General features: G+C 69.3%; 181 protein-coding genes. 89 read left to right on the top strand and 92 right to left on the bottom strand.

What is annotated here, in order from left to right:
- Positions 1–31 precede the first annotated feature (31 nt).
- From N5095_RS04985 to N5095_RS04975, 3 genes are read right to left on the bottom strand one after another with little or no spacing between them, the layout of a single operon-like run.
- Positions 32–748: an SDR family NAD(P)-dependent oxidoreductase gene (locus tag N5095_RS04985; RefSeq protein WP_267621630.1), complete on the bottom strand. Its 717-nt coding sequence runs from the start codon at positions 746–748 to the stop codon at positions 32–34.
- A gap of 32 nt (positions 749–780) precedes the next feature.
- A complete protein-coding gene (locus N5095_RS04980; protein WP_267621629.1) occupies positions 781–1326 on the bottom strand; it encodes a DUF7965 family protein in 546 nt (181 codons plus the stop codon).
- The gene (locus tag N5095_RS04975) at positions 1319–1861 is read right to left on the bottom strand and encodes a hypothetical protein (protein WP_267621628.1); all 543 of its coding nucleotides are present in this window, start codon (positions 1859–1861) and stop codon (positions 1319–1321) included. The genes N5095_RS04980 and N5095_RS04975 overlap by 8 nt, the downstream gene beginning before the upstream one ends.
- A gap of 95 nt (positions 1862–1956) precedes the next feature.
- Here N5095_RS04975 and rpiA point away from each other — a divergent pair, with 95 nt between their 5' ends.
- Positions 1957–2652: a ribose-5-phosphate isomerase RpiA gene (gene rpiA, locus N5095_RS04970; protein WP_267621627.1), complete on the top strand. Its 696-nt coding sequence runs from the start codon at positions 1957–1959 to the stop codon at positions 2650–2652.
- Positions 2653–2751: 99 nt separating this feature from the next.
- Here rpiA and N5095_RS04965 read toward each other — a convergent pair whose 3' ends face one another.
- A complete protein-coding gene (locus tag N5095_RS04965) occupies positions 2752–2919 on the bottom strand; it encodes a DUF1931 domain-containing protein (protein ID WP_267621626.1) in 168 nt (55 codons plus the stop codon).
- A 162-nt stretch (positions 2920–3081) separates the two neighbouring features.
- On the opposite strand from N5095_RS04965, the gene larB reads away from it, so the two are divergent.
- From larB to N5095_RS04950, 4 genes are all read left to right on the top strand, one after another.
- A complete protein-coding gene (gene larB, locus N5095_RS04960; protein WP_267621625.1) occupies positions 3082–3855 on the top strand; it encodes a nickel pincer cofactor biosynthesis protein LarB in 774 nt (257 codons plus the stop codon).
- Positions 3856–4081: 226 nt separating this feature from the next.
- Positions 4082–4231: a DUF7563 family protein gene (locus N5095_RS22510; protein WP_425499021.1), complete on the top strand. Its 150-nt coding sequence runs from the start codon at positions 4082–4084 to the stop codon at positions 4229–4231.
- A gap of 95 nt (positions 4232–4326) precedes the next feature.
- On the top strand, positions 4327–4599 hold the full coding sequence (locus N5095_RS04955; protein WP_267621624.1) for a GIY-YIG nuclease family protein: 273 nt from the start codon (positions 4327–4329) through the stop codon (positions 4597–4599).
- 74 nt (positions 4600–4673) lie between these two features.
- Entirely contained in the window at positions 4674–5303 is a 630-nt protein-coding gene (locus N5095_RS04950; protein ID WP_267621623.1) for a nitroreductase/quinone reductase family protein, read from the top strand.
- Between the two features lie 143 nt (positions 5304–5446).
- Here the strand turns inward: N5095_RS04950 and N5095_RS04945 are convergent, their stop codons facing one another.
- Positions 5447–6055 (bottom strand): NADPH-dependent FMN reductase, encoded by a 609-nt coding sequence (locus tag N5095_RS04945; RefSeq protein ID WP_267621622.1) that lies wholly within the window; start codon positions 6053–6055, stop codon positions 5447–5449.
- A 152-nt stretch (positions 6056–6207) separates the two neighbouring features.
- Here N5095_RS04945 and N5095_RS04940 point away from each other — a divergent pair, with 152 nt between their 5' ends.
- Positions 6208–7581, top strand: a complete 1374-nt coding sequence (locus N5095_RS04940; protein ID WP_267621621.1) for a phosphoglucomutase/phosphomannomutase family protein — start codon at positions 6208–6210, stop codon at positions 7579–7581.
- 15 nt (positions 7582–7596) lie between these two features.
- Here N5095_RS04940 and N5095_RS04935 read toward each other — a convergent pair whose 3' ends face one another.
- The 3 genes from N5095_RS04935 to N5095_RS04925 form a co-directional block, all read right to left on the bottom strand.
- Positions 7597–8187 (bottom strand): GNAT family N-acetyltransferase, encoded by a 591-nt coding sequence (locus tag N5095_RS04935; RefSeq protein WP_267621620.1) that lies wholly within the window; start codon positions 8185–8187, stop codon positions 7597–7599.
- 8 nt (positions 8188–8195) lie between these two features.
- Positions 8196–8396, bottom strand: coding sequence for a ubiquitin-like small modifier protein SAMP2 (gene samp2, locus N5095_RS04930; RefSeq protein ID WP_267621619.1), 201 nt, complete (start codon positions 8394–8396; stop codon positions 8196–8198).
- A 110-nt stretch (positions 8397–8506) separates the two neighbouring features.
- Entirely contained in the window at positions 8507–8794 is a 288-nt protein-coding gene (locus tag N5095_RS04925) for a hypothetical protein (RefSeq protein WP_267621618.1), read from the bottom strand.
- Positions 8795–8942: 148 nt separating this feature from the next.
- On the opposite strand from N5095_RS04925, the gene N5095_RS04920 reads away from it, so the two are divergent.
- Entirely contained in the window at positions 8943–9935 is a 993-nt protein-coding gene (locus tag N5095_RS04920; protein ID WP_267621617.1) for a replication factor C small subunit, read from the top strand.
- A gap of 544 nt (positions 9936–10479) precedes the next feature.
- Here N5095_RS04920 and N5095_RS04915 read toward each other — a convergent pair.
- Positions 10480–11727, bottom strand: a complete 1248-nt coding sequence (locus N5095_RS04915; protein ID WP_267621616.1) for an RNA-guided endonuclease InsQ/TnpB family protein — start codon at positions 11725–11727, stop codon at positions 10480–10482.
- 214 nt (positions 11728–11941) lie between these two features.
- Between N5095_RS04915 and N5095_RS04910 the strand changes: the two genes are divergently transcribed.
- Together N5095_RS04910 and N5095_RS04905 are read left to right on the top strand one after the other, a co-directional pair.
- Positions 11942–12529, top strand: a complete 588-nt coding sequence (locus N5095_RS04910) for a DUF7474 family protein (protein WP_267621615.1) — start codon at positions 11942–11944, stop codon at positions 12527–12529.
- Positions 12530–12601: 72 nt separating this feature from the next.
- Positions 12602–13990 (top strand): MFS transporter, encoded by a 1389-nt coding sequence (locus N5095_RS04905; protein WP_267621614.1) that lies wholly within the window; start codon positions 12602–12604, stop codon positions 13988–13990.
- Positions 13991–14155: 165 nt separating this feature from the next.
- On the opposite strand, the gene N5095_RS04900 is transcribed toward N5095_RS04905, so the two are convergent.
- Positions 14156–14899, bottom strand: coding sequence for a DNA polymerase sliding clamp (locus N5095_RS04900; protein ID WP_267621613.1), 744 nt, complete (start codon positions 14897–14899; stop codon positions 14156–14158).
- A 526-nt stretch (positions 14900–15425) separates the two neighbouring features.
- On the opposite strand from N5095_RS04900, the gene N5095_RS04895 reads away from it, so the two are divergent.
- Complete coding sequence (locus N5095_RS04895) at positions 15426–15917, top strand: amphi-Trp domain-containing protein (protein WP_267621612.1); 492 nt, start codon at positions 15426–15428, stop codon at positions 15915–15917.
- 66 nt (positions 15918–15983) lie between these two features.
- Here N5095_RS04895 and N5095_RS04890 read toward each other — a convergent pair whose 3' ends face one another.
- A complete protein-coding gene (locus N5095_RS04890; protein ID WP_267621611.1) occupies positions 15984–17240 on the bottom strand; it encodes a right-handed parallel beta-helix repeat-containing protein in 1257 nt (418 codons plus the stop codon).
- Between the two features lie 267 nt (positions 17241–17507).
- Here N5095_RS04890 and N5095_RS04885 point away from each other — a divergent pair, with 267 nt between their 5' ends.
- Complete coding sequence (locus N5095_RS04885) at positions 17508–18278, top strand: 23S rRNA (uridine(2552)-2'-O)-methyltransferase (protein WP_267621610.1); 771 nt, start codon at positions 17508–17510, stop codon at positions 18276–18278.
- 40 nt (positions 18279–18318) lie between these two features.
- On the opposite strand, the gene N5095_RS04880 is transcribed toward N5095_RS04885, so the two are convergent.
- The 4 genes from N5095_RS04880 to tatC (N5095_RS22195) form a co-directional block, all read right to left on the bottom strand.
- Complete coding sequence (locus N5095_RS04880) at positions 18319–18501, bottom strand: hypothetical protein (RefSeq protein WP_267621609.1); 183 nt, start codon at positions 18499–18501, stop codon at positions 18319–18321.
- 120 nt (positions 18502–18621) lie between these two features.
- On the bottom strand, positions 18622–19428 hold the full coding sequence (locus tag N5095_RS04875; RefSeq protein ID WP_267621608.1) for a queuosine precursor transporter: 807 nt from the start codon (positions 19426–19428) through the stop codon (positions 18622–18624).
- The gene (locus tag N5095_RS04870) at positions 19418–19594 is read right to left on the bottom strand and encodes a ribbon-helix-helix domain-containing protein (protein ID WP_267621607.1); all 177 of its coding nucleotides are present in this window, start codon (positions 19592–19594) and stop codon (positions 19418–19420) included. Before N5095_RS04870 ends, N5095_RS04875 begins: the two co-directional genes overlap by 11 nt.
- A 223-nt stretch (positions 19595–19817) precedes the next feature.
- Positions 19818–22652 carry a twin-arginine translocase subunit TatC gene (gene tatC, locus N5095_RS22195; protein WP_303651547.1) on the bottom strand — a complete coding sequence of 945 codons (2835 nt, stop codon included), beginning with the start codon at positions 22650–22652 and terminating at the stop codon, positions 19818–19820.
- A 117-nt stretch (positions 22653–22769) separates the two neighbouring features.
- On the opposite strand from tatC (N5095_RS22195), the gene tatC (N5095_RS22190) reads away from it, so the two are divergent.
- Positions 22770–24356: a twin-arginine translocase subunit TatC gene (gene tatC / locus N5095_RS22190; RefSeq protein WP_303651546.1), complete on the top strand. Its 1587-nt coding sequence runs from the start codon at positions 22770–22772 to the stop codon at positions 24354–24356.
- Between the two features lie 79 nt (positions 24357–24435).
- Here the strand turns inward: tatC (N5095_RS22190) and N5095_RS04850 are convergent, their stop codons facing one another.
- Complete coding sequence (locus N5095_RS04850) at positions 24436–24936, bottom strand: SRPBCC domain-containing protein (RefSeq protein WP_267621606.1); 501 nt, start codon at positions 24934–24936, stop codon at positions 24436–24438.
- 24 nt (positions 24937–24960) lie between these two features.
- Here N5095_RS04850 and N5095_RS04845 point away from each other — a divergent pair, with 24 nt between their 5' ends.
- Positions 24961–25737, top strand: coding sequence for a histidine phosphatase family protein (locus N5095_RS04845; RefSeq protein WP_267621605.1), 777 nt, complete (start codon positions 24961–24963; stop codon positions 25735–25737).
- 28 nt (positions 25738–25765) lie between these two features.
- Here the strand turns inward: N5095_RS04845 and larE are convergent, their stop codons facing one another.
- Entirely contained in the window at positions 25766–26671 is a 906-nt protein-coding gene (larE, locus tag N5095_RS04840; RefSeq protein ID WP_267621604.1) for an ATP-dependent sacrificial sulfur transferase LarE, read from the bottom strand.
- Between the two features lie 154 nt (positions 26672–26825).
- Here larE and N5095_RS04835 point away from each other — a divergent pair, with 154 nt between their 5' ends.
- Positions 26826–26999 (top strand): hypothetical protein, encoded by a 174-nt coding sequence (locus N5095_RS04835; RefSeq protein WP_267621603.1) that lies wholly within the window; start codon positions 26826–26828, stop codon positions 26997–26999.
- A 29-nt stretch (positions 27000–27028) separates the two neighbouring features.
- Here N5095_RS04835 and N5095_RS04830 read toward each other — a convergent pair whose 3' ends face one another.
- Entirely contained in the window at positions 27029–29365 is a 2337-nt protein-coding gene (locus N5095_RS04830) for a DEAD/DEAH box helicase (RefSeq protein WP_267621602.1), read from the bottom strand.
- Between the two features lie 197 nt (positions 29366–29562).
- On the opposite strand from N5095_RS04830, the gene N5095_RS04825 reads away from it, so the two are divergent.
- Positions 29563–30252 (top strand): helix-turn-helix domain-containing protein, encoded by a 690-nt coding sequence (locus tag N5095_RS04825; RefSeq protein WP_267621601.1) that lies wholly within the window; start codon positions 29563–29565, stop codon positions 30250–30252.
- 704 nt (positions 30253–30956) lie between these two features.
- Here the strand turns inward: N5095_RS04825 and N5095_RS04820 are convergent.
- Positions 30957–32363 carry an MATE family efflux transporter gene (locus tag N5095_RS04820; protein WP_267621600.1) on the bottom strand — a complete coding sequence of 469 codons (1407 nt, stop codon included), beginning with the start codon at positions 32361–32363 and terminating at the stop codon, positions 30957–30959.
- Between the two features lie 96 nt (positions 32364–32459).
- On the bottom strand, positions 32460–33125 hold the full coding sequence (locus tag N5095_RS04815) for a helix-turn-helix domain-containing protein (protein WP_267621599.1): 666 nt from the start codon (positions 33123–33125) through the stop codon (positions 32460–32462).
- Between the two features lie 412 nt (positions 33126–33537).
- Here N5095_RS04815 and N5095_RS04810 point away from each other — a divergent pair, with 412 nt between their 5' ends.
- The 6 genes from N5095_RS04810 to lpdA all read left to right on the top strand — a co-directional run bounded on the left by N5095_RS04810 (position 33538) and on the right by lpdA (position 41998).
- Positions 33538–35082 carry an alpha,alpha-trehalose-phosphate synthase (UDP-forming) gene (locus tag N5095_RS04810; RefSeq protein WP_267621598.1) on the top strand — a complete coding sequence of 515 codons (1545 nt, stop codon included), beginning with the start codon at positions 33538–33540 and terminating at the stop codon, positions 35080–35082.
- 166 nt (positions 35083–35248) lie between these two features.
- Positions 35249–36184: a lipoyl synthase gene (gene lipA / locus N5095_RS04805; protein WP_267621597.1), complete on the top strand. Its 936-nt coding sequence runs from the start codon at positions 35249–35251 to the stop codon at positions 36182–36184.
- A gap of 628 nt (positions 36185–36812) precedes the next feature.
- Positions 36813–37916, top strand: coding sequence for a pyruvate dehydrogenase (acetyl-transferring) E1 component subunit alpha (pdhA, locus tag N5095_RS04800; protein WP_267621596.1), 1104 nt, complete (start codon positions 36813–36815; stop codon positions 37914–37916).
- A 7-nt stretch (positions 37917–37923) separates the two neighbouring features.
- Complete coding sequence (locus N5095_RS04795) at positions 37924–38925, top strand: alpha-ketoacid dehydrogenase subunit beta (RefSeq protein WP_267621595.1); 1002 nt, start codon at positions 37924–37926, stop codon at positions 38923–38925.
- Positions 38926–38928: 3 nt separating this feature from the next.
- Positions 38929–40527 (top strand): dihydrolipoamide acetyltransferase family protein, encoded by a 1599-nt coding sequence (locus tag N5095_RS04790; protein ID WP_267621594.1) that lies wholly within the window; start codon positions 38929–38931, stop codon positions 40525–40527.
- Between the two features lies 1 nt (position 40528).
- Positions 40529–41998, top strand: a complete 1470-nt coding sequence (lpdA, locus tag N5095_RS04785) for a dihydrolipoyl dehydrogenase (protein ID WP_267621593.1) — start codon at positions 40529–40531, stop codon at positions 41996–41998.
- A gap of 306 nt (positions 41999–42304) precedes the next feature.
- Here lpdA and N5095_RS04780 read toward each other — a convergent pair whose 3' ends face one another.
- The 3 genes from N5095_RS04780 to N5095_RS04770 form a co-directional block, all read right to left on the bottom strand.
- Complete coding sequence (locus tag N5095_RS04780; RefSeq protein WP_267621592.1) at positions 42305–42646, bottom strand: hypothetical protein; 342 nt, start codon at positions 42644–42646, stop codon at positions 42305–42307.
- Between the two features lie 136 nt (positions 42647–42782).
- Positions 42783–43883 carry a helix-turn-helix transcriptional regulator gene (locus N5095_RS04775; RefSeq protein ID WP_267621591.1) on the bottom strand — a complete coding sequence of 367 codons (1101 nt, stop codon included), beginning with the start codon at positions 43881–43883 and terminating at the stop codon, positions 42783–42785.
- 1214 nt (positions 43884–45097) lie between these two features.
- Positions 45098–45334, bottom strand: coding sequence for a hypothetical protein (locus tag N5095_RS04770; protein ID WP_267621590.1), 237 nt, complete (start codon positions 45332–45334; stop codon positions 45098–45100).
- 193 nt (positions 45335–45527) lie between these two features.
- Between N5095_RS04770 and N5095_RS04765 the strand changes: the two genes are divergently transcribed.
- From N5095_RS04765 to N5095_RS04745, 5 genes are all read left to right on the top strand, one after another.
- On the top strand, positions 45528–46661 hold the full coding sequence (locus N5095_RS04765) for an inorganic phosphate transporter (protein WP_267621589.1): 1134 nt from the start codon (positions 45528–45530) through the stop codon (positions 46659–46661).
- 204 nt (positions 46662–46865) lie between these two features.
- A complete protein-coding gene (fer, locus tag N5095_RS04760) occupies positions 46866–47255 on the top strand; it encodes a ferredoxin Fer (RefSeq protein ID WP_267621588.1) in 390 nt (129 codons plus the stop codon).
- A 108-nt stretch (positions 47256–47363) separates the two neighbouring features.
- Positions 47364–48455 (top strand): A24 family peptidase, encoded by a 1092-nt coding sequence (locus tag N5095_RS04755; RefSeq protein ID WP_267621587.1) that lies wholly within the window; start codon positions 47364–47366, stop codon positions 48453–48455.
- Between the two features lie 224 nt (positions 48456–48679).
- Positions 48680–49087, top strand: a complete 408-nt coding sequence (gene hisI, locus N5095_RS04750) for a phosphoribosyl-AMP cyclohydrolase (RefSeq protein WP_267621586.1) — start codon at positions 48680–48682, stop codon at positions 49085–49087.
- A complete protein-coding gene (locus tag N5095_RS04745) occupies positions 49084–50280 on the top strand; it encodes a DUF7118 family protein (RefSeq protein WP_267621585.1) in 1197 nt (398 codons plus the stop codon). The genes hisI and N5095_RS04745 overlap by 4 nt, the downstream gene beginning before the upstream one ends.
- Positions 50281–50316: 36 nt before the next feature.
- Here the strand turns inward: N5095_RS04745 and glmM are convergent, their stop codons facing one another.
- From glmM to N5095_RS04730, 3 genes are all read right to left on the bottom strand, one after another.
- Positions 50317–51681, bottom strand: coding sequence for a phosphoglucosamine mutase (gene glmM, locus N5095_RS04740; RefSeq protein ID WP_267621584.1), 1365 nt, complete (start codon positions 51679–51681; stop codon positions 50317–50319).
- A 110-nt stretch (positions 51682–51791) separates the two neighbouring features.
- Complete coding sequence (locus N5095_RS04735) at positions 51792–52250, bottom strand: NOB1 family endonuclease (RefSeq protein ID WP_267621583.1); 459 nt, start codon at positions 52248–52250, stop codon at positions 51792–51794.
- A 43-nt stretch (positions 52251–52293) separates the two neighbouring features.
- A complete protein-coding gene (locus N5095_RS04730; RefSeq protein WP_267621582.1) occupies positions 52294–52536 on the bottom strand; it encodes a PRC-barrel domain-containing protein in 243 nt (80 codons plus the stop codon).
- Between the two features lie 223 nt (positions 52537–52759).
- Between N5095_RS04730 and infB the strand changes: the two genes are divergently transcribed.
- Both infB and N5095_RS04720 read left to right on the top strand, forming a co-directional pair.
- A complete protein-coding gene (infB, locus tag N5095_RS04725; RefSeq protein WP_267621581.1) occupies positions 52760–54580 on the top strand; it encodes a translation initiation factor IF-2 in 1821 nt (606 codons plus the stop codon).
- 292 nt (positions 54581–54872) lie between these two features.
- On the top strand, positions 54873–55028 hold the full coding sequence (locus N5095_RS04720; RefSeq protein ID WP_465260823.1) for a DUF8015 family protein: 156 nt from the start codon (positions 54873–54875) through the stop codon (positions 55026–55028).
- 15 nt (positions 55029–55043) lie between these two features.
- Here the strand turns inward: N5095_RS04720 and N5095_RS04715 are convergent, their stop codons facing one another.
- The 4 genes from N5095_RS04715 to rnz form a co-directional block, all read right to left on the bottom strand.
- Entirely contained in the window at positions 55044–55427 is a 384-nt protein-coding gene (locus tag N5095_RS04715; RefSeq protein WP_267621579.1) for a DUF5811 family protein, read from the bottom strand.
- A gap of 112 nt (positions 55428–55539) precedes the next feature.
- The gene (locus tag N5095_RS04710) at positions 55540–56010 is read right to left on the bottom strand and encodes a pyruvoyl-dependent arginine decarboxylase (protein WP_267621578.1); all 471 of its coding nucleotides are present in this window, start codon (positions 56008–56010) and stop codon (positions 55540–55542) included.
- A gap of 522 nt (positions 56011–56532) precedes the next feature.
- Complete coding sequence (locus N5095_RS04705; protein ID WP_267621577.1) at positions 56533–58512, bottom strand: DUF460 domain-containing protein; 1980 nt, start codon at positions 58510–58512, stop codon at positions 56533–56535.
- A 599-nt stretch (positions 58513–59111) separates the two neighbouring features.
- Positions 59112–60053, bottom strand: a complete 942-nt coding sequence (gene rnz / locus N5095_RS04700) for a ribonuclease Z (RefSeq protein ID WP_267621576.1) — start codon at positions 60051–60053, stop codon at positions 59112–59114.
- A 112-nt stretch (positions 60054–60165) separates the two neighbouring features.
- Between rnz and N5095_RS04695 the strand changes: the two genes are divergently transcribed.
- The 4 genes from N5095_RS04695 to N5095_RS04680 all read left to right on the top strand — a co-directional run bounded on the left by N5095_RS04695 (position 60166) and on the right by N5095_RS04680 (position 63704).
- Positions 60166–60576, top strand: a complete 411-nt coding sequence (locus N5095_RS04695) for an SHOCT domain-containing protein (RefSeq protein WP_267621575.1) — start codon at positions 60166–60168, stop codon at positions 60574–60576.
- A gap of 99 nt (positions 60577–60675) precedes the next feature.
- Positions 60676–61929: a DUF4382 domain-containing protein gene (locus N5095_RS04690; RefSeq protein ID WP_267621574.1), complete on the top strand. Its 1254-nt coding sequence runs from the start codon at positions 60676–60678 to the stop codon at positions 61927–61929.
- Between the two features lie 101 nt (positions 61930–62030).
- On the top strand, positions 62031–63074 hold the full coding sequence (locus tag N5095_RS04685) for an AAA family ATPase (RefSeq protein WP_267621573.1): 1044 nt from the start codon (positions 62031–62033) through the stop codon (positions 63072–63074).
- A 3-nt stretch (positions 63075–63077) separates the two neighbouring features.
- Positions 63078–63704, top strand: a complete 627-nt coding sequence (locus N5095_RS04680; protein WP_267621572.1) for a protein sorting system archaetidylserine decarboxylase — start codon at positions 63078–63080, stop codon at positions 63702–63704.
- A 91-nt stretch (positions 63705–63795) separates the two neighbouring features.
- On the opposite strand, the gene N5095_RS04675 is transcribed toward N5095_RS04680, so the two are convergent.
- Positions 63796–65271 carry a sodium:solute symporter family protein gene (locus N5095_RS04675; RefSeq protein WP_267621571.1) on the bottom strand — a complete coding sequence of 492 codons (1476 nt, stop codon included), beginning with the start codon at positions 65269–65271 and terminating at the stop codon, positions 63796–63798.
- A 117-nt stretch (positions 65272–65388) separates the two neighbouring features.
- On the bottom strand, positions 65389–66438 hold the full coding sequence (locus tag N5095_RS04670; RefSeq protein ID WP_390202634.1) for a methyltransferase domain-containing protein: 1050 nt from the start codon (positions 66436–66438) through the stop codon (positions 65389–65391).
- A gap of 145 nt (positions 66439–66583) precedes the next feature.
- Here N5095_RS04670 and N5095_RS04665 point away from each other — a divergent pair, with 145 nt between their 5' ends.
- The 4 genes from N5095_RS04665 (at position 66584) to N5095_RS04650 (ending at position 70432) form a co-directional block, all read left to right on the top strand.
- Positions 66584–68173, top strand: a complete 1590-nt coding sequence (locus N5095_RS04665) for an HTTM domain-containing protein (RefSeq protein WP_267621570.1) — start codon at positions 66584–66586, stop codon at positions 68171–68173.
- Between the two features lie 82 nt (positions 68174–68255).
- On the top strand, positions 68256–68816 hold the full coding sequence (locus tag N5095_RS04660) for a TATA-box-binding protein (RefSeq protein WP_267621569.1): 561 nt from the start codon (positions 68256–68258) through the stop codon (positions 68814–68816).
- A gap of 94 nt (positions 68817–68910) precedes the next feature.
- Positions 68911–69276 (top strand): DUF7473 family protein, encoded by a 366-nt coding sequence (locus N5095_RS04655; protein ID WP_267621567.1) that lies wholly within the window; start codon positions 68911–68913, stop codon positions 69274–69276.
- Between the two features lie 76 nt (positions 69277–69352).
- A complete protein-coding gene (locus N5095_RS04650) occupies positions 69353–70432 on the top strand; it encodes a CPBP family intramembrane glutamic endopeptidase (RefSeq protein ID WP_267621566.1) in 1080 nt (359 codons plus the stop codon).
- A 13-nt stretch (positions 70433–70445) separates the two neighbouring features.
- On the opposite strand, the gene hisG is transcribed toward N5095_RS04650, so the two are convergent.
- The gene (gene hisG / locus N5095_RS04645; protein ID WP_267621565.1) at positions 70446–71300 is read right to left on the bottom strand and encodes an ATP phosphoribosyltransferase; all 855 of its coding nucleotides are present in this window, start codon (positions 71298–71300) and stop codon (positions 70446–70448) included.
- A 293-nt stretch (positions 71301–71593) separates the two neighbouring features.
- Between hisG and N5095_RS04640 the strand changes: the two genes are divergently transcribed.
- The 3 genes from N5095_RS04640 (at position 71594) to N5095_RS04630 (ending at position 75867) form a co-directional block, all read left to right on the top strand.
- Positions 71594–72895 carry an amidohydrolase gene (locus N5095_RS04640; RefSeq protein ID WP_267621564.1) on the top strand — a complete coding sequence of 434 codons (1302 nt, stop codon included), beginning with the start codon at positions 71594–71596 and terminating at the stop codon, positions 72893–72895.
- Between the two features lie 251 nt (positions 72896–73146).
- A complete protein-coding gene (locus tag N5095_RS04635; protein WP_267621563.1) occupies positions 73147–74460 on the top strand; it encodes a DNA primase in 1314 nt (437 codons plus the stop codon).
- Positions 74461–74574: 114 nt separating this feature from the next.
- Complete coding sequence (locus N5095_RS04630) at positions 74575–75867, top strand: adenosylhomocysteinase (protein WP_267621562.1); 1293 nt, start codon at positions 74575–74577, stop codon at positions 75865–75867.
- A gap of 132 nt (positions 75868–75999) precedes the next feature.
- Here N5095_RS04630 and N5095_RS04625 read toward each other — a convergent pair whose 3' ends face one another.
- The 3 genes from N5095_RS04625 to N5095_RS04615 form a co-directional block, all read right to left on the bottom strand.
- Positions 76000–76266, bottom strand: coding sequence for a HalOD1 output domain-containing protein (locus tag N5095_RS04625; protein WP_267621561.1), 267 nt, complete (start codon positions 76264–76266; stop codon positions 76000–76002).
- A gap of 182 nt (positions 76267–76448) precedes the next feature.
- Positions 76449–77897 (bottom strand): FAD-binding oxidoreductase, encoded by a 1449-nt coding sequence (locus N5095_RS04620; protein ID WP_267621560.1) that lies wholly within the window; start codon positions 77895–77897, stop codon positions 76449–76451.
- Positions 77898–77986: 89 nt separating this feature from the next.
- Positions 77987–79975 (bottom strand): sensor histidine kinase, encoded by a 1989-nt coding sequence (locus N5095_RS04615; RefSeq protein ID WP_267621559.1) that lies wholly within the window; start codon positions 79973–79975, stop codon positions 77987–77989.
- A 223-nt stretch (positions 79976–80198) separates the two neighbouring features.
- On the opposite strand from N5095_RS04615, the gene hjc reads away from it, so the two are divergent.
- Positions 80199–80627: a Holliday junction resolvase Hjc gene (hjc, locus tag N5095_RS04610; protein WP_267621558.1), complete on the top strand. Its 429-nt coding sequence runs from the start codon at positions 80199–80201 to the stop codon at positions 80625–80627.
- Between the two features lie 261 nt (positions 80628–80888).
- Positions 80889–81110, top strand: coding sequence for a hypothetical protein (locus N5095_RS04605; RefSeq protein ID WP_267621557.1), 222 nt, complete (start codon positions 80889–80891; stop codon positions 81108–81110).
- A 96-nt stretch (positions 81111–81206) separates the two neighbouring features.
- Here the strand turns inward: N5095_RS04605 and N5095_RS04600 are convergent, their stop codons facing one another.
- From N5095_RS04600 to N5095_RS04575, 6 genes are all read right to left on the bottom strand, one after another.
- Complete coding sequence (locus tag N5095_RS04600) at positions 81207–82595, bottom strand: ABC transporter ATP-binding protein (protein WP_267621556.1); 1389 nt, start codon at positions 82593–82595, stop codon at positions 81207–81209.
- On the bottom strand, positions 82588–83853 hold the full coding sequence (locus N5095_RS04595) for an ABC transporter ATP-binding protein (RefSeq protein WP_267621555.1): 1266 nt from the start codon (positions 83851–83853) through the stop codon (positions 82588–82590). Before N5095_RS04595 ends, N5095_RS04600 begins: the two co-directional genes overlap by 8 nt.
- Positions 83850–84866 (bottom strand): ABC transporter permease, encoded by a 1017-nt coding sequence (locus N5095_RS04590; protein ID WP_267621554.1) that lies wholly within the window; start codon positions 84864–84866, stop codon positions 83850–83852. The genes N5095_RS04595 and N5095_RS04590 overlap by 4 nt, the downstream gene beginning before the upstream one ends.
- A complete protein-coding gene (locus tag N5095_RS04585; RefSeq protein WP_267621553.1) occupies positions 84866–85852 on the bottom strand; it encodes an ABC transporter permease in 987 nt (328 codons plus the stop codon). Before N5095_RS04585 ends, N5095_RS04590 begins: the two co-directional genes overlap by 1 nt.
- Positions 85853–85857: 5 nt before the next feature.
- Complete coding sequence (locus N5095_RS04580) at positions 85858–87531, bottom strand: ABC transporter substrate-binding protein (protein WP_267621552.1); 1674 nt, start codon at positions 87529–87531, stop codon at positions 85858–85860.
- Between the two features lie 160 nt (positions 87532–87691).
- Positions 87692–88381, bottom strand: coding sequence for an SWIM zinc finger family protein (locus N5095_RS04575; protein WP_267621551.1), 690 nt, complete (start codon positions 88379–88381; stop codon positions 87692–87694).
- A gap of 291 nt (positions 88382–88672) precedes the next feature.
- Here N5095_RS04575 and N5095_RS04570 point away from each other — a divergent pair, with 291 nt between their 5' ends.
- Positions 88673–88867 (top strand): DUF7472 family protein, encoded by a 195-nt coding sequence (locus N5095_RS04570; RefSeq protein WP_267621550.1) that lies wholly within the window; start codon positions 88673–88675, stop codon positions 88865–88867.
- 63 nt (positions 88868–88930) lie between these two features.
- Here the strand turns inward: N5095_RS04570 and N5095_RS04565 are convergent, their stop codons facing one another.
- Positions 88931–90202, bottom strand: a complete 1272-nt coding sequence (locus N5095_RS04565) for a DNA primase large subunit PriL (RefSeq protein WP_267621549.1) — start codon at positions 90200–90202, stop codon at positions 88931–88933.
- Between the two features lie 246 nt (positions 90203–90448).
- Complete coding sequence (locus N5095_RS04560) at positions 90449–92272, bottom strand: site-2 protease family protein (protein ID WP_267621548.1); 1824 nt, start codon at positions 92270–92272, stop codon at positions 90449–90451.
- Positions 92273–92430: 158 nt separating this feature from the next.
- On the opposite strand from N5095_RS04560, the gene N5095_RS04555 reads away from it, so the two are divergent.
- The 3 genes from N5095_RS04555 (at position 92431) to N5095_RS04545 (ending at position 93970) form a co-directional block, all read left to right on the top strand.
- Complete coding sequence (locus tag N5095_RS04555; protein WP_267621547.1) at positions 92431–92976, top strand: LURP-one-related family protein; 546 nt, start codon at positions 92431–92433, stop codon at positions 92974–92976.
- Positions 92977–93174: 198 nt separating this feature from the next.
- Positions 93175–93495, top strand: a complete 321-nt coding sequence (locus N5095_RS04550) for a hypothetical protein (RefSeq protein ID WP_267621546.1) — start codon at positions 93175–93177, stop codon at positions 93493–93495.
- 73 nt (positions 93496–93568) lie between these two features.
- Complete coding sequence (locus N5095_RS04545; protein ID WP_267621545.1) at positions 93569–93970, top strand: hypothetical protein; 402 nt, start codon at positions 93569–93571, stop codon at positions 93968–93970.
- A 49-nt stretch (positions 93971–94019) separates the two neighbouring features.
- Here the strand turns inward: N5095_RS04545 and lysS are convergent, their stop codons facing one another.
- Together lysS and pyrH are read right to left on the bottom strand one after the other, a co-directional pair.
- Positions 94020–95774 (bottom strand): lysine--tRNA ligase, encoded by a 1755-nt coding sequence (gene lysS, locus N5095_RS04540; RefSeq protein WP_267621544.1) that lies wholly within the window; start codon positions 95772–95774, stop codon positions 94020–94022.
- A gap of 4 nt (positions 95775–95778) precedes the next feature.
- Positions 95779–96495: a UMP kinase gene (pyrH, locus tag N5095_RS04535; RefSeq protein ID WP_267621543.1), complete on the bottom strand. Its 717-nt coding sequence runs from the start codon at positions 96493–96495 to the stop codon at positions 95779–95781.
- Positions 96496–96638: 143 nt separating this feature from the next.
- Here pyrH and N5095_RS04530 point away from each other — a divergent pair, with 143 nt between their 5' ends.
- The 3 genes from N5095_RS04530 (at position 96639) to N5095_RS04520 (ending at position 99480) form a co-directional block, all read left to right on the top strand.
- Positions 96639–97469 carry a molybdopterin synthase gene (locus N5095_RS04530; RefSeq protein WP_267621542.1) on the top strand — a complete coding sequence of 277 codons (831 nt, stop codon included), beginning with the start codon at positions 96639–96641 and terminating at the stop codon, positions 97467–97469.
- 286 nt (positions 97470–97755) lie between these two features.
- Positions 97756–98028 (top strand): DUF7123 family protein, encoded by a 273-nt coding sequence (locus N5095_RS04525; protein WP_267621541.1) that lies wholly within the window; start codon positions 97756–97758, stop codon positions 98026–98028.
- A gap of 318 nt (positions 98029–98346) precedes the next feature.
- Positions 98347–99480, top strand: a complete 1134-nt coding sequence (locus N5095_RS04520) for a site-2 protease family protein (protein WP_267621540.1) — start codon at positions 98347–98349, stop codon at positions 99478–99480.
- Between the two features lie 33 nt (positions 99481–99513).
- Here N5095_RS04520 and thiL read toward each other — a convergent pair whose 3' ends face one another.
- Together thiL and N5095_RS04510 are read right to left on the bottom strand one after the other, a co-directional pair.
- Positions 99514–100401, bottom strand: coding sequence for a thiamine-phosphate kinase (thiL, locus tag N5095_RS04515; protein ID WP_267621538.1), 888 nt, complete (start codon positions 100399–100401; stop codon positions 99514–99516).
- Between the two features lie 78 nt (positions 100402–100479).
- Positions 100480–100770, bottom strand: coding sequence for a DUF7091 family protein (locus N5095_RS04510; protein WP_267621536.1), 291 nt, complete (start codon positions 100768–100770; stop codon positions 100480–100482).
- 125 nt (positions 100771–100895) lie between these two features.
- On the opposite strand from N5095_RS04510, the gene N5095_RS04505 reads away from it, so the two are divergent.
- The 5 genes from N5095_RS04505 (at position 100896) to N5095_RS04485 (ending at position 104257) form a co-directional block, all read left to right on the top strand.
- Positions 100896–101708, top strand: coding sequence for an endonuclease/exonuclease/phosphatase family protein (locus N5095_RS04505; RefSeq protein WP_267621533.1), 813 nt, complete (start codon positions 100896–100898; stop codon positions 101706–101708).
- Positions 101709–101957: 249 nt separating this feature from the next.
- Entirely contained in the window at positions 101958–102893 is a 936-nt protein-coding gene (locus N5095_RS04500) for a replication factor A (RefSeq protein WP_267621531.1), read from the top strand.
- Position 102894: 1 nt separating this feature from the next.
- On the top strand, positions 102895–103488 hold the full coding sequence (locus N5095_RS04495) for an RPA family protein (protein ID WP_267621529.1): 594 nt from the start codon (positions 102895–102897) through the stop codon (positions 103486–103488).
- Between the two features lie 225 nt (positions 103489–103713).
- Complete coding sequence (locus tag N5095_RS04490; protein ID WP_267621527.1) at positions 103714–104022, top strand: DUF8118 domain-containing protein; 309 nt, start codon at positions 103714–103716, stop codon at positions 104020–104022.
- Positions 104012–104257 (top strand): hypothetical protein, encoded by a 246-nt coding sequence (locus N5095_RS04485; RefSeq protein WP_267621525.1) that lies wholly within the window; start codon positions 104012–104014, stop codon positions 104255–104257. The genes N5095_RS04490 and N5095_RS04485 overlap by 11 nt, the downstream gene beginning before the upstream one ends.
- Here N5095_RS04485 and hutH read toward each other — a convergent pair.
- The 4 genes from hutH to hutU all read right to left on the bottom strand — a co-directional run bounded on the left by hutH (position 104254) and on the right by hutU (position 110023).
- A complete protein-coding gene (gene hutH / locus N5095_RS04480) occupies positions 104254–105906 on the bottom strand; it encodes a histidine ammonia-lyase (RefSeq protein ID WP_267621523.1) in 1653 nt (550 codons plus the stop codon). The genes N5095_RS04485 and hutH overlap by 4 nt on opposite strands.
- Positions 105899–107101 (bottom strand): imidazolonepropionase, encoded by a 1203-nt coding sequence (gene hutI / locus N5095_RS04475; RefSeq protein WP_267623004.1) that lies wholly within the window; start codon positions 107099–107101, stop codon positions 105899–105901. Before hutI ends, hutH begins: the two co-directional genes overlap by 8 nt.
- Positions 107102–107198: 97 nt before the next feature.
- Positions 107199–108188 carry a formimidoylglutamase gene (hutG, locus tag N5095_RS04470; protein ID WP_267621521.1) on the bottom strand — a complete coding sequence of 330 codons (990 nt, stop codon included), beginning with the start codon at positions 108186–108188 and terminating at the stop codon, positions 107199–107201.
- The gene (gene hutU, locus N5095_RS04465) at positions 108185–110023 is read right to left on the bottom strand and encodes a urocanate hydratase (protein ID WP_267621519.1); all 1839 of its coding nucleotides are present in this window, start codon (positions 110021–110023) and stop codon (positions 108185–108187) included. The genes hutG and hutU overlap by 4 nt, the downstream gene beginning before the upstream one ends.
- A gap of 86 nt (positions 110024–110109) precedes the next feature.
- On the opposite strand from hutU, the gene N5095_RS04460 reads away from it, so the two are divergent.
- Complete coding sequence (locus tag N5095_RS04460; protein WP_267621517.1) at positions 110110–110772, top strand: helix-turn-helix domain-containing protein; 663 nt, start codon at positions 110110–110112, stop codon at positions 110770–110772.
- Positions 110773–110833: 61 nt separating this feature from the next.
- Here the strand turns inward: N5095_RS04460 and N5095_RS04455 are convergent, their stop codons facing one another.
- The 9 genes from N5095_RS04455 to hemB all read right to left on the bottom strand — a co-directional run bounded on the left by N5095_RS04455 (position 110834) and on the right by hemB (position 121337).
- Positions 110834–112423 carry an FAD-binding domain-containing protein gene (locus tag N5095_RS04455; RefSeq protein WP_267621515.1) on the bottom strand — a complete coding sequence of 530 codons (1590 nt, stop codon included), beginning with the start codon at positions 112421–112423 and terminating at the stop codon, positions 110834–110836.
- Positions 112424–112493: 70 nt separating this feature from the next.
- Entirely contained in the window at positions 112494–112982 is a 489-nt protein-coding gene (locus tag N5095_RS04450; RefSeq protein ID WP_267621513.1) for a hypothetical protein, read from the bottom strand.
- Positions 112983–113164: 182 nt separating this feature from the next.
- Positions 113165–114502 (bottom strand): glutamate-1-semialdehyde 2,1-aminomutase, encoded by a 1338-nt coding sequence (gene hemL / locus N5095_RS04445; protein WP_267621511.1) that lies wholly within the window; start codon positions 114500–114502, stop codon positions 113165–113167.
- A 491-nt stretch (positions 114503–114993) separates the two neighbouring features.
- Entirely contained in the window at positions 114994–115371 is a 378-nt protein-coding gene (locus tag N5095_RS04440; RefSeq protein WP_267621509.1) for a P-II family nitrogen regulator, read from the bottom strand.
- 122 nt (positions 115372–115493) lie between these two features.
- Positions 115494–115871 (bottom strand): nitrogen regulatory protein GlnK1, encoded by a 378-nt coding sequence (glnK1, locus tag N5095_RS04435; RefSeq protein WP_267621507.1) that lies wholly within the window; start codon positions 115869–115871, stop codon positions 115494–115496.
- Positions 115864–117255 (bottom strand): ammonium transporter, encoded by a 1392-nt coding sequence (locus N5095_RS04430; protein ID WP_267621505.1) that lies wholly within the window; start codon positions 117253–117255, stop codon positions 115864–115866. Before N5095_RS04430 ends, glnK1 begins: the two co-directional genes overlap by 8 nt.
- A gap of 337 nt (positions 117256–117592) precedes the next feature.
- On the bottom strand, positions 117593–118300 hold the full coding sequence (locus N5095_RS22340) for a plastocyanin/azurin family copper-binding protein (protein WP_267621503.1): 708 nt from the start codon (positions 118298–118300) through the stop codon (positions 117593–117595).
- A gap of 26 nt (positions 118301–118326) precedes the next feature.
- Positions 118327–120165, bottom strand: a complete 1839-nt coding sequence (locus tag N5095_RS04420) for a death domain-containing protein (protein WP_267621501.1) — start codon at positions 120163–120165, stop codon at positions 118327–118329.
- 191 nt (positions 120166–120356) lie between these two features.
- Entirely contained in the window at positions 120357–121337 is a 981-nt protein-coding gene (hemB, locus tag N5095_RS04415; RefSeq protein WP_267621499.1) for a porphobilinogen synthase, read from the bottom strand.
- A gap of 204 nt (positions 121338–121541) precedes the next feature.
- On the opposite strand from hemB, the gene N5095_RS04410 reads away from it, so the two are divergent.
- Complete coding sequence (locus tag N5095_RS04410) at positions 121542–122081, top strand: DedA family protein (RefSeq protein WP_267621496.1); 540 nt, start codon at positions 121542–121544, stop codon at positions 122079–122081.
- Between the two features lie 152 nt (positions 122082–122233).
- Here N5095_RS04410 and N5095_RS04405 read toward each other — a convergent pair whose 3' ends face one another.
- Together N5095_RS04405 and N5095_RS04400 are read right to left on the bottom strand one after the other, a co-directional pair.
- Complete coding sequence (locus N5095_RS04405; protein ID WP_267621494.1) at positions 122234–122398, bottom strand: DUF6757 family protein; 165 nt, start codon at positions 122396–122398, stop codon at positions 122234–122236.
- Between the two features lie 26 nt (positions 122399–122424).
- Complete coding sequence (locus N5095_RS04400; RefSeq protein ID WP_267621492.1) at positions 122425–123234, bottom strand: PHP domain-containing protein; 810 nt, start codon at positions 123232–123234, stop codon at positions 122425–122427.
- A gap of 262 nt (positions 123235–123496) precedes the next feature.
- On the opposite strand from N5095_RS04400, the gene N5095_RS04395 reads away from it, so the two are divergent.
- Complete coding sequence (locus N5095_RS04395; RefSeq protein ID WP_267621490.1) at positions 123497–123781, top strand: DUF5789 family protein; 285 nt, start codon at positions 123497–123499, stop codon at positions 123779–123781.
- 120 nt (positions 123782–123901) lie between these two features.
- Here N5095_RS04395 and N5095_RS04390 read toward each other — a convergent pair whose 3' ends face one another.
- Positions 123902–124942 carry a DUF5784 family protein gene (locus tag N5095_RS04390; protein ID WP_267621488.1) on the bottom strand — a complete coding sequence of 347 codons (1041 nt, stop codon included), beginning with the start codon at positions 124940–124942 and terminating at the stop codon, positions 123902–123904.
- Between the two features lie 273 nt (positions 124943–125215).
- On the opposite strand from N5095_RS04390, the gene N5095_RS04385 reads away from it, so the two are divergent.
- Positions 125216–125389, top strand: coding sequence for a DUF5786 family protein (locus N5095_RS04385; RefSeq protein WP_390202616.1), 174 nt, complete (start codon positions 125216–125218; stop codon positions 125387–125389).
- A 4-nt stretch (positions 125390–125393) separates the two neighbouring features.
- Here N5095_RS04385 and N5095_RS04380 read toward each other — a convergent pair whose 3' ends face one another.
- The 4 genes from N5095_RS04380 to N5095_RS04365 all read right to left on the bottom strand — a co-directional run bounded on the left by N5095_RS04380 (position 125394) and on the right by N5095_RS04365 (position 129737).
- Entirely contained in the window at positions 125394–126287 is an 894-nt protein-coding gene (locus N5095_RS04380; RefSeq protein WP_267621485.1) for a DUF7530 family protein, read from the bottom strand.
- A complete protein-coding gene (locus N5095_RS04375) occupies positions 126284–127216 on the bottom strand; it encodes an NAD(P)H-binding protein (RefSeq protein ID WP_267621483.1) in 933 nt (310 codons plus the stop codon). The genes N5095_RS04380 and N5095_RS04375 overlap by 4 nt, the downstream gene beginning before the upstream one ends.
- 105 nt (positions 127217–127321) lie before the next feature.
- Positions 127322–128749: a M14 family zinc carboxypeptidase gene (locus tag N5095_RS04370; RefSeq protein ID WP_267621481.1), complete on the bottom strand. Its 1428-nt coding sequence runs from the start codon at positions 128747–128749 to the stop codon at positions 127322–127324.
- A gap of 106 nt (positions 128750–128855) precedes the next feature.
- Positions 128856–129737 carry a YkgJ family cysteine cluster protein gene (locus N5095_RS04365; protein WP_267621479.1) on the bottom strand — a complete coding sequence of 294 codons (882 nt, stop codon included), beginning with the start codon at positions 129735–129737 and terminating at the stop codon, positions 128856–128858.
- Positions 129738–129856: 119 nt separating this feature from the next.
- Between N5095_RS04365 and N5095_RS04360 the strand changes: the two genes are divergently transcribed.
- From N5095_RS04360 to N5095_RS04340, 5 genes are all read left to right on the top strand, one after another.
- Positions 129857–130060, top strand: coding sequence for a DUF7561 family protein (locus N5095_RS04360; protein ID WP_267621477.1), 204 nt, complete (start codon positions 129857–129859; stop codon positions 130058–130060).
- A 15-nt stretch (positions 130061–130075) separates the two neighbouring features.
- Positions 130076–130552: a cupin domain-containing protein gene (locus N5095_RS04355; RefSeq protein ID WP_267621475.1), complete on the top strand. Its 477-nt coding sequence runs from the start codon at positions 130076–130078 to the stop codon at positions 130550–130552.
- A gap of 80 nt (positions 130553–130632) precedes the next feature.
- On the top strand, positions 130633–131232 hold the full coding sequence (locus N5095_RS04350) for a DUF502 domain-containing protein (protein WP_267621473.1): 600 nt from the start codon (positions 130633–130635) through the stop codon (positions 131230–131232).
- A gap of 163 nt (positions 131233–131395) precedes the next feature.
- On the top strand, positions 131396–133249 hold the full coding sequence (locus tag N5095_RS04345) for a helicase C-terminal domain-containing protein (RefSeq protein ID WP_267621471.1): 1854 nt from the start codon (positions 131396–131398) through the stop codon (positions 133247–133249).
- A 265-nt stretch (positions 133250–133514) separates the two neighbouring features.
- Complete coding sequence (locus N5095_RS04340; RefSeq protein ID WP_267621469.1) at positions 133515–133706, top strand: DUF7317 family protein; 192 nt, start codon at positions 133515–133517, stop codon at positions 133704–133706.
- Positions 133707–133712: 6 nt separating this feature from the next.
- Here the strand turns inward: N5095_RS04340 and N5095_RS04335 are convergent, their stop codons facing one another.
- From N5095_RS04335 to N5095_RS04320, 4 genes are all read right to left on the bottom strand, one after another.
- Positions 133713–134846, bottom strand: a complete 1134-nt coding sequence (locus N5095_RS04335; RefSeq protein WP_267621467.1) for a 60S ribosomal export protein NMD3 — start codon at positions 134844–134846, stop codon at positions 133713–133715.
- Positions 134847–135147: 301 nt separating this feature from the next.
- Positions 135148–135771, bottom strand: a complete 624-nt coding sequence (locus tag N5095_RS04330; RefSeq protein ID WP_267621465.1) for a phosphoribosyltransferase — start codon at positions 135769–135771, stop codon at positions 135148–135150.
- A 70-nt stretch (positions 135772–135841) separates the two neighbouring features.
- Positions 135842–138211 (bottom strand): amino acid permease, encoded by a 2370-nt coding sequence (locus N5095_RS04325; RefSeq protein WP_267621463.1) that lies wholly within the window; start codon positions 138209–138211, stop codon positions 135842–135844.
- A 160-nt stretch (positions 138212–138371) separates the two neighbouring features.
- On the bottom strand, positions 138372–139346 hold the full coding sequence (locus N5095_RS04320) for an NAD-dependent epimerase/dehydratase family protein (RefSeq protein WP_267621461.1): 975 nt from the start codon (positions 139344–139346) through the stop codon (positions 138372–138374).
- A gap of 105 nt (positions 139347–139451) precedes the next feature.
- Here N5095_RS04320 and htpX point away from each other — a divergent pair, with 105 nt between their 5' ends.
- The 9 genes from htpX (at position 139452) to N5095_RS04275 (ending at position 148767) form a co-directional block, all read left to right on the top strand.
- A complete protein-coding gene (htpX, locus tag N5095_RS04315; protein ID WP_267621459.1) occupies positions 139452–140321 on the top strand; it encodes a zinc metalloprotease HtpX in 870 nt (289 codons plus the stop codon).
- Positions 140322–140439: 118 nt separating this feature from the next.
- Entirely contained in the window at positions 140440–141327 is an 888-nt protein-coding gene (locus N5095_RS04310) for a M48 family metalloprotease (RefSeq protein ID WP_267621457.1), read from the top strand.
- Positions 141328–141391: 64 nt separating this feature from the next.
- On the top strand, positions 141392–142303 hold the full coding sequence (locus tag N5095_RS04305; protein WP_267621455.1) for a M48 family metalloprotease: 912 nt from the start codon (positions 141392–141394) through the stop codon (positions 142301–142303).
- A gap of 62 nt (positions 142304–142365) precedes the next feature.
- A complete protein-coding gene (locus N5095_RS04300) occupies positions 142366–142785 on the top strand; it encodes a hypothetical protein (RefSeq protein WP_267621453.1) in 420 nt (139 codons plus the stop codon).
- A gap of 5 nt (positions 142786–142790) precedes the next feature.
- A complete protein-coding gene (pspAB, locus tag N5095_RS04295) occupies positions 142791–143396 on the top strand; it encodes a PspA-associated protein PspAB (RefSeq protein WP_267621451.1) in 606 nt (201 codons plus the stop codon).
- Between the two features lie 255 nt (positions 143397–143651).
- A complete protein-coding gene (radA, locus tag N5095_RS04290; protein ID WP_267621449.1) occupies positions 143652–144683 on the top strand; it encodes a DNA repair and recombination protein RadA in 1032 nt (343 codons plus the stop codon).
- Positions 144684–145333: 650 nt separating this feature from the next.
- Positions 145334–146419 carry a DUF354 domain-containing protein gene (locus N5095_RS04285; RefSeq protein ID WP_267621447.1) on the top strand — a complete coding sequence of 362 codons (1086 nt, stop codon included), beginning with the start codon at positions 145334–145336 and terminating at the stop codon, positions 146417–146419.
- Positions 146416–147438 carry a glycosyltransferase family 4 protein gene (locus N5095_RS22335; protein ID WP_267621445.1) on the top strand — a complete coding sequence of 341 codons (1023 nt, stop codon included), beginning with the start codon at positions 146416–146418 and terminating at the stop codon, positions 147436–147438. Before N5095_RS04285 ends, N5095_RS22335 begins: the two co-directional genes overlap by 4 nt.
- A gap of 72 nt (positions 147439–147510) precedes the next feature.
- Positions 147511–148767 (top strand): PQQ-binding-like beta-propeller repeat protein, encoded by a 1257-nt coding sequence (locus N5095_RS04275; protein ID WP_267621443.1) that lies wholly within the window; start codon positions 147511–147513, stop codon positions 148765–148767.
- A gap of 45 nt (positions 148768–148812) precedes the next feature.
- Here N5095_RS04275 and N5095_RS04270 read toward each other — a convergent pair whose 3' ends face one another.
- Positions 148813–149283 carry a histidine kinase gene (locus N5095_RS04270; RefSeq protein WP_267621441.1) on the bottom strand — a complete coding sequence of 157 codons (471 nt, stop codon included), beginning with the start codon at positions 149281–149283 and terminating at the stop codon, positions 148813–148815.
- A 299-nt stretch (positions 149284–149582) separates the two neighbouring features.
- Between N5095_RS04270 and N5095_RS04265 the strand changes: the two genes are divergently transcribed.
- The 4 genes from N5095_RS04265 to N5095_RS04255 all read left to right on the top strand — a co-directional run bounded on the left by N5095_RS04265 (position 149583) and on the right by N5095_RS04255 (position 154603).
- Positions 149583–151796, top strand: a complete 2214-nt coding sequence (locus tag N5095_RS04265) for an ATP-dependent DNA helicase (protein WP_267623002.1) — start codon at positions 149583–149585, stop codon at positions 151794–151796.
- 129 nt (positions 151797–151925) lie between these two features.
- Positions 151926–153305, top strand: coding sequence for a cytochrome P450 (locus N5095_RS04260; protein ID WP_267621439.1), 1380 nt, complete (start codon positions 151926–151928; stop codon positions 153303–153305).
- Positions 153306–153713: 408 nt separating this feature from the next.
- Positions 153714–153803, top strand: a complete 90-nt coding sequence (locus tag N5095_RS22505; protein ID WP_425499017.1) for a hypothetical protein — start codon at positions 153714–153716, stop codon at positions 153801–153803.
- A 17-nt stretch (positions 153804–153820) separates the two neighbouring features.
- The gene (locus tag N5095_RS04255; RefSeq protein WP_267621436.1) at positions 153821–154603 is read left to right on the top strand and encodes a DUF7089 family protein; all 783 of its coding nucleotides are present in this window, start codon (positions 153821–153823) and stop codon (positions 154601–154603) included.
- Between the two features lie 75 nt (positions 154604–154678).
- On the opposite strand, the gene N5095_RS04250 is transcribed toward N5095_RS04255, so the two are convergent.
- Positions 154679–155257: a DUF7090 family protein gene (locus N5095_RS04250; protein WP_267621434.1), complete on the bottom strand. Its 579-nt coding sequence runs from the start codon at positions 155255–155257 to the stop codon at positions 154679–154681.
- Between the two features lie 113 nt (positions 155258–155370).
- Entirely contained in the window at positions 155371–155835 is a 465-nt protein-coding gene (locus N5095_RS04245; RefSeq protein WP_267621432.1) for a DUF2391 family protein, read from the bottom strand.
- A 251-nt stretch (positions 155836–156086) separates the two neighbouring features.
- Here N5095_RS04245 and N5095_RS04240 point away from each other — a divergent pair, with 251 nt between their 5' ends.
- Both N5095_RS04240 and N5095_RS04235 read left to right on the top strand, forming a co-directional pair.
- On the top strand, positions 156087–156806 hold the full coding sequence (locus N5095_RS04240) for a class I SAM-dependent methyltransferase (RefSeq protein WP_267621430.1): 720 nt from the start codon (positions 156087–156089) through the stop codon (positions 156804–156806).
- A 212-nt stretch (positions 156807–157018) separates the two neighbouring features.
- Positions 157019–157345, top strand: a complete 327-nt coding sequence (locus N5095_RS04235; RefSeq protein WP_267621428.1) for a DUF7344 domain-containing protein — start codon at positions 157019–157021, stop codon at positions 157343–157345.
- Positions 157346–157440: 95 nt separating this feature from the next.
- Here the strand turns inward: N5095_RS04235 and N5095_RS04230 are convergent, their stop codons facing one another.
- The 3 genes from N5095_RS04230 to N5095_RS04220 form a co-directional block, all read right to left on the bottom strand.
- Positions 157441–157971, bottom strand: coding sequence for a DoxX family membrane protein (locus N5095_RS04230; protein WP_267621426.1), 531 nt, complete (start codon positions 157969–157971; stop codon positions 157441–157443).
- Between the two features lie 136 nt (positions 157972–158107).
- Complete coding sequence (locus N5095_RS04225; protein ID WP_267621423.1) at positions 158108–159268, bottom strand: ABC transporter ATP-binding protein; 1161 nt, start codon at positions 159266–159268, stop codon at positions 158108–158110.
- Positions 159265–161058 (bottom strand): ABC transporter permease, encoded by a 1794-nt coding sequence (locus tag N5095_RS04220; protein ID WP_267623001.1) that lies wholly within the window; start codon positions 161056–161058, stop codon positions 159265–159267. The genes N5095_RS04225 and N5095_RS04220 overlap by 4 nt, the downstream gene beginning before the upstream one ends.
- Before the next feature lie 408 nt (positions 161059–161466).
- Between N5095_RS04220 and N5095_RS04215 the strand changes: the two genes are divergently transcribed.
- Positions 161467–162525 (top strand): AI-2E family transporter, encoded by a 1059-nt coding sequence (locus N5095_RS04215; protein WP_267621421.1) that lies wholly within the window; start codon positions 161467–161469, stop codon positions 162523–162525.
- Between the two features lie 645 nt (positions 162526–163170).
- Here the strand turns inward: N5095_RS04215 and N5095_RS04210 are convergent.
- Entirely contained in the window at positions 163171–163425 is a 255-nt protein-coding gene (locus N5095_RS04210; protein ID WP_267621419.1) for a hypothetical protein, read from the bottom strand.
- Positions 163426–163714: 289 nt separating this feature from the next.
- Here N5095_RS04210 and N5095_RS04205 point away from each other — a divergent pair, with 289 nt between their 5' ends.
- Positions 163715–165184, top strand: coding sequence for a hypothetical protein (locus N5095_RS04205; protein ID WP_267621417.1), 1470 nt, complete (start codon positions 163715–163717; stop codon positions 165182–165184).
- A gap of 87 nt (positions 165185–165271) precedes the next feature.
- Here N5095_RS04205 and N5095_RS04200 read toward each other — a convergent pair whose 3' ends face one another.
- Positions 165272–165832, bottom strand: coding sequence for a DUF8102 family protein (locus N5095_RS04200; protein ID WP_267621415.1), 561 nt, complete (start codon positions 165830–165832; stop codon positions 165272–165274).
- Positions 165833–166088: 256 nt separating this feature from the next.
- Between N5095_RS04200 and N5095_RS04195 the strand changes: the two genes are divergently transcribed.
- On the top strand, positions 166089–166931 hold the full coding sequence (locus N5095_RS04195) for a beta clamp domain-containing protein (RefSeq protein ID WP_267621413.1): 843 nt from the start codon (positions 166089–166091) through the stop codon (positions 166929–166931).
- 8 nt (positions 166932–166939) lie between these two features.
- Here the strand turns inward: N5095_RS04195 and N5095_RS04190 are convergent, their stop codons facing one another.
- Positions 166940–167812, bottom strand: a complete 873-nt coding sequence (locus tag N5095_RS04190; RefSeq protein WP_267621411.1) for a sulfurtransferase — start codon at positions 167810–167812, stop codon at positions 166940–166942.
- A gap of 233 nt (positions 167813–168045) precedes the next feature.
- Between N5095_RS04190 and N5095_RS04185 the strand changes: the two genes are divergently transcribed.
- Positions 168046–168909, top strand: a complete 864-nt coding sequence (locus N5095_RS04185; protein WP_267621409.1) for a sulfurtransferase — start codon at positions 168046–168048, stop codon at positions 168907–168909.
- A gap of 171 nt (positions 168910–169080) precedes the next feature.
- Complete coding sequence (locus N5095_RS04180; protein WP_390202602.1) at positions 169081–169857, top strand: alpha/beta fold hydrolase; 777 nt, start codon at positions 169081–169083, stop codon at positions 169855–169857.
- An 83-nt stretch (positions 169858–169940) separates the two neighbouring features.
- Here N5095_RS04180 and N5095_RS04175 read toward each other — a convergent pair whose 3' ends face one another.
- From N5095_RS04175 to N5095_RS04165, 3 genes are all read right to left on the bottom strand, one after another.
- A complete protein-coding gene (locus N5095_RS04175) occupies positions 169941–170291 on the bottom strand; it encodes a hypothetical protein (RefSeq protein ID WP_267621405.1) in 351 nt (116 codons plus the stop codon).
- 60 nt (positions 170292–170351) lie between these two features.
- On the bottom strand, positions 170352–170525 hold the full coding sequence (locus N5095_RS04170; RefSeq protein WP_267621403.1) for a hypothetical protein: 174 nt from the start codon (positions 170523–170525) through the stop codon (positions 170352–170354).
- A gap of 136 nt (positions 170526–170661) precedes the next feature.
- The gene (locus N5095_RS04165) at positions 170662–172176 is read right to left on the bottom strand and encodes a stage II sporulation protein M (protein ID WP_267621401.1); all 1515 of its coding nucleotides are present in this window, start codon (positions 172174–172176) and stop codon (positions 170662–170664) included.
- 128 nt (positions 172177–172304) lie between these two features.
- Here N5095_RS04165 and N5095_RS04160 point away from each other — a divergent pair, with 128 nt between their 5' ends.
- Complete coding sequence (locus N5095_RS04160) at positions 172305–172925, top strand: transcription antitermination protein (RefSeq protein WP_267621399.1); 621 nt, start codon at positions 172305–172307, stop codon at positions 172923–172925.
- Positions 172926–173352: 427 nt separating this feature from the next.
- On the opposite strand, the gene N5095_RS04155 is transcribed toward N5095_RS04160, so the two are convergent.
- On the bottom strand, positions 173353–173628 hold the full coding sequence (locus tag N5095_RS04155; protein WP_267621397.1) for a DUF7553 family protein: 276 nt from the start codon (positions 173626–173628) through the stop codon (positions 173353–173355).
- Between the two features lie 108 nt (positions 173629–173736).
- Here N5095_RS04155 and N5095_RS04150 point away from each other — a divergent pair, with 108 nt between their 5' ends.
- Both N5095_RS04150 and uvrB read left to right on the top strand, forming a co-directional pair.
- Positions 173737–173892: a hypothetical protein gene (locus N5095_RS04150; RefSeq protein ID WP_267621395.1), complete on the top strand. Its 156-nt coding sequence runs from the start codon at positions 173737–173739 to the stop codon at positions 173890–173892.
- Between the two features lie 75 nt (positions 173893–173967).
- Positions 173968–176037: an excinuclease ABC subunit UvrB gene (uvrB, locus tag N5095_RS04145; protein ID WP_267621393.1), complete on the top strand. Its 2070-nt coding sequence runs from the start codon at positions 173968–173970 to the stop codon at positions 176035–176037.
- Between the two features lie 39 nt (positions 176038–176076).
- Here uvrB and N5095_RS04140 read toward each other — a convergent pair whose 3' ends face one another.
- Positions 176077–176379 (bottom strand): hypothetical protein, encoded by a 303-nt coding sequence (locus N5095_RS04140; RefSeq protein ID WP_267621391.1) that lies wholly within the window; start codon positions 176377–176379, stop codon positions 176077–176079.
- A 223-nt stretch (positions 176380–176602) separates the two neighbouring features.
- Between N5095_RS04140 and N5095_RS04135 the strand changes: the two genes are divergently transcribed.
- From N5095_RS04135 to N5095_RS04120, 4 genes are all read left to right on the top strand, one after another.
- Positions 176603–177754, top strand: coding sequence for a sulfite exporter TauE/SafE family protein (locus N5095_RS04135; RefSeq protein WP_267621389.1), 1152 nt, complete (start codon positions 176603–176605; stop codon positions 177752–177754).
- Positions 177755–177889: 135 nt separating this feature from the next.
- A complete protein-coding gene (locus N5095_RS04130) occupies positions 177890–178438 on the top strand; it encodes a flavodoxin domain-containing protein (protein ID WP_267621387.1) in 549 nt (182 codons plus the stop codon).
- A 72-nt stretch (positions 178439–178510) separates the two neighbouring features.
- Positions 178511–178702 (top strand): DUF5786 family protein, encoded by a 192-nt coding sequence (locus N5095_RS04125; RefSeq protein WP_267621385.1) that lies wholly within the window; start codon positions 178511–178513, stop codon positions 178700–178702.
- A gap of 230 nt (positions 178703–178932) precedes the next feature.
- Entirely contained in the window at positions 178933–180048 is a 1116-nt protein-coding gene (locus N5095_RS04120; protein WP_267621383.1) for a glycosyltransferase family 4 protein, read from the top strand.
- A gap of 40 nt (positions 180049–180088) precedes the next feature.
- Here N5095_RS04120 and N5095_RS04115 read toward each other — a convergent pair whose 3' ends face one another.
- From N5095_RS04115 to N5095_RS04090, 6 genes are all read right to left on the bottom strand, one after another.
- Positions 180089–180595: a GNAT family N-acetyltransferase gene (locus tag N5095_RS04115; protein WP_267621381.1), complete on the bottom strand. Its 507-nt coding sequence runs from the start codon at positions 180593–180595 to the stop codon at positions 180089–180091.
- Between the two features lie 114 nt (positions 180596–180709).
- The gene (locus N5095_RS04110) at positions 180710–181666 is read right to left on the bottom strand and encodes a universal stress protein (RefSeq protein WP_267621379.1); all 957 of its coding nucleotides are present in this window, start codon (positions 181664–181666) and stop codon (positions 180710–180712) included.
- A gap of 51 nt (positions 181667–181717) precedes the next feature.
- The gene (locus N5095_RS04105; RefSeq protein ID WP_267621377.1) at positions 181718–182176 is read right to left on the bottom strand and encodes a universal stress protein; all 459 of its coding nucleotides are present in this window, start codon (positions 182174–182176) and stop codon (positions 181718–181720) included.
- A gap of 67 nt (positions 182177–182243) precedes the next feature.
- Positions 182244–182447 carry a hypothetical protein gene (locus N5095_RS04100; RefSeq protein ID WP_267621375.1) on the bottom strand — a complete coding sequence of 68 codons (204 nt, stop codon included), beginning with the start codon at positions 182445–182447 and terminating at the stop codon, positions 182244–182246.
- Positions 182448–182507: 60 nt separating this feature from the next.
- Positions 182508–183008, bottom strand: coding sequence for a hypothetical protein (locus N5095_RS04095; protein ID WP_267621373.1), 501 nt, complete (start codon positions 183006–183008; stop codon positions 182508–182510).
- A gap of 66 nt (positions 183009–183074) precedes the next feature.
- Positions 183075–184247, bottom strand: a complete 1173-nt coding sequence (locus N5095_RS04090; protein WP_267621370.1) for an SPFH domain-containing protein — start codon at positions 184245–184247, stop codon at positions 183075–183077.
- Between the last annotated feature and the right edge of the window lie 97 nt (positions 184248–184344).

Genomic DNA, 184344 nt, shown 5'->3' with positions numbered 1-184344 from the left:
CCCCCCCCCCCCCGACGCAGAAAAAGGTGGGTTAGAAACTCTCGGTGTGCGGCCGCAGGTCCAGTTCCAGCGTCCACGCCGACCGGTCCTGGGTGGCGAGATGCCAGTAGGAGTCGGCGATGGCGTCGGGGTCGAGGTAGTTCTCGGGGTCGTCGACCTCGCGGTCCGGAGGCAGAATCCCACCGTCCAGGACGACGTGGGCGACGTGAATCCCCTCGGGGCCGAGTTCGCGCGCCATCGACTCGGCGAGCCCGCGGGCGCCGAACTTCGCGGCGGAGAAGGCGACGGCTCCCTTCCGGCCGCGTACCGAGGTCGTGGCGCCGGTGAAGACGACGGTGCCGCCGCCGGCGTCGAGCATGTCCGAGACGGCCTCCTGCGAGCAACAGAACGCGCCGCGGACGCCCACGTCGAGGGCGTCGTCGAAGTCGCGGACCGTGCAGTCGAGCAGTCCATCCCAGGGCGAGGCGCTGGCGTGGTTGACGAGCAGGTCGACGGGACCGAACGCCTCGCGGACGCGCTCGAACCCTTGCCGAATCGAGGCCGGGTTGCCGAGGTCGACGCGGACGCCGAGCCCCTCCCCGGGGTCGGGAAGGTCGTCGGCGAGTCCCTCGACGTACGCCTCGGAGCGGGCGAACAGGGCGACCCGGCAGCCCTCGCGGGCGAACCGACGGGCGAGCGAGGCGCCGAGGCCGGGGCCGACGCCGGCGACGACCGCGACCGGCGACTCCGTGTCGGTGACGTGTGCCATGCACGGTGATGGGCCCCGAACCGGTTAGCCGTTCAGGCCCCGGAGGGTGGGTCGGCGTCGCCGGTCGTCCCCTCGTGGTCGCCGCCGCCCTCGACGCCCGCGAGTCGCCGCGCAACCGCGAGTAACCCGAAGTCCACCGCCGCGAACACGAGTCCCAGCACCGCCCCGACGACGGTCGCCACGAGCGAGCCGACGCCCGCGACGACGAGGAGGAAGAAGACGTTCCCCGAGGTGACGAAGACGGCGAGGCCGGAGAGGAGGAGGAGCGGCCCGACGAACCCGACGCCCGCGACGGCTCCCCAGACGAGTCCGGCCCGGAGCGCCGAGCGGGAGGTGAGCGACCCGGCGGTGGCGGCCGCGAGCGCCCGCCGAGTGGCGAGCCAGAGCACGAGCCAGAGGTAGGCGAACAGCGCGAGGCCGAGGCTCGTGTCGAGCCCTCCGAGCACGTCGCCGATGCGGCCGGGGGCGCTCACGGCGAAGGCGGCGAGCAGCGGAAGCAGGACGAAGAGGGTCGTGTGCAGCGTCGCGAGCGCCCAGTCGCGCAGACGGACCGGGTCGGACCGCTCGGCGTCAGCCATGGGCCAACACCTCCGCGAGTGCGACGACGCCGGCGAGGGCGAGCGCCGTCGCGGCGTAGCCGACCCGGAGCACGCGGCGTCGGTCCGGCGCCGACGCGCCGCCGTCTCGCCACCGGACGACGAGCAGCGTTCGAACCGCGGAGCCGACGAGGACGAGGAAGACGGCCGCCAGCTTCCAGGTCATCGCCGCGGCCCAGGAGCCGCCGGGAATCGCCGGCGCGTAGGTACCGAGGTTGCCGACGCCGGTCATGACGAGGGCGCCGAGGGCGACCCAGAACAGCCACTCGTAGGCGGTCGCGAGCGTGAGGGTACTGTCCGTGTCGAAGTCGAGGTCGACGACGGACGAGTCGCGGAGGACCCCCCAGAGCAGGACGGCACCGCCGAGCGCGACGGTCGCGGCGACGACGTGGAGCCACCGGACGAGCAACGAGACGGTCGGCGAGGCCAGCGGGAGGGCCGACGGCGGCGGGGACGCCAACGGAGCGAGCGCGAGGCCCGGCGGGAGGGCCGGGAGGAGGCCGACGTGGAGGGACATCGTCGGGAGTTCTACGCCGCTCGACATGAAACGGGGGGTCGGCGGCCGGACGGGGTCCGACCGGGTTTTTCACCTCCGACCGAGAGGCCACGAGCATGAAGACGGAAGGTGGGAGCGACGCGGCGAAGCGGCGGGCGGGCGAGAGCGCGGCCGACCTCGTCGTCGACGGCGACGTCGTCGGCCTCGGGACGGGGAGCACCGCGGCCCACGCGATTCGGGCGCTCGGCCGCGAGGTCGACGCCGGCCTCGACGTACACGGGGTCCCCACCTCCTTCGACGCGCGACGGCTGGCGCGCGAGGCGGGCGTCCCCCTGCTCGCACTGGACGAGGCGATGGACGCCGGGGGCATCGACCTCGCTATCGACGGTGCAGACCAGGTCGCCGACGGCGACCTCGTGAAAGGCGGCGGCGCGGCCCACGCCCGGGAGAAAGTCGTGGACGCGGCAGCGGCGCGGTTCGTCGTCGTCGCCGACCCCTCGAAGGAGGCCGACGCGCTCTCGCATCCCGTCCCCGTGGAACTGCTACCCGACGCGCTCCCGACGGTCGAGGCGGCGCTCCGGGCGGCGGGTGGCGAGCCGGCGCTCCGGACGGCAGAACGGAAGGACGGCCCCGTCGTCACCGACAACGGAAACCTCGTCGTGGACTGTGACTTCGGCCGAATCGACTCGCCGGAGGCGCTCGCACGGACCCTCTCGGCGACGCCGGGGGTCGTCGAGCACGGGCTGTTCGTCGCGCTGGCCGACGAGGTTCACGTCGGCACGGCGGACGGCGTCCGGGTGCGGGAGCTGTAGCCGGCGGCTCGAACCCGCCGCTTGCGGCGTCGCGGTGGGTGCCGAGACGGCGCGGTCGCTACACGGCTGAAAATACGAAGAAGTGGGTGTGGGCCGGGTTTACAGGTCGCGCGGCTGGACCGTCTTCCGGTCGTTCTCCTCGGCGCGTCGGGCGGCGTCGTCGAGCAGGCCCTTCACTTCCTCGTCGAGCGAGTCGTAGAAGTCCGACGCGACGTTCTGGTTGCTGAGGTACTCCTTGACGGCTGCCTTGACGATGAGGTCTGCCATACACCTTCGCCTACCGTCTCCTTATTAATAAAAATACCTGATTGCCCCCGTCAGGGGCTGTACCCGGGGGATACCCCGTTTGCGGGCACAGGATTTATATACAAAGGGTCCGTTCGGGGGGAGAACGCAATATTCGAGTAGTTTTCACTCCGAGGGGGGTGTATGAGAGACGTACTAGAGGCGGTCGCCCGAGGCGAACTCACCCCCGAGGCAGCCGAGGCGGAGCTCCGCGGGTACGCGACGACCGAATCCGGCCGTTTCGACGCCGCTCGAGAGGGAAGGCGCGGAATTCCCGAGGCGATTCTCGCGGAGGGAAAGACCCCGGACGAGGTCGCCGACCTGTCGACGACCGCACTGGAGACGACCGGGCGCGCGGTCGTGACCCGGGCCGGCAGGGACGTCGTCGAGGCGGTGCGCACGGCGGTCGTCGACGGAGGGCACGACGCCGACTTCGACCGCGACGCGCGCGCTCGCACCCTCGTCGTCCGGGAGGACGGGGGTGAACCACCCGAGGTCGACGCGACGGTCGCGGTGGTGAGCGCGGGCACCGCCGATGCGGCCGCGGCGGGCGAGGCGGCGGTCATCGCGCGCGAAATCGGCGCGCGGGTCGAGCGCGTCGACGACGTGGGCGTCGCGAACCTCACCCGATTCGTCGACGTGTTGGACGACGTTCGGGCGGCAGACGTCGTCGTCGTCGCCGCGGGCCGAGAGGGCGCCCTGCCGACGGTCGTGGCGGGGCTCGTCGATGCGCCCGTCATCGGTCTCCCCGTCTCGTCGGGGTACGGCGTCGGCGGCGACGGCGAAGCGGCGCTGTACGGGATGCTACAGTCCTGTACCGTCCTCTCGGTCGTCAACGTCGACGCCGGCTTCGTCGCCGGCGCACAGGCCGGGCTCGTCGCGCGTGCGGCCGACGCGGGACGGCGCACCGATTCGTGACGCGAGAGACTCCGGGTCGACGACGGGCCGGACGGTCCACAGCCCTCGGCCCCCGGTCCGCGGCCGGGGGTCGGCGGGTCGTCCGGCGCTCGTCGTCGACCGCGAAGTCGGGTAAATCGAGCGTTTCAGGCGCTCTTTCGGACCGAACCTTACCTGTTAGCCACCGTCCTTTTTACGGTGTGACGTGTAGACATGGTTACCGGCAGCGGCGGAATGCCGGATACCCATGCCAAGTTGCGACCACTGCGGGTCGCACGTCTCGGAAGGCTTCGCGCGTGTGTTCGCCGACGAGCGCGGGCGAGTGTTCGCCTGCCCCAACTGCTCGGCAAACGCGGGCATCGCAGAAGTCTCACGTGAACGAACCCGCAACGCCTGACTGGGTACTGTAAGACGACCACCACGCGAGGTCGTTTCTCCGACGTGACTCGAACCGAACAGAGGCTTCTTACTCCCGACTCACGAACGCCGCCCGTGCACTACGTCTACGTCGTCGAGTGCGCCGACGGCACCTACTACACCGGGTACACGACGGACGTCGAGCGCCGCGTCGACGAGCACAGCGCCGGCGAGGGTGCGAAGTACACCCGTCCGCGGTCGCGCCGGCCGGTCGCGCTGCGCTACCGCGAGCGCTACGAGTCGAAGTCGGCTGCGATGTCCCGCGAGTACGAAATCAAACAGCTCTCCCGCCGGGAGAAGGAGCGACTGGTAGAGAGCGACGCGGAGTCGGTCGAACCGGCGGAGTAGCCGGGGGAGCAACCCCACGGGTGCCGGTCTGACGCCGCGGCGACGTTTTGCTCCCCGACGACCTACGGGCGGGCATGTCCAGGTTCGGCAGACGGGCGCTCGGCGTCGGCGTCGGCATCGTCCTCTTCGGCGTCGTCGCCGCCAGACGACTCCGAAGTGGAGGCGCGGAGGACGCCGAGGCGCGAACGACCGACACCGACGACCCGACCGTCTTGGTCGCCGACCCGCCGGCGTCCGCGCTTGCGTACCGCGTCGTCAACCCCGCCGTCTCGGCGCTGTTGCGGTCGCCGGTACACGGTCTCGTCAGCGACAGCCTCGGGCTCATCACGTTCACGGGCCGGAAGACCGGGAAGCGGTTCACGACGCCCGTCGGTTACCACGAACTCGACGACGGACGAACCCTGATTCTCACCCACTCGCCGTGGTGGGAGAACCTCCGCGGCGGCCGCCCGGTGACGCTTCGCGTCCGGGGTGAGGACCGCGAGGCGGTCGCGACGCCGAGAACCGACCCCGACGCGGTCGCAGACGACCTCCGCGCGCTCGTCGAGCACGTCGGCGCCGGGAACCTCCGGCGGCTGGGACTCGACTACGAGGGTGAGGGGCTCCCCTCCAGGGCGGCGCTTCGAGATGTCGCCGAGAAGACGGTGATTCTGGAGGTCGACTTCGAGGTGGGGACGACCGAGCCGGACACGGAGACGGCGTAGTCGGGGGTCGACACCGGTCGGCCGCTCTGCTGTCGACTGCCGGTGACGACCCGCTCCGGTCGTCGACCACCAGCGACGGCCTGTCTCGGCGTCAAGCGCCAGTGACGGCCTGCCTCGGCGTCGACCGCCAGCGACGACCCGTCTCAGTCGTCGGCACGCACCGGCGACCCCGTCTCCGCCATCGCCGTTGCGTGGCGAGCGACGACCCGACCCAGCTTCTCGGTGCGCTCTCTGAGCGAGTCGTCGACGAACTCGTGGTCGGGGACGACGCCGCCGCGGTCGGACGCGTCCGGGGTGGCGGGGCCGCGCGCCTCGAAGCGGTCGTAGGCCTTCCGAATCCCGACCTGGTGGGGGACGACCCAGCCGTGGACCCCGCGGACCGTCGAGCGCATGTGTTCCAGCGTCGAGCCGTAACTGCCGCCGCCGGCGGTGGCGAGCAGGCCCACGACGGTGTCCTCGTACTCGTCGAACGAGCAGTAGTCGTGATAGTTGCGGAAGGTCGAGGAGTAGGAGCCGTGGTACACCGGCGTGCCGAGCAGAATCCCGTCGGCGGCGCGGGTTCGCTCCATGAGGTCGGCCGACTCCCCCTGCTCGTCGACGTCCGGGTGGTACAACGGAAGGTCGACGGCGCCGAGGTCGAGGTAGTCCACCTCGGCGCCCGCCTCGGCCGCGGCGTCCAGCGCGTACCACAGGGCGGAGCGCGTGTAGCTGCCCTCGCGCCGGCTCCCACAGACCGCCAGCACACGTGTCATTAGAATTCCAGTACGGGTCGGCCGAACAAAAGGCCGTTGGAGCGGGAGTCGTCGGTTGTCTGTCGGGAACGGCCGGTCGGAGACGCTCGCGGGTCGTGTCGAGGGTCACGTCGGGGGTTGGATTTTTCACGTTTCACGGGGTTGTGCCCTGTATGGAGCAGATATCCTTCGGGACCGACGGGTGGCGCGCGACGCTCGACACCTTCACCGACGAGCGAGTCCGAATCGTCGGACAGGCCGTGGCCGACTACCTCGGCGAGGAGGGGTTCGACGACCCTGTCGTCGTGGGCTACGACGCCCGGGAGACCTCGGAGGGGTTCGCCGAGAGCCTCGCCGAGGTGCTGTCGGGCAACGGGTTCGACGTGTACCTCCCCGAGCGCGACCGGCCGACGCCGCTCGTCGCGTGGGCCATCGTCGAACGCGGCTGTTCGGGGGCGCTGATGGTGACGGCCTCGCACAACCCGCCGGAGTACAACGGCGTGAAGTTCATCCCCGACGACGGTGCGCCGGCGCTCCCCGAAGTGACGGACCGCATCATGGAGAACCTCCGCGAGCCCGAGTTCCTCCCCGAAGAGGAGCGCGGCAGCGTCGAGCGCGTCGACCTCGTCTCCGACCACTTCGCACACGCCCGCGAGTTGGTCGACGCCGACCTCTCCGGCATGACGGTCGTCTACGACGCCATGCACGGCTCCGGCCGCGGCGTCACCGACGAACTGCTCGAATCGGCGGGCGCCGAGGTGGTGCGCATCCGGTGTGACGAGGACCCGACGTTCGGCGGGAGTTCGCCCGAACCCGACGAGCACAACCTCCAGGAGCTGATTCGGACGGTGAAAGAGGAGGAGGCCGACCTCGGCGTCGCCAACGACGGGGACGCAGACCGCATCGGCGTCGTCACCCCCGAGCGCGGGATGCTCGACGAGAACCTGTTCTACGCCGCCATCTACGACTACCTCCTCGAATCCGACGAGGGGCCGGCCGTCCGGACCGTGTCGACGACGTTCCTCATCGACCGCATCGCGGAGGCTCACGGCCAGGAGGTCGTCGAGACCGCGGTCGGCTTCAAGTGGGTCGCACAGGCGATGCAGGAGTCGGACGCGCTCATCGGCGGCGAGGAGTCCGGCGGGTTCTCGATTCGTGGGCACATCCGCGAGAAGGACGGCGTGTTGATGGCGCTGCTCGCCGGCGCCGCCGCGAGCGAGGAGTCCCTGGACGACCGCGTCGACCGCCTCACGGCCGAGCACGGCGAGATTCACGCCGGGAAGGTGAGCCTCGACTGTCCCGACGCGGAGAAGGGGCGCGTGCTCTCGGACCTCGAAGGCGAGATTCCCGAGGAAGTCGCCGGCGAGGGAGTCGAGAAGACCGTCACCGTCGACGGGTTCAAGCTCCTCCTGGAGGACGGCTCGTGGCTGCTCGTCCGGCCCTCCGGCACGGAGCCGAAGATGCGCGTCTACGCCGAGTCGAGCAGCGAGGAGAAGCTGGAGCGGCTGTTGGAGGCGGGCCGCGAGTTGGTCGAGCCGGTCATCTGAGCCGGCGTGGTTCGGTCACCGAACGCGTTTTTCTCGGCGTAACACGCCCCAGAGACGGTCGGCGTCGTTCGAGGGCGTCTCGACCACTTCGAACCCCAACGCGTCGTAGAACGGCCGCACGTCGGCGTCGAAGGCGGCGGTCAGGGCCGTGACCGAGTCGGCGGCCGCCTCGACCAACGCGCGGCCGACGCCCCGTTCGCGCCTGCTCGGACGAACCGCGACGGCGATGACGTGAGTCGCCGTCGACCCGACGGGGACGGCCGGGGGGGCGTCGACCGGTGTCGACGGGTCGGTGTAGACGGCGCCGACGACCGCCCCGTCGACGACGGCGACGCGGACCCTCGGGCGGGGCGGGTCGCCCTCTCCAGTGTCGCGCTCGCGCTCCACGGCCGTTCGCACCGCCTCAGCGTCCACGTCCAGCAGGGCACCCTCGAACAGCCGCATGGCGTCGACGAACTCCTCGGGGCGGGCGTCGCGGACCTCGGCGTCGTCCGGGGCGCCGGTGTCGGTATCGTCGGTATCACCGCTATCGTCGGTGTCGTCGGTATCGTCGGTATCACCGCTATCGTCGGTGTCGTCGGTGTCGTCGGTGTCGTCGGTCGCCATCCCGACGGCTACCCGCCCTTGATGAGCCGCAGGAGCGTCACACGCTCCGCCGTGACCGTCCCGTCCTCGGGGACCGGCGTCCCGTCGACGAGCACGGACACCTCGTGCGGACTGTAGCCGGCGGCCCGCGCGAGCTCCGCGTAGGTGGCGTCGTCGTCGACGGCGAGCGTCTCCTCGCCCTCGCCGACGACCTCGACCGTCACGTCCATGTTCCCGTCTGTGACGCCGGAGCGTTTCAGCCTTGTCTTCGGCCGGCGCTCGACTCGCGCGCTCGGCGGTCGTCGACGGGGCTCCGACCGGGTCCACCGGACGAGGCCGTTCAGTCGGAGTCGACCGGGAAAATCTCGACCGACAGTTCGACCGCCCGTTCGTCCTCGTTCGCTCGTTCGTCGACGCCGTCGCCGGGACCGATATCCCACCCACCTCGCACGTCGACCCCGTTGTCGACGGCCGCTCGGACGAGGGTGTCCAGCCGGTCGTGGAACGCCGCCTCGCTCTCCGGGCCGCCGTCACTCGGCGCGGTGTCGGTCACGAGTGCCTCCGTGTCGGGTCGCGCTGTCCATGGAACGTGCTCGGCCACCGCGTGGATAAGCGTGCCGTCAGACACAGGCCATCCTCGGAGAGTATTCCAGTGGACGAACGATTCCAGCGGAGCGTCTCTCAGGCCCGAGGGTCCCCACGAAGGCCGTCCCGGCGAGGGGCCCCGACGACTCCCTCTCGGGGAGTTTATAGGCGAACCCGCCCCACTCGGACACATGAGCGAGACCGAGGCCGAGGGCGCCGAGGCCGACCGGCCGGGGCGGGAGATCTGGATCGAGAAGTACCGTCCGGAGACCCTGGAAGACGTGTACGGTCACGACGACATCGTCGGTCGACTAGTGTCGTACATCGAGCAGAACGACCTGCCGCACCTGCTGTTTGCGGGGCCGGCGGGCGTCGGCAAGACCACCTGTGCGACCGCCATCGCCCGCGAGGTGTACGGCGACGACTGGCGGGGCAACTTCCTCGAGCTGAACGCCTCCGACGAGCGCGGCATCGACGTCGTGCGCGACCGCATCAAGAACTTCGCGCGGGCCTCCTTCGGCGGGCACGACTACCGTATCATCTTCCTCGACGAGGCCGACTCGCTGACCTCGGACGCCCAGTCCGCCCTACGCCGGACGATGGAGCAGTTCTCGGACAACACGCGCTTCATCCTCTCGTGTAACTACTCCTCGAAGATCATCGACCCCATCCAGTCGCGCTGTGCCGTCTTCCGGTTCTCGCCGCTCTCGGACGAGGCCGTGGCGGAGCAGACCCGCGACATCGCCGACGCGGAGGGCATCGAACTCACCGACGACGGCCTCGACGCGCTCGTCTACGCCGCCGACGGCGACATGCGCCGGGCCATCAACTCCCTGCAGGCCGCCGCGACGACCGGCGACGTGGTCGACGAGGAGGCGGTGTACCTGATTACGTCGACCGCCCGCCCGGAGGAGATAGAGTCGATGGTGACCGCCGCCATCGAGGGCGACTTCACGCAGGCGCGTTCGAAGCTCGATTCTTTACTTACCGACACGGGAATGGCCGGCGGCGACGTCATCGACCAGATTCACCGCTCCGTGTGGGACTTCGGCCTGACCGACAGGCAAGCGGTTCGGCTGATGGAGCGTGTGGGGGAAGCGGATTACCGGATTACGGAGGGCGCGAACGAGCAGGTCCAGTTGGAGGCGTTACTCGCGTCGCTGGCGTTGGACTCTGACGGGTGAGGGGTTCGCGGTTTGTCGGGTGCGTGTTGTTTTGCGAGCGGTTCGAGAGGAACGGTGACCCAGCAAAGCCCTCGCCCTTTGCGATTTGCCCACTGAGCTTCGCTCAGTGGCATCTCGCGGAGCTTCGCTCCGCGACGAGTCGTCGAAAACGTGGAGCGTTTTCGAGATCGCAGAACGCTTCGCTTTCTGCAGACCGCCAAGACCGTACGGCCTTACGCCTCCCCAGCCTCCGGGCGGCTGGCACATGGCTAGCCGCGGTCCCTCGCACGTGGTGGCCGCCAACGCGAGACTCGCTTCGCTCGCCTCGCTGGCTCCGTGCGGCGAGCGTTCGTGCGAGGGGTGAGAAGCGCAGGCGAGCACAGCGAGCCGCGCGAGTCGACAGTTCGGGGGCTTTCGAAGGTCGTCTCCTCCGATGGTGGCCCATGCTCGCCACTGACAACGGCACACCGACTGAATCGCACAACTTTTGACATCCTCCCCGCCCTGAAGGGCGAGGGTTCCCGATCGTGTTGGGATATTAAGGTTCGCGGTTAGCAACCTGTTCTCAGGGGGAGAAACAACCCTCACTACGGTCGAACAGGTGAACCGCTGGCTGTGCCAACCAGCCGTTATCCCTATCACCGCCATCCGTGGCGAGATTCGGGAGTACCTTCTGTCGTATGTTCTCCGCACCGTTCACGTCCGCATTCGCAACCGTATCACACGCCTCACAGACGTACAGGCCGCGTTCGACACGCTGATTCTTGTCTGTGTGGCCACACGCCGAACAGGACTTCGATGTATCGCGTTCCGACACCAACTCCAGGTCGATTCCTTCCGCTTCGGCCTTGTAGTCGAGCAGCGTCGTGAAACGGTCGAACGCCCACCCGTGCAAGTCAAGATTTCCGTGGTCGCCCCAGTTCCGAGGGTCGCCGTTCTCGTCGTCTTCTCGGATGCCGCCAAGGTCGCCAACGACAAGCGTACCAACACCTCGTTCGACGCACTCCTCTACAATTGCTTTCGAGAGGGCATGAAAGAAGTGCGTCCGACGACCCGTTCGCGTCCGGTCAAGCCGAGTGGCCTCACGGGAAGAAGAATCGTCGCACTTGGCTTTCTTCTTCGTGAAGTAGTATTCGTCCTCTTTGAGTGCGCCACCGGGATACAACACCGACTCACCGCCGAACGAGACGGCGGCGAAGTTACAAATCCCCAAGTCAACACCGGCCACGTCGTCTCCCGGTGGTTCCGGGTTGATGACGGTGCGACAGACGAATTGTAACCGCCATTCGTCGTGCTTGTGGACTGCACGAACCTGTTGGATGTCCCACTCGGTCAAGTCAACATCTGGGCGAGTCTGGTACTCGCACAGGACGAAGTCCGAACGGTGTTCTTTGAGGTTGCGGCCCTTCGAGAGGCGAACGCGGGTGAACTGTGCGTCGTGCTTGAAGCCAGCCGCTTTGAACGACACGGTTGAGCGGGGGTGGGAGTCGCCGTTTTTGCGGTAGCCGGGCGGTCGGGCACGGTCGTCGCCGTTCCGGCGCTTACCGAACCAGCCGTTGAACGCTTCAGCGAGTTCTTCGAGAACGCGCTGACTGGATTGAGAATGTAAGTCCGGATAGCGTTCGTGGCTTTTGAGTTCGGCTTTGAGTTTCCCGTCATCGGGAATCTCGCCCGTTTCGTCCCACTGTTCTTGTGCGTAGTAGCGACCGACGTTCCAGAGTTTTGAGGCGGCCCATCCGAGTTGGTTGAGGTCGTCACGAACCTGTTGCTGGTTCGATATTGTGGCCTCAAAGGTTCGGATGGTTCGACTCATTTTCTGGCTTCATAACTGGTTATGGGCGCCGTTTCGTTAATAGTGTCGGTCGACTGGGAATATCCGGCTGTGCTATCGACGGTAAATTGTGTCGGCCGTATCCCCGTCCCGAAGGACGGGGTTTTAGTCTTGAGACTTCCATAACCCGGTACCGACCAACCCGAAATCCGAACGACGCCCTCCAGCGCATCACCCCCCAACACGAGCAAGAGAGATGCCCCAATTCGACTACCCCTGTCCCGGCTGCCGGACCACGAACAGTTTGCACGACGCCGACTGCCGGTTCGAGGGCGTCGGCTGGCCCGAAATCGAGAAAGCCTACACCGACGTCGTCGCCGTGCTCTCGACGGGCGCGAGACCCGAGGAGGAACTACGGGACGAGGTCCACGGCGACTGGGACCGAACCAGAAGAGCGGCCCTCGACCAGTTGCGCCACGAACAGCGTGTTGTCGACGACGGCGGCGCCCTGCGTCTGCTGACGGCCGCGGAGTACAAAGACCGCGTCTCCGAGCCGACGAGCGAGCCGATGCGAACGCTCTACCTGAAGGGCTCGTACCCCGGCTGTCACGACAACGCCGTCTTCGCGATGATAGCCTGGTACGAGATGGTCGGCCTCTCGTGGGCCGAGACGAAGGAGAACGTCGTCGAGTGGCTCGAAGAGAGCGGCGCGTGGGGCCGCGGCGGCTTCGAGGAGGCGACCCCGGCGGCGCTCGTCGAGAGCAAGCGTCACGTGTACGAGGCGGGCTACGGCTGGAAGGAGAAGGCCGAGGCGGCAAAGCGCGTCATCGACCGGCAGACGTAGGCCCGTCTCCGAACCCGAACGCCGAGCCCGGACCGGCCCGACAGTTAAGCCGTCACCCCGCCTCCCGTGGGTATGGCCGCACCGGAATCGACGACGGGCGCCGACGCGGACCCCGACCCTGGCCCCGGACGCGAACCGGGGTCCGCGCCGGCCGCGGTGCCGAACCCTCGCCGCGCGCTCGCCACCGTCGTCGCCATCGTCTTTCTCGACCTGCTCGGCTTCGGGGTCGTCATCCCCATCCTCCCGTTCTACGTCCGCAGTTTCGAGGTCAGCGACGTGTTCATCGGCCTGCTCGCCGCCTCCTACTCGGTGATGCAGTTCGGCTTCGCCCCCTTGCTGGGTCGAATCTCCGACCAGCGCGGCCGCAGACCCGTCCTCATGATTTCGCTCGCCGGCAGCGTCGTGGCCTGGACCGTCTTCGGCGTCGCCAGCGAGGTGGGCGCGACGTTCGGCGTCGTCGCCGGCGTCGTCGTCCTCTTCACGTCGCGGATGCTCGCCGGCGCGATGGGCGGCAACATCGCCGCCGCACAGGCGTACATCGCCGACATCACGCCCAGCGAGCGCCGGGCGGGCGCGCTGGGACTCGTCGGCGCGTCGTTCGCGCTCGGGTTCGTGTTCGGCCCGGCGGTGGGCGGCGTGCTGGCCAGCGACGCCGTCGTCGCCGCCGCCGACTCTCTCCTCCCCGACTTCGTCCCGACCAACCGCTTCTCCCTCCCGAGCTTCGGCGCCGCGGTCCTCTCCCTCCTCGCGCTCGTTTCGGCCGCGCTGTTTCTCGTCGAACCGGACCGGACGCGGGGCCAGTCGAGCAGAACCACGCTGGTCGGGAGCTTCGTCGAAGCCCTGCGCGACGCGTCGCTCCGCGGGTTCGTCGTCGCGTTCTTCCTCGTCTCGGTCGCCTTCTCCGGCATCCAGGTGATGTTCATCCCCTACGTCGCCGACGTGTACGGCTACGACGCGACGCAGGCCGCCTTCCTCCTGACCTACGTCGGCGTCCTCGGGACGGTGAACCAGGGCGTGCTCGTCGGCAGGCTGGCCCGGCGCTACGCCGAATCGCGGCTGGCCGTAGCCGGCGCCGCAATCCTGCTCGTCGCGCTCGCGACGATGCCGTTCACGACCGAACTCGGCGGGTTCCTCCCGACGGTCGGCGGCCCGACGTGGCTCACTCGCGAGCTGGTCGCCCTGCTCGTCGCGCTCGCACTCCTCTCCCTCGGCAACGGCCTCCTGAACGTCTCGCTGTCGACGTTGGTCTCGCGGGCCGCCACCGCCGACAAGCAGGGCCTCGCTTTCGGCGTCACGCAGGGGGCCGGGAGTCTGGGTCGGACGGTCGGCCCGCCGCTGATGGCCGCGCTGTACGTCGTCGCCTACTGGTCGCCGTTCGTCGCCGGCGCGCTCGTCGTGGTGCCCATCATCGCGATTCTCGCCGGGATGGTGCGGGGGAGCGGGCGAGTCGTGGCGGGGTGAGAAAGCGGAGGGCCGCACCGCCTGACAGTCGGCCGGCTGTTTTGCACCTCCGACAACGAGGACGAGGAAACTGTCGACTGGTGGGCGGGCGGCGAAGACGCCTGAAAAACCCGGCTGCGGCCACGAAAGAGACGACGAGGAGACCGTAGCGTCGGCGCTATCGATTCAGTCGCTCTGGATGCGCGGCGCCAGCATGAACGTGACCTGGCCCTGCCCCTCGGCGAGTTCGTAGTGGAGCTTCACTGGGAACTCCTCGCCGAGTTCGATTTCGACCTCGGCGTCGCCGGGGATGGCCTTGTTCATGTCCTTGAGGTAGTCGAGGGAGAAGAGCGAGTCGGCCGGGCCGGCGGTGAGGTCGATGAGTTCGTCGCGAGGAATCTCGAGGTCCACGTCGTCGGTGTCGCCCTCGGCCTCGACGTAGAACACCTCCGCCTCCTCGTCGACGCGCAGGCGGATGTGGTCGCTCACCATGTCGGCGGCCTTGATGCCACGGTCGAGCTGGTTGCCCTCGAGGACGATGTTGGCGGGGAGGTCGAGGTCCGGAATGTCCGGTTCCTGGCGGATGGAGTCGGGGTCGATGAGCGCGAGCGTGTAGCTCAGCCCCTCGATACGAATGTGGAGCTTCCGGGTCTCCTCGTCCAGTTCGAGCCGGATGAGGTCGCCGCTGCCGGCCATTCCGGCGATGTCCTCGAGTCGGGAGAGGTTCACGCCGATGACGCCGCCGTCGGCCTCGTAGGACTCGAACGCCGCCGCGTCGAGCGAGAGGTCGACCATGCCGACGTTCGCCGGGTCGACGGCCCGGATGGCGAGTCCGTCCTCGTTCAACCGGATCTTACACTCGTCGACCAGGACGCTCACCGAATCGAGCGCGTCCTGGAAGGTAGACGCACTCACGATGGCCTCGAACATATACGAACGCCTACGAAAGCGCCCTTAAAAATACCCTCGATTCGACGCAAGTGTCTTCGCGTACGCGACGGGTTGCCCCTCCCTCTCCGCGGAGCGTCCCCCGCCGCTCGACGGAGCGAGTCGAGGCGCCGCTCCGGGTCGTGAGCGCCGGAGCATCGGCGGGAGGCCGGCGCTGCGACCGGACCACGCCTCGGTGGGTGATGGCTGGTGGAGACGTGGGACGGACCGGCGTCCCGCCACCCAGTCCGCGCGTTCGTTCCCTCCCTTGCCTATGAAGTATGGAACTCGGTCACGCCGACTGGGCGTTCGACTGTTGTGGAGATTCCCACAAATGTGTGCAGTTTCAGTGACGAGGGCGTTTATCACCGTCCCCCCACTCGTCCGCCGATTCGCCGCCGACCGACCCCGACGCGCTCAACGCGGGGGTCGGCGAGTCGAAGGCTCGCCGGGACGTGGTCCCGTATAAAGCCAGGGAAATGAAGGCAGACCCCTGGTAACTCGGCGGCGCGTCTGTGGACCCGATTCCATGTCGGACATCAACACGTCGCGGGAGACGACGCGAAGCGAGGCCGCGCGGTACCTGCGCGAGTTCGCGGACAAACTCGACGGACGGAGCGCCCCGACTCGGGACGGGACCGAGACGGCCGAACCGACCGGAGCTGCCGAACCGACCGAGGCCGCAGATACGGGTCGAACCGTCGACAGCACGACCGGCGGGGACGAGTCGACACGGCGGGGTGACGAAACGGCCGGAAACAGCGCCCCGGGTATCGGCACTGGCGGCGAGGTCGACGCCGACGAGTCCGGGGCCGGAGGTGCACACGGCGCCCCTTCGAAAGTGACGTTCCTGGTGGGCAACGAGAGCACCACCGTACGACCGCCGGAGACCGTCACACTCGACGTCGACGTGGACTCGGACTCCTCGCTCATGGAGAGCGGGACCGAGCGCCGCGTCACCTTCTCGCTCGCCTGGAACGTCGACGACGAAGTCGTGGACGACGAGTTCAGCATCGAGTGAGGCCGTCGAGCTATCGGTGACTGCTCGGAGTTCCGGGGACTGCTCGGGCGGGCGACCGTTCCGACCTCACGGGTGGTGGAGGTCGAGTACGTCCAGTAGCTCCGCCGTCGAGCCGAACTGACGGACGTCGGTCGAGTTCGTCACCTCCAGCGGCCGGTCGCGGTTCCCCTCGAGCGTGTTCCCCACGAGGAGTACGCGGGTCGAGTCGGCCACGTCGACGCCGTCGTCACAGTTGTCGGACGCGACATTGTCGACGAGCGCGACGAGCGCGGCGCCGTCCACGACGAACCCATCCTCGGCGTTGCCGTCGGCGACGTTGTCGACGAGCAGGGTGTGGTCGCTCCCGTTCACGAGCGCGACGCCGCTGACGGTGCTGCCCGCGTCGCCATTGTCGCTCGCGTCGTTGCCGACGAGGAGGTTCCCCGAGGCGCCGTCGAGCCAGATGCCCGCCGCACGGGCGGCCTTGCCGGTGAACGGTGAGACGCCCGCGCTCCCGGTGACCGTGTTGTTGGCGACGACGCTGTCGTTCGTCCGGAACAGTTCGATGCCGACGTACCCGCTGTCGCGGACCGCGTTGTCGGTGAGTGCAACGCCGGTCGCACTTGTCGCCTCGATGCCGATGCTGGCGTTCGCGACGTGGGTGTCCGTGACGGCCGTCCCGGTCAGCGTCCCGCCGACGAAGACCCCGAAGAGTCCACCTTCGACGCGGGCGTCCGCGACGGTGGAGTTCGTGGTGTTGAACGCGGCGATGCCGGCGAACCCGTTGCCGACGGCGACGGTTTCGGTCACGCTGTTGTCGTCGCCGACGGCGCCCCCGAGGGAGTCGACGACGACGCCGACGCGCTCGTTGTCCGACGTGACCGTGTCGGTCACGACCGAACCGGTCGCGTTGTCGAGCGTCACGCCCACGAGGTTGCCCGAGGCGTTCACACCGCTCACGCGGACGTTCGTGGCGTTCGTGACGAACACGCCGGTGAACTGGTCGGTGACGGTCAGATTCGAGACGGTGACGTTCGAGACCGAGTCGACGCGGACGCCGTCGGTCGTGTTCCCGAGGTCGCCGGCGACGTTCGCGTCGCCCGCGACAGTGTGGCCCGCGCCGTCGAGGAGAACGTCGCTCGCGCGAACGTCGATGCAGGCGGTACCGGTCGCGTCCGCGACCTCGACGTCGCCTGCAAGTACGTACCGGCCGGGGTCGTCGAGCACCGTACAGGCGTCGACGACCGTCGCGCCGTCACCGTCGCTATCGCTTTCGTCCCCGCCGACAGCCCCAGCAGTTCCCGCGAACCCCGCACTCGTAACGAGGAGGGAGACAGTGAGCATGACAGTGAGGACGCGTCCCAACGGCTCGCGGCGGGTGCTTCGCCGGTGGTGATGGTAGTGGGGTAGTCGAGTCATCGAATCATCCCACACCGGTTCGTCGTCCGGTCGCATAGCTATTTTTCAGCGAAACTGGTCGTTCCGCTGCCATCGAAAGTCGCAGGAGTCGGAAGAGCCGAGCGGGTGGAACCGTGGAATCGGGGCGGCGCGAACCCGGCAGGAAACGACACGCGTATCCATCGTCTCCGTCTATCGCCGGGTAAGAGACCGATGTCGCGTAAAGACCACTGGTACAACAAAGCCAAACAGGAGGGGTATCGCGCCCGTTCTGCCTACAAACTGAAGCAGATAGACGAGTCGTCGGACCTACTCTCGGAGGGTGACACCGTCGTCGACCTCGGCGCCGCCCCGGGCGGGTGGCTCCAGGTCGCGAGCGAGGCCGTCGGCGAGGGGGGCACCGTCATCGGCGTCGATCTCCAGCGCATCAAATCGCTGGAGACGGAGAACACCGAGACCGTCCGCGGCGACATGACCCACGACCGGACCCGGGAGTGGCTCCGCGACCGCGTCGGCGAGGGTGGCGCCGACGCCGTCATCTCGGACATGGCGCCGAACATGACCGGCGAGTACTCGCTGGACCACGCCCGCTCGGTCCACCTCGCCCGGCAGGCGTTCGAGACCGCACTCGAGATTCTGGGCCCCGGCGGCGACGTGGTGGTGAAGGTGTTCGACGGCCCCGAACTCGCCGACCTCCGCGAGGAGATGGAGCCGTACTTCCAGTACGTCAAGAGCGTCCGCCCCGAGGCGTCCCGCGAGGAGTCCTCCGAACAGTTCCTGGTCGCGAAGGGCCGGCTGACCGGGCCGGTGAAGTCGGGCGACGAACTGGAGGTCGAAATCGTCGACGAAGGGGCGGAGGGCGACGGCATCGCCCGCGTCGAGGGGTTCACCGTGTTCGTCTCCGGCGCCGAAATCGGCGAGACGGTGCGGGTCCGGGTCGACGACGTGAAGCCGACGTTCGCGTTCGCCGAGCGGGTCGACTGACGCGGAGTGAGGCGGTCGCTGACGCGGGTCCGGGCCGAGGTTACGCCCCGCGGACGACGAGGTCGAGTTCGAGTTCGAGCGGGCAGTTCCCGGATACCGCCGCCCGACAGCCGCCGATGGCGACGATATCGCCGAAGGCGGTGTAGCTCCCGCAACCCGGACAGTTGATGCCACCCTCCATCACGTCCCCCTCGGTGATTCGGATGCGCCGCTTCTCGCCCATAGGCGCCATAGGATAGCAGTCCGCATAAGCTAGCTCCGTCGTCCGTCCGGCGTACAGACAGGTCGTCGTGGCCGATTCTGGGGCCGACAGGGAATCACGCGAAGGAGAACGTGCGAGGGCTCAGTCCAGCGTCGCCGACCGCTCGTAGTTCGTCCCGTGACCGCGCGAGCGGAGGTAGCCGACGACGGCGTAGACGAACGGGGTGTCGACGAGCGCGACGAGCAGTTTCAGGAGGTACTGGCCGACGACGAGGGACAGGACGACCGAGGTGGGGAGCGGCTGGCCGATGCCGAGCAGGGTCGGCGCCAGCACGAAGGCGATGCCGACGAAGATGACGGTGTCGATGGCCTGGCTCGACGCCGTCGAGGCGACGTTGCGTAACCAGAGCATCTCGCCGTTCGTGTACTCGCGGATGCGGTGGAAGACGACCACGTCCCAGTTCTGGCTCACGACGTAGGCCGCGAGGCTCCCGAGGATGACGTTCGTCCCCGGTGCGAGCACGGCGGCGAAGCGCTCGCCGAACTCGGGGTCGACGGCGGGCGCCGAGATGGTGCTCCATACCAGCACGAGCACGACGAAGTTCATCCCGAAGGCGACGTTGACCATCGTCTGTGCGGCGCGCTTGCCGTACAGCTCCGAGTAACAGTCGGAGGCGAAGAAGGTGAGCGCGTAGGCCAGCGCTGCACCGGGCATGACGACTTCGGGCCCGACGACCGGCAACGTGACCGGGAGCGGGACGGCGAGGAGCTTCGAGGCCGTCAGCTGAGCCGTGACGAGCGCCGTGACGAACAGCGCGACGATGGCGAGTCGACCCGCCGGGAGCGCGTCGGCACCGCCGAAGCCGTCGACACCGCCGTCGGTGGCGCGTGAGGACGCGCCGTCGTCGGGCGCTCCCGACCCGCCGTCTGGCGCGCCCTCACTCGTCATCGTCCAGCCGACCGTGTCGCTCGTCGATCTCGTCGAGCAGGTCGAGCGTCTTGCGGATGGACGCCCGTATCGCGTCGCTCCGGTTGACGAACTTCCCCCCTTCGCCCACGTGGTCGTCGAGGTCCTCGAGGAGCTCGTCGGGAATCTCGACGCTGATTTTGGCCATGTCTGGATATTATCTGTGGAATACGTCGGGTAAAGAGTGTCGATACCGTACTCGACGCGAGTATTGCCGAGAGTCCGACGGGGTGACGGGGTGATTCGTCGAAGAACCGTAGGTGGTGAGAGGAGGAGACGAAAAGTGGTGAGGGGAAACTGGTGGAGGAGACACGTGGCAGGGAACACCCGGGCGACCGCGGAGGGACCACGGTGTGCCGTGTAGTCGGTCGTCAGTCGGCCGACGCGCGTCCCTCGTTCTCGTTCTCGGACTTCCTGGGGGCGAGGTCGCGTCGGCCGCCGAGGGTGAGCACGTAGAGGATGCCGAGGCCGACGCCGTAGGCGACCATCAGCGGCACCGTCACCATGAACATCGTGATGATGTCCGCGGGGGTGAACAGCGCGGCGAACGTCATGATGCCGACGGTCACCTCGCGCCAGCGGCCGCGCATGCCGTTGAACGTCACGCCGGCGGTGTTGAGCAGAACCATCAACACCGGCACGTCGGCGAGCAGGCCGATGCCGATGGTCGTGTAGAAGATGAGCCAGAAGAAGTCGGAGATGCGGTAGCTGATGATCATGTTCGCCCGCACCGCCTCCTCCACGAGGTAGCTGATGACCGTCGGGGCGACGAAGCTGTATCCGAGCGCGAACCCGCCGACGAGGCCGAGCAGGAGAAAGGCGAGCCAGCCGAAGATGACGTTGCGGTGGCCGCGGACGAAGTTGCGCTCCCTGAGGGCGGGCCACGCGTAGTAGGCGATGAGCGGGATGGTCGCCGCCGCCGCCACGAGCGTCGAGAACTTCACCTCGAAGATGAGCGCCTCGACGGGGTGGAGCGCGATGACCTGGAACTCGTCGGGGTTGATTTCGGTCGGGAGCCGCGAGAGGAAGTCCACCCGTACGTCGCCGATACCGCCGGAGTAGAGCCAGTAGAACGTCCCCGCGAGCACCGCCATGAACAGCCCGACGATGCGGAACGTCTTCGACGTGATGGAGTCCAAGATGAACCGGATGTCGGTGTAGTAGCCGCCGATGTCGTCCTCGTCGGTCTCACCCTCGGTCAACTCGGACATGAACGAACCGCCGGCGCGGGTGGCGCGGTCCTCGACGGTGCCGGGGTCCGGGGTGGCCTCCTCGCGTGCCGTCTGTGCCTCGTCGTAGCGGTCGAGGACGGCCTGTGCCGACTTCGAACGTCCCTGCTCGTTCAGCAGGTTCGCGTAGCCCAGGGCCTCCTGTTCGGTCATGCCGGCGAACACCGAGGGCGGGGCGTTCCGGAGCTGTGAGGCCGAGAAGCGGTCGAGGTCCGCCGTTCCCGGGTCGCGCCCCGCCTGCCACGCCGCCGAGAGGACGAAGAGGAGGCCAAAGAGGAGGACGGCGACCAGCGCGACGCCGACGGCCGCGCCCGCGACGGTCGCAGTCGCGAACCCGGGACCGGTCGGGGGGAGCGCCTCGGCGAACCCGCGAAGCGTCGCCTCGTACGTCGCCGGCGCGTATGGAATCACGTACTGACGGACGGTCCGGGCGAGGTAGACCGCGAGGGGCGTCGCGAGTAGCGCGTAGGCGAGTCCCCCGACGAGCACTGCGAGGCCGGCGAAGACGTTCCACGCGCTCCCGAGTCGGCGGCGCCAGTTCACCCGGGCCGCCCCGAGGACGAACGACTCGCCGATTCCGTCGGCCGTGCGGAAGACCGGGTCGGCGCCGCCGGTGGAGCCGCTCGCGCCGGTCGCCGTCGCGTCGCCGCTCGCTGCCTCGGCCGAGGCCCCCTCCTCCACCTCGTCCGCGTTGTGCTCGTCGTAGCGGTCGAGAATCGTCCGGGCCTTCTCCCGGTCGTCGGCTTCCATCGCCTCGCGGGCGAGCGCGAGCGCCTCCTCCTCGGTCATCGACTCGAACGCCTCGGGTGGGGCGGCCTCGACGCCGGCCGCGTCGAGTCCGGAGAGGTCGATACCCGCCGGGTCGCCGACGCGACCGGTCCGTCCGGCCCCGTCGTCGGCGGTGCCGAGGGCCGCGTAGGCGACGTACAGCAGGGCGACGAGCGCGAGCAACAGGCCGAGGAGGGCGCCGGCGAGGAGGATGGAGACGAGGGCCGGGACCGACTCGGGGAGGGCGACGGGGAGGTCGTAGAGCCGGAAACTGCTCCCGATGCTCGCCAACAGGTCGTTGGTGTACACGACCCCGCCGCGGGTGTAGAACAGGTAGACGGCGGCGACGCCGGCGGCGAACGCGCCGACGACGACGTTCCAGCGCTCGGCGGCCGAGGCTCGGAGGTCCATCGACTCGCTGCCGCGTTTGGCCGTGACGACCATCTTCGCGAGGTAGAGGCTGAACCCGTAGAGCACGATGAGGGGCACGGCCCACATGATCTGCGTGAAGGGGTCCGGCGGCGAGAAGACGGCGCCGAAGACGAAGATGGCGACGACCGCGTAGCGCCACTTCTCGCGGAAGGTCTCGTAGGGGACGATTTCGGAGTACGAGAGCCCCGTGATGGCCAGCGGCATCTGTGCCGCGAGGCCGAAGGAGACGGTGAGCAGGAAGATGAACTGCGCCCACAGGACGATGGAGTAGCGCGGCTTGAACCCGGCCGCCAGCGCGTTGCCGGCGAGGAACTCGAACATCAGCGGGAAGAAGAGGAGGTAGCCGTAGGCCATCCCGGCGAGGAAGAGGACGACGGCGGTGAGCGCGATGGTGACGAGCTTCCACGGCGCGACGGGGGACTGCGGCCAGTACCCCCGAGCCCGGAGCGGCTCCCGGGCGAAGTAGATGAACGACGGTAGCGCGACGATGATGCCGGCGACGAGCGAAATCTTCGCCTGCAACAGCAACACGTCGAATGGAGTCTGGGCGATAATCTCGAACTCGCCGACGGTGACCTCGTCCATCTGCGAGATGGTGACGTTGCGGAGGAAGTTCCAGACGTAGAGGCGCAGCGCGTAGAAGGTCCCGAGGAACCCGACCAGGAAGAAGATGAACACCTTCTGGAGGTCCTTCTGGGCGGACCGCAGCATGGCACCGGCGGTCTCCCGCCCCTCGTCGATGGCGCGGCGAGTGTCCTCGTCGAGCGCGCTAGACATACCGGGTGAAAGCCCGCTCGCGGTTATCAATCTTTTCGAGTCGGTCGCGACTCGGCGGCCGTCCACGCGCGCCGATGGAAAAAGGCCTATAACGGAGCGAGAGCGAACGGTACCTGAATGCCGGACGAACCGGAGTCGGACGCCGACGTCCGAGCGGGTGCCGACGGGCCCGACGACGAGGAGCCACGGCCATCCGAGACGGACGACGCGCCGGACGCGGACGGCGTCGACGACGGTGAGAGCGCCGAGAGCGACGGTTCCGCGGGGTCCGGCGTCGCGGGGCCGAACGGACGGGACGCCGCCGACGCCGGCGAGAGCGACGACGGCGCGACCGGGACCGACGACGGCGGCGACGTGGACACGGCAGACGATGCCGCCCCGGACGACGGCGACGACGCTGAGAGCGCCGATGACGACGGCCCCATCGAGGGGACCGGCGTCGACGACGACCGCATGGCGGCCTACGCCGCCACGATAGGCGGTGGCGGTGACGACGACAGCGACGGGGACGAAGACGGTGGCGAGAGCACCGACGGCGACCCCGGCGACGACGAGGCCTCGCCGTCCGCAGGGTCTCACGTCGGCGACGGCGAGGACCCCGAGCCGGAGCGACTCCCGGGGTACGAGAGCGAGAGCGAGAGCGGGTCCGACGACGCCGAGGACGGCCGCGGCGCCATCACGCCGGTCGAGGGCGAGCGAGACGCGGAAGACGAGCCGGACCCCGACCCCAACCACGAGTACGACGAGGACGAACTCGAGGAGGAGTTCGGCGCCGAGGCGGTCGACCCGCCGACGCCGGTCAACGACCCGGCGGCGGAGGCGCGTCCGGAAGGAGTGACCGACGGCGCCGGGACCGCCGCGGGGGCCGACACCGGCACCGTCCCCGAGGACGACTGGGTCGAGGACGACTGGGACGAGGACTGGGCCGACGCCGGCATCGTCGGCGAGGGGCCGGAGTCCGACGAGGAGATGCCGCTCGCGGACCACATCGAGGAGATGGTCAAGCGGGTCGGCGTCGTGCTCTTCGTCGGTCTCGGCGTCTCGCTCGCCGTGTTCGGCCTCGGCGAGACGTCGGCGTACGTGCCCAGCTCCATCGAAATCGTCGAGTACCTCTGGAGCTACCAGGTTCCGGCTCCGCTGGAGAACCGTCCCTACGTGTACGGCCCGCTCGAACTGCTGTTGACCCAGCTGAAGGTCGCGGGCCTGACCGGCCTCATCGTCGGCCTCCCCGTGTTCGTCTACGAGACGTACTTGTTCATGCGCCCCGGGCTCTACCCGAAGGAGCGTCGCTACTACCTCGCGGCCGTCCCGACCAGCCTCGTGCTCGGCCTGCTCGGCGTGCTGTTCGCCCACTTCATCATCCTCCCGCAGCTGTTCGAGTACTTCACCTACTACACGGCGGAGGCGGGGGACATCCTCATCGCGTACGGCCTACAGGAGACGTTCACTCTCATCCTCGTGATGATGGGGTACATGGCGGTCATCTTCCAGATTCCGCTGTTCATCATGCTCGCAATCATGATGGGACTGACGACCCGGGTGTGGATGGAGGAGCGCCGACTCCTGTTCTGGGGGGCGTTCCTCGGGCTCTCGTTCACCTTCGTCGCGGTCGACCCGACCGGGATGGCGCCCATCGTCATCGCGGTGACGATGGTCGTGCTGTTCGAGGCGACGCTGGCGCTCCTACGCTGGACCGGTAACTGACCGTCCGCGTTCTCGCGCTCCGGCTCTCCGCGCCCCCGCGACTCTCCGCTCAAAACCGCCGCAATTCTCCGTCTCCGTCTCAAGCCGCCGCGTGTCCGTCGCCGGTGGAATCGACGCCAGCGTCGGTCGCCGTCGCCGACTCCGCCGCCGCGAGCACCTCCGCACGGGTCTGCAACGCCTCGTTCATCGCCCGGAACCCCCGCTCGGTCGCGTCGCCGAGCCAGCGGTTCACGAGGCCCGCGAGGACGCCCGAGAAGCGTTCGGCGTGGACGAGTCGAGTCCGTCGGCCCCCGGCCAGGGGCTTCAGGACGAACCGGTGCTCCCCGTCGTACAGCCCGCGGACGCCGAGGTGACCGACCCACCGGAGTTCGCGTCCGGTGTCGGCGACGGTGACGGTCGGACGGAAGGTCGCGGGGCGCTTGCCCGGCGGTCTGAGTTCGACGGCGAGGCGGGCGCCGACCGTGGGGCGGCCGGCGACGCTCATGAACGGGTTCCAGAGGTCGTACTGCTCGAACGCCGTGAGGACGCGCCAGACGGTCTCCGGGGGCGCGTCGATATCGATGGTGGTGTGAAGGTCCATACGGAGAGATGGCGCCGGGAGAACGTGAAGCTCGCGAGCGACGGGGTAGCAGGGGGTCGGACGCCCGCGGAGTCGGCTGCGGCGACCGCGGCGAACGCGCTATGTCCCCTGCCCGCGAAGAGCGGGGAGATGGCGACCGTGGTACTCGTCCGGCACGGGGAGACGACGTGGAACCGGGACGGTCGCGTCCAGGGCTGGGCACCCTCCCCGCTCACGGAGCGGGGTCACGCCCAGGCCCGCGCGCTCGGCGCCCACCTCGCGACGACCTACGACGCCGACCGGGTGGTCTCCTCGGACCTCCGGCGGGCCGTCGAGACGACCGACCACGTCCGGCGGGCGCTCTCGCTCGACGCGACGTTCGACCCCGCGTGGCGCGAGCGAAACTTCGGCCGGCTCCAAGGGCTCACCGACGCGGAACTGTTCGGGACGTTCCCGCAGTTCGCGCTCGCGGCGACCGGCTACGCCGCCGCGCTGGAGACCCCCGAAGACGGCGAGGCGCTGGTCGACACCCGCGAACGGGTGCTCGGTGCGTGGCGGGAGCTTCGGACGTCGCTCGCTCCCGACGAGACGGTCGTCGTCGTCTCCCACGGCGGACCGCTCTACCTCCTGCTCGGCGAACTGAAGGGGCTGGACGTCGTCAGCGCCATCGTCGACCAGGAGCAGGGCAACTGCGCGGTGAACGAACTGCGCGTCGGCGGCGACGGGTCGGTGACACTCCTTCGAGAGGACGACAGAGCCCACCTCGACGGCGTCGACGTCGGCGACGAGACCGACGTGGACGCCGGGGTGACGCGGGAGTGAGAGCGGTCGGAGCCGGCGAGGGGGGACGCTACTCGCGGGTCGGGTACTGCGTCCCGAACACGTCGGCCTCGGCGGTCGCGGCGTCGTCACTCGCATCCGGTCCGTTCCCGGCCTCCTCCGCGGGGCTCACGCTCCCCGTGCGGTAGCCGCCGAGGTCGAGGGTGACGTGGTCGAAACCGACCTCCGTGAGGTGGGTGCGGGCCGCCTCGGCGAACTCCGGGTCGAGCGCCCGGTCGAGTTCGTCGGCGCCGACCTCGATGCGCGCGAGACCGTCGTGGTCGCGGACGCGGAACTGTTCGAACCCCCAGCCGCGGAGCAGGTTCTCGGCGCGCTCGACGCGGGTGAGGCGCTCCTCCGTGACCTCGACACCGGTCGGGATGCGCGAGGAGAGACAGGCCATCGAGGGTTTGTCGGCCACGGAGAGGTCGTACTCGCGGGCCAGCTCGCGGACCTCCTCCTTCGAGACCCCGTGAGCGAGGAGCGGGGACCGCACTTCGAGTTCCTCGACGGCGCGGAGGCCGGGGCGGTGACCCTCGCCGGGGTCGGAGGCGTTCGTCCCGTCGCACACGGTGGCGACCCCGAGCTCGCGGGCGCGGTCGTACATCCGCCCGAGGCGCATCGTCCGGCAGTGGTAACAGCGGTCGCCGTCGTTCTCGACGAAGTTCGGGTCGTCCAGCTCGGAGAACTCCACGATTTCGTGGCGAATCCCAATCTCCTCGGCGACACGTTTCGCGTCTTCGAGTTCGGCCTCGGGGAGCGTCTCGCTCTTCGCGGTGCAGGCGACCGCGTCGTCCCCGAGGGCGTCGTGGGCGAGCGCGGCGACGACCGAGGAGTCGACGCCGCCCGAGAAGGCGACGAGGACGGCGTCGCAGTCGGCGAGGGACTCGCGAGCCGCGTCGGCCTTCGCGGCGAGGTCCTGTGCGTTCTGGGTCATGTGGTGTCGGTTGTGGACGATGGGGGATAAACGGCGCGAATCCGGGGATGTCGTCGCTTGCTCACCGGCTTCCGGACCCGTCCGGCGCCGACCGCGATTCGTTCAGTTTCGTCGGAACGTTCAAATAGTGGAACCGGCCTCTCCGACGAGAGGGATGAGCATCGAACAGTCGAGCACCGGGGGAGCCGGGGTCGAGCGCTGTGAGGAGTGTACGGAGAACGAAGCCGCCAGACACGTCGCCCACGCGGGCCACGACGTGTGGCTCTGTGGCGACTGTACGGGCCGGTTCTGGCGCGGCGAAATTCTGAACGACGGCGCCGCGTTCTGACGCCCTCGCCCATGCCGCGACGACGACCCCTACTCCACGACGACCGTCCGCGACTCGACGTGCGGGAGCAGCGGCAGGTCGGGAAAGGAGACCTCGACGGTGAACTCCAGTTCGTCCTGTGCCCCGAACACCCCGACCGGCACGGTCGTCGAGTCGGAGAGATACGTCGACTTCGTGTGCATCTCGACGCCGTTGACCGTCACGCGAATCCCGACGCGAGCGTTGCCGGCGGTCGTTCGTACCGTGACCTCCCGCATATCGTTCGCTCCCGTCGCGATGGAGTCGGGGAAGGAACCCCACTCCACCTCGATTGCGGGGAGTTTCCGGGCGGCGGCGGCGACGCGCTCCGCGACCCCCTCCGAGAGTCCGACCCGGACCAGTCCGTCGACGCCGACGTCGACCACGTCGGCGGGTGATTCGATACCGGCGCCGGCGAGCGTCCGAGCGCGACCCGACCCGATGCCGTCAACGGCGGTCAGCCCGACCGCGTCGCGGGGGACGCCGTGTTCGACGCGGGCCTCGACGCGGCGGACGAGGTTGGCGGCGCGCGGACCGGCGAAGGTGGCGAGGAACTCCCGGAGGGCGGCGAGCAGGCGGAGGGCGTTCTGGCGGATGACCCACGCGTCGCTCCGGAGGTCCCCCGGAACCGAGTTCGCCATCGACGCCTCGAGGATGGCGAGTACCTTGCGGTTCCCGTCCTCCAGGTTCGAGTCGACGCCGCGGAGGGCGTTCTCGACGGCGTCCGATTCGGCCTGCCGGGCCGAGACGGAGTCGAACTCGTCGGCGGCGGCGACCGTTTCGAGCACGGCGTCGACGGTGACGCTGTCGCGTTCGGCGAGGCGTCGGAATCGGCGGGCCGTCTCGAGGCGGAGGTAGTACTTCGAGGCGAGTCGGCCGAGGTCCGACGCCGAGATGCGTAGTTCCTCGTCGGTGTCGACGAAGCCGCGCTCGACGAGCGACTCCAACGTCGCTCGCACGCGCTCGCGGACCCCCTCGAAGTCGTACGCCTCTGGTTCGCTCCGGGCGCGGACGTAGTAGAACGTGGTCTGCAGCCACGACAGCACGTCGTCGAGGTCGCGGATGGTTCCCATGGCTATCTCGGCGTTGAGGTGGGCGTCGATGTCGTCGGCCAGGTTCGACTCTATCTCCTTGCCCTCCCGGAGCAGGCGCCGGTACTTGTCGGCGTCCGCGTGGTCACAGACGACCCAGCCGTACCCCACGTCGTCGTACCCGGGCCGACCCGCCCTCCCGAGCATCTGGAGCACGTCGAGCGGGCTGATGTCCACCTCGCCTTCGAGCGGGTCGTGGTACTTCGTGTCGCGGATGACGACACAGCGAGCGGGGAGGTTCACGCCCCACGCGAGCGTCGAGGTCGAGAAGAGGAGCTGAATCTTCCCCTCCTTGAACCACTGTTCGACCCTGTCCCGGTCGTTCTTCGAGAGGCCGGCGTGGTGGAAGGCGACGCCGTCGGGCACGGAGCGGCGGAGGGTGTCGTTTCCGAGGTCCTGAGCGTCGGTGTGGAAGTCGTAGTCGCCGCGGGCGCCGATGGGGACGTCGCGTTCGGCAATCTCGTCCCGCGCCTTCTTCGCCGCCATCACGGTGTCCTGCCGGGAGGAGACGAAGACGAGCGCCTGGCCGTCCTCGCGGATGTGGGGTTCGACGATGTCGAGCGTCCGGTAGAGCCGCCGGTACTTGTCGGCGAAGGTGTTCTCCCCGTGGGTGTAGGTCTTCACGTCGGCGTGGAGGTCGACGGGTCGGTAGTCGTCGCCGAAGGCGAACGTCGCCTCCGGGGGAGCGTCCAGCCAGTCGGCCACGTCCTCGATGTTCGGCATGGTCGCGGAGAGCGCGACGATGCGCGGGCCGCAGACGCGGCGCAGGCGCGAGACGGTCACTTCGAGGACGCTCCCGCGTTTCTCGGAGTCGAGCAGGTGGACCTCGTCGAGCACGACGCAGTCGACGGCCTCGATGAACCCGTACCGTGGCGAGTCGTGCTTTCGCGTCGCCGAGTCGGCCTTCTCGGGGGTCATCACGAGGATGTCGGCGCGTTCGGCGCGTCGAGGGTTGAGGTCGCGCTCCCCGGTGACGACGTAGACGGAGTACCCCAGCGACTCGAAGCGCTCCCACTCGGACTCCTTCTCGTTGGTGAGCGCGCGCATCGGTGCGACGAAGAGGGCGGTACCGCCGTCGCGCAGACACTTGCAGATGGCGAGTTCGGCGAGGGCGGTCTTCCCGCTCGCGGTGGGCGCGCTGGCGACGACGTTCGCCTCGGAGTCGAGCAGGGCGGGGAGCGCCTCCCGCTGCATCCGGTTGAACTCCTCGAAGCCGAACGCGTCGGCGAACTCGGGAACGGCCTCGGCGACCCTCACCGGGCCACCCCCCTCGACATCGAGACGGACCCCGTACCGACGTAGACGGTCATCGTAGGCTCTCGGGCGCTATGACTCAAAGGGGTTTCCGTCGCGGAGTGAAAGTGAACTGGCGGACGTGCGGTCGGTGACGACGGACCGAAGCCGACGCCGTCGGCCCCCGCAGGCAAGTGACCCCCTGCCGAAGAGCCGGCGCCATGAGCGTCATCGCCGACCTCACCGTCTCGTCGGAGTCGTTTCTCCTCCCGGAGGCGCTGTCGGCGGCTCCGGAGGTCGTCGTCGAGCTCCAACCGGTCGTCGCACACGCCGACGACGGCGACGTTCCGTACTTCTGGGTCCGACACGGGGACCGGGCTCACACCGAAGCGGCCATCAGAGACGACCCGACCGTCGAGGACGTCGTCCTGCTCGACGAGACCGACCGCGGAGCGTCCTACCGGGCACGGTGGACCGAGGACGCCGCGGGGGCGGTACGCGCGTACCTCCAGACCGGTTCGACTATCCTGGAGGCGACCGGGCGCGCGGACTCGTGGCAGCTCAGGATGCGCTTCGACGACGACGAGGCGCTAGCGGCGTTCCACGGCTTCCTTCGGGCGGAGTCGGTCGCGTTCGAACTCGAACAGCTGTACCACCCCGACGGACCGGTGGACGAGGACCGGCGGGGACTCACCGCGCTCGAACACGAGACGCTCACCGAGGCGTTCGAGCGCGGATACTACGAGGTCCCCCGGCGGGTCAGTATGACCGACTTGGCCGACGAGATGGGAACCAGTCAACAGACGCTCTCGAAGCGGTTTCGGCGGGCACACGCGGCGCTAATCGAGAGCGGTCTCTCGCTGAGCAGTGACCCCCGGTCGATCGACGGCGACCGGTCCTCCGAGGGATAAAGCCGCGATGATGACAACCGGGGCCGTCTTTTCACCCGGAGCGCTACACGTCGATGCCCGTCGGACGGGCGATAACCCGTCCGTGCGGGTGCTCGCCGGAATGCACAGTTCGTGCCGGCCGGTGACACTGACGAGGGGGTCGCTCGGCCTCCTCGGAGGGATTCGACTCACATGACCGAGGATACGACGGAGGCGCCGGTAGTCGAGTGTCCGAACTGCGGACAGGAAGTGTTGGAGATATACGTCGAGTCGGGACGCTGTCCGGACTGTCCGGAGGAGAACGGGTAGGCTGTCGCGCCGGCCGGGCCGCCGTCGACACGCACGGTATGAACCCCGAGAGGTAGCAAGCCGTGGCGATTTGCGTCGGCGAGCGTCTATCGACCTCCTGCCCGTCGTGGTCGATACTCGACCGGGATGGGCACGCCGGAGTGCACGCCGCCCGCGTGTCCCGGCTCTCCGCGGGAGGGTGCCCGTCTCAGGCCCCTCCCGCCCGATGGACGGAGGTGAGAGACGTGACCGACGACGCGAGAAACGAAGCGACGGACGTGCCGCTCGCGAAGTGTCAGAGCTGCGGAGCGGAGGTGCTCGAACCGTACGTCGACTCGGAAGGCTGTCTCCACTGTCGCGACGACCGAGCGTCGTCGTGCGCCGAAGACTGAGCGGATACCGTCACCGGAGCGCCGGTCGGGCGGCCGCGGGCGAGTTCAGTCCGCGGGCGTGCTCCCACCGGCACGCTCTGCCGCCCGTTCGAGCATCCCGCCGCGAGCCGAGTAGCAGAAGTACGCACAGAGCCCGACCGCGGCGACGACGTTCGACAGCGTGACGGCCCAGAACACGCCGAGGGCGCCGTAGCCGGCGAGGAAGGTGAGTCCGGCGGCGACCGGGACCCGGACGCCCCAGTACTGCAGCATCGTCGCGACCATGCTCACCGTGGTGCGCGAGGCGCCGTTGAAGCCGGCCTCGACGGTCTTGATGGCGCCGAGCGCCCAGTACCCCAGCGCGAGAATCTGGAGGTACGCCACGGTCAGTTCGAGTCCCGCGGCGGAGAGGTCGGGGACGAACGCGAGCGCGATGGTCTCGGGGAAGGCGAACTGGACGCCGCCGACGAGCACGCCGACGAGGAGTCCGCCGCCGGCGACCGCCGTCCACGTCACGCGGGTCGCTCGGTCGGGCTTCTCCGCGCCGAGGTTCTGGCCGACGAGGCTGGTCGCGGCGGCGCCGACGGCCGCCGCGGGGACGAACGCCAGCGTGGCGATTCGGGCGCCGACGATGTACGCCGCGAGCCCCGCCGCCCCGCCGGCGACCGTGACGACCGCGACGAGCAGCAGCCGGGCGAACTGTCGGGCCACCTCCTGGCCGGCCTTCGGGAGCCCCACCGAGAGCACCTCACGGGCGACCGCGGGGTCGAAGGCGACGGCCTCACGGTCGAGAGTGAGGTCGTGTCGACCGCTCAGCGCGATGCCGAGCGCGACGAGGAAGCCCGCGGCGTAGGCGAGCACCGTCGCCAACGCGGCGCCCTGCACGCCGAGGCGAGGGAACTCCCACCAGCCGAAGATGAGAAACGGGTCGAGCACGACGTTCAGCAGGATGGCGAAGACGTTGATGTACAGCGGCGTCTTCGAGTCCCCCCAGCCGTAGAAGCCGCCCTCGAACACGTCGCTCATCGCCGGGAACACCTGTCCGAGCGCGATGACGACGAGATAGGCGAAGGCGTACTCGGCGACGGCGGCGTTCGGCGCCACGTCGTCGAGGAACACCGACGCGAGTCCGACGACCGACAGCGAGGCGACGAGCGTCACCGCGAGGACGACGAGCAGCGATTGGAACGCCGCCCGGTTGGCGCCGTCGGCGTCGTCGGCGCCGACCCGCTGGGAGACGACGACCTGCCCGCCGGTGTAGGCGACGTAGGTCCCCACGTGCAGGAACCCCAGCACGGGGGCGAGGAGGCCGATGGCCGCTACGGGGTCCTCCCCGAGGCGGCCGACCCAGAAGATGTCCACCACCTGCTGGCCGACCAGCACCAACTGCTGGGCGAGGATGGGCGTCGCGAGGAAGGCGAGTGCCCGCGGGATGGACCCATCCGTGATGTCTTCTTTCGATACGTCGAACATCGATATGATTTGTCCATGTGTACCTACAATAAATGACTATCGGTAGGTGACCACATCACACACAGCCAGTACCCCTTCTAACGGGACGTTAATCCCTTACTGTGTCATGGGCGACTCCTCGACGCGGAGGGCACTGTTAATGAGCGACTTGTGGCCCCGGCGGAGCCGCTCCGAGAGCGCCTGCTGGGAGACCCCCAGCTCCTCCGCGAGTTCGCCCATCGTCACCCCACGAGGGACGTCGAAGTACCCCCGCTCGGCGGCCCTGACGAGCGCCTCGTACTGCTCTCGGGTGAGGCCGAACTCGCCGCGGCCGACCGACCCCTGCAGGTCGTGGATGTTTCGGATGGTGAAGGTGAGGTCGTTCTCCGTACAGAAGTCGTGGGTCGCGGAGAGCGCCTCGCGGTCGGGGAACAGCACCCGGAGGAACCAGCGGTCGCCGTGGCCGTGCATCTCGACGACGGTCGCCTCCTCGTCGAGCACCATGTGGAGCACGGTCTGGATGTCGGCTACCCAGTGCATCCGATACAGCTGTTCGTCCTCGAGGTCGTCGAGCAGTCGGAGCTGGTCGACGCTCGGGTCCGCGTTCAGGCTGTCCTCGACCCCGGAGATGGCGTCCCCGGAGACGCGGACGTACGGCATGATGTGGTCCTGGTCGTGGGCCGCCATCCGCACCACCTCGAACTCCGTGTCGGGGTGGGCACGCAGCGTCTCCGCGAGGGCGAACTCGTCGGCCGCCAGTTCGACTTCGGCGATAGTGCTCATGTCCGACACTCGGGCAGCCAGCGGCTTAGTTGTCGGCCAGTACGCTTAAACGCCGATTCAGCGCGCCTGAGACCGGTTTCGACGGATTCGGCACCGGCCCCCGACAACCCCAACACGGCGTCTCTCCCGGGCCGAGTCGGCGGATATCGTCCGCCGCGTTCCGTGTGAAACAATCAGTATATACAGGCACAACGGGCATCCCCCTGAACCCCCGTTGTGAAACTACGACACGGTTGGGCGTCCCGGCCCCGTCTCGTGGTTGTGGGCCCGTCGTCCGCCGGAATGCCACTCAATGACAACACACACAGCGACTCCGTCCGGTCGACGAGACGCGGACGGTGTGAGAACTCCCTACGAGACGGGCGCCGCGGACCGGAGAGCCGACGACTCGGCCGTCGGAGGGGGCCGGTAGATGGCGACCGACCCGAACGGCGCCGTCCCGAACGTGGAGGGGCCGGACGCCGAGACGGGGGTCGCCGGGGCCCTCGACGACCTCGTCGTCGTCTCGAACCGGGAGCCGTACCAGCACCGCTACACCGAGGAGGCGGGCGTCGTCGTCGACACCCCCGTCGGCGGTCTGACTGGCGGCCTCGACCGGGTGATGCGACGCACGGACGGCACCTGGATAGCCTGGGGCGACAGCGACGCCGACCCGTCGGTCGTCAACGCCGCGGACTGCGTCCGCGTCCCGCCGGGCGACCCGAGCTACACCCTCCGACGGGTGTGGCTCGGCGAGGACGCCGTCCGCGAGTACTACTACGGGTTCAGCAACCAGGTGCTGTGGCCGCTCTGTCACGGACTCCACGGGAAGGCGGAGTTCGACCGCGCGTTCTGGGAGCGCTACCGCGACGTGAACGCACACTTCGCCGAGACCGTCGCCGAACACGTCGAGCCGGGGTCGACCGTCTGGTTCCAGGACTACCACCTCGCGCTCGCCCCGCGGATGGTCCGCCAGAGCCTCCCGGCCGGGACGCCGCTCGTCCAGTTCTGGCACATCCCGTGGCCCGAGGCGGACACCTTCCGCGCCTGTCCGGAGGGCGAGGCGCTGCTCGACGGCCTGCTCGGCACCGACGTGCTCGGCTTTCACGTCCCCGAGTACTGCCGGAACTTCCTCGACTGCGTCGCCCGCGAACTGCCGGGCGCGACCGTCGACCGGGACGCCGGCGAAGTGGTCTACGACGGTCACCGCACGCGGGTCCGAGCGTTCCCGATGGGCGTCGACGCCGAGCGCATCGGCGACGTGAGCGCGAACACCCCCGACGGGTTCTGGGAGTCGTTCCGCCGCGAGCACGGGGTCGTCGGGTCGACGGTCGCCGTCGGCGTCGACCGCCTCGACTACACGAAGGGCATCCCCGAGCGCCTCGACGCGCTGGAGCGGTTCTGGGAGCGCAACCCCGAGTGGCGCGGCGAGTTGACCTACGTCCAGAAGGCGACCGAGTCGCGCTCCGCGATTCCCGCCTACCAGCGCCTCGGGACAGAGGTGCGCGACGGGGTCGAGCGGGTCAACGACCGCTTCGGCACTGACGAGTGGACGCCGGTGGTCTACCTGGAGGAGCACCTCTCCGACGCCGACCTCTACGGGCTGTACCGCCACAGCGACCTCGCGCTCGTCACGCCCGTGCGCGACGGGATGAACCTCGTCGCGAAGGAGTACGTCGCCGCCCAGCCGACCACACCGGGCGAGGCGGGTGTGCTCCTCCTGTCCGCGCTGGCGGGCGCCGACGACGACCTCGGCGACGACGCACTCACCGTCCACCCGAGCGACACCGACGGGTTCGCCGACGCCATCGGCGAGGCCGTGTCGATGCCCGACCACGACCGCGACCGGCGGATGTGCCGGCTCCGGAGTACGGTTCGGACGAACGACCTCGACGCGTGGATGGGCGACGTGTTCGCGGCCGTCGAGGGGGTTCGTGACGGGGTCGGCTCCGTCGGGACCGGCGACACTGCGGACTGAACCCCTCCGTTTCCGCTCCGCTTCTTCGGCGAGGAGTGAACGCGTATCTGCACAGCGGTAGGCTCGGGAACGGGAGACGAGTCGAACCCGACCGACGCCGACGGGAAAGGCCCCCGAACCACCGCCGAATCCTCACGTTTTTGCCCTCCCCACCGAAGACACGAGTATGAACGGGAGGCGCAAGCCGGACTGGCTGAAGATGCGGCCCCCATCGGGACAGCGGTTCACGGAGATCAAGCGGACGCTCCGCGACCGCGACCTCCACACCGTCTGCGAGGAGGCCAACTGCCCCAACATGGGCGAGTGCTGGAGCGGCCGCGACGGCCCCGGCACCGCGACGTTCATGCTGATGGGCGACCGCTGTTCGCGAGGCTGTAACTTCTGTGACGTCGAGACGGGCGGGATGGAGCCGCTCGACCCCGACGAACCCGCGAACGTCGCGGTCGCGGTGGCCGAAATCGGCCTCGACTACGTCGTGCTCACTTCCGTCGACCGCGACGACCTCGAAGACGGCGGCGCGGCCCACTTCGCCGAGACCATCCGCGAAATCAAGGAGCGCGACGCCGGAATCCTCGTCGAGGTGCTCATCCCCGACTTCGGCGGCGACCCCGACGCAGTCCGCGAAATCATCGAGGCCGAACCGGACGTCATCGCCCACAACGTCGAGACCGTCGAACGCCTCCAGTGGCCCGTCCGCGACCGCCGGGCGAACTACGAACAGACGCTCTCGGTGCTCGAACAGGTGAAACGGGAGTCCGACATCCACACCAAGACGAGCATCATGCTCGGATTGGGCGAGTACGACCACGAGGTGTACCGTACGCTCGCCGACCTCCGGGAGGCCGACGTGGACGTGGTGACGTTGGGGCAGTACCTCCAGCCGTCGCGGTCGCACCTCGACGTGTTCGAGTACGTCCACCCGGACGTCTTCGACACTTGGGCGCGGGTCGCCGAGGAGGAACTCGGCTTCGGCTACTGCGCCTCCGGGCCGATGGTCCGCTCCTCGTACAAGGCCGGCGAACTGTTCGTCGAGCGCGTGCTCCGCGACGGCAAGAGCGTCGAGCAGGCACGCGACGAGGCTCGCGCCGCCGCCGGAAGCTGAGCGCCGCTCGCCGGCCGAACGGGCCGTGTGACTCACGCAGGTGGCGCGGGCCACGCGATGGTACGAGGTCGGTCGACGGAGCCACGGCCGGTAGAGCGACCGGTCGCTCAGGCGAGAAGCGAGTCGAGGCTCGGCGGCGCGTCGGCCGACGGGAGCCGACGACGCGCCGCCGGAACGATGTGGCTGACAGGCAGGGTGGTTCGCTCCGTCGGTCTGTCGAGGCTGTGTGGAGCGGGCGATTCGTCCGAGCGGGCACTGTTTACCCGTACCCGGCATCTCTCGACGTTCGTATTAAATTCGCCCCTAAAACAATCTGATACACCTAGTAGTTCACGACATCCGTGGAACTTTGGTTGGTAGCCGGAACCCGTCCCATCGTGTGGTGACTGTGGGACGAAAACACGCCACACGGCGATTCTTCCCGTTCGTCCATTATCTTGGTAAATGAATCGGGATGGTGCCGGGGTTCGGGGCACATCCGGGATAGGAATTGACGATTGAGGATTTTTCTGGAGCTGGATGGACGCATCAGGATGCTGTGGCAGTATTTCTGCCCATAGTAAACTATTTACGAAAGTCATTTAATGCGGGCGGGAGACCGTGTGTCCATGCGAAGGAGGGCTCTACCGTGAGTACGCTACAGCACGACCCGGACGACCGGGTGCAGGTACTCGACGAGGACGGGGAGGTCGTCGGCGACGTCCCGGACCTCTCCGAGGACGACCTCGTGGGAATGTACCGGCACATGCGGCTGGCGCGCCACTTCGACCAGCGCGCGGTGAGCCTCCAGCGGCAGGGCCGCATGGGGACGTACCCGCCGCTGTCCGGTCAAGAGGGCGCCCAGATCGGCTCCGTCTACGCGCTCGAGGAGGACGACTGGATGTTCCCCTCGTACCGCGAGCACGGCGGCGCGCTCGTGCGCGGGGTCGGCCTCAAGCAGACCCTGCTGTACTGGATGGGTCACGAGGAGGGGAACAAGATACCCGCGGAGGCGAACGTCTTCCCCGTCGCGGTCCCCATCGCGACGCAGATTCCTCACGCCACCGGCGCGGCGTGGGCCTCCCGCCTGCAGGGCGAGGCGAAGGCGTTCATCTGTTACTTCGGCGACGGTGCCACGAGCGAGGGTGACTTCCACGAGGGGCTCAACTTCGCCGGCGTGTTCGACGCGCCCGCCGTCTTCTTCTGTAACAACAACCAGTGGGCCATCTCCGTCCCTCGGGAACGCCAGACCGCCTCGGAGACCATCGCCCAGAAGGCCGGGGCGTACGGCATCGAGGGCGTGCAGGTCGACGGGATGGACCCGCTCGCGGTGTACAAGGTGACCAAGCAGGCCGTCGAGAAGGCGAAGAACCCGGGCGAGGACGAACTGCGTCCGACGCTCATCGAGGCGGTCCAGTACCGCTTCGGCGCCCACACCACCGCCGACGACCCGACCGTCTACCGCGACGACGACGAGGTCGAGCGCTGGAAGGCGAAGGACCCCATCCCGCGCCTGGAGGCGTACCTCCGGGGCGAGGGCATCCTCGACGACGAGCGCGTCGACGAGATAACCGAGGAGGTCGAGGGTGCGGTCGCGGACGCCATCAAAGAGGCCGAGGCGGTCACTCGACCCGAACCCGAGGAGATATTTGCACACGTGTTCGCGGACATGCCCGAGCACGTACGCGAGCAGCGCGACGCGTTCGAGGCACTGCGCGAGAAGTACGGCGACGAAGCGTTCCTCAGAGAGTAACCGACCCATGGCAACCCAACAGGAAACAGAGACGCAGAACCTGACGCTCGTCCAGGCGGTCCGCGACGGGCTGTACACCGAGATGCAGCGCGACGACGACGTGCTCGTGATGGGCGAGGACGTCGGGAAGAACGGCGGCGTGTTCCGCGCCACCGAGGGGCTGTACGACGAGTTCGGCGGCGACCGCGTCGTCGACACCCCGCTCGCGGAGTCCGGTATCGTCGGCACCGCCATCGGGATGGCCGCGTACGGCCTGAAGCCCGTCCCGGAAATCCAGTTCCAGGGGTTCATCTACCCCGCCTTCGACCAGATCGTCTCCCACGCCGCGCGCCTCCGTACCCGGAGCCGCGGCCGGTACACGTGCCCCATGGTCATCCGTGCGCCGTACGGCGGCGGCATCCGCGCTCCCGAACACCACTCGGAGTCCAAGGAGGCCTTCTTCGCCCACGAGGCGGGTCTGAAGGTCGTCATCCCCTCGACGCCGTACGACACCAAGGGGCTGCTCATCTCGGCCATCCGCGACCCCGACCCCGTGATGTTCTTCGAGCCGAAGCTCATCTACCGCGCCTTCCGCGGCGAAGTCCCCGAGGACGACTACACCGTCCCCATCGGCGAGGCCGCCGTGCGACGTGAGGGGACGGACATCTCCGTGTTCACCTACGGCGCGATGACCCGCCCGACGATGGACGCCGCGGAGCACCTCGCGGAGGACGGCGTCGACGTGGAGGTCGTCGACCTGCGTACCGTCTCGCCGCTGGACCGCGACACCATCGTCGAGTCGTTCAAGAAGACCGGTCGCGCCGCGGTCGTCCACGAGGCGCCCAAGTCGGGCGGCCTCGCGGGCGAGATTACGGCCATCATCCAGGAGGAGGCGCTCCTCTATCAGGAGGCGCCGGTCGAGCGCATCACTGGGTTCGACACCCCGTTCCCGCTGTACGCGCTGGAGGACTACTACCTCCCCTCGGCGGCCCGGGTCGAAGCAGGTATCCGCGACGCGATGGAGTTCTGACCGATGGCGACGAAAGAATTCAAACTCCCGGACGTGGGCGAGGGGGTCGCCGAGGGCGAGCTCGTCTCGTGGCTCGTCTCCCCCGGCGACACCGTCACCGAGGACCAGGCCGTCGCGGAGGTCGAGACCGACAAGGCGCTCGTCGAGGTGCCCTCCCCGTACAACGGCACCGTCAAAGAGCTGCACGTCTCCGAGGGGGAGATGGTCCCCGTCGGCGACGTCATCATCACCTACGAGGTCGAAGGCGAGGCAGAGGACGAGCCCGAAGTCGACGTCGACGACGCCGAGGACGCGGGCGAGGCCCGCGCCGACGACGCGGCGGAGACGACCGACACCGCCGAGACCGAGACGGGCGAGACCGAGCAGTCGAGCGGGAAGGGCGGCCGCGTGTTCGCCGCCCCCAGCGCCCGACGGCTCGCCCGCGAACTCGGCGTCGACATCGGGAGCGTCGACGGGAGCGGACCCGGCGGCCGCGTCACCGAGGGCGACGTACGGAGCGCGGCCGAGGGTGACGCCGAGTCGGCGACAGCCGACGCCGGTGGAGCCGGAGACGACGCCGGCCCCAGGAGCGTCGAGTTCAGCGGGAAGTCCGCGACCAAGCGCAAGGGCGACGCGGAACAGGCCACGAACGGCCAGCGCGCCGGTGGCGCCTCGACCGCCGAGGCCGCGGGCCGCGAGCGCACGCTCGCCGCGCCCGCGACTCGAAAGCTCGCCGAGGACGAGGGCGTCGACCTGAACGACGTGCCCACCGACGAGGCGCGCGACGGCGAGGCGTTCGTCACCCAGGAAGCCGTCCTGCAGTACGCCGAGGCCCAGCGCGAGGCCCAGCAGGCCGACGCCGAGGCCGTACAGGCCGAGGGCGAGACCACCGAGGAACTCGTAGCCGCCGACGTCGAGGACGACGGTGCGGAGCGCGTCCCCTACCGCGGGGTGCGGCGCACCATCGGCGAACAGATGGCGAAGTCGAAGTACACGGCGCCACACGTCACACACCACGACTCCGTCGTCGTCGACGACCTCGTCGACCTGCGCGAGGAGATGAAGGGCGTGGCCGAGGAGCGCGACGCGAAGCTGACGTACATGCCGTTCATCATCAAGGCGGTCGTCGCCGCGCTCAAGGAGTACCCCTACCTCAACTCGACGCTCGACGAGGAGGCGGGCGAAATCGTCCTCAAAGACGAGTACAACATCGGCATCGCCGTCGCCACCGACGCCGGGCTGATGGTACCCGTCGTCAAAGAGTGCGACCGCAAGAGCATGCTCGAAATCGCCCGCGAGGTGTCCGACCTCGTCGAGCGCGCGCGCAACCGGAAAATCAGCCGCGAGGAGATGCAGGGTGGTACATTCACCCTGACGAACTTCGGAGCCATCGGCGGCGAGTACGCGACGCCCATCATCAACTTCCCGGAGGTCGGCATCCTCGGATTGGGTGCCATCGAGGAGCGCCCCGCAGTGAGAGACGGCGAGGTCGTCGCGGCGTCGACGCTCCCGCTGTCGCTGTCCATCGACCACCGCATCGTCGACGGCGCGGTGGCGGCGGCGTTCGCGAACACGGTGATGGAGTATCTGGACGAACCGCAGTTGCTGCTACTGGACGCATAACATGGTAGTCGGAGACGTCACGACGGGAACGGAGGTATTGGTCATCGGCGCGGGGCCTGGCGGCTACGTCGCCGCCATCCGCGCCGCACAGCACGGACTCGACACGACGCTCGTCGAGAAAGAGGCCTACGGGGGAACCTGCCTGAACCACGGCTGTATCCCCTCGAAGGCGTACATCACGGCGGCGGACGTGGCCCACGACGCCGGCAACGCCGAGCACATGGGCATCCACGCCGACCCCGCGGTCGACCTGATGGGGATGCGCGAGTGGAAGGACGGCGTCGTTTCCCAGCTGACGGGCGGCGTCGAGAAGCTGTGTAAGGCAAACGGCGTCAACCTCGTCGAGGGGACGGCGTCGTTCAAGGACGAGTCCAGCGTGCGCGTCGCTCACGGCGGCGAGGGGCAGGGAAGCGAGACGCTGGAGTTCGAACACTGCATCGTCGCTACCGGCTCGCGCCCGCTCCAGATTCCGAACTTCGACTTCGGCGACGAGCCGGTGTTGAGCTCGCGGGACGCGCTCTCCCTCGAGACGGTGCCGGACCGCCTGCTGGTCGTCGGCGCCGGCTACATCGGGATGGAGCTCTCGACTGTCTTCGCCAAACTCGACTGCGAGGTCACCGTGGTCGAGATGCTCGACGACGCCCTCCCCGGCTACGAGGACGACGTGGCGCGCGTCGTGAAGAAGCGCGCCGAGGGCCTCGGCGTCGAGTTCAACTTCGGCGAGGCCGCGAGCGGCTGGCAGGAGACCGGTGACAGCGAGGCGCAAGGCGCCTCGGGCAACCGGACGCAGTCCGGTGACGGCATCGTCGTCACCACCGAGACGGAGGACGGCGAGGAGTCCGAGTACGACGCCGACAAGGTGCTCGTCGCGGTCGGACGCCAACCGGTCACGGACACGCTCGACCTCGAGAACGCCGGGCTGGAGACGAACGAGAACGGGTTCCTCGAGACGGACGAGCGCGCCGAGACCGACGTCGACGGCATCTACGCCGTCGGCGACGTCGCCGGCGAGCCGATGCTCGCCCACAAGGGGAGCAAGGAGGGTATCGTCGCCGCGGAGGTCATCGCCGGCGAACCAGCCGCGCTCGACTACCAGGCCATCCCGGCCGCGGTGTTCACCGACCCCGAAATCGGCACGGTCGGCATGACCGAGGCGGAGGCCGAAGAGGCCGGCTTCGAGCCGGCCGTCGGGAAGTTCCCGTTCAACGCCTCCGGCCGCGCGCTGACGACCGGCGACTCGGAGGGGTTCGTCCGCATCGTCGCCGACGACGGGACCGGCTTCGTCCTCGGGGCGCAGATCGTCGGCCCCGAGGCCTCCGAACTCGTGGCCGAGGTGACGCTCGCCATCGAGATGGGCGCCACCCTGGAGGACCTCGCCGCGACCATCCACACCCACCCGACGCTCTCCGAGGCGGTCATGGAGGCCGCCGAGAACGCGATGGGTGAAGCGATTCACACGCTGAATCGGTAATCCCACGGCACGCGGAACGGAGCGGCGCGGGATTCACCCGCCGCTCCCGACTCTGCCGTCGTCTCTCCGTCTTTTTCCTTCCGCTTCGTCTCTCGACCTCTCTTCGTCTCGCTTGCCGCTCCGTCTCGGCTCGTCCGGCGGCGACCACCCGGCAACTGTGAGCGACGCGTCGGGTACGTCGGGCTCGACGCTACGGAGTGGGTATCGGGTCGGCCATCGAGTCGACTCCCTCGTCCGACAGCGCCGCGGCTGTCCGGTGCGGTGTCGACGCGAAGAGAAACGGAAGCGGCGTGGTCCGGAGCCGCGTTACGCGAGGACCGCGCTCGCGTTGTCGGTCGTCTCGTTGCCCATGGTCTCGTTCTCGCCCATGGTCTCGTTCATCTCGGTCGTCTCGTTACCCATGGTCTCGTTCTCGCCCATGGTCTCGTTCTCGCCCATGGTCTCGTTCATCTCGGTCGTCTCCTCACCCATCGTCGTCGTCTCCTCGGACGTGGTGGTCTCTTCGCCCATCGTCGTCTCTTCGCCCATCGTCGTCGTCTCCTCCGCGGCGGCGCTCGTGTTGTTGCCCGCGCCTGTCTGACCGCCACAGCCGGCGAGCAGGAGGAGCGCTGCGACAGCGACTACCGCGAGGACGCTTTTTCGTTCCATAGTTCGCACTCTGGCCGATGGTCGGGGACAGAATAAAGCGAGCCACCCGTTGGAGACGGTTTCGGACGCTTTCACCGCGGTTGTTCCGCGCCTAAGTAGGTTGTCCGGGGGCTAAGCATCTACGACGGCTGAACTGTCACTCGTCAAGTGGGGATTTCGTCCCTTCCGGCTCGTGACCGGGAAGCGTGACGATGTTCTGCCGACCGAGGGATATCTTGCTCACCTGTCCCTCCTCTTCGAGAGCGGAGAGCCGCCTGCTCACCTTCGACTTCGACCAGCCGGTCTGGTCGACGAGCTCGCTCTGCATCAGCCGCCCGTCGTTCTCGGCGAGCAACTGGAGGATGCGGTCCTCGTCGGTGACGACCGTGTCGGGCGCCGCGGTCGCGGCGGCGCCGCCGTCGGAGGTGTCCGTTCCGCCGTCGTCACCGCGTCGGGCCGTCCGCCCCTCGCCCGTGCCGGGACGAGAACCGGGGCCACCGAGCGAGGAGAACGCGCCGTATCGGTAGGCCGCGCCGACGACGACGAGGACGAACAGGGCGGCCACCCCGAGCAGGACCGGCCAGATGGACTGTCGGGGGTTGGTTCCGAGGCTCACTTCGAGGCTGTCCCGGAGACCGTCCCCGTCGGTGTCGACCGACCGCGGGTCGGTCCCGTGGTTCTGTATCTCCGGGCCGTCGTCCAGCCCGTCGCTGTCGGTGTCGGCGGTGTCGATAGAGGTGTTGTTCGACACCTCGTGGACGTTGATGAGCCCGTCGCCGTCCACGTCGCCGCTCTTCGTGATGTACCAGACGGTCGTGGAGTTGTTGGCGACGACCTCCCCGCCGTTCGGTTGGCTCTGGAGGACGAAGCTCAGTCGATACCGGCCGGTGGCGTTTCTCGGGGCGGAGAGCCGTTCGAACGTGACGTTAGTGGTCGAGTTCGGTTTGAGGGCGGTCACCTGACAACCGAGCTCCGAGCGGTTGCCCAGCTGCTCGTCCTCCGCGCTCACCACCTTCCGTGCGTTCACGCAGTACCGGTGGACGCCGCCGGGGCCGTCGTTGTGAATCGTCGTGCTCGCGCGGGCGGGGTCCGACTGCCAGAGATACGTCTTGTTGGTGTCCGTCGTCGTGTTGACCGCCCCCGGGCCCCCGAAGGAGACGTTCGTGATTCGAACGTCCGCATCGGCTTGGCCGACGACGGCGACACTCCCCACGACGAGGAGGCAGGCGAACAGAAGCGTGATGAGTCTGACCTGCATGGCTACCCGTGACGACCCCGACGGTGGGATGATTGGTCATACATCGGGTCCCCGTATGTAGTTTATGACTCCGAGAGCGGAGTGCAGAACGCCGCGTCGGCGTGCCGTCCGTCGGTCCCGACGGCGGTGGCGCACAGCCGCGGCTCGTTCGCTCGAGATGTGGGAGAGAAGGTGATGGACGACCCGACGACTCCGGCGTCAGCAGCTGACGGGACCGGTCACGACCCTGGTGCCAGAGGGCCGGACCACGTCCTGTCGACGACGCCGGATGTGTCGGTGACCGATGAACTGGTGTGCACTCGCCGTGGTGGTGGTGCCGTTAGTGGTTCGGTGGTGGGAGACACGTCCGAGTGTCTGGTCGGGTCGTCCACCGGCTGCTCGGTCGCAGACCGGTTCGAGTCCGCGCGTGGCCGCCACTACGCTAGTGAGGCGCCGGGATCGTACTGGTGCCAGAGTACGCCCCGTCGCGCTCGGGTGGCGGCCGTCGCGGAAACCGGTTCTGCGCTCACACATGGTCGTTTGGGCCTCGCAGCCGATTCAGAGGAGGGACCGTGATAGAATAAAGGGAGCCACCTGTTGAGTATTGTTTCGCACTGTTTCAGGTGCTCACCCCCGATAACAGCCGGTTTCCGGAATTCCGGCGGACGGGCAGGAGTCGGCAATCCCTGCCTCGGCCCGAGGCGTCGACAACACCCGACGAGACGACGTCGGGGTAGGGAGTGCAGTCGCCTCAAAAGGCAGTACTCGGCGGAGACGACGGCGAAATCGGCCGCCGTAAGCCGCCGTTACTTCGAACCCGGGGCGCCTCCGTCTCCGGAACTCCGTGCGTAATAGGCTCTACAGAGCAACTATCGTCGTCTCGAACCAGTCATCGGGAGAATGATTCAGTGTGAACTGTAGTTCTGGAGCGTCCAGTGGCGTGGGCAGCCGACGGCCGGTCGACACTCGCGGTGAGGACGGCGTCCGGACGACGACGACCCCCGAGAGATGAGGTCCAATCGAGAGCGGCGAATCTCGGGCAGTGGTGATTCCGACCCGGAGGCGAACCCCAGCGGGAGTTGGGCCGAACGGAAAACTCGGCGGGGAGCCGGCGAGTGAATCCACGGTCGGTCGACGTCCAGCGGCGCCGAACCGGTCGGCGACGCTGTCCGTCCGAGGTCACACAGAAGTGGTACGGACCGACGTCGTAGGTCCGTCAGTCGACCGCTCGACTACTACGCTACGAGAGCCGCGGAGGCGTTCGCGGACGCGTTCGCCTCGACGGCGGCCCCGCCGTCGTCGCTCTCGGAGGCGTTCTCACCCTCCGTGGTCATCTCGCTACCGGAGTCGGCGCCCTCGGCGCCGGACTCGTTCACCGTCGCGTTCTCGGCGCCGCCGGTGCTGCCGCCACAGCCGGCGAGCAGGACGAGCAGTGCAACCGCGGCCACTGCGAATACGGTCTTCTTGTTCATGGGTTGTCTGGCCGTCGTAGCCGGTCGATTCGAGATGGGGGAGGAGAATAAAAGGGGCCGAGCGTTCCGTTTCCTTCCAACCGTTTCGCCGGGTTAGGTGGGGTACAATAGCGCATACTGCCGGTACGCGTGGCCACGGGCCCCGAGTCGGGAACCGACACCGACTAAGGGTGGCCGGTCCTCCGTGGGGGTAGTGGTAGAGGTTTTACTCGTCGTCGGGTTAGCGGTCGCGGTGTTCGTCGGGTTCAACATCGGTGGTTCCTCGACGGGTGTCGCCTTCGGACCCGCCGTCGGGAGCGGCGTGGTCTCGAAGCTGACGGCGGCCGCACTGATGACCGCCTTCGCCCTCCTCGGCGGGTGGATCGTCGGCCCCAACGTCATCGAGACGATGGGTGGGGAGATCGTCACACAGCGGTTCACCCTGCTCGCGAGCGTCATCGTCCTCTTCTTCGTCGGGTTGGCGCTGCTGGTCTCGAACACCTTCGGCGTCCCCGCCTCCACGTCGATGACGGCCGTCGGCGCCATCGCCGGCCTCGGGGTCGCCCGCGGGACGCTCAACGAGGGGAAGATGCTCGAAATCGTCTCCTGGTGGATCGTCGCCCCCATCCTCGCGTTCTGGGTGTGTGCGATGATCGGCCGGTACGTCTACCCCTACCTCGACGCCCGCTTCGCCATCGACCGCACCGAGGGGTCGGTCGTCGAGTTCACCCCCCTCCCCCGACGGGCGCCGGGCACCTCCTGGCGGGAGTTCGGCGGGACGGTCGCCGTCGTCGCCATCGGCTGTTACATGGCGTACGCGGCCGGCGCCTCGAACGCGGCCAACGCCGTGGCACCGCTCGTCGGCGGCGGGTTCATCGACGTCGGCGTCGGCGTGGTCGTCGCCTGCGGCGCCATCGGGCTCGGAGCGTTCACCATCGCCCGCCGAACCCTGGACACCGTCGGCAACGACCTCACCGACCTCCCGCTGCTCGCGGCCCTCATCGTCGAGGTCGTCAGCGCGAGCATCATCACCTTTCTCTCACAGATCGGCATCCCCGCCAGCCTCGCGGTGAGCGCCACGATGTGTATCGTCGGCCTCGGGTGGGGCCGGGCGACCCGCACCGTCACCATCGGTGACGCGATGCGCGGACGCGGTCCCGACGTGTCGGTCAACGCCTTGACCGCCGAGACGAAGAAGGTCAAACCGATGGGGAAGGAAGACGAGGAACTCATCGCCGGCGACCTCTTCGACCCGGGCACGACCGGTCGCGTCATCTTCTTCTGGATTCTCACGCCGTCGCTGTCGGCGGTCGCCTCCTTTCTCCTGTTCGCGTTGACGCCGGTGTGAGCCGGTAGGGCGACTCCACACCGTTGCCAACCCGCCCGAGACACCGTCGGTTCGTCCCCTCGTCGTGGCGTCCGGTGTCGGTCGGCAACCCCTGGTCACGTCACCACGGCCTACCCCCGACCTTCAACTCTTTCGGCCAGTGACGGCGGGTTTTGGGCTCCCAAACAGCAAAGCCTAATGAGGTGGCATCCGAAGCCTCGCCCGATGCCCACGGTAGAATACCTCAACTACGAAGTGCTGGACGACCAGGGCTGGGACCTCGACGACGACGACCTCTTCGACCAGGCCGCCGACGCCGGCCTCGACGACGAAGACTACGGGTCGCTCGACGTCAACGAGGGCGAGTACATCCTCGAGGCTGCCGAGGCCCAGGGGTACGACTGGCCGTTCTCGTGCCGCGCCGGCGCCTGCGCGAACTGCGCAGCCATCCTCAAGGAGGGCGAAATCGACATGGACATGCAGCAGATTCTCTCCGACGAGGAGGTCGAGGACAAGCAGGTCCGTCTGACCTGCATCGGGTCGCCCGCCGCCGACGAGGTGCAGATCGTCTACAACGCGAAGCACCTCGACTACCTGCAGAACCGCGTCATCTGAGGTCGACGGCGTAGTTCGCTTCCTTTCTTTCGCGCTCGCACTCGCAGCGACGGCGCCGCCGACTCCGACCATCCCAAACTTAATCCCGGTTGCCGAGAGGAACCCGGTATGCTCGCCTCGACACCGGACCTTCTGCGCCTGCTCGTGGTGCCGGTCTTCGCCTGGGCGGCGTGGCGGGATATCAGGACCCGTCGCCTGCCGAACCGGCTCTGGGCGCCGCTCGTCCTCCTCGGCCTCGTCGCGCTCGCCGGGGACCTGCTCGTCCGACTGCCGCTCGCCTCACCCGGCGACACCCTGTTCCTGCTCCGGGTCGCCATCAGTCTCGGCTTCGTCCTGCCGCTCGCGTACGTCTTCTGGCGACTCGGCGCCTTCGGCGGCGCCGACGCGAAGGCGCTGATGACGCTCGCGGTCGTCTTTCCGACGTTTCCCACCTACGCCCTCCCAGTCGCGTCGGCGCCGACGGTCCCCCTCCAGCCGACGGCGCTCGGCGTGTTCTCGATGACGATTCTCACGAACACGGTGGTCGTCGCGCTCGCGTACCCCGTGGCCCTCGCGGCCCGTAACCTGCTCGCCGGCGACGTGGCACCCGTGATGTTCCTCGGACGCCGCGTCCGCGTCCGCGACCTGCCGACGCTCCACGGGCGACTGTTCGAGGACCGGGAGGGGACGACGCGAAGCGGCCTCGACCTCGACGCGCTCAGGATGTACCTCCGCTGGCGAGGCGTCAGCCTCGCGGACCTGCGTGCCGACGCCGCGACGCTACGGGACCCGACCAGCGTGGGAACGACCTACCCCCCGACCGACGGCGCCGTCGGGGCCGGCGCCGACCGCGGGAGCGACCACGGGTCGGGAGTCGCGACCGACGGGAGCGGTCGGGCGGCGCCGGCGCGTGCGGGGGCGAACCGAGCCGACGGCAGTGGCGTAGGCGGTGTCGACGGCGTCGACGCCAGTGACGTAGACGGTATCGACGGCGTCGACGACCCGTGGGCTGCCCAACGCTTCCTCGACGATATCGACGGGAGCGCCTACGGTACCACGTCCGAGCGCCTCCGGGAGGGGCTGGCGGTCGTCGCCGACCGAGAGACGGTGTGGATATCGCCTGGCCTCCCGTTCGTCGTCCCGATGTTCGTCGGGCTCCTGCTCGCGCTGACCTACGGCGACCTGCTGTTCGGCGCGCTCGGCCTCGTCGGACTGGTCTGAGCGCCCTCCGGAGTCCGGTTCGGTCGCCGAGATTCATATCGCAGGCCGCGACCACACCCTCCATGACCTGACGAGACGCCGTGTGGGGGCCGAGGCGGGTGCGCGGTGACCCTCCGCACGAGCGACTCCGGACCCACGAGCCGGTTCGGCCGCCGCCTGTCCGCCACGAGACGCCTCACTCGGGACGCACAAGACATATCGGCCCGACGCGCTTCGGGTCGCGTATGAGCAGCGAGAGCGACACCGCCGACACGGCCGGCACCGCCGAGGTGGAGGTCGACTTCGGCGACGACGGGCTCGTCCCCGCCGTCGCACAGGACGCCGACTCGGGCGAGGTGTTGATGCTGGCTTACGCCTCCCCGGCGGCGCTCGAGCACACCCGCGAGACGGGTCACGCCCACTACTACTCCCGCTCGCGCGAGGAGCTCTGGGAGAAGGGCGCCACCAGCGGCCACCGCCAGCACGTCCGCGAGGTACGGGTCGACTGCGACGCCGACGCCCTCCTCTACCTGGTCGACCAGGACGGCGGCGCCTGCCACACCGGTCACCGTTCCTGCTTCTACCGAACCGTCGACGGCGAGGAGCGCGGCGAGCGCGTCTTCGACCCCGACGAGGTGTACGACGAGGGATGACCGACTCCGTCGAGGGAACCGCGAGGGGCGACGGGAGCGCGGACGGCGCGGGGGGCGACTCGGCTCCCCCCCTCGGCGAGCGGAGCGTCGACGCTCTGCTCGCCGACCTGCGAGAGGCCCGTACCGCCGCCGCCGACGCCGAGGACGCCGTCGAGTCGGTCGGCGAGAGCCGCCTGGAGTCGGTCGCCGACGCCCACGGGAGCGCCGTCAGCCTGCTCGACCGGTACGAGGACCGCGCCGTGGGGAGCGGCGACTTCGAGGCGTACCTCGAGTTCCAGAACCGCTTTCTCGGCCTCGTCGAGGAGCTTCCCGAGGACCTCCCGAAGCGCGAGGCGTTCGAGGCGGCGAGCGACCGCCTCGACCGCCGGCGGCTCCGCGAGCGCGACTTCGAGGCGGCCCGCGAGCACGTCGCCGACGCCGAGGAGGTGGCGGACCGACTCGACGAACGAGAGCGGGCGCGAGAGCGCGAGTACGAGGCCGAGCGGCGGGTCGAGGACCGACTCGACGCCGTCGAGGAGCGAATCGGGGAACTGGAGCGGCTGGTCCGGCTGGGGGACGCCGACCTGGACGCCCCCGTCGAGCGGCTCCGGGAACCGGTCGAGGCGTACAACGACGCCGTGAAGGAGTCGTTCGCGGCGTTCAGACGGGAGGCGAGCGCGCGGGAGCTGTTCGCGTTCGTCGAGACCACCGCCGCCTACCCGCTCGTCGACTACCGTCAGCCGCCCGCGGAGCTGGCCGAGTACGTCGCGGAGCGGGACGCCGGCACCGAGTCGGTGACCGACCTGCTCGACTACGCCGACTACTCGACGTCGAAGCTCGACCACTACGTCGACGACGCCGCGGCGCTGAAACGCCGGGTCGCCGTCCACCGCACGTACCTCGAACGGCTCGACGCCGAGCCGCTCGTCGTCTCGTGGCCGCCGCCGTCGGCGGGGGAGCTCCGGTACCGCGCCCGCGAGTTGGTCGCCGTCGTCGGCCGGTTCGCCGACGAGGAGACCGTCGCGAAAGCGCGAGCGCTCCGCGACCTCGCCGAACGCGACGACTACGGCCGGCTCCGGACGGCCGCCGAGGCTCGGACGACCCTGACCGAGACGGAGCGCGAGCGCCTCGAACGCGGCGCGGTGGCGAGGGAGCTCGACAGGCGACGAGAGGAGCGAGCGCGACTGGCGGGCGCGCTGGCGGAGTCGAAGTAAGCGTTCCCTATCCCGTTCTCGGGAGGAAACAGCGGTTCAGGCCGTCGCGAGCGCGTCCTGCAGGGCGTCGTGGACGTCGTTCGCCAGCGACTCGGCGCGGGCGCGGTCGCGGGCCTCCGCGTAGACGCGGACCTTCGGCTCGGTACCCGAGGGCCGGACGAGCACCCACGCGTCGCCGTAGTCGAGTCGGTAGCCGTCGGTGGTGTCGGGTTCGGCGTCGGCCTCCAACGCGTACGCTTCGGCGGCGTCGAGCATCGCGTCGAGTTCGGCTTCCTCGTCGTAGAGGACGTTCCGTCTGACGTTCGCGTAGCCCGTGTAGGGGGCGACGACCTCGCTCGCGGGGCGCTCGGCGACGAGTTCGAGGAACTTCGCGCCGATGAACGCGCCGTCGCGGACGAGTCGATAGTCGGGGAAGAAGATGCCGCCGTTGCCCTCACCGGCGATGGGGACGCGCTCGCCGTCGGCCTGTAGTTCGCGGATACGCGTGATGATGTTCGTCGCGCCGATGGGCGTCAGTTCGAGGTCGGCGCCGACCTCGTCGCAGACGTCGACGAGTCGCTGCGAGACGTTGACGGCGGCGACGGTGGTGTCGCCGGCCTCGAGTTGGGCCGCCGCGAGCGCCGCGAGCGACGTGTCGCCCTCGACGTACTCGCCGTGCTCGTCGAAGAAGATGGCACGGTCGGCGTCGCCGTCGTGGGCGATTCCCACGTCGGCGTCCGAGGCCCGGATGAGCCGGCCGAGGTCGCCGAGGTGTTTCTGGACGGGTTCGGGGTCGCGGCCGGGGAAGTGACCGTCGGGCTGTCCGTTGACCGTGACGACCTCACAGCCCAGTTCGCGGTAGAAGTCGGGGGACGTGAGCGCACCCGCACCGTGCCCCGGGTCGAGGGCGACCGTGAGGTTTCCGTCTGCGATAACCTCGCGGTCGACCCGAGCCAGCATGTCGTCGACGTAGTCGCGGTTGGCCGAGTCGACGTGTCGGGTCTCGCCGACCGTCCGCCAGTCGGCGACCGCGAACTCCTCGTCGAGGATGTGACGTTCGACGGCTTCGAGGCGGTCGACCGGGAGTTCGACCCCGTCGCTGCCGACGAGTTTGACCCCGTTGTACTCGGGTGGGTTGTGCGAGGCCGTGATGACGATGGCCGGTACCTCTTCGGCGTCGCAGTACCGGACGACGCCCGGCGTGGGGACGACGCCGAGACGGTCGACGTCGACGCCGACGCTGGCGAGCCCGGATGCGGCGGCGTTCGTGAACATCTGCCCGGTGGTCCGCGTGTCCCGAGCGACGGCCGCGCGCTCGACACCCCAGACGGTGCCGGCGGCCTTCGCGACGCGGAGCACGAACTCGGGGGTGAGCTGCTCGCCCGCCACCCCGCGCGTGCCACTCGACCCGAATAGCTTCATTCAGTCGTCGTTCCGGCGCCCAACCTCAAAGCCGTTCCGAAGGATTCTCGACCCGAAAACCGTGATACTCGGACGCCTCGGCGGGCTCGACGCGCCGGGGGCGACCGGCCTCAAGCGGGGTTCTTCCGGGAGAGGTCGCTCCCGCAGATGGGACAGCGGTCGTGCTCGTCGTCGAACACCCGACCGCAGCCGGCACACTGGAAGCGCCACTCGCGCTGCTCGCTGATGCCGTCCTGGGCGATGACCTCGACGGCGACGTCGAGATGTTCGGCGACGTTCTGCATCGCGTAGTCGTCGGTGACGAGCGTCGCGTCGAGTTCGAAGGCGGCGGCGATGAGCCGGACGTCGGTGTCCGAGAGCTCCCCGGCGTCGCCGGTCTCGGTCGCGGCCCGGCGGACGGTGTCGACGGCCCCCTCGGCGGGGACGTGAATGTGCATCCCCGCCCCTTCCATGGCGTCGAAGCGGAACGCGTGTTCGCCCTCCAGCTCCTCCTGCACCATGGGGATGGAGGCGGTCTGCTCGTCGGTGGTGTACTCGTGGATGAACGCGGACGTGTCGAGAATCTGCATCTGAGTCTGAGTCTGAGTGTAAATCTGCGTCTGGTGTCGGGAGTCAGCGGCGGACGACGATGTAGTCCTTCACGGCCTGGACGTGGTCGACGGGCACGCGGAAGTGGCCCTCCTCGGTGCGCTCGAAGGAGAGCTGTTCTGCGACGGCCTCGTGCGGTTCGATGACGAGGTCGCCGAGCGCCCCCGTCTTCAGGTTCATCGTGATGTTGTACAGCATCCCCAGCTCCGTCCCGTCGGACCCCATGACGGCCTTGCCGGAGAGGTTCTCGGCGAGTATCTCGGCCATATCGCCGAATACGAACGGAGGGGTATAAACGCCACGGGGCGCGTCTGACGGGGAGCGGACGGATGGCGGGAGTCGACCGCCGACCGGGGACCGTCGACTCGACCAGTCCGTCACCGAACAGCAACCACGGAGAACGCGCTCTCCGGAGCCCCGTGAAGTTGAAAGACTTATCTTCCCGCCAGCGCCAAATCACGGTAACCGAACTTCTCCGGGGAGATTTCTCATGTCGGACACGGACACAGACCCAGACACGGACGCAGGCGCTACAGGCGAATCGCTCCGCACCCCCATCGTCGCCGTCCTCGGGCACGTCGACCACGGGAAGACCACGCTGCTCGACAAGATTCGGGGGTCGGCCGTCAGCGAGGGCGAGGCGGGGGCCATCACCCAGCACATCGGCGCCACCGCGGTGCCGCTGGAGACGGTGTCGAACATGGCGGGGAGCCTGGTCGACCCCACCGACTTCGACCTGCCGGGTCTGCTGTTCATCGACACGCCCGGCCACCACTCGTTCTCGACCCTGCGCGCACGCGGCGGGGCGCTCGCCGACATCGCCGTGCTCGTCGTCGACGTGAACGACGGGTTCCAGCCCCAGACCGTCGAGGCCATCGACATCCTCCGGCGGACGGGCACGCCGTTCATCGTCGCCGCCAACAAGGTCGACACCACCCCCGGCTGGAACGCGCAGGAGGGGTCGCCCATCAAACAGACGTACGAGGCCCAGAGCGACCGCGCGCGCTCGATGCTCGACGAGAACCTCTACGAGGTCATCGGCAACCTCTCCGACGAGGGGTTCTCGGCGGACCTCTACTGGCGCGTCCAGAACTTCCAGAAGAACATCGGGGTCGTCCCGCTCTCGGCCATCACGGGCGAGGGCATCCCGGACCTCCTCGCCGTCCTGATGGGGCTCTCCCAGCGGTACATGAAAGAGGAGATGGCCGTCGACATCAGCGGCCCGGGGAAGGGGACCGTGCTCGAAGTCAAGGAGGAGAAGGGGTTCGGCGCGACCCTCGACGTGGTGCTGTACGACGGCACGGTCCGCGAGGGCGACACCGTCGTCGTCGGCGGGACGAACGAGCCCATCGTCACGGAGGTCCGCGCGCTGCTCCAGCCGCGGCCGAACGCGGAGATTCGAACGGAAAAACGGTTCGACAAGGTCGACTCCGTCGCCGCGGCGGCAGGTGTGAAGATCGCCGCCCCGGACCTCGACGAGGCGATGGCCGGCGCGCCCGTCCGGGTCGTCCGCGGCCGCGAGCGAGACGCCGTCGTCGAGGAAGTCCGGAAGGAGCTGGCCCAAATCGAGGTCGACACCGAGGAGGAGGGCGTCGTCGTCAAGGCCGACACCCTCGGCTCGCTGGAGGCGATGGCGAACGCGCTGAAGGAGGCCGAGATTCCCATCCTCCGCGCCGAGGTGGGCGACATCGCCCCGCGCGACGTGGCGGTCGCCTCGACGGCGGGCGAGGACGTCCACAGGGTCATCCTCGGCTTCAACGTCGACGTGCTCGACCGCGCCGAGCGCGAACTCGACGAGACCGGCGTGAAGCTGTTCCGTGACGACGTCATCTACCAACTCGTCGAGGAGTACGACGAGTACGTCGAGGAACAGAAGCGCGCCCAGCAGGAGACGGTGCTCGACAAAATCGTCCGCCCGTGCCGGTTCCAGATTCTCCCCGACCACACCTTCCGCCAGAACGACCCCGCGGTCGTCGGCGTCGAGGTACTGTCGGGGACGCTGAAGAACAACCAGCGCGTCGTGAAGTGGGAGGACGGGAAGCCCAAGCGCGTCGGCGAGCTCTCCGGCATCCAGGACCAGGGTGAGGACGTCTCGGAGTCCCGCGCGGGCAACCGCGTCAGCGTCGCCATCGACGGCCCCACCGTCGGCCGGCAGATAGAGGAGGGCGACGAGCTGTGGATAGAGCTCCCCGAGAAGCACGCGAAGGTGCTCGAACAGGAGCTCTCCGACGACATTCCCGCCGACGAACTGGAGGCCCTGCAGGGCTACCTCGACAAGCACCGCAAGCGCGACCCCTTCTGGGGGAAGTAGACGGGACTCACCGAGCGGCCGGTCGAGAGCGTTCATCCACCCCAGACCCCGTCCGCGTCCGGCTCACCGACCCCCCTGTTTCTCGTCCAGCACGTCCCCGTGAGTTACGGATACGTTCGACGTGACGTTCCTCGTGAGTACCCTGTGGGTATGGGGAGAATCGATACGTTGGATGCGGACATAATCACCCGACGGAGGTGTCTTCGACGAGCTACCGAGAGCCGTCCACGGGCAACGACCGTCTCGGCGTGTCGGAGTACGACCTGTTGCTCGCGCTCCTTCCGTTCCGCTCCTGCTCGGCCTCGGCGGCGCCTGGACGCTGTCGGTGCCGACCGCCGTCGGCGCGACCCTCGGTGGGGTTCCGTCGGCGCTGCTGCTCGGGTACGCGCTGTTCGTCAGAACGCCGGCCAGGGCCGACGGGCGGCCCGGAGTCGGGAGCGGGACGTAGTCGCGTTGCCGGCGACTACCGTGCGGTCGGCGTGACGCTGTCGCCGACGACGTTCATCACCTGGAGCGCGGCGCTGGCGGCGAGGCCACGGGCGACTTCGGTGCGGTCCTCGGCGTCGAGGCCGGCGTCGAGGTCGTCGGGGTCCGGCGAGAAGCCGGCGCTGACGGGATGGCCCGCTGGCGGCTGCACGGCGACGGTCGCCGTCGGGCCGTTCACACCGTAGGAGAGCTCCGAGCCGACCGCGTACCCCTCGGGGAGGTACGACTCGGTCTCGGCGACGATGCCGGCGACCGCCCGCCGCAACGCGAGCTTCTGGTCGCGCGACAGCTCCACGTCCTGAGCCGGCCGCCCGGCGTCAACCACGCCGGGGGCACCTGCGTACGGATTGTTTCCGTTCATAAGAGGCTGGTCGGGCGTTGTAGGGGTAGCGGGCGTATAAACCCAGCGGAGCGGCGAATCTCTGCCGTCTGTCGGACGGGAGCGGGGTCCGGACCGTCGCTTCTTCGACCGCCTACAGGATGGGGTCGCTCTCCCCGTAGACGGCGACCGTGAGCGCCGTCGCGAACCCCTCGCCGTCGTGGTCGGCCGTGGTGACCTCCACGCGGCGCTCGTCGAGGGTCCACTCCCGGAGGTCGGCGCCGGCGTCGAGGCCGGCCTCGACCCGACTCCGGACCGAGTCGGCGTCGGTGCCGGTCGCCTCGTAGAACAGCCCCGGTCCGGGACCGGTTGCCCACCCGAGTCCGGCGGCGGCGCGGCCCACCTCCGATATCGTCGCTCGCGCCTCGACCACGGTGAGGCGCTCCCCCGCCGGGCCGAGGTCCGGCGCCGTGCCGACGAACTCGACGGTCGCGTCGGTCGGGACGACCGAGGAGACCGTCACGAGGTTGTAGTTGTGGATGCCGGCGTCGGCCAGCGCCGCGTCGTACGAGGCCATCTTCGTCGGCGCGCCCGCGGCGCCGGTGACGACCCGGATGATACCCATTTCGTCCGGTGGTTGTTCGTTCGTGCGAGAAACGGTTTCGGATTCGGGCCGCCGGCGCGGCGGTCCGCGCGGACGGGCGTCGGCGTCGGCACCGGATGGAGGCCCGCCGAACGCGGGAACCGCCGACGGGGCGAACCTGCGAGGCCTTCGAGGTGACGCGTCGAGCGGGTTCAGTGGGGCTCCGAACCCGGCCACAATCGGACGTTCCCTCCCTCCCTACGAAACGGGAACGGGCCGCGGACCGGGCAACTACGTATTGCGTTACGGAGTACTAATTCGCTCAGCTTCGCCACCGAGAGGATTTATTACAGTCGGTCGCCGGGCGGTCGGCCGTCGTACTCGCACGCCCGCCGACACCGACTCCTCGCTGGAACGACGCCCCGTCGGGGACGCCCTCTCCGGAGCCGACACCGGGCCGCCGTATCGGTTCAGTGTGAGATTTCCCGCTTCGAGGGGCACGGAGGGGTCCGTTCGAGGGGTCGGGTCGACGGCGACCCGTCCGCGGCCGGAACCCCTGACCGGCTAATCCCCACCGCTCCGACTCTCGGCCCGGTGTTCGCTGATGAGGCGGTCGACCATCTCGGCTTTCCGGTCCTTCCGGCGGTCCTCGGCACGGCGCTCCCAGTCCGCGATGGCCGCTTCCACGTCGCTCTCGCGGGCGACGGCGAGTTCGTCCACCTCCTGCATCTGCACGTCTTCGGCCGGGCCCACCGGGATGCCGGCCTCGAACAGCACCTCGTCGGCCACGTCGGAGAGTCGACCCGTCCGGAGCACGACTCTGGGGTCGACGTCGGCGAGGCGTTCGGCGGTCGAGCGGCCGGCCCCGGAGGCGTCGCGGAGGTACACCACGTCGCCGGCGGCCAGCCCGTACTGCTCGTCGGCGGCCTCCAGCGCGTCGCGGGTGAACTGCTCGACGCACTTCACCGACACGAGGTCCCTGCCCTCCGAGACGTCCGCGAAGTTCGAGTGGTCGAGTTTCCACAGCGTCTTCAGCCGGTCGAGCTTCGATTCGAGTTCGTCGGCCCGCTCGGTCGCGTCGTCGCGCTCGCGCTCCAGCCGCCCCTTCTCGCGCTGGAGGCGCTTCACCTCGCGACGCTCGCGGGCCTCCCGGCGCTCCTGCTTGCGGGCGTCGGAGAGCTCGCGTTTGTACTCGGCGATGGTGTCGTCCTTCGAGTCGAGACGACCGCGGAGGTCCTCGACGTGAGATTCGAGGCGGTCGACCTGCGATTCGAGGTCGCGGATGCGCTTCTCCTCGGCGGTGAGTTCGCGCTGGGGTTCGGTCTGTTCCTCCTCCTCCGTGCCCTCCCCGTCGTCCGTGAGTTCGCGGAGGACGGCCTCGACGGACTCGTCGCCGCCGACGACGCGGGCGATGACCTCGTCGCGGTCGAGACCGGCGGGCACCTTCCGGGAGACCCGCTCGAACTGGCTCTCGTGGGCGTCGACCGCGAAGAGGGCGGCGGCGAGGGCGTCGCGCTCGTGGTCGTTGTCGTAGTCGTGCTCGCGGGTCCGGTGGAGCTTCTCGTCGACCGGCAGGTCCCGTTCGGGCGCCCAGCCGGCGGCGTCGAAGGAGCGCCGGAACTTCTCGACGGTCTCCGGCATGGGGGTCACGTCGGCGGCGACGATGACCGGACGCCCGCGCTCGATGAGCCACTCGATGACGTCCGCGGTGTCGGCGGTCCGGGTGGAGTGGACGTCGAGGGGCTTCCCGTCGAGGGAGACGACCGCCGCGGCGGTCGTCGTCCCGGGGTCGATGCCGACGACGACGTGGTCCCGTCGTTTGGCGAGCGGCTCGAACTCGATGCCGTCGCGACGCTCGCGCTCGACCTCGATTCGCACGTCGCCCGCCCGGCGCGCCGAGACCGGGATGTCCTGCGGGCGCCCCTCGACGGTGAATATCGCATTGGAGTAGCCGCCGTACTTCTCGGTCACGTCGACCTCGAAGTCGAGGCCGGCCGACTTCAGCTCGGACTCCACGTCCCGCGCCGTGGTCTTTACGTTCCCGTGGATGCGCCGGGTGTATCGGTCGGCGCTCCAACCGCCCTTCCCGGTCGAACGCCCCCGAGAGACCTTCACGGTCGTGGTGTTCGTGAAGGCCGACACCTCCTGGCCGACGTTGACGGCGGCGAGACGGGCGGCCGCCTCGGCCTCCTTCATCGGCTTCTTCCCGTAGGGCACGCCGTGGCGGGAGGCCACGCGGGAGAGGGGTTCGGGTCGGTTGGCACCGGTCACCTGCACCAGCTTCGTCCCGGCGGGAAGCGAGCGCAGGAAGTGGACGAGGGCGTCCTTGTCGGGCGCCAGCTCGTACATGTTGTCCGTCGCGACGATGGCGGGCTCCTCGCGGTCGATGAGCCGTCTCAGTTTTCGGAGGGAGACCACGTCGCGGTCCACGTGCTCGCCGTCGAAGGCGACGAGCGCGTAGGATGGCGAGTCGCCGCGGACGTCACCGCTCTGCACGTCGACACCGAAAACGACGGAGTCGAGCGCGCTCGTCCGGTCGTTCACGGCCGCGCGTAGGGACGCGGAGGGTAAATAGGCCACGCCGCGAGCGGTGTCGGGGCGCCGAGACGTCGGGAGTGCGCCGGACCCGTCACTCGGCGGAGAACCGGAGCAGGGGATGGAGCCGGACCGCGATGAAGGGATGGGTCACGCATCCGACGACCCGCCGATGCTAGGGCGGCGGCCCGACGGCCCCGAGAGCGGAGCGTTCACGACGGTGACACACTCGATGCACGACCCGGTCACTGGCGTTCCGGCATCCGTGGTATGTGTGTACATATCATAACTGTAGCGTCGTCTCGGAGCCGACTGGATTCGACGCCGAACGGTCACCGGTCGGTCGACGGTGGGTACCGGGCGAGCCGCACCGCTGCGGACGCCACTGGGTGTACAGGAAGGGTGCCTCTGGGAGGGAGGAGGGGAAAACGGTCGCGCGATGCGAAACCGTCGGCCCGATGGATTACGGCTCGACGCGCCACCCGACCCAGGATGCGGTGCCGAACCGTACCACGACGTGTGACCGCCGGCGTGATAAGCCTGTTGGCTTAAAGGACTTGTTTACACCACGTCAAAATTCAATAGGTGTTAGTAGTATCCCGGACAGCTCAGGAGTCCGGGTACGGCACCTCGACGGTCTGTCCGTCGTGGGCGACGAAACACTCCCCGTCGAAGCGGCGCCGGGCCTCGCGCTCCAGTTCGGAGGCGTCGCCGGCGTACCGCGAGGAGACGTGCGTCAGCGCGAGTCGCTTCGCCCCGGCGCGGGCCGCCACGTCGGCGGCCTCCCGGGCCGTCGAGTGGTGGGTCTGTCGGGCGCGACCCGCCGCCTCGTTGGTGAACGTCGCGTCGTGGATGAGCAGGTCGGCGTCGGCCGCGGCGTCGACGGTCGCCTGCACGGGCCGGGTGTCGCCGGTGTAGACCAGTCGGCGGCCGGGTCGGGGGTCGCCGACGACCTGCTCCGGCCGGACGACGGTGCCGTCCTCGAGTTCCACCGGCTCGCCCGCGTGGAGCTTCCCGAACGCCGGGCCGACGGGAACGCCCAGTTCCTCGGCACCCTCGCGGTCGAACCTGCCGGGCCTGTCGTCCTCGACGACGACGTACCCCTGCGAGACGGTCCGGTGGTTGGTCTCGAAGGCGCGCACCTCGAAGCCGGCGCCGTCGAGCGCGACGGAGCCGGGTGCCACCTCGTGGACCCGAACCGGGTAGGAGGGCTGGAAGCCGGCGGCGTGAACCAGTCCCTCGACTTGCTCACGACAACCCGGCGGCACGTGGATGGCAAGGGGGTCCTCGCGGTCGGAGAACTCCCACGACTGGACCAGTCCGGGGATGCCGAGCACGTGGTCTCCGTGGAGGTGTGAGACGAAGATGTGTGAGACGCCGAACCCCGTCTCGAAGCGCATCATCTGGCGCTGGGTCCCCTCGCCGGCGTCGAACAGCATATCGATGGCCTCCTCGTTGTGCGGCGAGAGCGAGAGGAAGACGGCACTCGGCGCCCGCTCCGTGGTCGGCACCGCGCCGCTGGTGCCGAGGAAGGTAACGCGCATAGACATGGGAGCGAGTAGTCAGCCCCCCGGTAAACGCGTGTCGAAGCGTTCTGACAGTGCGGGTCGGGTCGTCGGTGCCGACGTGGGATTTATTGACAGGGGTCGAATGTCTTTCAGTATGTCCCTCCAGAAGCGTGTTTCGAACAAGCTCCCGGGCATCGTGATATTCCTCACCATCGGACTGGGCATCCTCGGAGGGGAACTCGGTATCGACACCGGGATGGTGTGGGTCGTCGGCTTCGTCGTCCTCCTCCCCATCGCCGGCATGCTCAACGGGGCGCACGAGGGGTCGGACGACGACCGGGAGACCCCCACCGCTGCCGACGCCTCCGACGCCGCCGAGTCGACCGATACGACCGACCCGCTCGACCGCCTCCGGGACCGCTACGCGCGCGGCGAACTCGGCGACGAGGCGTTCGAGCGGAAGTTGGAGGCGCTGCTTGAGACCCAAACCTACGACGGGGCGCGGGACCGCGTCGCTCGCGACCGGACGGAACCGGCCGTCGGCGCCGAAGTCGAGGCCGAGTGAGCCGCGACGACTCCGCGCCCGACCGTTCACGACTGTTTAACTGTTCATATTTGTTGAACGTTCGGGCCGATATAAGGTGTCGAGTCCGAACGGGAGTCTATGGAGACGAAACTGCCGCTTGCGGTGCTGACCGCTGTCCTCGTCGTCCTCGCCGGCTGTACCGGCGGGGTCGGCGTCGACGCGGGCGGGTCGGCATCCGTCGACGAGAGCGCGACGACGAACGGAACGACGAACGCGCCGGATGACGCCGGCGACGGTGACGAGTCGGACGCCGACGCGACCGCGTCGGGGGACGGCACGGTGAACTTCTTCGTCAGCGACGAGCGCAACGCCATCGGCGACTTCGCGAGCCTCAACGTGACGATATCGAAGGTGGGGCTCCACCGGGCCGGCTCGGAGCGCGGGGACGGCCCGGAGGGCGAAGCCGACGCCGAGGCCGGAGCCGAGACGAACGCCTCCGCCGACGCCACCGTCGCGGCCGACGCGAACGGGAGCGGCGTGAACGCGAGCGCCGCCGCGAACGCCACCGTAAAGGCGAACGTCTCGGCCGACGCGAACGCGTCGGCGACCGCGGAGGGCGGGGCCGGCGCCGGCGCCGAATCCGCCGACGACGAGGAGTCGAAGGGTGGCTGGGTCGAACACGAGGTCGGGAACGCCACCGTCGACCTCACCGAGTTACAGGGCGCGAAGGCGAGTCGGCTCGGGTCGTTCGCGGCCGAGAGCGGCCAGTACGACAGGGTCTTCGTCTACGTCAGCGAGGTCGAGGGGACACTGACGACCGGCGAGACGGTCCGCGTGAAGCTCCCGAGCGGGAAGCTCCACGTGAAGCGCGAGTTCGCGGTCGGCGCCGGGAGCGCGGTCGACTTCGTCTTCGACATCACGGTGTTCGAGGCCGGCAACAGCGGGAAGTACGTCCTCAAGCCGGTCGTCGGCGAGTCGGGAACGGGCGACCAGGTCGACATCGAGGACGTGAGCGCCGACGCGGACGAGAACGCGCCGGACGGCGACGCCAACGCGACACCGACGACCGGACCGGTCGTCACGACGGCGACCGCGACGCCGAACGACACGGCCGGGGGCAACGGCGCGCTCGACGCCCGATTCGAGGGGAGCGTCCGGGCCGGAACCGACGCGACGCTGGTCGTGACCCGCGGCGGCGACCCCGTCGAGGGCGCGGCCGTACTGACCGGCGGCGACGCCGTCGCCCGGACCGACGCCGACGGCCGCGCGTCGGTGCCGGTCCCCGTCGGGGCCGGCGAACTCACCGTGACCGTCGAACAGGACGGCGAGACGGCGACGGCGACGAAGACGGTCGCTGGCGTCGGCGGGGGGAGCGGAAACGGCGGAGACTGACACCGGCGCCGCGGCAGGTGGGGCGAAGTAGGGCTGGGTGCGGCGGCCCCTCCCGGAGCGGACCGGATTATTCTTCCCCCTCCCTCGACAACCACGGGGTAATGGACGCGCCGCTGTGGACCGACGCGCACGCCCCCGCGCTCGCCGACCTCCCACAGGAGGAGGTGTGCGACCGCCTCGGGCGGGCCGTCGACGAACCGATGAACCTCGTCCTCCAGGGCCCGTCGGGCGTCGGCAAGACCGCCGCGGTCCGGGCGCTCGCCCGCGAGACCCACGACGACCCCGACAACGACCTCGTGGAGATCAACGTCGCCGACTTCTTCGACCGGACGAAGAAGGAGATTCGCGAGGACCCGCGCTTCGAGCAGTTTCTCGCGGGCCGGAGCCGGATGGCGAAACGCGACATGATAAACCGCGTGCTGAAGGAGTCCGCCGCCTACGCGCCGATGTCCGGCGACTTCAAGACCGTCCTGCTGGACAACGCGGAGGGCATCCGCGAGGACTTCCAGCAGGCGCTGCGCCGGGTGATGGAGCAGTACCACCGCAACACGCAGTTCGTCATCGCGACGCGTCAACCCACCAAACTGATTCCGCCCATCCGTTCGCGCTGCTTCCCCGTTCCGTTCAGAGCCCCGACGACCGACGAGACCGCGGACGTTCTCCGCCACATCGTCGAAGCGGAGGGCGTCGAGTACGACGACGACGGGCTGGAGTACGTCGCCGGCTACGCCGACGGCGACCTCCGGCGGGCAGTGCTCTCCGCCCAGACGACGGCCTCAACGGCCGGCGAGATTACGATGAACGCCGCCTACGAGGCGCTGGGCGAGGTGAGCACCGACGACGACCTCCGGGCGGTGTTCGACGACGTGGAGGACGGCGAGTTCCGGAGCGCGCGCAAGACCCTCGGGAGCCTGCTGGACGACGAGGGGTACGGCGGGGACGAGCTCCTCCGCGAACTGCTCCGGGTCGCCCGCGCCGACTACAGCGGCGCCGAGCTCGCTCGACTCCACCGCCTCGCCGGGGCGACCGACCTCGACCTCGCGACCGGGAGCGACGACCGACTCCACCTCTGTCACCTGCTCGCCGTCTGGGCCTACGGCGACGACGCGGACGGAGGCATCGAACGGCTCTCGGTGGGGATCTGACCGATGCGCTTCTCGGACATCCGCGACACCCGCATCGTCGACGACGGGTGGCGCTACGCCGCGCTCCCGCTCCTGTTCGGCGTCCCGCTGGCCATGCTCTCGCCGCCGGTCGGGGTCGTCCTCCTGCTCGCCGCCGTCGCCGCGCTGGCGTTCTTCCGCGACCCGCCGCGACACGCCCCCTCGGCCGGTTTCGTCGCCCCCGCCGACGGGAAGGTCTCCGTGATTCGCGAGGAGGACGACCGCGACGGCCGCGTCCGCGTCGGCGTGTTCATGAACGTCACCGACGTGCACGTGAACCGCGCGCCGGCGCCGGGGACGGTCGAGTCGGTCACCCACCGGGAGGGCGCCAACAAGCCGGCGTTCTCGAAGGACTCCGACCGCAACGAGCGCGTCGACGTCGACTGCGGCGACTACGAGGTGTCGCTCATCGCGGGCTGGTTCGCCCGCCGCATCCACCCGTACGTGGAGGCGGGAGACGAACTGGAGCGCGGGGAGAAGGTCGGACACATCTCCTTCGGCAGTCGCGCGGACGTCCTCCTCCCCCCCGAGGTCGGCGTCGAGGACGTGGTCGTCGCCGAGGGCGACAAGGTGCGGGCGGGCGAGACGGTCGTGGCGATCGCCGACGAGTAGTCGACGGCGGCCTGCGCCGGTCGCGCTCGACGGTCTCCGTCGTCCGAATCCGCGAGCGTCGAGCCGACGACCCGGCTCGGCGCCGTGGCGCTCAGTCGTCGCTGCTCCCCACACCGCGTTCCCGCGACGCACGCATGTCGTCGCGGGCTTCCGACCGGACGCGGCCGACGGTTATCTTCTCCCCGTAGCCGAGATAGCTCAGTCCGAGGATGGTGACGAGCGCCGCGAGCGTCGCCGGAACCGCCGATTCGAGCGGTCCCTGACCGAACAGCGCCGGTTCGCCGAGGCCGAACGCCCAGACGACGAAGACGACGCCGCCGACGACGAAGCCGGGGAGGCCGGCCTCGCGTCGCGTGCCGTCCCACAGCATCGCCGCGATGCCGGCGAACAGCACCGACATGATACCCATCCCGAGCGTGTTGATGGCGATTATCTCGATGCCGCTGAGCGCGACGACCGCCGCGGCGACGCCGAAGACGAGGATGGTGAGCCGGGTGACGCTCACGAGGTGGCGCTCCGAGAGCCCCTCCTTTCCGCCCCGGAGCGGGACGTAGAGGTCGTTGACGAACGTCGTCGCGCCCGCCAGCAGAAACGAGTCGGCCCCGCTCATCACCGCGCCGACGGCGGCGGCGAGGAGGAGTCCCGCGAGCACCGGCGGGAGGGTGTTCGTCAGCGTCCAGGCGAACGCCATCGAGGACTCGATTTCGGCGCCCTGTGCCTGTGCGATGAGTCCGGCGGTGGCCGAGAGGACGCCGTAGCCCGTGATGACCACGCCCGCGAGGAACGTCCCGACCTTTGCGACGCGCGCGTTCCGCGCCGACCACGTCCGCTGGAGCATCTGCTGTTGGGCGCCGGCGACGGTGAGGTACATCAGATACCAGGAGCCGATCTGGATGAACCCGACCGCGAACCAGTTGGTGTGTCCCTGCGGGAGCGTGGCGGTGACCGCACCGACGCCGCCGGCGTTCACGACGGCGAGCGGGATGGCGACGACCATCCCGACGATGACGAGCACGCCGTGGAGCGTGTCGGCCCACGCGACGGAGTTCATCCCGCCGTAGACGGTGATACCGATGAACACCGCGACGCTCGACCAGAAGGCGACGTTCAGCGGAATCCCCGTGACGGTGGCGATGATGGAGGCCATCCCGATGGTCTGACCGGTCGTGAGCGCTACCTGCCCGAGAACGGTGAACGCGGCGGCGAAGTACTTCGTCCGGTCGCCGAACACCCGCCCGAGCAGTTCGGGGACGCTCACCACCTCGAAGGAGTAGAGAAAGCCGACGATGAGTGTGATAGTCATCCAGGCGAGCCCCTGTGTCATCGCGTACCATTGGGCGCTGACGCCGTCGACGAACGCGGTCTGGGCGATGCCCATCGTCAACCCGCCGCCCGCGAAGGTGGCGAAGTACGTCATCATGTAGACGGGGAGGCTCAGGTCCTTCCCCGCCAGTGCGAACTCCACGTAGTTCGACCCGGCGCCGCGACCGGACCACAACGCGATGCCGACGGTGGCGGCGAAGTAGGCCACCATCACCAGCAGGAGCGGGTCTGTCAGGTCTACCACGCGCCTCGGCTCCGTCCGCCCTCGCTGTCTCGGTGTATCATGAGAATTCGTGCAGAACCTCGCGCGGCCCGGGGAAGTACGGAATGCCAGTAAATACAGGCTAGACCTGTGTGTCGGTCAGAGAGCGTCCAGGACGTGGACGTACCGCGTCAGCGACCGGTGGACTCGGCGTTCGAACAGCGCCTCGAGCTCCCAGCCGGCCGACAGCGCCGCCTCGCGCCAGGAGCGGTCGGCGATTACCACGGCTCGCGGGGCGACCCGGCGGGCCTCCGAGAGGGCCCCCGAGACGAGCTCCTCGAGCGAGTGGCGTTCGATTTTCGACTGCCGACCGTAAGGTGCGTCGAACACGACACCGTCGACCGCGTCGTCCCGGAGCGGAAGTCGGGAGGCGTCACCCCGCAGAAGCTCGAAGGCGGCGCCCTCGGGGGCGTACTCGCGGAGGTTCTCGCGGGCGCCGTTCGTCATCTTCCACTGGGCGTCGCTGCCGAGCACGTCGGCGCCGACGAGGCTCGCCTCGATGAGCGTCCCGCCGGTGCCACACATGGGGTCCAACACCGTGGCGCCGGGGCGGGCGCCGGCGACGTTGACGAACGCCCGAGCGTCGAGGGGCGCCATGCTCCCCGGCTGGAAGAACGGCCGGTCGGTCGGCTTTCGGGAGCCGTAGTCCCGGACGGACTCGACCGCGAGCCAGCCCAGGGTACAGACGTCGGCCTCGTCGAGGTCGGAGGGGCCGTCGGCGGGTCGCGAGAGGGCGTCGTCGGCGTCGACCGGCCCCCGAGAGAACACGGCCCGGAGGACGTGGTCGGGGTCGTCGAGGTCGACACTGAACCCGCGGTCGACGAGCACCTGGCCGAGTTCGCGCTCGGCCGTGCCGGTGCTCACGCCCGTCGAGCCGCGCACGTCGTGGGCGCGGACCGCCACCGATCCCTCTCGGCTCGCGTCGAACCGCGCGGCTTCGAGGAGCGCCCGGGCGCTCCCCACGTCGGCGTCGGTTCGTCCGACGAGTTCGCTCGCGCGGTGCGTGTAAGCGAGCGTCCGGACCCGTTCGGGGACGACCCCCTTCGCGACGGCGACGCCGGGGGCGACGACCTCGACCCCGCTCGCGGCGCTCCGGGCCTCACAGGCCGCGAAGGCGTCGTCCTCGCCGGCGAGTTCCAGACAGTACACGTCCCGAGGTTCGGAGCCGGCGACGAAAGCGTGTCGAAACGCCCGGCCCGCTCCGGCGCGCTTTCGTCCGCCCGCTCCGGCGCGCTTTCGTCCGCCCGCTCCGGCGCGCTTTTGCCCGTCCCGCCCGAGCACCGAACCGACACCGATGGACACACGACGGCGTCTCGCGCGGGTCCGCCCCCGACTCGCCAGCGCCGTCGCCCGGCGCTTCGGAATCGACTGGCGGGCGCTGGTGGCGTTCCGGGTCGCTCTCGGTCTGCTCCTGCTCGTCGACCTCCTGTTGCGTTCGCGGAGCCTCGTCGCCTTCTACACCGACCGGGGCGTCCTGCCGCGCTCGGCGCTCGCGGAGCTCGCGCCGATGCACCACGCGCTCTCGATTCACACCCTCTCGGGGGCGGCGTGGGCGCAGGCACTCCTCTTTCTCGTCGCGGGCGTCGTGGCGGTCGCGCTGGTCGTCGGCTATCGGACCCGGCTCGCGACGGTACTCTCCCTCGTCCTCCTCCTCTCGCTCCAGTTTCGCAATCCCTACGTCCAGAACAGCGGCGACGCCCTGCTCCGGTGGCTCCTCCTGTGGAGCGTCTTCCTCCCGCTCGGCGAGCGAGTGTCGGTCGACGCCCTCCGGCGAGGGGTGCGGTCGGCGACCGAGTCGGCCGCCGGGTCGCGGCGAGAGTGGCGCCCACGCGACCGTGTCGTGAGTCCGGCGAGCGCCGGCCTCCTCCTGCAGGTCGTCCTGGTCTACGCCTCGAACGCCCTCCTGAAATCACGCGGCACGCTCTGGACGAACGGCGAGGCCATCTACTACGTGCTGAGCCTGCGGCGGTTCACCGTCCTCCTCAGCGACCTGTTCGCCGGGAGCCCGTGGGTGTTCGGCCCGCTCGGCCACCTCTGGTTCGCCATGCTCGTCGCCTCCCCCCTCCTGGTACTGCTGACCGGGCGGGGGCGCGCGCTGTTGGCCGGCCTCTTCGTCGTCATGCACGCCGGGATGACGGCGACACTCATGATCGGACTCTTCCCGCTGATTTCGATAGTCGCACTGCTTCCGTTCTTCCCGGCGGTCGTCTGGGACGCCGTGGAGACCCGCGTCGCGGGGGCACTCCTCGGCCGCGTCGCGGTCGGACGCCTCGGAGGCCGTCTCCGGCGGGCGCTCCTCCGGTTCGACCCCCGACCGGCTTCCCGAGTCGTCCCCCGCTCGGTCGCCGAGGCGGTCGGTCGGTGGCGCCGGGTGGTCGGCCCGCCGGCCGTCGCCTGTCTCCTCGCCCTCGTCCTCGTCTGGAACGCCGCCGCCGTCGGCCTCGTCACCCTCCCCGCGGCCGTCACCGACGTGGAGGACCCCGAGGAGTACCAGTGGAGCATGTTCGCCCCGAACCCGCTGGGGGTCGACGGCTGGTACGTCGTCCCCGGCGAGCTGGCGTCCGGCGGCCGCGTCGACGCCTTTCACGGTGGGTCCGTCCGCTGGGACCGCCCGCCGGACGTCTCCGACACCTACCCGACCGCCCGCTGGGGGAAGTATCTCGGCTCCGTCCGCTGGGACGAGAACCGGCTCGCCGGCCCCTTCGCGGAGTACGTCTGTCGGCGCTGGAACGCCGACCACGAGACCGAGCTCACGTCGGTTCGCATCGTCCACGTCGACCAGCCCACGCGACTCTCCGGGCAGGAGCCGACCCGGCGCGTCGAACTGGCGCGACGGTCCTGCGACGTCGGGCCCGCCGTCCGGAAGACGGGTCGGGAGCGGTGACACCGACCAATCACGGCCGGTCGTGGCCGCCAGGAGATGCACCAACCTTTTTAAACCTTAAATACGACACTTAAATCGTTGCATGACCGACCCGAAGGACACAATCAACATCGAGAACGTGGTCGCGTCGACGGGGATCGGACAGGAGCTGGACCTGCAGAGCGTCGCCATGGACCTCGAGGGTGCCGACTACGACCCCGAGCAGTTCCCCGGGCTCGTCTACCGGACGCAGAACCCGAAGTCCGCGGCTCTCATCTTCCGGTCGGGGAAGATCGTCTGCACCGGGGCGAAGTCGACCGACGACGTCCACGAGAGTCTCAACATCGTCTTCGACAAGCTCCGCGAGCTGAAGATTCAGGTGGACGACGACCCCGAGATAACCGTCCAGAACATCGTCACCAGCGCCGACCTGGGGCGGAACCTCAACCTCAACGCCATCGCCATCGGCCTCGGTCTGGAGAACATCGAGTACGAGCCCGAGCAGTTCCCCGGACTCGTCTACCGCCTCGACGAGCCGAAAGTCGTCGCACTCCTCTTCGGCTCGGGGAAGCTCGTCATCACGGGCGGAAAGAAACCCGACGACGCACGCGAGGCCGTCGAGGAGATTACGACGCGCCTCGAAGAGCTCGGACTGCTCGAGTGACGCGGCGGAGCCGGTCGGGGTGACCCGACGAAGCGGAACCGACACCTCGCCGACGAGTCGGGGCCGATAAGGGGTGGCGGACCGAACCCCGCACATGGTCGTCTTGCAGGCGGGCGCCGCACCGCTCGCGGTCGTCGGTACGGTCGCGCTGTTCGCACTGTTCCTCTCGCTCACCGCGCATCTCGCCGCCCGAAACGTCCTCGGCGACGTGGCCGTCCGTAAGGCGCTACTCGTCGGACCCCTCCCGGCCGTCGTGGCCGTCGTCACCGCCACGTTCTCCCTCCCGGCCGTACTGGGCGTCGCCCTCGCCCTCGCCCTCGACGCGCTCGCCATTCGCTACGTGTACGGCCGGTCGCCGCGGCTGACGGCCTACGTGACGTTCATCCACGTCGTGGTCACCGTCATCCTCGGGGCGATGCTGTTCGCACTCTTAGCGCTGTTCGCGAGCGCGCCAGGGTGAGGAGACAGAGACGGACCCGGGGCCGGAGACCGGAGGCGGGAGAGCACTCAAGGGGTCGCCGACCGCAGGGAGGGACATGCTGGATACGGTCCTCGGGCTGTTCTGGAACCGGCGCGAGCGTCGGCTCCGCGCGTTCTGGCGGCTGTTCGGCTTCGTCGCTCTCACGGTACTCGCCGCCCTCCTCGTCGGCGCCGTCTTCCTCGCAGGAGTCGTCCGGAGCGTCCTCGTCGGGGTGGGCTTCGGCGCAGGTTCGGTCGGACTGCTGCTCAACACGACGGTCTCCGCGCTCGCCACGGTCGTCGCCGTCGCCGTCGCCGCCCTCCTGCTCGACCGGCGGCGCGTCGCCGACTTCGGACTCGGACTCGACCGCGACTGGTGGGTCGACCTCGGCTTCGGGTTGGCGCTCGGTGCCGGCCTGATGACGGTCGTCTTCCTCCTCGAACTCGCGGCGGGCTGGGTACGGGTGACCGGGACGTTCGACGGCGGCACCACCGGCTTCCTCGTCGGCTTCGTCGGGATTCTCGTCGTCTTCCTCTTCGTCGGCTTCTACGAGGAGTTGGTCGCCCGCGGCTACCTGCTCACCAACGTCGCGGAGGGGCTGGCCGGCTACGTCGGGACGAACGGCGCGACCGCCGTCGCCGTCCTCGTCTCCTCGGCGCTGTTCGGCCTCGCACACTTCGGCAACCCGAACGCGACGCTCCTGAGCACGTTCAACGTCGGCCTCGCGGGCGTGATGCTCGCGCTCGGCTACGTGCTCACCGACGAGATAGCCATCCCCGTCGGCCTCCACATCACCTGGAACTTCTTCCAGGGCGTCGTCTACGGGTTCCCGGTGTCGGGCACCGGCGGGTTCGCGAAGGTGCTCGTCGTCGAGCAGGGCGGACCGGCGCTCCTCACCGGCGGCTCGTTCGGCCCCGAGGCGGGCCTGCTCGGCGTCGGCGCGATGGCGCTGGGGAGCGCCGCCATCGTCTGGTGGTGCGACAGGAGATACGGCCGACGCTCGGTGCATCCGGGCCTGACGACGCCCGACCTCCGGTGGCGAGGGGCAGGCGACGAGGACGGCGGAGGGAGCGCGAACGATGCGGACGACGCAGGCGACGCAGGCGACGCGAGCGACGACACACGACGGGTCGAACCCGAAGAGACGGCCGACTGATTCGCGAAGCGAGCTACTCGACGATGCGTTCGATTTCGGTGACGAGGATGTCCGTCGCACCCACCTCGCGCAGGCGGCTGATGGTCTCGAACACCTCGGACTCGTCGACGACGACGTGGACGGCCACCGAGTCGTCGCCGGCCACGTCCATCACGGTCGGGCCGCCCATCCCCGGAATCACGTCGCGGACGTCCTCGAGCGCCGAGCGCGGCGCGTTCATCATCAGGTAGCGCTTCCCCTCCGCGGCGAGCACCGAGTCGAACGCGGTCCGGAGCTGTTCGACTTTCCCGCCGTCCCCGTCGTCGACCACGTCCGGCCGAGCGAACAGCCGGACGGAGCTGGCGAGCACCTCGTCGACGACCGCGAGCCGGTTGACGGCGAGTGTCGTCCCCGTCGACGTGATGTCGACGATGGCGTCGGCCATGTCGACGTGCGGGGTGAGTTCCGTGGCGCCCGTGACGCGAGTGATGCTCGGGGCCAGCCCGAGCTCGTCGAAGTAGTTCTCGGTGATGGTCGGGAACTCGGTGGCGACCGTGCCGTCGGCCACGTCCTCCGGGGAGTCGATGTCGCCGTCCTCCGGAGCCGCGAGGACGAGCCGGCAGTTGCCGAAGCCGAGGTCGAGAAGCTCCTCCAGCTCGCGACCCGACTCGCGGACCTGGTCGAGCCCCGTGATGCCCAGGTCGGCGGCGCCGTCGTGGACGTACTCTGGGATGTCGGCCGCGCGGGCGAACAGCACCGTCACGTCCGGGTCCACGGTGTCGGCGTACAGTTGACGGTCGGCGGTCTCCTCGGTGTGAAGCCCGGCGCGTTCGAGCAGGTCGATGGTCGGCTCGTGCAGGCGCCCTTTGTTGGGCACGGCGATTCGCATGGGCGAGGGGACGGGTCGACGGAGCAAAAGCGAGTGGGGTGGTAGACGCCGGTTGCGACACACCACGGTCGCGGCGGTCGCGGCGGTCGGAGCGTTCGTGGTACTGGGAGCGTTCGTGGCGAACAGGCGGCACGCGGCGTCGAAGTCACGGAGGAGTGTGCCACACACCCGCCTCGGCTCCCCCGCGACGACGGTCAGGTCACGCCGGCCGTGGTCCCGGTATCGGTGATAAACCCTCGCGACGGCCGACGCGGAACGCAGGATTCACACCCGAGCCGCGAGCAGTTCAGGACATGAGTACGCTCGCAATCACCGGTGGCCGCGTCCTCCTGCCCGACCTGCGCGTCGTCGAGGCCGACGTCCTCGTCGACGCCGACGCGGGAGAGGTTCTCGACGTCGACGAGAGCAGGGAGGTCGCCGGCGACGACGACCTCGACGCCTCCGGCGGCCTCGTGATGCCCGGCCTCGTGAACGCCCACACGCACGTCGCGATGACCCTCCTGCGGGGGTACGCCGACGACAAACCCCTCGACGCGTGGCTCCAGGAGGACATCTGGCCGGCCGAGGCCGAGTTCGGCCCGCGGGACGTGCGCGCCGGCGCCGACCTCGGGATTCTGGAGATGGTGAAGACCGGAACGACCGCGTTCGCGGACATGTACTTCCACGTTCCGGAGGTCGTCGACGCCGTCCGGGAGTCGGGCGTCCGTGCCCGCGTCGGCCACGGCGCGGTCACGGTCGGGAAGGACGACGAGGGCGCCCGCGCCGACGTCGAGGAGAGCCTCGACGTGGCCCGGGAGTTTCAGGGTGCCGCCGACGGCCGGGTGTCCACGGCGCTCATGCCCCACTCGCTGACGACCGTCGACGAGGCGCTCCTGCGCGAGGCCGTCGAGACGGCCCGCGAAGAGGGCATCCCCGTCCACTTCCACGCCAACGAGACCCTCGACGAGGTCGACCCCATCGTCTCCGAGCGCGACGAGCGCCCGCTCGCGTACGCCGACGACGTGGGGATGCTCGGCGAGACCGACTTCTGTGCCCACGGCGTCCACGTCGACGACGCCGAGATAGAACTGCTCGCGGAGCGCGACACGGCCGTCGTCCACTGCCCGGCGTCGAACATGAAACTCGCGAGTGGGATGGCGCCGGTGCAAGCGATGCTCGACGCGGGTGTCACGGTCGCACTCGGCACCGACGGGGCGGCCTCGAACAACGACCTCGACGCGTTCGACGAACTGCGCGACGCCGCCATGCTCGGGAAACTCGCGGCCGACGACGCGAGCGCGGTCCCCGCCGAGGCGGCGGTGCGCATGGCGACCGAGGGCGGCGCCGACGCGCTCGGGATTCCGGCGGGTCGCGTCGAGGCGGGCGCCCTCGCCGACCTCGTCGTCGTCGACTTCGACGAGCCCCACCTCACGCCCGCCCACGACCCGGTGAGCCACCTCGCGTACGCGGTTACTGGCTCCGACGTTCGACACACCGTTTGTGACGGGCGAGTGCTGATGCGCGACCGCCAGGTGCTGACGATGGACGAGTCGAAGGTACTCGCCCGCGCTCGCGACCGCGCCCGCGCCGTGGCCGACCGCGCCGGCGGGGAGTGAGTCCGACGGGCGTCTGACGTGACGCCGACTCCGTTCGGCCGACCGGAGTGTACGCACGGCAGAACGCGCCGCGACACTCCCGCGGTCGGACTGTTTTCCGGCCGTTTCGAACGTGGAGGTTTCAGCGAAATTGGCGTGTTTAGAATCTATTGTAAACACTATTGAACGTTGAGAAGCGCTCGCTCCGGTCGGCGAACTGGGTGAACGGCTGACTCCCTTTATGTTAGTTACGCTGAATGCTTGGGTCGCCGATGAACGCGAGACACGTCGTCGTGGCGGCGGTCGTCACGATGATGCTGACTGTAGCCGGCGGGCCGACGGTGGTCGGCGCCGCCGACGACGAGACGTCGCTCGGTGTCGCGGTCGAGGACGGTGAGACAGGTGCCACGCTGCTCACGGTGACGACGGACGGGTCGGCGGTCGCGAACGCGACCGTGGCCGTCTCCGTCGTCGACTCGACCGGGAACGGGAGCGGGAACGAGAGTGCCTATTCGGGTGCGGGAGCGTACGCGACCGACGAGAACGGAACGGTCGCCCTCCCGTCGCCGAACGAGACGGTGACCGTCGACGTGACGGTCACCCACGGTGGGGAGACGGTCACCGAGACCGTCGACCTGGTGCCGGCCGAGGGAGAGCTCGTGGTCGAGCTGGGCCGACACGCAGACGGCGCCGCTACGGCGACCGTCACCGCGGACGGTGCCCCCGTCGAGAACGCGACCCTGACGGTCGCCGCCGACGGGACGTACGCGGGAGCGGGGGAGTACACGACCGGCGCGAACGGGAACGTGACCCTCCCCGCACCGAACGAGACGACCGCCGTCACGCTGTCCGCGAGCGCGGGCAACCTGACGGGGGAGACGAGTGCCACGCTGTACGACGGTGACCTCGACGTCGCCGTCGACGGTGCCACGGCGGGGGAGCCGACGGTGCGAGTGTCACGGAACGGTACCGCGGTGGGCGGTGCCGACGTGACGGTCGAAGCCGCCGGGAACTACAGCGGCACGGGCGCGTACGAGACGGGGGCGGACGGAACCGTCTCGCTACCGACGCCGGCGGAGACCCTGTCGGTGACCGTGGTCGCCGCGGCGGACAACGAGACCGCCACGACGACGGTGACGGTCGAGTCGACGACGGACGAGCGCATGTCCTTCGGCATGCAGGTGTCCTCGTTCGTCCACGGACTGCTCGACGACGACCCGGCCGGCGGCATCGGCCAGCAGGTGTCCACCTGGGTGCACGAGAACAACCCCGGGAACGCGAAGGCAAAGGGCCACAGCAAGAACGGCGCCGGCGGCCCGCCCGAACACGCGAAGGGGGCCGAAGGGAACCAGGGGAAGAGCGGGAACGGGAACGGTCAGGGCGCCGAGAAGGGTCCCGACCACCCCGGGACGGGACCGGGCGCGACGAAGGATGGGAACGGCGGTGCCGACGGTGCCAGCGGTGCCGACGAAGACGACGAGACGGACGGGAAGAACGGGAAGAGCGGGGGCGAGAGGAAGAACGGCAACGGGAAGCAGAGACACGGCTTCGGTGCCGTCGACCTCGGGTCGCTCGTCGCGGCCTGAGCGTCGGAACGCGGCCTCGTTTTTGCGACGGACGGCGACCGACCCGGCGAGCCGTCGGCCCGGCTACCCGCCGGCTTCGGAACCGTTTTCCGCCGGCTCACCGAACCGGCGGCCATGACCGACAGCGAGACCTACCCGCCGATTTCGGCGCAACTCGACGACGTCGAGGGCGCTCGAGAGGAGGGTCGCCGGAAGATGGACTGGGCGTTCCAGCACATGCCGATTCTCACCGCACTCCGCGAGGAGTTCGAGGCGGAGAAGCCCTTCGAGGGCCAGCGAATCGGGATGGCGATGCACGTCGAGGCGAAGACGGCGAACCTCGTCGAGGTACTCGCCGCCGGGGGCGCCGAGGTGGCCATCACCGGCTGCAACCCGCTGTCGACCCACGACGACGTGTCCGCCGCGCTCGACGCTCACGACAACATCACCTCCTACGCGAAGCGCGGCGTCGAGGACGACGACTACTATGCCGCCATCGAAGCCGTCATCGACCACGACCCGACGGTCACGGTCGACGACGGGATGGACATGGTCGCCGCCATCCACGAGGACCACCCCGAGCTCATCGACTCCATCGTCGGCGGCTGTGAGGAGACGACGACCGGCGTCCACCGCCTACGCGCGATGGACGAGGACGGCGCCCTGAACTACCCCGTCTTCGCCGTCAACGACACGCCGATGAAGCGCCTGTTCGACAACGTCCACGGCACGGGCGAGTCCTCGCTCGCGACCATCGCGATGACGACGAACCTCTCGTGGGCCGGCAAGACCGTCGTCGTCGCCGGCTACGGCTACTGCGGGAAGGGCGTCGCGAAGAAGGCCGCCGGCCAGAACGCCGACGTGGTCGTCACGGAGGTCGAACCCCGTCGCGCCCTCGAAGCGCACATGGAGGGGTACGACGTGATGCCCATGTCGGAGGCCGCCGAAGTCGGCGACGTGTTCGTCACCACGACGGGCAACCGCGATGTCATCACCGAGGAGCACTTCGAGCGGATGCAGGACGGCGTCCTGCTCTCCAATGCGGGACACTTCGACATCGAGGTCGACCTCGACGCGCTGTCGGACCTCGCGGTCGACCGCTACGAGGCCCGCGACGGCGTCGAGGCCTACGAGATGGACGACGGCCGCCGCCTCAACGTCATCGCGGAGGGACGGCTCGTCAACCTCGCGGCGCCCATCGCGCTCGGCCACCCCGTCGAGGTGATGGACCAGTCCTTCGGCGTGCAGGCCGTCGCGGTCCGGGAACTCGTCGAGAACGGGGAGAGCTACGACGCCGGCGTCCACGACGTGCCCGACGAACTGGATACGGAGGTCGCCGAAATCAAGCTCGAGGCCGAGGGCGTCGAGTTCGACGACCTCACCGCCGAGCAGGAGGAGTACATGGGCTCCTGGCAGCACGGGACGTAGGTCGAGCGTCGCTACCTTCCGGACGGTCGCGCCATCGGTCGCACGGTCGCACCATCGGTCGCACGGTCGCACAGGTGCTGATTCGCAGAGGGTCGGGCCGCCCGCCGCGCGGTCGTGCCGACGGTAGCGCCGCTACTCCTCGTGAGGCGTCGTCGAGTCGCCGACGCGGTCCGTGACGTACACGGCGAATTCGTCGCCCGACTTCCACACGGTGACGGTCGCCCCCCGAACGTCGAACTGGAGGGACATCGTCGGCGAGCGAGTGCGCTCGAACAACTTGTCGAGGGCTTCGAGGTCGACGTACTCGTACACGGTCTCCCGCCCGGCGCCGAAGCTGAAGCCGTCGTGGTTCGCCAGCGCGTCGAGCACGAGCGTGCTCGCACTCGAGTCGGTCGGCATCTCTCTCACCTCGACGGGAGCGACTCCCGGCCCCCGTGTACAGGTCGTCTGTGGCTCGCCGCGGGATAGCTAATGACACCGCACACGGCGGCCGGGGTGTCTGTGCCGTGCGGTAAGCCGACCCTATCCCGAGGAGACCCGGCCGGACCGTCGCCGTGGCGCCGAACTATCGGGTCGTCGAGTCAGGGAGCGGGGGTCGCGTCGTCCGCGGCCGGTTCGACGTTCAGGTTCGACCGGAAGACGTTCTCCGGGTCGTACTCGGCTTTCACCCGAGCGAGGCGGTCGTAGTTCCGGCCGAACAGCGACCGCACCGGGTCCTCGCCGAACCCCGGGAAGTTACCGTACGCACCGGAGACGGCCGGCAGGCTCCGGAGCTCCTCGATTCCTTCGCGCGCCCACGCGACGTTCGCGTCGTCGTCGGTCGACTCCTCCCAGTTCGCCTCGAAGGTGACGAGGTAGGGGTGGCCGCGGTGGCGGAACGCCGTCCCGTCCGGGGGTGTGTCGTCGATTGCGCCGCCGAGGTGCCAGAGGTCGACCGTCGAGAGCGCGGAGGGGCGCGACCGGCCGTACCGGACGAGGAGGTCGACGACCTCCGCCGTGAGTTCGTCGACGTACAGCGCCTTCCAGTAGTACCGCAGACCGTCCGGGTAGTCGGCGTCCAGCATGGACTGGAGTTCGACGTAGGGGAGCGGCCCGCTGAGGTCGACGACCGGCTCGGCGAGGTCGCGCAGGCGCTCGAACTCCGCCTCGGCCGCCGCCGTCCCGCCGACGTGACAGCCGAGCACGGCGACGGCCGGCTGGCCCCACGTCGACTCCGGGAACTCCCCGAGTTCCGGGACGGTCGCGAGAAACGGGAGGACGCTCGCGTCGCGGGTCGCCTCGGGGGCCCAGTCGTCGACGCCGCGCAGAACCGTCCGCGCGTCGTCGGCGTGGTACCAGACGAACAGCCCGAACACCTCGGGGCCGACCGCGTGGAGGTCGTACTCGAAGCGGGTGACGACGCCGAAGTTGCCGCCGCCGCCGCGGAGCGCCCAGAACAGCTCCTCGTGGTCGTCGTTGCTCGCGGTCAGCACCTCGCCGTCGGCGGTGACGACCTCGAACGAGCGGACGTTGTCGAGCGAGAGGCCGTACCGGCGGCGGACGTGACCGAGCCCGCCGTTGAGGGTCAGCCCGGCCACGCCGGTCGCGGAGACGACCCCGAGGGGTGCGGCGAGGCCGTGGAGCTGTGTCTCGTGGTCCACGTCGCCGATGGTGGCGCCGCCGCCGACGAGCGCGCGGCGGGCGTCCGGGTCGACGGAGACGGCGTTCATCGCCGAGAGGTCGAGACAGAGCCCGTCGTCGACGAGGGCGCTGCCGGCGACGTTGTGGCCGCCGCCGCGGACGGCGATGGGGAGGTCGCGCTCGCGGGCGAACCGGACCGCCGCGACGACGTCCGCGGTGCCGGTCGGGCGGACGACGGCCGTCGGGTAGCGGTCTATCAGCCCGTTCCAGAGCGCCCGGGCGTCGTGGTAGTCGGGGTCCTCGGGCGTGAGCACGTCGCCGCGGAATCGCTCGCGGAGCGCCACGAGGTCGAGGTCGGAGAGCCGGCGGGTCGGTCGAGTCGCGTCCGGCGCGTCGAGTTCGGGGGGCATGGTACCTCTCCGAGTGAGTAGGCCACGAGCGGGGATAAGCGTGGTACAGACCCACACATAGGAGAGTCAGACGAGCCGACCGGATTCGGTCACGGACCGGCCGACGGGTGGGGCGTCGTCGCTCCGGCGTCGGACCGGGTTCCGTCCGCGACGTCGACACCGACCACCTCGAAGCGCGCACCGCCGGTCGGACCGTCGGTGACCGCGACCTGCCAGCCGTGCGCGTCGAAGACCCGCTTGACGACCGCCAGCCCGAACCCGGTGTTCCCCGAGCGGGTGGTGTGACCGGGTTCGAAGACGCTCCCGCGGTCGGCCTCGGGGATGCCGGGCCCGTCGTCGCCGACGGCGAAGCCGTCCCCCTCCGGGAGCGGGCCGACGCGAACCGTCACCGACGGGTCGGCGTCGCCGGCGGAGTCGGCCCCTGCGACGGCGTCGATGCCGGTGGTGTCGGTGGCGGCGTCGGTGTCGCCGGCGTCGGTGTCGGTGGTGTCGCCGGTGTCGGTGGCGGCGTCGTCGACTCCGCACTCTCCGTCCGCGGACCCGTGTTCGGCGGCATCGCCGGACGCCGTCCGGCCGCTCGTGGTACCGTGTTCCACACTGTTGCGAAAGAGGTTCTCGAACGCCCGCTGGAGCTGTGAGGCGTCGGCCGTCACCTCACCGACCGGGTCACAGCGGAGGGTCGCCCGACCGGTGTCGACGGCGCTCCAGGCTCGCTTCGCGACCACCTCGATCGGGACGCCCGGCCGCGAGTCCAGCGAGTCGTCGCTGCGGGACAGCTCCAGCACGTCGTCGATAATCGCGTCCATCCGGTCGAGGGCGTCGACCACCGTCCGGGCGTGGTCGGCCTCGGTCGAGGTGGCGTCGGTTCCGCCGGCGTCGCTTCGGTCGGCTCCGCCGGCGTCGCTCGCTCCCGTGGCTCGCCCGGCGTCCCCGGCGAGCAGGGTCGCGTACCCGTGAGCGACGTTGAGCGGGTTCCGGAGGTCGTGTGAGACGACGCTCGCGAACCGGTCGAGCCGGCGGTTCTTCGCCTCCAGTTCCCGACGGTAGCGCCGGCTCTCGGTCACGTCCCGGAGGAGAACCAGCCGGCCGGGCGCCTCGTCGTCGGCTCGGCGGTGGGCGTCGACGGTGGAGACGCGGGCCTCGAACTGGCGGGTCCCCGCCCCGGCGTCGGCCGAGAGCTCCACCGTCTGCGGGCCGCCGTCGACGACGGCCGCCGCGAGTCGGGGGTCGGCCAACGCGTCGGCGGCGTGTCGGGAGAGCACGGCCGAGCGCGGCCCGGCGAGCGCCGGCGCCGCCGCGGGGTTGCAGTCGACGACGCGGTCCGCGCCGTCGAGCACGACGACTCCGTCCTCCATCACGTCCAGCACCGTTGCCCGGGCGACGGGGACGATATCGAGCAGTCCGTACCGCGAGATGGCCCAGAGGGCGATGACGCCGCTGACGGCGAGCATCATCGGCGTCAGGAGGACCGGGACGAGCCGCGCGATGTAGAGGAGGCTCGAAGCCCAGGGGACCAACGCGATGGCCACGAGCGCGGCCGCCTGCCGACGGTAGATGGAGGTCGTCCGGAGCGCACGCTCCAGCAGGAGGGCGGTGCCGACCCCCATGAGGAGAAAGGAGTAGCCGAGCATCACCCAGTAGCCGGGACCGCGGACGGTCCGAAGCGTCGGCACCGACCCGAGAACGAGGACGACGTCGGCCGACCGGTAGAAGAGGTCGTGGACGGGCGTCGTCCAGAGGAGCGCGAGCGAGACGGCCGGGACGACCGAGAGCAGGGCGACGCTCCGGCGGCCGACGAGGTACCCCCGATTGGTGTACGCGAGGGCGAACGTGACCCACGCGACGGGGGCGGCGACGGTGCCGACGTACAGGAGCTTCACCCAGAACAGTTGGTCGGCGACCGCCGGGGCGTACAGACTCGAGAGTCGTCCCAGCGCCCACCACGCCGCGGCGGCCTGCGCCGCCGCCAGCGGCGTCGCTCCCGCACGGGACCGGTTGCGGAGCGCAATCGTCGCCACGGCCAGCGACGTCACTACCGACGCGAACAGCGCCGCCGCCAACGCCAGTCGGGCGGTCACCCGCCGGTCCTCTCGGCCCGATACATGGTTCGGTGGCGCGAGGTGCGGAGCGACCGTCTATAGTACTTGCTCTCGAGTTGTCAAGTGTGATATTCGGCGCCCGGCAGTCGCCGGTTGCCGAGTGTTCCCCACCGTGCGCCCACGTCTCCGTCCACCGCCGGACCCCGACTACTTTCACCGCGCATCCGGCCGGTTTAAGACGCGAGCGACGAGAGGGTTGTGCATGTCCGCGAACCGCAAGGGGGACAGAAGGGAGCGGGAGCTGGTGAACCTGCTCGACGAGGCGGGGTTCGCCGTCATGCGGGCACCCGCCAGCGGGAGCGCCACCGACCGGGAACTCCCGGACGTGCTGGCCGGCGACGGGGACCGCTTCTACGCCATCGAGGCGAAGTCGAGCAGCGGGAACCCCATCTACCTCACCGGCGAGGAGGTGGAGGCGCTCATCTACTTCGCGCGCAACTTCGGGGCGAAGGCCCGCATCGCCGTCCGCTTCGACCGCGAGGACTGGTACTTCTTCCACCCGGGCGACCTCTACGTGACCGACGGCGGCAACTACCGCGTGAAAAAGGAGACGGCACTCGCCGACGGCGTCGACCTCGACGAGCTCACCGGCCGGTCGACGAAGACCACGCTCGACGAACTGAGCGACTGAATCTCGGGGGGTCCCGCCCGCCCGACGTGGGCTCGGCTCGGTTGGACCCGAACGCCGACGTACTCCGACTCAAACCGACGCGACCCCACCTCGCTCGCCTCTCCGGTTCCCCGACGGGTCCGCCCCTCGTTCGGCGACGCGGCTCCCGGCGGGTTCGTTTCCCATCGACAACACGGCCCCCGGCGGCTACCCGGGAGTGATTCCGGCGAGTTACCGGCTGGTTCGCGGAACCCTAAGTAGCCGCTCGGCGAGTCTCGACCGATGCGCACCGTGAGAGGGAGTGGCAGGGAAGGCGTCGTCGACCCGGCCGACGCGACCGAAGCGTGGCCGGAGTTCGGCCTCAAGTACGAGTACGGGAGCGACGTGTACGAGGCGTTCGCCCGGAACGACCTCGTCGTGTACCGGCCGGTCTCCGGGATGGAGGACGGTGGCTGGATAGTGGCCGGCGAAGCGTCGTACGTGTCGGTCGAGTCCGTCCGGTGAGCGTCGGGAGGGGACGACGAGCGGACCCAATCGTCGGGAGAGACGGCGAGCGGACCCGGTGGTCTGCGGGGCCGACGTGGTCGCGAGGTCGGCCGCTCAGTCCGAGTCGGCCGTCCCGTCGCCGTCGGTCGCCGTCATCTCGCCGGCGCCGACCCCCGACCGGGCGTCGGGCTGGTCGTACAGATGGCAGGCCGCCGGGTGGTGCGCCGACTGCAACACCGGTCTGACCCGCTCGCAGACGCTCTCGTACCGGTCGTGGAGTGTTTCGATGGCCGCCTCCCGGTCGCCCTCGGCGAGTTGGTCGAGCGCGCGTTCGACGACGTCCTCGTCGCGTCCCGACAGCTCCGTCTCGAACAGCTCCGCACGGACCTGCCGCTTGAACGCCGGCTTGTCCGCCTGCCCCTCGTCGCCGGCGACCTCCCAGATCCGGTCGAGGTCGAGTTCGCCGCGTTCGAGACGGTCCCGGAGGTCCATCACCTCGCGGTACGTGCGCTGGTTGAGGTCGACGCCGTCGGGCGGGATGACCTGCGGACAGCGGGTGCGGAACCGACAGCCCGACGGCGGGTTCCGCGGCGACGGCACGTCCCCGGAGAGCGCCTCGACGCGCCGACCCTGCTCCGCGGTGCTCGCCCGCGGGACGCTCTCCAACAGCGCCTCCGTGTAGGGGTGTTTCGGGTCGTCGAATATCTCGTCCGTCGGTCCGAGTTCGACCACGTCGCCGAGATACATCACGGCGACCCGGTCGCAGATGTGTCGCACCACGGAGAGGTCGTGGGCGATGAAGAGGTACGTCAACCCGAACTCCTCCTGCAGGTCGTCGAGCAGGTTCAACACCTGTGCCTGCACCGAGACGTCGAGCGCCGAGACGGGTTCGTCGAGCACGACGAACTCCGGTTCGAGCATCAGCGCGCGGGCGATACCGACGCGCTGGCGCTGCCCCCCGGAGAACTCGTGCGGGTAGCGTTCGTACTGGTCGGCCGAGAGACCGACACGCTCGAGTAGCTCCTTCGCCCGCGCCTCGCGAGCGTCGGCCTTCGACCCGCCCTCAGGGTTCTCCGGGAGCCCGTGGACGGCCATCGGCTCCGTGAGTATCTGTCCGACCGTCATCCGCGGGTTGAGACTGGAGAACGGGTCCTGGAACACGATTTGGGCGCGTCGACGGAACCGGGTCATCGCGTCGTCGTCCATCGCGAGCAGGTCCTCCCCGTCGAACGCGACGGAGCCACCCGTGGCCTCGCGAAGTCGGAGCAGGGTCTCGCCGGTCGTCGACTTCCCACAGCCGGACTCGCCGACCAGTCCGAGCGTTTCCCCGCGTTCGATGTCGAAGGAGACGCCGTCGACCGCCTTCACGCTCTGCCTCTCGCGGCGGAGGAGGGTGTCGACGAGCGTGTCCCGCTCGTAGTAGTACTTCTCCAAGTCGTCGACCGCGAGCAACGGGGCGTCGCTCGCGCCGTTTCCGGCGCGTCGACCCGAATCGTCAGTCATCGGCGCGCACCTCCTCTTCACGAGCCTCGGGGTCGCTTCCGTCGGTCTCCCGCCCGCCGCCACCGCCGTCACCGTCGCCGCCGTCGAAGTACCCCTCGGGCAGGGCCTCCTCCGGCCGGTAGTCGGTCTCGGTGAGGACACAGCGTGCCTCGTGTTCGTCGCTGCCGGCGTCCGCGTCATGCATCTCGATGGGGTGGAGACAGGATTCCATGGCTTTCGGACAGCGGTCGGCGAAGTAACAGCGCCCGCCCATCTCGCTGTCGAGCAGGCTGGGGACGTTCCCTTCGATGGGTTGGAGGCGCGGTGCCGGGTTCTCCAGGTCGGGAATCGAACCGAGCAGCCCCTGGGTGTAGGGGTGGACGGGGTCGTCGAACACGTCCGAGAGCGACCCGCGCTCGACCATCTGGCCGGCGTACATCACGCCGACGCGCGAGCACATCCGGGCGATGACCCCGAGGTCGTGGGTGATGAGCACGACGCTCATGTCCTCCTCCTGCTGGAGGTCCCGCAGGAGGTTGAGAATCTGTGCCTGGATGGTCACGTCGAGCGCCGTCGTCGGCTCGTCGGCGATGAGTACGTCCGGCTCCCCGGCGAGCGCCTGGGCGATCATCGCCCGCTGGAGCATCCCGCCGGAGAACTGGTGAGGGTACTCCTGGGCGCGCTGGGCCGGGTCGGGAATGCCGACCTGGTCCAACAGTTCGATGGCTCGCTCGTGGCTCTCTTCGCCGGTGTAGTCACGGCCGGGTACGAGGCTGTCGACGAGGAACTTCCCGAGCCCGTACCCCTGCGTTCGCGAGCGGGTGCTCCGGGGGTTCGCCCGGGCGCGGCGCTGGACCTCGACGGCCTCGGCTATCTGCTCGCCGACGGTGAGCGAGGGGTTCAGACTCGACATCGGGTCCTGGAACACGGTGCTGAAGCCGGGGCCGCGAAGCGAGCGCCGGACCCCCTTCGGGAGCCGCCGGAGGTCGACGAACTCGTCTCTGACGGCGTCCGGACGCTCCGCTCTGAACTCCTCGGCGAGGTCCGGGTTCCGGTACCACACCTCGCCGGACGTTATCTTCCCCGGCGAGGCGACGAGGTCGATGACCGACAGCGCCGTCACCGACTTCCCGGAGCCGGACTCGCCGACGATGCCGTACACCTCGCCGTCGCGGACGTCGAAGCTCACGCCCTCGACGGCGTTCACCTGCCCCTCCTCGGTGAAGAAGCGGGTGGAGAGGTCGCGGACTCGCAACACGTCGCGCTGTGAGTCGCTCATACGCCACCTCCTTCGCCCTCGATGTCGGGGTCGAGCGCGTCCCGTAACCAGTCACCGACGAGGTTGATGCCGATGACGGCCAGCACGATGGCGACGCCCGGAATCGTCGATATCCACCACGCGGAGGCGAGGTAGTCACGCCCCTGTGCGATGTCGAACCCCCAAGAGAGCGTCGTCCCCGAGAAGCCGAGGAAGGAGAGCGCGCTCTCTAAGAGCACGATGGCGGCTATCTGAATCGTCCCGAGCACGAGGATGGGCGTCAACGCGTTCGGGAGCACGTGCCGGGCGATGATGCGGGCGTCGCTCGCACCGACGGCGCGGGCGGCCTTCACGTACTCCTGTTCGCGGATGGACAGCGCCTCGCCGCGGGCGACGCGAGCGAACCACACCCAGTTGACGAGGCCGACGACGACGACGACGGTGCCGGGCAACACGAACGAGGCGGGCATGTCCGGGGTGATACCGAGGAGGACGAACGGGTCGGGTATCCGGTACGCCGCCCGACCCCAGAGCCCGACGAGGGCGATGGCGAGCACGAGCGACGGGAACGCGAGCATCACGTCGGCGCTTCGCATCAGCGCGTCGTCGACGCGGCCGCGGTAGTAGCCGGCGACAAGCCCGACGGTGACGCCGATGCCGCCGGCGATGAACGTCCCGAGCACGCCGACGAGCAGGGAGGTGCGGGCGCCGTAGACGACCCGCGAAAGCATGTCGCGGCCGAGCGAGTCCGTTCCGAGCGGGTGCTCGGCGGTCGCGTTGATGGTCGTCGTCTCGTTGACGATTTGGACCTCCCCGTCGACCACCTCCGTCGTCGTCGAGTTCTCGGTCTCGCTGAACCCGAGCGGCGGGAGCTGTGCGTCGTCGAGGTTCTGTGCGGTCGGGTCGTGCGGCGCGACGAGCGGCGCGAGGGCGGCGACGCCGACGACGAGCACGACGAGCGCGATGCCCGTCTTCGCCAACGCGCTCCGGGAGAGTTCGCGCTTGAGGTTCCGCAGGCTGCGTGGCGACAGCATCAGTCACTCACCACCCGCGGGTCGAGGTACGCGTACAGCGCGTCGACGACGAGGTTGATGAGCACGAAGCCGACGCCGATGACGATGAGGCTCCCCTGCAACACGACCCAGTCGCGGCCGGTGATGCTGTTGATGACCAGCGTCCCGAGCCCGGGCCACGCGAACACCGCCTCCGTGATGACCGCGCCGCCGATGAGCGTCCCCAACTGGAGGCCGAGGACGGTGACGACGGGGATGAGCGTGTTGCGGAGCGCGTGGCGGTAACGCACGAGCGTCTCGGGCAGTCCCTTCGCCCGCGTCGCGCGGACGTACGCCGAGCCGAGTTCATCGAGCATCCCGCTGCGCGTGAGCCGCGTGATGAGCGCCGTGAAGTACGTCCCCAGCGTTATCGCCGGGAGCGTGATGTAGGTCAGCCAGGAGACGAACACGTCGAGGTTCCCCGTCGCGAGGGCAGAGAGCGCCCGCGCCGAGGTGATTCCGCGGCCGCTCGTCTTGAACACGCCGAACTCGACGGCAAAGAGGAGCACGAGCATGATGCCCAGCCAGAAGTTGGGCGTGCTGATACCGACCAGCGAGAAGGTGGTCGCACCGTAGTCCACCGGCTCGTTGCGGTTGGTCGCGCTGAGCACCCCGAGCGGGATGGAGAGGACGACCGCGACGAGGGTCGCCGCGACGGCGAGTTCGAGCGTCGCCGGGAGCCGGGCGAACACCCGCGCGCTCGCCGACGTGTTCGAGATGTAGGAGTACCCCATGTCACCCTGCAACAGCCCGACGAGGTAGTCCAGGTACTGGACGTACAGCGGCCGGTTCAGCCCGAGTTCCGCGGCGATGGCCTGCCGGGTGGCCGGGCTGGCGTCCAGGGGAGCGATGACACTGATGGGGTCACCGGGCGTGATGAACCGCAGCAGGAACACCACGGTGACGACCCCCCAGACGACGAACACCCCCTGGAGCCCCCGTTTGAGGAGGAAACGAGCCAGCGACATCCGCGCTAGTTACCGTTCGGCTCGCCGCCCATGCTCTGGGCCCGCTCCATGAGCTGGTCCACCTGCTCGTTCTCGAAGGTGGTCAGCGCGCCGCCGGTGGTCACCAGCGGGATGATGGTCTGTGAGGCGTCGAAGGTGGCGTTCCCCCAGCCGATGAGGTAGAACGGCGGCTTGTCCTCGATGTTGCCGGTCGTTATCTCGCCGACCAGCGCCTGGAACTCGCGCTGTTCGAGTTCGCAGTTGACGTTCGACAGCTGGTTTATCTGGTTCGCGACCGCCTGGGCGATTTCGACGTCCTTCAGGTAGCGCCCGACCGGCGTCTGGAGGGTGATGGAGACGCCGGCGTGGCCGCTCTCCTCGACGAGCTGTTGGGCGCGTTCGACGTCCTGCGGGTACGGGTTCACGTCCGGGTTGTAGCCGACGAACCCTTCCAGGGTGGGCTGGCCGGTCGGCGCCGCGAACCCCTGGAGGACGTTCTCGATGATGCTGTCCAGGTCGATGGCGAGGTTCATCGCCTGGCGGAACTGCTGGCTGGAGAACGGCTCCACGTCGTAACGCATCGCGTTGAACAGGACGCGCGTGCTCGGCACCGCGGTGAGCGACGCGTTGTCCGCGTTACGGACGCGGTTGACGTCCTGTGGCGGGACGTTGACCGCGATGTCGGTCTCGCCGCTCAACAGCTGGTTGACGCGCGTGCTCGACTCGCTGGCGGACTTGATGGTCAGCCCCTGTGCCGGCGCCGGGTCGCCCCAGTACTCCTCGTTGCGTTCGTAGACGACCTCCACGCCCTCCTGGTAGTTCGCCAGTCTGAACGGGCCGGTGCCGTTCATGTGGGTGTTGATGTACGCGCCGTCGTTCTCCTCGACCCACGACCGCTTCATCACGTCGCAGTAGGTCGCGAACACCGCGAAGACGGTGGGGTTGATGCCGTCGGACATCACCCGGACCGTCGAGTCATCGGGCGCTTCCGCGCCCGTGACCCCCGCCAACTGGTCGCTCTGCGGGCTCGCGAGCCCCCCGACGTCCTCCTGCACGATGCGGTTGATGCTGAACGCGACGTCCTCCGCGGTCAGGTCCCCGCCCTCGTGGAACGTGACGCCGTCCTGGAGCGTGAACTCCACCACGCCGTCCTCGACGCGCTGGTAGTCGGTGGCGAGTTGATTGATGACCTTCCCCTCCGCGTCGCGGGCGAGCACGCCCTCGTACGCCTGGAGCACGATGTTGTCGGTCGGCGTCTCCCGGTGGTCGTGCGGGTCGAGCCCGGAGTCCATCTGGCTCTGCGTGATGGTCACCTCCGAGGAGTCACCCTGCGGCTGGATGGCGTAGCCGTCGATGCGCTCGTCCCGCCGGCCGGTCCACTCGACGTTCGAACTCACCCCGTAGACGCTGTACTGACGGTTGAGGAACACCCACGGCGCCTGGTCGTGCAGCAGCTGGTTCGCCTGCTGGAGGAGGGCCTCGCGGGAGGCCTCGCCGCCGCTGGTCGTCTCCTCGGAGCCCGTGGTCTCGTTGCCGGCGGTCGTCGTCTCGGCGCCGGTCGTCGTCTCGGCGCCGGTCGTCGTCTCCTGTGCGCCGCCTTGGTCGCCGCCGGCACAGCCGGCGACCGCCGCGGCGGCCGTCGTGCCGCCGGCGAACTTCAGGAACGTCCGTCGACTGGTGGTTGGCTCGTCGTCTGCCATGTCCCGTACGTGTGAGGGACAACGTCATATATGCTATGGAGTGCCAACGCAGTCGCTCGGTAGCCATTACCGTGGAGAATTCAGCGTTCAGTAGCTCCGTAGACGCCGATTCCGCCGAGAAGATGGGCGACTCGTCGTGTCGCTCGTCGAGAGCGACGGCTCAGGCCGTCGCGGTCTCGGCGAAGGTGTCGAGGCGGGCCTGCGAGCGGTCGTCCTCGACCCGGCGGAGGCGGGAGGCCGGGAAGGCGTAGCGCTTCGCGCCGGCGGCGTCGACGCCGCCGTCCGCCGAGGGGCGCATCGAGCCGAGGTACACCGCCTCGACGACGGGTTCGTGGCCGCCGTAGTTGGCGTTGGTGTCGTAGTCGGCGACCGTCACGCCGGTCTCCGTCTCGTGTTCGTCCGCCCGGTCGGTCGTCACGCTGGCGACGACGAGCAGGCTCCCGCCCTCGCGGTCGCGGACGAGGTCGCCCGGCGCGACGGCGTGGCGCTCGCACAGCTGGGGGCCGACCGCCTCGGTGGGGACGTGGATGCGGCGGCCGCAGACCGCACAGACGCTCGCGCGCTTGCCCGGCGCCGGGACGCGCCCGGCGTTCACCTCGATGGCGACGCGACGGAGGTGCTTACAGGAGGCGCCGCGGATGGCGTGGTCCGGGCAGGTGCAGTCGCGCTCGTCGAGGTCGACGACGTAGGTGCCGTGTTCGGTCTCGACGACGTAGCGGTCGTCGCGGAGCGGCCGCACGAGCATCGGCTCGACGCGGGCTCTGAGCGACCGGCCGGCGTGCCCGTCCGCCGGGAGGGTGGTCTTGCTGCGGGGGGGTCGTGACGCGGGTGTGTTTCTGGTGTGCGTCATAGTGTTCACTGGGCTTTCACCCAAGCAACGTAGATACGTTCCACAGCTACCTAAACCCTCGTTTCGTATGGAAACCGACGCGTTCGGGGCGCTCGTGCGGAGACTCGTGGCGGAGGTCCCTACCGGAAACGCGACCCGACAGCGGGGGAGCCGATGGGACGGTCGCGTCCCGGTCGACCGGCTGGAAATCTCCGTAGTCGAAGGGTGAGGGGAGCCCCTCGGTCGGCGGCGACGACGGACGAGCCTCGGGGTTTCGAAGTCCTTTTAGTACGTCCGCGGAAAGCGCCGGCCATGAACATCGAAGGGGAGACGCTCCGGGAGATACTCGTCTCGCTGCTCGCCGTGCTGGTCTTCATTGCGGTCATCCTCGCCATCGGCATGACGTACGGGAACCCGCTCACCGGGGTCGGAGGGCTGGCGCTCGTCGGAGCGATCGTCTTCTTCATCCTGCTGATGGCCGGCGTCGGCCTCTTCCTCTCGCGATAGTCGGCTCCGACACTCGTCGCCGTTCGTCACGCTATGGCCGTGTAGCTCGCTCTCCGCCGGAGATTACGACTGCTCGTCCTGCTTCGGGTCCGCACCGGCGACCGCCTCCGCCTCCGCGGCCGCGTCGCGGTCGCCGTCGCCGTCCGCATCGCTGCCGTCGTCGCCGAGGGCGTCCTCGTCGGTCGCGTCGTCGGCGGCGACGCCCTCGCCGGCTTCGTCCGTCTTCGCCTGCCGTGCGTCCCGCCAGTCGGTGTAGGAGTCCTCGTCGGCGGCGGCGAGGCGCTTCTTGTAGTATACCAGCGGGTGGGAGGCGATCTTCCAGTGTTCGTCCTCGTTGTGACAGAGCCCGTAGGCCGCGAGGGTCTCACAGGACGGCGGCGGGTACTGGGTGCCCCGTTCGTCCCGCAGGTACCGAATCTGGTAGCGGATGCCCTCGCGGTCGAGCGAGGAGGCGTCACAGAACGCGAGAATCTCGTCCGTGTCCATCCCGATACCGGTGAGGAAGGCCATCAGGGCGAACCCCTCGTGCGGGGCGAGTCTTACCTCCTCGCGGGCGCGATGGACGAGGTTCGTCATACAGGGCGGGAACAGGTCGGGGACGACCACGTCGATGGAGCCGATACGGCCCCGGTCGGCCAGCAGTCCCCGGAGGGAGTCCAACCCCTCTTCGAGCGCGTCCGCGAGGTCGTCGCCCGCGTCGGTGCCCCGGACCTGGAAGGGGAGTCCCTCCGCGACCCGACGGGCGACCGCCTCGCGGAGCAGTCGGTACAGCTCCTCGCGTTCGACGCGGACCCGACCCTCGGCGAGTTCCCGGTTCACCAGCCGCCAGTCGTCGCCCCAGTTGGGGTCCTGGAGGTCGAGGTATGCGCCGACGCCGACACGGAACCACTGCGGCGTGTCGCCGGCTCGGGCCGACCCCTCGGCGACGACCGTCTCCGCGAGGTCGAACTCGGCGAGCACCTCGTCGAGGGAGACGCCGTCGTTTCCGGTGGAACGAAGGCCGTCGTCGCCGGTCTCCACGTCCGCGCGGATGCGTTCGGCGGCGGTCTCGGCCTCGGCGGCGGCGTACTTCCGGACCGCGGCCTCGGAGTCGAGCAGCGAGACGAGGATACGGGCGATGGGGTAGGAGAGGAGTTCGTCCTGCGCCGACCACTCGCGGGGGGTCTCGGACTCGACGGTTCCGGCGAGCAGGGCGCGCTCGACACGCTCGCGACCGCGTTCGACGGCCGGCGCCTCCTCGGCCACGAGCGACGGGAGCGAGAGCTCGGCGGCCTCGACGGCGTCGCGGGCGACCTCGAAGAACGGGTAGCGGGCGTGTCGCTGTGAAATACGCATGTCGGGGACTCCTGGTGTGCTGGCGCGGTGGTTTCGGTCGGGCGCGGATTAACGTGACGGTCTGTGATGTCGGCGGGGTCGAACGGACGGCGAGTGACGCTGCTGCGGAGCCGCGGCCGCGACCCGGGAACGCCAGGACCCTCGCACGTCTCGGGAGTCCGCTGAACGGCTGTCGGCGCGCGCCGAGTCGCGGTTTGTCGCGTTCGACGTCGTGTGAGGCTCGAAAGGCGAGCGAACCAAACGAGCCTACCCCAGCAACTGCGGCCCGAACAGCAACAGCAGCAACGACACCAGCATCGTCAGCCCGATAGACGTGGTAATCGTCCGGACCAGCGCGTAACGGTCCGAGACGGGCAACCGCGACACCACACCCTCCGCGACCATCCGGAGGATGCGTCCGCCGTCGAGCGGGTAGCCGGGGATGCAGTTGAACAGGCCGAGTTGGAGGTTGATCCAGGCCGTCCAGAACAGCACGTTCGCGAGGAGGAACAGCGGCGTCCCGTCGAACGCTCCGAGCGGCCCCGCGACGGTGTAGAAGTTCGTCACCTCGCCGGTGAACCCGGGGAAGTTGTACGGCAGGCCGATGGTGACGCTCGCGAGCGGCAGGAGCAGCGAGATGACGACGAGCTGGAGGAATCCGCCGCCGGAGCCGCCGACGAGCGGCGCTCCGGGTCCGCCGTCCCCACCGAGGAGCGCGAGGTAGGCGCCGGCGGGGTACTCGTTGATGCCGAAGTCGTCGACGACGAGGCCGCTCGTCCCGTCGAAGGTGCCCGCGACGCCGACCGCGCCGTTCTCGTTCGCCTGCACCTCCCAGGTCCGCCGTTCGCCGTCGACGTAGGCGGTGAGGGTCACCTGCTCGCCGCCCTCCAGTCCGCGGAGCGCCCGGCCGAGGTCGCTCTCGGAGACGACCCGCTCGCCGCCGACGTCCGTGACGACGAAGGCGGTGTCGTTGGGGGCGCCGGCCTCGTGCAGGGGGCTATCGTCCGCGACGCTCGTGACGTAGGCGCCGACCGGGATGGTGGTGTCACCGCGAGAGGTCCGAATCTCGGCGACCGGCCGGTCGGCCACCGCGTCACGGAACTCAGACATCGTCCGGACGCTCGTCCCGTTCACCCCGAGGACGCGAATCGGCCCCTCCGCGGGGTCGACCGAGAGGTTCGCCGGGTTCCCCTGAATCGACCCGAGCACGACGAGCGAGCGGTTCACCGCGACGGTCTCGTTCCCGCCGTCGGCGCGGTCGACCTGTACCGACACCGACTGCGACTGGGCGTCGGCGAGCGCGGTCTGGAGTTCGGTGTTGTTGCCGACGGGGGTTCCGCCGACGCCGACGATGCGGTCGCCGGCGCCGATACCGGCGTCCGCGGCCGGACTCCCGTCGTAGGTGCCGTACACCGCGACACCGGGAGCGACGGAGACCGCGCCAACGACGGGGCCGAAGAGGAGCGCGAAGGCGACGAACGCCAGCGCGAAGTTGTTCGTCACGCCCGCGGCGAACATCCTCGTCCGGGCGCCACGGGAGGCGTTCCGCTGGCTCTCCTCGTCGGGTTCGACGAACGCGCCGATGGGGAGCACGGTGAGTAGAACGAGCCCCATCGACTCGATGTCGATGCGCTCGACGCGACAGAGCAAGCCGTGGCCGCCCTCGTGGACGACGAGGCCGATGAGGAGGCCGAGGACGATTTCGGGCGCCACCGACAGCGGGAGGAAGTCGTTGACGCCGGGGATGACGAGGAAGTTCCGGGGCTGGTTCACCGCGGTGGGAGCGGGCGGGTCCTGCAGGATGGTGAGGCCGCGCCAGACCAACAGGAGGAACGTCCCGAACATCACCACGAGGGCGATACCGACGCCGACGTTGCTCCACGCCCGCCAGAACCGGCGGGGCGTAGCGAGCCAGTTCAACAGCGCCCGGCCACGCTTCGTGTGGACCGTCACGAGCGGTCCCTGAATCCGGACCGCGTCGGGAATCAGCCCCCGAGAGTCGAGAAAGAGGGCGAGCAGCATGAAGACGAGCACCGCCCCCAACACCAGTGTGAGCGGACTGAGCGAGGGGACGCTCTGCAGCAGGGTCATCGCTCCGATAGAGGGGCCGGCCCGGTGAAAGGCGTTCGGGTTCCCGAGAGTCCCCGCGTGCCGGGAGTTCGGCCGTGTCGGCGGCTCCCACGCCGTTCCGGGCCCCACCGACGTTGTCGCCGGAACGTTGAACAGTCGTCTCGACCAACACCACCCAGATGTTCGACGCCCGCCGCTACGAGGTCCGCCAGAAACTCGGGATTCGAACCCGGTACAACGTGTACGAAGAGGGAAAGGACGACCCCATCCTCCAGTCCAAACAGAAGAGCTTCCGTCTGAAGGAGGACTTCCGGTTCACCGACGCCGACACCGGCGAGGAGGCGTTCCGTGTCACGACCGGGAAGATACTCGACATCAACGCCGCCTACGACATCGAGGACTCGCGGACCGGCGAGCCGGTCGGCGCCGTCAAGCGGAGCCTGATGTCCTTTTTCAAACACGAGTACCAGTTGCTCGACCCCGACGGGAACGTCGTCGCGACGATGACCGAAGACAACCACCTGATGGCACTCCTCCGCCGGAAGGTGACGACGCTCGTCCCATTCAACTACGACATCGTCTCGCCGAACGGCGAGAAACTCGGCGACGTGAGCGAGCAGTTCTCCGTCCGCGACAAGTACACCATCGACCTCTACGGCGACGACATCGACCCCCGGCTCGCGGTCATCGGGACCGTGGTCGTGGACGCGATAGAAGGAAACTAACCGACCTTTTTTCGGCCTCGGGTGGCCGCGAAGCGGCCACCGCTCGGCCAAAAAAGCTCGACCAAAAACGGCCGCTCGCTCCCTCCGGTCGCTCACGGTGTGAGACGCTGGCGACTCCGCACCGCCCCGCACCACCACAGCAACCGCACCACCCCGACTCGTGGTCCTTACATACTCCCGTCCCCGACCACCGAGCGGATGAAGACCGCCGTCGAACTCACGCGAAAGGAACGCTCCGTCCTGACGGACGCGCTCGCCTACTACGTCGAGAACCTCGCCGGCGAGGAGCATCTCGAGCGACTGGAGGGCCACCTCGAATCCGCCGAGGAGGAGGGCGTCGTCCGCGTCCAGCCCGGCGAGGAGGAGCTGTTCCGGGACGTGTTCCGGGGGTACGCCCGGGCGTTACAGGAGACCGTCGGCCACGACGGCGCCCCCGAGTCGATGGGGACGTTCTACGAGAGCGTGTTCAAGTCCGTCGTCGAGAAAGTCGAGAGCGCTGGCGGGCAGCGCGCGTTCTGAGCCGAACGAATCGGTGGCGGCCGACTCACGTCACCACACAGAGTTATGACACGGGAGACGGACAGCTACGGACGTGAACCAAACCCGCCGTCGCGTCCTGTTCGGCTCACCGCCGACGAAACGGGGTGTCTTCCTGCTGGGACTCCTCTCGCTGTTCGGCGGCGGACTGCTGCTGTTCGCCCTGTGGATGGAGAACGAGACGGGCGGCGTCGTCGCCGCCGTCGCGCTGCTCGCCGGGGCGACCGCCCTGCTGCTCGCGTGGGCCGACGCCGACGACCGGGTCAACACCCCCGTCGGCCCGCACGCGCTCGTCGGCGTCGGCACCGCAGTCGTCGGTCTCGGCTTCGGACTCGGCTCGGTTGCGACCGGACGTGGGTCGACGCTGGTGCTCGGACTCGCAGCACTCGTCACGCTCCACCACGTCGTCAGAGGGGCGTGGATAGCCCGGACGAAGCCGAGGCTGAGTGATTCGTAGGAAAATCCGGGTCGACGGAGTCGAGGTGAAAGGGGTCCGACCGACCGAGCTACGCCTCGCGCCGGAGCCGCTTCACGACGAACTCCGTGTCGAGTTCGCCGAGGAACGTCCCCAGTCGGGGCCCCTGCGGCTGGTCGAAGAAGAGCCGGTAGCCGGCGCCGAACAGGTCGCCGGTCTCCACGTCGCGGCGCTTCGCCGTCTCGTATATCTCGCCCTGAATCTCCTCGCCGTCGTGGCCGGCTTCGACGAACTCCGCGAGCTCGTCGAGGGCGGCGACGGTCTCCTCGTCGAAGTCGGTCTCGGGGAGGTCGAGCTGGAGCCGGTAGTTGTACTCGTTGTCCATCCGCTCGGCCCAGCGCCGGGCGCGCTCGACGCGCTTCATCGCGTCTTCGACCGCCCACTCGGGCGTGTCGTCGCCGATGTGCCCCTCGTTCCTGGCCATGCGACGGCGCAGGTCGGGGTCGTCGACCATGCCGAGGACGGCCGCGAACGTGTAGGGAAAGCGCACGCGCTCCTCGCGCACCTCGTCGACGAGCATCGGGTACGCCCGCTCGGCGAGCGCGGCGAGGTTCTCGTCTTCCTCCTCCTCGCCGAAGTACACCCGCTCGAAGCGGTCGAACTCGTCGACCAACTGGTCCAGCGTCGAGACGTCGAAGTCCTTCGCGCGCTTGGGGTTGCGCACGAAGAAGTACCGCAGCACCTCGGGTTCGAGCAGGTCGAGCACCTCCTTCACGGTGACGACGTTGCCCGAAGAAGAGGAGAGCGGCTCGCCGTTGAGCGTGAACCACTCGTACACCATCGGGACGGGCGGCTCGATGCCGAAGACGTTCTCGGCGATGTCGACGCCGGAGGGCCACGACCCCTCCGCGTGATCCTTGCCGAAGGGTTCGAAGTCGACGCCGAGAGTCATCCACTGGGCCGGCCACTCGAAGCGCCACATCAGCTTCCCGTCGCGGAACGTGGCGGTGTCCTCGTGGCCGCAGCCCTCGATGTGCTGGCCGCCGGCTTCGAGGCCGGCACAGGTGTAGTCGACCGTCTCGGCCTCGACGTCGTAGCCGGTGATGTTCGTCGTGAGGACGCCGCAGTTCGCACACTGTACCTGGAAGGGGACGTAGTCCTCGTCGACCTTGTCCTGGTACTTCGCGAGGACCTCACGGGCGCGGTCGAGGTGTTCGAACACGTGCCTCACGGCGTCGTCGAAGACGCCCTCGGCGTAGAGTTCGGTGTTCGACTCCATCTCGACGGGGACGCCTATCATCTCGGCACTCTGCTGGAGGAGGTCCGTGAAATGCTCCCCGTAGGAGTCGTGGTCGCCGAAGGGGTCCGGGATGGTAGTGTACGGCTTCCCGAGGTTTCGTCCGAGCGCGCCGGCGTTCACCTCGCCCAACCCGACGATGTTCCAGTCGGCGTCGGCGAGGCTTCGGGGCACCTTCCGGAGCGCGTCCTTGTCGTCGCTGGTGAACACCTGCCGGACTTCGTGGCCGCGCTCTCTGAGCACCTCGGCGACGAAGTAGCCGCGGATTATCTCGTTGAAGTGGCCGAGATGCGGAATCCCGGAGGGCGAGACGCCCCCTTTGATGACGATGGGGTCCTCGGGGTCGCGCGCCTCTACCTCGTCGGCGATGCGGTCCGCCCAGAAGGCGTGACGGGTTTCGCCGGCGTCGTCACCCTCGGCTTCGTCGTCGCCCGTGCTGAGGGTGTGGGGGTCGGCCCCGGCGGGCGTGTCCGCGCCGGCGTCGGTGGTGGTATCGGCGTCCGCGTTGGTGTCGGCGTCGGTCTCTGGTGGGGTGTCGTCGGCGCTCATCGATTCACCGCTGTGCCCAGTAGCTCGGCTCCTCGCCGGCCTCGGGGACGATGTCGGTGCCGGAGTGCTCGCCGCGCAGGACGGCGGACTCGATTCGCTCGGGGTCGGTACCGTCGAGCACGACCGTCCGCATCCCGGCGCGCTCGATGAGCTTCGCCGCGAGGATGTCGACCGGCGCCGAGGAGCCGGCGTCGCGGCTCATCGGGGCGACCACGTCCACCAGTTCGGACGGCGTCATCCCCTCGAACTTCTCCGCGTCGTCGTCGCTGTTGGGGTCGGCGCTGAACACGCCGTCGACGCTCGTCGCGTAGACGAGGAGGTCGGCGTTGACGTACTCGGCGAGTGCAGCCGCGACCGCGTCCGTCGTCTGACCGGCCATCACGCCGCCCATCACGGAGATGTCCCCCCGGCGGATGGCGTTGCCGGCCTCGTTGTACGTGTGTGCCGGCGTCGGGTCCACGCCGCTCGAGATGGCCGCGATGAGCAGGCGGGCGTTGATGCGCGTGACGTCGATGCCGATTTCGTCGAGTTGGACCTCGTTGGCACCGAGGTCGCGGGCCGCGCCGATGTACTTCCGGGCGACGCCCCCGCCGCCGACGACCGCGCCGATGTCACACCCCTCGCGGGCGAGCGACTCGACGACCGCGGCGTGTCCCTCCACTCGCGTGGAGTCGAGGTCCGGCGCGAGCACGCTGCCACCGATAGAAACGACGACTCTCATTGCTCAGGGTTTGCCGCAGGCCGTTCATAAGGGTTGCCAAGTCGCGGACGCGGGCCCACGAGCACGTGTCCGTCGGCGAACACCCAGCGGGCCGGGACCGGAACCCCGACAAGGCTAAACCGGACCGCCCCCGGAGTCGAAGCATGCAGACGCTGGGACTCGTCGGACCCGACGCCGCCGCCCTCGCCGAACGGCTCGTCCCTCGACTCGACGGTCGCGTCGCGACGGTCGAACCGCTCCCCGACCGCGGGGAGGACGCGAGCAGACCGGCCGCACCGGGGCTCGCTCCCGGGTCGGCGGCGGCGGGCGCCTTCGGCGTCGGCCCGGACGGCTCGTGGGTCGGCGCCGGCGAGGACCGCTCGCTCGCCGACACCCTGGACACACTGGCACCCGAGTACGACTACGCCCTGCTCGTCGGCTTCCCCGAGGCCGACGTACCGGCGGTCGTCGTGGGTGGCGACGAGGGTGACGACTCCCCGACCGGCGAGGTCCTCGGACGGGTCCCCGACGCGGGTGGTGCCGACCTCGGCGACCTCACAGAGCGCCTCGACGCGACGGAACCCCACGTTACGCTCGAGTCGCTCGTCCGCCGAGTGAAGGCGTCGCCGCGGGCCGAACGAGCGGGTGCCATCGCGACGTTCACCGGGCGCGTTCGGGCGAAGGACGACGACGGCGACCCCCGGACCACCGCGCTGGCGTTCGAGACGTACGAGGGCGTCGCCGACGACCGGATGGAGACCATCCGGACGGAGTTGACCGACCGGGCGGGCGTCGAGGAAGTCCTCCTCCACCACCGGACCGGGGTCGTCCCCGACGGGGAGGATATCGTCTTCGTCGTCGTCCTCGCCGGCCACCGCGGGGAGGCGTTCCGGGCCGTGGAGGACGGCATCAACCGTCTCAAGGACGAGGTGCCCATCTTCAAGAAGGAGACGACGGTCGAAGACGAGTTCTGGGTTCACGACCGGGACGGGTGAGCGCGGGCGACGGACAACCGGTCGCGAACGTCGAAGTGTAGGGGTTGATACTGCCGGTAAATCGTTGCCAAACCGGCTAGGGTCGCCGGAAATAGGGCGGTATATATTCGGGGCTTATAGTTTCGAATAAAATTCTGAAAAACCGCCGTAAAACGTCTTCGGCCTCCTGAGAGCCTCGTGAAAGGTACGATTTTCGTCGATTTAGGCTAAACGAAGACGAACTCCACCTAACCTTCCTCCGTTTATATACTCCTATCTGCCATGGACGGAATCGAGGTGACACGCAATGAGCGCAACCGCACAACCCGCCGCTGACAGCCTCTCCACGGACGAGCTCACAAAGGAAGACCGTCTCAAGCAGTTCCTGCTCGCGAAGGCACAGGACGGAGAGATGTACTTCAAGAGCAAGTTCATCGCCGACGAGGTCGGCCTCTCCGCGAAGGAGATCGGCGCCCTGATGGTGAAGCTCCGGGACTCGGCCACGGAGCTGACCATCGAAAAGTGGTCGTACACGAGTGCGACCACGTGGCGGATCGAGTCCGCCGACGCGACAGCGTAGTCGAGCCTCGACGACCGCGAAAACACAACCCACACGCGAACACAACCCCCACACGCCCACCGGTCCCCGCGCCTCGCGCTCATCCGGTGGTGCCCCATGACACTCGCCGGCCGGGCCGCCGCGACTCGTCGTCGCAGGCCATGCACCCTCTGTGCGGCCCGGCTCGCGTGCCATCCTCCTCCCCCACCGCGTTCGATTCCGTGAGCGACTGCGCCGTGTGTTCGACGGCGGCTTCCCCCGACCGCCCACACCGCGCGATTCCGGCGGTACGCGGCGCCGTCACCGGACTTATACGGACCCGACCCGTAGCCCGGGCCGATGGATTCCCGCGACGCGTCGACCGAACGTCCCCCGGTCGAGGCGCTCTCCTCGGTCTTTCACCTCCGGGACGTTCGACGCGACGGCGACCGCGTGCTCTACTACGGCGAGGCGCTCGTCCCCGAGAAGGCGCTCGTCCGCGAGGTGTGGTCGACGTTCCGGAACGCCGGCTACGAGATTCGTCTCGCTCGGTCACAGGGCGGCATCGACGTGCTCGTCGCGAAGCCGGTCGACAACGAACTCGACGGGGTCCCCTGGAAGAACGTCGTCCTGTTCCTACTGACGGTCGCCTCGACGCTGTTCGTCGGCGCGACCGCCTGGTACTACATCCCCATCGACACCATCACGTCCAACCCGCTGGCGGCGCTCGAAGCCTGGCCGTTCACCGTCTCGGTTCTGGGCGTGCTCCTCACTCACGAACTCGGCCACTACGCGATGGCCCGCTACCACGGGGTCGACGTGTCCCTCCCCTACGTCATCCCGTTCATCCTCCCGTTCGGGACGATGGGCGCCATCATCCGAATGCGGGGGCGGATGCCCGACCGCCGAGCGCTGTTCGACATCGGGGTCGCCGGCCCGCTGGCGGGGCTCGCCGCGACGGTCGTCGTCACCGTCGTCGGCCTCCTGCTCGACCCCATGCGCGTCCCGGAGTGGGTCACGGCCGGCACCGGCGAGGTAATCGTCTTCCACAACCCGCCGCTGCTGGACCTGCTGGCGTGGCTCCTCGGCCAGCCGACCGAGTATCCGGGGAACCTCACCGTCCACCCCGTCATCATCGGCGGCTGGGTCGGGATGTTCTTCACCGTGCTCAACCTGCTCCCCGTCGGCCAACTCGACGGCGGCCACATGGTGCGAGCGATGCTCGGCGAACGCCAGGAGTCGGTGGCCGTCGCCGTCCCCGTCGTCCTGTTCGCCCTCTCCGGCTACCTCTACTACGTCCGCGACCTCGGCCTCAACGAGTCGGTCGGCCTCTGGGCGTTCTGGGGGCTGTTCTCCACGTTCATCGCCTTCAACGGCCCCGCCCACCCCGTCGACGAGAGCCCGCTCGACGCGCGCCGGATGGCGGTCGGCCTGCTCACCTTCGGGTTGGGGCTCATGTGTTTCATGCTCGTCCCCATCTCGGTCGGCACCTGAGCCGTCCCCGGCGTCCCCTTCGTCCCCCGCTTCCTACCCCGAGTGCGTGAACCCGCGGTCCGGGAGGGGCTCGCCGTCGGCGACGACTCCCGCACTCGACTCTGTCACCGACCCGACCCGCGTTATCGGCGTCGGCGACGCCTCCTTCGCCCGTTCGAGCGCCGCTTCGGGGACCGTGAACACCAGTTCGAAGTCCTCGCCGAAGTGCGCCGCGAGTTCGCGCCGGTCGGCCTCGTTCCCGGCCGCGTCGGCGACGCTGGGGTCGACCGGCAGGGCCTCCCATCCGACTCGGAACCCGCAGTCGCTCGCCTCGGCGAGCTGGTGGAGCGACCGGGCGAGGCCGTCGCTCGAGTCCATCATCGCAGTCGCGTGCGGGGCGAGCGCCCGGCCGGCGGCGACGCGGGGTTCGAACCGGAACAGGTCGTTCGCGCGGTCGGCCTCCCCGCGTTCGAACAGCCGGAGGGCGGCGGCGCTCCGGCCGAGAGTGCCCGTGACACAGACCGCGTCGCCCGGTTCGGCGCCCGACCGAAGCACGGGGTCGGCGTCGCCGAGACTGCCGAGTGCGGTCGTGGCGACGGTGAACTCCCGGTGTTCGTCGAGGTCGCCGCCGACGTACTCGGCGTCGACGGCGGCACAGACGTCGCGCGCGCCGCGGAGGAAGTCGCCCAGGTCGGTCTCGTCGAAGCTCGGCGCGGCGTAGATGGCGACGGCGGCCGTCGCGGCGGCGCCCATCGCGGCCACGTCGGAGAGGGAGGCGCCGACGGCCCGCCAGCCGGCCGTGTATCGGGTCGTCCCCGCCGGGAAGTCCGTCGTCTCGTGGAGCATGTCGGTCGTGACGACGGTCCCGTCGAGGACCGCGGCGTCGTCGCCGGCGTGGGGAAGGTCGCCCGCGAGCAGGCGCAGGGCGGCCCGTTCGTCCATACCGCGGGGTTCCCCCGGGACGTGCGTAAAGTCACCGGGATTCGGGCGGGTGAAGTCGGAAGGGCGCGACGCCACGAGTCACCACGTCTCGACGAGACCGTCGCGGACGTCCTCGACACACCCCTCGCAGTCGGGGTGACCGGCCTCGAAACAGGCGGGTCGGCCCTCGTCGTCGACCGCGGCCGCCCGCCGTTCGGCGTAGCGCCGACAGACGAGCCGGAGCCGGCCCTCTTCGTCCCGCGGCAGGTCGGCTGGCACTGCCGACGCGTCGTCGCCTCGACCCTCCCGGTAGGCGCGTTTCGACTCCTCGTACTGGCGCCCGACGTTGCGGAAGGTGGTGCGAACGAACCGTCGCAGCCGCTCGTCCATGCTCGGGGGTTCGGCCGTCCGCCTCATAGCTTCGTTGCACGCGGCGCCGGGCCACCCGTGTGCGGGCGAGAATAGGCGACGGGGTTAAGTTCCGAACGGTCGGAGGTCCTCCCGAACAGAGCTGTATGGTGCCCACCCAGGATTTCCCAGACCACGCGTTCCGGGTCGCGACGTTCAACATCCGGTACGACACGCCCGCGGACGGGGACCGTTCGTGGGACCACCGCAAGGACCGCGTCGCGAGTCTCCTACGCTTTCACCGACCGGACGTGGTCGGCCTGCAGGAACCCCTCGCACACCAGTACGACTTCCTCCGCGAACGACTGCCGGAGTTCGACTGGAACGGCGTCGGCCGGGTCGACGGCGCTCGCGAGGGGGAGTTCAACCCCATCGCCGCCCGGTCGAACCAGTTCGCCGTCGCCGACGGCGGGACGCACTGGCTCTCCGAAGCCCCCGGCGAACCCGGGAGCATGGCCTGGGACGCCTCCCACCCGCGGCTGGTCACGTGGGTCGAACTCCGAGGCCCCGGCGGGCGGTCGTGCTACCACTTCAACACCCACTTCTCCCACCGGAGCGAGCACGCCCGCGTCGAGAGCGCCCACCTCGTCCGCGAGTTGGTCGCGGAGGTCGCCGACGGGACCCCCGCGCTCGTCACCGGCGACCTGAACTGCGTCGAGGGGTCGGAGCCGTACGCCGTCCTCACCGACCGGGACGGACCGGGCAGGCAGCTCCACGACGCCTTCCGCGCCGCCGGCGAGTACCACCATGGCCCGCACGTGACGTTCAACCGCTTCGAGGGCGACCCGGACCGAAAGATCGACTACGTGTTCGCGACCGAGGGCGTCTCCGTCCACCAGCACGGCGTCGTCGCCGAGTGCTGGGAGGGGCCACCCTCGTCCGACCACATGCCCGTCATGGCCGACGTCTCGCTCGACTAATCCCTCCCTCTCCCCGCTCGGAGATTCACTTTCACTCGCTCGACCCCGAGCCAGCGACAAGCGGCAGCCCTGGCCGCTACATCGGCCGAAAACGTTCGCTGTGACCCGCCTTCGACCGCCCCCCTGTACCGGGTCTCGGGGCCGTGAGACGCCCACGTTCACTTTCACCCCGGTGGCGGAATTTTAAATACGGGTAGGCACCAACCACGGTATGCCTCCCATCGAAAACAAGGCGGAGGCAGCCCGACTATGACAGACCTGCGACAACACGCTGAGGAGATCGCGGAACAGTTCTCGGACCACTTGGACGTAACCCCCGACGAGGTCGAGGAGCGCCTGGAGAACCTCGTCGAGGAGTACCGCGTCCCCGTCGACGAGGCGCGACGGAGCGTCGTCAACAGCTACCTCGACGACGCCGGCCTCGAACGCGACGCAATCCGCGCGGGCGGCTCCGGCGGCGGCCTCGTCGAGGTCGCGACCATCGACGAGGACGAGGCCTGGGTCGACCTGAAGGCGAAGGTCGTCGACCTCTGGGACCCCGGCCACGAGTCCATCGCACAGGTGGGCCTGCTGGGCGACGAGTCCGGCACCATCAAGTTCGTCGCCTTCCAGACCTCCGAGCTCCCGAAGCTCGAGGAGGGCGCCGTCTACAGCCTGAAGAACGTCGTCACCGACGAGTACCAGGGGAACTACTCGGTGAAGCTCAACCGCACGACCGACATCGCCGAACTCGACGAGGACATCGAGGTCGGCGACGACTCGACCGAGGTCGAGGGCGCGCTGGTCGACATCCAGTCCGGCTCCGGCCTCATCAAGCGCTGCCCCGAGGAGGACTGCACGCGCGTCCTCCAGAACGGCCGCTGTTCGGAGCACGGCAGCGTCGAAGGCGAGTTCGACCTGCGCATCAAGGGCGTCCTCGACGACGGTGGCGAGGTCCACGAGGTCATCTTCGACAAAGAGACGACCGAGGAGCTCACCGGCGTCACGCTGGAGGACGCGAAGCAGCAGGCGATGGACGCGCTCGACACGACCGTCGTCGCCGACGAGATGCGGGCGTCCGTCCTCGGGCGCTACTACCGCGTCGCCGGGCCGACGCTCGGCCGGTACGTGCTCGTCAACGAGTTCGAACTGCTGGACGGACCCGCAGACGCCGAGTCCGCCCTGATTAAAGCGAGGTCGATCTAAAATGAGTCAGTCAGTCCCCACCCGAGAGGTCGCACGACGCGTGTTCGCAGAGGAGTTCAACGACGCCGGCTACACGTTCAAGGAGTCCGACGACGAGCGCGCACCCGTCTACGCGCTGCTCCCCACCGGGGAGCGTGCGAACCGCGTGTTCCTCGTCGGCACCCTCACCGAGAAGGAGGACGTGGGCGAGGACAGCGAGTACTGGCGGGGTCGCATCGTCGACCCGACGGGGACGTTCTTCGTCTACGCCGGCCAGTACCAGCCCGAGGCCGCCAGCGCGCTCCGCGAACTGGAGCCGCCGGCCTACGTCGCCGTGGTCGGGAAGCCCCGCACCTACGAGACGGACGACGGCCAGGTGAACGTCTCCGTGAGACCGGAGTCCATCACCCAGGTCGACGCCGCGACGCGCAACCGCTGGGTCGTCGAGACCGCGGAGCGCACGCTCGAACGCGTCGGCGCGTTCGAGGACGAGGGCAACGAGTACGCCCGCATGGCTCGCGAGCACTACGACCTGCCCGTCGACGGCTACAAGAGCGCGGCCGTCGCCGCGCTGGAGGGCCTCGAAGAGACCGACGAGCTCGCCCCCGAGGCGTAAGTCGGACTCGCGGGCGACACGGTCGTCCTTCGCGGCAGTCGACGACCACGGCCCGTCGTCGTGACGGGCCGGGACCACCGTCGGAGAGCCGTCGCTGTCGAACCGAGCGGCTAACAACGTACGTTCCGCCTCCGTACCGGCGTTGACCGCCGACGCGGCCGAAAAGCGCCCGGGTGCTGGAACACCCGACCGCGGGGGCGGTACCTGGATGAGATACGAAGCCCAATGAACGCTGAACGCGTAATCGCACAAGAAGGTACCGACGAGACGAGCAAGCGGACCGACGAGAGCCACGGGTCCGAGACGAACGACTCCGACCCCGGCGAGGTCACCGGTCCCCACTTCGGCCGCGACGAGCAGGGGCAGTTCGACCACCGTTTCTGGCGCTGTGCGGCCTGCGGGTTCGAGAGCATCGACCCGCGGCTCCAGTGGGGCTGTTTTCGGTGTGCGGACGACGCGGATGCGGACGCGGCCGCCGACGGCGACTCGGCCGACACCGACCCCCGCGACCGGAGGCGCGCCGATGCCGACTGAGGACAGTTCCCCGAGCGCCGGCTGGCGCGAGGTGTACGACGCGATGGGCGCCGACCCGGGCGACGGAGACGACCTCCGCGCAGACGGCTACGGCGAGATTCGGGTCCCCGAGGCCTGCCCCGACTGCGGGGCGATTCCCGGCGTCGAGGGCGGCGACCTCTGCTGTGAGGGTCGCGGCGGGGTAGGTGCCGGGTCGAACGCCGACCCGGACGCCGGCGACGACACGGACACCTAGTTCGGTTCGCCGTCGCCCCCGTCCCCGACCGCGTCCCGCACCCGCTTCTCGACGACGCCCTCGCCGACCAGCGACGCGACCGCGTCCATGTCCGCGTCGTGCGGTCGGTCGGCGTCGAGCGCCGGGACGACCTCCCGAACCACCGCGTAGGCCGCGCCGGTGCCCGGCCCGTGGGCGAGGTCGTCGTCGACGAACTCCGCGGCTTGGGCGCCACAGAGCAGTTCGACGGCGACGACCTTCCGAGCGCGGCGGACCGTCCGCCGGAACGCGTACGCCGCCGTCGCGCTCATGCTCACGTGGTCCTCCTGTCCGCCCGAGACGGGCGTGTTGTCCGTCGCCGCGCGGCCCTCGCTCCGGCACTCGTTCACCAGCGAGGCGGCGGTGTACTGGGGAATCATGTACCCCGAGCGGACGCCGCTCTCGGGGGTGAGGAAGGGCGGGAGGTGGTCCTCCTGCAGGTTGGGGTTCGTCAGCCGGTCGACGCGCCGCTCCGAGATGGCCGCGAGGTCGGTGAGCGCGGCGACCGCGTAGTCGAAGCGGTGGGCCAGCGGCGCGCCGTGGAAGTTGCCGCCGGAGATGACCGCCGCGGCGTCGGTGCCGCTGGCGCGGTCGTCGACCGCGTCGCGGGGAAACACGAGCGGGTTGTCGGTGGCGCTGTTCAACTCGACTTCGACCGCGTCGCGTAGATGGGAAACCGCGTCGCGCGCGGCGCCGTGGACCTGCGGCAGACACCGGAGCGAGTAGGCGTCCTGGACGCGGTCGCAGTTGCGGTGGGACTCGACGATTTCGGAGCCGGCCGTGAGCCGCTTCACGTGCGCGGCGACCCGTCTCTGGCCCGAGTGGGGCCGGAGGTCGTGCAGCGCCGGGTCGCAGGAGGCGGTCGTCCCCATGGTCACCTCGGTGGTGAGCGCGCCGGCGACGTCGACGGCGTGGAGCACGCGCTCCGCGTCGTGGACGGCGAGGGCCGCGAGGCCGACTGTCAACTGCGTGCCGTTGATGAGCGCCAGCCCTTCCTTCGCGCGGAGGGTCAGCGGTTCGAGGCCGGCGCGGGCGAGTGCCTCGTCGCCCGGGAGGCGCTCCGAACCAGCGTCCGAGTCGACGACCGCCTCGCCCTCACCCAGCAGGACGAGCATCGCGTGGGCCAGCGGCGCGAGGTCCCCGGACGCCCCGAGGCTGCCCCTGGAGCGGACCACCGGGTGGACCCCCTCGTCGAGCATCGTCACGAGGTGGTCGACGACGACCTCCCTGATTCCGGAGTACCCCTTGACGAGGGCGTTGATACGAGTGACGAGCAGGGCGCGGACCTCCTCGCGAGCCAGTTCGCGCTCGGCGCCGGCAGCGTGGCTCCGGACGAGGTTGGTCTGGAGTTCGTCGACGCGCTCCTTCGGGATGGACTCGTCGACGAGTTCGCCGAACCCGGTGTTGACGCCGTAGACGGCCTCGTCGCTGTCGAGGATGTCCTCGATTCGCTCGCGGGAGTCGCGGACCGCCTCGCGTGCCGCGTCGGCGACCGCGACGGTGGCGTCCTCGCGGGCGACGCGGACCACCGCTTCGACAGTGAGGCTGTCGCCGTCGAGGACGACGGGGTCGTCGCTCTCGACGTCGGCGTCGTCCGTCGGGGCGCCGGCTCCCGAACCCGGCTCACCCATGGACGACCTCCGTGCGGCCGTGAACGAGTCGTCCGTCCTTGAGTACCGCCTCGACCGGGTTGACGCCGAAGTTGTACGGGACGTGGACGTGCGAGGGCGCGTCGAGTACACAGAGGTCGCCAGGCGTCCCCTGCCGGAGGGTGCCCCGCCCGTCGTCGCGGTCGATTGCGAGCGCGCCGTTCCGCGTGGCGCCGACGAGTGCCTCGGCGGGCGTCATCCCCATGCCGACGCAGGCCAACGCGACCGCGAACGGCATGCTCTGGGAGTAGCAGTTCGGGTTGAGGTCGGTGGCGACGGCGACCGGCGCGCCCCTGTCGAGGAACGGGTCGGGGTCGGCGTAGTCGGCGCCGAGCGAGAACGCCGTGCCGGGCAGGAGCACGGGCACGACGCCGGCGTCGACGAGCGCCTCCGCGTCCTCGTCGGTCGCGTGGAGCAGGTGGTCCGCGCTCGCGGCGCCGACCTCCGCGGCGAGTCGTGCCCCGCCGAGGTGGACGAACTCCTCGGCGTGGACCTTCGGGGTGAGTCCGTGTTCGCGCCCGGCTTCGAGCACCCGCCGCGACCCCTCGACGGAGAAGACGCCCTCCTCGCAGAACACGTCGCAGAACTCGGCGACGCCCTGTTTCGCTACTGCGGGGAGCTGTTCCTCGACGACCTCGTCGACGTAGTCGTCGGCGTCGCGGCCCTCGGGCACGGCGTGAGCGCCCATGAACGTCGCCACCACGTCGACGGGGTGCTGGTCGTCGGCTCTGCGGACGGCCCCCAACATCGCCAACTCGGTCTCCGTGTCGAGACCGTATCCCGACTTCACCTCGACGGTCGTCGTCCCGTACGAGAGCATCGTGTCGAGTTGTTGGAGCAGGTTCGCGAGAAGCGCGTCGGGGTCGGCCTCACGAACGGCCCGGACGGTTCGGAGGATGCCGCCGCCCTCGGCGAGAATCTCCTGGTAGGTCTTCCCGCGGAGCTTCGCGGCGAACTCGTCCGCGCGGTCGCCGGCGAACAGCGCGTGGGTGTGGCTGTCGACGAACCCCGGAATCACCGCCTTCCCGCGGGCGTCGAGCGCCACGTCGGCCTCGGCGGGGTCGTACTCGCTCGTGACCGCGTCTGTGGGGCCGACCGCCGCGACCGCGCCGTCGACGACGGCGACGGCCGCGTCCTCGTGGGTTCGAAGCGCGCCCGACTCGTCGACGACCGCCACCTCGGCGGCGTCGTGGACGACCGCGAGGTGGTGGTCGCCGTGGGGGGAGTCACCGTGTGAGTGGTCGCCATGAGGTGAGTCGGAGCCGCCGTCGGCGTCAGGCACTCGCCTCACCTCCCGAGCGCGCGGCGACGTACCCGCTCAGGAAGTGGGCAATCGCCCGGGCGCCGGCGTCGACGGTCCGGTTCGCCTCGTCCAGCGGCGGGGCGCACTCGACCACCTCGAAGCCGGCGACGCGGGGGTCGGCGGCGAGGCGACGGAGTACCCGAAACAGTTCGCGGGAGGTGAGCCCGCCGGGAGTCGGCGCCGAGACGCCGGGCGCGGCCGTCGCGTCGAGTACGTCGAGGTCGACGCTGACGTACACCCGGCCCACGTCGCCGAGCGCGTCGATGGCGTCGTCGGTCGCCCGGTCGAGGTCGACGCCGATGGCTTCGGCGGTGACGACGGCGCCGTCGTGTTCGCGGACGTAATCGGCGTAGCGCGTCGAGGTCTCGAAGTGCCGGGCGCCGAGACAGACGTAGCCGTCGAGCCCGTCGTCGAGGAGTTGGCGATAGGGCGTACCGCTCGTCGGTCCCTCCTCCTCGCGCACCTCGCGCACGTCGAGGTGCGCGTCGAGGTTGACGACGCCGACCGACCCTCGGTCGAGGAGCGGCGCGACGTTGGAGTAGGTGAGAGAGTTGTCGCCGCCGAGGAACATCGGGAGGGTGTCCCCTGAGTCGCCGACCGCGTCGTACACCGCCGCGCTCGCCTTCGACACCTCGTTCTGCACCCCGCCGACGGAGGCGCGGTCGCGGTCGTCGAGCCGGGCGAGCGACGCTACGTCCCCGACGTCTGCGAGTCGCCCGGGTGCGCCCTCGTCGAACCGGTAGGTCTTGACGCCGGCGAGGGCGCGACGGAGCGCTCGCGGCCCCTTCTTCGACCCCTCGCGGCCGATGACGCCACGGTCGGAGGGTTCGCCGACGAGGACGGCCGCGTCACCGTCGCCGATGGCGGCCAGCGGGCGCGCGTCGACCACGTCGCCGAACGTCTCGTCGTTGGGGTCCGCGGAGGGGCTCCGCCAGTCGAACTCGCGGGTGAACTCGGTCATTCGTCCCCGATTCCCGCCCCGGGGTCATCATCGGTCCGGTCGCGCATCGGAATCGGGACGTTCGACCGGTCGGCCTCCGCGAGCGCCTCCTCGTAGCCGGCGTCGGCGTGGCGGATGACGCCCATCCCGGGGTCGGTGGTGAACACGCGCCGGGCCTTCTCGGCGGCGAGGTCCGTCCCGTCGAGCACGACGTGGTTGTTCGTGTGGAGCGCGTTGCCGATGCCGACCCCGCCGCCGTCGTGGACGCTCACGATGTCGGCGCCGGCGGCGCAGTTGAGCAGCGCGTTCAGGATGGGCCAGTCGGCGACGGCGTCGGTGCCGTCCCTCATGGCCTCGGTCTCGCGGTGCGGGCTGGCGACGCTCCCCGCGTCGAGGTGGTCGCGCGTGACGACGACGGGCGCCGATATCTCCCCGTCGCGGACGAGTTCGTTGATGCGCAGGGCGAAGCGGGCCCGCTCGGTGACGCCCTCCGAATCGGTTGCGTACCCGAGCCAACACACCCGCGATGGAAGCCCCTGGAACTCGACCTGCTCGTGGGCAAGGTCTATCCAGCGGTGGAGGGACTCCTTCTCCGGGAACAGTTCTTTGACGGCCTCGTCGGTGCGGTGGATGTCCGCCGGGTCGCCGGAGAGGGCGACCCAGCGGAACGGGCCGCGACCTTGACAGAACAGCGGGCGGATGTACGCCGGGACGAACCCCGGGAAGTCGAACGCATCGTCGACGCCGCGTTCGTCGCGGACCTGTCCGCGGATGTTGTTGCCGTACTCGAAGGCGACGGCGCCCTCGTCCTGGAGGGAGAGAATCCCCCGGACGTGCCGGGCCATCGTGTCGAGGCTCGCTTCGAGGTAGGTCTCGGGGTCGTCCTCGCGCAACTCGTCGGCCTCCGCGACCGAGTACCCCGATGGGTAGTACCCCTCCAGCGCGTCGTGGGCGCTGGTCTGGTCGGTGACGACGTCCGGGACGAAGCCGCGTTCGAGCATCCCCTCGAGCATGTCGGCGGCGTTGACGTGGACGCCGACGGAGTAGGGCTCCCCCCGCTCGGCGGCCTCGCGAGCCGTCTCGATGGCCTCGTCGAGGTCGGCGGTCTTCTCCATGCAGTAGCCGGTGTCGATGCGGCGGTCGATGCGTGCCTCGTCGACCTCCGCGGCGATGCACACCCCGCCGTTCATCGTCACCGCGAGGGGTTGGGCGCCGCCCATCCCGCCGAGGCCGCCGGTGACGACGATTCTACCGGCGAGCGAGGCTTCGCGCTCCCCCGAACTGGGAAAGTGTTGCCGTGCAAGCTCCGCGAGCGTCTCGAACGTCCCCTGGATGATGCCCTGCGTGCCGATGTACGCCCACGAGCCGGCCGTCATCTGGCCGTACATGATTTTCCCCTCGGCTTCGAGTTCGTGGAAGTGCTCCCAGTTGTCCCACTTCCCGACGAGGTTGGAGTTCGCGATGAGCACCCGGGGCGCGCGCTCGTGTGTCGTGAACCGGCCCACCGGTTTGCCGGACTGGACGAGCAGGGTCTCGTCGTCTTCGAGCTCCCGCAACTCGGCGAGGATGGCGTCGTACGCGTCCCACGAACGCGCCGCCCGACCGGTGCCGCCGTAGACGACGAGGCGCTCCGGCTTCTCGGCGACCTCGGGGTCGAGGTTGTTGTTCAGCATCCGCAGGGCGGCCTCCTGTCGCCACCCCTTACACTCGACGTCGGTGCCCGTCGGCGACCCCTGGTACCGTCGCCACTGCTCGCTCGGCTCGCCGAGGTGGTCGACAGCCTCCCGCTCCCGTTCTCGCTCCCCCTCCTGCGCTCGCTCCTCCGGAGCCGACTCGGAGACGTGGTGGTCGTTCATCACCACGACGGTTGTACCCGATTGTCAATGAGGGTCGGCCCCGCATACGGAGGGTCGTTTATGTACGCTCGTCGCCGACGGCCCGTATGTACGAGGCGACGTTCCGCATCGCGAGCGACGGGGCGTACGCGGCTGCGACCGCCGGCACCGACGCCCGCATCGAGCTGTGGTGTAACGACCACTGCGACCTCCTCCACGTCACCGGCGGCGACGAGGCGGCCGAGGACGCCGTGCTCGCGGCGGTTCGCGAGCGCGTCGGCGTCCGCGACCGCCTCCGAGGGGGCGACGAGTTGGTCGTCGTCACCGACGACTGCCTCCGCGAGCACGAGACGGGGACGGTGGAGGCGTACCTCGACCGTCACGGACCGCTGTTGCTCCCGCCGCTTCGCTACGCCCGTGGCGCGAAGGTCTGTCGACTGCTCGCGCTCGACCCGGCGTCGCTCACCGCCTGCTACCGCGACCTCGTCACAGACGGGTTCTCGGTGGACGTCGAGTCCAAGCGCGAGGTCGGCTCCGTGGCGCAGGACGGTCCGCTACTGACGCTCGACGAGGTGCTCCCCCGACTGACGGGCCGTCAGCACGAGACGCTCACGACGGCTGTCGAGCAGGGGTACTACGAGATTCCGCGGCGGACGACGACGGAAAAGGTCGCCGCGGCCGTCGGGGTGGAGCGCCGCACCGCGGAGGAGCACCTCCGTCGGGCCGAGAACAAGCTCATCGCCGCGCTGATGCCGTATCTCCGAGGGTGAGAAAGGAGGGGCGACCCGGTTCGAGTTGGAGCCGACCGGGAGCGAGCGGATACGACCGGCGTCACTCGGCGAAGCGGTCGAGCCCCGCCTGGCCGGTCGGCCCGTTCTCACTCCCGTCGGTCACCGCGGTCTGCTCTCCGGTCGCCCGCTCGACTACCTTCCGGCTCTTCGGGGACAGCGAGGCCCGCCCGAACACCTCCGGGTCGGCGTACGCCGCTTCGGCCTCCGCGCGGAGGTCGCCGAAGGTGTCGAGCGCCGCCCGCCGCTCCTGCTCGTAGTCGACGACGGGGTACGGGTAGTCCGTCCCGACATCGACGCCGACCTCGTCCTGGAGCGCCAGCGGCATCCGTTCGGGGCGGTCGAGGTGGTCGACCGGAACGGGTTCGAGTTCCGGTACCCACCGCTTGACGAACTCCCCCTCCGGGTCGTTGTCCCGGAGCTGCTTCCGCGGGTTGTAGAGGCGGATGGCGCCGATACCCTTCAGCCCGCTCTGGCTCTGCCACTGCGTGTAGTTGATGGCCGGGTCCGCGTCGACGAGGTGGTAGTACATGTAGTCGGCCCCGACCTGCCACGGCTGTTTGAACAGGAGGCTGAAGACAGAGGCACACATCGCCCGCATCCGGAAGTTGAGCCACCCCGTTCGCCGGAGACAGCGCATCGAGGCGTCGACCATCGGGAACCCGGTTCGACCGCGCTTCCACGCCCGAATCAGCCCCTCGTCGCGGTTCGACGCGTAGAAACCCTCGAAGACGGGGTTGACGGCGGTGTCCATCCACCCCGACCAGTCGGCGAGCTTCTGGGTGTAGTGGCGGTTCCAGTACAGCCGCGAGACGAACGCCTCCTTCCCGTCACAGTCGATGGCGTCGTCGAGCGCGCGGTACACCTCGCGGGGCGAGAGCGCGCCGAATCGGAGGTGAGCCGAGAGCCGACTCGCGTAGGTCTTCGCGCCGAGCGGACTACTGATGCGGTTCTGGTACTCGTGGATGACGTCCAGAAACCGGTCGAGCCGTGCCAGTGCGGCCGTTCGGCCGCCCTGCGGGACCTCGTGCTTCGACGGGTCGACGTCGTACGCGTGCTCGACGGCCTCGACCGTGACCTCGCCGTCGGTGTCGACCCCGTGGCTTCCGAACCCGGACGGGTGGGGCCGGCTGACCTCCCCCTCGAAGTACGACTCGGCGTACTCCGCCCACCCCTCTCGGCTCTCCTGGCCGTAGCGAATCCCGTCGTCGCTCACGAACCGAACGCCGGCGCCTTCGAGCGCTTCGTCGCGCTCCTCCCCGTACCGTCCCGTGACCTCCCGGTTGGCGACCACGTCCCAGCCGCGGTCGAGGAACGTGCCGAGCACGTCGCTCGGGGCGCCGTGGCCCAGGACGAGCGTCGACCCGACGTCCTCGTAGGCGGCGGCGAGGTCGGTCAGACACTCGTGGAGAAACCGGAGTCGGGCGTCGCAGGCCAGTCCGTCCGCCCCGTAGAACCGCGGGTCGAACGCGAACAGCGGGCAGACGGCGTCGTACGTCGTCGTGGCGTACTCGACGGCCCGGTTGTCCGGGAGACGAAGGTCCCGACGGTGCCAGAGGACACAGGCGTCCCCCGGCGCCGTGGGGACGGCCTCGATGGAGGGGACGCACGGCTCCGAGGATGGGGTCGACATCACTCGTTGCAAGGGTTCGGTGCGAATAAACCCGACGCCGGTCGGTGGTCGGTGCCCGCCGTCGAACGGCTCAGGGCGTCCCGACGGCCTCGTGGCGCTTGTAGAGGTAGTAGCACGCGAGCGGGACGCTCACGACGAAGTTGGTGGCGACCACGCCGACGACGGCCACGAGGCCGTACAGGACCGGGTCGGGCCGCCAGTCGAGGGCCGCCCGTTCGACCGCGCGGGCGTCGACGTAGATGGCGACCGGGAAGAGGACGGCGAGGAGGAGGCCGGGGAGGGCAACGAGGAAGGCGAACACCACGAGCAGGGCGGTCACACCGAACGTGGCGACGCCCAGTCCCCCCAGGAGGTCGATTCCGACGCCGGCGAGAACCAGGAAGAAGGCGGCCCCGCCGAACAGCAGCGTCAGGACGAAGTACGCCGGGACGGCGGCGATCCAGTACCACCACTTCGAGTCGACGGTCGCCTCGGGGAGCAGGTCGTCGAGGGCGTTCCCCTCGCGGGTCGTCGTCGGGTCGCCGGGTCCGGTCGTCGAGTCGGGGGATGGAGGGCTCATGGCTCCAGTTCCGGCGGCCACGGCGATAAGTTCCGGGGTCCAAAGGGGTCGAGTGCGCGGCGCGAGCGAGGAAAAAGCGACTCTCAGTCGGCGACGCGTCGGCCGTCGCGGAACACGGGCGCGAAGCCCGAGACGACGGGGTGTCGGTGTGTGAGAGAGGAGGTAGTGGGAGCGTGGTCCCGCTACAGCGCCGTCTTGTACGCCTCCAGCGTCTCCTCGATGTCCTCGTCGGTGTGGGCGTAGGAGACGAACTGGGACTCGAACTGGTTGGCGGTGAGCAGGACGCCCTGTGCTTTCATCTCCTGCCAGAAGATGCGCTCCCACCGACCGGTCTCGGCGGCGGCCACGTCGGCGCCGGTCTTCGGGCAGGCGTCGAAACGCGGACAGGAGTCGCGCTGGCGACAGCCGCCCTCGCAGTGGTCCTCGAAACTGCCCGGCGCGTCGCGGGTGAACACCGTCTTGAACATCGAGTCGGTGCCGACGACGGTGTACTCGGGGGCGCGGTCCTCGAGCAGGTCCTCGACTCCCTCACGGAGGCGGCGACCGAGGCGGTTCACGTGTTCGTACACGTCGTTCTCGGCCGCGAACTTGAGGTACTCGTGGCCGGCGGCCATCGTCACCGGATGTCCCGAGAAGGTGCCCGACTGGAACACGTCGCCGGCGGGAGTGAACCGCTCGATAATCTCGGCCTTTCCGCCGATGGCACCCACCGGGAAGCCGCCGCCGATAATCTTCCCGAACGTGGTCACGTCGGGGGTGACGCCGAACGTCGACTGGGCACAGCCGAGGCCGCCGACCCGGAAGCCGGTGATGACCTCGTCGAACACGAGCAGCGACCCGTGGTCGTCACACAGTTCGCGGAGCCGTTGGTGGTAGCCGTCGACGGGCATCACGATACCCTTGTTCGCGAGGATGGGCTCGACGAGCACCGCGGCGATGTCGTCGCCGTGCTCCTCGAAGACGGCCTCCGCGGCGGCGGGGTCGTTGAACGGAATCGGGAGGGTGTGTTTCGCGAACTCCGGCGGGATGCCGGGGGTGGAGGGCCGGGGGTTCTCGGGGCCGCCGGCGACGAGCGTGGACTCCTGGGCGCCGTGGTAGCCCCCCTGCATGACGACGATTTTGTCCCGACCGGTGTACCCGCGGGCGAGGCGGACGGCGGAGACGGTGGCCTCCGTCCCGGAGTTGACGAAGCGAATCATCTCGACGCTCGGGACGTGCCGGGCGACGAACTCGGCGTGTTCGACCTCGACCTCCGTCGGCATCCCGTACATGGGCCCCTCGCTCGCGAACTTCTGGACGGCCGACTGCACCGGCTCCGGAGCGTCGTGGCCGTAGAGAAGGGGACCGTACCCCATCACGTAGTCGAGGTAGCGGTTGCCGTCGGCGTCGACGACGTGGGCGCCGTCGCCGCGGGCGACGAACGGCGGGTAGGGCTGTGTCGCACGCACCGACGAGTTGACGCCGCCGGGCAACACCGAGAGCGCCCGGTCGTAGAGGTCGCGAGACCGCTCGTGGTTCATGGGCGGCGGTTCGACCGGAGTCGGGATAGTAGTTACTGGGTAGGCGTCCCGGTGGTCGGGAGAAGGCCGCGTCGGACGCCGACGGTCGGTCGCCGCCCCCGAGTTCCTCGCGGCGTCGTCCGGCGGACTGCCGAACGAACGACCGGTGGTCACGCGACAGACGTCGTATCGCCCACAGACGGACGAATAGGTCCGTGGAGTGCGTCGACGGTCACGGTGTCCATCCCCGACCCCCAGCGTCGGTGGGGGACGAACCGGTGCGGCGTCACGGTAGGGGTGCGAACCGGTGCGGTCACCTCACGGGTGAAATCCCGCCCGAGCGTCTCGTGGTCGGACAGGGTGCTCCGGTCCCACGCGAGAGAAGGGTGCCTCTCCGGACGGGACCCGTCCTCCGTCGGAAGGTGCCCGGTCGGGTCGCCGCCGTCCCTTCTGTCGCACCGTGGACACCTAAGCTACCTCCCTCCCATGAGAGGGACCGGGCCGCTCGGCGCTCACACCGCGTCGGGGCCGCGGTCGTCCGTCCGGATACCTATCGCGTCGGCCACGTCGAGGACGAAAATCTTCCCGTCGCCCGGGTCCCCGGTGGAGGCCGCCTCCCTGATGGCGTCGACCACGTCGTCGACGGGCACGTCGCTGACGACGACCTCCACTTTCGTCTTGGCGTGGAGGTCGACGGTGTACTGTTCCCCGCGCCACTGCCCCTTCTTCGCCGGCTGGTTCCCCCGACCCGACACGTCCGTCACGGTGAGCGACGCGGCACCGACGTCCGCGAGACCCTGTTTCACGTCGCCCAGTTTCTCCGGTCTGACGACCGCCACGACCATGTGGACGTCCGCGTCCGAGCCCGACGCAGTGAACTCGTCCGTCACGTGCTATCGTTCGGCGTGGAGAGACTTAGCCACCGGGCTCCGTCCGAGCGTGGGCACGGTAGGGAGGAAAGTCCGGTCAGGTCGGTCGGTCCAGTCGGTCGGGACAGCGAGCGCGGACCGTGTCAGACCGCCTCCGGACCCCGTTCGCCGGTGCGGACCTGCACCGCCTCGGCCACGTCGAGGACGAAAATCTTCCCGTCGCCCGGGTCGCCGGTGTTCGCGGCCTCCCGGATGGCCTGGACCACGTCCTCCGCCGGGATGTCGGCGACCACGCACTCGATTTTGACCTTCTGGTGGAGGTCGACCGTGTACTCCTCGCCGCGCCACTGGCCCTTCTTCGCGGGCTGGGAGCCGCGGCCGGAGACGTTCGTCACCGTCAGGGAGGGGGCGCCGACGTTCGCGAGCGCCTTCTTCACGTCGCCGAGGCGGTCCGGACGGACCACCGCGACGACCATCTTGATACCGCCGTCGTTGGGCTCGTCGCCGTTCGTCTCACTCATCGTCGCTCACCTCGCGTTCGGGGTCGGCGGTCGCCGGAGCCGCGACACCGCCGTCGGTGCGCACGTCGCTCGACGGGGCCCCACCGTCGGAGCGCACGGCGCCCGTCGCCTCGACCTCGGGACGGCCGAACTCGGGGTAGGTGTCGACGCCGTGTTCGCTCGTGTCGAGCCCCTCGCGCTCGTGGTCGGGGGTGACGCGAGCTTCGCCGACAGCCTTGATGGCGCCGAACACCAGCGCGGTGGCGGCGAACGTCCAGAAGGCGATGACCGCGACGCCGACGACCTGCGACACCAGCGCGCTCACGGTGAACCCGTCCACTGCGAAGAACGGGAGCAGCAGCGCGCCGAGCACGCCGGCGGAGCCGTGGACCGGGAAGACGGCGCACACGTCGTCGATGCGCAGGCGCTTCTCCACGAACTCGAAGACGAGCGGGAGCTGGGCGCCGGCGAGCAGGCCGATGACGACCGCGCCGGGCCAGATAATCGCGTCCGTGTTGCTCGTGATGCCGACGAGGCCGGCCAGCAGGCCGTTCGCGACGTACAGCGTGTCGACCTTGCCGGTGCGGTACATCGACACCCCGGCGGCGCCGATGGCGCCCGCGGCCATCCCCAGCGTGGTGGTCAGCGCGACGCGGCCGACGTACGCGAAGGACGCGAGTTCGGTGCCGTCACCCGAGAGGGGTGCGGCCGCCGTGCCGACGTTGAAGCCGTACCAGCCGAACGCCAGGATGAGTGTGCCGAGCACGGCGAAGCTCAGCGAGTGGCCCGGGATGACGTTCGCGGTGCCGTCCTCGTTGAAGCGGTCCATGCGCGGACCGACGACCCACGCGGCGGTGAGGCCGGCGATGCCGCCCATCCCGTGGACGATCATGCCGCCCGCGAAGTCCGCGAAGCCGAGGGTCGAGAGGAAGCCGCCCGCCCACGTGAACCCGACGACGACGGGGTAGATGACCGCCGCGAGGAGGATGGTGTACGTGACGTACGCACGGAGTTTGACGCGCCCGGCGACCGCGCCGGAGACGATGGTCGCCGCCGTCATCGCGAAGACGGCGCCGAACAGCCAGCTCACCCACGCGGTCGACGACGCGGGGCCGTAGACCGCCGCGAACTCGGCCATCACGTCGACCGTGCCGCCGCCGGTCAGCGCACCGACGATGCTCGACACCGCCGCGCCCACGAGGAAGAACACGATGACCCCGACCGACCACGTGAGCAGGTTCTTCGTCAGCTGGTTGGCCACGTTCTTCGCCCGCACCTGCCCGGCCTCCAGCATCGCGAAGCCGGCGTGCATGAAGAAGATGAGGAAGGTGACCGTGAGCACCCACACGAGGTTCACCGCCTCGGCCACCGCAGCCAGGTCAGTCTGAAGGAGTATCGAACTCATTCTTGACCCCTCGTTTCACTCGTTTTCGTCGCGTTGCTTGGACAGTCGTACATAGATTTGCACTCGTTCGCCATCATCGTTCGATTCGTCGTCAGGTCCGTCGGCGTCGGAGTATATAAGTATTCGCGACACAACTGTCCAGTTTAACCCGTAAACGAGTGACGAATGTCCGATATTGGTTCGGACAGGAACAATATAAGGACGTAAAACGGCCAGCGTTTGGGCGTTCGACCGGTCAGAAGTTGACGTTCGTGAACCCCGTTTCGGGTCTATCACCGTGAAACGTAGGTGTGAGGCTCGCGCGCACCCCACAGAACCGCAGGGATGGGCGGCCGGGTCACCCCACCTCCGACTCCCAGTCGCTCCAAGCGACCGTTCCGTCCTCGACGATTCGGTCGGCCGTCGGCAGCGAGAGGTCGGGGTTCTCGGAGGCGGTCGCGGGACCACCGGGGTCGCCGACGACGACGCGGCCGACCATCCCGACCATCTTGTGGGGGATACAGTAGTAGTCGTGTGTCCCCGCCGTCTCGAACGTGACGTTGCGGAAGGCCCCCTTCTCGCCGAACGTGCCGGTGTCCCAGGCGGGTGCGCCCTCCGGGACGCGCCGCTCGAACGCGTTCGGGTTGTCCGGGTGGTACGCCGTCGCCGAGTGTGCCCCGCTCACCAGTTCGAACGAGACGGTGTCGCCGGGCTCGACGTGGAGCCCCACCGGGTCGAAGTAGAGGTCGGTGTACATGCCGACGGTGTAGTCGCCCCGTTCCGCGGCGTTGGTCTTCGTCGCCGTTCCGTCCGACGCGGTCGTCGTCGCCGTTCCGCCTGACCCGGTCGTTCCGTCGGTCGTCGTGCCGGCCGTGCTCGTGTCGGCCGTCGTCCCGGTTCCGGCCCCTGTTCCGGTTCCGGTGTCGGTGGTGGCGTCGTCCCCGTCCGACTCGCCGGCGCAGCCGGCGAGGGCGACGGCGGCCGCTCCCGCCGCGAGTCGTCTGAGTGCGGTGCGTCGCGTCGTCGGCCCCGTCGAGGGCGTCCGTGTCGTGTCCTCGGGATGCACGCGTCGTAGTCCTCCTCGGGCGGTGGTCAGTAGTTCTCCGCTCGCATCGTGAACCGGAAGGCGAACGGGTCGGTCGTGGCGTGGGTCCCCTCCCCGGTGTCCCGCGAGGCGACCATCCGGAGCAGCAGTCGCTCGCCGTCGACCGAGTTCCCGCGGACGTAGTTGTCCGGGTCGAGGTACTGCCGGTGTTCGATCATCTCCCTCACCACCCCGTCGAGCGTCTGCTCGTACTCGACCGTCTCCGGGTCGTACTGGAGCGCGTAGCAGGCGTCGCCGGGCCGTTCGACGACGAGCCGCTCGGGCCCGTCGACGTTCTCGACGCGGACGCGCTCCACGTCGCCCGCCGCCAGTTTCGACTCCGTCGAGAGCTGCTGCCACGAACTCCCGTCGTGGGCGCTCACCGTCGCGGCGTCGAACGCCGGCTCCGCGACGAAGTGGAAGGTGTACCGGGGGTAGCCGTTGGTCGTCCGGAACCCCGTGGTCGGGTGCCGAGAGGTCACGTCGACCGTCCCGTCGTCGTGGAAGTGCCAGTCGACGAGGTAGCGATACGGCCCCCAGTTCTGCCCGAACCGCCACTCCCAGTGGTCGAGCGACCCGGTGTGGTACGACCCGCGGATGCGGAACCCGTCCGAGAGGTCGTGTTTCTCGACGACGCCCGGGCCGGTAAAGCCCAGCGTGTCCCAGAAGTGCCAGTTGCGCCGGCCGGAGGGGACGCCCGGCTCCGCCATCCCGAACGGCTCGTAGTCGCTCAGCATCCACGGCACCTTCGACTCGGGGCCGAACACCGGCTTCCCCTTGTAGCTCGCCTCCACCCGGTAGGCGTCGTGGAGCGTGTTCGTCCAGGAGACCGTCCAGTCGTTCTGCTCGACGGTCTCGGGCGGACGCCGTATCTCCCAGTCGGTGTCGTCCATCTCGCCCGGCACGTCGATGGCTCCCTGCCGGTACTCTCCCGGGTCGTTCCCCTCGACCTCGGAGACGATACCGGAGAGCGGGTCCGGCGACTCCTGTGTCGGCGTGTACACGTCCAGCACCTCGTTCTCGGACGCCACGTCGTTGAGCGAGGTGGTGGTGACCGCGGCGGCGACCCCCCGAAGGTCGTCACCCCGGTCGTTCCAGTTGAAGATGACCGGCGTCACGACGCCGATGGGGTGGTCCTCGTCGTACGCCGTGATGATGGAGTAGTCGGCCGCGAGGAGGTACCAGTCCTTCCCCTCCAGTGCCGAGCTCACCTGTGAGTTCTCCATCGCCGCCCGCACGGTGTCCATGTTGAGCCCCTCGTAGGGTCGCTCGATGACGTGCGGTTCGCGCGTCCGTACGTCCAACTGCACGAGGCGGTCGCTCTCGCGCTCGACGAGCGCCCGCACCTGCGTGATGTCTCCGAACTCGATGGTGTGGCTCCCGGGGTTCTCCGCCTCCGTGTCCAGGCTCCCCTCGACGGTCATCTCCTGTGGGGCGAGAATCTCGACGAAGTCGTGGTCGGTCAGGATTCGGTGGTACGCCGTCGAGGAGACCGCGCTCGTCACCGCGTCGGCGACCTCCCCGACCGCCAACACCTGTCGGAGCGCCGCGAGCTTCCGCTCCTCGACCAGCGCGTCGAAGTCGTCGGCCTCCCGCGGGGCCAGGTAGGCGAGTTCGCCCACGTCCGGCGCCTCGGTCGTCTCCTCGGTGGTCGGGGTCTCGGTTCCCGTCGTCGTCGCCTCGTCGGTCGTCGTGGCGGTCGTCCCCGTCGTCACCGTCGTCCCGCCGTCGTCCGGCTGCTCGCCACCACACCCGGCGAGCGCCCCCGCGCCGCCGATGCCCACGAGTCGGAGGAACGTCCGTCGTCGCCGGTCGGTCGAGTCGGGGTCGTCTCTGTGGTTCGCCATGTTCCCGTGTTAGACAACAACACTCATGGTACATTACGCTACCTCCGGACCAGGGGTTCGCCGGGCAGTCAGAATCGGACGCCGGAACGCGTTCCGACGGACGAGACGCCGTCGGAGACGGAGGGTCGGCGTTGAACGCGCTCGGGAGTGCAGAGGGGGCTTCGGCGACCGGCGGCGACCGCGACCGAGTCTCAGAGACCCTTCGCCACGTCCTCGGCGAAGTACGTCAGGATGAGGTCGGCGCCGGCGCGCTTGATGGAGAGCAGGGACTCGTGGGCGGTCGCTTCGAGGTCGAGCCAGCCGCGGTCGGCCGCCGCGTGGAGCATCGCGTACTCGCCGCTGACGTTGTAGGCGGCGACAGGGTGGTCGAACTCCCGGCGAATCGAGGCGACCACGTCGAGGTACGGGAGCGCCGGCTTCACCATCAGCACGTCGGCACCCTGCTCGACGTCGGCGCGGACCTCGCGCAGGGCCTCGCGACCGTTCGCGGGGTCCATCTGATAGTGTCGACGGTCACCGAAGGCGGGCGCGCCGTCGGCGGCGTCCCGGAACGGTCCGTAGAAGGCGGACTCGTACTTCGCGGCGTATGACATGATGGGCACCGACGTGTGGCCGGCGTCGTCCAACCCGTCGCGGATGGCGCCGACCATCCCGTCGGTCATCGCGGAGGGGGCGACCATGTCGGCGCCGGCGTCGGCGTGCGAGACGGCCGTCTTCGCGAGCAGGTCGAGCGTCTCGTCGTTGCGGACGGTGAGGGTGGGGTCGTCGGCCGCGTGGTCCTCGACGACACCGCAGTGGCCGTGGCTCGTGTACTCACAGAGACAGACGTCGGTGACGACGTAGGCGTCGGTCTCCTCGGTTATCGCGCGGGTGGCCTCCTGGACGACGCCGTCTTCGGCCCACGCTCGGGAACCGTACTCGTCTTTCGACTCGGGGATGCCAAAGAGCATGACGGCCTCGACGCCGGTCTCCAGCACCTCCTCGACGCGTGAGACGGCCTCCGAGACGGGGACGCGCTCGTGGCCCGGCATGGACTCGATGGGGACGCGCTCCTCCGTGGTGGCGTCGACGAACACCGGCGCGATGAGGTCCTCCGGGGCGAGGCGGGTCTCGCTCACGAGGGGTCGGACCCCGTCGGTGCGGAGCCGGCGGGGTCGGTCGGTGAGGTTCATGGGTCGGGGATTAGGTCGGGTGGGGCAAAACCGCGTCGGGACGCTTTTTGGTGGGTGGCGTGCTCGTCACGACCGAAAGAGTCGGCGGAGACGCTGAGACGACTCCCGGAACTCGTCCCGTCGCGACCGACCACTTCGACTCGACAGCCCCCGAGACCAACAGGTCACAAACGATTTACCCCCCGAGCGGCTCTCCCACGCTGAATGGCGGGCCTCCAGACGGACGTGGTCGGCGAGATGCCACCGTTCCTGCAGAACCTCCTCAACTCCGACCTCGCCCTCCTCGTCCTGCTCGGCGTGTTCGTCCTCGAGGGCGCGATGCTGATGTACTTCATGCCGAGCGAACTCGTCGTCCCCGGCGCCATCCTCCTCATCGGCGACACCTCCCGGCTCCTCGCCCCGGAGAACCTCCTCATCGTCGCCGTGGCCGTCGTCGGCGCCACCGCCGGTCAGTACGCCCTGTTCAAACTCGCCCAGCGCGGCGGCCGGGAGTACCTGCTGGAGAAGCGCTGGTTCCGGGTGAGCGAGGAGCGCCTCGACCGCTTCGACGGCTGGTTCGAGCGCTGGGGGCCGGTGGTCGTCCCACTCTCGAACACGATGCTGTTCACGCGCGGGATGCTGACGGTGCCGGCGGGGTTCTCGGACCTCCGGGACCGCACGTTCGTGCTCTACTCCGCGCTCGGCACGCTCTCGTTCGAGGTAATTCTCGCGGGCGTACTCGTCTTTCTCGATACGACGCTCTGAGGCGCGGCACGCCCGCGAGAACCAGCGCGTGACCACGCGGTCACTCGGTTCGGTCCACGGCGAATCGATGCGAACCGCAATGGAACGACACGGAGGTCATTCGGTGCGGTCCACGTCGCATCGACGTCGATCGAAAGAGAGCGAGACGGAGCTCACTCGGTTCGATCGACGTCGATCTGCTCCTGCAGCGCCGCGAGCTCCTCGGAGTCGGCCAACTCCTCGATCCGCTCGCGGAAGTGCGACTCACAGAGGCCCACCTTGACACCCTTGTTCTCGGCAGCGTAGGCGGCCTCCCGGTCGCAGTAGTGACAACGCATAGTCGGACCTTCGTCTCCCACGGGGTTCAAGCCTCCGTTTCCGACAGTCGCGCCGCAAACGCGTCGAACGCCTCGCGGTCGGGACCGGCCTTCCCGAGCGTCTTCCCGTGGGCGTCGCTCCCGCCGGTCCGGAGCAGGTCACCCTCGGCGGCGACGCGGTCGACGAGGTCGGTGTCCACCTCGCGCCCGTAGGGGTAGAAGCGCTCGACCGCGTCCAGGTGTGGCGACTCGGCGAGCGCGAGCGCCGCCTCGGGGTCGGGGTACCGGAACGGGTGTGCGAGCGAGACGACCGCACAGGAGTCGGCGAGCAGGGCGGCACCCTCCTCGAACCCGGTCACGTCCCGCGGGACGAAGCAGGGGCCGTCGGAGCCGATGAGTTGCCGGAACGCCGCCTCGGCGTCGTAGGGCGCTTCGCTCGCCTCGACGGCGCGGGCGACGTGGGGACGGCCGATTCCCTCGCGCGGTTCGAGGTCGAGGTCGACGTCGAGGTGGGTCTCCACGCGCTCGATGATTTTCCCGCCGCGCTCGACCCGGTCGCGCTGGACCCGCTCCAGCTCGTCGAGCAGTTCGTCGGTCGGGTCGAGCGCGTAGCCGAGGAGGTCGACCCGGCCGACCGCGTCGTCGGCGGGCTCGACGCGGAGTTCGATGCCGCGAATCAGCTCGACCCCGTCGCGGTCGACGACGGGTGCCTCGATGTCGGGGTGGACGCGGTCGTGGTCGGTCACCGCGACGACCCCGACGCCGGCCGCCCGGGCCGCGTCCGGCAGTTCGTCGAGCGTCAGCGTCCCGTCCGAGACGGGGGTGTGCACGTGGAGGTCGGCGACCGGCTGTGACATGCTCGGTCGCTCACCCCCGCGACCCAAACCGGTTTCGATGGCGTCGGCGGCTCCCTGTCCCGTCGGCGTCAGACTCGCGGTACGAGCCGTCGGAGCCCCCTCCTGGGCGTGTTCGTCACCGCCACCCGCTTCGAGGCCGACGGCGACGACGCCGGCCGACGGGCGTGTCGGACGGACGAGTATAATGAACCTTAATTACCTCTGTCCGACTAAGGTTCATCATGGAAAACCATTATGAACTACCTCGCCGGAGTAGCTGGTGATGCGCTTCGACGACACCGACGACCTGATCGACGCCCACACGTACCCGGCCACGAGTGCCGAACTCATCGCCGCCTACGGCGACAGCGAGATCGAACTGCAGAACGGGACGGAGACGCTGGGTACGGTGCTCGGTCGACTCGGCCCGGAGACGTACCACGGCCCGCAGGACGTCCGGGACGCGCTGTTCACCGGCGTCGGTCACGAGGCAATCGGCCGGCGCTACTACAGCGACCGCGACGCCTACGCCCTCGGCGAGAGCGGGCCGGAACAGGTGTCGTTCTGAGCCGGCGCCGGAGACGCGCGTAACCAGTCCACACCAACCTCGACCCCTCTTTCCTGTCACGGCTCGGCCGACGAGCGGTAGCCGCGGCCTCGACAGCCAGGCACTCGGGAGCCGTCCCGGTCAGAACAGCGTCAGCCCGCCGTCGAGGTCGAGCGGCACGCGACCCTTCTCGTACCCCTCGATTCGCCCGTCGGGGCGGGCGCGGAAGACGACCGCCGGCCTGTGTCGAACCTCCGGCTGCTCCGCTTTCACGGCCGCCCAGTCGTCGTCGGTGAACGACGAACAGTCGACGAACAGCACGGCGCCGCCGCCGTGTGACTTGAGCTGGCCGGTCGACTTCGTCTCGGCCGTGTCACGGACGGCGCCGACCGGCGTTCCCGCCGACCGGCGGCTCGGTGGGCGGGGCCGGGTTATCTCGACGAGCACCCCCTCGCCGCCCTCGCCGTCGGCGCGGAAGTCGAGGGAGTGGCCGGTCGTCACCTCGATTTCGGGCGTGAGGTCGTAGCCGGCGTCGTGGAGAATCTTCGCGCCCGTAAACTCGCTCATCGCCGCCGCCATCCGGTGTTCGTCGAGGTACTCCGACGTACCGAGCTTGCCGGCCATCTCCTCGCGGAACTCGTCGAGCGCTCCGGTCGAGAGGAACTCCTCGTAGAACCCGAGCGCCTCGTCGCGGTCGGCGTCGGGGAAGCCGGCGGCGTGCTCGGCGAAGAAGTCCCGGGTCGTCTCCCGGCCGTCCTTCGAGAGGAAGACGGGGAGGAAGAACCACGAGAGGTGCGGGAACGGCGAGAGCCACGGCGACTCGTCGTGGAGTTGGGCGAGCAGTTCGCGCTCGGCCCACCGGGTGACGGAGAACGGCACCTCGTCGAAGCCGTACTTGTCGGTGCGCCACAACGTCTCGGGCGTCTCCGTGTTGCCCAACCAGTAGGCGGCCGGGCCGCTTCCGTGGTCGTCGTCCGGGTCGTCCCCGTCGCGCCACGCGAAGAGGGCGACGTCACCGTTGTCCATCTCGAACCGCCGGGCCTGATACCGCGACGGCGGTTTGAACCACGGCGACGACATCGTCGCCCCCAGATTGGCGTCCAGCGGCTCGAAGACGTCCCGTCGGACGCGGTCGAGTGTCCAGCGGCCGGGGGCGTATCGGAAGCGAAGTGGACGCGCCACGTGAGACCAACTGCGTCGGCCCCTCTTACGTGTTCCGTGAGCGTCGCGCGTCGAAGGTGGTATCGAACGCCGAAACGGGGGTGGTCGGGTGCGGGAGAGGAGGGAGTCGGGTTTCCGGAGCGGGAGTCGACCCCGAGGGAGAAGCGAACCGAACGACGGCGGCGGACGGTCGAGGGCCGCCGACCCGCCGCCGTCGAACGTTTCGTTCCCGCCGACACCCCAGCTCACTAACCGTTAGGTTCTTAACGAAAAATAACAAAGTCATGATGTAGCATGTCAATGGGTGCTTACGACGAGGACGAACACGAGCGGCGTGCACAGAAGTCGGCCCAGGTGGACGCCGCGTTCGACGAGGGACGGACGGAGTACCGGGGGGAGATGGAGTTCGACGCCGGCGAGTCCGCGGAGGCGCTTCTCGACCAGTTCCGCGAAATCAAGGGCCAGTAGCCGCTCAACCGTTTCTGAAGAGGCCGCGTCGTGCGAGGATCGTCGAGAGCCCGGAGACCACGGTGACGGCGACGACGTGACCGCCCACCGCGAACAGCAGGACGCGCTCGTCGAGGAGGAACGGGACGAGCAGGAGCTGTGCGAGCGCGAACCCGACGTTGACGGCGTCGAGCCGCTGGAGCTCCTTCGAGGTCTCGTCGTCCACCCGGATGCGGACCGACCCCCACAGCGACACCACGGCCGTCCACCACGAGGTGCCGATGCGATAGCAGAGGTCCCAGAGCACGAGCAGCATCAGGAACACCGGGACGGTGGGCGGGGCCGGACCGAACAACTGGTTCATCAGCGTCGGCTCGCCCGTCACCGCCGCCTGCTGGGGGTCGAACACGAACAGGTGGGTGACGAGCGCGATGAACGCGAGCACCGCGAGGACGACCTCGATACTCGACCCGAACAGGAGCCGGCGGTACGTCGGCGACACCGACAGCGACCGCGTCCCCCGACCGATACGGAGCATGGCGACGCTCCCGACGCCGGCGACGACGACCGCGGCCGTCCCCGCGAGGACGGCGTTCGGGAGCTCGTACAGCCACCCGAAGAGGAGGATGGCGACCTGGAACAGCACCAACTGGAGGGCGACCGCCTTCGGCCCCGCGAGGTCCGCCCCGGGGAGGGCGCCGACGATGCTCTCGTACACCCACGCCTCGCCGTAATCGGGGCCCGGTGCCGGGTCCTGCTCGGCGCCGTAGCGCTCGGGGTCGACGACCTCCTTCCGGCCGACGCTCTCGACGGTCCCCTCGCCGTCGGTCCGGTGCGACCCGTCCGACTCGTCCGCCCCGCCGGCGCGGTCGACCTCCGTCTCCGCGTCGGAGTCCGACTCGCCACTCGACTCCTTCATCGGGGGAGCGCCTCGGCGCCCAGCCGTCGTCGGCGCGAACTCTCCTCCCCCAGCGCCCGACTGACGGCCACGTCGAACGGCGTGCGCTCGAACGGTATCAGCTCCTCGATGCGGTGGTCTGTCACCACCACCGGGTTCTTCAGCCCGTCGATGAGCGGTCTCGCCACGCTCCGGGGCACGTCTGTGACGAGCTCCACCCAGTACGAGGAGAGCCGCGGACTCAACACCGGCACCGGGAGGATGAGCGGACTCCTGCCGAGCTGTTTCGCGGTGCGTTCGAGCACCGCCCCGTAAGTGAGCACGTCCGGGCCGCCGATTTCGTACGTCTCGCCGGCCGTCTCGGGCACGTCGAGGACGGCGACGAGGTACCGCACCACGTCGTCGATGGCGATGGGCTGACACTCCGTGCGCACCCACTCGGGAGTGACCATCATCGGGAGCCGGCCCGACAGCTGGCGGACCATCCGGAAGCTGGCGCTCCCGTCGCCGACGATGATGGCCGCCCGGAGCGTCGTCAGGTCGTACTCACCCTCCGAGAGCACCGCTTCGACCTGCCGACGGGATTTCAGGTGTTTCGAGAGTTCGTCCTCGTCGCCGCCGAGTCCACCGAGATATATCACGCGGTCGACGTCGGCGTCGCTCGCCGCCTCGGCGAAGTTCCGGGCCGCCCGGCGGTCGCGCTCGGCGAAGTCCTCGTCGTCGGCGCTCCCCATCGAGTGGACGAGATAGTACGCCGCCTCGACCCCCTCCAGCGCCGCCTCGAAGCTCCCGGCGTCGAGCAGGTCACCCTCGACGACCGCGACGCCCTCCGGCGCGTCGAAACCGTCGGCGTCACGGGTGAGCACGGTCACGTCGTGGCCGGCCTCGAGGAGGGCGGGGAGGAGGCGACCGCCGACGAACCCGGTCGCCCCGGTCAGGAGCACTCGCATGGGTATCTCTGAGGACGGCGAGCGGATAACGGTTCCCGCCGAGACGGGCCTCGGCGTAGGGCCCTCCGGCGAGGGAGCCGGCGCGACGGGGCCGCCGAGGCCGACTCAGTCCGCCCGAAGGATGCGCCGCAGTCGGTCGTCGAAGCTCGTGGTCGCGTCCCGCGCCCGGGCGGTTCCGCTCGCCGGTCCGGCCTTCGTCGGAGCCGTGGACGGCCCGCTCCGTCCTCGGCCGGCCGGCGGCGGGGTCTCGATGTCCTCGCCCTTCAGTGGGATGTCGAAGTAACTCCCGGCGTCGACGCTCGACAGCGTCGGGTCCGCGGCGAGCGCCTCGAAGGTCTCGAGGAACCCGACGCGGGAGGCTTCGACCTTCAACCCGTAGGCCCGGGAGCCGGCCGCGTCGGACTGCCCGGAGATTTCGTACAGCATCCCCGCCGCGCCGGTCTGGGGACAGAGCGCGTCGAGGTACGACCCCCACAGGGTGGCGTAACCGTAACGGGTAGTGTCGTCGAAGGCGTCGTCCCACGGCTCGGTCGTCTCGGCGAGGCGGTCGGCCACCAGTCGGTTGAGGCGGAGCGACCGCTCGCTCGTCTCCCGGTCGATGAACGGGTTCACCGCGTCCTCGACGGGACCCTCGCCGTCGTAGAACGGCGCCTGCTCCAGGTAGGACGGACCGAAAGCCGCCATCACGCTCAGCAGCGACGGCTCCGGCGGTTCGGTGTCCGGCACGGACGCGATTCCCTGGTGGTGGTGGGTGATGGCGTAGTCGGGGTCGGCCCGCAGGAACGACTCCGTCACCGCCCGGACCTCGGGGGCGAGGCGGAGCCCGCTCGCCGACAGCGTGTACCCCTCGTAGGGCTGGTCGACCTGCCAGACGGTCTCGCCGTCCTCCTCGGCGCTCGTCCACCACTCCTCGGGGACGTCGCCGGCGTCGAGGTCGGTCCGGATGTTGAAGTCCCGGTTCATGTCGTAGCCGAGCGGTGGGTTCTCCGGCGCGTACGGGAAATCCTCGCCGGAGGCGTAGTGGTAGTACGGCTCGTACAGCGAGTCCCGCTTCGACCACGGCTGGACGTTCTGTCGTCGGGTGACCCGGTCGCGGTCCCCGTCGCCGTCGGCGTCGAACCCGTACATCGCGCCGTCCGGGTTCACCCGCGGAACGATGGTGATGGTGAGTTCGTCGAGGACCGCCTCGAACTCGTCGGGTTCGGCGGTCATCTGCCGGAGAACGACCAGCGCGGCCTCGGTGCCGGCCGGCTCGTCGCCGTGAATCTGGGTGATGAGGTGGACGTTCGTCTCCCCCTCACCGACCGTCACCTCCCAGATGGGGTCGTTCCGGCAGGCCGACCGGCCGATGGGGCGGAGCGACACGAGGTCGCTCTCCGCGTTCAGCAGTTTGAGCCGTCGGGTCAGCTGACTGTTCGTGAGATACGCGTTCGGGTTCGGAATCGGCGTCCCCTCTTGGGCAGCCGTCGAGGAAGCGCCCGCGAGGCCGACCGCAGTCGCGCCCGCTGCCGTGAGAAACGTACGTCGCCTCATTCGTCGCTCCGCTTGCTGGGGTTTCGTGTCATAATCGGTCCGGCACGCCGAGAGTTGGTACCACTTGTCAACTAGCTTGTGGCCGAAAGGGGCAACGACGGCCGGCTCAGTCCCAGTCGGAGACGTCCGGGGCACCGCGGGCCCGCTCGAACGCCGACGCGTCGGCGTGCTCGTCGGACGCCGGGGCGTCGCCCGGGTCGCCGGCCCGGCGTTCCCACTCGTCGGCGACGCGCCCGGCCCACGAGTCGGCCGTGACGGTCCGGTCGCGGGCGCGGGCGGCCCGCTCTTCGTCCACCTCGGTCGAGCCGGGGCGAGAGCCGACGGCGACCCCGACGAACTCCGCTCGGTCGGCCGCGGTGAGCGACCCCGAGGCGGCGCGGTCGACGACGCCGGCCAGGCGCTCGGGGTCGGGGTGGACGAACAGTTTCGCGCCGACCGCGGCGGGGCCGAGCCGGAGGCCGGTGTGTTCCGGGGGTGTTCGGTCGAGCAGTCGTTCGCCGTCGAATCGCGCTTCGACGCGCTCACACTCCGTCTCGGCGCCGAGTTCGAGGTTCGCACCGGGGTAGACGCCGCACGTCTCGGGGTACAGCTCGTCCTCGTGGATGCGACACTTCAGCGTCTCGGGGTCGAGAAAGGCACAGGCGTCGAGCCACCGCGCGTCGGTGCCGAACGGGCCGACCGGCTTCGGCGGCTTGCGCAGACCGACGAAGAACACCGGCCGGCCGTCGACAGCGGCGACCCGGTGACCGTCGATGGTCGTCGCGCTCGCGTCCGCGTTCGTCGCCGGCACCCGCCAGAGCCGGGGTGTCAGCGCGTCACCGAAGCCGGCGTCGACGTAGTCGCGGACCTCGTCGCGGAGGAGGGGAACCAGGTTGTAGGCGTCGTCGAGCGGGACCCGACCGTCGCGACGCTCGTGATTCGGCGCGTCCGGGGCGAGCGGGCGCCAGTCGACACAGCAGCCGGCACAGCCCGCGCAGTTCACGCGCATAGGTGTTGTTCGGTAGCGGGGCGCAAGAAACTCACGCCGACGCGGGGGGTGTCCGCGAGTCGGTGGCGTCGGTCGGGACGGGACGAACGCTTCTTCCCTCGGGGGGACGTTCGGAGGGTATGGCGAGTGAACCGTGCGACGGCTGCGGCCGGAAGGTCCGTATCGCCGGCGGCATCGGCGACTTCTGGTCGCTCCCCTCCGAGAGCACCGGCGGCATCGAGCTGGAGCTCATGGACGGGAGCACACACTTCCTCTGTTTCGACTGTCTCACCCGACTGCCCGGCGACCGCGAGGTGACCGCCGCCGACGTGAAGGCGCTGTAGGTCACGGACCGGTCGATGAAGCGAATCTCCGTAGACGACGTCGAAACGCCCGCGTCGGTCAGCCCGGCGAGCGTCCTCCGTCCGCTCTCGGCGGCGCTCGGGGCGGAGGGCGTCGCGGTCAACTACTTCGAACTCGCCCCCGGAGAGAGCTTCGGATACGACTACCACCGCCACCTCGACCAGGAGGAGGTGTTCTACGTCCTCGCCGGGACGGCGACGTTCGAGACCGAGTCCGGGACCGTCGACCTCGGCCCGGGTGAAGCCGTCCGGTTCGCCCCCGGCGAGTTTCAACTCGGATGGAACCGGGGGGAGAGACGGGTCGTCGCGCTCGCGCTCGGCGCACCACGCGGGAGTACGGGTATCGAGTACCTCCGGGCGTGTCCCACGTGCGCCGGCCGGACCCTCCAGACCCCCGAACTCGTCGACGGGGCGAACGCGGTCGTCGTCCGGTGTACGGGGTGTGGCTCGGCGGTCGACAGACTGGCGCTCTGAGCCGGCACGGAGCCGGTCGTCCTCCGGAGCCACGCTCACGGTGGGAGGATTCATATGGGTCGACGGAAAAGCGACGGCAGATGCGCTCGGTCCGTCGTGCCTTCGTCCGCGGGGTGGTGACGCTGCTGCCGGTCGCCGTGGTGGTCGTCCCGGTCGTCTGGCTCTACGGAGCCGTCGCCGACCTGCCGGTGCTCCCCGGCGTGGCGTCGGCGCCGCTCCGGGTGACGGTGGTCGCCGTCGTCGCCGGGACGCTGACGCTGTCGGTCGGCTACCTCATGCGTACCGGCGTCGGCCGGTGGCTCAGCGGCGGCGTCGACCGACTGATGAACGCCCTCGTCGGCCTCCGAACCGTGTACAACGCCGCCAAGAACAGCGCCGACAGCCTGCTCGTCGGTAACGGGCGACCGCGAGGACCGACCAAAATCGACGCCGGCGGCGACTTCCGAATCAGCGCGCTCCGAACCGGGAACCGGAGCCCCGCGGGCCGCGAAATCGTCTTCCTCCCCGGTGCGCCCGACGTGACCTCCGGGTTCGTCGTCGAGGTCGACCCCGACCGACTGGAGGAGGCCGACGAGACGACCGTCTCGCTCGGCATCCGGCTCATCTCCTGCGGGTTCAGCGACGGCGACGGCGAGCTCCGCGTGCAACGCGCCGGCATCGAGGACCTCGGCGAGCGGTAACCGGTGGTCGAGCGCGGTGCAACCCATCCGACGGCGACCAACCGGACGACCACCACGAGTGGGGCTTCCGTGAGCCAACCCCCAACGACGAAACCCGACTCGAAGAGAGGCCCGACTCACCACATCCGGAGGATTTAGGCCGGCCGACGCGTTCCGACCGAGCGTGGAGCCGGACCGCATCTTCGACGCCTTCCCCGCCCCGTCCTACCGCGGCAACCAGGAGCAGGCGCTCCGTGACATCCGGGACGCCTTCGCCGCCGGCAACGACGTGGTGCTCGTGCGCGCGCCGACGGGGAGCGGGAAGTCCCTCCTCGCGCGGGCCATCGCCGGCTGTGCCGCCACCGTCGAGGAGTCCCGCCCGCGCGACGCGACCGGCGCCTACTACACCACCCCGCAGGTCTCCCAACTCGACGACGTGGCGAGCGACGACCTCCTCGACGACCTCAAGGTGATTCGGGGGAAGTCCAACTACAGCTGTATCCTCCCGGGCGAGCACGACACGCCCGTCAATCGCGCCCCCTGTGTCCGCCAGAAAGGATTCGACTGCACGGTCCGCCACCGCTGTCCGTACTTCTCGGACCGCGCGGTCGCCTCCTCGCGGGACATCGCGGCGATGACGCTCGCGTACTTCATGCAGACCGCCGGCAGCGACGTGTTCCGCAAGCGCGACGTCGTCGTCGTCGACGAGGCACACGGCCTCGCGGAGTGGGCGGAGATGTACGCGACCATCGAGATAACGCCTCGACGGGTGCCCGTCTGGGACGACGTATCGGTACCGAACGTGCGCGACGCGGACGACTCCGTCGAGCGCACCGTGCGCTTCGCCGAAGCCCTCTCGGGGGTGTGCGAGCGCGAGAAGGACGAACTGCTGACGAAGTCCGAACTCACGCCCGAGGAGGTGGCCCGCCGCGACCGCCTCCAGGAGCTGCGGGGCGAACTCGACTGGTTCGTGAAGGACTACCGCGACCCGATGAGTCCGACGACGTGGGTGGTCGACCAACCCGACGGGGAGGGCGAGCCCATCACGGTCAAGCCACTCAACCCGGAGAAGTACCTCCACCACACCGTCTGGGACCGCGGGAACCGGTTCGCCCTCCTCTCGGCCACGATTCTGAACAAGGAGGCGTTCTGCCGGCAGGTCGGGCTCCAGCCGGAGAACGTCGCGCTGGTCGACGTGGGCCACACGTTCCCCGTCGAGAACCGCCCGCTGTACGACGTGACACAGGGAAAGATGACGTTCGAACACCGCGACGAGACCGTCCCCAAAATCGCCCGCCTGCTGGTCAGGCTCATGGCGAAACATCCCGAGCAGAAGGGGCTGGTCCACTGTCACTCCTACGGGATTCAGGACCGCCTCGCCGAGCACCTCGCGAACTTCGGCGTCGGCGCCCGCGTCCGCGCCCACGACCGCGAGAACCGCGACGCCGAACTGGAGGCGTGGAAGGCCTCCTCGGAGCCCGAACTGTTCCTCTCGGTGAAGATGGAGGAGGCATTGGACCTCAAGGGGGAGCTCTGTCGCTGGCAGGTGCTCTGTAAGGCGCCGTACCTCAACACGAGCGACTCGCGGGTGGCACGCCGCCTGGAGGAGGGCCAGTGGGCGTGGTACTACCGCGCCGCCCTCCGGACCGTGATTCAGGCCTGCGGCCGGGTCGTCCGCGCGCCCGACGACTACGGCGACACCTACATCGCGGATTCGAGCCTGCTCGACCTGTTCGAGCGGGCGGCGAGCGACACGCCCGACTGGTTCGCCGAGCAGGTCGAGCGGATGTCGACGCCGGCGCTCCCCGACTTCGACCCGAGCGCCGCGCTCGGCGACCTGGGCGAACCGGCGGGACGCGGGCGTCGAGGCCGGGGCTCGCGAGGGCGGTCGGGGACTGACAGCGGGAGCGCGACCGGAGCCGAGCGCTCCGGCGCCACCGGCGCCTCGTCGGGCCGTGCCGGGTCGAGCGGGACGAAGGAGTCGGCCGCCGAGCGGCGGGAGAACCACCCGCTCTCGGACGTCTGGGGCGACCGCTGAGGCGGGCGCATCCCGAACCACCTCGCCCGACACGCGGGCCGCGGCGACACCGACCGGCGAGCCGCGCGGCTGGCGAAACTTGCCACCGAACGCAAGTATTGCCGGACACCACAGTTGCGACCCCCGAGATGAACAACCATAATAGATTAAAATTCCCCCAATTACTGTTCGTGCGTCCAGTAATACTGTCCTACCAGTCCTGTAGTGACACCGATTCTCACGATAGCTTTACGAACCAGGTGCGTGTGAGTGTAGACGAACACAGATGCACACGACCTCCCTCGCGCAGGCGCTCACGCTGTACCGGAGCGGAACGCTGACACTGGCACAGGCCGCGACGCGTGCGGGTCGCTCGGAGCGGGAGTTCCTCACGGCGATGGAGAAGTTCGGAGTCGCGCGTCGGCCCGAGCCGCCGACGGTCGACGCCACGGCGGAGCGCCCGGTCGGCGCCGACTGAGCGAGTTTAACTCTCCGCCTGAGCGCCGTCGTCCGGCACGACGTGGAGCCCCGCGCGGCTCTTGAGCACGCGGACGTTGTCGGCGTCGGCGTCGAAGAAGTCGGGTCGGGGAATCGTCTTCGCCTCGTAGGTCTCCGGGTCGAGCACCTGCACGGCGTGTTCGTCCTCGACGGTCACCACGGTCGTCTCGACGGCGTCCTCGACGGTGCCGAGTTTCCGCGCCGACGGCGTCTCGCCCTCCTCGAAGCGCGACTCGTAGCCGTCGCCGGTGGCCAGCCGAATCCCCTTCAGGTTCCCGCGGGCGCTCCTGACGAGGACCGGCCCGTCACCGTCGTCCGGGTCGATGACGTCGCCGCCGATGAACTTCGGCAGGCGGACCGCGTAGGTGACGCGGTACACCTCGTTGCCGTCGCCGTCCTCCGTGACGAGCGTCGGGTACTCCTTGACGTGGCCGCCGAGTTCGCGCGTGACCCGAGTAGAGACGGCCTGACCGAGCTGGTTCGTGGAGAGCTTGATGTTCACGCCTTCGTCGGTCTCCTTCGTCTCCGTGATGAACGCGTTGCGGTCGCCGGCCTCCTCGCGGTCGGCGATGATGTCCTGGGCAATCTCGACGGCGCGGGCGTCCTCCTCCTTCGTCGGGGTGCGGTCCGTACCACGAACTTGGACGAGGCTGGCCCAGTAGCCGCCCGCCCGGCGACCGCACTGGGTGCAGGTCCCCCGCGAAATCATCACGGGGACGACGGTCTCCTCTTCGAGAAACGTCTCGCGGACGATGCCGGAGAACCGACAGTGCATCCGGATGGTGTTCTGGTCGACCTGTTCGGGTTCGACGGCCCAGGTCACGTCGTGGGCGTTGACGTGGACCGCGAGGGACTCGCTGACCTCGTCGACGGCCACGTCGGTGTAGTCCTTCGCGCCGACGTCGACCCAGCGGTTGCCGCGGTGGACCGCGCCACAGGAGGCACACACCTGCACCTCCACGCGGTCGGGCGCGTCGACGAGGTCGAAGTCCTCGAAGTAGCAGGCGTCACAGAGGACGGCGTCGCGCTCGCGGGGCGCTCCCGGCAGGGGCTCCTCCCGGTCGGGGACCGGGTCGCCACAGCGGGGGCAGAACTCACGGGAAGCGTGAGAGTCGCTCATTGCGCCGTCGTAAGCCGTTCGGCGGGTTAAGTCCCGCGTCTCGCCGACGGGTCTATGCTGTCGTCGGAGGAGACAGTTCGGTGACCCCCGGAAGCCCCCGGGCCCTCGACTCGGGGGCCTCGCTGTGCTCCTCGGCTCGCTCGCTTCGCTCGTTCGCCTGCGGTGCTTGCGTCGGCCGCCGTCGCCGAGGACCCGGCCCCTTCCGGAGTCCCACCCTGGCGGCCGTGCGGCCGGTCGTCGTTCCCTGTAGGCACGGCGTGTCGTGTGGCAAACGCGGTCGTCACCGTCGCCGATTTTCCGCTCACGGCGTCAGGTAGCGCCGTGCCTCCTCGTCGGGCACCTGCGAGAAGTCGCGGTAGGCGCCGCCGACGGCGACGAAGTGGACGGGCGTCTCGACGGCGACGAACTCGTCGGCCGCCTCGGCGAAGCGGTCGGGGGCGTCGACAGGGGCGACGGGAACCGCGAGGACGACGTGTGCCGCTCCCGCGGCGCGGACCTGCCGGAGGCAGGCCTGCGCGGTCGCTCCCGTCGCCAACCCGTCGTCGACGACGACGACGCGCTTGCCGGCGAGCTCCGGGAGCGGGTCGCCGCCGCGGTAGGAGTCGACCTTCGCGCGGGCGTTCGCCGCCTCCCGGTCGCGCTCGCGGTCGACGTAGCTCTCGGGGACGGAGAGCCAGTCGACCAGTTCGTCGTTCAGCCAGAGGCTCCCGTCGGCGGCGACGGCGCCGACCGCGAGTTCGGGGTTCTTCGGCGCGCCGAGTTTCTGGGCGACGACCACGTCGAGCGGGACGCCGAGTGCGTCTGCGACCGGCCGGCCGACCGGGAGCCCGCCGCGCGGGATGGCGAGGACGATGTCCGCCTCGACACCCCGCTCGACGAGTCGCTCGGCCAGCCGCCGACCGGCCTCGGTACGGTTCGCGAACACGCCTAGAGGGAGGCGGTCGAGAGAGTTAAGGGGGTGGTCGAGGCCGCAATCGACCGCACTGCTCGGTCGCTCAGTCGCTCCCCAGGAGCCGCCGGAACCGGGAGGAGGCCCCCACGTCGCGCTGGACCATCAGCGTCGGCGCCCGCACCCCGTCGCCGACGTTCTCCGGGACGGTCCCGAAGACGTTCTGCTCGAACAGCCCCTCCCGGGAGGAGCCGACGACCGTCAGGTCGTGGTCGGCGGCGGCCTCGACGAGCGCCGCCGACACGTCGTCGTGTTCGATGACGCGCGTCTCGAGGTGGACGTCGCTTCCCTCGAACACGTCGGCGACGGACTGGAGGTGGGACTCGGCGTCGGCGACGGAGCCGTCGGCGGGCGAGACGACGCGGACGGCGTGGACCGACGCGCCGGTGGACTCTGCGATGACCCGGGCGGTCTCGGCGGCGAGTTCCGTGTGGGGGCCGCCGGCGATGGGGAGAAGCACCGACCGCACGTGTCCGTCCGCGGCCTCGGCGGCGCCGTCGCCGACCTTCTCCACGAACACGTCGGCGTCGGCCTCGCGGACCACGTCGTCGACGGTGCTCCCGAGGACGACGTTGCGACGCCCGGAGCGGTCGCCGCCCCAGCCCACGAGGATGCCCCCGGTGTCGTACTGCTCTGCCGTGTTGAGGATGGCGTTCTCCGGCTCGTGGGCGTAGCGAACGGTGCCGCTGACGGGGACGCCGGCCTCCTCGGCGACGCTCATGGCTTCGCGAACGAGCCGGCGGTTCTCCTGGCTCGCCACGCGACGCTGGTCGCCCAGCGACATCTGTCGCGGGGTGTTCACGACGTTGAGGACGAGAATCTCCCCGTCACGGTCGCGGACGAGGTCGACGGCGGTCCGCATCAACTGGCCGACGTCGTCGACGTCCGCGATGGAGACCAACAGCCGGTAGTCGCGGCCGTGGAGCGTCGGCTGTGAGGTGGCCGTCGGCGTCTCCGCCTCCAGCTCCTCCTCGCTCGCGTCCGAGGCGAGCACGAAGTAGAGGGCGGCGCCGACCAACTCGGCGACGAGCGCGATGCCGAGCGCCGTCCAGCCGACGTTGTAGAGCAGGACGAGGTTGGCGAGGATGCCCACGACAGGCAGGTACGGCACCAGCGGCACCTCGAAGCCGCGGTCGAGGTCGGGGTGGCGCCGCCGCGAGAAGATGAGCGCGACGTTCACCACGGTCAGCCCCGAGATGAGCAGCGCGTTCGCGAACTGCGTCACGCCCTCGACGCCGAGTTCGAGTCCGAACAGTCCGAGCGCCCGGCCGAAGACGATGGTGAAGACGACGAGGAAGGTGAGGATGAACGCGCCAGTGAGCAAGACGGCCTTGTACGGCGTCCCCGACTCCGAGAGCTCCTCGAAGCCCGAGGGGAGGTGCCCGCGCCGAGACAGTGCGAGGTTGACCCGGGAGCCGGCGAGGATGGTCGCGTTCGCCGCGGAGAGCATCGAGAACAGCGCGCCGACGATGATGATGTAGAAGCCGACGTTTCCGAGGTAGTACTGGGCGGCGTACGCCATCGCCACCTCGCCGTGGCTGGCGATGTAGCCGACCGCCTCGCTCGGGGCGCCGACCGCCGGGACCTGCCCGGCGAGGAACTGCTTGAACGCCCCGTCGTTGACGGCGAGGACGATGACGAGTACGACGAGCGTGTAGACGAAGACGACGAACGCGATGCTGACGTAGATGGCCCGCGGGATGGTCCGACCGGGCTTCTTAATCTCCTCGGCGTTGGTCGCGATGGCGGAGAAACCGAAGAAGGTGATGAACACCAGCGCGCTCGTCGTGCCTATCTTCGTGAGTTCGCCGATGTGTTGGGCGAAGGAGGTCGTGACCACGTCCGCCTGGAACGTCTTCAACCCGCCGTAGAGAAAGAGCGCGATGAGGGCGACCTTCAGGGCGGTGACGCCGATTTGGAACTTGTTGGACTCCTCGCCACCCTTCACGTTGAGACCGACCAGGAGCGCGAGGACGGCGAGCCCCGGAATCCAGTACGGCGCGGAGCCGTGGGGGATGCCCATCAGCGGGTAGATGAACTCCGCGAACCAGTCCGAGAAGGAGGCGAGGTAGAAGGCGGCGCTGGCGGGGTAGCCGAGAATCATCGTCCACCCCATCAGGTAGGTGAGGTCGGTGTCGAACGTCTTGTCGACGTACATGTATCCGCCGCCGCTCTCCTGGTAGACGGAGGAGAACTCGGCGTAGGCACCGGCGGTGATGCACGCGACCAGCGCCGCGAGGAGGAACGAGACGATGGCGACGGTCCCCACCTTGCTCACCGCGAGCCCCGAGAGGACGAAGATACCCGCTGCAATCATCGTCCCTACGCCGATGGCGACGGCGCCGAGGAGACCGATGTTGGCGTCGAACTCCTCGCCGACGCTCCCTCCACCCGACGCTGCGGACTCCGTACTCATGTCGTCGGTGGAGTTCTCTCGTCGCCCGGAAGAGGGCACTGGCCGTCGTAGCGCACGAATTCGGCCACAGCGCGTAAGTGATGGCAGGCGGCGGGCGCGAGTCGTCCGGCGGCCGTCGGCTCCGAGCGGGCGACCGACGGGTCCTCCGAGACGCCGACCCTCACTCGGCCAGTAGCGACGGCTCCAGCACCGACTCGTCCGCGGCCTCCCGCCAGACGTGAGCGGGTGACCAGTCGAACAGCGCCGCGGCCTTCGCGGTCGACAGCGCCGACGCCTCCCCCTCGAGCGTGCAGTCCTCGGGCAGGCGGCCGAAGTACGCCTCGACGGCCTCGGCGGTCGGGACGCCGAGGTAGGTGTCGGCGGCGGCGGCGTGGACCGCCTCGTGGGTCGCCTCGCCGGCGTCGTCTTCGGGCGGCGCGTCGAGGGCCGCCGCGACGAGGTCGGCCACGTCCCGGACGTCGACGTACGACCAGCAGTTGCCCGCTCCCGCGGCGAGCGCCTCGCGGTCGAGGTCCGCGGACGAGTCGGTTGCGGTGACCGCCTCGACGCTTGGCAGCGACCGGCACGCGTACTCGCCGGGGTACTGAATCCAGGAGGGCCGAACCGACACGACGGGGACGCCGTACCGGCGGACCACCGACTCCGCGGTCTCCTCGCCGACGACCTTCGAGAGCCCGTAAGGGTCCTCGGGGCGGCACGGGTGACTCTCGGTGACGGGGAGGAAGTCGGGCAGTGGAGTCTCCTCAGCGAACGGGAAGCCGTACGCCGACTCCGAGGAGGCCTGCACGACCCGGGCGCCGGCGCGGCCGGCGGCGACGAGGACGTTGTACGTCGCGAGGGTGTTGGTCTCGAACACCTCGCCGCCGGCGTGGCGGGTGGGTGAGGGGATGGCGGCCCAGTGGACGACGGCGTCCGGGTCGAGGTCGCCGACGAGGTCGAACGTCGCCCCGCGGTCGGTGAGGTCGACGGCCCGGAAGTCGACGTGCGGGCGCTCCGGGACCTCGAACCCCGGCTGGTTCCGGTCGACGCAGACCACGTCGTAGTCGCCGGCGAGTCGGTCGGCTATCCAGCGGCCGGAGCGACCGAGGCCGCCCGTGACGAGCGCGGTGGGGCGGTCGGCGGTGGTGGGTGACACGTCGTCGGCGACGGACCGACGGGAGAAGAAAGCCGGTTCTCCGGAGGCCCGTGTCAACACTTACCAGAAGTAAGTGTTTATGCCGAGCAGGCTGTATGACTCCCCATGCAGTGGAAACCGGACTGGGGACTCCGCGGGCGCATGGCGCTCACCATGTTCCTGCTGTTCGCCCTGTACCTGGTCTTCGCGGCGGTCATCTCGCAGACCCAGTACGTGGGGTTCCTCGTCCTCATGGTGCCGTTCCTGTTCGCCCAGTTCTTCTTCAGCGACAAGCTCGCGCTGTACTCGATGGGCGCGAAGGAGGTGAGCCCCGACGAGTATCCCGAGCTTCACCGGATGGTCGAACGCCTGAGCCAGCAGGCCGACCTCCCCAAACCCAAAGTCGCGGTCGCGGACTCCCGGGTGCCAAACGCGTTCGCGACCGGTCGGTCCCAGAAGAAGTCCGCGGTCTGTGTCACGACGGGCATCATGCAGACGCTCGACCGCGACGAGTTGGAGGGCGTGCTGGCCCACGAGTTGGCGCACATCAAGAACCGCGACGTCGCGGTGATGACCATCGCCTCGTTCCTGTCGACCATCGCGTTCATGGTCGTCCGCTGGGGCGCGTTCTTCGGCGGCGGCGGCCGCGACCGACAGGGCGGCGGCGTCATCGTCGCCATCGTGGCCTCGCTCGCGGTGTGGATCGTATCGTTCTTCCTCATCCGTGCACTGTCGCGCTACCGCGAGTTCTCCGCGGACCGCGGCGGGGCGACCATCACCGGCGACCCGGGTGCGCTGGCGTCGGCGCTGATGAAGATAGACGGCCGGATGAGCCAGGTCCCGAAGGAGGACATGCGCGAACAGGCGGAGATGAACGCGTTCTTCATCATCCCCATCCGCAGCGGCTTCATCGGGAAGCTCGCCTCGACGCACCCCTCGACCGAGAAGCGCATCGAGCGCCTGCAGGCGCTAGAGCGCGAGATGGAGACGCGCTGAGTTGCGTACTGGGTAGCTGGACCGACCACGCACCGAGCAAGCCGAACCGACCGACGCGCCGAGCAGGCCGAACCGACCGACGGAACACTCATCTCCTCCGCGGCGGCAGTCGTACTCGATGGGCCTCCACGACGACACCGGGCTGCGGGCGACCGCACTCAGGGCCCTCGTCCTGACCTGCCTCGGCTACCTCGTCGTCGCCGTCGTCTACGGCGTCCGCGGCCACCTGAGCGCCCGGCTCGTCGCCGCCTCCTTCCTCCTCGTCGGCGCCGTCCTCGCGACGCTCGCGACGCCGGCCCTCGTGCTCCGCGCCGTCGACGCCCGACGCGTCGAGGCGGGGGAGTACCCCCGATTCGTCGGCGTGATGCGCCGCCTCGCGCGGGGGACCGACGCCCGCCTCCCGGAGCTCGCCGTCGTCGACAGCGACGAACTCAACGCCTTCACCGTCGGCGGCGGAACGGGTGCGACCGTCTGCGTGACGACCGGACTGCTGGAGACGCTTCCCACGGCGGAACTCGCCGCCGTACTCGCCCACGAGTCGGCTCACGTCAAGAACCTCGACGGAACGCTCCTGACGGCGCTCGCGCTCCCGTACGTCGCGGGACGGGGGCTGCTCCGCGGCTGGTGGAGCGGCCTGTGGTGGGCGGCCGGCGAGGCGTTCCGGCTGTTCGGCCTCCTTCTCTTCGCCGGCGTCTACGTCGTCCCTGTCGGCCTCGCGCTCGTCTGCGTCGGCGCCCCGCTCGTGGCGCTCGTCTCCCGGAGTCGCGAGTACCGGGCCGACCGCGCGGCCGCCCTGACGACCGGAGACCCCGGCGCGCTCGCCGCCGCCCTCCGCCGCCTCGACGGCGCCGAGGGGCGTCCCGACACCGACCTGCGGCGGCTCGGCCCCGTCGGCGCGTTCTGTATCGCCCCGCCGGGGGGCCGCGGGGTTCCGTGGATGCATCCGCCGGTCGGGAAGCGAATCGAACGGCTGCGGGCGCTGGAGCGCGACCTGGAGACGCGGTAGTCAGTCTCGGTGGCCGTCGCGTCGGCGACACACTCATTCACCCCCGGCGACGAGTGGGGTCGAGATGTCCGCCGTTCCCGTCCGCGACCGGTCGCTCCTCCTCCGGATGGCCCTCTCGGGCGTACTGGTGCTCGTCGGCTACGCGGCGCTCGTGGTGCCCCTGTGGTACTACGGCTCGCCGGTCGTCGCGTTCGTCGTCGGCGTCCTCCTCGGCCTCGGTCTGCTGTTCCTGCTCTCGCAGGGCCACCGCCTCGCGCTGTGGACCAGCAGGGCGATGGGACTGTCGCGGACGGAGTACCCGAACCTGTACGCTCGGCTCGAACGGCTGTCGAGACAGGCCGACGTGTCGACGCCGGGGCTCGCCGTGGTGCCGACCGACGAGCCGAACGCCTTCACCGCCGGTTCCGGGGACGACGCCGTCGTGTTCGTCACGCTCGGCTTCCTTCGGGAGCTTCCGCCGGAAGAACAGGACGCCGTGCTCGCCCACGAGTTGGCGCACGTCAAGAACGCCGACGCGCTGGTGATGACCGTCGCGGCGTTCCCGACGACGGTAGCGCTTCTCCTCGTGGCGTTCGGTCTCGCCTTCCTGAACGACGCGAGCTTCTGGTCGAAAAGCGGTCGGAACACGGCGTTCGTCGGGGGCGTCGTGTTCCTCGCCGGCGGGGCCCTCTTTCTCGCCAGTGTCGCCGCCGTCGTCGTGCTCTCCCGGTACCGCGAGTTCGCCGCCGACCGCGGGGCCGTGGCGATTACGGGCGACCCGACGTCGTTGGCGTCGGCGTTGCGTCGCCTCGACGGAGGGGAACGGGAGACGACGCGTCGACCGAACCGAGACGCGCGGAGCCTGACGGCGATGCACGCCTTCTGTGTCGTCCCCTCCGGCGACTGGCTCCCCTTCTTCCCGGCGCTCCACCCGCCGACCGAGGCGCGGGTGGAGCGACTGCGGGCGATGGAGCGCGACGCCGAATCCGTCCGATAGCGGCGTGACACGCGGTCGCACGAACCGTCAGACATTTTCCTTCGCGTCGGCGTGTCCGTGACGTGACCTCGACACGACGACCGGACCCGGTCCGCGGGCTCGCGCGGATACGGCGCGAGAGCTCCGTCGTCGCCGCCCTCGTCGCGGCGCCGGCGGTGGTCGGGCTGGCGCTGGCCCGACGCTCGACGCGGCTCTCGCGAGGTGGCGGTCGGACGTTCGTGTTCGGCTTCGGCGCGCTCGTGGCCTCGATGGTCCTGCTGGCCGCGAGCTACCCGGCGGTCCGAGCGGTGACCCGGTACCGGGCGGCCGTCGGTGTGGACGGCGCGCCGGCGTGGGCGTCGTTCCGCCTCCGGGGGCGCCTCCCCGGGCGGTCGCGGCGGCCGGGGTCGTCGAGTCGAACGCGTGAGGCCGAACGGGTGGGCGCGTCGGGCCGGTCGCGTCGGACGGAGTGGAAACCACCTAAGACGCGGCGGGACGACTGAGGGGTATGGGCATCTTCGACTCCCTGCGGTCGGTGTTCGGCACGCGCGCGGAGGCGGACGCGACACGCGACGCCGACCCGGAGGACCTGTTCGGGATGAGCACCGCCTACCTGACGATGGAGGCCGACCTCGACTTCGCCTCCGTCGGCGCCGCCGCGCTCTGTTTCTCGAACGTCGACAGCACGGACTTCGCGGAGACGGTGGAGGGCGTCGCCGAGATTCTGGAGGCCGGCGCCGAGGAGACGGGGACGACCTTTCGCCTCCACGAGGACGACCACGGCTACCAGTGGGTCGTCCTGGAGGACAGCGACCCCGAGGACCTCGTGACGAGCGTCCACTTCGCCGCCGACGAGTTCGTCGAACGCGGCTACGGCTCCCGGCTCCTCGCGGCGGTATTCGGCTTCGAACGTCGTGACTCCAAGGCGTACTGGGTCTACTCCTTCCGTCGCGGTGCGTACTACCCCTTCGCGCCGGAGCGCGGCCACGACCGCGACCAACGTCTCGAGTTCAAGCTCCGGTCGGTGCTCGACGGGGAGCTCTCCGTCGAAGACGACGAGCAGTACTGGTACCCGCTGTGGCCGGACCGCGACGGCGGCCACCCGTGGGAGTAACGACGTCGCGACTCGAGGTGTCGTCGCGAACGGCTCTGTCACGGCCACAGTCGCGACTGCGTTCACTTTCACTCGCCGGTCGGTGAGCCGTCCGGTCTCCGGCCCGACCCCGCCAGACTCGACCCGTCGACGGCGCTTCCTCCCGTTAAACAGTTCGGCATACTGATGTCATCTCCCCGACTCCGTGCCGCGGTTTCACTTTCACTCTGGTGTTAACGAGGCTTTATCACCCGGGAGGCGTAAGGCGGAGGTACGATGGCAGACGACGACCTCGAAAGTCTCCCCGGAGTCGGCCCCGCAACCGAAGACAAGCTCGTGGAAGCGGGCTTCGACAGCTACCAGAGTATCGCCGTCGCGAGCCCCGCCGAGCTCTCCAACACGGCGGACATCGGCGAGTCCACCGCCGGCGACATCATCCGCGCCGCGCGGAAGGCCGCCGACATCGGCGGCTTCGAGACCGGGACGATGGTGCTCGAACGACGCGAACAGATCGGCAAGCTCAGCTGGCAGATCGACGAGCTGGACGACCTGCTCGGCGGCGGGCTCGAGACCCAGTCCATCACCGAAGTGTACGGCGAGTTCGGTGCCGGGAAGTCCCAGGTGACCCACCAGATGGCCGTCAACGTCCAGCTTCCCTCCGAGCACGGCGGCCTCGAGGGGTCCTGCATCTTCGTCGACTCCGAGGACACGTTCCGCCCGGAGCGCATCGACGACATGGTGCGCGGCCTCGACGACGAGATTCTGCAGGCGACGATGGACCAGCGCGAAATCGAGGGGACGCCCGACAGCGAGGAGGCGATGGACGAACTGCTCGCTTCCTTCCTCGACAAGATTCACGTCGCGAAGGCGTTCAACTCGAACCACCAGATTCTCCTCGCGGAGAAGGCCAAGGAACTCGCCAGCGAGCACGAGGACGGCGAGTGGCCGGTGCGCCTGCTCTGTGTGGACTCGCTGACGGCGCACTTCCGCGCGGAGTACGTGGGCCGTGGTGAGCTCGCCGAACGCCAGCAGAAGCTCAACAAGCACCTCCACGACCTGATGCGCATCGGCGACCTCTACAACACGGTCGTGCTCGTGACGAACCAGGTCGCCTCCAACCCCGACTCGTACTTCGGCGACCCGACCCAGCCCATCGGCGGGAACATCCTGGGCCACACCTCGACGTTCCGCATCTACCTGCGGAAGTCGAAGGGTGACAAGCGTATCGTGCGCCTCGTGGACGCGCCGAACCTCGCCGACGGTGAAGGCATCATGCGCGTGCAGGACGGCGGCCTGAAGCCGGAGTAATTCGGGTTCTTCGGGTTCGTACGGAGCGGTTCCCCGGGTTTCGCGTTTTCTTTTCGGGCGAGCGTTTCTGCTGTCTGGCAGAGGGTTCCGTAGGAAGTGACCGAGGGGTAGAGACGACCTTCGAAAGCCCCCGCCGTCTCGACTCGATGGGCTCGCTGCGCGCTTCGCCTCGCTCCGCTCGCCTCCAGTGCTTGCGTCGCCCGTCTTCGTCGAGACGGCGGCCCCTTTCGGAGCCCCACCCGACCACACGGCCCTCACACCTCCCCAACCTCTGTTGGCTCGCCACGGAGGGCGAGCCGCTCCCTCGCACGACGCTCGCGCCACGGAGGGCGCTCGGCGCGCGCCGACGCGGCTCTGTCCGCGGCGCATTCGTGCGAGGTCTTCACGAACGGAGTGAGTGAAGGAATCGGCTGGGGAGGGTGTGGATGCGGTTTCCTGGTGGACTTGCAAAGGACGAGTGAGAGCGGGAGGGCTTTGCTGGGCCTTCGCCACGACAATCAAAGACAACCGCGACGACCGAGACAACCGAAACCACACCACAACCCACGAATCGTCACTTAGCCCCACACAAACCGCCCGAGAACCGACATTAGCGGCGACGTAAGTAAGGCCCTAGACCGAGTACGACGAACCAACAGAGGACTCTACACGTGCGCATCGCCTTCACCATCCAACATCCGAGCAACGTCCACTTCTTCCGGAACGCCATCGGCGAACTCCGCGAGGAGGGCCACGAGGTGTTCGTCTTCGCCCGCGAGAAGAGCGTCGCCGTCCCCCTGCTGGAGGCGTACGACATCGACCACGAGGTACTCGCCGACGAACCCGACGGGAACCTCGACCTCGCGCTCACCCAACTCAGCTACGAGTACCGCATGTGGCGCGCCTTCCGGCGCGTGAAGCCGGACGTGGTCATGTCGAACATGGGTCTGGCGGCGACCCACGCCGCGAAGCTGACCGGCGCCGAAGCCCGCACGTTCATCGACACCGAGACCGAGAACGCTACCCAGAACAAACTCGTCGTCCCCTTCGCCGACGAACTTTATGTTCCGAAGTGGCTCCGCACCGACTTCGGCGGGCGCGAGACCAGATACGACGGAATGCACGAGATGGCCTACACCGACCCGGCGTGGTTCGAGTTTGACCCCTCGGTTCTGGAAGCGCAGGGCGTCGACCCCGACGAACCCTACTACGTCGTGCGCTTCAGCGCGTGGGAGGCCCACCACGACATCGGCAAGCGCGGCTTCTCGCCCGAGGGCAGAGAGCGACTCGTCCGCGAACTCGCCGACCACGGCACCGTCTACGTCTCCGACGAGGCCGAGGGGTCGATTCCCGAGGGCGGCGAACCGATGCCCGTCGACCCCCACGAGTTCCACCACCTGCTCGCCGGCGCCGACGGCTACGTCGGCGAGGTGGCGACGACGACCATCGAGGCCGCGCTGCTCGGCACCCCGAGCGTCCGCGTCAGCCCCTTCGTCGGCACCGACGGCCGACTCATCTACCTCGGCGACGAGGACCTGGTCGAGTCGTTCCGGCCCGAGAACGAGGACGCGGCGTTCGAGCGCGCGGTCGAACTCGCCGCGGACGACGGCGCGAAGGCGGAGTGGGGCGAACGCCGCGAGGCGTTCTTCGACGACGCCGTCGACGTGACCGCGTTCGTCGTCGAGCACGCGACGCGGGCGACCAGAACCGGCGCGGGCGGGCGACGGGCCGCGGCGCCGACGGGGGCCGACCAGTGAGCGGGGGCGCCGGCGCCGACACCGGAGCCGCCGGCCCGTCGGGGGACGACGCTCCCGCCATCCGCGTCCTCAACCTCGTCACCACCCCGCGGAGCTTCTACCGCAAGCAGGAGGCCGCCCTCGACGCCGCGGGCATCGAGTACACGACCCTCGAAGTGCCGGGCGAGCACCGCAACCTCGACGACCGCGTCGAGGAGCGCACCCCGAAGCACTACGCCCAGTTCCTCCCGCAGGTGCTCTCGGAGGCGTGGCGGGGCGACTACGACCTCGTCCACGCCAACTTCGGGCTGACCGCACCGTTCGCGCTCGCCCAGCTCCGACTCCCGGTGGTGGTGTCGCTCTGGGGCGGCGAGTTCCGCGAGAACCCCTTCACGCCGCTCATCGAGGCCGCGACGGCCCGGGCCGACGAGGTAATCGTCCCCTCCCGGATGATGCGCCGGTTCGTCGACCGCGAGACACACCTGATTCCGTACCCCATCGACACCGAACAGTTCCAGCCGATGGACAGGCGGGAGGCCCGCGAACGACTGGGCTGGGACCCCGACGAGACGGTCGTGTTCTTCCCGGCCGCGCCCGGTCGCGAGGAGAAGGACTTCCCGCTCGCCGAGCGCGTGGTGGATGGTATCGATTCGGACGTGCGCCTCCACACCGCCGGGAGCATCCCCTACGACGAGATGCCGCTGGTGATGAACGCCAGTAATGCGGTGCTCTGCACCTCGAAACGCGAGACCGGACCGATGATAGTCAAGGAGGCCGCCGCCTGCAACGTCCCGGTCGTCTCCCGCCCGGTCGGCTTCGTCCCCGAAGTGCTCGACGGCGTGACGAATTCCTACGTCGCGGACGACGAGGACGGCCTTCGTGAGGGGCTCCGGGCCGTGCTCGACGACGACGGTCGCGCCGACGGTCGCGGGCCCATCGCGTCGTACGGGACGGCGGAGATGGGCGAGGCGCTCCGGCAGGTGTACGAACGCGTGCTCCCCGAGGAGAAACGGCGGCCGGAGCCGGCGATTCGATTCTGAGCGACGGCGTAGGAGGGCGTTGGGGAGCGCTCGCGGAAACTACTTATCACCCCAGCGACACCAGCGAAGCGAATGCCCTCCACTCGACTCACTCGGCGAGCGGCGCTCGCCGGAGTCGGCGCGTCGACGCTCGCGTCGCTCACCGGCTGTCTCGGCAGCGTCCTCACCAGGTTCGAACGCGACCACGACCGGGACGCCCCCGTCGGCGCCGTCGGCGCCGTCGACGGCCCGTGGCCGACCTACCAGCGCGATTTTCGGAATAGCGGCTACGCGCCCGACCTGTCGGGGCCGGACGAGTCGGCGACGCTCGAACTGCTGAAGGCGACGCCGACGGCGTTCGCGACGACCGTCTCCCTCGGCGCTGGCGGCGCGCTCGTCGGGGTCAGTGACGGGGACGGGAACGCAGGCGGGTACTACGCCCTCCCGGGGACAGGTGGTGGCCCCTCGTGGCGAAACGGGTACGTCCACGGGAAGTCGTCGCCGACGGTCGCCGGCGATGCCCTGTTCGTCTCGACCGCCGAGTACGTCGCCGCCTACGACGCCCGCACGGGCGAGCACTGTTGGTCGGTGACGGGCGAGGGCGTCGGCGACACGCGCAACGCGCCGGTGCTCGTCGGCGAGACGGTCGTGGCTCACGGCGGCGACCTGGTGGTCGGTCGCAACCCGGCGACGGGAGCGGAGCGCTGGCAGTACGAGACCGACCACGGGTTCGGCGCGTCGGTCGTCGCCGTCGGCGACGCGGTGTACGCCCTCGTGACCGACCGTGACGAGTCGGCCACGACCGCCGAGAGCTCCGGCGACGAGGACCGTTTCGGCGTCGTCTCGCTCGACGCCGCGACCGGCGAGGAGCGCTGGCGACGGCTGGACCTTCCGGAGCCGAGGTCGGCGCTCGTCGTCGACGACGGGCGGGTCTACTACGGTGCGCCGGACGGGGAGGTGTACGCCCTCTCGACGGGCGACGGCGGGACGGAATGGCGAGCGTCGGTGGGATTCGACGGCGACTCGGTCGCCGGCCTCGCGGTCACCGACGAACGGCTGCACGTGGAGTCCTCGACGACCGGCGAGCTCGCGGCGCTCGGCGTGGAGACGGGCGAGGAGGCGTGGAGCCGCTCGGTGGTCGAGACGAACTACCGGGCGCCGCCAGTCGTCGCCGGTGGCACCCGGTTCGTCGTCGGCTCGCGGACGCTCGGGGCGCTGGACGAGACGACCGGCGAGACCCGGTGGTCGACCTCGCTGGGCGTCGAGCCGGTCGGTCCGCTCTCCGTGTCCGAAGACGCGCTCTACTTCGTCGGCGAGGGCCGCGAGTCGGGCGTATACCGGGTGCAGTAGCTCGCCGGTGGGGGTTCGTGAAAAGGTGTGTTCGCGAGGAGACGCTCAGAGGTCCCGGACGTACGGGTACGCCGCGCCCAGCACGAGGCCGTAGACGACGTGGCCGACGAGGCTCGTCGCGTTGAAGTTCGGGAGGTTCGGGGGGTCGGCGAAGCCGACGGCGCTCAGCCAGACGGGCATGACGAGCGCGGCGAGGACGACCCAGAGGACGACCCCGTAGGCGACGCCGAGGCCCGCACTCCGAGCGAGGTTGTCGCCGTAGCCGGTCGCGCCGACGATGGCGGCGAAGACGACCCCGAGGACCGCCGCGTGGGACATGTGGGCGACCCAGCCCGCGAGCCCGCCCTGCAGGCCGTACATCGCCGGGATGGCCATCTCGATGACCGGTGTCATCATGGTCGTGAGCATGACACCCATGACCAGTCCGCCGGCGACGCCGGCGAGCACGCCACCCTTCCAGTTCCCGGGTTCGGTACGCTGTACAGTCTGAGTTGCGGTGACTTCTTCTGACGCCATACGGGGTCGGATACATCGGAGAGGCCGAAAACACCACCTCGGGAGGGCGAACGCGGTGCATCACGAACATAAGACTATATGGTAGTTGTTGTCAGGCCCGTTTCCTTTCCCGCCTCCCAACCCGGTGAGGAATCCCGCGCAACGGACGATTTCCACTCCCGAAGCGCACCGGCGTCCACTTTCACCCCGCTTCCGAGCGTTTTAATCCGGAGAGGGCCCAGATGGGGACAGTGGCCGACACCGATGCGTTCCTCCGGTTCTTCCCCTACGACCGCCCGTACCCGAACCAGCGGGAGGCGATGGGTAGCATCGCCACCGCGCTGGACGCGGACCGCGACGTGCTCCTCGAAGGGGCGCCCGGGACGGGGAAGACCCTCTCCGCGCTCGTCCCCGCGCTGGAACACGCCCGCCGCGAGGACCGGACGGTCGTCATCACGACCAACGTCCACCAACAGATGCGCCAGTTCGTCGCCGACGCCCGCGCCATCACCCGCACCGAGCCGATTCGGGCCGTCGTCTTCCGCGGGAAGTCGTCGATGTGTCACATCGACGTGGGGTACCAGGAGTGTCAGACGCTCCGGGATACGACGCGCTCCGTGGTGGAAAAAGAGGAGGACGTCGCCCAACTCGAGGGCCAGGAGCAGGCGCTGCTCGACCGGATGCAGGGCGGCGACGACGGCGCCGCCGAGGCCAGAAGCGCCGTGATGGACGAACTCGACTCGCTGGAAGAGGAGTTGGACGACCTCCGGGACGGTACCGTCTGCGAGCACTACTACAACAACCTCGTCGGCGACAACGACGAGTTCTACTCCTGGCTGTTCGAGGACGTACGCACCCCCGACGAGATATACGAGTTCGCCGAACAGCGCCAGCTCTGCGGGTACGAACTCCTCAAGGAGGGGATGGAGGACGTGGACCTCGTCGTCTGTAACTACCACCACCTGCTCGACCCCATGATTCGCGAGCAGTTCTTCCGGTGGCTCGACTGCGAACCGGAGGAGGTCATCACCGTCTTCGACGAGGCCCACAACGTCGAGGGCGCCGCTCGCGACCACGCCACCCGCACGCTCACGGAGAACACCCTGGAGAGCGCGGTGAGCGAGCTGGAGGAGGCGGACGACTCCCGCGCCGAGTCGGCGCTGAACGTCGTCGGCGCGTTCCACCGCGCCCTCACGCGGGTCGTCGACGACAACCTCGAATTCGGGCAGCGCGAGTCGGTCGGCGAGGAGTGGGAGGACGTCCCCGTCGCCAACGACGACCGCCGCGACGACCTCACGCTCGCCTTTCTCGACGAGTACGCGGGTCGCGGCATCGACACCGAGATAGAGCTCGCGTTGCAGTTGGGGAAGACGCTCGACGAGCAGTACGAGGACGCCTACAAGAACGGCGAGTCGACGACGCGACAGGAGTGTCAGACCCTCCAGGCGGCCGCGTTCGTCGAGTCGTGGCTCGGCGAGGGGACGAAGCTGGGCCAGTACCCCGTCTGTGCCGTCCGGCGCGACTCGGGGACCGAGGAGGTGTACGGCCGCGCCGAACTGTACACCTGCATCCCGAAGGAGGTCACGAAGGCACTGTTCGACGAGGTGGCCGCGAGCGTCCTGATGAGCGCCACCCTCCGGCCGTTCGACGTGACCGAAGCGGTGCTCGGACTCGACGACCCCGAGACCCTCGCGTACGGGCTCGCGTACCCCGAGGAGAACCGGCGGACCTACTCGGTGAAGACGCCCGCGCTGTTCGCCAGCGAGCGCGACAACCCCGCCACGCAGGAGGTCATCGCCGACACCCTCGCCGACGTCGTGCGGTTCACGCCGGGCAACGCCTTGCTCTTCTTCCCCTCCTACTCGGAGGCCGAACGCTACCACGAACTCCTGACGGGCCGCGTCGGGCGCGGCGTTCGGGGGGGCAGTTTCGGACCGGACGGGGAGGGGGCGAACGGTCCCGGAGGCGAAACCGGCACCCTCCAGTCGACGTCGCAGTCACGGACCCTCTATCTGGACGAACCCGGCACGCGGACGGAGGAGTTACGCCAGCGGTTCGTCGCCGAGGACGACGCCGCGCTGTTCACCTCGCTGTGGGGGACCCTCGCCGAGGGGGTGAGCTTCGACGACGAGGACGCCCGCTCGGTCGCCGTCGTCGGCGTGCCGTACCCGCACCTCTCCGAGCGGATGGACGCCGTCCAGGACGCCTACGAGCGCACCTTCGGCGGACGGAAGACGAAGGCGGCCCGTCGCGGCGACGACGTGGGCTGGCGGTACGCGGTGGAGATTCCCACGGTCCGGAAGACCCGGCAGGCCCTCGGGCGCGTCGTGCGCGGGCCGGGCGACTTCGGCGTCCGGATGCTGCTCGACAAGCGTTACACGGCGACGGACATGGGGAAGTACTCCGTCCGGAGCGCGTTCCCGTCGGAGGAGCGAAAAGAACTCATCGACGTCAAACCCGAGAAGCTGAAGTTCGCGATGTTGAACTTCTACACCGACCACGACGCGTACGACGGGCCGCCGCCACAGCCGTGAGTCGGTCCGGCCCAAGACGGTCCGTCCCAGGACGGTCCGGTCCGAGACGGTCCGACCACTGCGGAGCCCGCGACCGCCCACACTTCCGCCGTCGTGTCATTCATACTCGTCGGGCCCAACTAGAACGCGATGAGCACGGAGCCCCCCGGACCGAACGGCGTCCCCCTCCTCGGCAACACGGGTCAGTACTCGCGCGACCCCTTCGCGTTCCTGACCGCCGTCGGCGACGCCTACGGTGACCTCGCGCAGTTCGAGCTCGGCCCCATCGACGTGTACATGCTCACGAACCCCGACGACGTCGAGCGGGTACTCGTGGGAGAACACGAGAAGTTCCGTAAGCCGGAGTTCCAGGACGACGCGATGGGTGAACTCCTCGGCGAAGGGCTGTTGCTGAGCGAGGGCGACACCTGGCAGCGCCAGCGTGACCTCGCCCAGCCGGCGTTCAACATGCAACGCCTGTCGTCGCTGGCGCCGACGATGACCGCGAAGACGGAGTCGATGCTCGAGGGATGGCACGACGGGGACACGGTGAACGTCGAACTCGAGATGGCCCGCCTCACCGTCGACATCATCGTCAGCGCCATGTTCGGCGTCGACATCGACGAGGAGACCGTCCGGCGGGTGCAGGAGAACCTCGAACCGCTCGGCCAGCGTTTCGAGCCCGAGCCGTTCCGTTTCCTCATCCCCGACTGGGTGCCCACCGAGGAGAACCGGAAGTTCGCCTCGGCGGTCGACGAACTGGAGTCGGTCATCGACGACCTCGTGGCGAAGCGCCGCGGGACGGAACACGGCCCCGCTTCGGACGTGGTGGGCGCTCGGGAGACCGCGGGCGACGGCGACGACCCGCCGATGGACCTGCTCTCCATCATCCTGCGGGCACAGGAGCGCGGCGAGCAGACCGAGCGCAACCTCCGCGACGAGATGATGACGATGCTGCTCGCGGGCCACGACACCACCGCCCTGACGCTCACCTACGCCTGGTATCTCCTCTCTCAGCACCCGGAAGCCGAGGAGAAGGTCCACGCGGAACTGGACGAGGTGCTCGGCGGCGAGGTTCCGACCGCGGCCGACACCCGCAAGCTGGACTACCTCGAACGCGTCCTGCTGGAGACGATGCGGCTCTACCCGCCCGTCTACGTCATGTTCCGCGAGACGAAGACCGACGTGCGACTGGGTGGGTACCGGGTCCCCGAGGGCGCCGCCATCATGCTCCCGCAGTGGGTCGTCCACCGCTCCGAACGGTGGTACGACGACCCGCTCGAGTTCGACCCGGACCGCTGGCTCCCCGAGCGCCGGAGCGAGCGCCCGCAGTTCGCGTACTTCCCGTTCGGCGGCGGCCCCCGCCACTGCATCGGTCGGCAGTTCTCGCTGCTGGAAGCCAAGTTGATTATGGGGACGGTCGGACAGCGATACTCGCTGGAGTACGCGCGCGACGAGCCGTTCGAGCTCCGCGGGTCGCTCACGATGCATCCCGCGGACCCGATGGAGATGCGGCTGGAAGAGCGGTGAGTTCGGGCCGGGAGAGTTGACGATGGTGCCACGAGGAAGAGGAGGACTCTCGAAAGGGACCCACCCACAGCACTGCAGCCTCGCGCCTCCCCAACTCCGACGGCTCGCCGACGCGAGACTCGCTTCGCTCGTCTCACTGGCTCCCGTTCGTCTTCGCCTCACGGGAACACGGAGGACGAGCGGGGACCGGAGGTCTCGCTGCGAGGGCGGCCGAGCGAATCGGCTGGGAACGGCGTGGTTGTGGAACCTGGTGGACTCACGAAGGGCGAGAGCGCGGGGCGCTGCTGGGCTACTATCGCCGGTGCACACTGGAATCCGACTGCAATCGGAGCCGAACCACCGAGACCGAACGAAACGAGAATCGAGGACTGAAGCTTTTAAGCGCCCTCCCCACACCACTGTGAGACGATGAGTCAAGCGACGAAGATCGTGCTCGGAACCATCGGTGTCTCGGCGGTGCTCGCGGTCCTGATTATCCTGCTGACCGCACTCGCGTAGTACGACACACGACCGAGATGTTCTCACAGCGTTCGCTCCCGGAGGACCTATCGGCCGTTCGCGACGAGCACGCGCCGGACTGTCTCGTGCTCGACGTCGACGCCGACTTCGAGACGCTCCCGCCGGCCAGCGCCGAGGAGCTCGGCCTGCTCGCCGACTCGCTCTCGCCGGCGTCGTACCCAAGCGAGTGGCTCCCCGAGGACGCACCCGCGCTTCTGAAACAGTACGCGAGCGGGACGTTCACCGTCGGGATGCCCGGCGACGGCACCGTCGTCTGGACACGCCAGACGACGCCGCCGACGGTGCTGGCGAAGAAACGCGCCGAGGGGACCCCGGAGGAGTTCCTCGACTTCCTGTTCGCCGAGGCGTTCGTCCAGGTCGGCCTCGACGTCCCCGAACACGCGCTCCCCTTCTTCGGCGCGCGCTACCGCGACCTCGACGACGCGGTCGGGCTCGGCCCGGTCGCGCTGTACCAGGTCGCCGGCGCGCTGTACGAGGCGTGGGTCGGACTGCAGACGAGAGGGGCCTTCCGGTCGTGGGAGACCGACCACCCCCGGCTGTACGATGCCTGGGCCGACGCCGGCGAGCGGTTGTCGGGACGACTACCGGGCCTTCCCGGCGAGGTCGCCCGCGGCGAGACCGAGTTCGCGGCGGCGACGGAGTACGCCTGCTCCGCCGTCAAGCACGGCCTCGACCTGCCGGCGCCGTTCGACGCGCTGGACACGGCCGCCTATCGCGACCACGGCGCCGACTACGCCGTCCGTTGGGCGGAGAAGACGTTCGCACAGCTTCGAGAGTAGCGAGCATCGAAGGCGCGTCGGAGAGCAAGAGCGCACGGCCGGGCGGGGACCACGTCGCCGTCGTCGTCGACCGAATCAGTCCTCGTAGGAGACCGTCCCGTCCTCGTGGAGGTCGACGACGCCGTCGAAGAGGGTTCGGAACCGGTCGAGGGTCTCCTCGTCGTGGACCTCACTGGAGAGGTGGAAGATGCCGACCGCGTCGTGTTCTTCGAGCAGGTCGGTGAGCTTCTCGGCGGCCTCGTAGGCGCGGTCCTCGTCGGCGTAGTAGGCCATCTCGGTCAGGGAGTCGACGCTGACGCGCAGTTTCCCCTCGTGTGTGTCGAGGAAGTTCCGGGTCTGCTCGATGATGCCGTCTAAGTCGTCCGGCGCGGAGACGTAGTGGACGTTCTGGCTACTGCGCCGGGAGTACCCCCGCTCGACGGAGAGGGTGTCGAGGACGACGGCCTTGGACTCGTCCACGTCGTAGTGTTCGAGCTTTTGGAGCACCTCGCGGGCCGTGGTGCGCGTCGAGATGACGAAGAACGCGTCGGTGTCGGTCTTCAGGAACTCCGTGTCGATCCGGTCGGTCTCGCTGATACTCGGATGGAGCAAGAGCAGACTCGTCCCGCCCGGAATCGTCTCCGGCGCGTCCTCGATGGCGAGGGCGTAGTCCATACCCGGAGAACCGACCGAGCCGACTTAAGGATGTGGCCTCCGTTCGGGGACCGCGACGGGGTGTTGGGCAGTCGGTCGCGTCACGCGAGCGCGAGAGAAGCGACCGCGGAGGGTCAGAACACGCTGTCCGCGGTGGCCGCCCCGATGACGCTGAAGACGGCGCCGACGCTCGTCGCCTTGAGCGTGACCCACAGGACGGCGGGGCTGAACACCATCCCGAGGAACTGGTACGCGGCGGGGTCGGCCTCGACCATGTCCGCCAGAAACGTCCCCGGCGCGTCGAACGCCAGCGCGAGGATGAACACCGAGAGGTAGGAGACGGCGATGAGCGAGATGTACCGGAGCGGCACCCCACCGAACTCGGCCTCGCGGTCGGGGTTGCGGTCGTCGGCCTTGTACAGCGCCCCGTAGCCGACCGCGAGTACGATGGCGACCGTGATGACGCCCTGCATCCACGACATGCTCCGCGCGAGCACCCACACCTCCTCGGTGACGACGAACGGACCCGCCAACAGGAACCCCCCGACCACCTGCTGGGCCGTGTCGGCGATGGCGAATCGACGTCGCTTTCCGACCATACCGGCCCCTCGTGGTGACCGGATTAAAACCCCTCGCGCCGACCCGCCGACGGCGGCCGTTCGTCGTTCCTGTCAGGGCGGAGTACGGCTCGTGTGCGTCAGCGTCCCCGTACGGACGACGCGAACCGACGACGCGTGCGGGTGACGAGGACGGGGCGCTCATCGCCGGAAGCGGTCCGGGTCGACCGGGCAGCGGCGGCACTCGACACGGCTCCGAACCGCTTTACTCCCCGCCGCGCCACCCTCCGACGATGAGCGTACGCGAGGAGTTCGACGCCTGGGCGGCCGAGGGCCGCGACAAGGGGATGGAGGAGCGCCACTGGCACACCGCGAAGCACGTGCTGGCACGGATGCCGGTCGAAGCCGGCGACCGCGTGCTCGACCTCGGCACCGGGAGCGGGTACGCCCTCCGCGCCCTCCGCGAGACGAAGGGAATCGGCCGCGGGTACGGCCTCGACGGCTCCCCCGAGATGGCTCGCAACGCGCGGTTGTACACGCACGGGGACGCCGGAGACGCCGGCGACGCCGACACCGAGGGGTACGACGACCTCGGCTTCCTCGTCGGCGACTTCGACGAACTCCCGTTCGCCGACGACTCGCTGGACCACGTGTTCACAATGGAGGCGTTCTACTACGCCGCGGACCCCGACCACACGCTCGAAGAGGTGGCTCGCGTGTTGAAGCCGGGCGGCACGTTCTACTGCGCCGTCAACTACTACGAGGAGAACGTCCACTCCCACGCCTGGCAGGAGAACATCGAGGTGGAGATGACCCGGTGGTCCGCGCGGGAGTACCGCGAGGCGTTCCGTCGGGCCGGCCTCCACGTCGCCGAGCAGGACAACGTCGCCGACCGGGAGGTCGACATCCCGTCGGCCGAGGAGTTCCCGACCGACGAGTGGGAGAGTCGCGAGGCGATGGTCGAGCGCTACCGCACGTTCGGCACGCTGCTGACCGTCGGCGTCGCGCCGTAGTGTGAGGCTCCGGAAACGTATCCGGTGGAGAACGTCCGGTTTCGTTATTGAAAGGCTTTTGAGTGTGGGAGACTGCGACAGAGTACGGAACCCGGAATGCCTCTGTGCGTTCGTGCCCCGACGATGGAGGGGCCGCTTGAACGCCGACCGTTCTCTTCGCGCGGCCGTCGCGCGGGACTCCACAGCACCTCGTTCCGTAGGAGTCCACACCAATGTCACAGACTGTCCGTTCGCCGTCGCTCGACGCCAAGCTCAGTACGCTCAGCGAGCCGCTCCGTCGCCACGTGGTCCGAGAGGTCGCCGACCGGACCGACCGAACCGGCGACGCCCTCGCGGCGGGGACGTTGGTTCCGGAAGCGAACGGAGAACACCGGAAGTCGACGCTCGTAGAACTGCACCACGTCCACCTCCCCACGCTCGCCGAGAGAGGGTTCGTCGAGTGGGACGCCGACGAGGACGCGGTCCGCCGCGGACCCGCCTTCGAGGGGCTCCTGTCGCTCCTCGACACGGTCGCGGACCATGAGAACGACTCGCGATAGCGGCGTCCGAGACGCCGTCGTCGCCGACTCGGACCGAGCCGACCCGAGCAGTCTCGGCCGGACAGCCGAGACGGCGCCCCCGCTTCTCGACCCGCTCACCCGAGTAGCGTCCGGAGCCGAGGGTGGCGTTCGACGAGGTCGGTCCGTTCGAGGACGGCGTCGAGACCGAGGATTCGGCCCGCTCCGAACGCCCCGAGACCGAACAGCAACAGGGCGTACACGACGTGGTCGTCGACGACGATTCCGTTCGCCAACGGCAGGCTGGCCGCCCAGTAAAACAGCATCATCACCGCACCCCAGAACGCCGCCCAGCGGACGACGGCCCCGAGGAGGAGTGCGAGACCGACCAGCGTCAGCCCCCACGCGTTCAACGGGTCGACGAGCCACAGCCAGTCACTCGCGAGGGTCGCCCAGAACCCGACGAACGGGTTCCCCTCGGGGATGGCGTTCAACAGGAACCCCTCGGCGCTCCACGTCGGGTCCAGCACCTTCGTGATACCGGCGTAGAACAGCGTCCACCCCATCACCAGTCGGAGACCGAGCAGGGCGTACCCCACCCACGCCTCCGAGTACTCGAACTCGGTGCGTCGACCGAACAGTTCCGCGTCGAGTTGTCGGTTAGCCATCGGCGGTTACCTCGCGTGTGGACGTTCGGGTCGACCCCCCAAAAACGCCCGAAGCGGTTCCCAGTGTCTTGAAATCGGCCGGAGCGGGAAGTGGCTTCAGTGGTCGGCTTCGGAGCCGTCGGTCGAGGACGGGCGGTCAGTCGAGCAGCCGCGTCGCGTCCGCGTCGAAGCCCACCGTGACGCGGTCGCCCGGCTCCCCCTCGAAGGCGTCGAGCCGAACCGTCACCGGCGTGCCGTCCCAGTCGAGGTGGACGCGAGTGCGCTCGCCGAGGAACTCCGCGCTCGCGACCGTCGCCTCGAAGCGGTTCCACGAGTCGTCGCCGCGCTCCCGTGCCGTACCGAGTCGGAGATGCTCGGGCCGGACACAGAAGGTGAGCGTGTCGCCGGCCGACACCGACCTCGCGTCCGCACTCTCGGCTTCGTCGGCCGCCGGCTCCGCCGCGAGCGCGAACCGTGTCCCGTTCACGCGCACCGTGACCTCCTTCGTTTCGAGTGGAGAAACCGACGTGTCGTGTGCAGTTGTCGGCGTCGCGGTTCCGGTGTCGGCGACGGCCGAGTCGACGACTTCGCCCTCGAACACGTTGTTGTCGCCGACGAACTCGGCGACGAACCGGGTGGCGGGCCGACGGTACACGTCGCGCGGGGTGCCGACCTGTTCGAGCCGCCCGTCGTGGAGCACGGCCACGCGGTCGGAGACGGCGAGGGCCTCCTCCTGGTCGTGAGTGACGTAGACGGTCGTCACGCCGAGGTCGGACTGCAGTTCCTTCACCTGCACCCGCAGGCGCTCGCGGAGCCGGGCGTCGAGTGCGCTCATGGGCTCGTCGAGCAGGAGGAGGTGGGGGCCGGGCGCCAACGCCCGGGCGATGGCGACGCGCTGTTGCTGGCCGCCGGAGAGGGCGTCCGGCTCGCGCTCGCCCATCCCCGAGAGGTCGACGAGGTCGAGCAGGTCGGCGACGCGCGCCGCTTTCGACTGGCCGTCCGGCGGCTCGGAGAACCGGAGGCCGTAGGCGACGTTCTCGGCGACGCTCATGTGCGGGAACAGCGCGTAGTTCTGAAAGACGACGCCGACCCGGCGGTCCTCAGGCGGGACGCCGGCCACGTCGTCGTCGCCGAACCTGACCCGACCCTCGGTCGGCGACTCGAATCCGGCGAGCAGTCGGAGCGTCGTGGTCTTCCCGCAGCCGGAGGGGCCGACGAGCGTGAAGAACTCCCCGTCCTCGACGTGGAGGGAGAGCTCCGAGAGGGCCGTCGAGCCCGCGTACTCCTTCGTGACGCCGTCGAGATGGACGTCGGTCATCGGCCGAAGGCACCTCCGTCCCGGTCGGTGTCGGCGCCCTCCCGCTCTCGTTCTCCCGCGCGCTCGCCGAAGCGCTCGACGACGACGAAGCTCAGGCTCGTCACGACGAGGAGCACGACGCCCATCGCCGTGGCGGGACCGAGCCGCCGACCCAGGAGTCGTTCGACGGCGACGGGCATGGTGTAGCTCTCGGCGCCGCTGGCGAGTACGACCGTCGAGTCGAACTCGCCGACGCTGATGGCGACGGCGAAGGCCGCACCGGCGACGACGCCCGGCCAGACGAGCGGGAGTTCCACGTCGAGGAGCGCCCGGGTCCGACTCGCGCCGAGGCTCCGGGCGGATTCGACGAGCCGTCGGTCGAGGCCGCCGAGCGCCGGCGCGACGTTCCGGGTGACGAAGGGGTAGGCGGCGACGGCGTGAGCGGCGACGATGGCGACCGGACCGCCGACGGAGAGCCGGACGCCGAAGACCTCGACGCCGAAGACGAGTCCGCGGAGGAGACCGAGTCCGACGACGATGCCCGACACCGCGAAGGGGGCCATCGCGAGGGCGTCGACGACCTTCCGGCCCCGGAAGCGACGTGTCGTGGCGGCCGCGACCGCGACCCCCATCGGCAGAGCAAGCAGGAGGGCGCCGACCGCGAAGCCGACGGAGTTGACGACGGCGGTGAAGGGTTTCACCTGGAAGCTCGCCCCGGTCTGCTGGCGTTCGAGCAGGAAGGCGTAGTTACGGAGGGTGACCCCCTCGGCGCCGGCCACGGAGGCGACGACCATGCTGACGAGGGGACCGAGGAACACCAGCGCGGCGACGAGCGCGTAGCCGAGAACGGCGAGGCGGGTCGCCGTCGCCTTCGGGGTCCAGTCCGCGGGGAGGAGGGGTCTGCGGTCGAGCGGTCTGACGCCGCGCCCGCCGCCGCCCTGTCGGGCCTCGAAGCGGAGGTAGAGGTACGTGAGCGTGATGGAGAGGGCGGTCTCGACGGTCGCCAGCGCCGCCGCCTCGGCGTAGTTCAGGTCGTTCGCGAGCTTGTACACCCACACCTCGACGGTGGCGAACTGGAACCCGCCGAGCGCGAGCACGATGGGGAAGGAGGCGAAGGTGAACACGAACGTCAGCGTCGCGCTCACGAGAACCGCCGGCAGGAGCTGTGGCAGCACTACGTCCCTGAACGCCCGCGTCGGCGAGGCGCCGAGGCTCCGGGCGGTCTCGACGGTCCGGGCGTCGACGCCCTCCCACGCCGCCGTCGTCAGGCGGGTGACGAGCGGCGCGTTGTAGAACGCGTGGGCGACGACGATGGCCGGGAGGGTGTAGAGGAGGCCGAGACGGGGGAGTCCCAGTGCGGTGAGGAGGCCGTTCAGCGGGCCGCCGGCGCCGAAGAAGGCGACGAAGCCGACCGCGACCATCACCGCCGGGAGGACGAAGGGGAGGATGGTGAGCGACCGAAGCGTGCGGCGGCCGGGGAACTCGAAGCGGGCGAGCACCCACGCGCCGGGCAGGCCGAGGGCGACGCTCGCCAGCGTGGAGAGCAGCGCCTGGTAGGCGGTGAAGCCGACGAGCCCCAGTCCGCCCGCGAACGCGGCGGCGGGGTCGGTGACGACGACCCCGACGAACCCGACCGGGTCGGCGACGAGGTCGGCCACCCAGCCGACGTAGAACGGGTCGGTGAGCACCCGCGCGAGCGGGTCGAGGGTGACCGTCCCCTCGACGAGCACGGCGTCGACGAACACGGTCGCGACCGGGTAGTAGAACAACAAAACGAGCGCCAGCGCGGTGAGCGTGCCGGCGATGGCCAGTCCGCGGCGGGTGAGTGTGTCGGCGAGGTCGGCTCGAAGCCGGCGGAGGAACCCGCCGGTGTCGGCGGGTTCGCGGTCGGTCGCCGGTGACGACTCCCCGTTCACGGGCGTCCGTTCGCCCCCGTCCCACCTGAACGTGGCTGCCGCGACGCGATGGTCGACCGGTACATCACCCGGTGGTTCTACCGAGTGGTACTTAGCGGGACCGATGTGCGACGGGCGCGAGCGGCGGCGAATCGGTGACGGCCGGTCGACGGCCGGCGTCACCTGTCGGGTGACCAGTCGGTATCGACCCGGGTGCTACTCCGAGTAACAATCGACGGACGCTGTGCCGACGGATATTACCGACGCGACGGCCCGGAACCGAAGCGACGGAACCGTTTTATCGGTCCCACGAAACGCACGACCGTGCCACCAAGCCGTCGTCTCGCGCTCGTCGCCTTGTTCGCCCTGTTGGCCGCCCTCTCGGCGTACGTCCTCGGCGGCGTGCTGTCGACCGTGTTCTTCGCGGTCACCGTCGCCTACGTGCTCTTTCCGCTCCGGCGGCGGCTCGTCGCCCGTGGCTTCTCGCGCCGACTCGCCAGCGTGGCGGTGACGGCGCTCGCCTTCCTCGGGTTGTTCGCCGTGGTCTCCCCGCTGTCGTACGTGCTGTACCGCCGCCGGAGCGTCGTCGTCGACCTGCTACGCGAGCTCCCGGACGAGCTCGTGCTCGAAGTGGCCGGGTTCCGGTACGTCCTCCCCACCGCGCCGCTGCTCGACGCCGCCCGGGAGACCATCGCCTCGGTGGCACTGACGGCCGCGAGTGCGGCGCCGGTACTGACGCTGAAGGCGTTCCTCTTCGCGCTCCTGGTGTACGGGCTGTTGTACAAACCCGGCGACGTCCGCCGGGCCGTCTACGGCTTCGTCCCGACCGAGTACCACGGCGTCGTCGACGCGCTCCACGAGCGGGTGCGCTCGACCCTGCTCGCCATCTACGTCCTGCAGGCGGCGACCGCGGTCGGCACCGGCTTGGTCGCCTTCGTCGTCTTCGTCCTGCTGGGGTACGGCTCCGCACTGACGCTCGCCATCGTCGCCGCGGTGTTGCAGTTCGTCCCCGTCGTCGGCCCCAGTGTGCTGGTCGTCGCCCTCGCCGTCGTCGACCTGGTCGGCGGCGACGTCCAGCGCGCCGTGCTCGTCGTCGTGCTTGGACTGACCCTCGTCGGATTCCTCCCCGACGCCGTCATCCGGCCCCGGCTGGCCGGCATCGCCTCGGACCTGCCCGTGAGTCTCTACTTCGTCGGCTTCGTCGGCGGCGTACTCTCTGTCGGCCCCATCGGGTTCGTCGCCGGCCCGCTCGTCGTCGCGCTGCTCGTCGAGGTGGTGAGTCTGCTCTCCGCGGAGGCCGACGCCACCGACAGTGTCGGAGCCGGTGGCGAGGCCGCCGTAGGGGCTGAATCGCGACCCCACTCGGACTCGAAGACGAGCTGAGCAGCCCCTGTGGCGGCCCGCGTTGATCGATGTACGGACCGGCGTCGCGACTGACCGGGGCACTATCAGAAGCCATCCGATCAACCACGTTCGCCGTCGTCGGCTCCTCTCATGTCGTTGGTGACGCTGGTCGCGTGTCGACTGGCGGCGGCGGTCTGACCACGTCGGCTGGTCAGCGGCCGCGCGGGCGCCGGACTCGCCGAAGTAGAGGGAAAGGTACTCGACACGCACACCACCGATCGGCTCTCGTCCTCCCGAGGCCCCTGCTCCGTGGTGGCGGCGTTTCGTCGGTGAGTATCCAAATCCCGTACGTCCGTTCGCTATGATATATCTTCGAATAGGCATACTAGATTATACGTAATAGTGATAAAGTGAGTAGTTGAGGTGTGAGATGAAAAATCAGTTGGGGGCGGCGGACGCGGTGCGAACGCGTTTGAATTCGGCCCTGCAAGTCCGGAGTCAGGACGTCAAGGCACCCGACGTACTCGCGGATGCGGTCGGCGAGGTCGGAGAGCGGCTACGGGCTTCCTACGGCTCGTCGCCGTCGGGGCGCGCTGTGAGACGGCAATTCGAGGGCGCGAGACGGCGACTTTCGAGCGAGCGGGAACGGGTGGTGACGTCACTGGCGGCCCGTGTCGGACGACACTATTCGTCGTTACCGTCTTCCGAGCGGAGGTTGGGAACGGCGTCGGCCGACAGCGGCTCGACAGGCGGCCCGCCAGTGACCCGCCGATACCCGTACTTCGAGCGCGCCGACGGCGGGTCGACAGCGGGAACCCTGGACGGTGACAGCGTCTCGCCGTTGATAGTTGCGAGGGTCGCGAGAACGCTTCCGGGAGTACTCGTCGGCTCCAGCAGCGGCAGCGGCGGCGCCTGTCGTGCGGTGAACCGGTGGGCCACGGAAGAAGTCGAAATACCGGTCGAACGATTCTTCACCCGCTGGCGGAAAGAGTGTGAACGGGTCAAGAAGCGAATCGAAGAGCGTGTCAGAAAGCCCGTAGAGAAGTGGGTTTCCCGGGAAGAACGGAAGTGCAAGAAGCGTCCGTGGTGGCACCCGGCACGTTGGTTCTGTGAAATCGCACTCGTCGTCGTGAAAGTGGTGACGTGGGTAGTGGTGACCGTGGTGAAGTGGGTTGTCTATCTCGTTTGCAAACTGGTCCGCTTCCTCGTTCGACTGGTCGTTATGATCGTGATTCGAGTACTCAAGTTCGTCGGAACGTTCCTCGTTTGTTTGTTCACCGACCCACTGCAGGCGCTCGTCTCGCTCCGGGACCTCTGGTCGGACCTCCTCGAGACAGTCGAGGAGGTCGTCGACTTCGCACAGAGTCTGCTCGACGACGTCGTCGAAATCCTCGACGACATCGAACGGCTCGTCGACTCGCTAGCCTCCTCGTTCGGGGTCGTCGGAGCGTTCTTCGCGAGCGTCCTCAAGTGGGCCCTCCACATGGGGAGGGACCTGCTCGGAATCGTTCGGGATCTCACGGAGGGCATCCAAGATGTCGTGTTCGGCATCCTGCGACTGAACTGGTGCCGAATCGCCAGCGGCGGCGTCGAAATCGGATTGCAGATAGCGCGGGCGGTCACGTGGGTGACGCGGATTCCGTTCGGTCTCCTCGGAAGCGCCCGTGACTCGGTCACCCTTCACGAAGTCGAATCGGAGGTCGACCGGGCTCTCCGGCGCCGTTTCGGGGACGACGAGGACGCCCTCGAACGTGCTCGCGACCGCGTCGGAGTCGGCAGTCGGCCGATGGGGCTTCCGATGGAAGTACGGCCGGTCCGCCTGTTCGTCTCGACGGAGAGTGAAGTCGACCTCCGGGATCTCCACCGAGATGGCGTCATCGACCTCTATGCGATGGCGGGTCACGCGTCGCGGTGTCCCGGCGGTCCACTCGACAGACCTACCGGTGAGGTTGTCTACGCCGGTACTGACAAGACCGTCTCCTACAGGGACATCGACCTGTATCTGGCTGAGGGACCGGAGGCCGTGGCCGAGTTCCACGCGTTCGCCATCCGAACGGACCGGTTCCGTCGGTATCTCGACACTGCCCGGCGAAAGGCCGCACAGCTCGGCGTCCAATTGTGGTGGAAGGACATCGGCGCCTTCGAAGTACACGACCGCGACTACGTGCCGTTGGACCTCCGCTCCGAGGGACCGAGCGCGGGCGACGACACGCCGCCGATCGGCGGTGAACGCCGAAACCCGGTCGTGGAACAGCTACTCGCCGACGTGTACGGCCGAACCGGGCGTGACGACCCGCTCTGTGAGGTCCCTCTCGTCGCCGTGTTCAGCTACACCGAAATCCGCGAACGCCAACCGTTTGGGTTCGCCAGCTGGTTCCGCCCTCCGTCGTTCGCCGGGATACTCGGCGACGACGACGACTACGAACAGGTCAGCGGTGCCACGTTCCGGGACCGCCAGCCGTACTGGCCGTTCCAGTTCGTCCCGATTCACGAGGTCGGCCACTATCTCGGGTTAGACCACGCGAACCACGAGACGCCGGACCTCATCATGATGAGTCCGGTTGACCCGAACTGGATATCCCAACGTGCAATCGTTGAATATCTCCTGTTGACCGGGGAGCCTCGGTTCACGCTGGAAGACTTACGGATGACGTGGCGGTGGGTGACGGAGGTGGCCGACGACGCCTGTTTCGGGTGAGGAACGGCAGTGCGTGGTGAGCTACAGGGTAGCGGTTTGCCGGTCGAACCCGCCGTCGGGCCGCTACCTGAGCAACCGAGCCGTCGTTCAGTAGTCGGTCACCTTCGACTGCACCCGGCCGTCGTCGAGTTCGGGCGCTCGCGTGTCGCCGAAGTACTTGGCCAGTTCGTCGCGACCGAGGTCGTCCGCTTCGTAGAGGTAGGCGATTTCGGTGAGCGACAGCGACTCGTCCGATTCGAGCTTCCGTCGAAGCTGGTCGGTATCGAGGGCGTGTAGCGTCTTCGAGAACGTCACCGTCGCCGCCCGGTCCTCCCGCGCTTCGGCGAGGTTTACCCCCTCCCGCAGGACGGCCTCGAAGTCGAGGTCGGTGTGGTCGACGCCCCGGTAGAGGAACGCCACCGCCGAGACGAGCGCGTCGAACGCGACCGTCCCGTCGTCACCACCGAGTCGCTTCTCGAAGAGCAGTTCTACGTCCCGGTCCGAGAGCGCCCCGGTCAGCAGTTCGAAGTCGAGCAGCCCGTCGTGGACCCGGTCGCGGATTCGCCCCCGCGTGTTGCGCTCGGACTGGACGCTCGCCAGGTCGCTCTCACCACGCAAGTACGACCGGTCGGCCGGGCTGAGTAGCCCGCGGTCTCGCTTCCCAGTCATAATCTGTTTCGAGTTACGTTGTGCGCTCTCCTGTTGTAAGTATAACCCAATACGGATTATTTACTGCGTTCTGCCCACCAAACGCTTATCAACCTATTCGGAGACCGATTAGTCGCCGATTCGGTCGGGAAGCGGCCGTTCGAGACCCACGTCGCGGGAATCCGCCGAGAGTGGCGACTACGACGTGGCGACCAGCGACGGGCACGGCTTCCGCCGGACCGTACACCCGGCCACCGACTCACCGGACTCACCTCACATGAGCCAACCCACTGCCACCGACCGCGACGCCACAGTACAGCCCGCCGCCTTCGACGCGACCGTCGAAGCCGAGCCGCTACAGACGGTTCTCGACGCCGCCGCGGTGCTCGTCGACGAGTGCATCGTCCGGCCCGAGCCCGACGAGTTCCGAATCGTCGCCACCGACCCGGCGACCGTCGGCATCGTCGACGCGACGGTCGACGCGGCCGCTTTCGAGCGCTACGAGACGAGTGGGGCGCGCCTCGGCGTCGACCTGACGCGACTCGCGGCCGTCGTCGGGATGGCCGACGGCGACGACCTCGTGGGACTCTCGCTCGACCCCGAACGTCGCCGCCTCGAAGTCCGGGTCGGCGACCTCGTCTACGCGCTTGCGCTCGTCGACCCCGACGCGGTTCGCTCGCTCCCCGACGTGGTCGACTTCTCCGAGCACTTCGTCGCCCGGGTCCAACTCGACGGCGGAATGCTCTCCCGCGGTGTCGACGCCGCGGTGATGGTGTCGAACCACGTCGAAATCGGCGTCGAGAAGGCGGACGGCGACGGCGAGAACGGGGGGAGCGACGCCGTCCGAACCCTCCGCCTCCGAGCCGAGGGCGACACCGACAGCGTCGACTTCGGCGTCGACGAGGGCGACTGCGGGGTCTTCGAGGTGGACGCGGGCGCCGAGGCCCGGTCGCTGTTCTCGCTCTCCTACCTCTCGGAGATGAACCGGGTCGTGCCGAGCGGACGGCCCGTCACCGTTCGCCTGGGCGAACAGGAGACGCCGATGGACCTCGCGTTCGACGTGGCCGACGGCGAGGGCCGGGTGACGTTCGCGCTCGCGCCGCGCATCTCGCGGGGGTAGGGTGGCGTTCAGTCGTCGTCCTCGCCAGTCGTCTCGGTCTCCAGCGGCCCGCCTCGCCGCTCCCACTCGGTGAGGCTCCCCTCGTAGAACGCGATGTTCGGGTAGCCGAGATGCCGGAGGACGACGTAGGTGTGACTGATACGCCGGGCGGTGTTGCAGTAGAGGAGGACGCGCCGGTCGGGGGTGATGCCGCGCTCTTCGAGCAGCGCGCGAAGGTCGTCGTCGTCGCGGAGCCCCCGCGTCTCCTCGTTGACGAGTTCGCGCCAGTCGATTTGGACGGCACCCGGAAGGTGGCCCTCCTCGTACTCCCACGCCTCGCGGGTGTCGACGACGACCGTGTCGGGGTCGTCGAGCGCCTCGGAGACGGTCCCGTAGTCGACCAGCGGGTCGTTCACGGGGTCGCCGACCGCGTACCCCTCTCCGGGCTGGATATCGGCTCCCTCCCGCGAGACGCCGCGTTCGCGACTCCACGCGCTGAAGTCGCCGTCGAGGAGGCGCACGTCCTCGTGGCCGTAGTGTTCGGCGGTGACGAGGAACCGCGCCGCGAACACGCCGTGGGTGTCGTCGTAGGCGACGAGCGTATCGTCCTCGCCGATACCGGCGCCGTCCATCAGGTCGGCCCACACGTCGGCGCCGGGGAACATCCCGGCCTCGCCCGTCTCGTCGTCGCGGCCGTCCCCGTCTTCGTCGTTCTCGGCGGCGTGCGTCCCCGCCCGAAAGCTGTCGAAGGGGATGCTCACCGCGCCGGGGACGTGGCCGATGCCGTCGTACTCCCAGGCGTCGCGCACGTCGACGACGCGGACGCCGGGGTCGGCGAGGTGGTCGGCGAGCCAGTCGAGCGAGACGACGGGGTCGGGGCCGTCGGCGGTGGAGTCGGTCATACCGGGCGCTACGGCGCCCCCGACGAAAGCGATACGGTCGTGACAGCCGTCCCGGAAGCCGGCACCGATTGCCGCCTTCTGTCTCGCGCGTAACTCCCCGGTCACGACGAACCGAGTTCGACCCAACGGGGGGCGCCGAACTATCGGCAACATATTCTGCTTCCCCCGATGAGAGGCCGAACATGCCGGGGGGTGGTGGAGTTATCCCGATAGCTGCCCTACACCCGACCGCAATGTCAGATTACGCCAAGGACGTGCTCGTCTCCGCCGACTGGGTGGAGGAGCATCTCGACGAGTTCCAGAGCGACGACCCCGCCTACCGACTGGTCGAGGTCGACGTAGACACCGAGGCATACGACGAGGGCCACGCCCCCGGCGCCATCGGCTTCAACTGGGAGACCCAGCTTCAGGACCAGACCACGCGCGACATCCTCTCGAAGGAGGACTTCGAGGAGCTGCTCGGCTCTCACGGCATCAGTGAGGACTCCACAGTCGTCCTCTACGGCGACAACTCGAACTGGTTCGCGGCGTACACCTACTGGCAGTTCAAGTACTACGGCCACGAGGACGTCCGTCTGATGAACGGCGGCCGCGACTACTGGCTCGACAACGACTACCCGCTCTCGGAGGACGTACCGGAGTTCCCCGAGCAGGACTACTCGGCTCGCGGCCCGTTCGAGTCCATCCGCGCCTACCGCGACGACGTGGACAAGGCCATCGACCGCGGCCTGCCCCTCGTCGACGTGCGCTCGCCCGAGGAGTTCTCCGGGGAGATTCTCGCGCCGCCGGGCCTGCAGGAGACCGCCCAGCGCGGCGGCCACGTCCCCGGCGCGAAGAACATCTCGTGGGCCGCGACGGTCAACGACGACGGGACGTTCAAGTCCGCCGACGAACTGCGCGAACTGTACGGCGAGGAGGGCATCGACGACGACCAGGACGTCATCGCCTACTGCCGCATCGGCGAGCGCTCCTCCATCGCCTGGTTCGCGCTCCACGAACTGCTGGGCTACGACCACGTCACGAACTACGACGGGTCGTGGACCGAGTGGGGCAACCTCGTCGGCGCACCCGTCGAGAAGGGCGAAGGCGGCGACTGAACGGCTCCGGTCCGAGCCACGGATTTTTCGACGGCGCAGCTGCCGACCCTAAGAGCCGCCTGTGCGTGGCCCCCGCCGCCCGGCACGCCGGTGCAGGACGAGGCGATGACGCGGGAGCGGGCCGGGGCGGTTAGGCCGAAGTGCTACCTGCACGGCGTCGAACCGTGACCCGTGTTCATGAACCACGTTCGACGGGGGTCGGGCGAACCGCTGCTCCTCGTCCACGGACTCGGCGGCAACTGGCGGTCGTGGGAGCCCGTCCTCGACGCGCTGGCGGCGGAGCGCGAGGTCGTCGCGGTCGACCTCCCCGGCCACGGCGAGACCCCGACGCTGCCCGGCGAGAACTCCGTCGAGACGCTCGCCGACGCGCTCGTCTCGTTTCTGGACGCTCAGGACCTCGCGGGAGTCGACGTGGTCGGGAACTCGCTGGGGGGACGGCTCGTGCTCGAACTCGCCCGCCGCGGCGAGGTCGGGGCGACCGTGGCGCTCGACCCCGGCGGGTTCTGGGAGGGGTGGGAGCGGTACTTCTTCTACGCCACCATCGCCGCCTCGATTCGGGTCGTCCGGCTGCTCCAACCCGCGATACCACACCTCGCCGCCAGCGCCGTGGGACGGACCCTCCTCCTCGCTCAACTGTCGGCGCGACCGTGGAAGCTGCCCCCGGACGTCGTCCGCGAGGAGCTACGGAGTTTCGCCGACACGCCGTCGTTCGACGAGTTGACCCGGCGGTTGGCTTTCGGGCCCGCTCAGCGAGGGACGGACGACGCGCCGGGGCCCGTCGTCATCGGCTGGGGACGGGACGACAGGCTCACCCTCCCTCGACAGGCGAGACGCGCCGTGGAGCGGTTCCCGGACGCACGCTTCCACTGGTTCGAGGGGAGCGGCCACTACCCCCACTGGGACCACCCGGACGAGGCGACACGGCTGATTCTCGCCGCGACCGACTGAGGGCGGGAGGTGGGGCAGGGAGGAGACCGGGTCGAGCGACGCTCGGACCGCTCCCGCCCAACGCGTACGCCGCGACGCGCGGCTCAGGAACGCCTCGACGGCTCCGGGCACGTCGTCCGTTCGAGGCGGCCTCCGCGTATCTCCGCGTGCTTCCCGACCCGCATCTCCGGTCGCACCCGCGCGTCGGCTCGGACCGTGGCGTGCTTGCCGATTCGAGCGCCGGAACCGACGTACGCGCCCGCCCGAACGGTCGCGTGTTTTCCGATTCGGGCGCCGTCCTCGATTCGTGCGCCCGCTTCGACCGTGACGTGCTTCCCGACCCTGACGTCCTCGCCGATGGACGCCTCGCGGCCGACGGTCGCGTGTTTGGCGACTCTCGTGCCTGCGCCGATTTCAGCGGTACCGTCGACGCGTGCCTGTTTTCCGATTCGCATTGTGTGGGTGTCTCTCACGGGAGTGCTTCAGCGTGGTGGCTAGCTGTCACGTCTCGACGCTCACTCGACGAGCACCGGTCGCGGGTCGACGGGACACAACGGCGGGGCATCCGAGAGCAGGTGCCGGAGGATGTGCGTGTGGCCCTGCCCGTCGTGGATGACGGTCCGGTCGATGATTGTTGGTTCGCCGACAGCCGACGCCTCCGCAATCGTGTCACACTGACCGAAAAGCACACGCTTCCCGGTCAGCCGACTACGGCGCTCGACCTATCAATCGCCACGGGTGGGGCTCCGAAACGGGCCGCCGCTTCGCCTCGCGTTCTCCCCTGTCCGTAACTACTCGAAGGATTCCACGAACGTCCAATCCCCACTACCCACCCAGCACGTACGCCGCAATTTGGGGCGTCAGAAACGCCTCGACGAAGGAGGCGACGACGAGCACCACGGCGAGCCCCACGAGCACGTCGAAGGCGACGACGAGTTCGTTGCCGACGCTCACGCGGGAGCGCCGTCCGCGGACCCACTCCCAGCCGACCCGCCCGAGGTGGAAGCCGAGGCCGCCGGCGACGGCCAGCGCCGGGAGTTCGATGACGCCGTGTGGCGCGACGAGCGCGAGAAACGCCGTCGGGTCGAAGACGCCCGCGAGCGCGCCGACGAGCAGGCCGTTGAACGCGATGCCGCTGAGGGGGCCGGCGCCGGCGAACAGGCCGCCGTAGACGAACGTGGTCGCGACGAGCCAGTTGTTCGCCGCGATGTTGAGGAAGGGGCCGACGGCGACCGTCCCGAAGACGCCCGCCACGTCGGCGGGAGCGTCGATACGCACGCCGTAGGACGCTGTGGCCGCGTAGCCCGCGCCGATGGAGACCGCGAACAGCGCGGCGGCGAGGAGGTTCGCGAACGGGTGGGCGCGCAGGAACCGACCGAGCGCGCCGAGGCCCCGGCGAATCCCGGCTCGGAGCCGGGGGCGGGCGCCGCCGACGGCAGGCTCTACGTCGGCGTACAGCCCGAGCTTGACGCCGTCGAGCGCCGGGAACACGAACAGGGTGCCGAACACGGGGGCGACCCGCGCGGCGCCGGCGGCTCCGACGACGCCGGCGACGATGCCGTAGGCGACGAGCACCCCGAGCAGGACGGCGACGTACACCAACGCGTTCCCGGGTCGCCGACGGAGGAACCCGAGGCTTCGTCGGAGCGCCGCCGACGCACCCACATCGTCGACGACGACCGCCGGCCCGGCGAACGCGAACGCGAGCGAGACGGCGAGAAGGAGCACTAGCGAGACGAGACCGCCGAACGCCGCCCCGAGGATGCCGAGCGCGGTCGCGGCCGGACTCCCGCCTACACCGAGGCCGACCCCGACACCGGCGACGACGACGCCGACCCCGAACGGAGCCAGCGCGAGGCCGGTCGCGACGAGTCGAAGGAAGAGGAGGCCGAGAAACGACCGCCAGTAGTCGGCCATCCCGTCCACGCCGGCGACCGACGCGTCGCCGCCGCGGACTCCCGCGTACACCGCCGCGGTCGTCGCCGCACGAGCCACCGCCCCGAGCACCACCGCGAGGGCGAGGAGCGCGAGCACCGACAGGAGAAAGACGGTCACGACGCCCGGCGTGAAGAGGCCGAGGAGCGCCTCGTCGAGACCGGGAGGCACAGATGCGGGGTCGGTCGGGTCGACGGTCTCCGGGTCGATTCGGCCGAGCTCGCGGGCGAGCGGTTCGATGCGGCCCTGTGCGGAGAGGAGCAGGTAGACGGCGACGAGACCGGCGACCAGCGGGAGTCGGGCGGCGGCACTGACTCCGCCCGAGAGCAGGTAGAACGGGAGCACCGACCGGCCCCGAACGACGGGGAGCCGGAACCCGGCGCGGAGGGCGTCTGCGGGTTTCACGCCCGAACGGTTGGCGGGGTGGAAAGTAGTTCTTCCCCCGCCGACGGAAGCCGTGGGGTCGGTCGAGCGTGACCTGGTTCGACCCGACAGCCGTTGCTTACAAGCCACGACCCGACCTACGCCGCGGTATGGACGGACCGACGTTCGCCGACGAGTTGCGAGACGAGTACGAGACGGAGCTGTCGCGGCTCGGCTCGTCGAAAGCACTGTACGCGCTGACCGGCGGGGAGATGAACGGCCCGAGCGTCCGCGAGGCCGCGAACGACGAGTTCGAGTCCGCCGCCGTGGTCTTCGCCGACTACGCCGGCGCCGAGACCAACGAGTTCGCCGGCGACGCCTTCGAGAACGCCGCCGAACGCGCCGAGCGCCACGCTGACGCCGTCGAGTCCGAGGAGGGCACCCCGGACGCCTCCCGCCCCATCTACGAGGTGCTCTCGGGCTTCGAGACGAGCCAGGAGCGCGTCGCCGGCCTCTTCGCCCGCGCGCTCGTCACTCGCGCCGCCGCCTCTCAGATGGTCGGCTTCTTCGTCGGCGACGCCGACACCTCCAGTGCCGACACCTTCCGCGGCATCAAGGACGACCTCGACGCGGAACTCGACGAGGCGGTCGAGGCGATGGACGAGGTCTGCGTGCGCGACGAGGACTGGGACGCCGCCCGCGAGGCCGCGGGCGCCGTCGTCGAGGCCGCCTACGGAGAGTTCGTCGAGACGCTCGAAAGGATGGGCGTGGAGCCGAAGAACGTCTGCTAACCGACCTTTTTCTTCGTCGGGTTCCTTGCGCGGCGAAGCCGCGCGGCGGAACCGCTCCTCGAAAAAGCTCGGCCAAAAAGGCCGCTCGCTCCCTCCGGTCGCTCGCGGTACCGACGCTGGACCGCCCCGCCACCGCTACCGCCCCGCCACTGCATCGCTCCGCCATCGCTCCGCCATCGCTCCGCCATCGCTCCGCCATCGCTCCGCCACCGCCCCACCACCGCTACCGCCCCGCCACCGCACCGACCACATCATCAAATCGACTGCCGTCACGACGTGCCGTACTCCCACTCGCTGACGCGCTTCACAGCGACTATATACACCCCGGGAGTAGTGGGGAGTCACCCACAGCCACCAGAGCAGTCAGTATCTCCACTTGAAACGAAGGGGTTCGAAGTCGCCGCCGTCTTTCGAATTTTCGTCTGCGTTAGATACCCTCGACCGTCTCGCGGTACTCGCGAACTTTCTCCCTCGCGTGCTCGACGTGGTCCTTCGCTTCGCCGTCGAGTTGGTCTGCAATCTCGCTGAGGGTGTTCATGTGCCGGTCGAGTCGGCCGTGGTCGGGGCCGCTGCTTCGCGTTGCCAACTTCGCGAGCTGGTCGGATTGGTCGTGGATTCGGGTCGCCACGTCGCCCTCGCCGCCGAGCGCCTCGCCGGCCTTTCGGAGTTCGTCGCTTGCCGCCTGAAGTTCCTCGCGTACCATAGGCCAGCGTTCGACAGCCCGTCCCAAAACAGTTGGTGAGCGGGGCAGTACTGACGGGACACGCGCGGCGTCGCGAGCGTCATGGTCGTAGAGCGCGTATAGACGGGAATGGGAGCGAGACACTACCGATGCAAGCGGTGCGGACGGGATTTCGCCGACGGCGAGACGCTGCGTGACCACCTCCGGCGGCGCCACCCGGCGAAGACCGAGGCCCGATGGTGGGTGGCGACCGAGAAGCCCGACAACCTCCAGTTCGAACGGTGAGCTTTCCGGGTTCATCACCCGCCCAGAGACGACAAGCGAGCCCGTCAAGTGGGTCCGGTTCGTAGCCGAGTCACCATGAGCGACGCCAACTCCGGACCCCTCCAGCCGGACCGACCCGGCGCGGACCGCCGCTTCCGCGTCGACGCCCCGTTCGACCCCGCCGGCGACCAACCCGAGGCCATCGAACAGCTGGCGGCGGGGTTCGACGCCGGCGCCGACACCCAGACCCTGCTCGGCGTGACGGGCTCCGGGAAGACCAACACCGTCTCGTGGGTGGTCGAGGAGATTCAGAAGCCGACGCTCGTCATCGCCCACAACAAGACGCTGGCCGCACAGCTCTACGAGGAGTTCAAGAACCTCTTCCCCGACAACGCCGTCGAGTACTTCGTCTCCTACTACGACTACTACCAGCCCGAGGCCTACGTCGAGCAGACGGACACCTTCATCGACAAGGACGCCTCCATCAACGACGAAATCGACCGCCTGCGCCACTCCGCGACCCGCTCGCTTCTCACGCGCGACGACGTCGTCGTCGTCGCCTCCGTCTCCGCTATCTACGGTCTCGGCGACCCGCGCAACTACGTGGACATGTCCCTTCGGCTGGAGGTCGGGCAGGAAATCGACCGCGACGAACTACTGAAGGGTCTCGTCGACCTCAATTACGAGCGCAACGACGTGGACTTCACGCAGGGCACCTTCCGCGTCCGCGGCGACACCGTCGAGGTGTTCCCGATGTACGGCCGATACGCCGTCCGCATCGAGTTCTGGGGCGACGAAATCGACCGGATGGTGAAGATCGACCCCCTGGAGGGCGAGGTGCAGTCGACCGAGCCCGCGGTGCTGCTCCACCCCGCGGAGCACTACTCCATCCCCGAGAAGCGCCTCGAGGACGCGGTCGAGGAGATAGAGACGCTGATGGACCAGCGCGTGCGGTACTTCGAGCGACAGGGCGACCTCGTCGCCGCCCAGCGCATCGAGGAGCGTACGACGTTCGACCTCGAGATGCTCCAGGAGACGGGCTACTGTTCCGGCATCGAGAACTACTCCGTCCACCTCTCCGACCGGGAGTCGGGCGAGGCGCCGTACACCCTGCTCGACTACTTTCCCGACGACTTCCTCACCGTCGTCGACGAGTCCCACCAGACCCTCCCCCAGATAAAGGGCCAGTTCGCCGGCGACAAGTCCCGAAAGGAGAGCCTCGTCGGCAACGGGTTCCGGCTCCCGACGGCCTACGACAACCGACCCCTCACCTTCGAGGAGTTCGAGGAGAAGACCGACCGGACCCTGTTCGTCTCCGCGACCCCCGGCGACTACGAGCGCGAGCACTCCGACCAGGTCGTCGAGCAGATCGTTCGCCCGACCCACCTGGTCGACCCGAAGGTCGAGGTCACCTCGGCGGACGGCCAGGTCGACGACCTCATGGGCCGAATCGACGACCGCATCGAGCGCGGCGAGCGCACCCTCGTGACGACGCTCACCAAGCGCATGGCCGAGGACCTTACCGAGTACCTGGAGGAGGCCGGCGTGAACGTCGCGTACATGCACGACGAGACCGACACCCTCGAACGTCACGAGATCATCCGCTCACTCCGACTCGGGGAGATAGACGTGCTCGTCGGCATCAACCTCCTCCGAGAGGGCCTCGACATCCCCGAGGTCTCCCTCGTCGCCATCCTCGACGCCGACCAGGAGGGGTTCCTGCGCTCGACCACCACCCTCGTCCAGACGATGGGCCGCGCTGCCAGGAACGTCAACGGCGAGGTCGTTCTCTACGCCGACGAGACGACCGACGCGATGGAGCAGGCTATCGAGGAGACGCAGCGCCGCCGCGAGATTCAGCAAGCGTTCAACGAGGAGCACGGCCACGAGCCGACGACCATCGAGAAGGCGGTCGGCGAGACCAACCTCCCCGGAAGCAAGACCGACACCTCCGGAACGACCGGCGGCGAGGTCGAGGACGCCGACGAGGCGGCCCGCCAGGTGGAGCACCTCGAGGAGCGCATGGAGGAGGCCGCGAGCAACCTCGAGTTCGAACTCGCCGCCGACATCCGCGACCGCATCCGCGAACTGCGCCACGAGTTCGACCTGCTCGGCGGCGACGAGGAGGAGGGCGTCGTCGCGCCGGAACCGGACGACGACTGGTAGACCCGGTGACTGGTGTCGTGAACGGGCCGAGTCCGGGGCTCACCTGCGCGGTCGCTTGCCCGGCCGATACCGGTACGGCGCCAGCGCGGCGCAGACGGCCTCGGCCTTCCGGCGGGCCGAGGCGGCGACCGGCGACACCATCGCCGTCCGGTAGGTGAGCCGGGAGCCGTGTTCGCCGTCGGGAAGCGTCGCGTTCGAGAGTTCGGCGAGGTGGAAGCCGCTGGGAGTGAGGAACTCGTAGCGGTCGTCCGCGCTCCGGACCGACACGCCGGAGACGCGGTCGACGACGCGGTCGCGGGCGGCTTCGGCGTCGAGCGTCAGGTCGAGGACGGCGTAGTTCACGGTTCCCCTCTCGGCCCGGAGGCTCATCAACGCGACCGCCGGGGACGGTCACGTTCTATCATCCGGATTGTTCGGTTCACAAACCTTTTCACCGGTCTCTCCCTACCGAGGGAGCACCATGATTCTCGGCCGGCATCAGCTACAGGTAGCCGACGCTGACCGATTCGACTCGACGACTACGGTCGGAGACGACCGACACTCGAGTCAAGAGGGGTTCAGCTAGATGGCCAGCGAGTCCCACGAGGCCCCGGAATCCCACGGGTCCGACGACGGCGGGCCCGAAGGCTCTCCCTCGACGAGCGAGCGTGCGCTGGAGGGGTTCCTCCGCAACCAGCACTTCTTCGTCTTCGCCGCCCCGGTGCTGTTCGTGCTGGCCGTCTTCTTCATCGCGCCGACACCCGCGGGCGCCGGCGCCGACTACTGGCTGGAGTTCTGGTGGCTGTTCCCGGCGTTCCTCGTCGGTGCCACCATCGTCAACACGGTCGGCATCAGCGGGTCGGCCATCTTCGTGCCGTTTCTCATCTTCGTCTTCCCGCTGTTCGCCCAGCCGCTCGAGCCACAGACGCTCGTGAAGGTCGGCCTCATCAGCGAGGCGTTCGGCCTCTCGAGTTCCTCCGTGGCGTTCGTCCGGTACGGGCTGGTCGACCGCAGACTGGCGCTGACGCTCGTGCTCGGCGGTCTCCCGTTCGTCGTCGCCGGCGCGCTGCTGTCGTTCGTCGTCCCGGAGTGGCTGTTCCACCTGCTGCTCGGGGTCGCGCTGATGGCGGCGGCGTACATGCTGTTCAAGGCCGACCTCGACCACGGCGGCTCGGAGTCGTCCGCGGAATCGAACGCCGGCACGGCGGCCACCGACGGCGGTGTCGAGCCGGAGCTACCGAACGACCACGGGAAGCTCGGCCCGGCCGGCGTCGACACCGACTCGGACGGAAACGTCACCCGCGTCGACCGCGAGGGTGACGACTACCGGTACACTCGCGGCGGCTACCTGCGCCGGTTCGCGAATTACAGCGTCGGCGGCGTGTTTCAGGGGCTGGCCGGCTTCGGCATCGGCGAACTCGGTATCGTCGCGATGCTGAAGACGAAGGTGCCCGTGCGAATCGCCATCGGGACGAACCACATCGTCGTCGCCGTCACCGCCGTCATCGCCTCGCTCGTCCACGTGTTCGGCGGTGGGCTCGTCGGCGGCCACAGTATGAACCTCGCGACGACGCCGTGGAACATGGTCGTCTTCACCGTCCCCGCGACCGTGACGGGTGGGCAGATCGCCCCGTACGTCTCCGCGGCGATGGAGACCTCGACCATCAAGAAGTTCGTCGGCGCCCTGTTCGCCGTCATCTCGGTCGCGCTGTTCCTGATGGCGACGGGCGGCTTCTGAGGCGACGAGCGGCTTCCGAGGTGGCGGAAGCGCCACCCGTCGTCTTCTCCCCGACCCTGCGCGGTTCTCACTCCTCGAGAGCCGTCGGCGTCCGCTATCCGCACCGGATGCGTACTCTCATCCGGTGAAGGGACGATGCCATCGATTCTCGTCGCGTACGCGACCACCGAGGGACAGACCGAGAAGGTAGCGAGACGGGTAGAGACGACGCTCCGCGAGCGCGGTCACGACGTGACGCTCGTCACGCTCGGCGGCGGTACTCCGCCCGACCCGGCCGATTTCGACGGCGTCGTCGTCGCCGGGTCCATCCACGCCGGGAGGCACCAACCCGTGGTCGAGACGTTCGTCCGGGACCACGTCGACGCGCTGAACGCCCGTCCGACCGGGTTCCTCTCCGTGAGCCTCTCGGCGGCCGAGGAGGCGACGCAGGCCGAGGCGGAGGGGTACGTCGACGCCTTCCTCGAGGAGACGGGGTGGAAGCCGAGGGTCACGCTTCCGGTCGCGGGTGCGCTCCGGTACACGGAGTACGGGTTCCTCAAGCGAACGCTCGTCAAGCACGTCGTCGGGAAGCGAAGCGGCGACACTGACACCTCGCGGAACTACGAGTACACCGACTGGGGCGCCGTCGAGGCGTTCGCCGCCGACCTCGCGGCCGCGATCGAGCCGGCTCCGACGACGCGGTGAGTGGTCCGGTACCACACGCCTCCGACCGCCGGAAGCGCCGGACATATATAACCGAGTCCGCAAGGGTCGCGTATGGGCTTCGGAAGCTACGACGAAAGTGAGCAGCGAGACGACAGCGCCGACATCGACGAGGACGTCGGGGACAACGTCCACGACAAAGACCACGACGGGAAGGTCTCGTTCGACACCGACGAGTCCAACGAGGAGCTCGTCTCGCGGCTGGGGGCGATGCGGGACGCGCGGGACGACGAGGACGAAGACTGAGCGCCACGCGAGCGGACCGTCCCGTCGGTCCGCGACGCGCTGACGCGGAGGTCTGAAGACTGAGCGCAACGACGGCCGGCGTTCGTCTCCAGCCGACTCGCTGACACGGTGGTCCGAGGACCGAACGGGACGACCACACCGGGGCCGGGCACCCGGCGCAGACGGCTCGATTGGTACTTTTTCCGGCCGGCGTACTGATGCCGACCTACGTAGTATCGACACGGAGAGCGATGCAGACAGACGACCTCTCCGTCGGCGTGGTGTACCCCTCCATCGGCCACGGGCCGACGAAACGCGCGGCCGTCGAGTACGGCCACCCGGCCCACCGCGGGTTCGCCCGGTCGGTCGGCGCCGACGCGGTCGTCGTCCCCCTCACCCGCTACCCACTGCTGAAGGACACCTTCCTCGACGACGTGGCGGCGACACACGTCGCATCGATACCGGAACGCGACGTGTACGTGCTGGAGAACGACGCCGTCCTCTTCGCCGCCCCGCGCATCCGCCGACACTACCCCGACGCGACGATTCTCCACCTCGCCGCCGCGAGCAGACTGCTCGGCGGTCCGACGGTGGTCCGCCCCGACGACGACTTCGGACGGCGGCTCAAACGTCGGATGAACCACCGGGCCGAACTCCCCGTGCTCCGCGCCTGTCTCACCCGCTACTGTGACGGCGCGATTGCAGTGTCGGAGTACGTCGCTGGAGAAATTCGACGGTTCGCCGACCCCGGGTTCCCGGTCCGGGTCGCCGAACCCTACATCCAGCCCGAACAGTACGAGGCGCTCTCGCGGTTGGACCCGTCGCTGTCGGGGACCGACGCCGTCGTCGTCGGCGAGTGGCGCGAGCACAAGGGCGTCGACCTGCTCGTCCGGGCGTGGCCGCGGGTGCGCGAGCGCCACCCCGACGCCGAACTCCACGTCGTCGGCCCGGGCTACCCGGCGGCGTACGCAGATACGTTGGGCGTCACGCTCCACGGGTTCGTCGAGGACCTCGAGGAGCCGTTCGAGTCGGCGTCGCTGTACGTCCACCCCGCCCGGACCGAGGCGTTCGGGGTGAGCGTCGTCGAGGCGCTGTGTGCCGGACTCCCGGCGGTCGTCACCGAGACCACCGGCGCGAAGGTCGCGGTCCGGCAGGTCGACCCGAGCCTCGTCGTCGAACCCGCCGCCGACGCGCTCGCCGCCGCGGTGAACCGCTACTTCGCGCTCGACGTGGCGGAGCGCCGGGCGCTCGCCGAGCGCGGCCGGGAGGCGGCGGCCGACTACACGGAGGGGCCCCGCGTCGCCGCCTTTCGTGAGGGGTTCGAGGACCTCGTCGGCGACGCGCGGCGGCGTCGGGCGGTCGCCTGACGAGCCCCGGACCCGAACCGATGGCGGTTCTCTGCCCGGCTTACTCCCGGTCGAACTCCTTCGTGTAGACGTTCTCCGTGTACGTCTCCCCGCCGAGTTCGACGTCACCCTCGCCGGTCTTCTCGAAGCCGAGCCCGCGGTAGAACTCGTTGCCGATGTCGTTGTCGGCGAGCACGATGGCGCGCATCCGGCGCATGTTGAAGTCGAGCAGGTCGTCGCGCAGGCGCTCGTGGAGGGCGGTGCCGACCCCCTCGCCCCAGTGGTCGGGGTCGACGTACATGCGGAGTACGTCCCCCTCGTCCTCGAGAACGACCCCGTGGCAGAACCCGAGCAGGTCCTCGCCGGCCTCGGCCACGAGGAAGGCGGTGCCTGGCGTGTCGAGCGCCTCCCGGAGCGCGTCGTCGGCGTACCACTCGGCGACCGTCTCGGCGACGGTGGTCTCGTCGAGGAGGTCCTCGTAAGTGGCGTCCCACGCGCGCCGTGCGAGGGCTCGGATGGCGCCGATGTCCGCGGGTCGCGCGGGTCGGATGGTGGTCTGTACGCTCATGATTGGTGGTAGCACTCGACACGATTAGGCGTTCCGGGGGGTCGAGTTGGGGAACGACAAGCGCGGTTGCAGAGCGCCCGTTCCGTCGGCGTCGACGACCCGCGGGTCGGCGGGTCAGGAGTTCGTGTCGACGTCGGTGTCGATGTCGGCTTCGCCGGCCTCGGCGGTCGCGGCGTCGCTCTCGTCGCGGAACGACCGGACGGTCACGACCGGCACGTCCGCCGTGCGGACGACCCGTTCGGCGACGCTCCCGAGGAGGTAGCGGCTCAGTCCGGTACGCCCGTGAGTGCCCATGACGACGAGGTCGACGCCGTGTTCGGCGACGTAGTCGTTGATCGCCACCCGGGGGTCGCCGACGGTCACGGTCGTCTCGCTGTCGACGCCCGCGGCGGTCGCCCGCTCTGCGACATCGTCGACGACGGCACGCGCGTCGGCTTCGACCGCGTCGAGCACGTCGTACAGCGAGGGTTCCGCCATCCCGCTCGACAGCACCCCGGCCTCGACGACGGAGAGCACGTGGAGCGTCGCGTCGAACGTCGTCGCGAAGTCAAGCGCGTGGGCGACGGCGGGTTCGGCGCCCCGCTCCCGGTCCACCGGGAGGAGGACGCGGTCGACTGCGCCGGGCACGGGCGTCTCCCGCTCTTTCACCGTCAACACCGGAAGCTCGGCGGTTCGGACGATTCGTTCGGCCGTACTCCCGATGAGGAACCGGTTCAGCCCGGTCCAACCGTGGGTGCCGGCGACGACGAGGTCCGCGTCGTGAGCGCCGGCGTACTCGTTCACCGTCCGGTCCGGGACGCCGTGTTCCACGGCGGCGACGGTCTCCACGTCCGCGTCGGCGTGGTCGCGGATGGTCCCCTCGACGACCCCGTTCGCACGCGCCTCCAAGCGTCCCCCCTCACTCTCCGGTGTCGGGGTGTCGTCGTCGAGTCCGGCGGTGTAGCTTCGCGTGTCGACCACGGAGAGGACGTGGACCGTCGCGCCGGTCGTCGACGCGACCGCGAACGCCCAGTCCGCCGCTCGGTCCGCACAGTCGCTCCCGTCGGTCGCGAGGACGATGGTCCGATACATACGTGACCGTACGAGCCGGTGCGTGTTGAATCGTGGGCCCCCGTGACACGCTCAGTGGACGACCGTCACGGGCACCGACGACCCCTCGACGAGCGACTTGGCGACGCTCCCGAGCAGCCGTTCCTCGTGCGCCGACAGGCCGCGGTGACCGACGAACACGCCGTCGTACCCCTGTTCGGCCGCGAAGTCGGCGAGCGCCTCGACCGGGTCACCGTCCAGCAGCGCGGTGTCGACGTCGACCCCGTCGGCGGCGCGGCCCCGAGCGTGGTCGGCCGCCGCTTCGACGACCTGTCGCCCGCGCTCGAAGGCGTCGTCCTCGTTCTCGATGACGAGACGGTCGTCGAAGTCGGTGAGGTCCGCCGGCGGCACCTCGCCGCCCTCGGCGTAGACGCCGGGGTCGACGGCGTAGGCGAGCGTGAGCGTCGCCTCGGTGCCGTCCGCCACGTCGAGGGCGTGGTCGAGGGCCTTTCTGCTCGCGTCCGACCCGTCGATACCGACGAGGAATCGCATGACGGCTCTAGTAGGCGGGCTGGCCGAATAACGGCTCGCCTCTCGGGGGCCGTACTCGGCGCGTCCGTCACCGCTCCGCGTACTGGCGGACGAGCCCACACTCCGGACAGACGTGCGGGACCGGCCTGAGTTTCTCTTTCATACCGAACGTCCCCCGGAGCCCCCGCTTTCGCTCGTTGGTCACCAGATACAGCGTGAACCCGTCACCCGTCTGCATCTCCATCGCCTCCAGCCCCACGCCGCAGTCGGGGCACCGTCGCTGGGTGGTCATCCCTCCAACGTACGACCGGGCGGACAATATAGCTAGATGCGGCGACGGGAGCCGTCTCGCTCACTCCTCGTCGAGGTTCAGGTCGTCCGCCTCGCCGTTCATCTTCAGGTCGGCGGGGTCGCGGGCGACCTCCTCCGCGTCGAGTTCGCCGTCGCCGTCGTAGCCGTCTTTCAGGAGTTGGTCCGACGGGGTGGTGCCCTTGTCGTCGACGTACACGTCCGCGTGACCCTTCTCCATGCGCAGGCCGTGCCAGTGGACGCCCCACTCGGTGAGGCGGGCGACCGTCTCCGCCGCGGAGTCCCACGGACGGGCGGTCCAGACGATGACCGTGTGTCCCTTGCGGTACTGCTCGTTCACCCAGTGGACCGCCTCCTCGTCGGGCTCGGAGGGTTCGGCGGTGAAGTCGTCCTCCTCGCCCTCGGAGAGGGTGTCGTCGAAGTCGACGGCGATGCGCATGTGGTCACCGTCGTCGACACCGAACGGTTCGTCGGCGTCTCCGGTGTCGGTGTGGTCGTCGTCGCTCTCGCCGTCGGTCTCCGCCGCTCCGTCGCTCTCGCTCATGGCGACCCTGTTTCGACCCGGGGATTAGAACGGTGACGGCCCCTCGGGGGGCCGCGCCCTCACCGGTCAGTTGTGCTCGGGTTCGGCCTCTCCGGCGTGGCGCCCCGGCGTCTCGCCGTTCCCCGCGAGGGCGCTCCCGTCGCCGGTGTCGACCTCGATTTCGCCGAGCAGTTCGTCCACGTCGTCGAGCCCGAGGAGTTCGCGGGTCTCGGCGTCGAAGTCGCGGGAGTCCAGGCTCGCGGCCCGCTGGACGTCGCTCCCCGAGAGGCTCCGGCCGTAGCGACCCAGCAGCGAGGTGAGCTCCTGTGGAATCACGAACGTCGTCGACGGCCCCTCGCCCATGCGGGCGAGCGTCTCCATCCCGCGGTCGACGATGGCGCGCTCGCCCATCGACTCGGCGGCCTTCGCCCGGAGCACCGTGGAGATGGCGTCACCCTGTGCCTCCAGAATCTGGGCCTGCTTCTCACCCTGTGCCCGGATGATGTTCGACTGTCTCTCCCCCTGGGCGGACTCGACGGCGCTCCGTCGTTCGCCCTGCGCCTCGAGAATCATGGCGCGGCGGCGGCGTTCAGCGGAGGTCTGTTCCTCCATCGCGTTCTCGACGGCGGGGCTGGGTTTCACCTCGCGCACCTCGACGGACTCGACCCGGACGCCCCAGTCGTCCGTCGGCTCGTCCAGCTCCCGGCGGATGCGGCTGTTTATCTGGTCCCGACGCGACAGCGTCTCGTCGAGTTCCATGTCGCCGAGCACCGCGCGGAGGGTGGTCTGAGCGAGGTAGGAGACCGCCTTCTCGTAGTCGTCGACCTCGAGGAACGCCTTCTTCGGGTCCATCACGCGGACGTAGACGACGGCGTCGGCCGTCACGGGGGAGTTGTCCTCCGTGATGGCCTCCTGACGCGGCACGTCCAGCGTCTGGGTGCGGAGGTCGAAGCGGTACGTCTTCGAGACGAACGGCGGCACGAAGTTGAGGCCGGGGCCGAGCAGGCCGCGGTAGTCGCCGAAAACCGTGAGCGCGCGCTTCTCGTAGGCCTGTACGATTTCGACGGCGCTGAACACGGCGACGGCCGCGAGCGTCAGCAAGAGGAGCCCGACGACGGTGATCGGGTTCGTCGGCAACACCACCAGCCCGATACCGAGGAGGACGACGGCGAGCGCGGCGTCACGCGCCGCGCGGGGGACCTTCGCCTCCGGGACCCCCTGGGCGCTCGCCCGCCCGAGGAGCCGGAAGATGCTGGGCATGCTAGTGCTTCGGGGGCCGACGCGGATATCGTTTTCTCCGCGACACGTCGGGAGAGTTATGCGTCGGGGGTCACGATTCCGTTCCCATGTCCTCCAC

It is taken from the genome of Halobium salinum, assembly GCF_026586625.1.
Classification (GTDB): Archaea; Halobacteriota; Halobacteria; order Halobacteriales; family Haloferacaceae; genus Halobium; species Halobium salinum.
This window is presented reverse-complemented; position numbering and strand designations above follow the sequence as displayed.

Excerpts from the sequence above, each read along its gene's own strand:
- N5095_RS04985 (WP_267621630.1), bottom strand. The coding sequence starts at position 748 with ATGGCACACGTCACCGACACGGAGTCGCCGGTCGCGGTCGTCGCCGGC.
- N5095_RS04980 (WP_267621629.1), bottom strand. The coding sequence starts at position 1,326 with ATGGCTGACGCCGAGCGGTCCGACCCGGTCCGTCTGCGCGACTGGGCG.
- N5095_RS04975 (WP_267621628.1), bottom strand. The coding sequence starts at position 1,861 with ATGTCCCTCCACGTCGGCCTCCTCCCGGCCCTCCCGCCGGGCCTCGCG.
- rpiA (WP_267621627.1), top strand. The coding sequence starts at position 1,957 with ATGAAGACGGAAGGTGGGAGCGACGCGGCGAAGCGGCGGGCGGGCGAG.
- N5095_RS04965 (WP_267621626.1), bottom strand. The coding sequence starts at position 2,919 with ATGGCAGACCTCATCGTCAAGGCAGCCGTCAAGGAGTACCTCAGCAAC.
- larB (WP_267621625.1), top strand. The coding sequence starts at position 3,082 with ATGAGAGACGTACTAGAGGCGGTCGCCCGAGGCGAACTCACCCCCGAG.
- N5095_RS22510 (WP_425499021.1), top strand. The coding sequence starts at position 4,082 with ATGCCAAGTTGCGACCACTGCGGGTCGCACGTCTCGGAAGGCTTCGCG.
- N5095_RS04950 (WP_267621623.1), top strand. The coding sequence starts at position 4,674 with ATGTCCAGGTTCGGCAGACGGGCGCTCGGCGTCGGCGTCGGCATCGTC.
- N5095_RS04945 (WP_267621622.1), bottom strand. The coding sequence starts at position 6,055 with ATGACACGTGTGCTGGCGGTCTGTGGGAGCCGGCGCGAGGGCAGCTAC.
- N5095_RS04940 (WP_267621621.1), top strand. The coding sequence starts at position 6,208 with ATGGAGCAGATATCCTTCGGGACCGACGGGTGGCGCGCGACGCTCGAC.
- N5095_RS04935 (WP_267621620.1), bottom strand. The coding sequence starts at position 8,187 with ATGGCGACCGACGACACCGACGACACCGACGACACCGACGATAGCGGT.
- samp2 (WP_267621619.1), bottom strand. The coding sequence starts at position 8,396 with ATGGACGTGACGGTCGAGGTCGTCGGCGAGGGCGAGGAGACGCTCGCC.
- N5095_RS04920 (WP_267621617.1), top strand. The coding sequence starts at position 8,943 with ATGAGCGAGACCGAGGCCGAGGGCGCCGAGGCCGACCGGCCGGGGCGG.
- N5095_RS04915 (WP_267621616.1), bottom strand. The coding sequence starts at position 11,727 with ATGAGTCGAACCATCCGAACCTTTGAGGCCACAATATCGAACCAGCAA.
- N5095_RS04910 (WP_267621615.1), top strand. The coding sequence starts at position 11,942 with ATGCCCCAATTCGACTACCCCTGTCCCGGCTGCCGGACCACGAACAGT.
- N5095_RS04905 (WP_267621614.1), top strand. The coding sequence starts at position 12,602 with ATGGCCGCACCGGAATCGACGACGGGCGCCGACGCGGACCCCGACCCT.
- N5095_RS04900 (WP_267621613.1), bottom strand. The coding sequence starts at position 14,899 with ATGTTCGAGGCCATCGTGAGTGCGTCTACCTTCCAGGACGCGCTCGAT.
- N5095_RS04895 (WP_267621612.1), top strand. The coding sequence starts at position 15,426 with ATGTCGGACATCAACACGTCGCGGGAGACGACGCGAAGCGAGGCCGCG.
- N5095_RS04890 (WP_267621611.1), bottom strand. The coding sequence starts at position 17,240 with ATGCTCACTGTCTCCCTCCTCGTTACGAGTGCGGGGTTCGCGGGAACT.
- N5095_RS04885 (WP_267621610.1), top strand. The coding sequence starts at position 17,508 with ATGTCGCGTAAAGACCACTGGTACAACAAAGCCAAACAGGAGGGGTAT.
- N5095_RS04880 (WP_267621609.1), bottom strand. The coding sequence starts at position 18,501 with ATGGGCGAGAAGCGGCGCATCCGAATCACCGAGGGGGACGTGATGGAG.
- N5095_RS04875 (WP_267621608.1), bottom strand. The coding sequence starts at position 19,428 with ATGACGAGTGAGGGCGCGCCAGACGGCGGGTCGGGAGCGCCCGACGAC.
- N5095_RS04870 (WP_267621607.1), bottom strand. The coding sequence starts at position 19,594 with ATGGCCAAAATCAGCGTCGAGATTCCCGACGAGCTCCTCGAGGACCTC.
- tatC (WP_303651547.1), bottom strand. The coding sequence starts at position 22,652 with ATGTCTAGCGCGCTCGACGAGGACACTCGCCGCGCCATCGACGAGGGG.
- tatC (WP_303651546.1), top strand. The coding sequence starts at position 22,770 with ATGCCGGACGAACCGGAGTCGGACGCCGACGTCCGAGCGGGTGCCGAC.
- N5095_RS04850 (WP_267621606.1), bottom strand. The coding sequence starts at position 24,936 with ATGGACCTTCACACCACCATCGATATCGACGCGCCCCCGGAGACCGTC.
- larE (WP_267621604.1), bottom strand. The coding sequence starts at position 26,671 with ATGACCCAGAACGCACAGGACCTCGCCGCGAAGGCCGACGCGGCTCGC.
- N5095_RS04835 (WP_267621603.1), top strand. The coding sequence starts at position 26,826 with ATGAGCATCGAACAGTCGAGCACCGGGGGAGCCGGGGTCGAGCGCTGT.
- N5095_RS04825 (WP_267621601.1), top strand. The coding sequence starts at position 29,563 with ATGAGCGTCATCGCCGACCTCACCGTCTCGTCGGAGTCGTTTCTCCTC.
- N5095_RS04820 (WP_267621600.1), bottom strand. The coding sequence starts at position 32,363 with ATGTTCGACGTATCGAAAGAAGACATCACGGATGGGTCCATCCCGCGG.
- N5095_RS04815 (WP_267621599.1), bottom strand. The coding sequence starts at position 33,125 with ATGAGCACTATCGCCGAAGTCGAACTGGCGGCCGACGAGTTCGCCCTC.
- N5095_RS04810 (WP_267621598.1), top strand. The coding sequence starts at position 33,538 with ATGGCGACCGACCCGAACGGCGCCGTCCCGAACGTGGAGGGGCCGGAC.
- lipA (WP_267621597.1), top strand. The coding sequence starts at position 35,249 with ATGAACGGGAGGCGCAAGCCGGACTGGCTGAAGATGCGGCCCCCATCG.
- N5095_RS04795 (WP_267621595.1), top strand. The coding sequence starts at position 37,924 with ATGGCAACCCAACAGGAAACAGAGACGCAGAACCTGACGCTCGTCCAG.
- N5095_RS04790 (WP_267621594.1), top strand. The coding sequence starts at position 38,929 with ATGGCGACGAAAGAATTCAAACTCCCGGACGTGGGCGAGGGGGTCGCC.
- lpdA (WP_267621593.1), top strand. The coding sequence starts at position 40,529 with ATGGTAGTCGGAGACGTCACGACGGGAACGGAGGTATTGGTCATCGGC.
- N5095_RS04780 (WP_267621592.1), bottom strand. The coding sequence starts at position 42,646 with ATGGAACGAAAAAGCGTCCTCGCGGTAGTCGCTGTCGCAGCGCTCCTC.
- N5095_RS04775 (WP_267621591.1), bottom strand. The coding sequence starts at position 43,883 with ATGCAGGTCAGACTCATCACGCTTCTGTTCGCCTGCCTCCTCGTCGTG.
- N5095_RS04770 (WP_267621590.1), bottom strand. The coding sequence starts at position 45,334 with ATGAACAAGAAGACCGTATTCGCAGTGGCCGCGGTTGCACTGCTCGTC.
- fer (WP_267621588.1), top strand. The coding sequence starts at position 46,866 with ATGCCCACGGTAGAATACCTCAACTACGAAGTGCTGGACGACCAGGGC.
- N5095_RS04755 (WP_267621587.1), top strand. The coding sequence starts at position 47,364 with ATGCTCGCCTCGACACCGGACCTTCTGCGCCTGCTCGTGGTGCCGGTC.
- hisI (WP_267621586.1), top strand. The coding sequence starts at position 48,680 with ATGAGCAGCGAGAGCGACACCGCCGACACGGCCGGCACCGCCGAGGTG.
- N5095_RS04745 (WP_267621585.1), top strand. The coding sequence starts at position 49,084 with ATGACCGACTCCGTCGAGGGAACCGCGAGGGGCGACGGGAGCGCGGAC.
- glmM (WP_267621584.1), bottom strand. The coding sequence starts at position 51,681 with ATGAAGCTATTCGGGTCGAGTGGCACGCGCGGGGTGGCGGGCGAGCAG.
- N5095_RS04735 (WP_267621583.1), bottom strand. The coding sequence starts at position 52,250 with ATGCAGATTCTCGACACGTCCGCGTTCATCCACGAGTACACCACCGAC.
- N5095_RS04730 (WP_267621582.1), bottom strand. The coding sequence starts at position 52,536 with ATGGCCGAGATACTCGCCGAGAACCTCTCCGGCAAGGCCGTCATGGGG.
- infB (WP_267621581.1), top strand. The coding sequence starts at position 52,760 with ATGTCGGACACGGACACAGACCCAGACACGGACGCAGGCGCTACAGGC.
- N5095_RS04715 (WP_267621579.1), bottom strand. The coding sequence starts at position 55,427 with ATGAACGGAAACAATCCGTACGCAGGTGCCCCCGGCGTGGTTGACGCC.
- N5095_RS04710 (WP_267621578.1), bottom strand. The coding sequence starts at position 56,010 with ATGGGTATCATCCGGGTCGTCACCGGCGCCGCGGGCGCGCCGACGAAG.
- rnz (WP_267621576.1), bottom strand. The coding sequence starts at position 60,053 with ATGTCTATGCGCGTTACCTTCCTCGGCACCAGCGGCGCGGTGCCGACC.
- N5095_RS04695 (WP_267621575.1), top strand. The coding sequence starts at position 60,166 with ATGTCCCTCCAGAAGCGTGTTTCGAACAAGCTCCCGGGCATCGTGATA.
- N5095_RS04690 (WP_267621574.1), top strand. The coding sequence starts at position 60,676 with ATGGAGACGAAACTGCCGCTTGCGGTGCTGACCGCTGTCCTCGTCGTC.
- N5095_RS04685 (WP_267621573.1), top strand. The coding sequence starts at position 62,031 with ATGGACGCGCCGCTGTGGACCGACGCGCACGCCCCCGCGCTCGCCGAC.
- N5095_RS04680 (WP_267621572.1), top strand. The coding sequence starts at position 63,078 with ATGCGCTTCTCGGACATCCGCGACACCCGCATCGTCGACGACGGGTGG.
- N5095_RS04665 (WP_267621570.1), top strand. The coding sequence starts at position 66,584 with ATGGACACACGACGGCGTCTCGCGCGGGTCCGCCCCCGACTCGCCAGC.
- N5095_RS04660 (WP_267621569.1), top strand. The coding sequence starts at position 68,256 with ATGACCGACCCGAAGGACACAATCAACATCGAGAACGTGGTCGCGTCG.
- N5095_RS04655 (WP_267621567.1), top strand. The coding sequence starts at position 68,911 with ATGGTCGTCTTGCAGGCGGGCGCCGCACCGCTCGCGGTCGTCGGTACG.
- N5095_RS04650 (WP_267621566.1), top strand. The coding sequence starts at position 69,353 with ATGCTGGATACGGTCCTCGGGCTGTTCTGGAACCGGCGCGAGCGTCGG.
- hisG (WP_267621565.1), bottom strand. The coding sequence starts at position 71,300 with ATGCGAATCGCCGTGCCCAACAAAGGGCGCCTGCACGAGCCGACCATC.
- N5095_RS04640 (WP_267621564.1), top strand. The coding sequence starts at position 71,594 with ATGAGTACGCTCGCAATCACCGGTGGCCGCGTCCTCCTGCCCGACCTG.
- N5095_RS04635 (WP_267621563.1), top strand. The coding sequence starts at position 73,147 with ATGAACGCGAGACACGTCGTCGTGGCGGCGGTCGTCACGATGATGCTG.
- N5095_RS04630 (WP_267621562.1), top strand. The coding sequence starts at position 74,575 with ATGACCGACAGCGAGACCTACCCGCCGATTTCGGCGCAACTCGACGAC.
- N5095_RS04625 (WP_267621561.1), bottom strand. The coding sequence starts at position 76,266 with ATGCCGACCGACTCGAGTGCGAGCACGCTCGTGCTCGACGCGCTGGCG.
- N5095_RS04620 (WP_267621560.1), bottom strand. The coding sequence starts at position 77,897 with ATGCCCCCCGAACTCGACGCGCCGGACGCGACTCGACCGACCCGCCGG.
- hjc (WP_267621558.1), top strand. The coding sequence starts at position 80,199 with ATGTCCGCGAACCGCAAGGGGGACAGAAGGGAGCGGGAGCTGGTGAAC.
- N5095_RS04605 (WP_267621557.1), top strand. The coding sequence starts at position 80,889 with ATGCGCACCGTGAGAGGGAGTGGCAGGGAAGGCGTCGTCGACCCGGCC.
- N5095_RS04600 (WP_267621556.1), bottom strand. The coding sequence starts at position 82,595 with ATGACTGACGATTCGGGTCGACGCGCCGGAAACGGCGCGAGCGACGCC.
- N5095_RS04595 (WP_267621555.1), bottom strand. The coding sequence starts at position 83,853 with ATGAGCGACTCACAGCGCGACGTGTTGCGAGTCCGCGACCTCTCCACC.
- N5095_RS04590 (WP_267621554.1), bottom strand. The coding sequence starts at position 84,866 with ATGCTGTCGCCACGCAGCCTGCGGAACCTCAAGCGCGAACTCTCCCGG.
- N5095_RS04585 (WP_267621553.1), bottom strand. The coding sequence starts at position 85,852 with ATGTCGCTGGCTCGTTTCCTCCTCAAACGGGGGCTCCAGGGGGTGTTC.
- N5095_RS04580 (WP_267621552.1), bottom strand. The coding sequence starts at position 87,531 with ATGGCAGACGACGAGCCAACCACCAGTCGACGGACGTTCCTGAAGTTC.
- N5095_RS04575 (WP_267621551.1), bottom strand. The coding sequence starts at position 88,381 with ATGACGCACACCAGAAACACACCCGCGTCACGACCCCCCCGCAGCAAG.
- N5095_RS04570 (WP_267621550.1), top strand. The coding sequence starts at position 88,673 with ATGAACATCGAAGGGGAGACGCTCCGGGAGATACTCGTCTCGCTGCTC.
- N5095_RS04565 (WP_267621549.1), bottom strand. The coding sequence starts at position 90,202 with ATGCGTATTTCACAGCGACACGCCCGCTACCCGTTCTTCGAGGTCGCC.
- N5095_RS04560 (WP_267621548.1), bottom strand. The coding sequence starts at position 92,272 with ATGACCCTGCTGCAGAGCGTCCCCTCGCTCAGTCCGCTCACACTGGTG.
- N5095_RS04555 (WP_267621547.1), top strand. The coding sequence starts at position 92,431 with ATGTTCGACGCCCGCCGCTACGAGGTCCGCCAGAAACTCGGGATTCGA.
- N5095_RS04550 (WP_267621546.1), top strand. The coding sequence starts at position 93,175 with ATGAAGACCGCCGTCGAACTCACGCGAAAGGAACGCTCCGTCCTGACG.
- lysS (WP_267621544.1), bottom strand. The coding sequence starts at position 95,774 with ATGAGCGCCGACGACACCCCACCAGAGACCGACGCCGACACCAACGCG.
- pyrH (WP_267621543.1), bottom strand. The coding sequence starts at position 96,495 with ATGAGAGTCGTCGTTTCTATCGGTGGCAGCGTGCTCGCGCCGGACCTC.
- N5095_RS04530 (WP_267621542.1), top strand. The coding sequence starts at position 96,639 with ATGCAGACGCTGGGACTCGTCGGACCCGACGCCGCCGCCCTCGCCGAA.
- N5095_RS04525 (WP_267621541.1), top strand. The coding sequence starts at position 97,756 with ATGAGCGCAACCGCACAACCCGCCGCTGACAGCCTCTCCACGGACGAG.
- N5095_RS04520 (WP_267621540.1), top strand. The coding sequence starts at position 98,347 with ATGGATTCCCGCGACGCGTCGACCGAACGTCCCCCGGTCGAGGCGCTC.
- thiL (WP_267621538.1), bottom strand. The coding sequence starts at position 100,401 with ATGGACGAACGGGCCGCCCTGCGCCTGCTCGCGGGCGACCTTCCCCAC.
- N5095_RS04510 (WP_267621536.1), bottom strand. The coding sequence starts at position 100,770 with ATGGACGAGCGGCTGCGACGGTTCGTTCGCACCACCTTCCGCAACGTC.
- N5095_RS04505 (WP_267621533.1), top strand. The coding sequence starts at position 100,896 with ATGGTGCCCACCCAGGATTTCCCAGACCACGCGTTCCGGGTCGCGACG.
- N5095_RS04500 (WP_267621531.1), top strand. The coding sequence starts at position 101,958 with ATGACAGACCTGCGACAACACGCTGAGGAGATCGCGGAACAGTTCTCG.
- N5095_RS04495 (WP_267621529.1), top strand. The coding sequence starts at position 102,895 with ATGAGTCAGTCAGTCCCCACCCGAGAGGTCGCACGACGCGTGTTCGCA.
- N5095_RS04490 (WP_267621527.1), top strand. The coding sequence starts at position 103,714 with ATGAACGCTGAACGCGTAATCGCACAAGAAGGTACCGACGAGACGAGC.
- N5095_RS04485 (WP_267621525.1), top strand. The coding sequence starts at position 104,012 with ATGCCGACTGAGGACAGTTCCCCGAGCGCCGGCTGGCGCGAGGTGTAC.
- hutH (WP_267621523.1), bottom strand. The coding sequence starts at position 105,906 with ATGGGTGAGCCGGGTTCGGGAGCCGGCGCCCCGACGGACGACGCCGAC.
- hutG (WP_267621521.1), bottom strand. The coding sequence starts at position 108,188 with ATGACCGAGTTCACCCGCGAGTTCGACTGGCGGAGCCCCTCCGCGGAC.
- hutU (WP_267621519.1), bottom strand. The coding sequence starts at position 110,023 with ATGAACGACCACCACGTCTCCGAGTCGGCTCCGGAGGAGCGAGCGCAG.
- N5095_RS04460 (WP_267621517.1), top strand. The coding sequence starts at position 110,110 with ATGTACGAGGCGACGTTCCGCATCGCGAGCGACGGGGCGTACGCGGCT.
- N5095_RS04455 (WP_267621515.1), bottom strand. The coding sequence starts at position 112,423 with ATGTCGACCCCATCCTCGGAGCCGTGCGTCCCCTCCATCGAGGCCGTC.
- N5095_RS04450 (WP_267621513.1), bottom strand. The coding sequence starts at position 112,982 with ATGAGCCCTCCATCCCCCGACTCGACGACCGGACCCGGCGACCCGACG.
- hemL (WP_267621511.1), bottom strand. The coding sequence starts at position 114,502 with ATGAACCACGAGCGGTCTCGCGACCTCTACGACCGGGCGCTCTCGGTG.
- glnK1 (WP_267621507.1), bottom strand. The coding sequence starts at position 115,871 with ATGAGTGAGACGAACGGCGACGAGCCCAACGACGGCGGTATCAAGATG.
- N5095_RS04430 (WP_267621505.1), bottom strand. The coding sequence starts at position 117,255 with ATGAGTTCGATACTCCTTCAGACTGACCTGGCTGCGGTGGCCGAGGCG.
- N5095_RS04420 (WP_267621501.1), bottom strand. The coding sequence starts at position 120,165 with ATGGCGAACCACAGAGACGACCCCGACTCGACCGACCGGCGACGACGG.
- hemB (WP_267621499.1), bottom strand. The coding sequence starts at position 121,337 with ATGAACCTCACCGACCGACCCCGCCGGCTCCGCACCGACGGGGTCCGA.
- N5095_RS04410 (WP_267621496.1), top strand. The coding sequence starts at position 121,542 with ATGGCGGGCCTCCAGACGGACGTGGTCGGCGAGATGCCACCGTTCCTG.
- N5095_RS04405 (WP_267621494.1), bottom strand. The coding sequence starts at position 122,398 with ATGCGTTGTCACTACTGCGACCGGGAGGCCGCCTACGCTGCCGAGAAC.
- N5095_RS04400 (WP_267621492.1), bottom strand. The coding sequence starts at position 123,234 with ATGTCACAGCCGGTCGCCGACCTCCACGTGCACACCCCCGTCTCGGAC.
- N5095_RS04395 (WP_267621490.1), top strand. The coding sequence starts at position 123,497 with ATGCGCTTCGACGACACCGACGACCTGATCGACGCCCACACGTACCCG.
- N5095_RS04385 (WP_390202616.1), top strand. The coding sequence starts at position 125,216 with ATGTCAATGGGTGCTTACGACGAGGACGAACACGAGCGGCGTGCACAG.
- N5095_RS04380 (WP_267621485.1), bottom strand. The coding sequence starts at position 126,287 with ATGAAGGAGTCGAGTGGCGAGTCGGACTCCGACGCGGAGACGGAGGTC.
- N5095_RS04375 (WP_267621483.1), bottom strand. The coding sequence starts at position 127,216 with ATGCGAGTGCTCCTGACCGGGGCGACCGGGTTCGTCGGCGGTCGCCTC.
- N5095_RS04370 (WP_267621481.1), bottom strand. The coding sequence starts at position 128,749 with ATGAGGCGACGTACGTTTCTCACGGCAGCGGGCGCGACTGCGGTCGGC.
- N5095_RS04365 (WP_267621479.1), bottom strand. The coding sequence starts at position 129,737 with ATGCGCGTGAACTGCGCGGGCTGTGCCGGCTGCTGTGTCGACTGGCGC.
- N5095_RS04360 (WP_267621477.1), top strand. The coding sequence starts at position 129,857 with ATGGCGAGTGAACCGTGCGACGGCTGCGGCCGGAAGGTCCGTATCGCC.
- N5095_RS04355 (WP_267621475.1), top strand. The coding sequence starts at position 130,076 with ATGAAGCGAATCTCCGTAGACGACGTCGAAACGCCCGCGTCGGTCAGC.
- N5095_RS04350 (WP_267621473.1), top strand. The coding sequence starts at position 130,633 with ATGCGCTCGGTCCGTCGTGCCTTCGTCCGCGGGGTGGTGACGCTGCTG.
- N5095_RS04340 (WP_267621469.1), top strand. The coding sequence starts at position 133,515 with ATGCACACGACCTCCCTCGCGCAGGCGCTCACGCTGTACCGGAGCGGA.
- N5095_RS04335 (WP_267621467.1), bottom strand. The coding sequence starts at position 134,846 with ATGAGCGACTCTCACGCTTCCCGTGAGTTCTGCCCCCGCTGTGGCGAC.
- N5095_RS04325 (WP_267621463.1), bottom strand. The coding sequence starts at position 138,211 with ATGAGTACGGAGTCCGCAGCGTCGGGTGGAGGGAGCGTCGGCGAGGAG.
- htpX (WP_267621459.1), top strand. The coding sequence starts at position 139,452 with ATGCAGTGGAAACCGGACTGGGGACTCCGCGGGCGCATGGCGCTCACC.
- N5095_RS04310 (WP_267621457.1), top strand. The coding sequence starts at position 140,440 with ATGGGCCTCCACGACGACACCGGGCTGCGGGCGACCGCACTCAGGGCC.
- N5095_RS04305 (WP_267621455.1), top strand. The coding sequence starts at position 141,392 with ATGTCCGCCGTTCCCGTCCGCGACCGGTCGCTCCTCCTCCGGATGGCC.
- pspAB (WP_267621451.1), top strand. The coding sequence starts at position 142,791 with ATGGGCATCTTCGACTCCCTGCGGTCGGTGTTCGGCACGCGCGCGGAG.
- radA (WP_267621449.1), top strand. The coding sequence starts at position 143,652 with ATGGCAGACGACGACCTCGAAAGTCTCCCCGGAGTCGGCCCCGCAACC.
- N5095_RS04275 (WP_267621443.1), top strand. The coding sequence starts at position 147,511 with ATGCCCTCCACTCGACTCACTCGGCGAGCGGCGCTCGCCGGAGTCGGC.
- N5095_RS04270 (WP_267621441.1), bottom strand. The coding sequence starts at position 149,283 with ATGGCGTCAGAAGAAGTCACCGCAACTCAGACTGTACAGCGTACCGAA.
- N5095_RS04265 (WP_267623002.1), top strand. The coding sequence starts at position 149,583 with ATGGGTAGCATCGCCACCGCGCTGGACGCGGACCGCGACGTGCTCCTC.
- N5095_RS04260 (WP_267621439.1), top strand. The coding sequence starts at position 151,926 with ATGAGCACGGAGCCCCCCGGACCGAACGGCGTCCCCCTCCTCGGCAAC.
- N5095_RS22505 (WP_425499017.1), top strand. The coding sequence starts at position 153,714 with ATGAGTCAAGCGACGAAGATCGTGCTCGGAACCATCGGTGTCTCGGCG.
- N5095_RS04255 (WP_267621436.1), top strand. The coding sequence starts at position 153,821 with ATGTTCTCACAGCGTTCGCTCCCGGAGGACCTATCGGCCGTTCGCGAC.
- N5095_RS04250 (WP_267621434.1), bottom strand. The coding sequence starts at position 155,257 with ATGGACTACGCCCTCGCCATCGAGGACGCGCCGGAGACGATTCCGGGC.
- N5095_RS04245 (WP_267621432.1), bottom strand. The coding sequence starts at position 155,835 with ATGGTCGGAAAGCGACGTCGATTCGCCATCGCCGACACGGCCCAGCAG.
- N5095_RS04240 (WP_267621430.1), top strand. The coding sequence starts at position 156,087 with ATGAGCGTACGCGAGGAGTTCGACGCCTGGGCGGCCGAGGGCCGCGAC.
- N5095_RS04235 (WP_267621428.1), top strand. The coding sequence starts at position 157,019 with ATGTCACAGACTGTCCGTTCGCCGTCGCTCGACGCCAAGCTCAGTACG.
- N5095_RS04230 (WP_267621426.1), bottom strand. The coding sequence starts at position 157,971 with ATGGCTAACCGACAACTCGACGCGGAACTGTTCGGTCGACGCACCGAG.
- N5095_RS04225 (WP_267621423.1), bottom strand. The coding sequence starts at position 159,268 with ATGACCGACGTCCATCTCGACGGCGTCACGAAGGAGTACGCGGGCTCG.
- N5095_RS04200 (WP_267621415.1), bottom strand. The coding sequence starts at position 165,832 with ATGACTGGGAAGCGAGACCGCGGGCTACTCAGCCCGGCCGACCGGTCG.
- N5095_RS04195 (WP_267621413.1), top strand. The coding sequence starts at position 166,089 with ATGAGCCAACCCACTGCCACCGACCGCGACGCCACAGTACAGCCCGCC.
- N5095_RS04190 (WP_267621411.1), bottom strand. The coding sequence starts at position 167,812 with ATGACCGACTCCACCGCCGACGGCCCCGACCCCGTCGTCTCGCTCGAC.
- N5095_RS04185 (WP_267621409.1), top strand. The coding sequence starts at position 168,046 with ATGTCAGATTACGCCAAGGACGTGCTCGTCTCCGCCGACTGGGTGGAG.
- N5095_RS04175 (WP_267621405.1), bottom strand. The coding sequence starts at position 170,291 with ATGCGAATCGGAAAACAGGCACGCGTCGACGGTACCGCTGAAATCGGC.
- N5095_RS04160 (WP_267621399.1), top strand. The coding sequence starts at position 172,305 with ATGGACGGACCGACGTTCGCCGACGAGTTGCGAGACGAGTACGAGACG.
- N5095_RS04155 (WP_267621397.1), bottom strand. The coding sequence starts at position 173,628 with ATGGTACGCGAGGAACTTCAGGCGGCAAGCGACGAACTCCGAAAGGCC.
- N5095_RS04150 (WP_267621395.1), top strand. The coding sequence starts at position 173,737 with ATGGGAGCGAGACACTACCGATGCAAGCGGTGCGGACGGGATTTCGCC.
- uvrB (WP_267621393.1), top strand. The coding sequence starts at position 173,968 with ATGAGCGACGCCAACTCCGGACCCCTCCAGCCGGACCGACCCGGCGCG.
- N5095_RS04135 (WP_267621389.1), top strand. The coding sequence starts at position 176,603 with ATGGCCAGCGAGTCCCACGAGGCCCCGGAATCCCACGGGTCCGACGAC.
- N5095_RS04130 (WP_267621387.1), top strand. The coding sequence starts at position 177,890 with ATGCCATCGATTCTCGTCGCGTACGCGACCACCGAGGGACAGACCGAG.
- N5095_RS04125 (WP_267621385.1), top strand. The coding sequence starts at position 178,511 with ATGGGCTTCGGAAGCTACGACGAAAGTGAGCAGCGAGACGACAGCGCC.
- N5095_RS04120 (WP_267621383.1), top strand. The coding sequence starts at position 178,933 with ATGCAGACAGACGACCTCTCCGTCGGCGTGGTGTACCCCTCCATCGGC.
- N5095_RS04115 (WP_267621381.1), bottom strand. The coding sequence starts at position 180,595 with ATGAGCGTACAGACCACCATCCGACCCGCGCGACCCGCGGACATCGGC.
- N5095_RS04110 (WP_267621379.1), bottom strand. The coding sequence starts at position 181,666 with ATGTATCGGACCATCGTCCTCGCGACCGACGGGAGCGACTGTGCGGAC.
- N5095_RS04105 (WP_267621377.1), bottom strand. The coding sequence starts at position 182,176 with ATGCGATTCCTCGTCGGTATCGACGGGTCGGACGCGAGCAGAAAGGCC.
- N5095_RS04100 (WP_267621375.1), bottom strand. The coding sequence starts at position 182,447 with ATGACCACCCAGCGACGGTGCCCCGACTGCGGCGTGGGGCTGGAGGCG.
- N5095_RS04095 (WP_267621373.1), bottom strand. The coding sequence starts at position 183,008 with ATGAGCGAGAGCGACGGAGCGGCGGAGACCGACGGCGAGAGCGACGAC.
- N5095_RS04090 (WP_267621370.1), bottom strand. The coding sequence starts at position 184,247 with ATGCCCAGCATCTTCCGGCTCCTCGGGCGGGCGAGCGCCCAGGGGGTC.